Origin of the sequence: Mycobacterium sp. 852002-53434_SCH5985345 (assembly GCF_001667155.1) — a bacterium.
Taxonomy (GTDB): domain Bacteria; phylum Actinomycetota; class Actinomycetes; order Mycobacteriales; family Mycobacteriaceae; genus Mycobacterium.
Genome location: NZ_LZIE01000097.1, coordinates 1 through 198,649, shown reverse-complemented (window position 1 = coordinate 198,649; position 198,649 = coordinate 1). Strand labels below are relative to the sequence as shown.

Here is a 198,649-nt window from a genome sequence, read left to right as displayed (position 1 = left end):
GGGCACGTCGACATGTCCACGATCAACATCTCGTATACCACGCTGACGCCGAAAAGGATCGAGAAGATGAACGTGGTCGCCGTATCATTAAAAAAATCGAGCGCGGCGCGCGCGGCGCTGACGGCCGTTTCGACGTCCGCGGCTCCGGCAGCGGCCACATGGGCGATGGGGTCCTCGGTGTGTGGGGATATGACCTCGAATACCTCACCGTGCGACAGCACCGAGCGGCCCGGCGCGATCCGCAACCCAAGGTCTTGCTCCATCGAAAGACTCCCATCGGCAATATCAACTACTTGCGATTATGTCGTGGAGCATATACCGTCGGCCCTGACGAGGTCCTGCGAAATCACTGAAACCGGTGGCTGCGCGGCCATTCGGAGTGAACCGGGCGTGGGGCGGCCCGTGTGACATCGGATCGGATAGGAGCGTTCATGGCTCGATTCCCCAAGCCGCCGGAGGGCAGCTGGACGCAGCATTATCCCGAGCTGGGAACCGGACCGGTCTCGTATGACGATTCCATCAGCCCGGAAATCCACGAGTTGGAACGAGAGGCCATCTTCAAGCGCGCCTGGCTCAATGTTGGCCGCATTGAACAGCTTTCGCGTACGGGTACTTACTTCACCAAGGAGCTCAAGGCAGTCAACACCTCGATCATCCTGGTGCGCACCAGATCCGGGGAAATCAAGGCGTATCACAACGTGTGTCGGCACCGCGGGAACAAGCTGGTGTGGAACGACATGCCGCTCGAGGAGACCAGCGGTGTGTGCCGCCAATTCACCTGCAAATACCACGCCTGGCGGTACGACCTGGACGGCAACCTGACGTTCGTGCAGCAGGAGGGGGAGTTTTTCGACCTCGACAAGAGCCGCTACGGGTTGGTGCCGGTGCATTGCGAGGTCTGGGAAGGCTTCATCTTCGTCAACTTCGCCAAGCAGCCCGAACAGCCGCTGCGGGAGTTCCTCGGGCCGATGGTCACCGCGCTGGAGGGGTATCCGTTCGACCGGATGACCTCGCGCTGGCACTACCGCTCGGAGGTCAAGGCGAACTGGAAGCTCTACATGGACGCGTTCCAGGAGTTCTATCACGCCCCCGTGTTACACGCGAACCAGTCGCCAACCGCTTACTCAAAGGCGGCCGCCGAGGCCGGTTTTGAGGCCCCGCACTATCGATTGGAAGGCCCGCATCGACTGGTGAGCACGTCGGGCGTGCGGGCGTGGGAGATGGCGGCGGAGATGCGCAAGCCGATCGAGGACATCTGCCAGAGCGGCCTATTCGGTCCCTGGGACAAGCCGGATCTTCCGGAGATGCCCGACGGGCTGAACCCGGCGAAATGCGATCCGTGGGGGCTGGACTCCTTCCAGCTCTTCCCCAACTTCGTAATCCTGTTCTGGGGCCAGGGTTGGTATCTGACGTACCACTACTGGCCAACCTCCTACAACTCCCACCTCTTCGAGGGCACGCTGTATTTCCCGCAGCCGCGCACGCCGCGCGAACGCGTCGCCCAGGAACTTGCGGCTGTCTCGTTCAAGGAATACGGCCTGCAGGACGCGAACACGCTGGAGGCGACTCAAAGCATGATCGAATCCCGGGTCCTCGACCGGTTCCTGCTCTGCGATCAGGAAATCCTGATCCGGCATCTGCACAAAGAGACCGCGGCGTGGATCGATCGGTATCGTCGCACGGCTACGGCGGGGGTGTGACCGCGATGTCTCCCATGCTGCCAGGCGAATTCGCCGACCTGGAGCAATTCGCGGACTGGTGCCTGCCTTCCGAACCGGAGCGCTACGCCAAGAGACTGGCGAGCACCATGCCGGAGATGAAGGCCTTTTACGACGCGATCACGCCCCGCGCGGAAGAGGCCCTCGCGTACTGCGACAAATTCTCCCTCGACGACCTGCCCGAAGACGTGCTGAATCTCATGCGCCTGATGTATTCGATGATCATGGTGTCGTTTCCGGTGGAGTGTTGGAAGCAACCCCGGGTGCCCGACTCCGGAGCGTCCACGCTGGATTGCGTGTCCGAGCCCGTTCCATGACCACCGTCCTGCGGGCGGCGCGGTGGTGTGACGTGGTCGACGGCCAGGTCCACTCACCGGCCGTGGTGGTGGTCGAGGGTGAGCGCATCGCCGCCATCAATCCCGAAGGCGGCGTGCCGGAATGGGCCACAGTCATCGACCTGGGCGACGTGACGCTGCTGCCGGGCCTGATGGATATGGAACTCAACCTGCTGATCGGCGGTCCCGGTGGTCCAGAGGGCTTGCCGTCGCCGATGCACGGTGTCCAGGACGACCCGGCCTATCGCACCTTGCGTGGTGCCGTCAACGCGCGCACCACCCTGGATGCGGGTTTCACCACCGTGCGCAACCTGGGACTGATGGTGAAGACCGGCGGTTACCTGCTCGACGTGGCGCTGCAGCGTGCCATCGACCAGGGCTGGCACGCCGGGCCCCGCATCTATCCCGCCGGCCATGCCGTCACCCCTTACGGCGGGCACCTGGATCCGACCGTTTTCCAGCGGCTCGCGCCCGGCATCATGCCGCTGTCGGTGGCCGAGGGCATCGCCAACGGTGTCCCGGACGTGATCGCCTGTGTCCGTTACCAAATTCGCCACGGGGCGAAGCTGATCAAGGTGTCGGCCTCCGGCGGGGTGATGTCCCACAGCACGGCCCCGGGAGCCCAGCAGTACTCAGACGCCGAATTCGCCGCGATCGCCGACGAAGCCCACCGGGCGGGCGTGCGGGTGGCCGCGCACGCCGTCGGTGACAGCGCGATCCAGGCATGCATCCGGGCCGGCATCGACTGCATCGAACACGGATTCCTGGCCAGCGACGAGACCATCCAGATGATGGTCGACCACGGTACCTTCCTGGTCTCTACCACGTATCTGACCGAGGCGATGGCGGTCGACCGGATCGCACCGGAGCTGCGCAAGAAAGCCGAAGAGGTGTTCCCGCGGGCAAAAGCCATGCTGCCGAAAGCGATTGCCGCCGGAGTGCGGATCGCGTGCGGCACCGACGCACCGGCGATTCCGCACGGCCACAACGCCAAGGAGCTTGGCGCGCTCGTGAAGCGCGGTATGACGCCCATGCAGGCGATCCGGTCGGCCACGCTCGTGGCCGCAGAGCTCATCGATGCCGACGACGAGCTGGGCCGGCTGGCGCCTGGCTACCTCGCCGACATCATCGCCGTGCCCGGCGATCCCGCGCTGGACATCGACGCCACGCTCGAGGTGCCGTTTGTCATGAAGGGCGGCGAGGTTTTCAAACAGGGAGGCAACCATGGAACTCACCGATAACATCCTGTGGTTGCTCAAGCAGGCTTTCTATTACTCGCTGACCACCATCAACGACGCCATGCGAGTGCACGGTGTCAGCACCGCCCAGATCGGTGTGCTGCGCCAACTCGCCAATGAGCCCGGCCTTTCCGGCGCCGAACTGGCCCGCCGCCTGTTGATCAGCCCGCAGGGGGTTCAGCTCGCGCTGACCGCGCTGGAGCGCCGTGGCCTGGTGGAACGAAAGCGCGATCCCCAGCACGGCCGCATTCTGCAGGCCTACCTCACAGGCGAGGGGCGCGACGTCGCCGCGACGGTCGTCAACGACGCGATCGCCGCCCACGAGGAGGTGTTCGGCGTCCTCAGCAAGCAGGAGCAGCAGACTCTGCGTGAACTGCTGGGCCGCGTTGTCGAAAAGGGCACCGGCCATGAGCTTTTCAACGACCGCGTCCAGGACTGACATGAAGGTCATCGGGACATCTCTAGTACTTGATATTAATGACAAGTAGTTGATATTGTCGGGGGGATGTCAGAACCCACTGCGGCCGCCGGGGCGGGGCCGCGCAACAGCGACGGGGTCGTGACCGAGGAAGTGACCATAGTGCTGGACCGGCGCGCCACCACGGTGCCCTACAGTGCGGGCGATACCTTGTTGCAGACCGCCCGGATGGCGGGTCTGGCCGCGCCGTCCTCGTGTGAAACCGGTTCCTGCGCAACGTGTATGGCTAGGCTGACGCAGGGGAGCGCCCGGATGCTCAACAACGACGCGCTGGACGAGGACGAGGTTGACGACGGCTGGGTGCTCACCTGCCAGGCGCTGCCGACCAGCCGCACGGTGCACGTCGTCTACGAGTGAATGGACGGGAGAGCAAACCAAATGGAGCGGACGCGATGAGCCGGGTGGCCGTGGTGACGGGCGGCGCCTCGGGCATGGGCGAGGCCACCTGCCACGAACTGGGCCGGCGCGGCCACAAGATCGCGGTCCTCGACGTCAACGAGCAAGCCTCGCAACGCGTTACCGAAGACCTCCGCGCCGATGGCGTCACCGCGATCGGCGTAAGCGCCGATGTCACCGACCGGCCGGCGTTAGAGCAGGCTTTCGCCAAGGTCCGCAGCGAGCTCGGTGCGGTCACGGTGTTGGTGACCAGCGCCGGACAGTTCGATTTTTCCGCCTTCGCCGAGATCACCGCCGAATCATGGGCGCGGATCATCGACGTCAATCTGACCGGCACGTTTCATTGCTGCCAGATCGCGTTGCCCGACATGGTCGACGCCAACTGGGGCAGGATCGTGATGATTTCGTCGTCGAGCGCTCAGCGCGGCTCACCGTTCGCAGCCCACTACGCGGCTTCCAAGGGCGGGGTGATCACCTTGACCAAGTCGCTTGCGCGCGAGTACGCGTCGTACGGGATCACAATCAACAACGTCCCGCCGTCGGGCATCGAAACACCGATGCAGCATCAGGGTCAGGCCGCCGGCTATCTGCCCTCCAACGAGCAGATTGCCGCCAACATCCCGCTGGGATACCTGGGCACGGGGGCGGACGTTGCCGCGGCGGTGGGGTTCCTGTGTTCGGAGGAGGCCCGATTCATCACCGGGCAGGTGTTGGGCGTCAACGGTGGAGCGGTGATGTGACGGCGATCAGGAGGTGCAGATGACGCGATCAGGACGGCCCGCTGAGGGCTCCTGGACCGAACACTATCCCGACCTGGGTACCGGTCCGGTGTCGTTCAGCGACTCCACGTCGCCGGAGTTCTACGAACTCGAACGCGAGGCGATCTTCAAACGTGCCTGGTTGAACGTCGCGCGGGCCGAGGAGCTGCCCCGCGCGGGCAGCTACCTGACCAAAGAGCTCGAGGTAATCGGCACGTCGGTCATCGTGGTGAAGGGGCGAGACGAGCGCATCCGCGCCTTCTACAACGTCTGCCGTCACCGGGGAAACAAGCTGGTGTGGAACGACTTTCCCAATCAGGAAACGCGAGGCACCTGCCGCCAATTCACCTGCAAATACCACGGATGGCGCTACGATCTCGAGGGCGCCCTGAAATTCGTGCAGCAGGAAGGCGAATTCTTCGACCTCGACCTGTCGGAGTACGGGCTGCGGCCCGTGCCCTGTGACGTCTGGAACGGGTTCGTTTTCATCAACTTCGATCCCGAACCGCGGCAGACCCTGCGAGAATTCCTCGGGCCCATGGTCACGGGCCTCGACGGGTACCCCTTCGACAAATTGACCGAACGCTACGAGTGGGTGGCACACAACAACAGCAACTGGAAGATCTTCGCCGACGCTTTCCAGGAGTATTACCACGTACCTTCGCTGCATCCGCAACAAGTGCCCCCTGACGTGCGGGACCCCAATGCCGGGTTCACCTGTGGGCATTTCCAGCTCGACGGTCCGCACCGGTTGGTGTCGACCGCCGGGCGTCGGCGCTGGCTGCTGCCCCCGGAGTACATGTACCCGATCGAGCGGGTTACCCAGAGCGGACTGGTCGGCCCTTGGCGCACACCGGATCTCGGCCCGCTGCCCCCTGGCCTCAACCCGGGCGGCATCGAGCCCTGGGGCATCAGCAATTTCCAGATCTTCCCCAACATCGAGATCTTGATCTACGGCGGCTGGTATCTGCTGTATCGGTACTGGCCCACCTCGCACAACACGCACCGCTTCGAGGCGTATACGTACTTCCACCCCGCCAGCAGTGTGCGCGAACGCATCGAACACGAAGTGGCGTCGGTGGTGCTCAAGGAGTTCGCGCTGCAGGACGCGGGGATGCTCGGTGGCACGCAGGCCGCACTGGAATACGGAATCGTCGATGAATTTCCACTCAACGACCAAGAAATCCTGGTACGCCACCTGCACAAGGTCGTCACCGACTGGGTCGACGCGTTCCAGCGCGAATCTGCTTCGGCAGGAGTGTGAACCCATGTCAGACGCCATGCTGCCCAGCGCATTCGCCGAATTGGAAAAGTACGCCCAAAGGTGGTGTCTGGCCACCGAAACCGAACGCTGGAACGCCCGAATCTCCAGCACGATGCCCGAGATGCACGAGTTCTACGACGCGTTCTTCCCGCGGCTCGAAGATGCCATCGAATACTGCGACAAGTTCCCGCTCGACAACCTGCCGGACGACGCGCTGAACCTGCTGCACATGATCTATTCGTTGATCATGGTCGCGATGGCGGTGGAGATCATGCACCAACCCGCGCCCGTCAGTGCCGCCGACGCGGTCATGATCCGCACCGTCGAGCCGATGCCCTGAGCGGGCATCGATCAGGAAGGACAGGCCATGAGTCTGCTCACCATCAACAAACTCACCGCGTCCGTCGGCGCGGAAGTCACCGGCCTCGATCCCGGCCGCCTGGCTTCCGACGACCCGGTCGGTGAGGCAGTCCTGGATGCGTTGGAGGACAACGGAGTTCTGGTCTTCCGCGGTCTGCAGCTCGATCCAGAGGACCAGGTCAGTTTCTGCCGTCTACTGGGCGAGGTCGATCACTCCGCCGACGGCCATCACCCGGTCGCCGGCATCTATCCCATCTCACTGAACCCGGCCAAGAACTCCTCGGCGGAAATCTTGAAGGCCACGTTCGACTGGCACATCGATGGATGCACGCCGCTCGACGAGGAATGCCCGCAGAAGGCCACCGTCCTGTCGGCGATGCAGGTGGCCGAGTGGGGTGGCGAAACCGAATTCGCCAACTCCTATGCCGCCTACAACGAACTGACCGACGAAGAGAAGGATCGCCTGGGGCCGCTGCGCGTCGTGCATTCGCTGGAGGCCTCTCAGCGGCGCGCCCACCCCGACGCCTCGCCAGAACAGGTGGCCCGCTGGCGATCCCGGCGCACCCATGAACACCCGCTGGTGTGGACGCACCGCAGCGGCCGCAAATCGTTGGTGTTGGGCGCGTCGGCCGACTACGTGGTGGGCATGGATCTCGATGAGGGCCGAGCGCTGCTTGAGGAGTTGCTCGAGCGCGCCACCAGATCGGACAAGGTGTACAGCCACCACTGGTCGGTGGGGGACACCGTCATCTGGGACAACCGCGGCGTGCTGCACCGCGCGGCTCCCTACGACCCCGCCTCGCCGCGCGAGATGCTGCGCACGACCGTGCTCGGCGACGAACCCATCCAGTAGGGCAACCCCATGACCGACTCGCGCCCAGTTCGGTTGACGCCCTTGCCGGCCGAGGACTGGGATGAGCGCGCCCGCGCATCGCTGGCGTCGTTGATACCGCCGGAGCGGGCGAATCCCAGCGGGGCCGGAAACGTGTTGTCGACCCTGGTACGTCATCCCGATCTGACACGGGCTTACCTGCCGTTCAACGCCTACCTGCTGAGGGGCTCGACGTTGTCGCCCAGGGTTCGAGAGGTCGCGCTGCTGCGAGTGGTGTCGCGCGGCGAGTGCGAATACCTCTGGGATCACCACATTCCGATCGCCGAGCGAGCCGGTTTGAGTGCACAGGACATCAGCGCGATCAGATCCGGCGTGGCCACCGACGGCGTGGACCGGATGGTCGTTGGCGCCGTCGACGAGCTGATGGAGCACCACACCATCACCCAGCCCACGTGGGACGAGCTGGGCAGCGCGTTCAGCGACCAGCAACGCATGGACCTGGTGTTCACCATCGGCGGTTACCTGCTGCTGGCGTTGGCCGTCAACACCCTTGGTGTGCAGAGCGAACATTCGTGAGCGTTCAAGCTCTCGTAGACACGCATCGGAGGCGACCCATGGCATCAACCCACCCCGAGTTGGCCCGGCCGTTTGCGCCACACCGCCTGAGGATCTATGTCGTCATGCTTTCGTTCGTCGGCGCGGTGTTCGTGTTCATGACGGTTGCCGCCGGCACCGGACTGGTGGCGCCGAGCCGGACTGTTGACGTGGTCGCGAACCTGATCTTCGGCACCCCAGTCATCGTTTTGCCGTTCGTCTTGCTCTGGAAAGCGCGGGGTGAGCAACGCTCCCGGCTCGGACTGGCCGCCGAACTGGTCATGATCTACATCCCGCTGACCGCCGGCAGCCAACTCACATACGAGCTGCCGTTTCTGATCGGCCATCCGTTCAATCTCTGGGGCACGTTGTCGGATCCGGGATGGCGTTGGCTCTGGTGGCAATACGGTCTGGCCGATACCCGTTATCGCAGCGACGACAATTTCATCTTCGGCCTGGAGTTCGGAGCTGTCCTAGCCGGCATCCTGCTTTTCGTCGTATGGATGCGCATGCTGCGTCGCGACCTTCCCGACGAGTCTCGAATCCGTTGCCTATGGCTGAGCTTCTTCGGTATCGCGGTCTTGATCACCGGAACGACCGCCTACTACGTCGCTGAGATCCGGGCCGGGTTCACCGACATAGGCCAGGGCGCATTTGGGCTGTGGTTCAAGTTCATTGGGGAGAACGTTCCCTACCTGATACTTCCGTATTTCGTCCTGTATGCCATCTACTACCTCGTCGACCACCTGACCCGCCAGGCCGGTGCGACGGCGGCGCTGGTCGACCCGGCAATCGCGACACCACCTTCGGCGCACGCCGGAGTTCGGCGGCAGGCCTAGCTCGAAGACCGAATACGGCCCACGCCGCACCGCGCTATGGCAGGGTTGAAACGTGTTGAGAAAAGCGCTGACCGCCGCGGCAACCGTGCTGAGTGGCGCCGGTACCGTTCTTGCGTCGCAGGCGTTCATCCCCTTGGCCGTAGCGGATCAGGACAACTACGTGGCCTTCCTGTCGCCGTCGCGCAACATCAGCTGCGAGATCGACTACCAGCGCCGCGGCATCTCCGACGAAGCATTCTGCTTCACCCTCGCGCCGCCGGCGTCGGTCCGGATGGACACCGGCGGGACCCTTACACGCTGCGCAGGGGAGAGCTGTCTGGCCAATCCGGCGGAGGGCACGCCGGTCCTCGGTTACGGGCAGACGATGGGAGCCGGCCCCTTCACATGCCGCTCGGAGAACGGTGGGGTGACGTGCACGGTCACCTCGGGTCGTGGCTTCACCATATCGAGCTCGGGAATCACACCGGTCGGGTAAGGGTTTCGGCGTCCACCTTCAGCCGCCCCGGGCCTCGATCATCGCCGAGCGATTGACCTTGGTCGCCGCGGTGCGGGGAATCGCGTCGACGAACTCGACGGTCTTGGGGGCCTTGTAGTGGGCGAGCCGGCTCTTCGCATACTCGATCACCTGCTCCTCGGTGAGCGCCACGCCGCCGGCGAGTTGCACCACCGCGTGCACCCGGCGTCCCCATTGCGGGTCGGCAAGGCCGATGACGACGACGTCGGCGATGTCGGGATGTTCGGCCAAAGCCGACTCGACTTCCGCTGGAAAGACATTCGCGCCGCCGGTGACGATCATGTCGACTCGGCGGTCGACGATGTAGAGGTAACCATCCTCGTCCAGGTAACCGATGTCGCCGGCGGAGCGGAAGCCATCTTCGGTGGACGGTAGCGGCGCCGCGCCGCCCACATAGCGCGATCCCGCGCTCATCGGTGCGCGCAGGTAGATCTCGCCGTGTTCACCGGGGCCAAGCTGTTTCGTTCCGGCATCGAGGATCCGGATCTCGGTATCCCGGAAGCCGCGGCCGACACTGCCCGGATGAGCGAGCCACTCGTCGCCGCGTAAGGCCGTGAGCCCAAGGTTTTCGGTCATGCCGTATGCCGTCACAATCTGCTGCGGGCTCAGCAGTTCGAACCAGGTATGCATGAGCGACGGCGGCATCACGGCGGCGCCTTGCAGGATGAATACGATGCTGGACAGGTCGCGCTCCCCGACATCCGGCCGGGCCGCGATGCGCGCCAGCATGGTCGGCGTGGCGGTGAAGTTGGTGATCTTGAAGCGTTCGATCACATCCAGAACCAGTGCGGCATCGAACTTTTCCAGCACCACCAAACGGTCTCCGGCCAGCAGGAAGAAGAAGGTGGCGAAGCCGTTGGTGTGATATATCGGCGCGGGCACCATGATGGTCTGTGGCTGAGCGACCGGCGTCCAGTTCGACAGGAACGGCTCGCCGTGTTGGGGGGTCCAGAGCGACGGCGCCAGGCTGAGGATCACTTTCGGTACCCCGGTCGAACCGCTGCTGCAGATTCCGTTGACATTGGGGGAGACGGCCTCGGGCAGCGCGCTGTCGGACTCGGCCGTCGCCTGCGCGTCGAGGCGCCACCGACTCGCCTCGTCGACGACCACGGCGGGGTTGATCACCTCGCGCACTCGGTCTCGCTCCCACTCAGGCAGGTCCCAGTGCATGGGGACCGGAACGGCGCCGATCTTCCAGCAACCTAGCGTGGCGAGAATTAGGTGCACTGAGTTGGGGATGGCCAGGGCGACAAGGGAACCGGTCTCCGCGCCGTAGGCGGCCAGTGCGCGGCCCCACTGGTTGGCGCGGGCGTCGAGTTCACCGAATGTCAGTGACTGCGCGGTGCCGTCGAGGGCGACGACGGTGACGCCGATGTCGTCACGACGCTGTTCGGCGAGCTGTTGAAGCTTGGTTCCGAACGGGATTCCGTCCGCTAACGGGTTGGCCGTCGCTTCGGCCGCGGCCGATTCCGTCACGCCGATACCGGCCCGCTGAACAGTGTCTCGAAGGAGCCGTCCGGGATGCCCGGGATGAGGCGCAACGCGAGCGCCTCGGCGCTCAGCGGCAGACGGATCAGCGGCTGGGTATGCCGGTCGAGCACGCTGACATCGGACTCATCGCAGAAGCCCAGCGCGCCGAGCAGTTGGTGCGAGGTGCGTAGCACCTGTCGCGCGGTGTCGGACGCCTTGAGCCGAAGGATGAGCGCGTCGGCCGAACGAACCTCTATAGGTAGCGATTCCGGACGGCAGATGGTGAATTTCGCCAATTCGTGCAGTCCGCGCACCGCGACCGCGGCCTCCGCCACGGCGAACCGGACGGCCTGAAAGTCCGCCAGCGGCTTACCGAACTGGATGCGGGCGCGCACATGATCGGTGACGATCTGCAGCGCCTGCTGCACCGCTCCCAGAATCCGCCATGATCCCAGCACGAGATGAAGGTTAACGTCGCCGGCGGGAACAGTTCCATCGGGTTCACCGAGGGAAGCGGGCACCAGGAATGGGCCGAGCTTGGCGTTGGTCCGCGAAGCGGGCCGCGGGTGGTACCGGGTGCCGTCCAGGTCGGCGGCGACCCAGTCACCCGGCAGGTCACCATGGTCGATGCGCGGCGCGCCGGGGTCGACCAGGGCAAGGCGGGCGCCGTCGATCGCCAGCAGCTCCTCGACGAGGGGATAGGGCAACGCGGTTGCGCCGGCAGCGCGGCACAGCACGGCCGCGGCGAGCAGGTCGTCGGGCGCCGATCGAACATCGAGCTCGAACGCGCCGACCTCGCTCAGGGCGGTCCGGGCCGCGTCCCGGATGCCATCGTCGGTTTCGGCGCGCAACGCCGCCTGTGGCCCGCCCAGCCGGCCCAACCGCTTGGTCGTGACCGCAGCGAAGTCGCTGATGTCTTGTGGCAGGTCAGTTTTCACCGGTGTTCTCCCAACACGTCCCGGGCCACCAACATCTTCTGCACTTCGATGGTGCCCGATGCCACGGTGGCGGCCTGCGCGTAACGCCAATGGTCTTCGATCGCCCCGTGCAGCGCGGCGCCGGCGCCGCTGTCCAGCGCGACCGGGCCCAACACGTCGAAAAGTAGCTCGGCGACCTGCTGGTCGCACGTCGTGGTGGCGATGCGGGCCGCACTGGCCGCCGCGCCCGCCGCCGGGTCATCTTGCAGCGACACGGCTCGATAGGCCAAAAGCCGGGCCACCCGTAGATCGACGAGCGCCCGCACCCACCGCGAGCGAACCGATTCGGGAAGCGCGCCCCAATCGTCGCCGAGCTGGGTGCTCATCCGGTCGAGCAACGATTCGCAGCGCGCGTAGCGGGCGATGCCCACCCGCTCGAATGCGAGCGCCTCGCGCATGACCCGCCAGCCGTCGCCGACCTCGCCGAGAACATCACCGGGGAACGCCTGCACGTCGTCGAGGAACATCTCGTTGAGGTGATGCGGCCCCAGCATCGACCCGATAGGCCGGACCGTGAAGCCGGGCCGATCCATCGGAATCAGAAAAATCGTGAGCCGCTTGGGCTTTGGGGCCTCGGGGTCGGTGCACGCCGCCAGCACACACCAGGACGCCATCAACGCATACGACGTCCACACCTTCTGTCCGGTGATGCGCCAGCCGTCGCCGTCCGGCACGGCGCGGGTACGCAATGAGGCAAGGTCGGTACCGGCCTCCGGCTCGGAAAAACCCTGGCACCAGATAACGTCGCCGGCGGCGATAGCGGCCAGGTGCCTGGCCTTCTGTTCGGCGGTTCCGTAGCGCATCAGTGCCGGGCCCACCCAGTTGATCCCCATGTATTGGGGACCGCGGGGCTCGTGCTGGGCCCACATCTCCTCGCGCAGTACCGTCTGCTGCCACACCGAACCACCGCCGCCGCCATGCTCTTTCGGCCACGCCAGCGCCAGCAGGCCCTCGGCGGCCAGCAATTTGCAGAACGTCTCGGTGGTGGCGAGATCTTGCGGGTTCTCGGTACAGGCGCCCAGGAAGTCGGCGGGGATATGGTTGGATACCAACTCGCGCAGGTGGTTCCGCAGTTGGGCGGCGTCGTCGCCGAGGTCGTAATCCATCGTCGTCATCCCTTCGGCAGCCCGAGCAGCCGCTCGGCGATGATGTTGCGCTGGACCTCCGAGGTTCCGCCGTAGATGGTCGCGGCCAGCGCGTCCTGGCGTTCGAACAGCAGATCCCGGTCGCTGAGCGACTGCGTCCCTTGGGCAACGGCAGCAAGCTCCCAAACCCGCTGCAACGTAATCGATCCGAGCAGCTTCATGGTGTCTGCTTCGGGGCTCGGTCGGCCCGCCAGTTCGTTGCCCAGGGCGCGGTATCCGGTGGCCCGCAACGCTTCGGCGTCGGCCAGCAGGGAACCGAGCTCGGTGCAGATATCCGCGGTCGGCTGTGCCATGCGTACCGTCTCGAGTCCACGCTTGATCTCGACCCAGTTCATGATCCAGATCATCTGGCGCTCGTGGTGCAACGACGACAGCGCGACGTTCCACCCACCGTGGAGCGGACCCAGCAGGTTTTCCATCGGAACTTCTACATCGTCGAGGAAGACCTCGCAGAATGTCTCGTCGGAAATCGACGCCATCCGGATCGGCTCGATGCGCACGCCCGGCGAATGCAGATCCAGGATCAGGCAGGAAATGCCCCGGTGTTTCGGCGCCTCCGGATCGGTGCGGGCATACAGGGTGCACCACCGCGACTCGTGGGCTTGGGTGGTCCAGATCTTGTGGCCGTTGACCCGAAACACGTCTCCGTCGCGCTCGGCTCGCGTGCGCAGGCCGGCGAAATCGGATCCGGCTTCCGGTTCGGACATGCCCAGCGCCCACCACTCGTCACCGCGCAGCAGGGGAGCCAGGAGGCGGTCGATTTGGGCGGCGGTGCCGAACTGACGGATGCCGGGTGCGGCCACATTGGGGCCCGCGATGTTGGGCAGCTTGGGCGCGGACCGCAGCGCCGCCTCGAGCCGGACCTCCATCGCATCGCGCAGACCCAGCGATCGGCCGCCGTGTTCGCGCGGCCAGGTTGGCTGTATCCATCCAGCCTCGAAGGCCGCTCGCTGATAATCGCGCCGCAGCGCCAGGTCCCAGCGGTACTCGCGATAATTCTCGTAATAGTCCTTCGGCAGGAACTCGCTTAACCAGGTGCCGAATTCGTCGAGGACCGCGGTCATGCCGCACCTCCCGCGAACCGGCGGCCCACCTCGTGATAGAGCACGCGACTGTCGCCCAGCATCGCGGCGACCTGCCAGGCGTGGCGGACATAGAGGTGGGCGTCGTGCTCCCAGGTCTGCCCGAGCGCTCCGTGCACTTGGACCGCGGTTCTCGCACAATTGGCGGCCGCATCACCCGCCGCCGCCTTGGCGAGCGCCGCAGTGGTCCAGGCATCCGCGGGCGTCGTGGCCGGATCGCCGAGCCGGGCGGCTGCGGCGTAGGTGAGGCTGCGGGCGCGCTCCAGGCCGACGTAGTTGTTGGCGAGCGCGTGCTTGATCCCCTGGAACGCACCGATCGGGGTGCCGAACTGACGACGCGTCTTGGCATGCTCCACGGCGCGGTGCAGGGCTGCGCTCGCCGTGCCTACCAGGTCGGCCGCCGCGGCCACCAACGGCGCCGTCAACGCGCTTTCGATATCGACGGGCGCGATAGCCACCGGCTCGGCGTCGACCTCGACCTCTGCCAGCGGCTGCGCGGGATCCGTCGATTCGCCCGCGATCACGGTCATCCCGTCGCCGCAGCGTGCGACCGCCACCACCGTGCCATCGGGGCCGCTGTCGGCGCGCGCCAGCGTGACGAGCAGCTCGGAGCGGGTCAGGTTGGGGACCGCGACCGCGCGTCCGCGCAGGCGTCCGCCGCGCAGGGTCATCGGCACCCCGGGCAGCCGAGATCCTCTGGCGTGCACGGCCAGGGTGGCGACGGCGCCGCCGGCGATGTCATCGAGAACCGCGTCGAGACCCGTGCCCCGCAATGCACCGGCGGCCAAGCCGACACTGCTCAGCAACGGGATCGGCGCGATCGCGGCACCGCATTCCTCGAGCACTAGGGCGAGTTCGACCGGTCCGTAGTCGCCGGCCCCGGGCGCGGCCAGTTCCGTCCAACCGAGATCGACCACCGTCTTCCACAGCGTGCGCCACCGTTCCGGATCCGTCATCGCCTGGCGGGCGGCGTCGGGCGGGCACTCGGTGCGTAGGACGTCGCGCACCGTGTCGCGCAGCGACAACTGCTCCGAATTCAGTCCGACATCCATAAGACCCCTAACATAATAAAAATAGTAAACTAGCGGCCCTGTCGCAATCGCACAGGAACAAACGCATAGGTGGGCGCATGGTCGAGTGGTATCTGTTCCTGCCGCAGGTGCGGCTGTCGGCGACGGAAATCGTGGAGCGGGCCCGCCACGCCGAGGCCAGTGGCTTCGACGGCATCGCGTTCATCGATCACCTCGAGGCGCCCGGTCTGCCCGATGAAAGCATTTGGGAGGCAATGGGCATTGCGAGCTGGGTGGCGGCCAAGACGGAGCGGCTCCGCATCGGCCATCTGGTGCTCTGTGATGCCTTCCGCCATCCCGCCGTGCTGGCCAAACAAGCCGTCACCCTGTCGGACGCGTCGGAGGGCAGGTTCGACCTGGGCCTCGGTGCGGGGTCCTGGCCCGCGGAGTTCACCCGATTCGACGTCGGCCAGCAGGACGCGGTCGCCCGGGTCGAGCAGCTGGATCGGCACCTGGCGTTGCTGCGGCAGTACTGGGGTGACGATCCGGGCGCCGGCTCAGCTCCGCAAGCCCCGCCGAGGTCTCATCCGATACCGCTGGTCCTGGGCGGCACCGGGCGCCGGATGATGGAACTCGTTCGCAGATACGCGGATTGGTGGAATCTGCCGGCGAACCACCTCGACAAGCTGCCCTCGCTGGCCCCGTCGGCAGGCACGGCCCGGCTTTCCGTTCAGCAGATGGTGGGGTTCGTACGGTCGGGTACCGACCCCGACACCGTGCGTGAGGTCAGCACGCGGCGATTCGGCCACCTGGGCGCGGGGCTGGCGTGTGGCGATGCCGACGAGCTCATCGGCCACTTCAGCGGGCTGGCGTCCCAGCGCGTCGAGCGGTTCTACGTGTGGTTTGCCGATTTCGCCGTACCCGATTCCCTGCGTGAGTTCGGCGAAACGGTGATCAAGGCTTTCCCGGCGCCGTAGCCGTCAACCCCGTTGCTCGGCGCGCCGCCGCGCTTCCGTGGGAACGACCGGCGGCCGGGCGAACGGCCCGCGCTGGACCGCGCTGAGCCGGATCTCCGGCAGGTCGACCGACGGGTCGACGGTGTCCAGCCAGGCCACCGCGTCCGCCACGTCCGAGACCTGGATGGCGTACATCTCGAAGGGAACGTCGGAAAGCATCTCGGTTTCCACCGGGCCCGGGGTGACGATGTGGACGCTGATGCCGTCACGGTCGACTTCCAGCGCCAAGGCCCGCGCGAAGGCGTTCATCCCCGCTTTCGATGCCGAGTAGGCGGTTCGCGCCATCATCGGTTCGTGCGCCGCCGACGACGAGATGAACACGAACCGCGAACCCGCGCGCATCCTGGGCAGCGCGGCGGCGGTCACCACGAAGCACGAATCCAGATTGGCCGAAATGATGGTCCGCCACTGCTCGAACGTCTGCTTGCGCGCGTACGTTCCACCCAGCGTGCCGGCGGCGTGCACGACGAGGTCGATGGTCTCCAATGCGCTTGTCGCAGCGGCGAATCCGTCCGGATCCGAGGCATCGGCCACGATGTGGCGCGCGCCGATCTCCTCGGCCGCTGCGCGCAACGGGGCCTCGCGTCGCGCCACCAGCACCACGTCGTAACCCAGCTCGGCCAACTTGCGACCGCACCCTTTGCCGATCCCGCCGCTGCCGCCGGTGACCAATGCCGTTCTCACGGGCTGCCTCTCAGGTTTGACGGAAATCCCGCGTCCGCGACAATGCCTGCGGTGACAGCGCGTGAATTCGTTGATCGTGCCGACCGGAGAGTACGTAGGTCTGGGTGTCGGCGAGATGGCGGCCCGCGATGCGGCGGGCCCGGTCGACGTCGCCCTCCGCGATGGTCTCGGTCAGCTTGACGTGCGTGCTGAGCACCGCGCGGCGTTGGGCCAGCGAGGGGTAGGTGCCTCGCGCCGCGCTCTCGTCCGCCCACTGTTGTTCGTGGCTGGTCCACAGCGTCTCCAGGCTGCCGACCACCGCGATGATGGTGTGGTTTCCACAGCCACGGACCACGAGATCGTGGAATTCACGCCCGATTTCGGTGAACAGCCCGCCGTCCTCGATGTTCTCGGCCATGGAGTCGTTGACCCGGTTGAGCTCTGGGACCAAGGTGTCCGCCCGGTCCGGCCGCCGGGCGGCCAGCGCGGCGCACGCGGGCTCGAGTTCCTGCAAGGCCATGCCGAGGTCGGCGACCGCTACGGACTCGCTCTGCAGTAACAGCCCGAGCATGTACGCGGCGCTGGTCTTCGCCGGGGCGTGCACAACGGCGCCACCACGGTTGCCCCGTCGCACCGAAACCAGGCCCTCGGTCTCCAGAATCCGCAGCGCTTCGCGCAGAGAAACCAGACTCACGTTGAACTGCTCGACAAGCACCTCTTGACGCGGCAAGAGATCGCCGTCGGCGAGGTCACCGTTGATGATCTGGCGGCGCAACTCGTCGGCTACGATTTCTGCGATCCGCGGCGCCGACAATCGGCGACGGGCGTCGCTCCCAATTCCCAAGGCGGTCATCCGATCCTCGATGCATAGCAACTCGCTGGCTTAGCTATTTTAGCAGTAATGGTATAAATAGCTTCTTCGATCGCGTGTCGATCGGGAGGGCGGGTGTAAGTGAGCGAGCGGTCCGACAGCCGGCCCACACCGCTGCACGACCTGCGTGTCGTCGAGATCAGTGACCGGATCGCCGGCAGTTATTGCGGCAAGCTGCTGGTCGATGCCGGGGCGCAGGTGTGCAAACTTGAACCGCCGCAGGGGGATTGGCTCCGCCGTTATTCGGCGACCGGATCGCCCGTGCCGGACGGAAAGAGCTCGCCGTTCTTCGCCTACCTCAATGCGGGCAAGCGCAGCATGACTTACCGGCCCGACGCCGGGCGCTTGTCCGCCGAGCTGTCCGCCGCGGACGTGGTGGTGGTGACTGCCGGCCGGGAGCAGGCCGCGGCGTTGGGTGTCGACCCGCAGCGGCTGCTGGCACAGTGTCCGCGCGCAATCATCGTCACGATCTCCGACTTCGGCTGGACGGGACCGTACGCCGATCGGGCAGCCAGCGAATTCACCCTGCAGGCGTGGGCGGGCTCGCCCGGCTTCCGGGGCGATCCCGCGGGGCCGCCCATCGCGATCGGCGGCGACCTGGGGGAGTACATGGGCGGCGTCTACGCCGCGTTCGGCGTACTGGCCGTGCGCCGCCGCGTCGAGCGTGGTGGCCCCGGTGAGCACCTCGATCTCTCCATGCTCGAGGCGTTGACCGCGATGCAGAGCAGCGAATGGCTGCATTCGCAGCTGCTTCGCGTGCCCCCGATCCGCCGCACGCTCGAAGTGCCGTCGATCGAGCCCGCCAAGGACGGCTACGTCGGGATCACGATGGTCACCGGCCAGCAATGGCTCGACTTCGTTGCCATGGTCGAATGCCCGCAGCTCGAAGAGATCGAACAGCTCCGCTTCCAGATCGGCAGGTGGGCCTATCGTGACCTGATCCGCGAACAGATCGGCCCATGGCTGGCCGAACGCACGGTCGAGGAAATCGTCGAGCTCGGCCAACTGTTTCGGCTCCCGATCGCGGCGCTGGGCAACGGCTCCACGATCCGGGAGATGGAATACGTGACCGAGCGCGGGGCATTCGTCCGCAACCCCGCGGGCTTCCACCAGCCCCGGCCACCCTGGTTGATGTCAGCGTGCGCGCCCGCCCCGCCGCGGGCGACGCCGGCCCTCGGCGAGGCCAATGACGAGATCCCTTGGTCCCGAAGGGAAGCCATGGAAGCCTCCGCCGCGGTCGGGCTGCCCCTGGCCGGTGTGCGCATCGTCGACCTGACCGCGTTCTGGGCCGGTCCTGCGGCCACCCACCTACTGGCCGCGTTCGGTGCCGACGTCATCAAGGTGGAGTCGATACAGCGACCGGACGGCATTCGATACTCGGGCGGCATGCGCACCGATGTCGACGATTGGTGGGAGTACGGCTGGGTTTTCCACGCCATGAACACCAACAAGCGTTCCGTCACACTGGATTTGGGCTCCGAAGACGGGCGCCGCCTGTTCAGCGAGCTGGCCGCCGGCGCTGACGTGGTGATCGAGAACTTCTCACCGCGGGTGATGGACCAGTTCGGCCTGACGGCCGATACGCTGCTGAACGTCAACCCCAGGCTCGTCGTCGCCCGGATGCCCGCGTTCGGGCTGGACGGACCGTGGCGGGACCGTGTCGGATTCGCCCCCACCATGGAGCAGATCGCCGGCCTGGCCTGGGTGACCGGATTGCCCGAGACCCCGCCGGTCACGCCGCGCGGGGCGTGCGATCCGCTGGCGGGTGTGCACGCGGCGTTCGCGGTGCTGGCCGCGCTGAATTTCGCCGAACGCACCGGCTCGGGGCAGCAACTCGAGCTGCCGATGCTCGAAACGGTGCTGAACGCTACCGCGATCCAGGCGATCGAATCCGAGGTCTTCGGGATAACGCTGACCCGGCGGGGCAACCGCGGTCACGGCGACGCGATCCAAAACATCTACCGGTGTGTGGGCGACGACGACTGGATCGCGGTCACCGTGCGCGACGACCGGCACTGGCGTGCCCTGGTCGAGGTGATGGATCGACCGGCGTGGTGCGACGAGGAGCTGTCCACCGTCGCCGGACGGCGACAGCGGGCCGACGACGTCGATCGCCGGCTGGCGGACTGGTTCGCGCGCCAACCCCTCGACTCGACGGTGGAGCAATTGGCGGCCGCCGGCATCCCCGCCGCACCGGTGGTGTCGCCGTCGTTGGTGATCGAGAACCCCCAACTGAGTCATCGGGGATTCTTGGAGACCCTGGACCACCCCAGCACCGGCGCCGGCCGCTATCCCTGCCCGCCGTTCGCCCAGCTGGCCGGCCAGGACAGGTGGCTGCTGCGGCCACCGCCGCGGCTGGGCGAGCACAATGAAGAGATACTGCGTGAGCGGTGCGGGCTGACCGAGGAAGAGCTGACACGCCTCGCAACCAGCGGGGTGATCGGGACCCGACCCAAGGGCCTGTGAGAAGTGGAGGGCATCTGATGCGCGTGACAGTTGACGAAAACCTTTGTGAGGCCAACGGCTTCTGCGAATCGCTGGCACCGGAAGTCTTCGAGCTGGGGGACGAGGACGTGGTGCAGATCGCGGACGGGCCCGTGCCGCCGCGGCTGGAGATCGACGTGCGCGCCGCGGTGGACCAATGCCCCAAGGCCGCGCTGCGACTGATCGACTGAGGGATCAGCGCCTGACGACGGCGAGCGCCGGGACGGCGCGAATAAGAAGTCGGGCAATCCTCATCTGCGTTCGCCCAGTGAGATCGACATTTCGTCGTAGATCGACATGTTCGTGGTCAGGTTCGGATAAGCCACTTTCGCCGGGCCGAGGGCGATGTTGTCGCAACGCAGCAACAGTTCATCGAACACCGCGCGCAGTTCCGCGCGCGCCAGCATGGCGCCCAGGCAGTGGTGGGGTCCGCCGCCACCGAAGGCCACCTGGGGGTTCGGCTGACGACCGATGTCGAAGGTGAACGGAGACGCGAAGACCTCCTCGTCGCGGTTGGCCGAACGCAGCATCGACACCACCCGCTCGCCCTTGGCGATGCGCTGGCCGTCCATCTCGACGTCGACCTTCGCGGTGCGCGTCCAGTACGCGACCGGTGAGGCCCAGCGCAACACTTCCTCGATGGCGCTGGGCCGCACTGCTTCCTGCTCGCGATAGCGCTCGATCTGCTCCGGGTTCGTCACGAACGCCTGCAGCCCGATGGCCAGCGCATTCTTGGTGGTGTCGCTGCCGGCGAACGCCAACACGAAGAAGAAAAATTCGAGTTCGTGCGGTGGCAAGCTGAAGTGATCACCGTCTTCGCCGGTGATCACCGCGGTCGCCAACGTGCTCCAGATGTCGTCGGTGGGATTGCGTCGTTTCTCCGCGGTGAGGTCCATTGCGTACCCGAAGATGTTGGCGTAGAGGTCGGTTTCGTCCTGCCGGCTCAGCTGCACCTCCGGCGAGTTGGCCTTCAAGATGCGGTCCAGGCCGTCGAAGATTCGGGGCCGGTCGTCCTCCGGTATGCCGATGATGTCGCCGATGACTGTCATCGGCAGGGCGTCGGCGACGTCCTCGATCCAATCGCCGCCGCCCTCGGCGAGCAGGCGGTCGATCATGCGCGCGGCCCTCGCCCGGATGCCGTCCTCGAGCTTGGCGATCGCCCGCGGATTGAACGCGTTCGAGATCAGCTTGCGGCGCTTGTTCAGCCCGGGCGGGTCCATGTTGATGATGGTGGGGTACGACGAGAACATCCCGACCGGCTGGATGAGCGGGCCGTCGACCGCGGTGAAGGACTCGACATCGCGATGCAGCCGGATTGCGTGCCGGTGCTTGGTGGCCACCCAGAACTGGCGCTGGACCGTCTTGGCTACGCCCGGGGTCAGGTCGTGGCGGAAAAGTGGCTGGCTGTGCCGCAACTCCGTGAACAATTCGTCGGGAAACCCATTGCGCCACAGGGAGAAATCGGAAAGATCCACTGCCGCCGCCGTCATCTGATACTCCGCTCTGCCCGGGCTCGTCTGGTGCCGCGTTGACGTTCAATGCTTAAAATAGTAAAAATAGACCTTGTCGTCGAACCGCGGTGAGTGAAGGGCGGCCAAATTGCGCTCCGCTCGCCTTGGTCTGGGCGGGATATGGAGAGTTCGTGACGCACACAATTTCTGAACCGGCGTCGGATTCGGCCGGGGATGGGGATCCATCGGAACGCGAGTTCGGGCAGTCGGGCATTGCGCTGTCGACCTATCGGTTCCCGACGGGCTGGTTCATCGTCGCGTTCGGCTCCGACCTGGCCGCCGGTGAGGTCAAGCGCCTGCACTACTTCGGTGAGGAGCTGGTGCTGTTCCGCACCGCTTCCGGCAAGGTCAACGTGCTGGACGCCTACTGCCAGCACCTCGGCGCCAATATGGGCGTCGGCGGTACCGTCGAAGACGAGAACATCGTCTGCCCCTGGCACGGCTGGCGGTGGCGCGGCGACGGCTCCAACGCGCTGATCCCGTACAGCAAGATCGGCTGCAAGAACAACGTCCGCATCCGCACCTATCCGTGCATGGAGTGGTACGGCTTCATCCTGGTCTGGCACGAACGCCACGGCCGGGCGCCGTACTGGCAGCCGCCGACGCTGCCCGAGCTGGAAACGGGCGAGTACTACCCGCTGCACCCGCACAGTCGGATGCTCAACCGGGTCAAGGTGCACGCGCAGATGATCATCGAGAATGCGGCCGACCCGTATCACGTGCAGTACGTGCACAAGGCCGCCAACCCCGCCAATACCGCCTCGTTCGAAGTGGCTGGCTATCACCTGCACGCCACCGTCAACGCCCACTTCGGTGGGGGCCGAGCAAAGACGTGGTTGACCCCCAACGGGCCGGTCGACGCCAAGATCATCTACGACAACTACTCGTTGGGGCTGGGGCTGGTCCGGTTTCCGAGTGACCTGGTGGCCACCATCGAGGTCACCGGGCAGACTCCGGTCGACGAGGACTACACCGATTACTTCTACACACAGGCGTCCGTCCGCGAGCCGGGCGACACCGGTGACGCGCCGACCGGTCGCGCGGCCAAATTCCTGGCGCTGCAGCAAGAGGTGATCAAGCAGGACTTCTTCACGTGGGAGAACATGAAGTACCTGGAGAAGCCGAACCTGGCTCCCGAAGAGGCGCACGACTATGCGGCCCTTCGCCGCTGGGCCCACCGCTTCTACCCGGGCCCGCAGCCGTCCCCGTCCGACTTCGGGTACACGGCCGACGGTAAGCCCGACCCGGCGGCCGCGAAAGCCTGAGCGAAAGCCCCTGGAAGCCCCATGAGTCCCGACCGGAGCGGACATCTCGGGCCCGCCGACTTCGGCGTCGAAAGTTTCACGGTCGCGGCCGTGCTCGATCGGCGGGCCGAGCAATATCCCGACCGGGTGATGATGTCGATCGCCGGCGTTGACGTGACCTTCGAGCAGATGCGGCAGCGCTCCGGCGCCGCCGCGAACATACTCACGGAGTTGGGCGTCGGCCGCGGCGATTGCGTGGCGTTGTTCACCGGAACCTGCCCGGAATGGGTCTACTTCTGGCTGGGGGCGGCGCGTATCGGCGCGGTCAGCGCCGCCGTCAATGCCGCGAACAAAGGGGACTTCCTGCTGCACGCCCTGCGGCTGTCGCAGGCCAAGGTGATTCTGGCCGACGTTGAGCGTCGGCCCCGGGTGGACGAGGTTGCCGGGGCGTTGGAGATCGCGCCGACCATTGTGCTGCAAGGTGATTCACTTGACGCGGAGTTGAGCCGAGGCGGCGCCCGTCCGGTCGCAGGCGTCGGGGCGGCGGCGGACGACGTGGGCTGTCTCTTCTACACGTCGGGCACCACCGGGTCGTCGAAAGCGGTTGCCACGACCTGGCCTTACCTGTTCACGGTCGCCGCGACGGTCGCGTCGGCCTGGGAATTGCGCGCGGGGGAAGTGCTGTGGACGGCGATGCCGCTGTTCCACCTGAGCGCGGCACCCAGCGTGCTCGCCCCGATGCTGCTCGGCGCGACGACTGTGCTGGCGCAAGCGTTTCACCCCGCCGAGGTGTGGGACGACATACGCGCCCGCGGTGCCGTCGGCTTCGCCGGCGCCGGCGCGATGGTGTCGATGTTGCATAACCTGCCCCCGGATCCGCGTGATGCCGAGCTGCCGCTGCGGTTCATCTCGGCGGCTCCGATCGACGCCAAGGCGTATCGCGACATCGAAAAGCGTTACGGCTGCCGCATCGTCACGATGTACGGGATGACCGAGGCGTTTCCGATCGCCGTCAAGGCCCTGGCCGACGAAGGGGTACCCGGAACATCGGGCCGGCCGAATCCGAATTTCGACGTGCGCATCGTCGACGAAGGCGGCGACCCGGTGCCCGCCGGCGCGGCCGGGGAAATCGCCTGCCGGCCCCGGTGCCGGCACGTGATGAGCGAAGGCTATGTCGCGCAAGGCATGCGGGTCATTCCACACCCGGAGTGGTTTCGCACGGGCGACGTCGGACGGCTCGACACGGACGGAAACCTGACATACGTCGACCGCAGGAAGGATTCGCTTCGCCGGCGCGGCGAAAACGTTTCCTCGGTCGAGGTGGAAACCGTGGTTGCGAGCCATCCCGCCGTGGCGGAAGCCGCCGCGGTCGGGGTGCCCAGCGATCTGGGCGAAGACGACATCCTGGTGGTCGTGACGTTACGACCTGGGGCCACAGTGAATTACGCCGAGCTGCTCGATTTCTGCTCGGCCCGGATGCCGTACTTCTGCGTGCCGCGATACGTGGAGACCGTCAGCGAACTCCCGAAGACTGTCATCGGGCGGATACGTAAGGACTTGTTGCGCGAGCGGGGGGTGACTCGGGAAGCGTGGGATCGTGAAGCTCAGGGCTATATCGTTAGCCGGTAAGTTACGTTAATGTTACGTGTTAGTCGGCAAGTGACTTTACCGTTACATCCGTCCGCTCGTTGGCAGTCGTTTCCCGGGAGAGGCTGGAGACCGAAATGACCATGTCCTATCAGGAACAGCAAATGCTGCAGGCCGCCACGGGCCGCGCTGCCATCCTCAATCTGAACGCCCGGCATAACCGGGCGTACTCCGAGGGCGACCGCGAGCGCTGGATTGCCACGTTCCGCCACGCCGGCGCCACCTACCAACGTGATGGTGACACGTTCGACGATCTGCGTGCGGCGTTCGACGGCGGCGAGGGACAACGGCTGGTGACGGTCGACCACGAGATCCGGGTCGACGGGGTCAACGCCGTCCAGCGTTGCGTCGTATTGCTTTTCGCCAGCATGTACGGCGACACCACGCTGCGTGCCACGGGAATGTTCCGGGACACGCTGGTCTACGAGCGTGGTGGCTGGTACTTCACTTCCCGCGCGCTGCAATGGGATTCGGTGCCCAGTCGGCACCCGCTCGTTATGTGAGCCGCGTGGAACCGGACCTCAGTTACCAGATGGCCTTCGGCACCTATGAAGACGCGCTGCGCATGGTCGGCGCGACGAGCGAGGCGCGCACCGCGGCCACGGCGGTCAGCGGGGCGCGCATCCAGCTGTTCGCCGCGACGGTCCACGATGGCAATCGGTCCTACTGGGACGCCGAGTTCGCCCGCCGGAAATGGGGGGGTTTGCTGGCGCCCCCGGCCTTGCTGATGGGGTGGCTGATCCCTCCGCCGTGGCAGCCACACGGCAGGCCGCCGGCGGCGTCCCTGGTGCTGCGAGTGCCGCTGCCGGGCACCACGTTCATCAACGCGGCCAACGACGTCGAGTTCACGGTGCCCATCGTCGAAGGCGACATCCTTACCGTCGTCGAGGAGCTGGTGTCGGTATCACCGGAGAAGCGGACGCGGTTGGGCGTGGGTCATTTCGTCGAGACGCTGGAGACCTACCGCCGTCAGGACCAAACGGTTGTCGCCACCTGCCGAAACACCTTGTTCCGCTTCACGCCCGGAGCGTCGCCGTGACCGGCGACGGGCTGTACTTCGACGAGATCACCGTTCCCGTAGACCTGCCCGAGGTGGTCGACCACATCAGCTACCAGCGGGTGGTGGAGAACGCGGGCGCGACGTGGGACTACTTCCCGGGCCACTTCGACCCCGAATACGCGCAGCGCCAGGGCAATCCGACGATCTACGTCAACACGATGCACCTCGCCGGCTTCGCCGACCGCGTCGCGACCGACTGGGCAGGCCCGAGCAGCCGGGTGGTGCGGCGCTCCTTGCGGCTGGCGAGCCCGGCGTATGCCGGTGACACGATGATCGGCCGGGGCCGCGCGGTGGCCAAGCGGCGGGACACCTCGGTGGACCCGCCGCGCTGTCTCGTCGACATCGAGATCCAGGTGACCAACCAGCACGGCGCGCTGTGCTGCCCGGTCGAGCTCACCCTGCAGATGCCGCATGGCGCAACCGAGCGATGACGAAGTAGCCGCACTGCATCTCGCGGTGTGCCGACGGTTCGGCGAGGCCGTGTGGTCCGCCGATGGCAGATGGGATCGTCGCTCCCCGTGCGATCAATGGGATGCCCGGGCGGTGCTCGAGCACGTGATCGGTTTTCATGACGTACTCATCTTGCGCCCCTTGGGATTGAAGCCCGACCGGTCACGAGAGGACCCGCGGGCACGATGGCAAGTGACTTATGACTCGCTGACCGCGGCCTTCGAACCCGACAAGGCCACCCAACTCGATGCGTTCAAGCTGGTACCGAACCTCACGCGCGACGTTCTGGTGCACACATGGGACCTCGCCCGTGCGGTAGGGGCAGACGACCGGCTTGACGCCGCGTGGTGCCGGTTGTTTTACGACACCCTGCCCACGGACGCGCTCGCGTTGACTTCCTCGGGGATGTTCAATCCACCCGTCGCAGTACCGGACGAAAGAGATTCGCAGGGAAAGCTTCTCGCGCGGCTCGGGCGCGATCCTGCATGGCGGCCGGATATTTCATAGGGCGGTCCAGCGCCGGGTGCCGGGACGCGAGCCCGTGCCCGACCGTCCATCGGCAGAATTGCGATCCCGATATCGCCGGCGATATCCCAAATGGAAACCGGCTTATGGTCCCGCTCTCGGGACGGGCGTGGCCGATGCGATCACTTGCGGCGCCTACAGGGGCGGCAGCTGCCCTTTGCATACCAGCGTCTGCAGCTCGACGTACTCGTGGAGGCCCTCCGGGCCGAACTCGCGCCCGATGCCCGACTGCTTGAACCCACCGAACGGGGCGCCGATGTCAAGCGTGTACATGTTGATGCCGTAGGTGCCGGTGCGCACGCCCGCCGCGATTTCCAGGCCGTGTGCGATGTCGGAGGTCCACACCGAACCGGCCAGGCCGTAGTCGCTCTCGTTGGCGATTCGGATGGCGTCGTCCTCATCGCGGTAGCGCAGCACGGTCAGGACCGGACCGAAGATCTCCTCCCGGGCGATGCGCATGTCGTTGGTGGCGTCGGCGAACAGCGTTGGCTGCACATACCAGCCACGTGTTGACGGGCTGTCCTGGCCACCCAGGACGACGCGGGCGCCTTCGGCCTGGCCGGACTTGATGTAGTCCTGGACACGGCGTTGTTGTCGTTGCGCGACAAGGGGTCCGATGTCGGTGGCGTCGTCCGACGGGTCGCCGACGTTGAGGGCCGACATCATGTCGGCCAGCGCGTCGACGACCTCGTCGTGCCGCCGATCACTGACCAGGATGCGGGTCTGGGCGACGCACGCCTGGCCGTTGTTCATCAGGCCGGCTGTTTTCAATCCGGCGACGGTCTTGCCGATGTCGGCGTCGTCGAGAATGATCGCCGCGGACTTGCCGCCGAGTTCCAGGCTGACCCGCTTGAGCTGTTCACCGCACAGGGCCGCGATGCGGCGCCCGACGGCGCTGGAGCCGGTGAACGCGATCTTGTCCACCCCGGCATGGCGCACCAGCGCCTCACCGATCTCCGGTCCACCGGGCAACACCGAGACCACCCCGTCGGGCAGGTCCAGCTGCTCGATCATCTCCGCCAACCACAAAGCGTCCAAGGGGGTTTCGGGTGCGGGCTTGATGATGACCGTGCAGCCCGCGATCAGCGCGGGGATCAGCTTGGGCATGATCAGGAACTGTGGAACGTTCCACGGAACGATCGCGCCGACCACGCCGACCGGGGCCCTGCGCAGGTGCACTTCACCGAGCACGCCCTGGCGCCGCTCCTCCCAGGGAAACTCGCGCGCGGCGGCCAGCGCCAGATGGATGAGCGACGCCGCGGCAGCCGCTTGGCCCATTCGGCTGAAACTGCGCGGCGAGCCCATCTCATCGGTGATCAGGTCGGCCATCTCTTCGATGTGGCCGGCGTAGATCGCGGCGAGCTGTTCGACCTTGGCCATCCGTTCGGCATGGGTCATCCGCGGCCACGGCCCGTGGTCGAAAGCGTGTCGCGCGGCGGCGACGGCGGCGTCCACGTCCTCGGGCCCGGCCAGCTGAACATGGCCGACCGGTTCTTCGGAGTGTGGGGAGATGACGGCGAGCTGTTGGGGGTTGGCGGGCTTGCGCCACTGACCCCCGATGAAGAGTTCGTCATAAGACCGGTGGCCAGAGTTTTCTGTCATCGGGCACTTCCTCGGGGGTTGGGCGCAGGTAGCCAGTGACCGGGATTTCTCTATTGACGCTAACATAGCGAAAAAAGCAGCGAGGGCCGATATGACCAGCGATTGGCGTAGTTATCCGTTCCAGTTGGTGCCCGGCGACAGCCAACTGGATTTCCCCTCAGCCGAGGGCGAACACCCGGATCAGGAGTCGGACACCTGGTTCATCGCCGGGCAGCTCGATGCCGCCGAGACCGACCGGTCGTTTGCCTTCCTGACCATCTTCAACAAGAACCGGCCCGGCGGCACCGTGGTCGCCGATTTCTACACGATGGCGCTCTTCGATCTGGACACCGGCGATTACGGCACCTTCACGGATTACGACATGCCGCCGGCGAACATGGAACCCGGGGCGCGGCGCAAGCTGACATTGGCCCCGGGTCATCTCGACATCCACTACTCCAGCGCGGCGGGCACCGCGTCGTGGACCACCTGCCGCGACGGCGACGGAGAGCTGCTGCCCTACACGTACCGCGTCAGCCTGGTCGGCGAGGACCAGTCGGGTCGGCCCATGCGGCTGGACCTGGCCGTAACACCAACGCGCGCACCGACACCGGTGGGTGCGTCGACCTACAACGGGAAGATCTGCTGCTTCGGCCAGACCGAAACCTACTCGTATTTCCAGACCGGCATGGCGATGACGGGCACCCTGCGCTGGGGAGACCTCGTCCAGCAGGTCTCCGGCAGCAGCGGACACATCGACCGGCAGTGGTTCCCGAAATACGCCGGCGGCGGGGGGACCGGGGGGGACCCCCGGGCTAGATCCCACGAGTGGCGCACCATCAACTTCGACAACGGCGTGGACCTGAGCATCTGGCGGCAGTTCGACCGCACCAATGGCAATGCGCTGCAGCCATTTACGGGTGTGACGACGAGCCATCCGGACCCGGGCATGCCGCCGGAGTGTGCCGAAGACGTCGAGGTGACGGTCAGCAGCTACGTGCGGTGGCCGGACGCGGTGCAACCATTGGTGCGGCCGCAGGCGGCCGCCCGCTACATGCCGGACCGGCACCGGATCACCTGCCGCACCATGCAACTCGACATCGTGGGGGAGCCGCTGGTGCCCGCCCCCGCGCACGGCCTGCCCATCGAATACATGGAGGGCCCGTACCGCTACCGCGGAACCCTCTGGGGCCAGCCAGTGACCGGCTTCGCGTTCAACGAGCGCTCGCTGGCCCTCTACCGGGACTGGGAGCTGGCCGAGGTGCTGGCCACCACCGTCGGGAACATGGAACCGGCCGACCGAGACCTACAGATGGCGGCGGGACTGCTCGTGCAGCTGCTGGCCCGCGGCCGCCGACGCGAAGCGGTCGGGCTGTTGACCACGGTGCGCCCCGCGCAAACCGACCCGCTGGCAACGCTGTTGGACGACCTCGTGGCGGTGCTGTCCGCCGACGCGTCAACCGAGAGCGGCTGACTCGCCAAGCGCCCGGGCCCAGGCGCTGTGGCGATGCTGCAGGCCGGGCTCGTTGCGGCCGAACAGCAGATGGTCGCGGGCACCGGACTCGAGGTTGGTCTGCAGGCGTTCGACCAACCGGTAGTCCTCGTCGCGCACCGTGGCGTGGGCGTAGTCGAACACGGCCTGCGCGCCGGCGGCGACCGATTCGTCGGAAATGTCCAGCGGTGTCGAGTTCTGGTGCACGGTGATCGATCTCCCGGGCCGGTCGGCGGGGTAGATCCGGAACAGCTCGCCGTTGGCGATAGTCACCGACAACACGATGTTGGGGAACAGTGCGTAGATCACCACCATGTTCTGGAACGGATCCCACTGTTCCTCGGGGACGTCGTCCAGTGCCAGGATCGTGTTGAGCGGGAAGATCAACCGGTGATGCGGGCCGAACGCGTCGAACACCGTGCAGTTGCTACGGGCGATGGTGGCAAACGTCTGCTGATGCACGGTGGCGAAATGGTAGTTCTCCGAGAAGGTGTCGACCGCGAGCTTCCAATTGATCGGGCAGTCGAGCACCTTCTCACCCAACGGCGCCCACCGCCCGATGCCCCACGAATCGAGCTCGTCGGCCAGGGGGCCCAGGTGTGCGGCGACATCCAGGCTGGCTCCGGGATCCAGTGCGACCCAGAGGAATCCGGCGAATTCGGCGGCCGGAAGTTCGGTCAGGCCGTCGGCCTTGACGGTCACGCCGCTAAACCCCTCACGGCCGGGCAGGCCGACCAACCGGCCGGTGTTGTCGTAGGTCCACGCGTGATACGGGCAGGTGAACCGCTTCGCGCTGCCGCAGCCGGTTGCGACCTGCGACTGGCGATGCAGGCAGACATTGTCGAACGCCTTGACCGATCCATCGGCCGTTCGGGTCAGCAGGATTGACCGGCCCATTACCGTCTTCGTGCAGTACGTGCCGGGGGCGGGCAGCTCCGAGACGTAGCCGACCAACTGGGGGCTGGCCAGGATCATGGCCCGGTCTCGCTCGTGGCGCTCGGCCGACGTATAGGACGTCGCCTCCACGCGGTGCTCGGCGGGGGCGAGATCGGTGGTCTTGTCGCGCGCCAACTTCAAGGCGCGGCGGGTGAGGTCGATCAGCTGCTCGCGTTCCATCCGCTCAGTACAGACCTTGCGACAGTTGTAAGGTCAAGGAGTGGCTGAGCAGTTGCTGATCGGCGACGTCACGGCCCTGACAGGGATCGCTTCCGGTCGCATCCGCCATTACGAGAAAATCGGTTTGCTGCGCGCCGAACATCTGTCCAACGGCTATCGGGTCTTCGACGTGGAACAGGTGCTCGACCTGCTGCGCATCGATCTGATGAGAAGTCTCGGCGTGAGCATCAACGACATCCAGCGCCTGATCGCGGGTGGGCGCACGACGCTGGCGGGTGTTCTCGACGAGCACCGAACGTTGCTGATGCGCCAGCGGGACCGGTTGGACGAGTTGATCGCGGCCATCGACCAATCCCGCGCGGCCACCGACTGCCCCGACTCCGACGTCAGCGAGGACATCCTGCGCCGGCTGGCGACCACCCACCGCGACAGCATCGGGGTAATGGGGCGGCTCACCGCGCCGCTGGCCGCGCCCATCGCCACCATGTATGCCGACCTGTTCGACGAATGGGACTTGCCGGTACCGGTCTTGTTCGGGCAGATGGTTCTACCGCCGGCGGCCAGCACCCTGCTGGCGCAATTGGCCGAGACGCCGGGGCGTCAAGTGCTGTTCGATCGGCTGCGCAAGCTCGCCGGCGACGTGATCGGGCTGGGCGACGACCGGGCGGCCGCAACGGAACTCGCTCAGAGCTGGATCGACCGGCAGCTCGCCGACCCGTTGCCCGACGACGTGGTCAACGTGCTTCGGGGGGTGCAGCCGTCGCTGGAACGTGACCCCGTGATCGTGCAGGGATTCCGTGCTTGGGCGGGATCGATCAACACGGCGGCCGCCCACTTCCTCGACGAGATCGCCCGTCAGGCCGCTCGCCGCGGCCTGGAGGCCGTGAGCGTCATCGTGCTGCCCGCTGCGGTGCGGACCCAAACCAAAAATCCGCCACTGTGATGCAGATGTGACCTGTGTGGTCCATGTGTCTGGTGGTGTTTCTGTCGTACCCTGGCGCTTGTGTCATCGGTTTCGCGACGCGACGTACTCAAATTGGCTGCGGCGGCCCCTGCCTTAATGGGGTTGGGCGTTGCCGGTGCGTCGCTGCGTCCGGCACCGGCATCGGCGTCACTGGGCACGCTGTTGGACTACGCGGCCGGGGTCATCCCAGCCAGCCAGATCAGGGCCGCCGGCGCCGTGGGCTCGATCAGGTACGTGTCGGACCGGCGCCCCGGCGGCAATTGGATGCTGGGCAAGCCGATCCAGGTTGCCGAGGCGCGTGACCTCGACAGCAATGGACTGAAGATCGTCTCGTGCTACCAGTACGGCAAGGGCAACACCGCCGATTGGCTCGGCGGAGCCAACGCCGGTCTCCAGCACGCGCAGCGCGGAATGCAACTGCATGCCGCCGCGGGCGGCCCCGCCAGCGCGCCGATCTACGCCTCCATCGACGACGACCCGTCCTATGACCAGTACAAACAGCAGGTAGCTCCCTACCTGCGGTCCTGGGAGTCGGTGATCGGTCATCAGCGCACAGGTGTGTACGCCAACTCGAAGACCATCGACTGGGCGCTGCACGACGGTTTGGGCACTTATTTCTGGCAGCACAACTGGGGTTCACCCAAGGGACTCACCCACCCGGCCGCCCATTTGCACCAGGTCGAGATCGACAAACGCAGCGTTGGCGGGGTCGGGGTCGACATCAACGAGATCCTCAAGCCGGAATTCGGGCAGTGGGCCTAGCCTCCCCGCGCCCCCTCCGGTCACCGCACGGCCGCGACTCTTAGAGATCCCAGCAAACACTCGTTCGCTCATTCTCCGGCGCAGCGGGCGCGTGGGACACCTCGACGATGCGACGGAAGCGCGCTCGGCGCGACTCCACGGCTCGAAATTTTTACATAACGATTACATAACAAAACTGCTTTGATCAGGGCAGTTATAGCTACTCGACCGTAACCACCTGCATGCAGCAGGTTTGTTCGCGGCGCCCGCGCCGCGGATTAAACCCGGTGTTATCCGCGACACGGTTACCCATGCGTAGAACTCATCAGTAACCGATCACGACACAAAACGGGGGTCCGTCCTTATGACACTCTTAGTACAGCCGATGCAGTCCGCCGCGCCGCTCAACCCGGGGGGTCCGCCGACAACGCACCAGCCAGACAGATTTTCGGTCGCGATTCGATGCGGAATCGACGGACTCCGTGAGTTCCTGTCCCCGTCGGACCGGCTGAACGCACTGATACGTAAGACGTACATGACGCATTGAGGGAGACACAGACGTGACGATCCACGAGCATGAGCGGGTGTCCGCTGGCCGCGATGGAAAAGGCCCCCACGCGGCAGCCGGTGACACCCACGCTCTGGTCGACCGACTGACGGCCGGCGAGCCGTACGCCGTTGCGTTCGGTGGCCAGGGCAGTGCCTGGCTGGAAACGCTCGAAGAACTCGTGTCGTCCGCCGGCGTCGAATCCGACCTGGCGACGCTGGCCGGTGAGGTCGAGCTGCTGCTCGAGCCGGTCGCCAAAGAGTTGGTGGTGGTACGGCCGATCGGGTTCGAGCCGCTCGCCTGGGTGCGCGCGTTGGCGGCCGAGGATCCAGTGCCCTCGGACAAGCACCTGACGTCCGCCGCGGTGTCCATCCCCGGCGTGCTGCTCACCCAGATCGCGGCCGTGCGTGCGCTGGCCCGTCAAGGCATGGACCTCAAAGCCACCCCGCCGGTGGCCGTCGCCGGGCATTCGCAGGGCGTGCTCGCGGTCGAGGCGCTCAAGGCCGGGGGCGCCCGCGACGCAGAGCTGCTGGCAATGGCCCAGCTCATCGGCGCGGCCGGGACGCTGGTCGCCCGCAGGCGCGGCATCTCCGTGCTCGGCGACCGCCCGCCCATGGTGTCGGTGACCAACGCCGACCCCGAGCGCATCAGCCGGCTGCTCGACGAGTTCGCGCAGGACGTCCGCACCGTGCTGCCGCCGGTGCTGTCCATCCGCAACGGCCGGCGCTCGGTCGTCATCACCGGCACCCCCGAACAGCTGTCCCGGTTCGAGCTCTACTGCCAGCAGATCTCGGAGAAGGAGGAGGCCGACCGCAAGAACAAGCTCCGCGGCGGGGACGTCTTCTCGCCGGTCTTCGATCCGGTGCAGGTGGAGGTCGGCTTCCACACGCCCCGGTTGGCCGACGGCATCGACATCGTCGGCGGCTGGGCCGAGAAGGTCGGGCTCGATGTCGCGCTGGCCCGTGAGCTGACCGAAGCCATCCTGGTGCGACGTGTCGACTGGGTCGAAGAGATCAGCCGGGTGCACGAGGCCGGTGCGCGCTGGATCCTCGACCTGGGACCCGGCGACATCCTGACCCGGCTGACCGCGCCGGTTATCCGGGGCCTGGGCGTCGGCATCGTGCCCGCCGCGACCCGCGGCGGGCAGCGCAACCTCTTCACCGTCGGGGCCGTCCCCGAGGTGGCGCGGGCGTGGTCGACCTACGCCCCCACCGTCGTTCGCCTTCCCGACGGCAGGGTCAAGCTCTCGACGAAGTTCACCCGGTTGACGGGACGCTCGCCGATCCTGCTGGCGGGCATGACCCCGACCACCGTCGACGCCAAGATCGTCGCCGCCGCGGCCAACGCCGGGCACTGGGCCGAGCTGGCCGGCGGCGGGCAGGTCACCGAGGAAATCTTCGCCGGTCGCGTCCATGAGCTCGCCACGCTGCTCGAGCCCGGCCGCACGTATCAGTTCAACGCGCTGTTCCTCGACCCGTATCTGTGGAAGCTGCAGGTCGGCGGGAAGCGGTTGGTGCAGAAGGCGCGTCAGTCCGGCGCGGCGATCGACGGTCTGGTGATCAGTGCCGGCATCCCGGATCTCGAGGATGCCGTCGAGCTGATCGAGGAATTGAACGACGTCGGCATCAGTCACGTCGTGTTCAAGCCCGGCACGGTCGAACAGATTCGCTCGGTCATCCGCATCGCGACCGAGGTGCCCACCAAGCCGGTGATCATGCACATCGAGGGTGGTCGCGCCGGTGGCCACCATTCGTGGGAAGACCTCGACGATCTGCTGCTGGCAACGTATTCGGAGTTGCGGTCACGCCCCAACATCACCGTCTGCGTGGGTGGTGGCATCGGCACGCCCGAGCGAGCGGCCGAGTACTTGTCCGGGCGGTGGGCGCAGGCCTACGGCTTCCCGCTGATGCCGATCGACGGCATCCTGGTCGGCACCGCCGCGATGGCGACCAAGGAGGCCACCACGTCGCCATCGGTCAAGCGGATGCTGGTCGAGACGCAAGGCACCCAACAGTGGGTCGGCGCCGGAAAAGCCGTGGGCGGCATGGCTTCCAGCCGCAGCCAGCTGGGTGCCGACATTCACGAGATCGACAACAGCGCTTCGCGGTGCGGCCGGCTGCTCGACGAGGTCGCCGGTGACGCCGAGGCCGTCGCCGAGCGTCGCGACGAGATCATCGCGGCGATGGCCAACACCGCCAAGCCGTACTTCGGTGACGTCGCCGACATGACGTACTTGCAGTGGTTGCGGCGCTACGTCGAGCTGACCATCGGTGAGGGCAACTCCACCGCCGACACCGCCGCACCGGGCAGCCCGTGGCTGGCCGACACCTGGCGTGACCGGTTCCAGCAGATGCTGCAGCGCGCCGAAGCCCGTTTGCACGCAAACGATTCCGGCCCGATCGAGACGCTGTTCGATGACCCTGCGCTGCTGGAAAGCCCCCAGCAGGCCATCGCCACGCTGCTTGCGGAATACCCCGACGCCGAGACCGTGCAGCTACACCCGGCCGACGTCCCATTCTTCGTCACCCTGTGCAAGATGCTGGGTAAGCCGGTCAACTTCGTGCCGGTCATCGACAAGGACGTGCGGCGCTGGTGGCGCAGCGACTCGCTGTGGCAGGCGCACGATGCCCGCTACGACGCCGACCAGGTGTGCATCATCCCGGGCACCGCGGCCGTAGCCGGCATCACCCGCATGGACGAGCCCGTAGGTGAACTGCTGGACCGCTTCGAGCAGACCGCTATTGACGAGGTGCTGTCCTCCGGTGGTCAGCCGCGGGACGTCGCGTCGCGTCGGCTGGGTCGCCCGGACGTGACCGGGCCGCTCGCCGTCGTGCTCGACGCTCCCGACGTGCAGTGGGCCGGCCGCACCGCTATCAACCCGGTACACCGAATCGCCGACCCCGCCGACTGGCTCGTGCACGAAGGCTCTGAACGCCCCGAAAGCCGTCGCGCTACGCACTCGTTCACCGGGGCGCGGCTTGAGGTCGACGGCGACCGAGTGGTGCTGAGTGTCCCGGTGTCGGGCATCTGGATCGACATCCCGTTCACGTTGCCCCGCAACACGATTGACGGTGGCACCCCGGTGGTGTCCACCGAAGACGCCGCGACCGCCATGCGCGCGGTGCTGGCGATCGCCGCCGGAGTCGACGGGCCGGAATTCCTGCCGGCCGTCGTCGACGGGACCGCCACGGTCTCGGTGGACTGGGACCCCGAGCGGGTCGCCGACCACACCGGAGTCACCGCCACCTTCGGGGAGCCGTTGGCGCCCGGTCTGACCACCGTGCCCGACGCGCTCGTCGGCCTGTGCTGGCCCGCGGTTTTCGCGGCGATCGGCTCGGCGGTCACCGACGCAGGCATCCCCGTCGTGGAGGGCCTGCTGAGTCTGGTCCACCTCGACCACGCCGCTCACGTGGTCGGCGCGCTGCCCAAGGTTGCGGCCGAATTGACCGTCACCGCAACGGCTTCGCCGGCCATCGACACGGACATGGGCCGCGTCGTCCGCGTCTCGGTGACGATCGCGGACGCCAACGGCGCGACGATCGCCACACTCGATGAGCGGTTCGCGATCCTAGGCCGCACGGGTGCCGCCGAACTCACCGAGCCGGTGCGGGCCGGCGGCGCAGTGTCGGAGAACGCGACCGACACCCCGCGTCGCCGCCGCCGCGACGTTCGGTTGACCGCCCCAGTCGACATGCGGCCGTTCGCCGTGGTGTCCGGTGACCACAACCCGATCCACACCGACCGGGCCGCCGCCTTGCTCGCCGGCCTGGATTCGCCCATCGTGCACGGCATGTGGCTGTCGGCCGCCGCGCAGCACGCGGTGACCGCCACCGACGGCCAGGCGCGCCCCCCGGCCCGGCTGGTCGGCTGGACCGCGCGGTTCCTGGGCATGGTGCGCCCCGGCGATGAGGTCGACTTCCGCGTCGAGCGTGTCGGGATCGACCAGGGCGCAGAGGTTTTGGATGTCTCCGCCCGCATAGGGTCGGACCTGGTGATGTCGGCGACGGCCCGACTGGCCGCCCCGCACACGGTTTATGCCTTCCCCGGCCAGGGGATTCAGCACAAGGGCATGGGCATGGATGTGCGCGCCCGGTCCAAGGCCGCCCGCAAGGTGTGGGACAAAGCGGACAAGTTCACCCGCGACACGCTGGGCTTCTCGGTGCTGCACGTGGTGCGCGACAATCCGACCAGCATCATTGCCAGCGGCGTGCACTACAACCACCCCGAGGGGGTGCTGTACCTGACGCAGTTCACCCAGGTCGCGATGGCGACCGTTGCGGCGGCGCAGGTCGCCGAGATGCGTGAGCAGGGCGCGTTCGTCGAAGATGCCATTGCCTGCGGCCACTCCGTCGGGGAGTACACCGCGCTGGCCTGCGTCACGGGGATTTACGAGCTGGAAGCCTTGCTGGAGACGGTGTTCCACCGCGGCTCCAAGATGCACGACATCGTGCCGCGCGACGAGATGGGCCGTTCCAACTACCGGCTGGCAGCGATCCGGCCGTCGCAGATCGACCTGCCGGACGACGAGGTGCCCGCGTTCGTCGCCGAAATCGCCGACCGCACCGGGGAATTCCTGGAGATCGTGAACTTCAACCTGCGCGGTTCGCAGTATGCGATCGCCGGCACGGTCCGCGGTCTGGAGGAGCTGGAAGCCGAGGTCGAGCGCCGTCGCGAGCTCACTGGAGGCAAGCGCTCGTTCATCCTGGTGCCCGGCATCGACGTGCCGTTCCACTCGCGGGTGTTGCGCGTCGGGGTGGCCGAATTCCGCCGCTCGCTGGAACGCGTCATGCCGCGGGACAAGAATCCCGACGTCATCATCGGGCGCTACATCCCCAACCTGGTGCCGCGTCCGTTCACCCTGGACCGTGATTTCATCCAGGAGATCCGTGACCTGGTGCCCGCCGAGCCGCTCGACGAGATCCTCGCCGACTACGACACCTGGCTCGCAGAGCGCCGAAACGACATGGCGCGCATCGTCTTGATCGAGCTGCTGGCATGGCAGTTCGCGAGCCCGGTGCGCTGGATCGAGACGCAGGACCTGCTGTTCACCGAAGAGGCCGCGGGCGGCCTGGGCGTGGAGCGGTTCGTCGAGATCGGCGTGAAGTCGGCGCCGACCGTCGCCGGACTGGCCACCAACACCCTCAAGCTGCCCGAATATGCCCACAGCACAGTCGAAGTGCTCAACGCCGAGCGCGACGCCGCGGTGCTGTTCGCCACTGACACCGACCCCGAGCCGGAGGTCGACGAGGCTGCGGAGCCCGCCGCCGAGTCGGTCGAGGGAGCTGCGCCCGTGGAGGCTTCCCCTGCGGCCCCTGCCACGGCTCCGTCCGGTGCTCCGAGACCCGACGACATCGGGTTCGACGCCGCCGACGCCACCCTGGCGTTGATCGCGCTGTCGGCCAAGATGCGCATCGACCAGATCGAGGAGCTGGACTCCATCGAGTCCATCACCGACGGTGCCTCGTCTCGGCGCAACCAGCTGCTGGTGGACCTCGGTTCGGAGCTGAACCTGGGCGCCATCGACGGTGCCGCCGAGGCCGACCTGGCCGGGCTGCGGTCGCAGGTGACCAAGCTGGCGCGCACCTACAAGCCCTTCGGCCCAGTGCTTTCCGACGCGATCAACGATCAGCTGCGTACGGTGCTGGGGCCCTCGGGCAAGCGGCCCGGCGCCATCGCCGAGCGGGTCAAGAAGACGTGGGAGCTCGGCGACGGTTGGGCCAAGCACGTCACGGTCGAAGTGGCGCTGGGAACCCGCGAGGGCACCAGCGTGCGCGGCGGCGCGATGGGCCACCTGCACGAGGGTGCGCTGGCCGACGCCGCCTCGGTCGACAAGGTCATCGACGCCGCCGTCACATCTGTCGCCGCGCGCCGCGGCGTCTCGGTGGCGCTCCCGTCGTCGGGCGGCGGCGGTGGGGCGACCGTTGACGCGGCCGCGTTGAGCGAATTCACCGATCAGATCACCGGTCGCGACGGGGTGCTTGCTTCGGCGGCCCGCCTGATCCTGGGCCAGCTGGGCCACGACGACCCGGTCAGCGCGGCACCGGCGGCCACCGACGCGGAGCTCATCGACCTGGTCACCGCCGAACTCGGCGCGGACTGGCCGCGTCTGGTGGCGCCGGCCTTCGACGCCAAGAAGGCCGTCGTGTTCGACGACCGATGGGCCAGCGCCCGGGAGGATCTGGTCAAGCTCTGGCTGACCGACGAGGGTGACATCGACGCCCAGTGGAAGAGCCTTTCCGAAAGGTTCGAGGGCGCAGGCCACGTCGTCGCAACCCAGGCCACCTGGTGGCAGGGCAAATCACTGGCCGCCGGTCGCCAGATTCACGCGTCGCTATACGGCCGCATCGCGGCGGGCGCCGAAAACCCCGATCCCGGTCCGTACAGCAGCGAAGTCGCCGTCGTGACAGGCGCTTCGAAGGGCTCGATCGCCGCGTCGGTCGTGGCGCGACTGCTCGACGGCGGAGCGACCGTCATCGCCACGACGTCCAAGCTCGACGATGAGCGGCTGGCGTTCTACCGCGGGCTGTATCGCGACCACGCCCGGTACGGTGCGGCGCTGTGGGTGGTGGCCGCCAACATGGCGTCCTACTCGGACATCGACGCGCTGGTGGAGTGGATCGGCACCGAGCAGACCGAAAGCCTTGGGCCGCAATCCATTCACATCAAGGACGCGCAGACTCCCACGCTGCTGTTCCCGTTCGCGGCGCCTCGCGTCGCGGGCGACCTCTCGGAGGCCGGTTCGCGCTCCGAGATGGAGATGAAGGTTCTGCTGTGGGCGGTGCAGCGGTTGATCGGCGGGCTGTCCAAGATCGGCGCCGAGCGCGACATCGCGTCGCGGCTGCACGTGGTGTTGCCCGGCTCGCCCAACCGCGGAATGTTCGGCGGCGACGGCGCGTACGGCGAGGCCAAGTCGGCCCTGGACGCGCTGGTGAGCCGTTGGCACGCCGAGACCTCCTGGGCCGCCCGGGTCAGCCTGGCGCACGCGCTGATCGGCTGGACCCGCGGCACCGGGCTGATGGGCCACAACGACGCCATCGTCGAGGCCGTCGAGGAGGCCGGTGTCACCACCTACTCCACCGACGAGATGGCGGGCATGCTGCTGGACCTCTGCGACGTCGAGTCGAAGGTCGCCGCGGCCGGCGCGCCGATCAAAGCGGATCTGACCGGCGGCCTCGCCGAGGCCAACCTCGACATGGCCGAGCTGGCCGCCAAGGCGCGCGAGCAGGCCACGTCGGGCGAGCAGGCCACGGAAGACGTTGCGGCCGAGGGCACCATCGCCGCGCTGCCCTCGCCGCCGCGCGGCTTCAATCCCGCGCCACCCCCGGAATGGGCCGACCTGGACGTCGACCCCGCCGACCTGGTGGTGATCGTCGGTGGCGCCGAGCTCGGCCCGTACGGTTCGTCGCGCACGCGCTTCGAGATGGAGGTCGACAACGAGCTCTCGGCGGCCGGCGTTCTGGAATTGGCCTGGACCACCGGACTGATCCGCTGGGAGGATGACCCCCAACCGGGTTGGTACGACACGGAATCCGGCGATTTGGTGGACGAAGCCGAGCTGGTCGAGCGGTACCACGACACCGTGGTCGAGCGGGTGGGCATTCGCGAGTTCGTCGACGACGGCGCCATCGACCCCGACCACGCGTCGCCGTTGCTGGTGTCGGTGTTCCTGGACAAGGACTTCACCTTCGTCGTCTCGTCCGAGGCCGACGCTCGCGCGTTCGTCGAGTTCGATCCCGAGCACACGGTGGTGCGGCCGGTCCCGGATTCCAGCGACTGGCAGGTCACGCGCAAGGCGGGCACCGAGATTCGGGTGCCGCGCAAGACCAAGCTGTCGCGGGTCGTCGGCGCGCAGATCCCCAGCGGGTTCGATCCGACCGTGTACGGCATCAGCCAGGACATGGCCAGCTCCACCGACCGGGTGGCGCTGTGGAACATCGTCGCGACCGTCGACGCGTTCCTGTCCTCGGGATTCACCCCGACCGAGTTGATGCGGTGGGTGCACCCCGGCCTGGTGGCCAGCACCCAGGGCACCGGCATGGGCGGCATGACGTCGATGCAGACCATGTATCACGGCAACCTGCTCGGCCGGAACAAGCCGAACGACATCCTGCAGGAAGTGCTGCCGAATGTCGTTGCTGCGCACGTCATTCAGAGTTACGTCGGTAGCTACGGCGCGATGATCCACCCGGTCGGCGCGTGCGCGACCGCGGCGGTGTCGGTCGAGGAGGGCGTCGACAAGATCCGTCTCGGCAAGGCCGAGCTGGTGGTGGCCGGCGGATTCGACGACCTGACGCTGGAAGCGATCATCGGCTTCGGTGACATGGCGGCCACGGCCGACACTTCCATGATGCGGGGCCGGGGCATTCACGACTCGAAGTTCTCCCGGCCCAACGACCGGCGCCGGCTCGGCTTCGTCGAGGCGCAGGGCGGCGGCACCATCCTGCTCGCGCGCGGCGACCTGGCCCTGAAGATGGGTCTGCCGGTGCTGGCCGTGGTGGCCTACGCGCAGTCGTTCGCCGACGGCGTGCACACCTCGATCCCGGCACCGGGACTGGGCGCGCTGGGCGCCGGTCGCGGCGGCAGGGACTCGGCGCTGGCGCGCTCGCTGGCCAAGCTCGGCGTCGGGGCCGACGACATCGCGGTGATCTCTAAGCACGACACGTCCACGCTGGCCAACGATCCCAACGAGACCGAGCTGCACGAGCGGCTGGCGGACTCGTTGGGCCGCTCCGAGGGTGCCCCGCTGTTCGTGGTGTCGCAGAAGAGCCTCACCGGCCACGCCAAGGGCGGTGCCGCGGTGTTCCAGATGATGGGCCTGTGCCAGATGCTGCGCGACGGGGTGATCCCGCCCAACCGCAGCCTGGATTGTGTCGACGACGAACTGGCCGGGTCGGCGCACTTCGTCTGGGTGCGCGAGACGCTGCGGCTGGGCGAGAAGTTCCCGCTCAAAGCGGGGATGGTGACCAGCCTCGGGTTCGGCCACGTGTCCGGACTCGTGGCGCTGGTGCACCCGCAGGTGTTCATCGCCTCGCTGGACGCCGATCAGCGCGCCGACTACCAGCGGCGTGCCGAGGCGCGGCTGCTGGCCGGTCAGCGCCGGTTGGCCTCGGCCATCGCCGGCGGCGCGCCGATGTACGAGCGGCCGTCGGGTCGTCGCTTCGACCATGACGCGCCGGAGAAGCGCCAGGAGGCGGCGATGCTGCTGAACCCCGCGTCGCGGCTGGGTGAGGGCGAGGCCTACGAGGTCTCGGCCGGATGACGTCGTCGACCGTCCGTTAGCCTGGCGTCCCATGGGAATTGTCGGTGTGGGGATCGACGTCGTCTCCATCCCTGATTTCGCCGAGCAGGTCGACCAGCCGGGAACCGTCTTCTCCGAGACGTTCACGCCGGGTGAGCGCCGCGACGCGTCGGACAAGAGCTCTTCGGCGGCTAGGCACCTGGCGGCCCGCTGGGCGGCGAAAGAGGCGGTGATCAAGGCCTGGTCGGGATCCCGCTTCGCGCAACGGCCGGTGCTACCCGAGGACATCCACCGCGATATCGAGGTGGTCACCGACATGTGGGGGCGGCCCCGGGTGCGGCTGAGTGGTGACATCGCCAAGCATCTGGCCGACGTGACGATTCACGTGTCGCTGACGCACGAGGGGGACACCGCCGCCGCGGTGGCGATCCTGGAGACGACCTGAGCGTTGCCGAGCGTCACGCCCGCGTGACTGTCGACGTTCAGCGTCACGCCAGCGTGTCCTCCGAAAGCGGGGGTGCCTCCAGCTCGGCGCAAGCCGACTAGCCTCGAGATCATGAGTGATCTTGTTGAGCGCGTCCGCGAGGTGTTGCCGTCGGTGCGTCACGACCTCGAGGACCTGGTGCGCATCGAATCGGTGTGGGCCGACCCCGGCCGGCGCGACGAGGTGCACCGCAGCGCGCGGGCAGTGGCGGATCTGTTGTCGCAGGCTGGTTTTGGCGATGTGAAGATCGTCAGCGAGGGCGGCGCGCCGGCCGTCATCGCGCGCCATCCCGCGCCTCCGGGCGCGCCGACCGTGCTGCTCTACGCCCACCATGACGTGCAGCCCGAAGGCGATGCCGGCCAGTGGGCGTCGCCACCGTTCGAGCCCACCGAACGCGGAGGACGGCTGTACGGGCGCGGCAGTGCCGACGACAAGGCCGGCATCGCAACGCATTTGGCGGCGTTCAAGGCGCACGGCGGCCGACCGCCGGTCGGTGTGACCGTCTTCGTCGAGGGTGAGGAGGAGTCCGGCTCGCCGTCGCTGGGCCGGTTGCTGGCCGCCCACCGCGATGCGCTGGCCGCCGACGTGATCGTCATCGCCGACTCGGACAACTGGAGCACCGACGTTCCGGCGCTGACAGTTTCGCTGCGGGGCCTGGTCGACTGCGTGGTCGAGGTCGCCACGCTCGACCACGGGCTGCACTCCGGCCTCTGGGGCGGGGTGGTGCCCGACGCGTTGAGCGTGCTGGTGCGATTGCTGGCGAGCCTGCACGACGACGACGGCAACGTGGCCGTCGCCGGCCTTCACGAAAGTACTGCTGCCGCTGTGGATTACCCGCCCGAGCGGGTCCGCGCCGACTCCGGGCTGCTGGACGGTGTGTCCGAGATCGGCACGGGTTCGGCGCCGCAGCGGCTATGGGCCAAGCCCGCGATCACCGTGATCGGTATCGACACCACGCCCATCGAAAAGGCGTCGAACACGCTGATCCCGCGGGCCCGCGCCAAAATCAGCATGCGTGTGGCGCCGGGCGGTGACGCCGAAGCGCACCTGGACGCGTTGACGTCGCATCTGCACAAGCATGTTCCCTGGGGCGCTCGGGTCACCGTCACCCGCGGCGACATCGGCGAGCCCTACGCGATCGACGCCAGCGGCCCGGTGTATGACGCCGCGCGGGCGGCGTTCCGGCAGGCGTGGGGGACCGAGCCCATCGATATGGGCATGGGCGGCTCGATCCCGTTCATCGCCGAGTTCGCTGAAGCGTTCCCGCAGGCCAAAATTCTGGTCACCGGCGTGGAGGACCCCGGCACCCAGGCGCACAGCATCAACGAAAGCCTGCACCTGGGCGTGCTGGAACGCGCCGCCGTCGCCGAGGCGCTGCTACTGGCCAACCTGGGCTGACCGCAGCGGAAGTTTCACGGCCAGGGGAAGCCGGGCGCGGTGGGGGTACTTGGGCCGGATCAGCTTCTGCGAAGGGATACACCGGGCCTGACGGGCCGTTGTCAACGGTAACGGCGAACCGGTGGCACACGCTCAGTCAAATCCTGGCGGTATTGGCACCGTGTATCCCCATTTCTGGCTGGGGCAGTAATGCCAGTACGACGGGCCTGCCCCGGCGGGTGCGGACCACGTGAGATGGTTGCGTGAATCGGTCCGCCGCCCTGCACGCGAGATCAACACCTTCTTGCGCAACTCAGCTCTGTGCTATTTGAAGCTGCGCCAGGGGACACAATCAAGACGCTGACGCGTTCGGTCGCTAATTGCCGGCACGCGGCTGAGAAACTTGTTTTGAATTTGGAGCTGAGACGACTCGGCGCCATCATGGCGTAGGCAGCGAACTAGGCTTCGCTAAGCCTTGGCTGGTTTCGAGGTAGGGCACGCTCAAATCATTCACGGCGACAAAGTATTTGCTTCTCCATAGCTCGGCGTCGACAGGGTCGTCGATAAACACGGCCTGATCGCCGAACGTTTCGTGCGCCTCGAGTGCTACTGAGAGCTTTGCGAGCATGCTGGGTAGGCCTTTCGAGTACCAAAGCCTTCTCAGGGCGACTAGATCACTGAGGTTTTTGAGGTTATAAGTGAGGCTGACTACTTCATCATAGTTGTCGGCATGCTGGGCTTTGACAGCGGCGAGCGTTTGCTCTAATTGGACGAGTGACCGTTGTTGATCAAGCAACTCGCGTACGAGTGTCCAGACGACAACGGCCGGATCCATACGGAAGGGTCCTTGAGTCTCCATGTCAGGCATGCTCATCGCGTCGTTCCCCTTTTCGCGCGGTTTTCGCTTCATCGCACCACATGGCGCACGACGTCATTCGAAGGCGATGACGCCGCGGATGTTCTTGCCCGCCCGAAGGTCTTTCATGGCCTCATTGATGTCATCGAGCTTGTATTTCTGCGTGACCAGCTCGTCGAGCTTGATCAGGCCCGCCTCGTACATCGACAGTAGTTTCGGCATGGCTTCCCGCGGGTTCATCTCGCCGTAAAGCACACCCTTGAACGTCTTACATGAGCTGATCATGTCAGAAAGGACCATCGGCACCATTAGGTCGGTGATCTTCGGCATCGCGGTCAGCACGCATGTTCCGCCCTTGCGTAACAACATCATTCCCATCATCACCATGTCCGCGGGCACCACCCCCGGCGTGAGAACGACCCGGTCGGCCATCACGCCCCAGGTGATCTCTTTCACCAGTTCCAGCGCGGCGCCGGTGTCGACAGCAGTGTGGGTGGCGCCGAACGTCGGCGCAATCTCGCGTTTGAACTCGTTAGGGTCGACGGCGACGATGTGCTTAGCGCCGGCGACTTTCGCGCCTTGCACGGCGTTCATGCCGATTCCGCCGACACCCACTACGACGACCGTGTCACCCGGTTGGGTGCCCGCCGCGACTGAGCCTGACCCGAATCCGGTTGTCACACCGCAGGAGACCAGGGATGCGGCCTCGAGCGGAATCCAATCATGCACTTTCACCAGCGAGCGTTCGGATGCCACCACGTACTCCGAGAAGGTGCCGACCTGCATCATCGCCATGAGGTCCTCGCTCCCCAGATGGCGACGTCGAGTGCCATCGGTGGTCATCGCCTTGTCGTAGATATCGGCGCCCACGTCACACAGGTACGTGTAGCCGGTCGCGCACCATCGGCAGCTGCCGCAGGCGGGGAAAAACGAGATGGCCACGTGGTCACCGGGTTGCAAGGTGTTCACCCCGGGGCCGACCGCTTCCACAACACCGGAACCCTCGTGTCCGCCGAGCATGGGAAACCACTCGGGCACCGGGAGCCCCGACGCCCGCATCATCTCTTCCATCTCCTTGGTGGGCACGCTGTCGCCGGTGTAGAAGTGCTCGTCGGAGTGACAGATGCCGGCGTACGCCATCTTGACCAGGACCTCGCCGGCATGTGGCGGATCGAGTTCGACCTCGGTGACTTCCCAGTCCATACCTACACCGCGCAACACGGCCGCTTTTGATTTCATCGCGGTTCCTTCAGATGTCCCATTGTCGGAGTTCGGCCACCGCGCCGGACGGCCGAGGCGCCAAGGTTAAATAGGGGATGAAACTGCTGTTACCGCAACGGAGTACGGAATGGACGACGTCGACAAGGTGTGGGGCCTCGACAAGGCCGCCCTGCATGTAGCCATGGTCCATCCAGTAGCGGATGGCAGCCTCCAGAGCCTGGGGGTCCCAGGCCTTGTTGAACTCGGTCTGTGAGTCACCCTCACCGCCGAAGCAGTCTCCGACCGCAAGTCGGGTGAAGCCGATGTTGGGATGTTCGATGCGCCATGCCTCGACGAGCTTGTCGAGGGCGGCTTTGGACACCGCATACGCGCCAAGCAGCGGCCACGGCGCGGAATAGGAGGCGCTCAGGGACGATAGGTACACCGCGGATCCGGCCGAGGCGGCCAGGTGCGGCGCAGCGGCAGCGGTGATGAGGGACGCACCGGTCACGTTGGTAGCGAACAGCTTCCCCCACTGCTCGGCGTTGACATCGGTGAGCGGTGCGAGCACGCCGACACCCGTGGTGTACACGAGCGCGTCCAAGCCGCCGAAAGTATCGACGACTTCGGTGATCGCCCGCCCGCACGCCGCACCATCGGTGACATCGACCGCGACCGCAACCGCGCCGTTGCCCGCCTCTTTGGCAGCGTTCTCCAGGCGGTCACGACGCCGGGCGAGGAATGCGACCCGGGTGCCCTTGTCGGCCAGGCCCATACCGATGCACCGGCCCAGGCCCGCAGACGCTCCAACCACGGCAACTCGCAGCGGTGGTGTCTCAGGCATCGGCTCTCCTAGCAGAAGTCGAGAGGAACATTATCAGTTCGGTAGAGGAATCATATTCAGTTATCGAGAACAATCATTTCCGCATGTAGCGCAAGCGTTCCGCCTTCCGGGCAGAAACTATCGTCGCAGTACTTTTCGAGGCTCGAGGGCGAAGCTGAGCAGGAGCCGGTCCAGAACCTTGGCCGCCCTAACCCGGGCCTTGGCTGGGCGGTCGGCGTGCGCTAGGAGGAGGGCCGCCTCCTCGACTGCCGCTACGAGTAGATGCGTCAGCTCTCCGACCGGGTGGTCGTCGATAATGCCCTCGGCGATCGCTTCGTCCACCAACTCGTTGATCAGGGCAATGCTGTTGCTCTCCTGGATGGAGCGCAGCGTCTGCCAACCCAGCACCACCGGTCCGTCGATGAGCATGACGCGCTGCACTTCGGGTTCGAGAGCGGATTCGAGGAATCCGCGCATCCCGACGGACAACTTTTCCCATGCGTCGGCGCCTTGCGGCGGTGAGGCGAGCGATCGCAGCGTCAGGTCGCGTTCGACCTCTTCGAAGACCGCGCGAAAGAGTTCGGCCTTGTCCTTGAAGTGGTGGTAAAAGGCACCGCGAGTGCCTACACCGGACCTCGTCACCAGGTCCGAAATACTTGTCTCGAAATATCCCTTCTCGACAAACAGCGCGCGACCGGCGTCGACTAACTCGCGCCGAGTCCGATCCCCCCGCGCCCGGCGCTCCCCGTCGGCGCCACCGCGCTTGGCCATTCCAGCATCGTAGCAACATTCATCTTGTATGTTGAACCGCTCAGCGCACGATGCCGATCACCGGCATCAGCCCGAGGTCGCTGTGGGACTTGAACCCCGGCGGTGCGTCACAGATGGCGGGAATGGTGTTCACCGGCTCCATCGCCGTCCACGCGTAGCCGACGTAGCCGGGTTTGGCAGTGTCACGAGCGTTCTGGTCACCGCGCAGAACTAATTCGGTGCCCGGGTCGCCCTCGATCACGATCCTGTAGTGGTAGTAGGGCTCCCAATCGGGTTTAGGTTCGATGGCGTCGTGTTCGATGAACGAGTACAGCTCGTGCAGCGTGATGAACGGCCTGCCGTCCACCCATGCCGTCCAGAGGTGATGCTGGGCGGCGACGGTTCCTTTCTCGATCACGCCCTTTAGACCGGGCATGTCCATATCCGCGGTGCCCTCGTACGGGATGTCGCGGGTTGCGATGCCCAGCTTGACGTCCGTAGTGAACTTCTCCACCGTTTTGCCCAGTCCTTCCACCACCATGGTCAGCGACTGTGCGAACAGCGACCAGGCGTCGGCGAAGAGATTGCCCTTGGCGAACTCGTCCGGCGTCTTCCCAAATCCCATCTCGTCCAGATACTTCAAAGTGTCTTTGTTGAAGTTGACCGCCTCGTAGATGTGGATGTGATCGGTCTTGCCGACGATCCGGGCCAAGGTGAGCACGAGCAGGTCCGCGGCGTAGCCGGGATGGATTCCGCCGCCGTGGAACGACGTCGCACCCTCGGCGCATGCGGCCTCGATCTTGTCGATGTCAGCCGCGTTGGCCTCGGTTCGGTGCCACCACGCGCCACCCGAGGCGACGACGCTCTTGCCGCCGCGCAGCAGTCGGCATATCTCGTCGAGGTCTGACCACAGCGGCGCGTAGAACACGCAGTCCGCGTCTAACGCCTCGAGCGCGTCCTTGTCGGTGGTGGCCAAAACGCCGATGGCTGGAACCCCGACGAGCTCGCCGGCGTCTTTGCCCACCTTCTCCGGGCGATTGCACAGCACCCCGACAACGTCGAAGACGGGGTTGTGCGCCATGTGGCGCAGCGCGAGCGTCCCGACATTGCCCATGCCCCACTGGATGACGCGGTACTTCCTGCCGGTGGCCGGTTCGACGGACATGGCGGCGACGTTACCAATACCCGGCAATCCGTATATGCGATTTCGTAAACGCCCATTTCCGTCGGCGGCCGGACAACCTTCGTATTGTATGTTGCCCTAATGGCAGACGTAGAGGCTCGCGCGTACGGATCGGTTGCGCCGTTGAAAGTGGGGTTGCTCAACGATTATCCGACCCAAGCCAGCACGGAGAACGACACTGTCGACACACTGCGGTTGGTCTTCGACGAGGCGGTCGCCGCGGGTCTGCTCGACCGGCCCGTAGAGCTGGTGGAACGTCATGTGATCGGTCTCCCCAACGGCACGTACCACGCCGTGGAGACCGCCTACGACGAGCTGGTCGCCGAGGGGTGTCTCGCGATCTACGGTCCGTATGTCTCCGACAACGCGGTGCCATTGGCGGCGCACGCCGAACGAGTGGCCAAGGTTCCCAACATCATCTTGTCGGGCTCCGAGGGAGCGCTCGGCGAGTGGACGTTTGCGCTCAACAACGGATCGATGCCCGAAGAGCCGGTGATGCTGGCCGCCGTGATGCTCGGGGACGGGCGATCGCGGATAGCCATCGCCTACGAAGCATCCCTGATCGGCAAGGAGTACCTGGCGTTCGCCGAAAAGGCTTATTCTGCTGCCGGATTGAAGGTCGTGACCACGGTCGCGATACCGCAGGTGGAAGCCGACAAATCCAAGGTCGTCAACGAGCTGCGGGGTGCCGAGCCAGACGCCCTGGTGCATGTCGGGTTCGGCCACGGGCTGTGGGGCTTCACCGACGCGCTGCGGGCGGTGGGATGGGATCCACCGCGGTACACCACCACCGCATTCGAGATGGCTCACATCAACGCCGAGTGGATGCGGCAGCTGTCGGGCTGGGTCGGGCTGGATAGCTACGACGAGCGCAATCTCGTTGGGCAGGCATTCCTGGATCGCTTCGAGGCCCGGTTTGGCCGCAGGCCGGCACATTCGATGCCCGGCCTGACGCACGACGTGGCGACGGTGATCGCGCGTGGGCTCGCTGCCGCGCGCCCGTTGACCGGGGGCGGTGCCAAAGAGGGCATCGAGCAGGTCAAGCTCGTCCCGTCGGCCAGTGGGGCGCCGGGGACTTTTCTGCGATTCGGCCGCTGCATCCGGCAAGGCTGGATGGGCACGGACTATTTGATCGCCCGCCGGGTGCTGCCGGACGGTTCGGCGCACGTGTTCCACGCTGCGCCAAGTGACCACATCTCACGCGCGGTCGGTCTGACTCTTACTGGTCCCCGCTAGCTGGATCGCACCGAACACCGGGGCGGTTACGACGCCCGCTGGGGCAGCCAGCACGTCGGGAATCGCGCGCACCGCCCCCATCGCGATCATGAGATGCCCCGGCTCGGCGTGCGTTCCGGTGGGCGGCTCGTCGTCCCATCCGACATCCAGCTGCAACTCAAAACTTGGCTTTCCCTTGATGACGGCCCGGATCAGCGGCGCCTTTTCGCCGGGAGTGAGGGGCTTTAGGCCCCACTGCGGGAGGTCGCGGGTGAGGACCCACTCCTCGTGGATGGCGAGCAGCGGCCGGTCAGACCAGTGACCGACCCACGAGAACCTTTGTCCGACAACAGTGCCCGCTTCGATAGTGCCGGCGCGGACCTCGAGGTCGTGGGGTAGTGTCGTGGCGTCGACCGACACGTCGACATGTGACAGCGTAATCCCAAGGACGTCGGCGGTCGCGTTGAGCGCCTGGCGATAGGCCAGGTCGAGCTTTTTGATGATCGGGGAATTGACGCTTACATCTTCGGGCGGTCTGCCCATACCCATGAGATCAACGAGCATCGGTTTGCTGTCGACCGCCGATACGTCGGTGGCCTCGAAGAGATCGATCCGGTCGATGGTCTTGGACAGCGCCGTCATCGTGGCGACCAGGCGTTCGAACATGAAGCCCGGATTCTCGCCCGCCGCATGGAAGCGGGACCCGCCCGCGCGACAGGCTGCGACAAAGGCGCGCTCGGTCTCCGCCCCGTAGGTGGGCAGGTGGTTGTACGAGGTGGTCGTGATGACATTGGTTCCCGAGGCGAGCAGCCGACAGATATCTTCGGCGTTGGTTTCGACGGCATGCGCCTTGCTGGCGGCGTGGATGACCACGTCGGCGCCCAGCGCGAAGATCTCCTCCTTATCCGAGGTGGCGAGGACTCCGGTGGTGGGTGGCAGCCCACACAAGGTTCCGGCGTCCTGCCCGGCCTTGGCGGGGTCGTACACCAGCACACCGGCCAACTGGTAATCAGGATTCTCAATCAGTTCCTGCAGCGCGGCACGGCCAACCGCGCCCGTAGCCCATTGCACGACTCGAGTTGCCAATCGAACGCTCCTGGTTGCTGTTTCGGTCCGTACGGTAACTGGCCCACTCAACCTACATCATGTAGGTTTTCAACCAGCAAGGTGTATGTTGTGCGAGCCGATGCACGAGTGAGGAGTCGTCACATGGCCGAGCCGGCGACTGTCGAGGAGCTTGAACAGAGCATTCGGGACGCACAGGACAGATTCAACGAAGGCATGGGTGCCGACGGCGACGCATCGCCATACCCGATGCTCAAGAAGCTGCGTGCACAGAGCCCGGTGCACGCCGGCTGGCCGGAGATGGGGATGGTCGGCAATTCGGGTGACGGCCCGCCGACCTTCACCGCCTACACGTTCGACACCGTCAAGGCCATCTTCACCGACAACATCACCTTCAGTACGCGCTGCTACGAAGATGTCGTCCGGCCACTCCAGGGGCCGACCATCCTGGAGATGCAGGAACCCGAACACGCGGTCTACCGCAAACTGCATGAGTTCGCCTTCGCCCGCTCTTCGATGAAGCGCTGGGACGCCGAACTCGTCGGTCCCTTGGTGGAGAGAACCATCGCGAAATTCAAGGACGCCAAGCGTGCCGACCTCGTCGATGCGGTGTTCATGCCGATCCCGGTGCGGGTGATCGCAGCACTGCTGGGACTTCCGGATGCCGATGTGCTGCAGTTCCACCGACTCGCCATCGACCTGCTGGGCTTCCGCGGGGACATGGAAGCCGCTTTGCGCGCATCGGCCGAGATGAAGGAGTACTTCGTCGGGATACTTGCCGACAAGCGAAAAGCCCCGAAGGACGACATGGTTTCGATCCTGGCCGGTGCCGAAGTCAATGGCGTGAAGATGTCCGACGAACAGATCTACGGTTTCATGCGCAACCTGCTGCCGGCCGGCGCGGAGACGACCTCGCGTTCGACGGCCAGTCTGGCCCTGGCGCTATTGACGCATCCCGACCAACTCGACGCCGTCCGCGACGATCGCAGCTTGCTGCATCAGGCCATCGAGGAAGGGATCCGCTGGGAAACCCCGCTGCTCAACTTCATGCGCGAGGTCACCTGCAATACCGAGATCGGCGGAGTGCAGCTTCCCAAGGGCGCAACCATGATGCTCAGTTTGGGAAGCGCGAATCACGACGAGACACGTTGGGAAGAACCAGAAAAGTTCGACATCTTTCGGGAGCGTAAGCCGCACATCGGCTTTGCTCACGGCGCACATGTGTGCCTTGGTATGCACTTGGCCCGGCTTGAGACCACCAAGATTTTCAACGCGCTCTTCGACGAACTCCCCGACCTGCGGCTTGATCCCGACGCACCCCCGCCGTACATCACCGGCACGATGTTCCGTTCCCCGCCCCGCCTCGACGTCGTGTGGGATTGAAAGGGGTATGCGATGCCACGGGTGATCCAGTGGGCCACTGGCGTTACCGGGATGATTTCGCTTCGTCACGTCATCGAGCGAGCGGATCTGGAACTGGTCGGGGTGCGCGTCTATGACCCCGCGAAGGCGGGAGTGGACGCCGGCACGCTGTGTGGTTGCCGCGAGGTCGGACTTCACACCACCGCCGATCGCGACGAGATCATCAACACCGACGCCGACGTGGTGCTCTACATGGGCAAGGTCGAGACGGACACGCCGGGCTGTTTTGCCGACGTCTGCGAGTTGCTCGCGTCGGGCAAGAACGTCGTGGCCACCGGGAGCCGTTTCATCCATCCCCGTTCGCTGCATGCCTCGTTGGCAGATGACATCGAGAACGCCTGTCGCACTGGACAATCCTCGTTCCTTGGGGTCGGCCTATACCCGGGATTCTTCGGCGAATCACTTGCGCCCGTCCTGTCGCGACTCACCGCGCGTACCAGGCGGATCAGCGTGCGTGAAGTCCTGAATTACTCGACCTACGCCAGCCATGATCTGATTTTCAATGCCATGGGTTTCGGACATACGACCGACGATACGACGCCGCTGCTGACCAACACCGATTACGCGGCGAGCGCCTGGATCGGCAGTGCCACCGTGCTCGCACAGTCGCTGGGGCTCAAGATCAGGTCCGTGCAGGGTTTCCGCGAGGTCCAGACCACGCCGCGGGCGTTGACCGTGGCCGCCGGCGAGATCCCTGCGGGCACGGTTGCCGCCATGCGCTTCGGCGTCGAGATCGATTGCGGTGCAACCACCGTGGCTGTCGAGCACCTCACCCGGATGGCCGATGACCTCGCGCCGGACTGGCCGACGGAGATCGGATACGAGCTGAGCTTTGATGGCGAGCCGAACCTGAAGTGCCACCTCGTGATCGGCTCGCACGATCAGGATCACGCCAAACAAGGCTGCTTGGCCACCGCCATGCATGCGATCAACGCGATACCGACGGTGATGGCGGCCGATCCGGGCCTCTACGACGTTTCCACGATCACCCCATTTGTCGCGCACTGGACCAACCGCTAGAGCGCCCCCGGACTTCGATTGCCGAAACCGGTGTAGCTGCGGACCAGCGGGAGATCGGCCATCGTCGCGAACCCTGCCGGCGCGGCGCACACGGCCGGAATGGCGTTGACGACCTGCATGGCGACGGTGATCAATCCAGCCCTGACGTGCTCCTCGATCGAAGCATCGCGCGAAAAGCTGGCCAAGGGAAAGAAGTGCGTCCGCATGGACGGATCGCCCTCGATGGTCAGCGTCCACCCGTCAAGGGGTTTGGGCCACTGTTTGGGGTACTCGCCGCCGACCGTCCACAGCGTCTCGAACTCGACCAGCGTCTCCCCGTTGCGATGGCCGTCGAAGTTCCACCGCTGTCCGGCGGTAGTACCGGCTTTGACAACGTGGTCGAAGATCTGCAAGTCCTTTGTCGCGGGGACGGCTTCAAGCGTGACTGAGACATCGTCGATGTCGCCGTTCAAGACGTCCGAGATGAACCACGTCTGCTCGACGAACAGTCTCGTCAGGAAGCTTAGGTACTCGTTGGCCGTCGGCGTGACCTCCTCGATTGGCCGACCGAACCACATCCCGTCGAAGGTGATCTCGGTGCTCTCCCACAGCGTCCAGTCGGCGCGCTCCTGCAGCGTGATCCGATCGATGGTGCGGCTCATCCCGGACAGCGCGAGCGGCAGCACCCCGGACAGGTTGCCGGGGTTCAGGCCGCTGCCGTGGATGGTGCTGCCTCCCTTGTCGCACGCGGCCTGCAGGCGCGCGCGGTCGGCTTCCGGGATCCGTCGCGGGTGGAACAGGAACGCCGGCGTTGCCACGTTCTTTCCGCTCGCCAAGAGAGCGCACACGTCGTCAACATCGGTGAACGACGGCGCGTACAACACCAAGTCGGCGTCGAGCGCGAGGATCTGCGCGACGTCGGTGGTTGCGGTGACGCCGATCGGCTCTCTGCCGACCAGCGTTCCGATGTCCACGCCGTTCTTCTCGTCGGAATACACCCGCGCGCCCACCAATTGGAGGTCTGGCCGGTGATCGATGATGGCCCTGACCATCTCGCTGCCCACGGCGCCGGTGGCCCACTGGATGACTCGTAGTGGACGGGTGCTGGTGGTCAAGTATCGACTCCCTCACGTCGCATCGCGGATCTCCAATGTATCGGCAGTGCTGTGTTCTTAAGGCAAAAACTCGTTCCGGCAGCCGATAACGCCTATTCTCATCCTGTGACATACAGGGTGAAGGTTGACCCGTACTACGACCCGTTCGACTTCGAGATCGATGACGACCCGTATCCCGTGTGGAAACAGCTGCGTGACGTCGCACCGCTCTACCACAACGACAAGTACGGCTTTTACGCGTTGAGCAGACACGCAGATGTCGCGCGCGAGCTGGTGAATTGGAATGACTACCGGTCCGGTAAAGGCACGACCATCGAAATCATCCTCAGCGGGGTCGAGGTGCCACCCGGGATCATCCTGTTCGAGGACCCGCCGATTCACGATTTGCACCGGCGATTGCTGTCAGGGGTGTTCACGCCGCGGCGGATGGCGGCAATCGAACCGCTGGCCAGGGAGTTTTGCCGGCGCGCGCTGGAGCCCCTCGCGGACGCCGACACATTCGACTTCATCGCCGACCTCGGCGCCTGGATGCCGATGCGCACGATCGGATTCCTGCTGGGCATACCTGAGGACAGGCAGGTCGCGATCCGGCGGCACACCGACCGGCTCCTCGAATTGAAAGACGGCGGGCTCGCCCAGGTGGCCGATGACATGCTGACGCGTCAGGGGTCGATGCTGCAGGAGTTCATCGACTGGCGCTACGACCACCCCTCCGATGATCTGATGACCGAACTGGTCAACGCCGAGGTCGAGGAACCGGACGGTAGCCGCAGGCGGTTGACACGTGCAGAGGTGCTGACCTACACGGGCACCGTCGTGGGCGCCGGCAACGAGACCACGACGAGGTTGATCGGCTTCGCCGGGCAGCTGTTGTCAGATCACCCCGACCGGCGCCGGGAGCTCGCAGCGGATTTCAGCCTCATTGCCGGGGCGGTCGAGGAAGTGCTGCGCTACGAGGCCCCGTCACCCGTGCAGGCGCGCCATGTCGCCCGTGACGTCGAACATTATGGGCAGACGGTTCCCGAAGGGTCGGTGATGTTACTACTCAACGGATCCGCGAACCGCGATGAACGCCAGTTCGCCGACGCCGATCGATTCGACATCCACCGGCGGGCGGCACATCTGTCCTTCGGGCACGGCATCCACTTCTGCCTGGGTGCTGCGCTGGCGCGCGTTCAGGCACGCATCGCGCTTGAGGAAGTGCTCACCAGGTGGCCCGACTGGGAAGTCGACTACGACAACGCCAAGCGTGCGCACACCACCAGCGTTCGCGGCTGGGCGAACCTGCCGGTGCGGGTCTGACATGACGAACACTGTTGACAGCAGCCCCGACTCTCGCGCCACCGACGTGGCCAGGCCTCGGTTCTCGCGATGGCCGGCACGAGCTGGCTGGGGGCTGTTCATCGTCGCCTACCTGGTCTTTGCGGTCATCACCATCGCGACGATCCAAACCGGTCTGCACGGTGACCCGACCAGGACGAATCCGCATCCGGATCCTGCGCCCTATCCGCCGTTCCTCGGCTTCGACAACTGGCCACTCGCCGTGTCCATCAGCTCGATTCCGATGGCGGTCGGCTTGATCGCCACTCTGGTAGGGCTCTCCTATAGACAACGCAAGGTGCACTGGGCGGTCGTGATCGCCTTCGCCGGGTTGATCACTGGTGCGCTCGATCCGCTCGCCAACTGGGCAACCTTCGCGATCTTCGATCCGCGCATGTTGCATTTCCCGCTGACCTGGCCGTATGTCAACATTTCGCCGGATCTTGAACCGGCGTTGGCGTTCCTGGGCGGTTACGCCGCCTACTATCTGCTCACCGGACTCGCGATCTTGAAACTGCACAACCGCTTCGTCGCACCGTTGATCCCGCGCACGAGTTGGCTTGCGCACCATCGGCTTGTCGCGGTTTTCCTCGGTGCGGCCACCGTGGCAATTCCGATCAACGGCCTGGTGCAGTTCACCTGGATGAGGTGCGGCATCTTTTTCTACACGGAAGCGGTCGGCCCCGTGCTGCGCGTCGGGCATGTCCATTTCCCGCTGATCATGGCGGTGTACGACTCGTTCATCTTCGCGATGGTCGCGGTGATGTGCGTTCGCGACGAGGATGACGAACTGGTGCTGATCAGTCGCATCGCGCGATGGTTGCCGCCACGCCGAGGACGTCCGAAGCTGACGTTGACCCGACAGTTGCTGATCTCGGTGACCGCGGGTCTCGTCACTTTCGCGGTGCCGCTGGCTGTGCTCGCCGGCCTGCGGGCGGCGGGCGTGTCCGAGCCCGCCTACGACCAGAACCCTTATCCGACTGTGAAGGTCTATGACCCGTACGGCCATCTGCAGAACGCGGGCAAGCCGGGGCCGTTCTACAGGTGATTCGCGCCAGGCCCAGCGCCGAACTGAAAGGGGCAGTGAAACATTGGCAACTGATGCTAAGCGCCACTACCGCGTGGCCCACATCGGTACGGGATTGACCGGCCGCGAGGCGTTGCGGGCAATCATCGACGATCCCGTGCTGGAACTGGTCGGCGTCAAGGTGTCGACACCGGAGAAGGTCGGGGTGGATGCGGGCCAACTCTGCGGGGCGGCGGATGTCGGTGTAGCGGCAACCGGCGACACATCAAAGGTCTTGGCGCTGGCCCCGGACTGTGTCGCGTACTGCGCGACGGCGGTCCGGCGCGAACAGGAAGTCATCGCAGACATCGTCACCTACCTCGAGGCGGGCATCAACGTGGTGACCTTCTCGACCATCCCGTTGGTCTATCCGGCCGCGGCGCCCACCGAATGGCGCGAGGCTCTGGAAAGCGCGGCGCGGAAAGGGAATTCAACCTTCTACGCGACCGGCAGTGAGCCGGGTTTCATCAGCCTGAACATCCCCACCGCTCTACTCGCTGGGGCAGGTCGGGTCGACTCGTATCGGATGGACGAGTACGCGCTCGATCTGGACAAGGCGTATCCGATCTGGGACGTCCTGCACGAGTCGATGGGCTTCGGGAAGCCCGACGGTCACGTGCCGGTTCGCATCGCCTCGGGAAAAGTGAACAAGGACTGGGAAACCGTCGTGCGCTACATCGCTGACATCCTCGGATTCGCGCTCGACCGGATCGAACTGGATTGGGAGAGGCTGCTTGCGCCGACGGATCTCGACACCGCGCTGGGTGTCATTCCCGAGGGGACGATTTGTGCCCACCGCTGGCAACTGGCCGGCGTGGTCGGCACGCGACCGGTTGTCGCCGTGCAATATTTCGCGACAGTCAGCAGCACGCCGTGGCCGGATCGCTGGCCGAAGCCCGCACGTGAGGGCGAGGGCGGAATGGTCTTTCGCCTGCACGGCAGTCCGAGTATGAGCGTGGAGTTGCATTTCGAGCAGTCGGCAACCGACCGGGTGAACCCAGGCGTCGCGGTCACGGCGATGGCCGCTGTCAACGCGATTCCGGACGTCGTCGACGCCGCGCCCGGTGTGATCGCTCAACCGCTGTCGGGACCTTCGATCGTGAGCCGGCAGTCGCGCACCTAGGTTCCGGTCACGCCGACGTCGACGGGAATGGCGGCAGCCGTGACGTACCGCGATTCGTCGGATGCCAGCCATGCCACTGCGCCGGCAACGTCTTCCGGCATCGTGACCGCGTTGGGAAGTAGCTGTTTGGAAAAGCCGTTGTGCAGAGCGGGGTTCGAGCTCGCGGCGTCCGCCATCGCCTCCAGCATTCGACCCGTGCCCATCGGGGTGGCGACCGATCCCGGATGAAGACTGTTTACCCGGATATTGTGCTTACCGAGTTCGGCTGCGAACGCGCGCGCGAGTCCGACGATTGCGTGCTTGCTGGCGGTATAGGCGATCATGAATGGCTCCATCGTCAACCCCGCAGCGGAGCCGATGAGAATGATCGACCCGCCCCGGCCGCCGTTGATGATGTGCCCTGCACCCGCCATGACGGTGTTCCACGTCCCGACCAGGTTCACGTCAACGACGTCTTGGAAGTCGCGGGCCGTGACCTGATCCCATGGTGCGGGCACGCAGATGCCCGCATTGGCGACGATGACGTCGAGTCGTCCGAGCTCTGCGACAGCCTCCGTAACTGCCGTGCACATACCATCGTGGTCGCGTGTGTCAACGATTGCGGTGACGGCCCGTCGGCCGTTGGCTTTGACCAAATCCGCGGTCGCAGCCAGGTCCGCTGGCGTTGCGGAATCGTATGGGACGCACGTCGGGAGCGGGCCCGCGAGGTCGGTCAGGATCACATCGGCGCCATCGGCGCTGAGCCGCTGCGCGTGGGCACGCCCCTGGCCGCGCGCCGCGCCCGTGATGAGGGCGACCCGGTCGGTCAACTCGGCCACACGCGTACGCTACACCAGACGAGAATAAACATTAACGTTTATCGAGAATCGATGTTGCGATCAGTGGTAGCGTCCGGCCCATGGGTGTGCTCGACGGTCAGACCGCATTCATCCTCGGCGCATCGGGGGGGATAGCCCAAGCGAGTGCAAAGCTATTGGCCCTCGATGGGGCCGCGCTGTATCTGCTGGGCAGGTCCCAGTCCCGGCTCGAAGCCGTCCAAGAGGGCATTCTCGCTGTCGCGCCCAATGCTGAAATCGTGCTACAAGAAGGCGATCCGGAGGACGAGAACACTGTCAGACAGGCTGCGCAGTCGGCCTACGACGTGAAGAAGCGGCTGAACATCGTGATCGGCACCGTGGCCAGCGGGGGTACGGGCCCACTGGTCGAACAGGATCTCGCGACCTTCACCGACTTCGTTATGGGTAACCTCCGATCGAACTTCCTCGCGATGCGCTATTCGGTACCGCTGATGATGGACGGCGGCTCGATCGTGTTCATCTCGTCGACGTCGTCCAAGATCCCGATGGAGGGGCTCGGGCACTATTCGGCGGGCAAGGCCGCGCTTGAGATGCTCATCCGAGTCGCCGCATCGGAATTCGGGTCGCGCGGTATTCGCGTCAATGCGGTGCGGCCGGGGCTGACCGAAGCTGCTACCACGCAGGGCTATATCCATCTCGAGGAGCTGACGCGCAGCTTCCTCGAACGTGTCCCGTTGGGACGGCTCGGGGTTTCGGATGACATCGCCCCGGGGGTGCGCTACTTGGCCGGACCCGAATCCAGCTGGATGACCGGGCAGAGCTTCGCCATCGACGGCGGCAACGAGGTCCGCGGAGCACCGCGCGGACCCATGTTCACCGTCTAGCCGACGTCGATGGCGTTGCGCGGCGCGGTGATCGGCAGATCCAGCGAAGTCGCGATTCCCGGGGCGGCATCGACGACGTAGGGAATGGCGTTGACGACGCGCATGGCGGTCGCCTCCATTGCGTTGTCGTTGGCCGACTCCGGCGTGTCCTCGGTGCCGAGCCTTAGGTCGCACTGCATATGAGGTTGGCCGTCGATGATGAGGCGGTATGTGCCGTTGGGTGCTGTCGCCCACTCCGGCGCCAGGTCGGGAGCCATGCGGTTGATGTGTTCGATGGTTATCACCGGCCGACCGTTGACCACGCCGGTGGTTTCAGCGCGGACGGCGCCTACCGTCCCGGCGGGAATGATCCCGCACGCTACGTGGAGATCACGCGGGGTGATCACGCGTTCGTAGGACTCGGTGACCTCGTCGAGCTCGACCCCGAGCGCCTTGGCGACCAAGCCGATGGGTGGCCCCCAGGCGAACTGCTGGGCACCCTCGAGTTCAAGCAGCGGAGTGAAGTCGAGCGGCTTGCCGAATCCCATGGCGGTGACCATCAGGTCCTGATTCGGATAAGCCGAGTAGTCGAAGATCTCCTGCGCGCGAATAGACCGGATTGTGTTCGACAACGTTGTCAGTAACACCGCGAACTGGTCACCGGCGAAGCCCGGCTCGATACCCGAGGTGTAGATGGTCACCCCGCCCGATAAGGCCGCCTCGCGCACCTGGCTGGCGAGCTCGGGAATCCATCTGTCGGGAAACATCATTCCGGGCGTGTTGGTCGTGACGACGTTGAGCCCGCCGCCGAGCAGGCGCACGTAGTCGCGCACCGCGGCCGCATCCATCTCGGCGCTGGCTGCACCGTATACGACGCAATCGGGTCTTAACGCGATGATGTCGTCGAGATTGTTGGTGGTGGTAATGCCAATCTTGCCTGATGCGACGATCTCGCCGACGTCGCGACCGGTCTTTTCCGCGCTGTGCACCCACACCCCGACCAGCTCGAGGTGCCGGCGCCGCACGATAGCGCGTATCGCCAGGCTGCTGATCCAACCGGTGGAGATGACGGCAACGCGTAAAGGCTTGGTGGTCATGGCCATTGCTCCTACTCGCATTCGATCACAGATCGGGAATGGGCAGTTCCGAGTTCGGACCCTGCAGGCCCCCGTCGACGACGAACACCGAGTTGGTGGCGTAACAGTCGCGTGTCGACAGATACAGCGTCAGTCGGCCGAGGTCGGCGACATCGCCGATGCGGTGCAGGGGAGTGAGCTGCTTCAACTTCTCCTCGGACCCCGGGAGCAGGTCGAAACTCGATTGCAGCCCTGTCGTCATGAACGCACCCAGGGCGATGGCGTTAACCCGGATCTTGGGCGCGAGTTCCTGTGCCATCGCTCTGGTGAGTGCCTCGAGGCCGCCTTTGGCTACGCAGTAGGGCAATAGTCCGCGAATGCCGAACCGCCCTGCCCCCGAGGAGATGTTGACGATGGAACCCCGGCCCAGTGCAAGCATGTGCGGGACGACGAGTTGGCTCATGATGAACGCCGACGTGACGCAGTAGTCGAAGGTGTTGCGAAGGTCGTCATCGCCAAGGCTGAGGAACGGGCCGTAGGTCGCGAAGCCGACATTGTTCACCAGGATGTCGATTCGGCCGAACTCGTCGATAGCGGTTTGCACCGCGCGCTCGCTGTCCGCGCGGACCAGTGCGTCCGCCGTCACCGCGAGTCCGTTGCCGCCCGCGGCCTTGATGTCCTTGATCGTCGACTCGATTTCGGACGACGTACGTGCCGTCCCGACCACCGTCGCGCCCGCCTCGGCGAGCACTTTGGCAATCCCTTCACCGACGCCACGCCCGGCGCCGGTCACGATCGCCACCTGCCCGTCTAATTCGAACTGTTCCAGCGCCACATTGGGAACCTACCCGAGCGAGAATTATAATTCCCGAAAAATGAGAATTTGGCTTTCGAAAACGGCTTAGAGTACCGGCATGACTCAGCCAACCGCGCTGCTGCACCACGTGGTGTTTGCAATCGGGCTCGAACGTCTCGACCAGGCTACCGATTACCTGACCGCTATCGGGTTCTGCTTCCACGCGTTCGACCACGAGGAGCTGCGTCTTGCCATCAGGCTCGATTGGGATCGCGGGTTCGAACTGATATCACCCCTGGCCGACGCGCCGACCGACGCGGGTAGCGCGGCCGACTTCCTCGCCCGTAACGGTGACGGACTGTTCTCCGTGGTCGTGCGAACCGCCGACTGCGATGCGGCCGAGCACAGCGCGAGGCGGTACGGTGCCACCGCCGATTTTCGCCAGCATGTCGAGGGCGACGGCTTCGAGGTCACCGAAGTGAAATTTCAACCGCTGTTCGGAATCCCTTTGACGCTGCTGGAGACCAACCTGCCGGACGGCCCTTCGACCTGACTGCCGAGTGGCCACTTAACGCTCAACGGTCAACTGAGAAGCGCTTACCGAGAGTCAGATGAAGTCTGATCCGCCGTCGACGTTGACGGTGGCCCCCGTTACGTAGCCATTCCGCCGCGAGGCCAGATACGCAGTGACTGAAGCAACTTCTTCGGGCAAGCCAGCGCGCCCGATGTCACTTGGATGACCGTAGGTCCTTTCGACCCACGTCATGACATGCTTTGGATCTGAGGAGTCCAGACCTTCTGCGGCGAGCGCATCGCGCAGGATCTCGGTGAAACTGGCGGTCACGATAGTGCCGGGGCACACACAGTTGACCAGTATGCCCTCGGCGCCAAGGCTTTTAGATAGGTTCTTGGTGAAGCTCGACAGCGCCGATTTGGTGGCCGTGTAGGCGACCAGGCGAGCGCTCTGGCGCTGAATCGAGTGCGCCGAGAGCGTGACGATGCGGGCCCAATCGGCCGACCGCAACATCGGCAGTGCGGCCCGCACCGAGCGCACCGCGGAGAGCGTACCGAGATCGAATGCAGCGTGCCAGTCGTCGTCGTCGAGATCTTCGAACGCACCCGCATTCGGGCCGACGGTGTGCACCAACACATTCAGGCAGTCCCAGGCAAGGCTGATCGAATTGAATGCCGCTGTGATCGACTCGGCATCCGACATGTCGACGCTGATCGTCAGAACTTCGGGAGCACCGGCACGGCGAATTTTCCTTGCGGCCGAGTCCAACGCAGCCGGGCCGCGTGCCATGATCGCCACCGAAGCGCCTTCTGCCCCGAGACTCTCGGCGATCGCCAGCCCCATGCCCTTGCTGCCCCCGGTGACCACCGCCGTTGCCCCGTTGAAGCCCAGGTCCATTCGTGCTCCTTTCCATCAGCTGTCGGTCAGAGCCGGCTGGCGCTTGATGATTCGGGGGGCGAGGTGCACTATCTCGCTGATCACCGTGGGGTAGGCGCGTGAAATGGCGATGAGGGAAAGCATGGCGTTGGCCACGTCTTCGACCGTGGACATCTCGTCGGGAATCTGCCCTTCGTGCGCCCAGGCCCGGTATAAGTGGGCCAGCAGGTCGCGATCGGCTCCGCGGAGGATCTCGGTGTCACAAGTGGGGCCGACACTGACCCGGATCACGGCGACATCGGGATGCTCGGCTCGCCACGACCGCAGGATCTCGTCGAGCGCCGCCTTGCTCGCGTGGTAGGCAGCCACACCTGCGCGAGGCCGCCCGACGTCGTGGCTCGACGCGACGATGACCACGGCGTCGTCGGCCAAATGCGGAAGTACCGCGCGCAGTACGTGGGAGGCGCCGACGGCATTGACGGCGTACGCATGCAGCCAAGTCTCCACCTCAGTCTCTTCGATCAGGGCGAACGGCACCACGGCGCTGGTGAAAACGACCGCATCGAGCTTGCCGAATTTGGCCACAACGTCACCGACGACGGATTCGATGGCGCGGGGGTTGGACACGTCGAGCTCGTGCGCCGATCCGTGCAGTTGGCCGGCCAGTTCCGCGAGGCGGTCCAGCCGCCGCGCGGCGAGCGCCACGCTGGCGCCCCGGGAATGGGCGGCAACGGCCAATGCCTGTCCGATGCCCGAGGATGCCCCGATGACCAGCATCCGTGCCCCTGCAATGCTGGAGTTCCGGTCGCTCATGAATCGCTCCCTTGGTGGCCGTGGTCGAGGCAATTCTCGCATGTGAGAATGCGGATTCTCCTACAGGGGCGGTTGGAACCAATTGACGCTCAGCTGCGCACCAGTAATCCGCTGAGCTGCTGCGCCAGCTCCACCTTCTTGATCTTTCCGGTCGCGGTGAACGGAAGATTCTGCTTTGACGTAACCCAGATCAACTTCGGCACCTTGTATGCCGAGAGTCGGCCTCTCAGTTGCATCCGCAATGACTCGCCGTCTAGCGTCGAATCACCCCGCGGCACCACCGCCGCCGCGACCACGGTTCCGTCCTCGGGGCTCTCGACGCCGACCACATACGCTTCGAGCACGCCCTCGCAGTCGGCAAGTGCCAGTTCCACTTCGCTCGGTGTGACGTTGGTTCCGCCACCCGTCTTGATCAGATCGCCCAACCGGCCGGTGAATTTGATCCAGCCGTCGTCATACTCGACTCCGCAATCACCGGTCCGGTAGTACCCGTTCGCGGTGAACACGTCCTCGCGCTCACGCTTGTAGAGGCGCTGCATCAACGAGTAGCCGCGAACCCAGATCTCACCACTCGTCCCGATCGGGACCGGTACACCGGTCTCGGGATCGACGAGGATGTGGCTGAGACCCTCGATCGAGAAGCCTCCGGTCTCGGCGCGATCGGGAGGCTGCGGCGGATACGGATCGACTCCGAGGTGATTTCCGCACAGTTCGGTCATGCCAAGGGCACTCGGTCCCTTCGGTCGCCGATCCGGCGGCACCATCGCGGGCAGGCTGGTCCGCTGCACCGAACTCAGGTCGCGCCGGGCGAAATCGGGGTGCTCGGACAACGACTTGCCCTGCTGTGGCCAACCCAGCACGGTGGTCGCGCGGTACCGCTCCATCAATGCCAACGCCTCGGCTGCATCGAACGCCGGCTGAGTGACAAGCGTGGCGCCATGATGAATCACGGCCAGCAATCCGGTGATCAACCCTCCCACCCAGAAGAACGGCATCGCGGTGAACAAGACGGTGTCGGCGATGACGCCGTATTGGGCGGTCAGGTTATAACTGTGGCGAACCAACGTGCCCTGGGTGTGCACAGGGGCCTTGGGGTCACCGGTGCTGCCCGAGGTGTAAATGATCATCGCCTCGTCGGCGGGGGTTACGCAGGACTCGACATCGAGAAGGAAATCGGCATCGATGCCCGCCGGTAGTTCCTTGTCTTCGAATGCCGTCGCCCAGGACCGATCACACGGTCCCCACACCCCGATCGTGCGCAGAAAAGGTATCTTGCGCAGGAGGATGCGGCCCGGTTCACGCTGTTGCGCGAGACCCGGTAACGCCTCCTCGAGCCGCTCGACGAAATCGTGGTTGCGAAAGGCCGACCATGCCAAGACCGCTTTCAGGTCGGCGTGACGGGCCGTCCAGGCCAATTCGGACGCCTTGTAGAACGTGTTGAGTGGAACAGCGACGGCACCGATCCGGGTGGCCGCGAACCAGGCGAGCGCCCATTCCACGCTGTTGGGCATCAGAATCCCGACGTGGTCGCCCTTTCCGATGCCCTCGGCGAGCAGCGTCATCGCCAATCGCGACGATCGCATTTCGAGATCGGCGTACGTCAGCACCTGCCCGTCGGCGATGAGGAACGGCTTGTCGCCGAAACTCGCCGCGCACGATCTCACCAGTCGCGGGATCGTGGGGATGATGGTCGGGAAGGGCATGGTGGTCGGGATCCTCGTGGGATGTTCATTGGGCCTCAACAGGATAGTTCCCTTTTCGTCAAACGAGAACACCGGTTCTCGGGAATGCCATTGTCGAACTACACTGCAAACCATGGCGCCGGACCGTCTGGATCGGATCGAGTCCAGTTTGGCGATCAGTCAGCTGCCGAGCCGCTATGCCATGGCGCTGGACGCCCGCGACGTGGACGCGTTGGTGGCGCTTTTCGTCGACGATGTCGACGCGGGCACGCAGGGTCGCGGCCGGAATGCGTTGCAGCGCTGGTATGACCGGGTTCTGCGGCGGTTTTACCGCAGCATCCACCTGATCTGCGGGCACGAGTTCGACTTCATCGACGCTGATCATGCGACGGGATCGGTGTACTGTCGCGCGGAGCACGAGGACGGCGACGGGTGGTACGTGATCACGATGCGCTACGACGACGTGTACGAACGACGTGACGGTCGGTGGTACTTCGTCAAGAGGCGTGAGCATCCGTGGTACTCCGTGGACGTGACCGAACGGCCCGGGCCGGAGTTCATCCGGTGGCCGACGGACGTACCGCTTCGCGCGGCCATGCCGCAGCGGATGCCGAGTTGGCGAGCGTTCTGGGAGCACGGAGATCCCGAGCAACCCGGGCGGCTCTCGCGCCGGCCGTAGCCCGTTTACAATGCAAAGCGAAAGTGACATTCTCATTTACGTAAATGACAGTTATCTCAAGGTGGGAGGGCGTCATTTCCGACGACGACAAGGTGCTCCGCGGAGTTCGTGTGCTGGAGGTCGCCGCGTGGACGTTCGTGCCCTCGGCCGGCGCGGTACTCGCAGAATGGGGCGCAGAAGTCATAAAGGTCGAGCCGCGTGACGGCGGTGATCCGCAGCGCGGCCTGGTCACGATGGGGATCGTCGACGCGGGCGGCGGCTCGATCAACTACATGATCGAAATCCCGAACCGGGGAAAGAAATCCATCGGGGTGGATCTGAGCACGCCGGGCGGCCAGGAAGTGGTGCGCGAACTGGCCAGAACCAGCGATGTGTTCTTGACCAGTTACCTGCCGGAGCGTCGCAAGAAGCTCGGCATCGACGTCGAGGACATCAGAGCGGCCAACCCGAGCATCGTTTATGTGCGGGGATCGGGACACGGGCCGAAGGGGCCAGATGCCGACAAGCCTGGCTATGACGGTGTGTCCTACTGGGCGCGGGGGGGAATCGCCACTGTTCTCACCGAGGATGCCGATGAGTTGGTGCGCTCGCGACCTGCGTTCGGCGACCTGCTCGGAGGGATGACGATCGCGGGAGGGATCGCCGCAGCGCTCTACAAAAAGGCAACGACCGGGAAAGGCTCGGTGGTCGACGTTTCCCTTCTCGGGTTGGCCGCATGGAACCTCAGCCCCGACGTCGCGGTGAGCCAAATACATGGTGGTAGCGCCATTCCCAAATACGGGCACGCCGATTCACCCAACCCGCTGGTGGCGACCTACCGGACGAAAGACGGTCGTTACGTGCAGCTGATGATGCTGCAGCTCGACAAGTTCTACGCCGAGGCGATGCGGGTTATCGGCCTTCCCGAGTTGGTGGACGATCCGCGATTCGCCGATCCCGCATCGCGGTTCGAGAACCGAGTCAGTCTGGTCGCGCTGCTCGACGAGGCGTTTGCCAAGCGCACGCTGGCCGAATGGCGCGAGGCTCTGGCGGTGCTCTCGGGGGCCTGGGGAATCGTGCAGACGCCGGCCGAGCTTTGTCAGGATCCCGCCGTCGTCGCGAACGGCTACGTCGCACACACCCGAACAGTCAACGGCGTGCCATTCTCACTGCCCGTCAACCCCGTTCAATTCGACGAACAGGCGGTCATCCCGCCAGGCGCACCCGAGCACGGCCAGCACACCGAGGAAGTGCTGATGGATGCCGGCATCGACTGGGACATGATCACGAAGTACAAGGAATCCGGGGCGATCGTGTGAGCTCAGCGATCTCCGTCGAATTCGACCCGTTCTCAACCGAATTCTTCAACGGGGCTTATGACACCTATCGACGGCTTCGCGACGAGGCGCCCATCTACTACAGCGCGAAGTGGGATTTCTGGGCGCTCACCCGGTACGAGGATGTAGCACCCGCGACGAAAGACCACGAAACGTTTTCATCGGCCAAGGGTGCGACACTGGACATGGTCAAGGCCCATGACGACGCCATCCCGGTGCCCAAGGTGATCATCTCCATGGACCCACCCGAGCACCAGAAGATGCGCAGGCTGGTCAGCAATGTGTTCACTCCGCGGGCGATTTCCGCGTTGGAAGACATGGTGCGCGACAAGGTTTATGAGCGCATCGAGGCGTTGAATCCCGCCGCCTTCGACGTCGTCGCCGACTTCTCGGCCCTGTTCCCCAACGAGGTCATCACGGCGATGCTCGGCGTGCCGAAGCAGGACCGCGATCAGATCCGCGTCTGGCTGGATTTGCTTCTAGAGCGCCATCCCGGCGAGATCGCCACCACCAAGCGGGGATACCAGGCGTCGGTGAACACGGGCCTGTATTACTACGACCTGGTGCAGCAGCGTCGGGCCCACCCCGAAGACGATATGATCAGCCGTTTGATCGAGACGGAGATCGAACGTGACGGCGTGGTGGAGAAGCTGACCGACGTCGACATCACCGGCTTCGCAACCATGCTCGGCGGGGCGGGCGCCGAAACGGTCACCAAACTGGTAGGCAACGCGATGGTCGCTTTCGCAGACTTTCCCGACCAGTGGCGCAAGCTTCGCGACGACCGAAGCAAGATCCCCGCCGCGGTGGAGGAGCTGCTGCGCTACGAGGCTCCCTCGCAATATCAGGTTCGGACCGCCACGCGCGACGTGACGTATTACGGGACAACGATCCCGGCCGGCGGTGCGGTCATACTAGTCACGGGTTCGGCGACACGTGACGAGCGAATGTTCGATGATCCCGACCGGTTGGACATCGATCGAGAGCGCAAGATGGGCTTCAACCTCGCGTTCGGCTACGGCATACACAGTTGCCTCGGTGCGGCACTGGCCCGCATGGAGAGCCGCATCGCACTTGACGCGCTGTTGGACCTGCTTCCCGAGTACGAAGTCGACCGCGACGGGCTGCAGCGCGTGGCAATGGCGAATGTCTGTGGCTGGTCAAATGTTCCGGTGCGCAGGGTTGGCTAGGGCCAGACGTTTAGCGCCGTCGCCCGTGGCCGTCGACGAACCCATTGACGACATAGGTCCTCACGAATTCGGCGACCGCGTCGTCGTCACGCATGTCGATCGTTGGCGACGGAGTCGTGAACAGCGAGAACAGGATCCGTGCGAACCATTCGGTCGCAGTGGGGATGTCGAGATCATTTCGGACCTCGCCGGTGAGCCTGGCGGCGGATACGTAGGGCGCCAGGAATTCCGTGCATTCCTTCAGAAGCATGGCCGCGTTCTTCGTCATCATCAGGCTGACTTCCGCCTCGTCGAAGTACGCCTCCGGCTCGACGACCCTGCGTGCCTGGGTGACGAACACGGCGGCCTCCACGAGCCGACCCTCCAGGGTGCTACCGCCGCGACGGTCGATCGCCTTGGCCATGTTGCGGTAGAACCGCTGCGAAGCCGCCTCGGCGCAGGCCTCGACGATTGTCTCCTTGTCCCGGAAGTATTCGTAGAAAGTGCTGCGGGACACATCGGCGGCCCGCGCGATATCGACGATGGTCGTCTTCGCCAGGCTCTGGGTCCGAAAGCACGCGAAGGCCGCCGCGATGATGGCAGCGCGGGTGTCGGTCGCGGTTGCCTGCGTCATGGAGGCCCCTTTCTAGCTGCCTCTGAGAGTAGCGGTGCTGCGGCTCACCTGTCGGGCGCGAGGATCAGTCCGCTGGTCGGGACGCCGGTGCCCGAGGTGACCAGCACGTGTTCGACGTGATCGACCTGGTTGTGGGACGTGCCGCGTACCTGTCGCACTCCCTCCGTGATCCCGTTCATCCCGTGGATGTAGGCCTCGCCCAGCAGGCCGCCGTTGGTGTTGATCGGCATCCGCCCGCCCAGTGAAAGCTCGTCGATCGATACGAAATCTTTGGCCTCGCCCCGCCCGCAAAATCCGAGTTCCTCGAGTTGGGTGAACACAAACGGAGTGAAGTGGTCGTAGAGGAACGCCGTCGATATGTCATTCGGTTTCAGTCCGGAGTCACGCCACAGCTTGTTGCCGACCACCCCCATTTCGGGTAGCCCGGTAATCTCTTCGCGGTAGTAACTCGTCATCACCTCGCCGTCGTAGGCCGCGCCTTGGGCGGCCGCGGTGATGACGGCGGGCGGCTTGGGCAGATCCCGCGCCCGCTCGACGCTGGTCACCACCATCGCGACGCCGCCGTCACTTTCCTGGCAGCAATCCAGCAGGCGCAGCACCGGTTCGATGATCCAGCGTGACTCCTGGTGCTGCTCAAGGGATATCGGCTTGCCAAAAAACCAGGCATCCGGATTGTTGGCGGCGTGTTTGCGATCGATGACGGAGATTTTGCCGAAATCGGCGTTGGTGACCCCGTAGGTCGACATGTACCGCTGAGCGTGCAAGGCGACCCATGCGGCCGGCGTGATGAACGCGAATGGCGCGTAGGGAGCCATCCACAACGGGGTCACACCGGGTTGGCGTCCAGCGCCGCCGAACCGGAAGCCGGAGCGCTCGTTGAACGCTCGGTAGCACACCACCGCCTCGGCTGCGCCGGTCGCGACGGCCATGGCAGCTTGCATCACGGTGCCCGCCGCCGCTCCGCCGCCGTGCGGCACCCTGGTGAAGAACGTGAGGTTCTCGATGCCGACGTTGCGGGCGACTTCGATCTCCTCGTTCTCGTCGACGGTGAACGTCACCATGCCGTCGATATCGCGGGGCCGCAGGCCGGCATCGTCGATCGCCGTCTTGACTGCCTCGCAGGCGAGCTGCATTTCGGTGCGACCGGACGCCTTGGAGAACTCGGTCTGGCCGATACCGGCGAGGGCCGTTTTCCCGCCGATGCCGCCGCTCATACATCGACCCCGTCGAGCAGGCTCAGCTTCGCCGTGCCGGAGACATGGGTACCGAGGCTGTTGGTGCCCGTGAAGGTGACCTCGACCAAGCCCTCGCCGTTGGCCGGCGACTTGTCGGTGACGCTGCCTTCGAAGTGCAGCGGATCGTTCGGGTAGGCGGGCACACCGAGGCGAATGGACAGCCTTTTGACCATCGCCTCCGGTCCGGCCCAGTCGTGCAAAAACTTCACGCATAGCCCGTTGGTGGTCAGGATGTTGAGGAAGATGTCCTTGGAGCCTTGGGAATTGGCGAAGTCGCGATCATGGTGCACCGGCATGTAGTCACGCGAGGCGATGGCGCCGGCGACGATCAGCGTGGTGGTCACGGGCACGTCCATCGGTGTGACCTCGTCACCGACATTGATGGTGTTCCACGCCAGAGTCGTGGTGCGCCTGATGGTGGAGGTCATTTGCCGCTTCCTTCCGGGTATGCGTTGCCGAGCCGGGCCAGTTGCTGCGAGGCCGAGCCGAGTGCGAGTTCGTTCTGTTTGGCCCAAAGGAAATAACGGAATAACGGGTAGGTGATGTCGATTCCCATGCCGCCGTGCACCTGCTGGGCCGAGGCGGCGACCCGGGCGCCTGCCTCGGCGGCCCAGAACTTGGCGATGGCGGCCTCCCGATTGGCCGGTCGTCCTTGGGCGATCAACCATGCCGCGTGCCATGTGGTCCACCGGATGGCTTCGACGTCAATGAAAGCGTCGGCGAGGCGCTGCTGGACGGCCTGGAAGGATCCAATGGGGCGGCCGAACTGTTCACGCTCGCTGGTGTACGCGGCCGCTAGTTTCAAAGCCCTTTCCACAACGCCGATTTGGATCGCGCACAGGCCGACGAGGGCCCGGGTGTAGAGCGAGTCGACGATGTCCCCGTCGTCATGCTCGGTGAGCCGTTGGCCGGTCGCGCCGGTCAAACCGATATCGGCGTGGGGTTCACCGTTGGTGGTGGGGACCGGTGTGATTCTCACGCTATCGGTTCCGGTGTCGACGATGAATAGCCCCGGACCGTCCTCGGTCTGGGCCGACACAATTACGGCCGATGCAAGTTGCGCCGCGGGCACCAGCTCCTTCTCACCGTCGAGCCGCCACGTGTCGCCGTCGAGTCGTGCGGTGGTACGCGGTGCGGTCGGAGAGGAGTTGCCCGGCTCGACGAGCGCCGCGGTGAGGATCGTGCTGCCGTCGACCACGCCGGGTAGATACCTTTGCTGCAAAGCGGAATCACCGTGTCGCGCAATGGTGTCCGCGCCCAGAACGAGTGTGGCGTAGACAGGTACGGGCGCGACACTGAATCCGACCTCGCTGAGCAGCACGCCCAATTCCAGGAATCCGCCGCAGCTCCCGCCCGCGGATTCGGGTAGTGCGATGCCGAGTAGGTCGGCGGCCGCGAGTTCGTTCCACAGTCCCGCGTCGTAGCGCACGTCGCCGGACTCCAGTTCGGTCAGATGCTCGGGCGTGGCGCGGTGCTCGAACAGCTGACGCGCCACTTTACCGACGGTCTCTTGTTCCTCGGTGAAAGTGAAATCCATTAGTCCAACCGCCTTCGGTCAGCCGGCCGGCCGGAATTGGTGCAGCACCAACTCGTCGCCGCTCGGCAAGGCTTCGAAGGTCTCGTAAAAGACCTCGACGGGCATCCCGACCTCGATGGCGGCGGGTTCGATGCCGCAGAGGTTCGAGACGACGCGTACGCCCTCGTCGAGCTCGATGAGCGCCACAACGTACGGGTACTGCAGGAATGGCAGTGGCGGATAGTGCGGCATCACGAAGCTGTACACCGTGCCGCGACCCGACGCCACGACGTAGTTCCATTTCAGTGACTGGCACTTGCCGCACATCGGCCGTGGCGGAACACGTAACGTCTGGCAGTTTGCGCAGCGCTGGATGCGAAGTTCGTTGTCTTTCAAGCCCGACCAGAAGAATTCGGTGTCCGGGCTGATGGAAGGGGCGAGTCTGCTGGCCATCAGCTTCCCGTCTTGAATCGCAGGGTGCGGAACCACTGACGTCCGATGATGTCGCCGTCTTGATCGCGGTAGGTGGTCACCCAGGTGACGAAGAAGCCGTTGCCCATCGCGGTCTCCTTTTCGTCAGAGATCGAGTCAAAGACCGTCTCGGCGGTGATCTGGTCTCCGACCCGGGGATAGCGTTCGATCTCGAACTCGGAGTTCGTCGCGATGATGCCGGTGTAGCCGGCGTCGGACAGGAACTGCAGCGGGTTGCTCTTGATCTCGATCGGCACACCGCCGCGCTCGAGAATCCCCGCCAGTTTCGGCGGTGGCATCGTCCAGCTCTGCAGCATCACCGGCGACGAGACCAAGCCGCCGTATCGAGAGTTCTGCGCGAACTCCTCATCGAGGTACGCCGGGTTCATGTCGTCCAACGCGTGCGCCCAGTGCCGGATCATTGCGGTGTTCACCGGATCTGGCGCGTGAGCGGGTCTGCCGACCCCGTCGGTGGGTGTGCCGATCAACGCGTCGAGGTGCTGGCGCAGTTCGTCTTTGGTCAATTCGGTCATAGGTGTCGACACTCCTTTCAGGAGGCTCGCATGTCGCGGGGTGCGCGCGGCATCCCGAGGCCGGCCATGGCGATGATGTCGCGCTGCAGTTCGTTGGCGCCGCCGCCGAATGTGTTGATGACGGCGAATCGGTAGGCACTCTCCAGCTCGCCCTCGAGGGGAGCCGACGCCTCCTTGCGCAGGCCCGCCTGGCCCACAACGTCGAGCAGCTCGCGGGCCACCTGCTGGGTGAGCTCGGTACCGAAAACCTTTGCGGCCGACGCCTCGCCCATGCCGAGCGCACCGGAGCTCATGTTGGTGTTCACCTGTAAGTTGAGCAGCCGGTAGGCCGCGACCTGTGCCTCCACTCGCGCCAATGCCTGTTGCACCCACGGCTGGTCGATGACGAACCCGTCGTCGAGCTCAGTCGTCTTGGCCCACTCCAGCGTCTTGGCGAACAGTGGCTCCAGCGCACCGAGATTGCCCAGTGCCGCACGCTCGAGATTCAGCTGATTGGTGACCAGCTTCCAGCCCTGGTTCTCGCCGAGGACGATGGCGCTCTCGGGTACGCGCACATCGTCGTAGAAGGTGTAGTAGGTCGAGACGCCAGGCATAGTGCGCAGTGGTTTCCAGGAGAAGCCCGGGGAGTCGGTGGGCACGATGAATACCGTGATGCCCTTGTGCTTCTTGGCTTCTGGATCGGTGCGGGCGGCCAGCCAGATGTAGTCGGCGAACTCCGCGCCGCTGGTGAACATCTTGGAGCCGTTGATCACGAACTCGTCGCCGTCACGCACGGCGCTGGTCCGCAATGAGGCCAGATCACTACCGGCCCCCGGCTCCGAGTAGCCGATCGCGAAGTCGACGGAGCCATTGAGGATCGCGGGAAGGAACTTACGCTTCTGCTCCTCGGTTCCGTACTGGATGAGAGTAGGACCGACAGTGTTGAGGGTGACAAACGGCAGAGGTGCATGCACCCGCCGCGCCTCCTCGCCGAAGATGTACTGCTCGAGCGCAGTCAGTCCGCTGCCGCCGTACTCGACCGGCCATGCGACGCCGAGCAACCCGGCCTCGCCGAGCGCGCGGCGCGCCTCGGTGACTGCGGCGCCGCCCTCCATCTGTCCGGTGACTGCGGCGCGTCTCTCGGGCGTCATCACCTTCTCAAGGCGCTTCCGGTAGTCCTTGCGAAGCTGTTCCTGTTCGGGGGTGTAGTCGAAATCCATCAGACGCCCGCTCCCATCCGTACCGGCATGCGCTTGACGCCCGGCACCATCGTGGCGCGCAGCCGCGTCACATCGCCGGTCAGTTCGATGCTCGGATAGGCGCCCAGCAACACCTCGAACATCACCCTCGCCTCCAGCCGTGCCAGTTGCGCGCCGAGACACGCGTGTTCGCCGGCGCCGAATGCTATGTGGGGATTGGGGTTCCGGGTGATATCGAATTCCTCGCTGGTTGGGCCGAAGATCTCCTCGTCGCGGTTAGCCGCCCCGTAGAGCATGACCACCGTTTCACCCGCCTTGATCTGTTGGCCACGGATCTCGACGTCCTCGGTGGCTTCGCGTGCCATGTGGGTCACCGGGCTGGTGAACCGCAGCATCTCTTCGACTGCCAGCGGCAGAAGCTCGGGCTTCGAGCGAAGCAGCGCGAACTGATCGGGATGGTCCACCAGCGCCAGTGTGCCCAGCGCGATGAGGTTGCGTGTCGTCTCGTTGCCCGCCACCAGCAGCAGAAAGGAGAAGTTGAGTAGGTCCGCATCGGTGAGGCGCTCGCCGTCCACCTCGGCCGCTGCCAAAATGGACAGCAGGTCGTCCTGCCCGGTGACCTTGCCAGAGCGCCGCGCGTCGATCAGTTTGGTGAAGTACTCGTACAGCTCGCCGAGTGCGACCAGGTTGTCCATCTCGATATCGGGATCGGCGGTACCCACCGCCGCGTCCGACCATGTGCGGAACCGCTCCCAGTCCTCGGGCGGTGCGCCGAGCATCTCCGCAATCATCCGGGTCGGCAGCGGCGCGGCAATCTGCTCGGCGAACTCATAGTCCTGTGATGGGTCGACATCGTCGAGAATGCCCTTGACGATCTCACGCACCTTGGGTTCCAGCAAACTGACTTGCCGCCGGGTGAAACCAGAGTTGATCAGCTTGCGCAGCTGCCGGTGCCGTGGCGGATCGGTGAAGATCAGGTTCCCCTCCTGCACCGGGCTGGGCATCGCGGGATCCGGGATCGAGATGCCCTTCGTCGACGTGAAGGTCATCGGGTGGCCGGAGACGTGGCGGATGTCCTCGTACTTCGTCAGGGCCCAGAACTTGGTGACGTCGTTCCAGACCACCGGCGTGCTATTGCGCAGTTCGCGATAGCCCGGGTACGGATCGCCGGCGTAGTAGTCCGGAGAGTGCAGTGGCAACGTGGACGTCGGTCTGGAGGTGGAGTCAGTGGGCACTGCTGGCCTTCCTCGACACACGGGGGATCGGACAGTTAATTCGGATATGTCCGGTAATGCTGTGTCTACAGCACAGGTGTCGCCGATGTCAATCGCCATTCGCCCCGCTAAACGCCGAGAACATTGACGCCCGTGCATCATCAGGTGTACATAATTGAAGAATTGTCGGACACCTCGCATCGAGATCGGGGCGACACCGTACAGTTCGGCGACCAACCGGGAAGGTCCAGTGACGTGATGGCCGAATCGAGCCTGGTGGACAGGTACGGCGTCTATATCGATGGCGGTTGGGTCGAACCGGACACCGGACGATATGACGTCGTCAACCCGGCGACAGAGTTGGTGATTGCCTCGGCGCCGGATGCCGGGGTCGCGCAGGTCGAGCAGGCCATCGGTGCCGCGCGCACCGCCTTCGATTCCGGGCCGTGGGCCGTGGCGGATCCAGCCGAGCGGTCTCGCTGCCTCCAACAGCTCAGCGACGCGCTGCTCGCCCGAGGCGACGAGATCTACGCGCTGGCGCAGGCTGAGTGGGGCTGCACAGCAAACGAGCGCTTGATCCATGTGGAGGGCCCCGCGTTCATGGTCGGCCATGCCGCAGAACTCGCGCTCGAGCCGGCTGAGGCCCCGATGGACGCGTGGGGCGCGGCGGGCACCACCCTGTTGCGTTACGAGCCGCTCGGGGTGGTCGCGGCGATGACGCCGTGGAACTTCCCGCACACGCTGAACGTGATGAAGCTGGGAGCCGCGCTGGCCGCGGGCAACACGCTTGTCCTCAAGCCCTCGCCGTTGACACCGCTGGCCGGTCTCGCACTGGCGCGGCTGATCGACGAGGAGACCGACATTCCACCTGGCGTCGTCAACGTCGTCACTCCGAGCAGTGTGGAGGCCAGCAGGATCTTGACCGTCGATCCCCGCGTCGACATGGTCACCTTCACCGGAAGTTCGGCCGTCGGTCGCGACGTGATGGCCGGTGCCGCAACCTCAATGAAACGGATCCTGCTCGAGTGCGGCGGCAAGTCGGCGAGCATCCTGCTGGACGATGTCGATCTGACTGACGAATTGTTCGAGCGGCTGCTCTTCGAAGGCTGCACGATGCACGCAGGTCAGGCGTGCATCTTGAACAGTCGTCTGGTGGTCCCCGACAAGCTGCACGACGATGTCGTCGACCGGCTGGCCGAGCTGGCTCGCAACGTCACGGTGGGAGACCCGACCGACGAGGCCACCGGCATGGGTCCGCTGATCAGTCGCCAACACCTGGACAGGGTCGAGGGTTTCGTCAGGCGCGCGGAAAGCGACGGGGCCAAGATTGTCGCCGGCGGCAGGCGGCCGGCCGGACTCGACCGCGGTTTCTATTTCGAGCCCACGGTTTTGACGGATGCCACCGCGGAGTCGTTTATCGCGCAGGAGGAGGTGTTCGGGCCGGTATTGACGGTGCTGCGATACCGCGACGACGACGAAGCGGTCGGCATCGCAAACGATTCGGCCTACGGGCTCGGTGGCGCGGTCTGGGGCACCGACATCGAGCGCGCGGTCGGACTTGCGCGACGGATCAGGACCGGTCAGGTCTCGATCAACGGCACGATACCCGGCGACGCGCCCTTCGGCGGGTTCAAGCAGAGCGGAATCGGGCGCGAAGGCGGCGTCATGGGGCTGCGGGCATACATGGAACCCAAGGCGATCGGAGTGCCTGCGTGACGGGGTCCCTGTCCGGGCTGCGGGTGGTCGAGGTCGGAACCGATATTTCGGCGCCGTATTGCACGAAATTGCTCGTCGATCTGGGCGCCGACGTATACAAGGTTGAGTCGCCGACGGGGGATCCGCTGCGAAGGTGGGGGCCGTCGGGCGGATTGTTTGAGTATTTGAACGCTGGAAAGCACGGGCTGACTATCGATCTCGAGGCGCATCCCGATGCGCTCGCTGAGTTTATTGCTCACGCAGACGTGGTCGTCGAGGATCTGCCGGCCGGATCGGCCGACAGGTTCAACTGGGGACTCGACCGTGACGCTCTCCAACGCCTCAATCCGAATCTCGTGGTCGTCCGGATCTCCGACTACGGCCAGGAGGGCCCGCGCCGGAATCGCCAATCGACATCGCTGACCCTGCAGGCCGCGTCGGGCTGGGTCAACACTCGCCAACTCGGCCGGACGCCGGTACAGGCCGGCGTCCGCATCCCCGAGTACATCGCGGGCAGCTACGCCGCGCTCGCGGCGCTGACGGCCCTGCGGGTTGCCGATGCCGGTCTTGAGCGGGTGATCGAGGTCGATGTCTCGGCGTTCGAGTCGCTCTTGTCCACCTTGGCGTATCCGATGCTGATGGCCGAACGCTTGAAAAGCCTTGGTCTTCCGCCGAATTCAAAGGCGGGTCCGATGCTCGGCATAGTGCGTGGCGCCGACGGCTGGATCGGGATCAACTGCTTGACGGGACAGCACTGGCTGGACGTCTGCGCGATGGTAGGACTGCCGGAGTTCGGAGATCACCAGATAGCCATCATGTTGGGCGGTCCCGAACGCGAGGAGTTCTTCGCGAAGGCGCAGCCGTGGCTCGATTCGATGACCGTGGCCGACCTGGTCGAGTTGAGCCAGGCAATGCGAATCCCCGCCGCGCCGGTCAACGACGCAGCATCCATCCTGGACTGTCCCCAGTACCGCGAGCGCGGCTTCTTCATCGAAAGCGAATCGGAAGGCCAACGCTTCCTGCGACCGGGCGCACCGTTCCGCTTGGTCCGCACGCCGGTTGAGCCACCGAAGCCAGCCCCGCGGCTCGGAGACGTAGCTGCGGCTCCATCGCAGGACCAACGGACGGCGCCCCCCGTGTCTGAAGTTGACAATGCGACAATGCCATTCGCAGATCTCAAGGTTTTCGACCTGAGCACATTCTGGTCCGGCGCCTACCTCACCTGCTATCTGGGCGCATTCGGCGCTGATGTGGTGAAGGTCGAGTCGATCCAGCGTCCGGACGGTCACCGATATTCGGGCTCGCTGCTGCGCAGCACCGATGACTGGTACGAGATAGGGCCGATGTGGCAGGGCACCAACCTCAACAAGCGAGATATCACCTTGAATCTCAGCACCGAAGCCGGCCGCGAATTGGCCCTGAAGCTCGCCGCCGAAGCGGACGTCGTGGTGGAGAACTTCTCGCCGCGCGTGGTCGAGCAGTTCGGCCTGGATTATGCCTCGCTGGTGAAGGTGAATCCGGATGTCGTCATGGTCCGCATGCCGGGCCTCGGCCTCGAAGGCCCCTGGCGCGATTACGTCGGGTGGGCGCTGAACTTTGAGCAGATATCGGGGATGTCGGCGGCCACCGGTTACCCCGACGGCCCACCGTGCAACCTGCAGGGGCCTGCCGATCCGATCGTGGGTGTACACGCCACCGTCGCCCTGCTGGCCGCGCTCGAGCACAAACGCAGAACCGGTGAAGGCCAACTGATCGAGGTCGCGCAGATCGAGGTCGGCGCGGCGGTGACCGCCGAGCCGGTCATCGAATACTCACTGACCCACCAGTTGCGCCAACGAGAAGGGAATCGACACCGCTGCTACGCACAAGGCGTCTATCCGGCCAGTGGCGATGACGAGTGGGTCGCCGTTTCGGTGCGTGATGATGCCGACTGGGCCGCCGTCGTCGACGCCATCGGTCGTCCTGAACTGAACGAGGATCCGCGGTTCGCCTCACCGGAGGCACGGCTGCACAACCACGACGCGTTCGACGAAGTGCTCGCCCGGTGGACTGCGCGCCGAACATCAGACGAGGCCGCCGACCGTCTGCGGCGGGGCGGAGTACCCGCGGAGCGGATACTCACCGCGGACCGCATGTACGACATCGACCAGCTCCAGGTGCGCGGCTTTTACGAGGAGCTCGAGCATCCACTCTCTGGCCGACATCGGTTCCCGGGCTGGCCGTTTCGGATCACGCCGGGACCGCGGCGTCATCACCGTGCACCGTCGCCGACGCTCGGTCAGCACAACGACGAGGTGCTGGGCGCTCTCGGTCTGTCAGATGACGAGCTGACGAAACTGCGCGACGATCAGATTATCGGCGAGCGGCTGCTGAACGCGTAGGTTCAGGCATCGACCATGGCCGCGATGGTGTCGACCACACATGCCGGTCGGTCGGACCCCTCAACCTCGACGGTGACTCGCACGGTGGCCCGCCCACCCTTGTCGTTGCGTTCCACCTTGATCAGTTCGGCGCCGGCGCGGATGCGCGAGTCGACGGGCACCGGGGCGGGGAAGCGAAGCTTGTCAGAACCGTAGTTGACTTGCATCGACAGTCCCGTCACCTGGTAAATCTGTTGCACCAGAATGGGAACCAGCGACAGGGTGAGATATCCGTGCGCGATCGTCCTACCGTATGGGCCGTTGGCCGCCCGCTCCGCGTCGACATGAATCCATTGGTGGTCACCGGTCGCCTCGGCGAACAGGTCGATTTCCTTCTGGGTGACCTCGTGCCACCCGCTGTAGCCGAGGTGCTCGCCGACGTGCGATTCGAAGCCGGAGATGCCCTCGTAGACCGTGGGCATGGACTGCGTCATGCTGGGACCTTGAGTCCCAACTGCTCAATGGCGTTGCCGCCCATGATCTTCGCCTTCGCGGCATCGGAGATGCCGTCGAGCCGGTCGACAAAGCTCAACGGGTCGCCGATGCCCTCGGGGTGGGGAAAGTCGGAGCCGAACATCACGTGATCCTCACCCATGATGTCGACGATCCCCTTGACGTCGTCCTCGAGGAACGGGTGGATGTAGATGTTGCGTTTGAACACCGCGACAGGGTGCTCGTCGAACTCCTTGGGCATGATCTTGTACGCGGTGTTGAGCTGTTCGAGAAGATTGCGTACCCACCCGCTGCCGTTCTCGACGCAAAATATCTTCAAGTCGGGGAAGCGGGACAGTGCACCGTGGCAGATCATCGCGGCCAGGGTGTCCTCGATGGCGCGGTGGCCCATCACCACCTCGCGCAGTGCGCTGGGCTTGAACGAGAGGTACTCGTCGCCGCCCTCCCATTCCATCAGGTGCTTCTGGTATCCGCTATCCGACGCATGCATGGTCACCGGAATACCGGCCTTGACGACTTCTTCCCAGAACGGGTCGAACTCGGGCAGACCCATAGACCGCGAGCCGCCGAAGCGGCTGGGCACCGGAGCGGGGCGAACCAAGAACGTCTTCATGCCCCGCTCGAGGCACCAGTGCAGCTCCTTGATGGCCTCGGCGACCAGGGGCAGGCAGACGACGGGCGTCGCGAAGATGCGGTTGTGATAGTTGAACGTCCAGTGTTCGTGCATCCACTCGTTGAGGGCATGGATGATGGCGTGGGTTAGTACGACGTCGTCGGTGGTGCGCTCCTCGATGAGGCTGGCGAGGGTGGGGTACATGACGCATTGATCAATGCCGAGCTCATCCATCAGCTCCAACCTGGGAGCCGGGGACTGGTAAGCGGGGATGACATTCATTGCCTCACCGATGAACTCGCGGAAGTTGAGCCCTTCTGGATTGTTGCCCAGGAAGTAATCCTCGGCGCTGCCCGGCCTCGCCACCCGCTCGAACGTCGGGTTGGGGATCATGTGGCTGATGTGGTCCTTGACGACAAGCTTGGGCCGGCCGTTGACCTCGACGTAGCCGACCTTGCCTTTGTGTTCCTTGGGCAGGTACTTGGTGAGCGCGTCCGTCGTCTCGTACATGTGGTTGTCGATGTCGAAGACCGGATACGGCAAGGACCGGGTAGACATGTGACGGATCCCTCCAGAGCAGCGAATATGGCCGTTTACGCTTTGTGGAAACGACGTTATCACCAACGCCCCGCAACATCTATGCGGGGTCATGTCCTACAGAGATCGTTCCACGCGTTCACGACTGCTTCGGTAGTGGTCACGGTGGCCAGGAGGGCCAACGTGTTGTCGATGATCGATTCCGCGTAGTCGCGCGGGTAACCGCTCACCGCATCACGCGGAAGCACGAACTGATAGCTGCGATTGACCGCGTCCATCACGAAGTTCTGAATCGCGATGTTGACCGAAACGCCTACGCCCACGATCGTCTGGATACCGAGGTTGCGCAGCACCGAGTCGAGGTCGGTGCCGGTCATCGGTCCGACACCGTGCGTGCGGTTAAGGACCAGATCGCTTGGTTCCGGACCGAACTCAGGCAGCACCGAGGCGCCGGGGCTACCCGGGGTCAAATCGGCGGCGAATGACTTGCCCGCCATGAACAGCCTGGCGTTGGTATTGGACCCGCGATTGTCCGGGCGCTTTTGCATGACGCAGTGCACGACCGAAACGCCGGTCGCGCGTGCCGCCTTGAGGAGCGCGGCGATGTTGGGTATCGCCTCCCGTCTGGCTTCCTCCGCCAGCATCGGCAGGCCGGCCTGAGGGCCGATCACTCCGCCTTGGCATTCCTGGGTGACCAGGGCGGTCGTTGCGGGTGTCAACAGATCGAGCAGGCTGGGTTGCGGCATGAGAATAGACGTTATCGTGTGTGAGAACGTAATTTCCAGTCACGGACCGCTGGGAGGTACATGGACGCCTGGGAGCTCGATATCCGCGAGTCGGTGCGCCAGACGCTCGCCGACTACACCGCCGCCACCGACCGGTTCGATCTGCGCGGTCTCGCCGTCTGCTTCACGCCGGACGGCGTCCTCGAGTTCACCGGCGGAGCGCAACCGCTCACCGGTCCTGCGGCGATCGAGGCGGGGCTCGGTGCTGCCATGTCCAAGGATCCCGACCCGGCGAGACGGGTGCCGACTCATGTGCGCCATCATGTTTCGAGCATTCGGTTTGGTCGCGTCGCCACGGACCGTGTCGAGGTCAGTAGCTATTTCGCCGTCCACACCGACATCGGCCTCGACCATTGGGGACGCTATCGCGACGTCCTCGTCCCGCTGGACGGGCGGTGGTTGTTCGCGCATCGTCGTATCAGCGTCGACGCCTTTGCTGCCGACAGCCTCATGCGATGAACTTCTCGGCGAAAGCGTGCGCGTGGTCGATGAACTCGGCCCGGGTGGCTCCCTGGGGCGCGATGGTCAGCCAGGTCACGCCCATCGCCTCCAGCTTCGCGATCGTGGCGTGCCGTTCGTCGGTCGATATGCTGTCGTCGAGCAGGTTGCCTGCCGAGAAACAGATGTCCAGCGGCTCCGTGCGGCCGATCTCAGCCGCGTGCTTCTTGGCCCACACGATGGCCGCCGCCAGTTCCTCCAGCGTCGAGATTTCCGCGGTCCGTGACGCGGCGGCGTAGCCGAACGTGTTGAACGGCGCCCACCCCTGGGCGCGGGCAACCGCACGGCGGACGGCGGGCCTGCTGTTGCCGCCGACCCAAATCGGGGGTGGGGTCGCCGGTACTGGATAGAGTCGCACACCTCGAGCCGCGAACGAGCTGCCCTCGTACGCGACATCGTCGCCGGTGAGCACCTTGTCCAGCACGTCGAGCGCCTCGTCGAGCAAAGCCCCGCGGTTGTCGAAATCGATTCCAAGCGCCCTGAATTCGGGTTTGAGGTAACCCGCGGCGGTACCCAGTATCAGCCGACCGCCGGAGAGGACGTCCAGGCTCTGGATCGACTTCGCGCCCAGAAAGGGATTGCGGTAGGCCGCGATGTAGACGTTGGTGAGCAGCTTCACCTCCGTGGTGGCGGCCGCCGCGAACGACAGCGCGACGAACGGGTCCAGGGCGTGGTGTCCGCCGTGGTCGAGCCATTTCGCGTCGGGGGCGGGGTGATCGGTGACGTGCACGGCGGCGAAGCCGCTCGCCTCGCCGACCCGGGCGATTTCGGATATCGCGTCGGCGGTGACGAATTCAGTTACGGCGTCTACCCGCTGGGTGGGCAGTTCGAGGGAGTACGAGATGGTCACGTTCGTCCTTTCATGGTGCGGCTAAGGCTGCCAAGCGTTGGGCATGGTGGTCGGGGCTGCCGAAGATCAGCTCGGTGGCCTTGGCGCGCCGAACGTAGAGGTGTGCGTCGTGTTCCCAGGTAAACCCGATTCCGCCGTGGATTCGCATGTTGTCCAAGGCGACTTGCAGAAAGGCCTCCGAGCAGGCCATCTTCGCCACCGACGCGGCAATCGGCAGGTCGCTGCCGTCGGCGGATTCCGCAGCGTGGACGGCGGCGGAGCGAGCGCCCTCGACGAGCACCAGCATGTCCGCGCACCGGTGCTTGACGGCCTGAAAGCTGCCGATGGCGCGCCCGAACTGAACTCGCTCCTTGGCGTAGCCCACGGCCATATCGAGGCAGCGTTGGGCGCCGCCAACCTGCTCGGCGGCCAGCGCGGCGATCGCGAGGTCGCACGTGCGGGCCAGGCCCGCGGCAGCGTCCCCATCGGTTCCGATCAATCGTGCGGGGACGTCGTGGAACCGTAGGCGTGCGACCTTGCGCGTGCGGTCGAGCGTGGCGAGCGGTTCACGCGTCAGCCCGTCGGCGTCCGCCGCGACCGCGAACAGTGATGTGCCTGCGCTCGTATTCGCCGCGGCGAGAATGACATCGGCGGTATGGCCGTCGAGGACGAGATCCGCATCGCCATGAATCCGATGACCGGTGCCACCGGCGCGTGCAGTCAGTGTGACGGCTTGCGGCTCCCACGCATCGAGGCCGCCGTTGAGGATCGCCGTCGCGGTCATGGATCCGTCGACGAAACGCGGTAGGTAGTCGCCCATCGCGACGGTATCGCCGCTACAGAGGATCGCTTGCGTGGCGAGTGCGACGGTGGAGAAGAACGGCGCACACAACAGGGCGGCGCCCATCTCCTCGAACACGACCGCGAGTTCGGCCAAGGTGGCACCCGCACCGCCGAACTCCTCGGGAACGGCGATGCCGTGCAGCCCCAGTTCGCCGGCCATCTGATGCCACACCGATTCGTCATATCCCTCCGCGGTGGACATGAGGTCGCGTACCCGGCCGGACGGCGAGGCGGCCTCCAGGAACTCCCGCACCGCCTGTCGGAGTTCGTCGGCTTCGCTCATCCTGGTTCCTTCGGTGTGGGTCTGCCCGGCCCGACCCGGGATAGGCATTGCCGGGAAAGGATAGTATCTTTTCTGAAATAGGAGAATCACCATTCTCGCATGAAGGAGCCGCGCGGTGACGACGAAACTCGACTACGGGATCATCGACTGCGACACGCATTGCTACGAGACGCGTGACGCGTTTACTCGATACCTGCCCAAGGAGTTCCAGAATCGCGCGATCACCACCGTTCGGGGAGCCGACGGGGTCGAGGTAATCCTCGCCGGCCATCGTGTCGCAACCTTCAACAGCGAAGGGGGGCTGGGGCTGGACGTCGCATACCGCCCCGGATCGCTGAAAGAGATGCTCAGGCAGATGGGATCAGGCAACCCAGAGGAGTCCTACGAGCCCCAACCCATGCAGCCCGAGTACATCGAGCGGTCAGCACGGCTCGCGGTGATGGGGAAGCAGAACGTCGAGCGGATGGTCATCTACCCGAGCGGCATGGCCCTGGCTGCCGAGCACTACGTCGACGACACCGCGGCGCTATACGCAAATCTCCGGTCCTTCAATCGATGGTTCGACGAGGAATGGGGGTTCAACTACCAGGACCGCATATACGCGACCGGGCTGCTTTCACTTCGCGACCTCGACTCGGCCATCCGCGAAACCGACGCCTTGATCGCGCAGGGCGCGAAGTTTGTCATGTTGCCGACGGGACCGGCATACGGCAGATCTCCCGGCGATCCCCACTTTGATCCGATTTACGCCCGGCTTCAGGAAGCCGGCTGCGTCCTCGTGTTCCACATCATGCCCTTCTGGTACTTCGATGCGATCTCGCCTGCCTGGGGGCACTGCGCAGATCCTGCCTCGTGGCACATGTCGGCCTGGCAGTGGATGAACGTCTACGGCCAACGCCCGATCGAGGACACCCTCTCAGCGCTGATCTTCGACAACCTGTTCGGCCGCTTTCCCGGCTTGAACGTGCTTGTCGCCGAACACGGTGCAGAGTGGGTGCCCTTCTTCACCAAACACATGGACAAGAGCCGCGGCATGGGCCGAAATGGTCCATGGATCGGCGGGAAACTGACGGAAAAGCCGTCTGCCATCTTCCGCCAGCACGTCCGGGTGGTGCCGTATCCCGAGGACGATACGCCCGCGATCGTCGCCAGCTTGGGCTACGACGACTGTCTGGTGATGGGCTCCGATTACCCGCATGCGGAAGGACTGGCCGAGCCTGCTGACTTCGTCAAGTTGCTCGACCCGCTCGACGATGCCACCAAGAAACGGATAATGCGTGACAACGCTGAGCATCTCATTGGGCGGAGCTAGACGCTCTATGGCAGATGATGACATCGATCTCGATCTGCTGCGCGCAGGGGCGCGCGATTTCCTGACCGGGCGCCGCGCCCAAGACTCGGTCAAAGAACTCGCGGCCATGGACTGGACGGGGCTGCTCGTCGAGGAGAATCTCGGCGGCAGCGGTTGGCGTCCTGTGGAGACGACGGTCATCGCCGAGGAACTCGGCCGCGCGCACAACTCGTCAACCTGGTTTGGGTCCGTGCTATCTGCTGCCGCGTTGGCTTCGGCACCCGGCGAGGTGCGCGACCGATGGTTGCCCGCGATGCTCGACGGAACCGCGACGGCGGGCTGCGCGCAGTCTGCCGACACGGTTCGGGTTGCGCGCGGAGATGCGATTGACATCCTGGTCACACTGGAGCACAACGGAATCCATCTGTTCGAGTTAGCGGAAACAATCCCGCGAAGCCGTGATGACGAGCTGCTGGATCTCGACCGCGCAGCATGGCGCGTCGAGGCCGGTGGGGCGGACAGCGTGTTGATCGGCGGCCCGCAACGGGCGGCTCAGCTGCTGGCGGTGGCCAGGGTCCTGCTCGGCGCGGATTCGCTGGGAGCCTTTTCGAGCACGTTCGAGCGGTTGGTCGGCTACCTGAAGGAGCGCATCGCGTTCGGTGCGCCGATCGCGAGTTTTCAAGTGGTGCAACACCGACTGGTGGATCTGTTGGTGTTCGAGGCGAAGGCACGCGCGATCGTCATGAAGGCGTGCCGCGCCCTCGAGGCCGACGAAAACTTGGACGTCGCAATCACATTATCCGCCGCGGCGCACGCGTTCGTCGCCGCCAAGGCAACCGCTGCCGTGGACGAGTGTATGCAACTGTCGGGTGGCATCGGATTCACCTGGGAGTACCCGTTGCATCGCGAGCTGCGTCGGGTATTCACCAACGGCTATCTGCTCGGCACGGCTCGCTCCAGCCGTGCGCTTTTTGCGCAAAGGTCGGGCTGGTGAGCGTCGCACCCGCCCGTCCCAGCGAAGCGGAGCTGACCGAGTTCAGGCATCGGGTCAGGGCGCACATCGCCGAGCACGCACCTCCATTCGACGCCAGAGAGGGACGTCGGGCGCCGGAAAACGCCGAGCAGGAAGCGCAGTTGCGCAGGTGGTTCGCGACGTTGTTCGATGCGAGTTTCGTCGGGGCGGACTGGCCGGTCGAGCACGGCGGACGTGCGGATCACCACCCCCTGCACGACCGCATTCTCAGCGAAGAGCTCCTGCGTGCCCGTGCCCCGCGCCCCGTCGACCAGGTCAACCTTGCGGCCCACGTGCTCCTGCACTTCGGGTCGGACGAGCAGAAGGCCGCACTGCTGCCGCCGATCCGGCGCAGCGAGCACGTGTGGTGTCAGTTGCTCAGCGAACCCGATGCCGGCAGCGATATCGCCGCCGTCCGCAGCAGGGCTGTCGGGCAACCGGACGGAACATGGGTGCTCGACGGTCAGAAAACCTGGATCACCGACGGCCACTGGGCCGACATGGGGCTCGCGCTCATCCGCACCGACCCGGCTTCACTGCGCCACCAAGGCCTTTCGGTGTTCGCGGTGCCCATGTCGACGCCAGGCGTCGAGGTTCGTCCGATCCGGACGATCAACGAGGCGATCGAGGTGAACGAGGTTTTTCTCGATGGCGTAACGCTGCCGGCGGGAAGCCTGATCGGCGAGCCCGGCCAGGGATGGCCGATCATCATGGCGGGCTTGGACTTCGAACGGTTCGGCATCGGCGGAAACGTCATCCTGCTCGAGCTGCTGATCGACGATCTGGTGATGGTGGCGCGCAACGCCACCCTCGACGGCATCCCGGCGCTTGAACGCGATGACATCCGGCAGACAGTGGGCGAGTTGGCCGTCGAAGCCGAAGTGGCGAAGGCCTTCATCGACGATCACGTCGAACGTCTGATCATCGGCGCGGATCAACCGGGTGACGGCTCGATAGCCAAACTCAGCTTCTCCGAGACCTACCACCGGGTTTCGGCCTATGGCACCGAACTCGCCGCGATGGTATGCACCGTAGCGGCCGATCCGAGTGTCGAGCAGGCCAAACAGCGTCTCCGAGAATGCTGGCTATGGTCACGTGCCTATACGATCTCCGGCGGAAGCTCGGAGATGATGCGTAACATCCTCGCCAAACGTCGGCTGTTGTTGCCGAGCAAGTGATGTCCGAAACCTACTGGAGCCTGGTCGAAGCGGCGGCCGAGACAAATCCCGACCGCGTCGTCCTCGTCGACGACTTCGGCCGCAGTCTGACGAATTCGCAGCTGCGGGATTCGGCGGCAAGCGTCGCAGCGGCATTGGCAGAACGCGGGGTTGGTGTCGGTTCGGTAGTTTCCTGGCAGCTGCCCACCACTCTGGAGACGATGGTTGTCATGGCGGCACTGACCCGACTCGGCGCCGTGCAGAACCCGATCCTGCCCATCTGGCGCGAGAGCGAAGTCCGTTTCGTCACTGAACAACTCGCGACCGAAGTGTTCATCGTCCCGGGCCATTGGCGGGGTTTCGACCACACCGCACTTGCGTCGAAGCTGGCAAAGGAGCGGCCGATGTCGGTGGTCGTCATAGATCATGACGCGCCGATAACGGAAGGGCTTCGCCTGCCGGTCGGCGATCCGATCCGTCTCCCCGCGCCGCCGAGGTCCGGCGAAGATCCACGCTGGGTTTACTACTCCTCGGGCACCACTGCGGCGCCAAAGGGCGTGCGGCATTGCGATCGCTCGGTTATCGCCGGGTCGGCCGGAGTAGTGGGAATGTTTGGCGCGTCGAACACCGACGTCAATCCGATTACGTTTCCGGTTTCGCATATAGGCGGTGCCGCGATGTTGGCGGCGAGCCTGTTCACCGGGATGCGGCTGGTGTTGTTCGACACCTTCGATCCCGTGCTCACCCCAAAGGCGGTCGCGGCGCATCGGCCGACGATGCTCGGGTCGGCTACCCCCTTCTTCGTCGCCTACATGGCAGCACAGCGGGAGCACGGCACCGATCCGCTGTTCCCCGATCTGCGGGGCTGTGTCGGCGGTGGAGCGCCGATCACCGCCGAGCTGGGACGACAAGTGCGCGAGACGTTTTCGGTCGCCGGAGTGGCCAATGCGTGGGGGCTCACCGAGTTTCCGGTCGTGACCTCACCACCGCCGGACGGAGAGCCGGACGTGCTTGACCACACCGTGGGCCGCCCGGTGCCGGGGGTAGGCATCCGTGTCGTCGACGAGTCCGAACGGGAGGTCGGTCCTGGCGAAGTCGGCGAGCTCCGGCTCAAGGGGCCGCAGTGCTTCCTTGGCTACGTTGACGAGACGCTCAACGGCGATGCGTTCGACGCCGACGGCTGGTTTCGCAGCGGCGACCGAGGTCGTATCGATGCCGAAGGAAACGTCGTCATCACCGGACGGATCAAGGACGCGATCATCCGCAATGCGGAAACAATCTCGGCGCTGGAGATCGAGGGTGTTCTGGCCACCCACCCCGCCGTCGCCGACGTCGCGGTCATCGGCGTGCCGGATCTTCGTACGGGTGAACGTGTTTGCGCAGTCGTTGTCGCTGCACCCGGACGAGATGTCACGCTTGCCGAGCTCGCGGAACACTGCGCGACGCAAAATCTGAGCCGACACAAATCACCGGAGCGGCTCGAGGTCGTGGAGGCGCTTCCGCGAAATCTCACCGGCAAGGTGTTGAAGAATGAACTTCGCAGCCGGTTCGGCGAAACGTAGAGGGTTTGGAACTGCCGGTGGGAATGTTCACGCTTCGGTTCGATATGAGAGCACCGCAGATCGGTGCGCCCGCGAGCGAACTCTACGCAGCGGCCGCCGACATGGCCGCATGGGCCGAGTCCCGCGGATGCGTGGCCGTCGTGTTGTGCGAACACCATTGCGCCGCCGACGGTTACTTGCCGTCGCCGCTGCTGCTCGGCTCGGCGATCGCGGCGCGGACCAAGCGGCTGATGCTGAACTTGGTCGTCATTCTTCCGTTCTACGATGTGGCCCGGCTGGCCGAGGACATATCGGTGCTGGACCACATCAGCGCTGGCCGGGCCAGTTATGTGTTCGGGATTGGCTATCGCCGAGAGGAATTCGACCACTTCGGGCTCTCGTTGTCCGAGCGTGGACGACTGGCTGAGGAGAAGCTCGGCATTCTGCGCCGGTTGCTCACCGGCGAGGAGGTCGTTCATGGGGGCCGGCGGATGAAGGTGACGCCACTGCCGCACACTGCGGGTGGGCCGATGTTGATGTGGGGTGGGGCGAGCCTGGCCGCCGCGCGGCGCGCTGGCCGAAACGGCCTTGGTCTGCTGGCCAACGGCGGGGTCCCGGGCATGCGGGAGGCCTATGAACAGGCGTGTCGGCAGAATGGTCACCAACCGGGTTTCGTGCTGATTCCCGAGCGCGACGCGGCCACCAATTGCTTCGTGGCAGAGGATGTCGACGCGGCGTGGGACGAGATCGGCAAGTACCTGCTGCACGATGCGATGGCATACGGCGAGTGGAATCCCGACAACGCCGTGTCGGCCAACATCACGCACGCGAAGACCGTCGACGAGCTGCGGCGTCAGGCCACGACGCACGTGATTCTGTCGGTGGAGGAGGCGGCCGAGCGTGTCGCCAGCGGGGAAGTCATGAACCTCTCACCACTGTGCGGCGGCATGCCAACCGAGATTGCGTGGCCCTACTTGAAGCGCTTCGCCGATCTCGGACAGCTGGCAACCTAGATCCCGATGAGCTCCTTGAGATTTCCCCCCATGACGCGCGCGGTGATGTCGGCTGGAAGGTTTGCGAGTTCGCCTACGAATTTCGCCGGTTCGGCGAGCCCCTCCGGGTGCGGGTAGTCCGATCCGAACATTACGCGGTCCGTGCCGAGAATGTCGATGAGGTGCGACATGTCCTCCTCGTGAAACGGGTTGACCCACACGTGCCTGCGGAAGACATCACAAGGATGCTCGCTGAAGTCATACGGCCTCTTTCGGTAGACGCGGTCGAACACGTCCAACAGGCGGTGCGCCCACGAGCCGCCGTTCTCGACCACGCCGACGCGCACCCCGGGAAAACGTTCGAACACCCCGTGCGCGATGAAGGCTGCGAGGGTATCGAAGATGTTTCGGCTCTCCTCGTAAATGAAACCCCGCAGCTTGCTTAGCGCGAAACCGTTGAACTCGGTTGCGTCCTCCCAATCGTCGACGTAGCGCTCATATCCGGAGTCCGAATTGTGCATTTGGACCGAGATGCCCGACGACTCGACCAGCCGCCAGAACTCGTCGAATTCGGGCAGCGCTGCAGAACGGGAGGTGCCGTCCTCGCGCGGGACCGGTGCCGGCCTAATCAGCACCGTCCTGGCTCCGTTTTCCAGGCACCAGTCAAGTTCCTGGACGCCCAACGCGGGGTCGTTGAGCGAGATCGCGGGGACGGGGAAGATCCGGTTCCGATAGTTGAACGTCCAGTCTTCGAGTAGCCACCGGTTGAACGCATGCGTGACGGCGTGGGTGAGTTCGGTGTCGGATTTGGTCCGTTCCTCGAGCATGCCGGCCGTCGTCGGAAACATCACGGCGCCGTCGACGCCTTGGCGTTCCATCAATGCCAGGCGCAGGTCGGGACGCCGAAATTCGTCGGGGCACCGGATTGGCTCGGCAAGTTCGCGCAGCGTCTTGCCTTCCGGATTTACGCCCCGGAAGTAGTCGGCCCAAGCGCCCGGCGTCGGAATAACTTCATAAGTCGGGTTGGGTATGGTCTCGGTGATGACGCCGAGGATCTGCAGCTTCTTGCGCCCGTTCACGTCGACGAACTTCAGCGCCTCGGAGTATTTCTCCGGCAGGTAGCGGGTGTAGGCATCGATGGTCTCGTACATGTGGTTGTCGGCATCCCAGACCTCGAACGCTTTTCCATCAGTCACCAGCGCCTCCAACATGTGTGAGAATGTTGATTCTCAATATAGCAAACTGCAATATCCGGCCCCATCGGCCCTAGAGATTCATAAAATGACCACCGTCTACACCCAGGGTCTGCCCGGTGATGTAGCGCGCATCGGGACCGATCAGAAATGCGACGGCCGACCCGATGTCTTGCTCTGGGTCGCCGATGCGTCCCAGGGGAATCCTGCGAGCCAACCTCTCCTCCATCGCGGGTTCCGCCTCGATCGCGGCGGTCATGGCAGGCGAATACGCAAGCGGTGACACCACGTTCACCGTGATGCCGTGCGGAGCCCATTCGCGGGCCAAGCTCTTGGCGAAGCCGCGCAGCGCGCCCTTCATCGTCGCGTACAAGGGCAGTGTCGCGCTGCCCTCCATCCCAGCCGGCGACGTCATGACCACGAACGTGCCGCCGCGTTGCTTGAGCGCCCAAAACGCGGCGGCGGCACAGTGTTGGGCACCGCCGAGGGAGACGGAGAAGTGATCCTCCCAGAGCGCGCGATCCACATCCGCCAGTTGGTGCGGCTTGCTCGAGGAATTGCTCGTGGCGTTGTGCACAATGGCGTCGAGCCCGCCGGTGAGCCCGACCGCGAGGGAAACCGCGTCGGCGACCGCGGCCCGATCGGTGACGTCGCAACGGGCCCATGTCGCGCGATGCCCGCGCGAGGTGATTTCGTCGGCGACCGACTGTCCAGTGTCGGAACGGGTGGCGACGATCGTGTGCGCCCCCGCAGCGGCCAGGGCCATCGCTATGCCACGCCCGACACCGCCGCCAGACCCGGTCACCAGCACGGTGAGTCCTTCGAGCTTCACGGCAACATCACTGATCCGCCGTCGACGATGACTGTCTGCCCGGTAAGGTGGTCGATGTCATGGCGCAGAAGAAACTTAGCCGTCTCCACGACGGAGTGAATCAGCATGCCGTCATTGGACACCGCGGCAGAAGTCAGGTGAGACGCGTCGATGTCCGACCGGAAGAGGCTCACTGGCGCGGCAATGATGTTGACCGCGATACCCTCCGATCCCCATTGCCGCGCCGCCGATTTCGCCATCGACCGAATGCCCTCGATCGCGGCGGTGTAATTCACCAGCCCCGCTGCACCCGAGATTCCGATGGTCGGCAGTATCACGACGATTCGCCTGTCATCGGCCACCATGGACGTGTACGCCGCTTGGAGCGCGACAAGGGTTTGCCACATCGTCTCGTCAGCAGCCGCGTTCGCGTCGACGACAATCACGTCGCCAACCTCGTCGGCCAACGCCCTCGAGAGGGCCTCGGCGGGACCAAGGACGACCGCGGTCACGCGTCGGCCAAAGCGGCGAGGTCGCGTCTGACGACCTTGCCGACATCGTTGCGTGGCAACCGCTCGACGAACACGACACGCACGGGTACGCGGTAGGGCGTCAGGTGCTCCCGGCACCAGGCGATCAGGTCGTCTTCGGACAGATCGTGGGCGTGACAAGCGACGAACGCCCAGGGCACCTCGCCGAGGCGCTCATCGGGAATGCCCACCACGGCCGCTTCGCGTACTCCCTCGGCGGCCAGCAGCACGTCCTCCACGGTGCCGGGAAAGACCTTCAGCCCACCGCGGTTGATCATGTCCGACACCCGGCCGTCCAGCCATAGGAATCCGTCCTCGTCGAACCACCCGAGGTCGCCGGTGTGGAACCAGCCGTCGTCAGTGAGCCTGTCAAGAAACGCCGGATCGATCTTGCGAGCCGCCGTCGTCGGCGTGCGCACCATCACCTCGTCGTCGGCGATCGTGACATCAATGCCGGGCAGCGGGCGTCCGACCGAGCCGAGCTTGGTCTCGCCCCATTCCCGCGCGTCGGCGGCCGACCATCCGACGACTTCGCCGCCGAGTTCGGTTTGGCCGTAGGAGTTGAGCACGATGACGCCGAACTTGTCGCGGAACCTGCCGGCTTGCACGGGGGACAGGGGAGCGGTGATCGATCGTACGATCTTCAGCGGCGACAGGTCGGTGACCGACTCGTCGTGCAGGACCATCGTCAACGCCGCCGGGGGCAAAACCGTGGAGCGCAACCGGTGCCGCTTGACCAGTGCGGCGAACTCGGCAGGTGAGAACTTGTCCATGAGCACCACCCCCGAGCCCGCCCGAAAGGCGAACAGCACCTGGTAGATGCCGGCCCATAACGACAGCGAGAGCGGAACGAGGTTCGGCATTGGTGCCCGGTTCGCTCTGGCCGCCGCCGGTTTCGCGCCGCGGAGCTTGGCCAACAGGCGGTCGATCAGATCCAGGACGGTTGCATGACGAAGTGGCACCGGCTTCGGCGGGCCGGTGGTTCCCGACGTGAATTGCAGCAGTGCCACATCCCGGTCGTAGTGCCGCGGATCGGGCGGCCGTTCCGACGATGGCGAAAGCGACCAGGCCAAGCGCGAGGCGGCCACGACGGGCAACTTGTAATCCGAGAAGCGAAGGGCCAGCTCAGGTGTGGTGATGACGGCGACCGGCCGCAATGTTGCGAGCTGGGATGCCAACTCCTTATCGGCGGCCCGTGGGTTGAGCGGCGTGTAAACCCCACCGGCACGCCAGGTCCCGAACAACGCGGCCACCGTGCCGGCATCGTTGGGCAGCATCGCCGCGACGACTTGTCCGGACACCAAGCCGGCTTCGGTGAGTATCGCGGCCAGGCGATCTGCGCTCGCCACCATATCGTCGCGCGAGACATCGGCGGTCAACGTGTGCACGGCCGTGTCGGGCAGGTCGGCCAGCAGTTCGGCGAGACTCACGAGTCCGCTTCCAGTGGTTGCCAATCCGGTGTGCGCTTGTCTGCGAACGCCCGTGGCCCCTCGTTCTGGTCGGGATGGCCCCACATCGACGTCAAGTGCTTGGCGCCCGCTCGGCACGCATCCGTCAAGCCGTATTCGAGCGCGCCCCACAACGCGCGCTTGGTCGCCCGCATCGCGGCGGGCGAGTTCAACGCGATCTTCTCGGCGAGTTCCTGCGCGACGTCGCGGAGCTTGTCGGGAGGGTCGACGATCTGGCTGATCATGCCGAGCTGGTACGCGCGTTGGGCCGTCAGGCGTTCGTGGCTGCCGACGAGCGCCATCCTCAACACCGCCTCGGCGGGCATCTTTCGCATCAGGGCGATTGTCTCCAGCGCGCTGACCTGGCCGATGGAGACGTGCGGGTCGACGAAGGTCGCATCGGACGACGCGATGACGATGTCGGCGTCGGCGACCCAATGCAGTCCGCCACCCGCGCACACCCCGTTGACGGCCGTGATGACGGGCTTTCCCACGTTGCAATGCCAGCCCGTCAACTTCAGGTCGAGCGTGCGCATCGACTCCTGGAACTGCTGCACCGCCTCGCCGTCGAGGTCCTCGACGTCGGCGCCAACCTGAAACGCCCGGCCGTTGCCGGTGTGCACGATGACGCGGACAGCGGGATCCGCGTCCAATTCGGCCCACGCCTTGGGGAATTCCTCACGCATCGTCGCGTCGTACGCATTGAGTCGGTCGGGCCGGTTGTTGATGATCCAGCCCACCGGGCCGCGCCGCTCGACGATCAACCTTCGATAGCTCATGAAACCTCCGCGGGGTCCAGCGGCCGCCAGCGCGCGGATCGCTTGTCACGCCAGGCGCGTGCGCCCTCGGCGTGGTCGGGGTGACTGCGAAGCCGCCAAATCTCCTCGCTGGCAGCGTGTTTGGCTGCGGACAGGCCCACTTCGAGGGAATGCCACAATGCCTTCTTGGTGGCGCGCATCGCGGTGGGGGAGTTCGTTGCGACAGCGGCGGCCAGCCGGCCGGCGGTCGCCCGAAGCTGATCGGCTGGCACGACATCCGAGACGATGCCCAATTCGTATGCCCGTTGGGCCAAGATGCGCTCGCCCGTACCGCTCAACGCCATTCGGGTGATCGCCTCCATCGGCGATTTACGTAGCAGTGTGATTGCTTCGTATGCAACTGCTTGCCCGACCGAGACATGCGGGTCGACGAACGAAGCCTCCTCGGCGGCGATGACGATGTCGGCGTCGGCAACCAAGTGCAGACCCCCGCCCGCACACACCCCATTGACCGCCGCGATCACCGGCTTCCATACCCCGCAATGCCACGACGAAATCTTCAGCTCGGCGTCCCTGGTCCGGCGCGAGTGTCGCCGCATGGCCTCCTTGTCGCGAGCCACCTGCACGACGTCCATACCGGTGCAGAACGCCTTGCCGTTGGCGGCATTGACGATCACATACACGTCGCGGTCGGCATCCAACTCGGCCCACGCGGCCTCGAGTTCGTCGAGCATCAGCGCGTCGAACGCGTTGCCGGCATCCGGCCGGTTCAGGATCAGCCAGCCGACGCCGTCGGACTTCTCGACGATCAACCGCTCGTAGCCGGTCACGAGCGTGGAATTTCCTTCCAGGGCTTACCCTTCCACGGATCCGGCTCCTTGGCCAGACCGAGCACGCGCTCGCCGAGGATGTTTTTGTTGATGTCGCTCGTGCCGCCCTCGGTGGCGTTGGCCAGGCTGCGCAGCATGCCCTGCACCTCTCGGGGCAACGCGTCGGGATCGCCGGTGGCAGGCCAGGCCACCGCAGCGGTACCCAGCAAATCGGCCATCAAATTTTGGATCTGTTGGTTGAGCGTGGCCTGATGGACCTTGCCGATCGAGGACGCCGCACCGGGCGACTGGCCCGCTGAAAGCGCCTCGCGCACTCGGGCATTGGTCCAACCGCGGATCTGCTCCTGCGCCCACAGGCGCATAACCTTGTTTCGCACGACGGGGTCGGCCCAGCGCCCGGTTTCTCGGGCCAGGGAGATCAGGCGCTCAGCGCCAGAACCACCGAGGCGCCCCATACCGCCCGATCCCGATCCGGAAACCATCTGCCGTTCACTGGACAGGGTCGACGCGCTGACCCGCCAGCCGTCATTGATCTCCCCGACCCGATGCTCGTCGGGCACCCGCGCGCCATCGAGGAAGACTTCGTTGAACTCCGCTTCGCCGGTGACCTGGCGCAGCGGTCGCACGTCGACGCCCGGTTGGTGCATGTCGAGCAGGAAGTACGTGATGCCCTTGTGCTTGGGCTGGTCCGGATCGGTGCGCGCCAGTAGGATCGCGAAGTCCGCCTCGTCGGCCCACGTGGTCCACACCTTCTGTCCGGAGATCACCCATTGATCGCCGTCGCGTTCGGCTCGGGTCGCCAATGACGCGAGATCGGAGCCCGCGCCAGGTTCGCTGAAAAGCTGACACCACTTCTCTTCGTTGCGGACGATGGGCGGAAGGAAGCGCAGCCGCTGTTCCTCGGTGCCGTGACTGAACAATGCCGCCGCGGCGTTGTTGAGCCCCAACGGATTCAACCGGGTGAGTCGGAGCGGAGCCAGGACCATCTCAATCGCACGTGCAATGTCGTTGCCGACGCCCAGGCCACCGTGCTCCGGAAGCCAGGTCGGTGCGACCAGTCCCGATTCGGCGAATGTCGGATACCAATCCCGGTAGTCGGCCGCGGTGCGGACGGCCCGCAGGGCCGCGGGCCCTTCGGCGGCGGCCGAGCGCCACGCCGCGGGCACCTCCGCGGCAATCCACTGCCGCACCACCTCGACGGCGTCGATCGCGGAGGTGTCGGGGGTGATCGGCAAACGCATCATGAGCCCGTCAACGGCCTTGGAACTTCGCGTCGCGTTTGTCACGGAAGGCCGCCAGACCCTCCTTGAAATCGTCGCTGCGGCTTGATAACTCCAGCGCCATGGCCTCGTTCTGGAGATGGCGGTCCAGGTCGAGTCCGTTGCCGCTGTGCAGCAGCCACTTGGTGAGCCCTAGGGCAACCGTGGGCGCCTCACCGAGTTTGGTGACAAGTTCCTCTGCGGCAGCGTCCAATTGAAAGGGCGCGCACGTGTGGTGGATGATGCCCCAGTCGGCCGCGGTGGCGCCGGAGATCTCCTCGCCGAGCATCAGCAGCTGTCGGGTGCGCACCATCCCGATCAAGCGGGGCAGCAGCCAGGCGGCGCCACTGTCGGGTGTGAAGCCGCGGGCCATGAACGGTTCCCAGAAGCGAGCGTCATCGGCGGCCACGCAGAAGTCGCAAGCTACTGCGATGTGGAACCCCAGGCCGGCCGCCCAGCCGCGGACCACGGCGACGATCGGCACCTGGGTCTCCAGCATCAGCGGGATGAGCCGGTTGGCCTTGTTGGGGAGTCGGCGCTGCGTACTGCCCACTCGCGGTTTGCGCTCGGATTTCGTGTTGTTCGCGATGAGATCCGAGCCCGCGCAGAAGTCCGGACCATCGGCGTCGATGCGGATGACGCGCACCGCCTCATCGACGCCTGCGGCGGCGAGATGTCCGATCAGTGCGTCCAGCATGGTGTCATCGACTGCGTTGCGCCGCTCGGCGCGGTCCAGGGTGAGGCACAGAACCGGGCCTTGCCGCTCGGCCCGCAGTCCGGGAACGCTCGCATATGTCACGGCAGCTGTCATCGTCCTGCGAATTCAGCTGATACGACCGTGAGCAGATCCGCCAGGTTCGCCGCTCCGCCGGGCGGGTCGGGCAGCCGGACCGGGCCGCGGTCCCGGCTGGGTAACAGGATGGTCGCGTGTCCCGGTGCCGTGACCTCGTTGCGGTGGTTGGTCGCCGCGAGTTCGACATCGACCGCGGGGCGCTCGCCTTCGGCAAGGTACTTTCGAGTCACGGTGCCGGTGATGGTGTGCAGATCGCCCACGTAGTTGAACAACCGGAACTCACAGTCCAGCTTCCACAACCAGGCGTCGTCCCCCATCCAGTCCGTACACAGATGGATCAACCACGTCTCACGCATCCGGCCGTAATCGAAAGTGGTCGGGTTGCCGGCATTTCGGGCCGCATCCGGTTCCCAGTGCACACGCTGCTGCGCATCGGGCACGCCGTGGTCGTTCGGGGTGTAGAAGCGGGGAATGCGTTGCCGGTTGCGCCACGCCAACCGCAGGGGACGCACCCCGTACATGCCTGTGCCCATGCCGACATGCCAGCAAACCATGTCGGTGACGGTGAGCGGCCCCTTGGTCAATGTGCCGATTGCTTCGCCCTCGTTGAGGTCTTCCCACCACCGCGGTTCGGCACCACGCGGGCATTCGCGCGCGTAGCTTTCGTCGATCTCGGCGATCTCCTCGGCAGTCCAGTTCTTGAGTTCGATCGACTCGTATTTCTTGCGGCCCCGGGCCTTGCTGCGCTCGGTGCGGATCATGTTGCGGTATTGGCCGCCGAGGATGGTGCCCTCGTCGTCCCGGAAGACTTGCGCCGACCACTCGTGAATCGCCCGTCCGGCGAACTCACTGCTTTTGTCGAGCGCGGCGACCAGCGCATTGCGCCTAAACACTCGGTGGTTGGCGCGCAGCGGAGCCCACCACTCTCGTGCGGACGACGCGTAAAACGCATGCACCCCGCGCAGCGGGTCGCCCTTGGTCAGGGCCCGATCCTCCTCGGAGAGCTCGGTGACTTCGTCTTCGCCGATCAACGTGTCACCACCGACCAGTGCCGGCGGCGCGATCGACTCACCCCACACCGACTTCGCGGCGTAGTCCGGATCAGCCCACATGGGATTGGCGTCGCCGTAGGCCTCGGCGACGTGGCGGAAAGTGTCCTCGTTGGGGCGGACGTAGTGCGGTGGCTGGGTGTGCGGAACGGCGATGCCGATGGTGGCACGCAACCTGGACAGCCCCTCATCGGTGATTTGGCCCGATTGAGAGGAGCGGGTCATGGCACGCCTCCTCAGTTCTGGCGAATATCGTGGCCCGGTACGAGTATGGAAATTAAGATACCCGAAAAGCGGAAACGCCGTTAACGGCAGGGGTGAGTGAGTTGAGCGAGGAGCAGCCAGGGATCCTGGAGGCCGTTGGTGCGGACGGTGTTTGCCGCATCACCATCGATCGCCCCAATGTGGGAAATTCGTTGTCACCGTTGGCTCGTGACGCGCTGATCGACGCGTTCCAACGCGCCGGCGAAAATCCAGCGGTGCGTGCGGTGTTACTGGGCGCGACGGGGCAGCGGCACTTCTGCGCCGGGGCCGGCTTGCCTGGATCGGCACCCCGGCCACCGGCGGGCGACAAGCGGTCAGGGGACGTCGCTCGGATGCTGCAGAACGGCTGGCAGCGCTTGGTCTCATCGATCCTCGATTGCGATAAGCCCGTGGTCGCTGCGGTGAAGGGCACCGCGGCTGGCGCAGGAATCAGCCTGGTTCTCGCCTGCGATCTCGTCGTGATGTCCACGGAGGCAAAGCTTGTCGCGGCATTCGTGCACCGCGGTGTGCTTCCCGATTCCGGCGCCATTCATCTGCTGACGAGGATCGTGGGGCTGCGCAAGGCCACGGAGCTGTTGATGCTCGGCGAGCCCGTCGACGCCGCCAGCAGTGAGCGGCTGGGGCTGGTCAACCGCGTGGTCGGACCGGACGCTACCGATGAGGTCGCCGGGGAGCTGGCCGCCCGGCTTGCGGCCGGACCGACAGTGATGCTCGGGCACACCAAGCGACTGCTCTTGGTGTCCTCGGAGTCCGGCCGTGACCGAGCTTTCGAGCAGGAGGCATGGGCACAGGAGGCGGTGTCGCGCACCACCGACCTTCAGGAGGGCCTGCGGTCGTTCGCGGAGCGCCGCGAACCGCGATTCTTGGGCCGCTGATTCTCACTCCTTGACTGGCCCACCGCGGATCGTGAACGTCGCGGCGTCATCGATCTCGTCGATCGCCTCGGCCACGGATTCTGCAGTGAGCGAGGTGTTCTCGATCCCTTTGGTCACGCCGATGAAGACCCGTGAGACCTTGCCCGCCCCGACCGAATAGATGTGGGCGGTGCGGTCGCAGTCGCGGTGCGACAGGTAAACCACGACCGGAGTCACCAACTCAGGGTCCATCGCCTTACCGGCTTCGCCCATAATGGTCTCGGTCATGCGCGTCCGTGCGATGGGGGCGACAGCGTTGATCGCGATGCCGTTTCGCGCTCCCTCGATGGCGAGCACGTGCATCATGCCGACGAGCCCCATCTTGGCCGCACCGTAATTGGCCTGCCCGAAGTTTCCGAACAAGCCGGTACCCGAGGTCGTTTGGACTATTCGTCCATAGTTCTGCTCGCGCATGACCGGCCATACCGCGCGGGTGACGTGGAACGCCCCGGACAGGTGAACGGAAATGACCGCTTCCACCTGTTCGGCGGTCATGTTCTTGAATGCCGCGTCACGCAGGATTCCCGCGTTGTTGATGAGAATGTCGACCCGTCCGAATGTGTCCGTCGCCGCCGCCACGATGGCCGCGCCGCCCTCCTCGGTAGCGACCGAGTCACCGCTGGCGATCGCCGTGCCGCCCGCCGACGTGATCTCGTCAACCACTGCCTGCGCGGCCGATATCGATGCACCGGTGCCGTCCACTGCGCTGCCCAGGTCGTTGACCACCACGCGGGCCCCCCGGCGGGCGAGTTCGAGGGCGTGACAGCGGCCGAGGCCTCCGCCTGCACCGGTGACGATGGCAACCTGATTATCGAAATTCATTGACGGCATGGTGAGAGGTTACATTTACTCTCAGTGAGAACCATCGTTTGCATCGGAGGACATCCATGAGCGGCGCGCCCGCGCTGCTGCAGTGTGCGCAGCGGCGAGCCGTGGCATTGCGGGACCGATACCGCGAGGCGGGGTTCTGGTCGGACCAGCCCGCCGACGTCGTTCGTGCCGCCGCGGCACGACATCCGGAGAAGCTGGCTCTGCGCGCCCGGGGGGCGGAGCTCAGCTATGCCGAACTCGACGCGCGCATCGATGCGGCCTGTGGCGCTTTGGCGGCTTCGGGCGTCGGAGCGTCGACACCGACCGTTGTGGTCGTGGGTAACGACGTGGATTCAGTGGTTGCCGTCCATGCGACGTTGCGCCTCGACGCCGTCGTCCTGCTGGTCGCTCGTAGCGCCGGCGAGGCGCAGGTGGCCGACATCATCGCGCGCACGGGAGCGCAGTTCGGTGTCGCGCCGAATTGGCCTGCGGCCCCGCGGAAGGGGATGTCCGCGCAATTGGCCTGGATCTCTTTGGACGCCGATTGCACACCGCAGACTGCGTACGCATCCCGGCGTGCGGCCGACGAGCCCTGCCTGGTGCTCTACACGTCGGGAACCACCTCGGCGCCCAAGGGGGTCATCCACTCGCAGAGCACGCTGATGAAGGCGTCGTCAAATTACATCGCGGCGGCCGGACTCGGCCCGGCCGACCGGATCTTTCTCATCAGTCCGCTCGCGTCGGTGACCGGAGCGCTGCAGGCGTTAATCATCGCGCCGATGCTCTGCGCGCCCGTCATCCTCGAGGACAACTGGGATGCCGCCGAAACCTGCGAGCTGCTGGTCTCGTCGGGCGCGACGTGGTACGGCGGACCCGATCGCTTGCTGGACCGGCTGCTCGACGAGTCGGTGACGCGCGGGCTGGACGTGCCGCTGCAAGCGGTTTATTTGGGCGGGACAGTGCTGGATCGGCGGATCGTCACGCGCATCGAAGACGATTTCGGGATCATTGTGATGCGCGCCTACGGTTCGTCCGAAGTGCCAGTGAGCACCTCTGGTCTGCGGTCGGAGACTGCGGGCGTGCGTCACGCCGACGACGGTGTCGCGCTGCAAGACGTCGAGGTGAGGATTGGATCCCCGGGGGATCCGACCGAGTGCTGCATTCGGGGCCCGCACACGTTCCTCGGGTACACCGACGCCGACGACGACGCGCGGGCGTTCGATGGCGACTGGTTCCGTACCGGCGACGTGGCCGAAATCTCCGAAGGCCGGGTGCGCATCGTCGGGCGCCTGAAGGACATCATCATTCGCAACGGTCTGAAGATCGCGGCTGTCGAGGTGGAGGAGGCCGTCGCCCGGATCGCCGGGGTCCGCGAGTGCGCGGCATACTCGGTGGCTGACGCCACGACCGGCGAGCGACTCGCCGTCGCCATGGTGCTCGACGCCGACGTCGACATGTCGCTCGCGAAGGTCACCGACGCGCTGATCTCGGCGGGACTGCCCAAGTACAAGTTGCCCGAGGAACTGGTGTTCTGGAACGAGCCGCTGCCGGTCAATGCCAGCGGCAAGGTCCAGCGCAACACGCTCGCTGCGCGCTCGGCGGGGCGGACGCGGGTGCTTGCAGACCGCCTCGCCGAAACTGGTTGAGCGTCAGCCGTCTGATTTGCCAGTCGTGTTCATGGTCAGCTTGCTCAAGTGAGCCTGCCAGTCAGACCCCTTGCCGTGGTCGTGCTTGGACAGCGCCCGGATGGAGACGTCGTGCCCTTCGGCGGACTTCCGCAGGGCGCCCACGGTGGCCTGTTCCCTAGCGATGTGAGAGGTGAACGGATCCCAGTGATACCAGCGCATCGCGTTCTGGTAGGTCATCTTGTTGACCTCGTCGTCGGGCACGTTGTTGCGCTGCAGCACCTCGTGCAGCTGTTCGGGGGCGCCGGGCCACATGCTGTCGCTGTGCGGGTAATCGGCTTCCCAGCAGATGTTGTCGATCCCGATCTCGTTGCGCAGCGCCACTCCGGTGTGGTCGGAGATGAAACAGGTCAGGAAGTGATCGCGAAAGACCTCGGACGGCTTCTGCTTACCGAAGTCCTGACCGGTCCAGGTGGAGTGCATCTCGTAGGTGCGGTCGGCACGCTCGAGAAAGTAGGGAATCCAGCCCGTCCCGCCCTCCGACAGCGCGATCTTGAGGTCCTTGTACTTCTTGATCGGCTTGGACCACAACAGATCCGCCGCGGCCTGCACGATGTTCATCGGCTGCAACGTGATCATCACATCCATCGGCGCGTCCGGGGCGGTGATCGCCAACTTGCCGGATGACCCGATATGGACGTTCATCACGGTGTCGGTGTCGACCAATGCTTCCCACATCGGTGTCCAGTAGTCGTCGTGAAAGCTCGGATATCCCATGGCCGCCGGGTTTTCCGTGAACGTCAATGCGTGCACACCGCGTTCGGCATTGCGGCGGATCTCCCTGGCGCACAGTTCGGCATCCCAAATCACCGGCAGCGTCATCGGAATGAATCGGGCCGGGTAGGCCGCGCACCACTCCTCGACGTGCCAGTCGTTATACCCCTGGAGGAGGGCCAGGCTGAATTCAGGATCCTCGGTGACGAACAGTCGGCCGGCGAACCCGGGGAACGACGGGAAGCAGATCGAGCCGAGAATACCGCCGGCATTCATATCTTTGATGCGCTCGTCGACCTGCCAGCAGCCGGGCCGAATCTCATCGAGACCCTGCGGCTCGATCCCGTATTCCTCCTTCGGCCTGCCCGCCACCGCGTTGAGCGCCACGTTTGGGATCACCACGTCGCGGAATCGCCAGGTGTCTGAACCATCGGGGTTGTGTACCAACCGCGGCGCCTCGTCCAGGTACTTCTGGGGCAGATGGTTTTTGAACATGTCGGGCGGCTCAACGATATGGTCGTCGACACTGATCAGGATCATGTCTTCTTTGTTCATCCCTATTCCTTTCCAACACCTGCTGCGACCGGCCGGAAGACCGGGACAATGAAGCCGTCACCGTCATCGCGAAAGGCGATGGTGAGTTCCATATCGGCGCAGAGGCTTTCGGCCGGGCAGTCTTCGAGGACCGTCATCAGCCGGGGCCCCTCGGTGAGATCCACCATTGCCACCACGTACGGCGTGTGCGTATCGAAGGGTGCCGCATTCTGGTGCACCACGGTCCACGTGTAGAGCCGTGCCCGCCCGGACGCCGGTGCCAGCGCGACGTCCTCGCTCCAGCAGTGCGGGCAGAACGGACGTACGTACAACGAGTTCCGGCCACACCCCGAACAGGCGTTGATCATCAGTCGGCGATCCTGGATGGCCTGCCACCAGGGTTGGCTGTCGCAGTCGATGGTGGGCCGGTTCGCGGCCACCGGCACGTCCATCATTGCCTCCCGAGGATCATCGTGGCGCTGTGGGTGAAGAATCCGCCCATCGCATGCACGCATGCCAGACGCGCGTGGTCAACCTGTCTGGGCCCGCATTCCCCGCGAAGCTGTCGAGTCGCTTCGACCATGAGGAACATTCCCCGCATACCCGGGTGGCAGGAGGCCAGACCGCCGCCGTCGGTGTTGGTCGGTAACGCCCCACCCGGACGCAGCGCACCCGATGCGATGAACTGTCCGCCGTCGCCCTTGGCGCAGAAGCCCAAGTCCTCCACCGTGAGTAGCACGGTGGAGGTGAACGAGTCATAAAGCTGACACACGTCGATGTCGGCTGGGTCGACGCCGGCTTGCGCGAACGCACGTGGGCCAGACAACGCGGCGGCCGACGTGGTGAAGTCGGCCCACTCGCTCATGCTGACATGTGATGTCGCGTCGGCGGCTCCGAGAATCCAGACGGGCTCCTTGGCGCAATCCTTCGCCACCCGCTCGCTCGCCAGCACGACAGCGCCGCCACCGTCGGTGCGCAGACACACGTGCTTGGAGGTGAAGGGATCGGCCAGCATCGGTGCTGCGGCGACATCGTCGGCCGTTATCCGGTCGCGCTCGAAAGCATCGTCGTTCATCGCTGCCCACTCGTGGGCCGCGACCGCGACTTCGGCTAATTGTTCTGCGGTGGTGCCGTATTCGATCATGTGTCGCCTGGCGGCCATCGCGTACTTTGCGATAAGGGTGGCCCCGTACGGAGCCTCGTACTGCATGGCGCCGCCGCTGCTCATTGCCGCCGCTGATGCTCGTAGGCGACGTTTCACGTCGGAGCGCGCCGTTGATCCGTACGTCAGCAGTGCCACGTCGATCGCGCCGGTGGCAATGGCATCGGCGGCGTGCCCCGCCATTACCTCCCAGGACGATCCGCCTACGTTGGTCGCGTCGACCCAGGACGGCCGCAGGCCAAGGTACTCGCTCACCTCGACGGGCGGCAGCAAAGTCCCATGGCCGCCGAAGCCGTCGATGTCGTCTTTCGTCAAACCGGCGTCGGCGATGGCGCGGCGCGAGGATTGAGCCATCAACGCCATCGCGGTCTTGTCGGGCGCCCGTCCACAATCCGACAGGCCGGCGCCCACGATAGCGACCCGCTTTGCTGACATACGTAATGGTTACCACATTGATAATGCCATTAACGACATGATGGAATGAACGTTCTCAGTGGGCTACCGTGAGCGTGTGCGGGAACCACTGCGGGAGGCGTTACGGGGCGACGGACTGGTACTTTGCCTGGCGCTGCTGAACGCGCGAACCCCCGATGTTCCGGCGATCGCGGCAGCATGCGGATACGACGCGGTCTACGTCGACCTCGAGCACACCTCCACGTCGCTGGAGACGGCGGCGATGCTTTGCGCCAGCGCATTGGGAGCAGGCATCTCGGGGCTGGTCCGGGTGCCGTCTCACGATCCGAGTGTCATCGCTCGCGTCATCGACAATGGCGCAATCGGAATCATTGTGCCGCACGTTAATTCGAGCGATGAAGCGGCAGCCATCGTCGATGCGGCTCGGTTTCCTCCCATCGGACACCGCTCCATCTCCGGGCCGAACGCAGTCAGCGGCTACCAACCGAGGTCACCGGCCGAACTCACCGATGTACTCGAGCGTCGTACGGTGGTCGCGGTCATGATCGAGACGCCGAAAGCGGTGGACGCCGCAGACGCGATCGCCGCTGTTGAGGGTATCGACATGATACTTCTCGGTCCGAGCGATCTGACGGCTGAAATGGGCATCCATGGCGACTATGAGAATGCCCATTTCCGCCATGCAGTAGAATCGGTCGCGGCGGCTTGTCGTGCACGCGGCGTGGCGCTGGGAATAGCCGGCATCAAGTCCGTTGACCTGCTGAAACGCTTCACAGATCTTGGTCTGCGTTTCATTTCGGCCGGTACGGACATCGGGATGATGACCGACGCGGCGACGGCCCGCGCACGCGCGTTGCGAGAGCTCGACAGCCGCCCCGCAGGTAGTAACCAAGGACAACGCCGATAGCCGAAAGCCTCGCCACCACAACAGGAGGACGGATGCCCACCGCGATCTACACCGAGCAAGTTGCCGACCCGATGTCCTGGACTGGCGACGACTTCTCGAGCAAGGATGATTTCGCTTTCGACCTATCGGCCCGCAATGTCGCTGCCTTGGAATCGATCTTGGCCAAGACGTCGAAAAAGGACCGCGACGACATTACCCCCGAGGATGCCCGCCACCCCGATCTTGACGACGATTTGGCGCGGCTATACCGGGATCTGATGTTCGGTAAAGGCCTGGCGTGCGTGCGCGGATTTCCGGTCGAACAACACTCGATCGAGGACCTCGAGCGCATCTACTGGGCGTTCTGTACCCATCTCGGCTACCTGGTGTCCAACAACTCGTTTGGGCACCGAATGGTTCGGGTCCAGGAGGAGGTGCTGCCGAACGGTGTGCAGCCGGCCCGGGGCACCAAGTCACGTGCGGAGCTGGCCATGCACAACGACGCCGCCGATATCCTGTCGCTTCTGTGCGTCTACCCGGCGGCCGCGGGCGGTGAAAGCCAGTTCGCGAGCGGTCCGGCCGCGCACAACCGGATTCTCCAGGAGCGACCCGACCTGCTTCCAGTGCTCTATCAGGGGTTTCCGCACCACCGGCGCAGCGAGCAGCCCGATGACCAACCGGACGTGACACCGTACGACGTCCCGGTGTTCTCGCAGATCGACGGCAGGATCTGCATCAACTTCACCTACAGCAGCATCCTGCCGGCGATGCACGCACTCGGCCGGGAGTTCACCCCCGAACAGACCGAGGCGATCGAACTGCTGCGCAACATTCTGATCGAGCAGCAGGTCGAGTTCCGACTCGAGTCGGGCGAGGCGGCCGTCGCCAACAACTTCGCCATGTGCCATTCGCGTTCCGACTTCGTCAGCAGCAACGATCCCAAGAAGGCCCGCTGCTTCTTGCGCGCATGGATGGAGGTGCCGCGCGAAGATCGGCGACTGCCGATCGGCCGTGAGTACTTCCATATGGAGAACAAGGACCTGCGCCTGGGATATGACATAGTCCCGGGCCGGGACGGCTCGATCGCGCGCAACGATTACAAGAACGTCAACCCCGAACTCGCCGACATGTTCAAGGCGGCACAGGCGAAGCCCAAGCTCAAGCAATGAGCGAAAGACCAACTGCGAAGCTCGTCTACGAGCGATGGACCGACCCCGTCGCCGGGGACATCCTCGAGGCGGGCGACATTGACGTCATCAAACTCGACCTGACGGCCTCAACCGAAGACAATTGGGCAACAATGGAATCCGCCCAGGGATATCAGGTCGCCACGCGCACCGATGTGGCGTCCGTTCCCGAAGGTGAACAGTGGTTGGTGGGGCCTGCTCTGGTCGAACGCTGCGAGCAGCTGCTGGCCGTCTGCTCGGCGGGCGCCGGCTATGACGTGATCGACGTCGAGGCGTGCACCCGGGCCGGAATCGCGGTGTGCAACAACTCCGGGCCCGGCGCAGAGGCCGTCGCCGAGCACGCGCTCGGCTTCATGCTCGATCTTGCCAAGAAGATCACCGTCGCCGACCGTGCGCTACGCAGCGGACCGCTCGGCGACCGCCTGGCCTTGCGGGGCAGTCAGCTGCTGGGAAAGACGCTCGGGGTGGTCGGTCTGGGCGCCATCGGCGGGCGCCTGGTGGAGTTGTGCGCGCCCTTCGGGATGGAGATCCTGGTCCACGATCCCTATGTCGACGAAGCGACCGCTCAGCAGCGGGGTGTGACCCTGGTGGAGCTCGGCGAACTGGTCGAGCGCTCCGACTTCGTTCAGGTCACCTGCCCGCTCACGGCAGAGACACGCGGCTTGTTCAGATCCGAACAGTTCGCCGCGATGAAGTCCTCCGCGTTCTTCATCACCACCGCCCGCGGCGCCGTTCACGACGAAGCCGCGCTGTATGACGCCCTGGTCACCGGAGGCATTGCAGGGGCGGCCCTTGATGTCTTCCATGAAGAGCCGCCGCGCCCGGACAATCCGTTGCTAGGCCTCGACAATGTCATCGCCACACCCCACGTTGCAGGCATCACCGTGGAAGCCGCCCATGACATCGCCGTCGCCACAGCGACCCAATGGCAAGCGATCTTCGCGGGCGGGATGCCGCCCAGGCTGCTGAATCCCGATGTCTGGCCGCGCTACTGTGAGAGATTCAACGAGATATTCGGATTTCGTCCCAGCGCCGCAACGGCTTTGGAGAAAGAGAGCCACAGCAGGTGACGGATTACGACACCCTTGAATTCGAGCGGCGGGGTCACACGGCGTGCGTGACGCTTAACCGACCCGAGGTACTCAACGCCATCAACGACGAGATGATCGCGGAGCTCGCCGAGGTGTACGCCGAAATCGAACGCTCCCAGGAGATCTGGACGGTCATCATCACCGGCGCCGGCCGCGCGCTGTGCGTTGGGGCTGACGTCAACAAGGCTGCCGACCACGACATGGAGAACGCAGCGGGGATCGACAACCAGGGGGAGCCCATCCTCAGCTCGATGCGGCAGTGGGATGCGCCGCAGGAGGCGACGCCACCCTGGCTTCAGATGACCAAACCGATCATCTGTGCGGTAAACGGCATCGCCTGTGGCGCAGGGATGGACTTGGTTACCACCGCCGACATCACGATCGCGTCCGAGCGTGCGACGTTGATGGATCCTCATGTCAGCATCGGCGTGAGCTCCGGACGCGAAGGAGTCAGGCTCGCCCGGATCCTGCCGCTGCCGGTGGCGATGCGGCTGATCTTGATGGGCAAGCACGAGCAACTCGACGCGCGGCGGGCGTACGACTTGGGAGTCTTCACCGAAGTGGTGGCCCACGACAAGCTCATGGATCGGGCGTGGGAGATCGCCAACATCGTGAATTCGAATGCGCCCCTGGCGGTGCGAGGTTCGCGCATGGCCGTGCGCAAGGGGTTGACACTGCCCATCTATGAAGCCGAGCTGCTCGCCGAGAACTACCGAATGAAGGTGGCCCTGACGAAGGACGCAATCGAGGGGCCGCGTGCCTTCCTAGAGAAGCGTCAGCCGGACTGGAAGGCACTGTAGCGCAACAATTACAGAGTGCTTACACCATGCCGAAAAATGTTTTGGCGTTGGTGGAAAGCACCTTTCGCTTGGTCTCCTCGTCCAGACCCTCCGTCGCCTTATTGGCGACGTCCATGCTATGCGGCCAGTTGGTGTCGTTGTGCGGGTAGTCCGTCTCGAACATGAGCTGGTCCTCACCGACTAGGTCGAGGATGCGGAAGGCGACCGGATCGCCGAACGTGGAGAACCAGACGCGGCCGGGCACTTGAGTGCTCGGTGGTTCGGTCAGCAGGGGGTGGATCCCGCCCCACGCCCGCCGGTCCTCCCAGACCTCGTCGACGCGCTGCAGGTAGTAGGGGATCCAGCCCGCTTGCGCCTCGGCGAACGCCAGCTTGAGATTCGGGAATTGCCTGAGCTTGCCGGAGAACAGCCAGTCCACCATGGCAATGGTGCAGTTGACGGCCATCAGCGCGCTGGTGACGACGTGCGGCGAGTCGGGAGAGGACTTCGTCAGTGATGAACTTGACCCGATGTGGAGCATGATGCCCACCTGGTTTCGCTCGCACGCGGCGAAGAACGGGTCCCAGTAGCCGCTGTGAATGGACGGCAGGTCCAGACGTGCGGGCAGTTCGGAGAAGCACACTGCGTGCATGCCGCGGGCGGCCACCCTGTCCACCTCCTTCGCGGCCAGCTCGACGTCCCACAGGGGAATGATGCCAAGCGGGATCAGCCGACCGTTCGAACTGCCGCCCCACTCATCGATCTGAAAGTCGTTATAAGCCTCGACGCAGAGCTTGGCGAGCTCCTTGTCCTTGCCGTACAGGAAGCGTTGGCCGCAGAAGCGGACCAGCGTGTTGGGGAAGCATGCCGAAGCCTCGATGCCGGCGATGTCCATATCGGCGAGCCGGTCAGCCGGACGAAAGCAACCCGGTCGCATCTCGTCATAGGTGATCGGGTCGGTGGTGAGCTCGTCGAGTTCATAGCCGGCCGCCGCGCTGATGAGCGGGATCGGGATCACCGCATCCTCGTAGCGCCAGATATCCGCGTCGCGACCCTCGTCGTCCTCGACGAAAGCGACATCGGATGTGACAGTTGGATCCATCCGCCCGCGGGTACGAACGATCCGCGGTCCGATATCGCGATAGCGCTCGGGCAGCCGGCTGGTCCACAGATCGGCAGGCTCAACCAAATGGTCGTCTGGCGAGACAATTCGGATGTCTGTGCTCAACGCTGACTCCTTCGAGGGCTGGGGCCTGCACCTGCGAAACCCTGATTGCCAAAGACGAGAATCGCCGTTTCCACAGTACCGCATGGCCACACCTCCACCAGCCCGGCACCGCAACGCTCCAACGAACGGATCAACATGCCGGTGTAGGTAGATTGGGCGAATCTGGCTGGTAACGCGTATTCTCAACCCATCATGACCGCTAAGAAGCGCCCCGGACAGGGCACCGATGCCAGCCTAGAGATCGTCGACGCCCACCTCGACGAGATGCCGACGAGCTGGCAAGAGCGAACGATAGAGCGGCGTCTCTCCGCCGCCCGGGCCCGTGCGCTGGCACGAAGCTCGAGATTCCTTGCCACTGCGCTGGAGCTGGTCGAGGAGTCTGGGCGCGCCGATTTCACCATCCAGACTTTGATCGATCGCTCCAATCTGAGCCTGCGTGCGTTCTACCAACACTTCGCCGGCAAGGAAGAACTCCTGCTCGCGCTTTACGAGAACGCCACGAGTCAATTCATCGAAGCGATCCGCCATGAGGTTGACATGGCAGATGGCCCGATGGAACAACTCGAGGCGTTCTGTCGCGGATTCCTGTCCCGGGCGGAGTCGTCCGAGGCGATCGGCGGCCGGGTGATGACGATCTACAACCTTAGCCTGGAGATTGAGCGGCCTGCCGACTTCGCGAAGATCTGGGAACCGCACCAGAAGCTGCTCACGAAGATCCTCACCGCATGCTCGCGTGCCGGACTGATCCGAAAAGACTTGACACCAGCGCAGTTGACCACGCTGCTGAACTCGACGCTCATTGCACTCGCCCAAATAGGAGTGTTCCACCTGGGGGTCAAGGGCGCCGAGCTTGCCGAGGACCAGTTATGGGCCTGGTGCAAGCAAGCCCTCACACCCCCGGCAGATTCCGCCAAGCCGAAGACCGTGGCCGCTAAGACCGCGGCGAAGCGAAGCACGGCCCGCAAGCCTCGGAAGCTAACGGGGTAGGCCCAGTCCGCGCTGGGCGATGATAGAGCGCTGCACCTCGCTTGTGCCCGCATAGATTGTGGTGCCCAACGCGAACCGCATGAGGTATTCGAACCGGCCTCGCTCCGGGGCCGTCGGCTCGAAGTAGCTCCGCGCCGCGTCCGGCCCCACCAGCTCCATGATGTCCTGGCTGGCGCGCACCAGTGCTTCGGTGCTGAACACTTTGGACATCGGTCCCTCTGCTATCGGGGTCTGGTCGGTCTCGGTCATCCAGACGCACCGACGCAGGAGGAGCCGCGAAACTTCGTCTTCCATTGCCACCCTCGCGATTCGACGCCGCACATCGGTCTTGGCGAGCTGAAGCCTACCGTCGTCAGCTTCAGTGGTCGCGGCCCACTGCTCGACGTGCTGCAGCAGCCGAGAAAGATGCGGACCCCACCCGGATGCGTGCTCATCCTGCAGCGACAGCCCCATCACCTGCCAGCCGGCGTCGACATCGCCGACCCGCCACTCGTCTGAAACTCGGACGTCGCTGTAGAACGTGATGTTCGTGCGTTCGCCCGAAAGTGTCCATACTGCTTGAGCTTCGAATCCCTCGGAGTTGCGCGGGACGAGGAACATGGTGAGTCCCTTGTGCTTGGGCTTGTCGGGACTCGTGCGTGCCAGCAGGAACAGGTAGTCGGCGATGTGGCCGTTTGTGGTGAACATCTTGGAGCCGTTGATGACCCATTCGTCGCCCTCGCGCACGGCCTTTGTCGTCGCCGCCGCGACATCCGAGCCGCATTCGGGTTCGGTGAACCCAAGTGCAATCGTGATATCGCCCTTCATAGCACCGCCGAGAATGCGGTCCTTCATCTGCGGTGTACCAACTTCGCGGATGATCGACGCCACCATTCGAGTGGTCTCCGACAGGTACATGGGTGCTTCCGCTCGCATGAGTTCTTCTCGGAGGACCTGCTCGTCCCACGCATCGCGGTTCTGGCCGCCGAATTCGGTCGGCCAGCTCGGGGCGAAATAACCTTCGTCTACCAGCCCCTTGGCGAAATCGTCGTCATGTGAAACGCCGCTGCGGTAGATCCGCTCCTCTGACTCGGGTGTCATCACTTTCGCAAGGTAGCCGCGAACTCCGTCGCGGTATGCCTCGGTGTTGGTGTCGAGCTGAAAGTGCATGGATCAGAACCAATCTGTCTCACAGTGGGCAGGGGCGGCCCGCGGCGATAATGCTACTCTCATTTGTGAGAGTAACGATATCCGCACGTGACGGGACCTGAGCGTGGACTTGAGCCTTTCCGGCGAACAGCGCCAGCTCGTCGACTCGTTTGCCGCGATGTATGCGCGCGAGTCGACGTCTGAGCGCGTCCGGGCCGCGGAGCCCTTGGGTTTCGATTCCCGGTTGTGGAAAGCACTGCTAGAGACTGGTGCTGTGCAGATGGCCGTCGGCGAAGCCGCCGACGGGTGGGGTGCATCCGAACTCGAATTGGCCTTGATCGCTGAGCAGTACGGTCGGGCGGTCGCCTCCGCCCCGGTCATCGAGACCCAAGTCGCAGCCAGGCTGCTCGCCAGATCAGGTGATACCGGCGCTGATCTGCTGGCTGAAGCGATCGCGGGTGACAAGCTGGTCAGCTTTGCGCCGCGCGTCGCACGGGACCACCTACTGGGCCTCGCACCCGCCGGGGCCGTCGCGGACAGGGTGGTGGCGCTTGTGGGCGAGCGTCTGATCGCGTTGGCGCTCGGGGAGAACCGTCGACTCGTGCAGAACATCGGGTCGCTTCCCCTGGCCGATATCACGGTCGAGGACGACGTCGTCGTTCTTGCCGAGGGAGTCGCTGCACGGCGGATGTTCTCCGATGCACTTGATCTGTGGCTCGCCCTGACCGCTTCGGCGCTCGCCGGCGCGGCGAAGAAGGCCGTCGAACTGGGTGTGCAGTACGCCAAGCAACGACGCGCATTCGGGAACCCCATCGGATCCTTTCAGGCGGTGTCTCATCCGTTGGCGGACAGTGCCACTGCGGCCGATGGTGCGCTGTTGCTGGCGCGCGAGGCGGCGTGCGCGTTCACCGACGAGCCGGGGCGCGTAACCGAGCTGGCAGCTATGGCATTCGCATTCGCATACGAGACTGCCCGCGACGCGACACAGCGCAGCCTGCATATCCATGGGGGATACGGATTCAGCATGGAAGGTGACATCCAGCTGTACTACCGCCGGGTCCGGGGTTGGGCGATGGTGTACGGCGAATCGGCCGTCGCCCTCGACCGCGTCGCCAACGCCCGCTACGGAGCCGTGGTGAACTGAACCGGCTATTTCGCCTCGGCTCGGACTCGGTCTTTGACCGACAGGACAATCGGGGGAGCGGTTCGCCAATCCGGCACCCCCTGCTCCTCGCCGGCGACGGCACGCTTGTCATCCCGTACGCCGACCCAGTGCGAGTGGTTCAGCTGGTGCAGGGAGAAGCAGGACTGCAGGGCGTTGTAAAAGCCCATGTTGTCCACGGACTGATTGACCGACTCCTTGATGAGCAGAGCGGCCATCGTCGGCACCGTGGCGATGCGCCGGGCCATTTCGAGTGTGCGGTCGGATAGCTCCTCTCTTTTGAAGATCTTGCTGACCATGCCAAGTCGGTAAGCCTCCTCGATGTCGATCGCATCGCCGGTCAGCATCAGTTCCTTGGTACGGCGGGGGCCGAACTCCCAGGGGTGGCCGAAGTACTCCATGCCGCACATACCGAGCCGGGTACCGACGACATCCGCGAAGCGCACCTCTTCACTTCCCACGATCAAATCGCACGCCCAGATCAGCATCAGTCCCGCAGAGAACACGTCTCCGTGGACCTGCGCGATCGTGATCTTGCGCAGGTTTCGCCAGCGCAGGTTGTTCTGGAAGAAGTAATGCCACTCCTGCAGCATGATCTTCTCCGCGCCCTCCCGGGTCCCGCCGTTGGTAGCCGCTGTCGGGTGCTGGCCCGGTCCAGGAGTGAACTCGGCACGGGCCTGCTTGGAGCCGATGTCATGGCCAGAGGAGAACATGGGCCCCTCGCCGGCGAGGATGACGACGCGGACGTTGTCGTCAGCCTCAGCGCGCGAGAAGGCCGCGTCGAGTTCGACCAACATGCCGCGGTTTTGCGCGTTGCGCTGCTCCGGACGGTTCAACGAGATTCGGACGATCTGGCCATCGTCGAACGTCTCCCACTTCAAGAACTCGTAATCCTGCATGGTCTCCTCCATGGTTCTTGGCATGCGGCAATGGTGTTATCAATATCTGAGAAGGTATGTTCTCACAGGTTGGGCGGGGCCAACCGGGAAGGGCGCGCATGACGGACTGCCAAGCTAAGCCGCGGGTGATTCTGTGGGGTCCCGGTCAAGTGGGGATCGGCGCGTTACGCGCGGTGATCGCGCATCCGGGATTGGACCTCGTCGGCGTGGTCGTGCACGCCGAGGCCAAGGACGCCAAGGATGCGGGCGATCTGTGCGGGATGCCCGTGACGGGCGTCATCGCGACCCGCGACATCGATGCCGCACTGGCTCTTGACGCCGACGTGGTCGCCTACTTCGCGTCGGGGGACTACCGGTATCACGACGCAGCCCAGGACATCGCGCGTTGCCTGCGCGCCGGGAAGAACGTCGTATGTACCTCGCTGGTGCCGCTGTGTTATCCGCCCGCCGCTGACAAGCAGACAGTCGATCTCATTTCGGCGGCGTGCGCGGACGGCGGCACGAGTTTCTTCAACAGTGGCGTGGATCCCGGCTGGGCCAACGATGTCATGGCGTTGACCATGACGGGATTCAGCAGCCGCGTCGACACCATCACCATGCTCGAGATACTCGACTACGGCCCCATCGACCAACCAGAAATCATGTTCGACTTCATGGGATTCGGCCACCCGCCAGACCATCCGGCGCCGCTGTTCGACACCGCGCGCCTGGCCGCGTTGTGGGCGCCGATCGTACATTTAGTTGCCGATGGCGTCGGCTTGCCGCTCGATCGCGTCGACACAACCATCGAAAAGTGGTTGGCGACAGAGCGTTACGAAGTCGCATCGGGCTGGGTTGAGCCGGGGACGATGGGCGGAATGCGGTTCAAGCTCGCAGGAAAGGTCGACGGTGAGGAGCGGGTGGTGCTCGAGCACATCACCCGCATGGGCGAAGGGTCGGCTCCCGAGTGGCCGCGGCATCCGTCGCCGCACGGTGGTTACCGCGTCATCGTCGATGGTCTACCCACGTACACGGTCGACATTGAGATGCACGGACGGGGAAACAATATGCGGGGTTTGACGTATGCGACGGTGATGCGGGAACTCAATGCGATTCCGGCGGTCATCGCAGCCCCACCGGGTCTCTTGTCGACGCTGGATCTACCGGTTATTACCGGCCCGGTCCGCGGCGGGACTTGGCGAGGCGTGCTGCCCGCGGCGGCGAAGCCGTGAGCGAGCACGCGGTCCCGCGGACATCGGCGGACCTGTGGGAGGTCATGCACACCGCGTCGACCGTACGGCGCTATCGCGACGAGCCCGTCTCCGACGAGGTGATCGACACATGTCTACGCGCGGCGAGCTGGGCGCCGTCCGGAGGCAATCAGCAACCGTGGAAGTTTGTCGTGCTGCGATCGCAGAGCTTGCGTGACGTGGTCACGGCCGCGGCCCACAAGACGTGGGACGTGATGACCGAGTTTTATTCGATCTCGATTGACGATCACGACGCTGACGACCCCAAATCGCGCGTACTGCGAACAATGGCCGAACACATGAGAGTTGGTGGCGCGGCGCCCGTGCTGGTGCTGTTCTGTGTCCAGCCGCAGCGAGGAACCACCGAACTACAGCAGGGGGGCTCAATCTTTCCTGCTGTGCAGAACTTCCTCCTGGCCGCCCGCGCGCAAGGACTTGGCGCGGCGATCACACTGTGGCACGGGTCCTGCGAGGACGAGCTGCGCTCGATGGTCGGAATTCCTGACGACTGGAAGATCGCGTCACTGCTGACGGTGGGCTGGCCGCGCGGCCGACACCACACCGTGCGCCGCAAGCCGCTATCGGAGGTGGCGACGATAGATCGCTGGGACTCGTCCTGGCAGCTGGGGAGCGAATGACGTGCGCTTAAGCGACGCCCGCATAGACCTGCGCGATCACGCCGTTTCCACGAAACGCGCTGTGATACTTCACCCGTCTGGGGTGACGGTGCGGTTCGGCGAACTCGAGGTCAGCGCAAATCGGCTGGCCCATTATTTGCGCCGACAAGGTCTCGCGGCAGGGGACACGATCGCCGTCGTGATGGAGAACAACGAACACATACACGCCGTGATGTGGGCTGCGAGGAGAAGCGGTCTGTACTACACGCTGATCAATACGCAACTGCGCGCTGCCGAAATTTCCTTCGTTGTGGGCGACAGCGGCGCGAAGGCGATCATTTCGTCAGTGGCGATGCGCGCTGTGTGCCAACAGCTGTCGGAATCACTCCCGCGTGGATTGCCATCCGTGGCGCTTATCGCCGACGGTGAACTAGAAGGGTGGCGACGCTATCCGGACTGCGTGGCCGCCATGCCAGCGGCGCCCATTGGAGATGAATGCGATGGGCAGCTTCTCCAGTACTCAGCCGGAAGTACCGGACGCCCAAAGGGAATCCGGCGCCCATTGAAGCCCGCCAGCTCTGTTCGATCGAGTCTTTCGACGCCCGTCTTCGAAGCGCTCGGGGTGACAAGCGATTCCGTGTACATGAGTCCGGCACCGACGTATCACACCGCACCGGCGATGTGGACGATGGCTGCCCAGGCCGCTGGCGCAACCACGGTCATGATGGAAACGTTCGACGCCGAGGGCGCGCTGGACTGCATCGAGCGGTACGGCGTCACCCATGCGCAGTTCGTCCCGACGATGTTCGTCAGGATGCTCCGGCTCCCCAGGGCGACGCGAATGCGGTTCGACCTGTCGACCCTTCAGCGTGTGGTCCATGCCGCCGCGCCGTGTCCACCCGAGATCAAGCGGCAGATGATCGATTGGTGGGGTCCGATCGTCGATGAGTACTACGGGTCCTCAGAAGGCGCGGGAATCTCATTCATCCGCGCCGAAGACTGGCTCCGCCACCCCGGTTCGGTTGGCAAGCCAATGCTGGGAGTGCCGCACATCCTCGACGAGAACGGCAACGAGGTCGCAGAGGGGCAGGTCGGCGACATCTATTACGAAGGCGGCTATCCGTTCGAATACCTCAACGATGCAGAGAAGACCGCTGCGGCCCGCAATTCAAAGGGCTGGGTGACCGTGGGCGACGTTGGTTACCTGGACGACGACGGCTACCTGTACCTCACTGACCGTCGTCATCACATGATCATCTCGGGAGGCGTCAACATCTATCCGCAGGAAACCGAGGATGTGCTGGTGTGCCATCCGCTGGTTGTCGACGCCGCGGTGTTCGGCGTACCGGACGAGGTGATGGGGCAGTCGGTCGTGGCGGTAGTTCAACTAGTCGATCCGACGCGGGCCACACCACAGTTCGCCGACGAGTTGACCGAGTGGCTCCGAAGTCGGCTGGCTCGTTACAAGTGTCCGCGATCGCTGTACTTCGAACCACGGTTGCCGCGCAGCGACGCCGGGAAGTTGTACAAACAGGAGCTGATTAGCAAGTACTCACGGCGTTAAGCTCGGCCGGCCTGACTTCGGCGAGCGAATGAGGCGATGGCGGTTTCTAGTTGGCGATGCGCTGATCACGAATCACGCCCGAGGCAGCCGACGACCCGCGAACTGCCCGGGACGACGGTGGTGATTGGCACGGCGGATGCTGGCCCGGGCGTGGTGCGGAAGCGACCCGCCACCTGAGATACGACCGAGTGCACCCCGACACAGCCTTATCGTCGCTTCGGGGGTGTCGGCCACGGAGTCCCAATCCTCGATGAATGCCGCGTGCTCATCCCGGTGACATACCAATGACTTGGCCAGCGTCGGCGTGGGCGCTCTTGGCCGGCACTTGGGTAGTGCCACCCTCACGGGTACCCGCTGTCGCGCCTGCGGCGATGGTGGAGCTACGCGTGGCCGTCACGCCGAGCCCTTTCTCGCTGTTGAGTTCAGCAATGCGCGACGTGCGCCAACTGAGCGCATAGTTCGCGGGGTGCGTAACCGTCACGCCTGCAACGGTTCCGCCAACGCCGACGATCGCTCCCCAGCCAGGGGTGTAGAACACTAGATCGACAAGTCGCGGCGAAGCTTGGCCACATGCCCTGTGGCCTTGACGTTGTATTGGGCGACCTCGATCTTGCCCTTCTCGTCGACCACGAAGGTCGAACGGATCACGCCCTGCACGGTCTTGCCGTACATCTGTTTCTCGCCGTAGGCGCCCCAGGCCGTCAGCACCTTGCGGTCGGGATCCGACAGCAGCGGGAACGTCAGCTTTTCGGCGTCGCGGAACTTGGCGAGCTTCTCCGGCTTGTCGGGGGAGATGCCGATGACGTCGAGGCCGGCGTCGCTGAGTTCGTGCAGGTTGTCGCGGAAGTCGCAGGCCTGCTTGGTGCAGCCGGGAGTCGAGGCCGCGGGGTAGAAGTACACGATGACGCGCCGCCCCTTGTAATCGGCCAGCGACACTTGGTTGCCGTCGGCGTCGGGCAGACTGAAGGTGGGCGCTTTACCGCCCGGCGCAAGCCGCGTGCTATCGGCCAATTTCTGGGCCCCTTTCTGTTCACCGGAGCGTTGGGGTTATCACCAGCTGATCTAGGGTAGTGCCTCAGGTGCATCAGGCCGACTGGGAGGACAGACACGTGGCGGACCGGGACCCCGAGGCCATCAAGCGCGACATCGACGTCGCCCGCGACCAGCTGGCGGCCACCGTCGACTCGCTCGCTGTGCGGGCCAACCCCCGCCGCCTCGCCGACGACCTGAAGGCGAAGGCGGTCGAGTTCGTCAAGAAGCCCGCGGTGGCGGTGTCACTGGCCGGCGTCGGTGTCCTCGTCGTCGTGGTTGTGGTGCACCGGGTGCGCAACCGCTGACGCGTCACGCCATGCCGGCACCTGTGCCGCTCTGCACGTGCACCGGAATGTCGTCGGCCCAGGGCTGCGTCGTGACCATGTCCTCGACGTCGACATAGCCGCGCTCGAATTCGCCGGTCGCCGCGTCGACGAGCCGGTACTCCTGCCGCTGGATGTGGATGGGCTGCGCGTCGAGGATGACCACCCGCACGTCGCCCGGCTGGAAATTGCACCGCTGCTGTAGCGCCTCGATGAGGGATTCGTTATGCATGTGCCCGTCGCCGAAGTTCCACCCGAGCACCATCGAGCACAGCACCTCGCCCTCGCAGAGGTTGTAGTCGTCCTCGTCGTAGCCGGCCAGCGCGCGGTGCACCAGGGTGAACAGCGCGCGCCCGTGGGTGTTCATCCCGCGGAACGCCATGGCCAGGTGAAGCGGGACCAGGGTGTCCTCTTTGGAGCCGTAGAGGCGCTCGAGCTGCAGGTGTTGCATCGGCCCGAGCGCGCGCGAGCCGGTGCGGAACTTCTCGTCGACCGACGGCTTGACGCACCACACGGTGGTGTCCCAGTTGCCCGCGTAGTACCGCATGCCCGGCAGGAAGGACACCTTGCGCGGGTAGAGGTTGCCGACGACGACGATGCCGGCGATGACCACGAACAGGATCGCCACCGGCAACGGGTTGGCCAGGTCGGACAGGCCGAGGCGGGCATGCGCGACGAACAGCGACAGCACCCCGAAGATCATGAAGACGTTCCACTCCAAGGGGACACCCATCGGGAAGGCCAGCAGGATGTTCAGGTGGAAGACGATCATCACGAATGCGGCGATCGCTGTCGGCCAGCCGCCGTGGGAGAAGAGCAGGACCAGCGGCACCAGGCCTTCCACGGCGGTGGAGAAATGGGCGATGAAACCCGCCAGCGCGCTGGGCCGCAGGTCGTCCGGATAGTGCTTGAACATCGACCGTTTCAGCGGACCAGACGGGATGAATGGGTTGTTCGCGAGCATCGTCGAAATCACGAACGGGAAGTGCCGGTTGAGTTTTGAGGTGGCGGCCCCCAGCCAGATCACCATGAAGACCACCTTGGCCCCGATGATGGAGTCCGCCCCGGCGAACAGGAAGGCGAGCGCCAGCGGCGCGTAGACCTCGCCACGCGCGGCCAGGAAGATCACCTTGTCGCGCAGCCCGACGACGGCCAGGACCGCCAGGATCGCGACGGTGTGCCAGGGCGCCAGCACGCCAATCTCGGTGTGCAAGGCGGGGATTGGGCCGGTGCCGTCGGACACGAGCGCGATGGCAAGCAACACCAGCAGCGCGGCGTAGAGCACCGCGTCGATGGGGCCGCGGACGCTGCCCTTCGTCAACGGCACCCGATCGGGCCACGGCGGCAACCGGATGGTGCCGGGCCGCAGCCAGTACAGGATCGATCCCATCGGCGGGAAGTAGCGGCCGGCCAGCGGCCCGAAGCAACAACCCAGGCCGATGACTTCGAACAGCATCGTGTACAGCACGGCCTTCTCGAAGACGATCGGTTCCGACCACCAGGCTGCGACGCCGGTGAAGCTGCCGATGCCGGTCGTGCACCACCCGAACACCCAGCCGCCCAGGATGTAGAGCGCGATCTTCACGCCGTACATCACATGCATCACCAGCGGGGCGCCGAAGCCGTTCTCGGCGATGTGGCGCACCATCGGCACGATCCGCTGCGCGCGGTTCTGTTTGCTCCATTCGGCCACGTCGACGACGGGCAGATTCGGCTGGATGAACCCCATTGCGGCTCCTTCGGCGCAGCTTGACGGCGGTCCTGACCACATGGCGTGAGGAAGAAATTACAGCGAGCACTTCTGGCGAGTAGGCAAATGCGGCAAAGGCATGCCAAATTCCGCCAGCCCGCCGCCACGTTCGGGCCGTGGTCGTCAGAGGACGTGCGGCGATAGGGACTCCAGCGGGGGCGGACAGATCACGCGGGCGTGACCGCCCTGGACCAAGCCAGTGGGTTGAGTTCGCGAAACGGGTCGTGTGCGCGGACGGCCAACAGCTCGGTCAGTATCGCTTCGAGCGACTGTTGAGTGCTCCTTCTGACCGAGGCAACCCAATCCTCCGGATTCGCGCGGCTGGGCTTGGTGGTATCGATCGGTTCCCCGAAGCGCAGATACATCCGTTGCGGGCGCGGGATGAGGGTGGGGCCCAAGCCGCGCAGCAAGGGCATCGCCATATCGTCGCTACCGGACAGCCTCCTGCTGATCCTCCGGGAGAGCCGACCCAGCGTGCTGTCGCGGCTGACCAGGCTTTTGTAAACGTCGTCCCCACCCACCAGGCCGACGGGGACTATTGGATAACCGCATTCCACGGCGATGCGAGCGAACCCGGAACGGCCTAGCCAGTTGAGGGTGTATTCCTCGCCTTTGAACTTTGCGATCTCGCGGCCGCCGCCGGGGAACACCAGGATGGTCTCGTCGTGCCGCATCAGCTCTCGGGCCGTCTCAGGGGCGCCGACTATCCCTCCGTAGGCCGCCATTAGATCGCGGCCGAAACCGGGCTGCTGCCCGAACCTGCGATCGGCGAGTGGTCGGACCCGTCGGCCGAGCGCACGCCGCACGAAATGCGGAATCAGCAGCACCTCGCCTCCCACGAACTGGGTGTGATTGCCCACCAACAGGAATCGGCCGTCAGCCGGCAACGTCTCCACGCCACTCACATAAGGACGGGCGATGTCGATGAGCGGCGCGATGCCGTCCTGAATTCTGTCCAGCGCGTCGCTCAAGATCTGGACGCGGCGCGGGTGGTTCATCACCACCGGGGTGTCGGCTAACTCGCTCACGGGATCCTCTGGGTCGTAGGGCAACGGTGCTGCCATCAGGCTACCAGACGAACTAGTTCGTCTGGTTATGATATTGCTGTGCGCACCACCACCGAACTCCGCGAAACTATCCTCGATGCCGCGCGGACGGAGTTCGCCCAATATGGGCTGGCCGGCGCCCGTATCGACCGCATAGCCGGTGCCGCTCAGGCCAGCAAGGAGCGGCTTTACGCGCACTTCAAGGACAAAGAGGCATTGTTTCGAAGCGTGGTCGCCGCAGACTCGGCGGAGTTCTTCGCCGCGGTCACGCTGCGGCCGGACGCCGTGCCCGAGTTCGCCGGCGACGTCTACGACCTGGCCTGTCGAAGGCCCGAGCATCTGCGCATGATCACCTGGGCCAGCCTGGAGGGGCTCTCGCTGGACCCGCCTCCCGTGGGTGAGTGGGATTCGGTCCCGGCGCGCGACATTGCAGTGATCGAGGCCGCCCAGGCGGCCGGCTACGTCGACGAGATCTGGCATCCGATGGATCTGTTGGTGCTCTTGTTCGGCATCGGCCTGGCGTGGGCGCAGTCGCCGCATCCTGACGCCGTCGCCACCGATCCCGCCATTAGCGCTGCACGACGCGCAGCGGCCGTGGAGGCCGCGCGCCGGGTCGTGCTGCCGGCACATGAGTCAGGACGCGCCGCCGGGGTCTCGACCCCCGGGCGCGCGGCCCGTCACGTCTCTATGCCGTAGCCCCCGCGCAGGTCGGTATGGGCGGCTTTCAACAACCGGTTGCACAGCACCACTAGGGCATCGACGTCAAGGTCCGACTCATCGCCGAGTTCCTTTAGGAACGATGCTTCTTCGTCCTTCAGCGCAGTCCACTTTTGCTTCCGTTCGATCATCGCCTCATCGCTGTTATGAGGGATGTCGACCGTTGCTTGGAGCTGTTGCTTGCACTCATCCAGCTGCGTCAGCGAGTAGCCGTGCTCACGGAATTGGCGGTCCCATTCGTCGAGGATCAATTCGGTGAGGTCGCGAACCGGCTCTGCGGCGTAAATCATCAACTCGGCGACTCCGTCGTCGAGGCCCAGCCGGCCGCGGAATTCGTACAGCTCCCTGGTGGCCGCCGCGCGCCTTCGGCTGATGCTCTCTTCAGTGACTTCGGTGCCCGCGAGTGGTTCTGCGCCGCGCTTGAGATGAAGGGTCGCGGAGATGAGACGCTTCAGCACCGCCTTCTTGTCCTCGCCGGCCCGCTTCTCGTAGTCGAGCACCAGTGCGTGGTCTCGGTCTTCGCGCTTGGTTCTGGCGTCGATCCGCTTGGTCCAGATCGCCACCGTCGCGGTTGACACCACGGACGCGACCGGCACAAGGGTGGTCGTGAGCAAGGTCTCCCAACTCATAGTGTTACTGCCAGTGTTGCCGGCGCTTGTGCTGACGCGCTCTCCGAGCGTGCACGGACGTGCTCATATCCACGGGGCTCAGTCTGCCTGACTGGGCCGTGGTGCACGAGGGTTTGCCATGGTCACCGAAGTGGACGTCGCGCCGCGGACATGCGCCTAGAGTCGAACGGCCGGCCGCGTATCCACGACTGGCCCAATTTTTGCATCCCACCTGGTTTTTCGGGGTGGTGCTCTCGAGGAGCGTGGCTTATGAGTGGTTGGATCGTGAGCAATGTCCCGTCGTGGTTGCTGTTAGTCGGGCTCAACGCCCTCATCGCGGGCGCGGCAATGCTCGCCCTGGCGTATGTCCGGCATCGATTCCCCGGTCTGAGGGGGGACGAGCGCAGCGAGGTCACGCAATTCGCCTTCTTGTTGGTCGGGTTCGTGTACGCGTTTTTCACAGGTTTCATCGTTACCGCCATGTGGGGTCAGAACAATAATGCGGACGACGCGATGCGGGCCGAGGGCACCACGGGGGTACAGATGGCCAACGGCCTCACCGTGTTCGACAAGGCTGACAGCGACCGAATCCGCCAAGCGCTGCTGGACTATGAACGCGCGGCCGTAACTGAGTGGCCGATGGCCGCCAACGGCCACGCCTACCCTGCGGCCGCCCAGGCCCTGCAGCGCCTGGGCAGCGCGTATCAGGTAGTTCAGCCGCGCACCGATGCCCAAAAGGCTTCTCTCGCTACGTCTTTCGACTCCCTTGACAAGATCAGTCAGGCGCGCACAGACCGGCTAATCCGGGCTCGCACCGCAAACGGGCTGCCCTCGTCGATGTGGATAGTCTTCTTCCTGCTCAGCGGGCTGGTTCTTGGCTGCGTCATCGTCTACAGCGCCGAGAACCCCATCATTCACTACTCGTTGGTCGCGACCGTGGCCGTGCTGCTGGCCACCGATCTGTTCCTTGTCTTGGAACTCGCCCACCCGTATATCGGCGACACTGCGACGTCGCCGGAGCCGCTGAACGCGGTCGTCCAGGCCCTCTCGGCCCCACCGGCGTAGTCGCTATGGGCGGGCTGGAGTCGCACGGTGTCCGGACCAGCGCGACTGACACAGATACCGCCACGGGGTTTGCTGTGGCATGCTGCGATTTGTTAGCGCTCTGATTGGTTCACGCGCCCAAATCTCGTCCTCGGCAAGAAGCACGGCAAGCTCGCCCGTTTGGTCGGGTTCCTCTACGTCAGACAGTCGGCGCATCGACCGGATGTCGACATCGCCCACGGGAGGTATGCATGTCCATGCTGCGGTCAACCCAGCGCGCCGCGTTCGCGGTGGTTGCTCTAGCGGCGGTGGCGACCGTAGCGGGCGGCTGCCATAGCGAATCCAAAGCCAGCCCCGACCCGACCCCCACAAGCAACGCCCCGCGAAACTGCGCTGCCCTGTATAACGGGGACCCGCAAAACCCCGATTGGAGACGATGCATGGGAATGCCGTCCGACTGAGGTCGATTGGCGCTGCCCCCATCCCGCCTGCGGCGGGTACGACGGGAGAACTATCCCTGTCCTCGGGTTATGGGTGGTGCGCCGTCAGGGTTTCGAACCCCGGACCCGCTGATTAAGAGTCAGCTGCTCTACCAACTGAGCTAACGGCGCTTTCGACGGCCGAGACCGCGTACGCGACAATAACAGGCGTCCTGCCGCGGAGCGAAATTCTCAGAATCCTCTCCAGCGTAGCCACCGGGGGATGGTAGGCCCCGCCCGGACGCCGCGGTGACCTCGATCGACGAAATGGCCTGCAGTGCAGCGCACTGTGATCCAGACGGCGTTCCGGGCCTGCCCGTTGACCGCGTCGATGCCCACGCTGGAGGTGTCGCAACCGGTCGTGGGGGCGGTGCTGGGCGTGGTTGTGCTCGACGAGACGCTGGACGCGGGCCGCGCCGGGATGATCGCCTTGGCGGCGGCGGTCCTGGTGATGCCATCGTCAAGCTCGCGCGTGTCGGCGCCGCCTCGACCCGCGATCGGGTCGAGGTTGAACTCGACGACGCAACCGGCCTGAAGACCCCGCGAAATGGCCTGACGGCGCGATTCGTCACGATCGCGTGACACCGGGTCGGGACCGGCCGATGGCGGCACGCGCGCACGCAAAAACCCATTACAATTCATGCACTGTTTCTGGTCAGCGGTGACCAACTACATCGAATTCCATGGAAGGTCACTCGATGACGCCTTTGCGCAAACGACGATCGTGGCTGGCTGCCGCGATCGCTTCGGTTGCTGTGTTCGGCGTTGCCTGCGGTGGCGGCAACACCGCGGCCCCGCAGAAGGTGATCTTCGACAAGGGCACTCCGTTTGCCGATCTGCTCGTCCCGAAGCTCACCGCCTCGGTGACCGACGGCGCCGTCGGCGTCACCGTCGATTCACCGGTGACAGTGAGTGTCGCGGACGGCGTCCTTGCATCGGTCACCATGGTCAACGAGAACGGCAGGTCGATCAGCGGCCAACTCAGCCCCGACGGGCTGCGCTGGTCGACCACCGAGCAGCTCGGCTACAACCGGCGCTACACGCTGAGCGCGAAAGCGCTGGGCATGGGCGGGGCGGCGAATCGCCAGATGACCTTCCAGACCAGCTCACCCGCCCACCTGACCATGCCGTACGTCAACCCGGGCGACGGCGATGTGGTCGGCGTCGGCGAGCCCGTGGCGATCCGCTTCGACGAGAACATCGCCAACCGCGCCGCGGCGCAGAAGGCCATCACGATCACCACCAACCCACCCGTAGAGGGCGCGTTCTACTGGCTCAACAATCGTGAAGTACGTTGGCGCCCAGAGCACTTCTGGAAATCGGGAACGACCGTCGATGTGGCGGTCAACACCTACGGCGTCGACCTCGGTGACGGCATGTTCGGCGAGGACAGCGTCAAGACCCACTTCACCATTGGCGACGAGGTCATTTCGACGGCCGACGACACCACCAAGACGGTGACCGTGCGCGTCAACGGCGAAGTGGTCAAGACGATGCCGACGTCGATGGGCAAGGACAGCACGCCCACTGCCAACGGGTTCTACATCATTGGCGGGCGGTTCAAGCACATCATCATGGATTCGTCGACGTACGGCGTTCCGGTCAACTCGCCCAACGGATATCGCACCGAAGTCGACTGGGCCACCCAGATGTCCTACAGCGGCGTATTCGTGCACTCCGCGCCGTGGTCGGTCGGCGCCCAGGGACACACCAACACCAGCCACGGGTGCCTGAACGTGAGTCCCAGCAATGCGGAGTGGTTCTACGACCACAGCAAGAGCGGCGACATCGTCGAGGTCATCAACACCGTGGGGCCGACGCTGCCTGGCACCGAGGGGCTGGGTGACTGGAACGTGCCCTGGCCGCAGTGGAAAGCGGGCAACGCCAACACCTGACCCGCGTCAGCCGACCTTCTGCCAGGCCGCGCAGTTCCTGGTCATGAACGCGCGATCGGTCGGCAGAATCTGCACCGCCTGCGGACCGTCGTTGACGTTGTTGTCGATGATGTCGCCGGTGTCCAGGCTGCGCAGCCTCGCCCAATAGCATCCGTAATTTCCGGCGCTGCGGTAGGTGCCCGGCGCGATGTCGCTGCCAACGATGAACGTGCCATTGGCCTCGATGGTCGTTTTGGGGCCCGGCGGTGGTGGCGGCGCGACGGTCACGGTCACCGTCTTGGTCGCTGCGGGCATCGTCGAGGTGACGGTGGTCGCCGTGTGGCTCGACCCGCCGCAGCCGGCCAGAAGGAGGGCGCAGCCCGCGATGACTGCTCGCGGGGCAAGGGGGCGGCGTATCCGGCGACGATTCGGCGGCACGGCCCGCTGTCCCTTCCGCGTCGAGTGCGATCGCGTTGCGCTGGGACGGTAATGCTGCCCAGGCGGTCGGGAAGCGAGAACGCCTCCCAACCGATTGGGGTGAGTGACGGGACTCGAACCCGCGACATTCAGGATCACAACCTGACGCTCTACCAACTGAACTACACCCACCATGCCCGCCCGCCGGGCCGGGGCCCTACGAGCAGCGACTGTCGATATTAGCGGTTCGGTGGCTCGGTCGCCGAATCAATTGCTCCGGTTGGGCCCGGCGTGCCGTCCAGATCGGCGACCACGGCCTCGATCTCGCTGGTAGACGGCCCCGGCGGGGCGACGAACGCCGTCCGGCGGTAGAACTTCAGCTCGCGGATCGATTCGTGAATGTCGGCCAGCGCCCGGTGGGTGAGTCCCTTGACCGGCTGGCCGAAGTAGATCCGCGGATACCAGCGCCGGCAGAGCTCCTTGATCGAGCTCACGTCGATCATCCGGTAGTGCAGGAACGAGTCGAGCGCGGGCATGTCGCGGGCGATGAATGCGCGATCGGTGGCGATGGAATTGCCCGCCAGCGGCGCCGTCTTGGGTTGCTTGACGTGCTTGCCGATGTAGTCGAGCACCATGGCCTCGGCGGTCGCCAGGTCGACGGTGGACGCCCGCACCTCGTCGATCAACCCTGAACGCGAGTGCATTTCGGTGACGACCTCGATCATCGAAGACAGTGCCGCATCGTCGGCGTGGATCACCACGTCGACGCCGTCACCCAGAACGTTCAAATCGGCGTCGGTGACCAGGGCCGCGATCTCGATCAACTTGTCCGAGCCGAGGTTCAGCCCGGTCATCTCGCAGTCGATCCACACCAACTCGTCTCGCACAGCGCTCAGACTAGGCCCAACTGGCGCTCACGTTGTCCGTCGCCCCCAACTCCGCCGGAGAAGTAGTGTGAGCGTTGCCGGACCGCATGCCGAACCACTGGAGAACAGGGGGGCGCAGCACGATGAGCACCGAATCAGCGGAGACACCCGCACGCCGGATTGCCGACGGCTATGCCGTCGACGGACAGGCACTCGAACTGGGCACGGTCGTCGTTGACGGCGCAGCCGACCCGACGGCACAGATCCGCATACCGCTCTCCACAATCAATCGGCACGGCCTGGTGGCCGGCGCGACCGGAACCGGCAAAACCAAGACGCTGCAGCTGATCGCCGAACAACTCAGCGCGGCGGGCGTTGCGGTGATGATGGCCGACGTCAAGGGTGACCTTTCGGGCCTGGTTCGGCCGGGCCAGGGCAACGACAAGACCGCCGCCCGGGCCAAAGACACTGGCGACGACTGGGCGGCGACCGGATTCCCGGTCGAGTTCCTGTCGCTGGGCACCGGGGGAGTGGGCGTACCGGTACGCGCGACCGTCGCCAGCTTCGGTCCGGTTCTGCTGTCGAAAGTGTTGGGGCTCAACGCCACTCAAGAGTCGACGCTGGGACTGATCTTTCACTGGGCCAAGGAGAACAATCGTCCGCTGGTGACGCTGGACGATCTGCGCGGCGTCATCAGCCACCTGGCCAGCGACGAGGGTAAGACCGACCTGAAAGACCTCGGCGGGGTGTCGTCGACGACGGCGGGCGTCATCCTGCGGGCACTGGTGAACCTGGGCGGCGAGGGCGGGGACACGTTCTTCGGAGAGCCGAAGCTTGACCCCAACGATCTGCTGCGCGTCGACGGGCAGGGGCGCGGCATCATTTCGTTGCTGGAGTTCAGCGGTCAGTCGTTGCGCCCCGTCATCTTCTCCACCTTCCTGATGTGGCTGCTGACCGACCTGTTCGCGGTGCTGCCGGAGGTCGGTGACGTCGACAAGCCCAAGCTGGTCTTCTTCTTCGACGAGGCCCACCTGTTGTTCGCCGATGCCTCCAAGGCCTTCCTCGAACAGGTCGAACAGACAGTCAAGCTGATCCGCTCCAAGGGCGTGGGGGTGTTCTTCTGCACCCAGCTCCCCACCGACGTGCCCAACGACGTGCTCTCCCAGCTGGGCGCCCGCATCCAGCACGCGCTGCGGGCATTCACTCCGGACGACCAGAAAGCGCTCAGCAAGACCGTCCGCACCTACCCGAAAACCGATGTGTACGACCTGGAGTCGGCGTTGACGTCGCTGGGAATCGGTGAGGCCGTTGTCACCGTGCTGTCGGAGAAGGGCGCACCGACACCCGTTGCGTGGACCCGGATGCGGGTGCCTCGGTCGATGATGGCCTCGATCGGCACCGACGATATCGCGCAGGCGGCGAAAGACAGTCCGCTGCAGGCGAAGTACGGCCAGAAGGTTCAGCAGCCGGCGCGGCCGCAGCCCGGCCCGCAAGCCCAATCGGGGCCGCAGCCGCCGCAGGTCCAGTCCGGTTACCCGCCAGTGCCGGCGAACGAGCCGGTGCCGCCGATGCCGGAGCCGGCGGAGCCCAAAGGGCCCGGCTTGCTGGAAAGGCTCTGGCACGACCGGGAAGTGCAAAGTGCGGTGAACACCGGCATCCGCGAACTTATCCGCATCAAATTCGGCAACGGCCGCCGGCGGCGGAAGTAACGGCTAGCTGCCGCCCAGTTTCTTGTAGAAGCTGCCCACGATCGGCGCCACGATCGCGCGCGGCGCGTAACCGCTCGCCACCGACATCGCCTTCGACGTCAGACCGGGGACGACCCGCATCTTGTTGCGCGCCAACGCATCCAGTGACACCTGGGCGGTGTGCTCGGTGGAGATCCACAGGAATTCCGGCACCAGTCGCTCGACCAGCGACCGTTCGGCGTCGTCGGGCAGGTCGGTGCGCACCGGTCCCGGTGCGAGCAGCGTGACGTGCACACCGGAGTGGCGCAGCTCGCCACGCAGCGATTCGCTGAAGGTGTTCGCGAACGCCTTGGTGGCCGCATAGGTCGCGTTGTAGGGAATCGGCGAATTGCCCGCCGCCGAACCGGAAATGAGGATGCCGCCGGACTTGCGCTCGACCATGCCCGGCAGCACCGCCAACGTAAGGTCGTGCACGCCCAGCACATTCAGCTGCAGCTGCGCTTTCTCGGTCGCCGGGTCCAGCGTCGCCACCGGGCCGAAGGTCGCGGTGCCGGCGTTGGCGCACAGGATGGAGATGGGTCGGGCGGCCAGTTCGTCGCACAGTTTCGCCCGTTCCCCGGGATCGGCGAGGTCGGCGGGCCGCACCTCGACCGCGACGCGGTACTTGTCGCTCAGGCGGGCGGCCAGCTCGTTGAGCAGGTCTTCGCGTCGTGCGGTGACGATCAGGCTGTGTCCGCGCGCTGCCAGTTCGGTGGCCAGCGCTTCGCCGATGTTCTGCGAAGCTCCGGTCACCACGGCACGCGCGTCTGGGCTGGGCGCGGGGATCGGCATGAGCCAATCGTAGACAGGCGCCGCGGCGTGGCCGGGCGCGGCGGGTCGGCCGCGAAACACGTAAACACATAGAGTGCCGAGCATGGGCCAGCCGTCGTCGGGTTCACTCGCGCCCACGCCCTCCCGGGTGGTGGCGTGGGCGCTCTGGGACTGCGGCTCCACCGGACTGAACGCCATAGTGGCTACCTTCGTCTTCTCCGTGTATTTGACCAGCAGCGTGGGGGTGGGCATATCGGGCGGCACCTCGCCGGCGAGCTGGCTGGGGCGGGCGGCGGCCATTGCCGGGTTGACCGTCGCCCTGTTGGCGCCGGCCGTCGGAGTCTGGGTGGAGTCCCCGCATCGCAGGCGGGTGGCCCTGAGCGTGTTGACCGCTCTGGCCGTCGCGCTGACATGCGGGATGTTCTTCATCCATGACCGCCCCGGCTACCTATGGGCGGGGCTGGTGCTGATGGGAGCGACCGCGGCCTGCGGCGATCTGGCCAGCGTCCCGTATAACGCGATGCTGCGCCAACTTTCGACCCCGCTGACCGCCGGCCGGATTTCGGGGTTGGGCTGGGCGGCCGGTTATGTCGGCAGCGTCCTGCTCCTGCTCGTGGTCTACACCGGATTCATCTCCGGGAAGGGCTCCGGGCCGGATGCGACGCGCGGGCTGTTTCGGACACCTTTGCACGACGGCCTGTACGTTCGGGAGGCGATGCTGGTGGCGGCGGCATGGCTGGCCATTTTTGCGCTGCCATTGCTGTTGGTCGCGCACCGGCTCCCCGACTCGACCGAGGTGCACGAGCCGACGAGCATGCTCGGCGGCTATCGCAAGCTGTTTACGGAGGTCGTTGCCGAATGGCGGCGCGACCGCAACCTGGTCTACTTCCTGTTCGCCAGCGGGCTCTTCCGGGATGGGCTGGCGGCGATCTTCGCCTTCGGCGCCGTGCTCGGCGTCAACGTGTACGGCATCTCCCAGGGCGACGTGCTCATCTTCGGGGTGGTGGCCAGCGTGGTGGCGGCGGTGGGCGCGGTAGCGGGTGGGTTCGTCGATCACCGCATCGGGTCGAAACCCGTCATCGTCGGGTCACTGGCCGCGATCGTCGTCCTGGGAATCACTCTCATGCTGCTGTCCGGCTCGGTGGCCTTCTGGATTTGCGGGCTGCTGCTGTGCATGTTCATCGGGCCGTCGCAGTCGTCCTCACGTGCGCTGCTGCTGCAGATGGCCAAGCACGGCAGGGAAGGCGTCGCGTTCGGCCTGTACACCATGACCGGGCGGGCGGTGGCGTTCGTCGCCCCGTGGCTGTTCTCGGTGTTCGTGGACGTATTCGGCGCCGTGCGCGCCGGTCTGGGCGGCATCTCGCTGGTGCTGATCGCCGGGCTGCTCGCCATGCTGGCGGTCCGGGTGCCGGCCCGGGGCGCCCTCGCGGGCGAACCGTCGTAGAGCGCTCAGCCCCGGGCGTCGCAGATGGTCAGGCCGACGCCGACGCGCTTGCTCATCTGAGCGCCGTCGACGGTGACCGAGCAGGTGACGTTGTGACCGATGTTGACGATCGTGACGTTGGCCGGGTGTGCCGCCGACTTGGCGAGGCTGACCTCTTTGGTCCAGGGCAGCTCGACGTTGAATTCGGTTTGGATCAGGCCCCCGGTGTCGATGTACATGATGCTGATGGCGCGGCCCTCGCCGGCCACGCTGTAGACGACGTCCTGCAGGGCGGCCGGGCCGGTCGACTCGGTGGGCGTCGGCAACCCGCCGGTGGGGGGCACCGGGGCGGGGATGCGCGGCGAAGACGTGCGTGTCGACGGGCTCGGCATCGGGGGCGTCGTCTCCGGCATCGCGGGCAGCGGCGGGACGGCGGTCTGGGTCTTGATCGCGTTGTTCACCAGCACCAGAGCGATGACCAAGGCAACCACCAGCAGCACGGCCGCGCCGGCGACGATCCAGAGCCATCGCGGTGGAGGCTTCGGGCCTTCGGGCGGCGGGGGAGCCGAGCCCTGCTGCAGCTGCCCCGACGGAGGAAGCTCCTGCTGCCAGTACGCCGGCAGTTGCTTGGTCGTGTTGGTGTCGTTCATCCCGGGCGCCCACGGCGGAGCTTGCGCGCCATAGGCCGGCGCATAGGGCGCCTGATCGGCGTAAGCCGGGTCGACGGGCGGCGGGTACCAGGCGCGCTGCTGGCCCGATCCCGGCAAAGAGTCAGTGAACCGATCGGTGGGACGTGAATCGTTCATGTCCACCTCATAGCTTGCAAGAGTACCTGCGCCGGGCGCTCGGACGGCGAATCACCTCATGGGCGGCGACTCAGGGGCAATCGTTCCCCGCGGCGAGAGCCGCGACCGTCATCGCGCGCATTACCGCGCGGGACCGTGCGGCGCGCGCGTGCTTGCCGCGCGAGGCGTCGGTGGATTTCATGCTGTGGGGCGTCGAATTGAGCAAGCCGAAAACCGCGTGGGCGGTCAGCCGCGCATCGGCCTCGGCGAGGTCGGGATTGAGCTCGCGCAGCACGCCGACCCAGACCTCAACGTATTGGCGTTGCGCCTTGCGTACCTGCTTCTCAGCCGCCTCGGGCAGGTGCGCGAGGTCGCGGTCCTGGATGCGGATCAGGTCCGGTTCGCCGAGCGCGAAGTCCAGGTGAAAGTCGATCAGACCGTCGAGCGTTGCGGACGGGTCGTCGGAGTTGAGAGCCCGCACGTCGCGGGCGCCGGCAAGCAGTCGGGCGCTGATGCCCACCAGCAACTCGACGAGCAGCGACTCCTTGTTGGGAAAGTGCCGGTAGATCGCCGGGCCGCTGACGCCGGCGGCGGCGCCGATGTCTTCCAGGCGTACGGCGAGAAAGCCGCGTTCTGCGAACAGCCGCTCGGCGGCCGATAGCAGCTGTTGACGACGGTCGGATTTCAACTGGCTGCGTCGATTTGGAGCATCGGCGGGCCCGGGCTGGCCGTCGGAGGTGGACGTTGTCATGACGAACCCCCGTCCAGTTGGTTAATCGCCACTAACTTAGCACGAGTTATTCACGATTAACCTGCGGTAACGGACGGCGACCTCCGGTGTCCTCGTCCCTGGACCAGCGGGATCGACGATGGTATTGTCGCTCTGAGTTAATGAGGATTAACTCAAAACGCCCCGCCCGACGGCAAGGAGGCTGCTGCGGCGATGGACAAGGTGGTGGCGACGGCCGCTGAGGCGGTTGCCGACATAACCGACGGGTCGTCCCTGGCGGTCGGGGGCTTCGGGTTCTGTGGCATCCCCGAGGCTTTGATCGCCGCGCTGGTGGCCACCGGGGTGCGTGACTTGGAGACGGTGTCCAACAACTGCGGCGGAAACGGTGTCGGGCTGGTGCACCTGTTGGTGCACAAGCGGATTCGCCGAGCCGTCGCCTCCTACGTCGGTGACAACAAGGAATTCGCCCGCCAATTCCTCGCCGGTGAGCTCGAGGTGGAACTCACCCCGCAGGGCACGCTGGCGGAGCGACTGCGTGCCGGTGGCATGGGAATCCCGGCCTTCTATACCCCGGCGGGAGTGGGTACTCCCGTCGCCGACGGTGGGCTCCCGTGGCGCTACGACGCCTCGGGAGCGGTGGCCGTCGTGTCGCCGCCCAAGGAGACCCGCGAATTCGACGGTGTCACCTACGTTCTCGAACGGGCGATCCGCACGGACTTCGCGCTGGTGCACGCCTGGAAGGGCGACCGGCACGGCAACCTCGTCTACCACCGCGCCGCTGCCAACTTCAACCCGGACTGCGCGCAGGCCGGCAGGATCACCATCGCCGAGGTGGAACACCTCGTCGAGCCGGGAGAGATCGACCCCGCTGCGGTGCACACCCCCGGTGTCTTCGTGCAACGAGTCGTACATGCGCCCGATCCCGCCAAGCCGATCGAGAAGCTGACGGTGCGCTGATGCCATGGAGTAGAGAGGGTTTGGCCGCGCGGGTGGCCGCCGAATTGGAGGACGGTCAATACGTCAACCTCGGTATCGGGATGCCCACGCTGGTCCCCAATCACATCCCGGCCGGCATCACCGTGGTCGTGCATTCGGAGAACGGCATCCTGGGCGTGGGACCTTATCCCCGGCCCGAGGACATCGATGCGGACCTGATCAACGCGGGCAAGGAGACGGTCACCACGTTGCCCGGCGCGGCCTTCTTCGGTTCCTCGACCTCGTTCGGGATCATTCGCGGTGCGCACCTAGACGTCGCCGTGCTTGGGGCGATGCAGGTCTCGGCCACCGGTGATCTGGCCAACTGGATGATTCCCGGAAAGATGGTCAAGGGCATGGGCGGTGCGATGGACCTGGTCCACGGCGCCCGCAAGGTGATCGCGATGATGGAGCACACCGCGCGCGACGGGAGCCCGAAAATCGTTGAGCGATGCACGCTTCCGCTGACCGGCGCGGGCTGTGTCGACCGCATCATCACCGATCTGGCGGTCATCGATGTCCGTGACGACGGTTTGCACTTGGTCGAGACGGCGCCGGGCGTCTCGACCGACGAGGTGATCGACAAGACCGAACCGCCGCTTGTGCTGGCGACAACCGGGAGGCTTTCGTGAGTTCATCCGTGATGACCGCTCCATCGTTCGCCGATGAGCACCGCCGGTTGGTCGGCGAGTTGAACGCCAGGCTGGCGGCTGCGGCACTGGGGGGCAACGAACGCGCGCGGGAGCGCCACGTCAGCCGCGGCAAGCTGCTGCCGCGCGAACGGGTGGATCGACTGCTCGACCCGGGCAGCCCGTTCTTGGAGCTCGCCCCGCTGGCCGCCAACGGCATGTACGACGACGAGTCCCCGGGGGCTGGGATCATCACCGGGATCGGCCGGGTGTCGGGACGCGAGTGTGTGATCGTCGCCAACGACGCCACGGTCAAGGGCGGCACCTACTACCCGATGACGGTCAAAAAGCACCTGCGCGCACAGGAAGTCGCACTGCAGAATCGCTTGCCCTGCATCTACCTGGTGGACTCCGGCGGCGCCTTCCTGCCGCGCCAGGACGAGGTGTTTCCCGACCGCGAGCACTTCGGCCGAATCTTTTACAACCAGGCGACCATGAGCGCCAAGGAAATTCCGCAGGTGGCCGCCGTCCTCGGATCGTGCACGGCCGGCGGCGCCTATGTGCCGGCCATGAGCGATGAGGCCGTCATCGTCCGCGAACAGGGCACCATCTTTCTCGGCGGTCCGCCGCTGGTGAAGGCTGCGACCGGTGAGATCGTCTCGGCCGAAGACCTCGGCGGTGGCGACCTGCATTCGCGGGTCTCCGGGGTCACCGACCATCTTGCCGACGACGACGAGCACGCGTTGCGGATCGTCCGCGCGATCGCGGCAACCTTCGGACCGCGCGAGCCCAGCCAATGGGACGTGCTGCCTTCGGTCGAGCCCAAGCACGCGCAGAGCGAGCTCTACGATATGGTACCGCCGGATCCGCGCGTGCCCTACGACGTGCACGAGGTCATCATGCGCCTGGTCGACGGCAGCGAATTCAGCGAATTCAAGGCCAACTACGGCAAGACGCTGGTGACCGCCTTCGCGCGCATCCACGGGCATCCCGTCGGCATCATCGCCAACAACGGCGTGCTGTTCAGCGAATCCGCTTTGAAGGGCGCCCATTTCATCGAGCTGTGCGACAAGCGCAAAATTCCGCTGCTGTTTCTGCAGAACATCGCCGGGTTCATGGTCGGCCGCGACTACGAGGCCGGCGGCATCGCCAAACACGGCGCCAAGATGGTGACCGCCGTGGCCTGTGCCCGGGTACCCAAGCTGACCGTCGTGATCGGCGGATCGTATGGAGCGGGCAACTATTCGATGTGCGGACGGGCGTACTCCCCGCGCTTCCTGTGGATGTGGCCCAATGCGCGCATATCGGTCATGGGCGGCGAGCAGGCCGCCTCGGTGCTGGCCACGGTGCGCGGTGAGCAACTCGCCGCGGCCGGCAAACCGTGGCCGCCCGATGAGGAAGAGGCGTTCAAGGCGCCGATCCGCGCGCAATACGAGGACCAGGGCAACCCGTACTATTCGACCGCGCGCCTGTGGGACGACGGCATCATCGACCCGGCCGACACCAGAACGGTTGTCGGGCTGGCGCTTTCGGTATGTGCCCATGCCCCGTTGGAGCCGGTCTCCTACGGCGTCTTCCGGATGTGATGAATATGTTTGAAACCGTATTGGTAGCCAACCGCGGCGAGATCGCCGTCCGGGTAATGCGGACGCTGCGCCGGCTGGGCATCCGGTCGGTGGCGGTATACAGCGACCCCGACGCCAACGCCCGTCATGTCCTGGAGGCCGACACGGCCGTCCGCCTGGGTCCCGCCCCGGCCCGCGAGAGCTACCTCGACATCGGCAAGGTGCTGGATGCGGCGGCACGCACCGGAGCTCAGGCTATCCATCCCGGCTACGGATTTCTTTCCGAGAACGCCGAATTCGCCGCCTCCTGCGAGCGTGCCGGCGTGGTGTTCCTGGGCCCGCCGGCACGGGCAATCCAGGTGATGGGCGACAAGATCACCGCCAAGAACGCGGTCGCCGCCTTCGACGTGCCGGTGGTGCCCGGTGTGGCCAAGCCCGGACTGAGCGACGACGAGTTGGTCGCGGCGGCCGAAGAAGTCGGATATCCGGTGTTGATCAAGCCGTCGGCGGGCGGTGGTGGCAAGGGCATGCGCCTGGTCGACGATCCGAGCCGGCTGCGCGATGCCCTGCTCGGCGCCCGGCGGGAGGCCGCCTCGTCGTTCGGCGACGACACCCTGTTCCTCGAGCGATTCGTATTGCGCCCCAGGCACATCGAAGTGCAGGTTCTCGCCGATACCCACGGCAACGTGGTGCACCTCGGCGAGCGCGAGTGCAGCCTGCAACGCCGCCACCAGAAGGTGATCGAAGAGGCGCCCTCGCCGTTGCTCGACCCGCAGACCCGCGCCCGCATCGGAGCGGCTGCCTGCAACACGGCCCGCAGTGTCGATTACGTCGGCGCGGGCACGGTGGAGTTCATCGTGTCCGCCGACCGGCCGGACGAATTCTTCTTCATGGAGATGAACACCCGGCTCCAGGTGGAACATCCGGTCACCGAAGCGGTTACCGGCCTGGACCTGGTGGAGTGGCAGCTCCGGGTGGCCGCGGGCGAGAAGCTGGGGTTCGCGCAGGACGACATCGAACTGCGGGGCCACGCGGTCGAGGCCCGGGTGTACGCCGAGGATCCCGCGCGGGGGTTCCTTCCCACCGGCGGCCGGGTCCTGCACGTCGCCGAACCCTCCGGCGCCGGCGTGCGGGTCGACTCCTCACTGCTGGCGGGCACGCACGTCGGCAGCGACTACGACCCGATGCTGAGCAAGGTGATCGCCCACGGGGAGGACCGCGACGAAGCGCTGGCCAAACTCGACGGGGCGCTGGCGCGGACCGCAATCCTGGGTGTGCAGACCAACATCGAATTCCTCCGGTTCCTGCTCGCCGACGAGCGGGTGCAGGCCGGTGACCTGGACACGGCGCTGCTGGACGAACGCGTGGCGGACTTCGCGCCGATGCCGGCGCCCGACGACGTACTCGCCGCCGGCGGCCTCTACCGTCAGTGGGCGCTGGACCGTCGTGCCGCGGGCAACCCGTGGGCGGCGCCGACCGGATGGCGGGTCGGGGGCGCGCCGGCGCCCGTACGCACCGAGATGCAGACCCCGCTGCGCAGCGAGACCGTGTCAGTATGGGGACCACCTAAGGACGCCCGGGTACAGGTCGGTGTGGGTGAGATCCATTCCGCGAGCGCGCAAGTCGACGGGGCGCGGATGGACGTCACGCTGGACGGGGTGCGCCGCGAATACCGCTGGGCCGAGGCCGACCGTCACCTGTGGATCGCCGACGAGCGGGGGGCGTGGCACCTGCGCGAGGCCGAGGAGCACAAGATCCACCGCGCGGCCGGTGCGCAGCAGGCCGAGATCCTCAGCCCCATGCCCGGCAGTGTGATCGCGGTGCAGGCCGCCTCCGGCGCCGAGGTAGCCGAGGGCGACGTGGTGGTGGTCGTGGAGGCGATGAAGATGGAACACTCGCTCCCCGCGCCGGTTTCGGGACGAGTGGAGCTCTTGGTGTCTGTCGGCGATCAGGTCACGGTCGACCAGGTGCTGGCCCGGCTGGTTCCCGAAGAGCCTGAAGCAGCAGCCGATTCGAGTAAGGACGAAACATGACGACATCGATTACCGCGGGAACGCTACCCAAGGAATATCAGGATCTTCGCGACACGGTGGCCGAGTTCGCGCGCGCCGTCGTCGCCCCCGTATCGGCCAAACACGACGAAGAGCACAGCTTCCCGTACGAGGTCGTCGCCAAGATGGGCGAGATGGGGTTGTTCGGCCTGCCATTCCCCGAGGAGTACGGCGGCATGGGCGGTGACTACTTCGCGCTATCGCTGGCGCTCGAGGAACTCGGCAAGTTCGACCAGTCGGTGGCGATCACCCTCGAGGCCGGCGTCAGCCTCGGCGCGATGCCGATCTACCGCTTCGGCTCCGAGGAACAGAAAGCCAAATGGCTGCCGGACCTGACGGCCGGCCGGGCCCTGGCCGCCTTCGGGCTCACCGAGCCGGGCGCCGGTTCCGACGCGGGCGCCACCCGGACCACGGCCCGGCTCGACGGCGGCGAGTGGGTGATCAACGGCAGCAAGCAGTTCATCACCAATTCCGGTACCGACATCACGAAGCTGGTCACCGTCACCGCGGTCACCGGCACCGTTGCCGATGGCAAAAAGGAGATCTCGACGATCATCGTGCCCAACGGCACACCGGGATTCACCGTCGAGCCGGTCTACAGCAAGGTCGGCTGGAACGCCTCGGACACCCACCCGTTGAGCTTCGCCGACGCGCGCGTCCCGGAGGAGAACCTCCTGGGCCCCCGCGGCACCGGCTACGCAAACTTCCTGTCCATCCTGGACGAGGGCCGCATTGCGATCGCCGCGCTGTCGACCGGCGCCGCGCAGGGCTGCGTCGACGAGAGCGTGAACTACGCCAAGGAACGCCAGTCCTTCGGGCAGCCGATAGGCTCGTATCAGGCGATCAGCTTCAAGATCGCGCGGATGGAAGCACGCGCTCACGTCGCGCGGACGGCCTACTACGACGCGGCCGCGAAGATGTTGGCCGGCAAGCCATTCAAGAAGGAGGCGGCCATCGCGAAGATGATCGCGTCGGAAGCGGCGATGGACAATGCGCGTGACGCCACGCAAATCCACGGCGGGTACGGCTTCATGAACGAGTATCCCGTGGCGCGTCACTACCGCGACAGCAAGATCCTCGAAATCGGTGAGGGGACCACCGAGGTCCAGCTGATGCTCATCGCTCGATCGCTGGGGCTGTCATGACGGACCGCAAGTCGATCATCCAGCGGGGCCTGTGGTTCGAGGAATTCGAGATCGGCACGACGTATCTACACCGGCCCGGCCGGACCATCACCGAGGCCGACAACGTCTTGTTCACCACGCTGACCATGAACACCCAGTCGCTGCACCTGGATGCGGCGTGGGCCGCCGAGCAGCCCGGCTTTCGGGGCGAGCGGCTGGTGAACTCGATGTTCACCCTGTCCACGCTGGTCGGACTGTCGGTCTCGCAGCTGACGCTGGGCACCATCGTCGCCAACCTCGGCTTCTCCGAGGTGTCGTTCCCCAAGCCGGTCTTCCACGGCGACACTCTCTACGCGGAGACCGTGTGCACCGCCAAGCGGGAGTCGAAGAGCCGGCCCGGCGAAGGGATCGTCACCCTCGAGCACACCGGGCGCAACCAGCATGGCGACATAGTCGCGCGAGCCGCGCGCACAACTCTGGTCCAGAAACGCCCGAGCGACGAGGAGGCCGAGTGAACCTGCAAGCCGCCGGCCCGGGTTGGTTGTTCTGCCCCGCGGACCGCCCCGAGCGGTTCGCGAAGGCCGCCGCCGCGGCCGACGTGGTGATCCTCGACCTCGAGGACGGCGTGGCCCAAGCGGACAAGCCGGCCGCGCGCAAGGCGCTGCGGGAGACCCCGCTGGATCCCGAGCGCACCGTGGTGCGCGTCAACGCGGCCGGCACCCAGGAGCACGGCCGCGACCTGGATGCCCTGGCCGAGACCCCCTACACGACGGTGATGCTGTCGAAGACGGAGTCGGCCGCGCAGGTGTCGGCGCTGGCGCCGCGCGACGTCATCGCGCTGATCGAGACCCCCCGTGGGGCGGTCTTCAGCACCGAGATCGCCGCCGCCGAGGGGACCGTCGCAATGATGTGGGGCGCCGAGGATCTCGTCGCGGCCCTCGGCGGCAGCTCCAGCCGCCTGGCCGACGGCACCTACCGCGACTTCGCCCGCCACGTCCGGTCCACGGTCCTGCTGGCGGCGTCCACCTTCGGCCGGGCCGCGCTCGACGCGGTGCATCTGGACATCCGGGACGTCGACGGGTTACGCGCGGAAGCCGACGATGCCGTCGCGGTGGGCTTCCACGGGACCGTCTGCATCCACCCCACCCAAATTTCCGTCGTGCGAGACGCCTATCGCCCCAGTGAGGAGAAAGTCGACTGGGCCCGAAGGGTATTGGACGCGGCGCGGACCGAACGCGGCGTTTTCGCGTTCGAGGGACAGATGGTGGACTCGCCGGTGCTCAAGCATGCGGAAATGCTGGTGCGCCGGGCGGAGCAGTCCGCCGCGGGGTGACCGTCGAAAGCCGCCCGGCCCGCGGCGCCACTGGGCGCGACACGTGCGCGATCACCGCGGTCTCTTCACATTTGAGCGCATAATGGTGAGTACGCCAGTGTCGCGGCGAGCGGAGCCTTTCGTGTAGCTGGCGATCGACTTCGGCTCGCGGTGGGTCCCGGCTGTGGCTGTGACCCCTGCGGCACCGAGGTAGGGAGACGGTATGGCGACGGTGCCTCAACTGCCGATGACCGTCGACGTCGAGCCGGTGCAACTCGTCGCCGCGGACGGGACACCGACGCCCGAGCCCCGCTATGGCCGTGACCTTCCCGTCGAGACACTGTGCTGGCTCTACGAGATGATGGTCGTCACCCGCGAGCTGGACACCGAGTTCATCAACCTGAAGCGCCAGGGAGAGCTGGCGTTGTTCGCGTCGTGCCGCGGTCAGGAAGCCGCCCAGGTGGGCGCGGCCGCCTGTCTGCGTAAGACGGACTGGCTGTTTCCGCAATACCGTGAGCTTGGCGTCTACCTCGTGCGCGGCATCCCGCCCGGCCACGTCGGCGCGGTGTGGCGTGGAACCTGGCATGGCGGACTGGAATTCACCAAGAAGTGCTGCGCCCCGACCTCGATCCCGATCGGCACCCAGACCCTGCACGCCGTCGGGGCGGCGATGGCCGCGCAACGCCTCGGCGAGGATTCGGTCACGGTGGCCTTCCTCGGCGACGGCGCGACCAGCGTGGGCGACGTACATGAGGCGCTGAACTTCGCGGCCGTGTTCGCCACGCCGTGTGTGTTCTTCGTGCAGAACAACCAATGGGCAATCTCGGTGCCGATCCACAAACAAACCGCGGCACCATCCATCGCGCACAAGGCAATCGGCTACGGCATGCCCGGGATACGAGTGGACGGCAACGACGTGCTGGCCTGCTACGCGGTGATGGCCGAGGCCGCCGCGCGCGCCCGGGCCGGCGGTGGTCCGACCCTGATCGAGGCGGTCACCTACCGGCTCGGCCCGCACACCACCTCGGATGATCCCAGCCGCTACCGGACCCAGGAGGAGGTGGACCGCTGGTCGGCGCTCGACCCGATCCCGCGCTACCGCACTTACCTGCAAGGTCAGGGATTGTGGTCGAACCGCCTCGAGGACCGCGTCGCCGCCCGCTCGAAGCGGATGCGCACCGAACTGCGCGACGCGGTGTTCGGTGCACCCGATTTCGACATCGACGAGGTGTTCACCACGGTGTACGCCGAGATCACGCCGGGGCTGCAGGCGCAACGCCAAGCGCTGCGGGCCGAACTCGACCGAAGCGATGGGGAGGCCTGAATGACTCAGCTCGCTGATCGCCCGGCGAGCCCCGGTGACACCCTCACCGCCACAACGGAGAACGCCGGCGCGCAGTCGCTGACCATGGTGCAGGCGCTCAACCGTGCCCTGGTTGACGCGATGGCCGCCGACGACCGGGTGCTGGTGTTCGGCGAAGACGTCTCGGTCGAGGGCGGGGTGTTCCGGGTAACCGAAGGGCTGGCCCAAACGTTCGGCGAGCAGCGCTGTTTCGACACGCCGCTGGCGGAGTCCGCCATCATCGGGATCGCGGTGGGACTGGCGCTACGCGGGTTTGTGCCGGTTCCGGAAATTCAGTTCGACGGCTTTTCCTACCCGGCCTTCGATCAGGTGGTCAGCCATCTGGCGAAGTACCGCACCCGCACCCGCGGCGAGATCAACATGCCGGTGACGGTGCGGATCCCGTCGTTCGGCGGAATCGGTGCCGCTGAACATCATTCGGATTCCACCGAATCGTATTGGGCGCATACCGCGGGCCTGAAAGTTGTGGTTCCGTCCAGCCCGGCCGACGCGTACTGGCTGCTTCGCCATGCGATCTCTTGCCCGGATCCGGTGATGTATCTCGAGCCGAAGCGGCGCTATCAGGTCCGCGGCGATGTCGACACCGAGCGGCCCGAACCGCCGATCGGACGGGCGGCGGTGCGCCGGCCCGGCTCCGACGTCACCGTCGTGACCTACGGCAGCTTGGTCAGCACCGCGGTCGGCGCCGCGGAAGAGGCGCAGCGGCAACGTGGTTGGAGCCTGGAGGTCATTGACCTGCGGTCACTGGTCCCGTTGGATTTCGATACGGTGGCGGAGTCGATTCACCGGACCGGACGCTGTGTGGTGATGCACGAGGGGCCGCGCAGCCTGGGATACGGCGCCGGGTTGGCCGCCCGGATCCAAGAGGAGATGTTCTACGAACTGGAGGCGCCGGTGTTGCGCGCCTGTGGATTTGACACTCCCTACCCGCCCGCGCGACTGGAGCGATTGTGGCTACCCGGGCCCGACCGGCTGCTGGACTGCGTCGAGCGTGCGTTGGGACAGCCATGAGCGCCGACGAGCGGGTCAAGTCGTTCCGGGTTCCCGACCTCGGGGAGGGATTGCAGGAAGTGACGGTGACGCACTGGAACGTCGCCGCGGGCGACGACGTCGAGCTCAACCAGGTGCTTTGCTCCGTCGAGACCGCCAAGGCGGAGGTGGAACTGCCCAGCCCGTATGCGGGGCGCATCGTCGAAACCCACGGTGGCGAAGGCGATGTGCTCCCGGTGGGCGCGGTGCTGGTGCGCATCGACACCGCGCCGCTGAACGGCGACGTCCCCGCGGCCTCCGAGCAGCTGCCCACGTTGGTCGGCTACGGCGCCGACGCCGGCATCGACGTCAGCCGGCGGAGCGGCCGCCCGCGCGCGGCCCCGCCGACCCGCAAATTGGCCAAGGAACTGATGGTCGACCTACGCTCGCTGCAGCGCGATCCCGACGACATCATCACCCGCGCGGACGTGCTGGCGGCGGCTGACCAGAACGGGGCCGACGTTCGACCCGTCCGCGGCGTGCACGCCCGGATGGCCGACAAAATGACGGCGTCGCACCGGGAGATCCCGGCCGCCAAAGTCAGCGTCGCGGTTGACTGTACCGAGTTGTTGAGGCTGTCCGACCTGGCGTCGGCAGAGCAGCGGATCACGCCGTTCGTCCTGACAATGCGAATGCTGGTAATTGCGCTGCGCCACAACGAAATCCTCAACTCGTCGTGGGTCGACTCGCCCGAGGGTCCGCAGATTCGCATAGATCAGCGAGTGCACCTGGGATTCGGAGTGGCCACCACACGCGGGCTCCTGGTCCCCGTGATCACCGACGCGCACAACATGACCACCCGCCAATTGGCCATGCGGGCAGCCGAATTGATCACCGGCGCGCGGGAAGGCACGCTCACGCCGGGGGAGCTGCGCGGCTCCACCTTCACCGTGTCGAACTTCGGGGCCCTGGGCGCCGACGACGGCGTGCCGGTGATCAACCATCCCGAAGCGGCCATCCTGGGGATGGGGTCGATCAAGCCGCGCCCGGTGGCGATCGGGGATCAGGTCTTGGTACGCCCTACGATGACGCTGACGTGCGTGTTCGACCACCGCGTCGCCGACGGCGCGCAGGCGGCCCGGTTCGTCACCGAGCTGAGGGACTTGATCGAGTCACCAGCGACCGCGTTGATCGACCTGTAAAACCTCACGGGTGCGGCGGAACGGGGCACCAGAACAGGCCGCAGTTGAAGCTCGGCGCCCGCGAAGGCGGCGGTGGCGGATACGCGGGCGGGTTGTCGGTATCCCAGCACTGATTCCAGTACTTGTTCTCACCCCATGCCGGGTTCCACGGCTGGTTGGGGCACCAATACACCTGCGGCGCCGGGCTTGGCTGGGCGTGTGCCGTTCCGGCGACCAGCGCGAAGCCGGCCGTCGCGAGGCCGCTGGACAGAAGGACGCCGGAAACGGCGCGGGTGAGGGTACGGGTGACTTGCACGCTGCATGTCCTTTGTTCATGCGCCAGGGAGGTTGGCGTCTTCGCAGCAATCACACAATGTGTGCTCTGCTACCGATCCCAACCTGTTGACCATGATGGAACTACCGGCGTTGTGCCGCGGCCAATCGCTGAGCAAACTCCGGCGACTGGATGGAGTAGGCCTGGGGGCCGAGCTCCGTGCGCATGGCGAAGACGTGTTGCTCGTGGTCCAGCGATCCCGGGCTGACGGTGGCGCGCATGGTGGCCTTCGTCGCCAGCACCACCTCGCGCGGGGCGGCCGCGGGCCCCGCGGCGAGCTCCAGCGCTGCGGCGACCGGATCGTCGGCGACGGAAAGCGCCAGGCCGTGGCGCACGGCGGCCTCAGCGTCGAAACGCATGCCGAAGAGCAGGGCCGCGCGGGCCACCTGCGGGCCCACCGACCGCTGCAGCATCCAGGTCGCACCCCCGCCGGGATGCAGGCCGAGCTTCTGGAACCGGGCGTCGAACAGCGCCGCCGGACCGGCGATGCGCACGTCGGCCGCCAGTGCGAGATTCAGACCCGCGCCGACGGCCGCGCCGTTGACCGCGGCGATGGTGGGCAGGCGGCAGCTGCCGATGGCCATGAAGCCGTCGTAGAGCTGCTGCAGGCCCGTCTCGGCCTTGTCGCCGCCCGCGGCGCCGAGCGCGCTGAGGTCCGCGCCGGCGCAGAACGCCTTGCCGGCCCCGGTGACCACCAGGGCGTGCACGTCGGGGTCGGCCTCGGCCCGCTCCACGGCGGCGCGCAGGCGCGCGGACATCTCGGCGGTCACCGCGTTGCGCCGGTCGGGGTCGTTGACGGTGACGAGCGCGATGCGATTTTCGACGGTGAACAAGACGAGGTCGGATTGGGCCATCAGGCACCTCCGCGGCTTGGGTTTGGCGGGTCCGGGCGACGCACGATGCTGTGCCGTCGGCCGCGACTCCGGGGCAGGGTAAGGGTACTGCGCGACCTGCTCGCGGATGGCAACCGGTGTGGGCGCGGTCGCTGTGTGTTTCGCCCAATAGGCACCAGCGGCAACCGTTGCCTTCGCATTCGGGACGCGAACGCTATTGGAGGTCGACTGCGGGCATTTTCAAAGAATGGTTGTGAAAAAGCGAATGCGTTTGCCATTGGGCGCTCGAGGCGACGCTCAAAAGGGTGCCGAGCACGCCACGTCGTTTAATGACGGGGATGTGATTCAGGACCGAAAATGCGCGACCACGCTTGAACCGGCGCCCGAGAAGCGTCACGCAGTGAGCCCAAAGCCTTAACTGGTTTTGCTTACCCGCATTCGGGTCTAGCCAACTTCTTCGCCAGCTGATCGAGCGCCGCTTGGCGCCGTCTGACGGCACATGCTCGTTGATCCCGCTGCGTCCCTTGGATCACCGTGGTTGGCAACGTGTCGTAGCGGAACCTCGTGTTCGCATAGTGGATTGCCGCATCGATCATTTCGATGTAACGCTCCGCTTCGTCCACGGCGCACGTGCCCTCGATGCGCTGGACCTCATCCCAACAGGGATAGGAGGAGTACCGGGCATCGAGCCGTTGCTGCGAAACCTGGGATCCGAAGTAGCCACGCCAGTCTCGGCTTAGCCACCCCCGTGTCTTGACCTCAACTTTGATCCTGTTCCCCAGCCCGGCTACGAACTTGGGTTCTCCAACTCGCACCACCGGTTGCCAGTCGTCCGACGTCACATCGACCACCCCTCGAATAGAGACGCCCTAAGTCATAATCCCCCGGCTAGCGTCATCTGCTCGCACGACACGCCAATTGTCGTTCCCTAACCGTCAATTTGGCAAACGTTTAGCGACCGGCGGCATCGCGGCACTTGTTGGGAGCCTTTAACGCCGTCGTGTCTTGCGGCGCAGCGACGGTGCGCGAGGCCAGCAAGAAGCCTTTGAGAATCCGCAATGGCCTGCCGCTGATGTTGATGCCGGCCGCAGAGAGCGCCGGCCCAAAGGCGCCGACGGCAGGACGCTAAATGCGAATCGTGGCGGAGAACAAGACTGCGGACAAGGAAATCGGTTCCGTGCGCCTGGCGATTGGCGGTTCGCGGTTGCACGCCGACTATGAGATGGGCGACGCTTGGGCATCAATGCATTGCGGGGCTAACGAGGGGACGCGCGATGGCGAAGGTTCTGTTCGTCGTGACCGGCGCAAGTTACTGGACGCTCAAGGACGGCACGAGGCATCCGACGGGCTATTGGGCCGAGGAGTTCGCCGCCCCGTACCGCGCGCTCACCGACGCCGGTCACGAGGTCGTGGTGGCCACCCCGAAAGGTGTTGTGCCGCATGTGGATGTGATGAGCCTGCGTCCGTCGATGGCCGGCAGTGAAGAGATCGCCCGGGAGCTGGAGGAGATCCTGCGCTCCGCAGAGGAATTGCGCCGGCCGATCGAGTTGGCCGACGCCCGCCTCGAGGACTATGACGCCGTCTACTACCCGGGCGGGCACGGCCCGATGGAGGACCTGTGGCAGGACGCGGACTCAGGCCGGCTGCTGACCGCGGCACTCGCGTCCGGCAAGCCGCTGGCCATCGTCTGTCACGCTCCGGTCGCCCTCATGGCGACTCGGCGAAACGGGGCTTCACCATTCGCCGGCTACCAGGTCACGGCTTACACCAACGACGAAGAGGACGCCGTCGGCCTGCGAGAGAAGGCGCGCTGGACCGCCGAGGACGAACTGGTGAAGCTGGGCGTCGACTTCTCCCGCGGCGAGGTCTGGAAGCCCTACACGGTGAAAGACCGCAATCTCTTCACGGGTCAGAATCCGGCCTCGGCGGCCCCTTTGGCGAAAGAGTTCATGAAGGAACTCCGTTAAGGGAGTGCCGCAGGCCATGCGGGTTCACACTTGTGGAATGAACCTCTGTGATTGCACCGCCTATGCGCTGAGCGCAGCGCCCCCGCGGGTGGCCTGATCGTGCCCGCCGGTGGGCCCGAGCTGGAGCCGCGCCGCCCGTTGAAAGGCCTCTCGGACATCCGCGCGTTCTTTCACACGAACAAGGTGCCGCTGTACTTCATCTCGCCGACCCCGTTCAACCTGCTAGGCGTCGACCGCTGGATACGAAACTTCTTCTACCTGACCTACTTTGACTCTTTCGAGGGCACACACTCGCGCGTGTTCGTGCCCCGGCGACGTGACCGCCGCGATTTCGACTCGATGGACGAGGTGTGCAGCCACCTGCTGTCCGATTCCGAGACGCTCGAGTTCATCGCCGGTAAAGGTCCCGGCGGCAAGTGCTGCTTTGTGATGATGAACGAGGAAATCCAGGCCCTCGCGCGGTCCGCGGGCCTCGAGGTCATGCATCCGCCGATCGAGCTGCGTAATCGCCTGGGCTCCAAGATCGTCATGACGCACCTGGCCAGCGAGGCGGGGGTGCCGAGCGTGCCAAACACGATCGGGCGGGCCGGCTCCTACGACGAACTGCTGGCGCTCGCACAAGGCGCCGGGTTAGGGGATGACCTCGTCATCTCGATCGCGTACGGCAATGCCGGCAGCGGGACGTTCTTTGTGCACGGTCAGCGCGACTGGGACCAGCACGCCGGTAACCTGGTCGGGCAGGACCTCAAGGTCATGAAGCGCATCCGCAATGTGGAGGTGTGCCTCGAGGGTGCAGTGACCCGCCACGGCACGGTGGTCGGCCCAGCGATGACCAGTCTCGTCGGTTATTCGGAGCTGACGCCGAGCCGGGGCAGCTGGTGTGGCAATGACATCTGGCACGAGGTGCTGCCGCCCGCCCAGACGCATGCCGCGCGAGAAATGGTGACAAAGCTGGGCGACGTCATGCGCCGCGAGGGTTATCTCGGTTATTTCGAGGTGGACCTGCTGCACGACCTCGACTCCGACGAGCTCTACCTCGGCGAGGTGAATCCGCGCCTGAGCGGCGCGAGTCCGATGACGAATCTGACCACCGAGGCCTACGCCGACATGCCGCTGTTCCTCTTTCACCTGCTCGAGTACATGGACGTGGAGTACGAGCTCGACATCGATGAGATCAACTCCCGCTGGGAGCGCGGCTACGGCGAGGACGAGGTCTGGGGCCAGGTGATCCTCACCGAGACCTCGCCGGATATCGAGATCTTCACCGCGACGCCGCGCACCGGGGTATGGCGCATCGACGACGACGGTCGGGTCTCCTTTTCGCGGACCGCCAACGACTGGGCCACGCTGCTCGACGGCTCCGAGGCCTTTTACATGCGGGTCGCGGCGCCCGGCGACTTGCGTTCCGAGGGAGCCCAACTCGGCGTGCTCGTCACCCGCGCACACCTGCAGACGGACGACTATCAGCTCAGCGACCGCTGCCAGCGCTGGGTCAAGGGTATGAAGGCGAAGTTCACCTCAACGCCCCTGACGCCCGCCGCGCCGATCGTCTCGCGACTCGTCGCGCGCGCGTGAGCCGCCCGGCCGGTATCGCACTGCACAACTGGCTGTCGCCGCCGTACGCGCGGTGGTCCTTCCAGCATGTCGAAGACATGGTGCCGACCGCAGTAATCCCCAGGGGGGCCGGGCCGGTCGCGCGCCTTCCGGCCGCCCGTGCTCCCGTGGCCGAGATTTCGGTGACCAACACCAACGGGACGGCCACCACCGTCGGCGCGGTAATGGCCGCCACCGTCACCGACGGGTGGGCCGTCGCCCACCGCGGCTCGACGGTGGCCGAGGAGTACCTGGACGGCATGACGGCCACGACCCGGCACCTGCTGTTCTCGGTGAGCAAGTCGATGGTGGCGGCGGTGGCAGGCGGGTTGCACGGCTCCGGTGCGATCGATCTTGACGCGCCGGTCACGAGATACGTTCCCGCCCTGGCCAATTCCGGCTACGCCGGCGCGACGGTGCGCCACCTGCTGGACATGAGGTCGGGCATCGCCTTCTCCGAAAATTACGACGATCCGGCCGCCGAGATCCACCGTCTCGACCAGGCGATGGGGTGGGCACCCAAGAGCGGCCCGGACGTCCCTGCCACGCTGCACGACTTCCTGCCTACCCTGCGGCAGAAGTCGGCTCACGGCGGACCGTTCGAATATCGCTCGTGTGAAACGGACGTCCTCGGCTGGATCTGCGAGGTCGCTGCCGGCCAGCGGATGCCCGAATTGATGTCGGAACTGTTGTGGAGTCGGATCGGCGCCCACCGCGACGCCACCATTGCCGTCGACTCGGTCGGGACCGGGTTTTGCGACGGCGGCATCAGCGCCTGTCTCACCGACATGATCCGGTTCGGCTCGCTGTTCCTGCGCGACGGTGTCTCGCTGACCGGGGAGCAAGTGGTGCCGGCGGCGTGGATCGCCGACACCCTCGACGGCGGCGCCGACTCCCGTCAGGCATTCGCCGCCAGCCCCGATCACGACACCGATCTGTCCGGCGGGATGTACCGCAACCAGATGTGGTTCCCGTACCCGGGCAGCAACGTGGTGTTGTGCCTGGGCATGTGCGGTCAGATGGTCTACGTCAACCGCTCCGCGGAGGTCGTCGCCGCCAAGGTGTCCACCCAGCCGCACTCCCATGAGCCGCACATGTTGGACACGCTGCGTGCGTTCGACGCGGTGGCACACGAACTGGCCGGGGTCACCGGTTAGTGCCTGCCGTCGGCGTCAGGTGTGGACGATCCAGCCCGCTTCGGTGAAGGGAGCGGGTTGCGCGGGATCGTTGATCGTGATGTACAGGTCGCCTGCCGCAGGCATAGCGAAGCCCACGAAACCATGCGTGGTCTGCCCGTCCTGAAGGCCGCCCGACTGCAGCGGGGGCATCTTGTCGAGCCTCTGGTAGTCGACCGCAAGCGTTGCCGGCTGGGGCGCATTGTCGGGATGGGTCAACGGCTGACTGCCGCCGCCGTAACCCGCGAATATGTAGTTCCGGTCGAATTGGAAGAACCGGTGGGACGTCGCGGTGATGGTCAATTCCACGACGTTGCAGCCGGGGCCAGACGGATTCGCAAAATGCGAGGCGCACCCCGGCGGCAACCACGTTGCACTGTCGACAGTGATGTCTGCGGTCGCGCCGCCGGCCGACCGCACATGCACGGGCACACCCAACTGACCGATGGGAAACGGTGGATTCTCGGGCGTGGGATCAGCCGATGCGATGGGACCCGAGCATGCGGCAATGGCCACGGCAACCGCGGCTGCAGGAATCACCGATTCCGCGCGCACCCGGGGGGGTTACCCGCAGCGCTGCCGCACGCAAACCCGTCCGCATAGTTGGTCGGGAGCTAGTCACGGTTCCTCGAACGCTTATCGATCGCGGCACACGCGCTCGCGGCACAGAAACGATAAGGAACTGCTACCTGCCATCCGGCGCTTGCGCGGTATGTCGAGTGCAGGGGTCTTGGCAGGCGCAATTAACCCCGGGCAGTACTTGGTGTGCGACGCCGACGCCGCTGTGAATGGTGACGACCGCGACGATCCCGCCGCTCGCGGAAAGTGCTGCGGCAATGAGCATTGCAACTGCGAAGCCATGGCCGAGGGGTTGCCCGATGCCGGCATCGATTCCGGCCACGGTTGGCAAGGCCGCGACGGCGAGCAGTCCGGCGAGGCGCGCGACGGCGTTGTTGACGCCTGAAGCGGTTCCGGCAAGCTCCTCCGGCACGGCGGCGAGGACCGCCGCGGTGAGCGGCGCGACGGTGATCGCCAAACCGAGGCCGAAGACCGCGACTGCGGGCAGCACCGCTTCGAAGTATGACGCCCCCGGGGTGATGCGGGCCATCAACGCCAGTCCGGCTGCGGCAAACAGGGAGCCTACCGTCATGGGCAGCCGCGGACCCAGGCGCTCGGCGAAGGCACCGGCGCACGGCGAGCCGAGCAACATGATGATGGTGGTCGGCAGGGTTGCGAGGCCGGCAGCTAACGCCGAGTAGTGCAGGGTTTGCTGCAACTGTAGTGCCAGCAAAAAGAGAGCGCCCCCGAGCGCGGCATAGACGGCGAGCGTGGTGAGGTTCGCGCCGGTGAATTGGCGCAAGCGAAATAAGCGCAGGGGTAGGACCGGGGCGGCGGCACGCGTCTCGATCAACGCAAACGTCACGAGTGCCGCTACGCCAATTGTGGCGGCTGCCACGGTGATTGGCGTCCAGCCGCGAGAAGGCGCTTCGATCAGCGCGTAGATCATTCCGGCGAGGCCGACCATCACCGCGGCGGCGCCCAGGACATCCGGGCGTCCTCGCGCGGCGGTGTTGCGCGATTCGGGAACGTGACGAGCCGTAATCCACCCGGCGGCGGCCAGCGGAATGTTCAAGAAGAAGATCCACCGCCAGGACGCGGCGTCGACAAGCCAACCGCCGATCAACGGGCCGAGTGCCGTGGTTACCCCGGACATGCCTGCCCAAATCCCCACGGCACGCGCCCGGTCTTGGTCTCTGATTCCGACGTCGATCAATGCAAGGCTGCCGGGAACCAACGCTGCCGCGCCGACGCCCTGAACGATGCGTGCGCCGATCAACCAGCTCACGGTCGGCGATAGTCCGCAGGCGAGCGAGGCCGCGGTGAAAACGGCCAAGCCGCTGAGAAACACACGGCGCCGACCATAACGGTCGCCCGCCGCGCCTCCGGAGAGCAGCAACGCCGTCAGCGACAGCAGATAGCCGTCGAGTACCCACTGCTGGCCCGCCAACCCGGTACGCAGGTCCCGCCCGATAGCGGGGAGCGCGACGTTGACCACGGTGCTGTCGAGAAACGCGATGCCGGAGCCAAGGACCGCCGCTGCGACCAGCCACCGTGCAGCGGGCGACGCCAACGGCACTCGCTGCGCGGCAATGACTTTCCGTTCGGTGGTCATCCTCGTGTTCGGTAGGCGCTCCACCGATCCGGGTCGTCTTCCAACGCGGCACGGTCCCAGCCGGCATTGATGGCCGCCGCTTCATAGGTGTCTTGGAGAAAACCGAGCAGCGTCCGATCCGGATCAGCCGCCTGCCGCACAACCTCATACGGTAAGACGTACTCACCGAGCTCTTTGCGGTAGCCAGCGTTTGCGGGACCGACGGCGTGGTCACCGAACTCGTCGGGCTCCGGATAGGCGTAAGCGTAGAACGCACCCTCGTTGCCCCCGCCGGGCCAGAACCCGCAGCTGCTCAGTTCGTGTGAGTAGCCCTCGACCATGACCCAGTCTCCGCAATTCGGCGCCCCGCCGGGATGGCGGGGTGCTTTGCGGCCGGAAAACCGAGTGCACGCGAGATCCATTGCGCCCCAGAAGAAATGTACCGGGCTGACCTTGCCGATAAAGCGGGACCGGAATTGACCAAGTACCCGGTCGGCCTCCAGGAGCTGGCGCCAGAACAGGTTGGCGGCGGCAGGGTCGTACGACGCGTGCTCGCTGTCCTCGGCGAACGGCAGGGCTGGGTCGACTTCGTTAGGATGCGATTGGATGCTTGTGGTGAGTCCTAATTCATCCAGTGTCCGCATGGTCTGCGCGTAGAACTCGGCGACCGACATCGGTTCCAGCGCCACGGCACGGGTGGCTCCGGTGCTGCTCCGAATCAGCAACTGGTGATCTATGAAGTCGAATTCGATGTCGAAAACCTCGGTCCCGTACGGGATCGTCGAAGTCGTCAGCCCACGGGGAGTCACATACGAAGTGACCTGCCACCAATGGTTGACCATCGGCGAATGAGCGAGTCGGACCTTGCCGACGATCTGCATCCACATGTGCAGTGTGACCCGCGTCGGCGCCCAGTCGTCAATTCGCAGGCTCGGCCACGCATCGCTGGGTTGCGTCATTGGCTGATCACTCCTGGCTCGGTGCCGCTTCCGTGCGGCCAGGTGTTTAGTCAAGCACTTACCCGCGCTGTGGACGAGGCGTAAGGTCTTTTCACGCGCCGCGGCCTATTCGGACATAGGGGGTCCTTAAGCGCACCGCGGTCGTTAGGTGTGGAATCGATGTCCGGTATGCAATTTGGGATCTTTACGGTCGGCGACGTCACCGATGATCCGACGACGGGCTACACACCCACCGAAGCCGAGCGCATCCGTGCCACGGTGGCGATCGCGAAGAAAGCCGAAGAGGTCGGTCTTGTCTACCCCTGGTTCGGCCAGGGCGGCCGCAGCGGCAAGGAACTCCGTTGAGAGCAACGTCCGGATCACCCTTCTTGGTGTTGGGCGCCACCGGTGGGCAGGGTGGCGCGGTTGCCAACGCGTTGCTGGCCGTAGGAGCCCCGGTGCGCGCAATGGTGCGGCGTCCTGACGCGCCGTCGGTTCGTCGTCTGCATGAGCGCGGCGTCGAGATTGTCGTCGGCTCTCTCGATGACCACAATGCACTTGGAGCGGCGGTGCGCGGCGTCGCAGGAGTATTCGCGCTGACCACTCCGTTCGACGCGGGGGTCGACGCCGAGCTGGCCCAGGGTCGTGCGATCGTCAGGGCGGCCATCGACGAGCAGGTGCCACACCTGGTCTTCAGTTCAGTCGCCGGAGCGGATCAGCACACCGGTGTGCCGCATTTCGAAAGCAAAGCGATCATCGAGGCGGAGCTGACCGCGAGCGGCGTGCCGTACACCATTGCTGCCCCCACCTACTTTTTCGACAACGCCCTCGGCGGAACCGACCGCATTCATGCCGGCTTGCTCGATCTGCCGCTGCCGCCCAATCGTCCGTTGCAGCAGTTGGCCCGCCCAGACTTGGCGGCGTTTGTCGCAAAGGTGCTAGGCAATCCGGAGCCGTACCTAGGGCAGCGCATCGAGCTGGCCGGCGACGCCGCCACGCCGGCGCAGATGGCCGACGTGCTCAGCGCGGCCTTGGGGCGCAGCGTGCGACACGAACAGACCCCGCTCGACTCCATCGCCAATCCCGATATGCACGCGATGTGGCAGTTCCTCAACGCCCCGGGGTACCGCGTCGATATCGAGGCTCTGCACGCCGCGAACCCGGACATCCGGTGGCAGTCCTTCGCCGAGTGGACGCGGCACGCCTTCGGACCCCAAAGCTGATTCGGAGGCGCGGACAGGAATGAACGTTCTGGCGGGAAGGCGGGCACTGGTCACCGGTGGCTCGCGCGGGATCGGCGCGGCGATCGTTAAGCGGTTGGCCGCCGACGGCGCGATGGTGGGATTCACCTACGCAGCTTCGGCAACCGCGGCAGACACGCTGCGGGCGGAGGTGTCGGAACGGGGCGGCACGGCGGTAGCCATTCAGGCCGACAGCGCCGACGCGCAACAGGTCACCGACGCGGTCGATGCCACAGTGGCGGCCTTCGGCGGTTTGGACATCCTGGTGAACAACGCCGGGTTGAGTAAGTCCGGTGTCGCCGAATCCTTTGCGCTACAGGACTTCGATCGGATGCTGGCAGTCAATGTTCGGGGCGTATTCGTGGCCATCCAGCGGGCGATTCCCCACCTAGGTGCCGGTGGCCGCATCGTCACCACCGGCAGCATCTTCGCGGACCGCGTTCCACGTCCGGGCAGCGCCGTCTATGCCATGACCAAGGCCGCGCTCTCCGGGCTGACGCGCGGGCTGGCCCGCGAGCTGGGACCGCGCGGCATCACGGTCAATGTCATCCAGCCGGGGCCTACGGCAACCGACGCCAATCCGGATGCGGGCGAATTCGCCGATGCCATGCGGGAACTCACGGCGGTCGGTCACTACGGCCGCCCCGAGGACATCGCCAGCGCCGTGGCTTACCTGGTAAGCCCGGAGGCACGCTTCATTACCGGCATTGCCTGGAACGTCGACGGCGGTTTCACCGCCTAACCAAGACGGTCCGATGCCGCTGCTCGGTACGCTCAACTCCCTGATCAGGGAGGGTCAGCCGAACGGGTTTAAAGCATCAATCGGAACACTGTCAGGCATCACCCGGAGACCAAATGTCAACGATGAGCCGACGTCCTACCCGGGTGTGAGTCCACCCGCATGAATCGAAAGTGTGACCCAAGGATTGGCAGCGCTTTTACCTAGACGTTTTTGGGGAACGATCACTCTGACCACTGGAAAATCTTGGTCATCCGTATCCGCAGGGAAGTTAGGGGCGTTGTAGATGTCCGCTCAAGGGAACGCTGGAAGCGCGCACCTGAAACCGCCGGTCGAGAAGGTCCGGTCGCACTACGACAAGTCGAACGAGTTCTTCAAGCTCTGGCTCGACCCGTCGATGACCTACAGCTGCGCCTACTTCGACGAACATCCCGACCCGCAGAATCTGACCAAGACGCTGGAAGAGGCGCAGTACGCCAAGCGCAAGCTGGCCCTGGACAAGCTCAACCTCGAGCCCGGCATGACCCTGCTCGACATCGGCTGCGGCTGGGGTTCGACGATGCGGCACGCGGTGACCGAGTACGACGTCAACGTCATCGGCCTGACGCTCAGCGAGAACCAGTACGCACACGATGTGGAGAAGTTCAAAGAGATCGACAGTCCCCGCCGCATGGAGGTGCGGATCCAGGGCTGGGAGGAATTCCCCGACGAACCGATTGACCGGATCGTGTCGCTGGGCGCGTTCGAGCACTTCGCCGACGGAGCGGGCGACGCGGGGTACGAGCGTTACGCCGTCTTCTTCAAGAAGTTCTACGACCTGCTGCCCGACGACGGCCGGATGCTGCTGCACTCGATCGTGGTGCCCACCACCGAGGAGGTCAACGCGCTCGGCTTGAAGACGACGATGACCCTGCTGAGGTTCATCAGCTTCATCCTCAAGGAGATCTTCCCGGGCGGTAGGTTGCCCCAGGTTCACCAGATCGACCGGTATGCCACGGACGCGGGATTCAAGATCGAGCGCCATCACTTCATCGGCAAGAACTACGTTCCGACGCTGAATACCTGGGCGGACGCTCTCGAGGCACACAAAGAAGAGGCGATCGCGTTGAAGGGGCAGGAGACCTACGACATCTACATGCACTACCTGCGGGGCTGCTCGGACCTCTTTCGGGACGGTTACACCAACGTTTGTCAGTTCACGATGGTCAAGTAGTCGGCTGTTAGGGGTCACCAGGCATCACCCGAAGCCGAAACGTCAAGCATCAACTGACGTCCGACGTCAAACTTGGTGCCCCCGGCACGACTCGAACGTGCGACCTAGGGATTAGAAGGCCCTTGCTCTATCCACCTGAGCTACGGAGGCAATGTGCAGGTCAGTCTATTCCAACGGCGTGTCGCGAGACGACTCGCCGCCGCGACGCGCGCGAAAAGCGTTCCCGCGCCACGGTTATCGGTTATGGTTGGGACCCTCGACACACGTGCAACACCGGCCGGTAACCGGCCGTTTACCGCAACGAGGCGTGTGCAGATCGTCGAGGGGTGGCGTTGCTATGAGCGTGACCACGCACCTGACTTCACGGTGCTCATGGGCTGGTACCCAGGCAGGACGGCTGGCGGCCGACGCGATGGATGCTTACCGGGCCGGCACGCTGTTGCTGCGCGGCTCGCCGTTCGCGCTGGGTTGCCTCGTGGGCTGGCTTTCGACGGAGTTTCCACCGCACGTGCTGACCGGGCATGCGCTGTCGCGGGTCGCGCACCCGTCCATCGGCCGCGTCGGCACATCCTGGGCCGCGCAGCGGGCGGATAGGGCGCTGACCGCCGCGCTCGAGGAGTCGTTCGGTCCAGACTTCCGCGAGCAGGTGTGCCACCCGAGCAGCATCAAGCCGGCCTGCGCGCCGCGCAGCGGCATGTTGAACAGGCCAGGGCCGCATCGCCGGTACGCGGCGCAGACGTCAAACATCTCCTACGGTCCGGGTGGGCGCGACAACCTGCTCGACATCTGGCGCCGCCATGACCTGGCGCCGGGGCGGCGGGCGCCAGTGCTGATCCAGGTCCCCGGCGGGGCGTGGACCGTCGGCGACAAACGAGTGCAGGCCTACACGCTGATGAGCCGCATGGCCGAGCTCGGCTGGATCTGCGTCTCGATCAACTACTGCAAGAGCCCACGTTCGACGTTTCCCGCGCACCTCATCGACGTGAAGAGGGCGATCGCGTGGGTCCGCCAAAACATTGCCGACTACGGGGGCGATCCCGACTTCATTGCGATCACCGGCGGCTCGGCCGGCGGACACCTGGCATCCCTGGCCGCGCTCACCCCGAACGACCCGGCGTTCCAACCCGGATTCGAAGACGCCGACACGACGGTTCAGGCCGTCGCGCCCTATTACGGCGTGTACGACTTCACCGATTTCGAGAACATGCACGACTTGATGCTGCCGTTCCTGGAGCAGTTCGTGGTGAAGGCCCGCTACGCCGACGAGCCCGAGCGGTTCAGGGCGGCGTCACCGGTTACCTACGTGCACAGCGACGCGCCGCCTTTCTTCGTGCTGCACGGCGAGAAGGACGAGTTGGTTCCCAGTGGCCAGGCCCGGGGCTTCTGCGCGGCGTTGCGCGCGGCCGGCGCTGCCACGGTGGCCCACGCGGAGCTCACCAATGCGCACCACGCGTTCGACATCCTCTCCACGGTTCGATCGCGGCTGGCCGCCGACGCCGTCGCCGATTTCTTGGGCGTCATCTACGGGCGGCGCGTCAGCTCCCTGCTGGACTTGGACCAGCTGGCAGCCACGTCGGCCAGCTGAGCCCGGGCCCTCGGTCACCGGCGCGGCGGTCCGACCGCTCCTTTCACCAGCGCGGCAACCCGACTAGCGTTGTGTTGGCTATGGGGTTGGCGGGGCCGAGGCAGGAGGCTTGATCGACGGTGACAGGGCTGGCGCGTCGGGCGGAGGACCATGACTGAGTCCGTCGAGGTCGTGAAATTGTCCGACCAACTTGGACCGGTCGACTATCTGATGCATCGTGGTGAAGCGAATCCCCGGACTCGGTCGGGGATCATGGCGCTGGAACTTCTCGACACCACGCCGGACTGGGATAAGTTCCTGACCCGATTCGAGAACGCTTCCCGACGGGTGTTGCGGCTGCGCCAGAAGGTTGTCGTGCCGACCCTGCCGACCGCGTCGCCGCGCTGGGTGGTGGATCCCGATTTCAACCTCGAGTTCCACGTGCGCCGGATGCGGGTGGCCGAACCCGGCACACTGCGCGACGTCTTCAACCTCGCCGAGGTGATCCTGCAGTCGCCCATGGACATCTCCCGTCCGCTGTGGACGGCCACCCTGGTGGAGGGCCTGGCCGACGGCAAAGCCGCCACGCTGCTGCACGTCAGCCATGCGGTCACCGACGGCGTCGGCGGTGTGCAGATGTTCGCGGAGATCTACGACCTGGAGCGCGACCCGCCTTCCAAGCCGACGCCCCCGCTGCCCATCCCGCAGGACCTCACACCCAATGACCTGATGCGGCAAGGCATTAACCACTTGCCCACCGCCGTGGTCGGCGGTGTCGTGAGCGCGGTGTCCGGGGCGGTGTCGGCTGCCGGACGGGCCGTCCTGGAGCCGGGGTCCACCGTGTCCGGAGTCGTGAGTTACGCGCTCTCGGGCATGCGGGTGCTCAATCGGGCGGCCGAGCCGTCGCCGCTGTTGCGGCGCCGCAGCCTGGCCACCCGCACCGAAGCGATCGACATCCCGCTCTCCGACTTGCACCGGGCGGCCAAGGCCGGCGGGGGCTCGATCAACGACGCCTACCTCGCCGGCCTCTGCGGAGCCCTGCGGCGCTATCACGAGGCGCTCGGAGTGCCGATCAGCACGCTGCCGATGGCGGTACCGGTGAACCTGCGGGCCGAGGCCGACACGGCCGGCGGCAACAGGTTCACCGGGGTCAACCTGGCCGCGCCCGTGGGTACCGTCGACCCGGTCTCGCGGATGAAGAAGATCCGCGCGCAGATGACGCAGCGCCGCGACGAGCCCGCGATGAACATCATCGGTTCGGTCGCGCCACTGCTGAGCATCCTGCCTACGGCGGTGCTCGAGGGCATCACAGGCTCGGTGATCGGCTCCGACGTGCAGGCCAGCAACGTCCCGGTGTACCCGGGAGATACCTACATCGCCGGCGCGAAGGTGTTGCGGCAGTACGGGATCGGTCCATTACCGGGGGTGGCGATGATGGTGGTGCTGATCTCGCGGGGCGGGTGGTGCACCATCACCGTGCGCTACGACAGGGCATCGGTGCGCAACGAGCCACTGTTCGCTCAATGCCTGCTGGAGGGCTTCGACGAAATTCTGGCGCTGGCCGGGGAGGGGGCGCCCCACGCGGTGCCGGCCTCGTTCACCGAACCGGCGACTTCGGCACGGACGGCGTCGGGCTCATGAGCACCACGAAAGACCAGGGAAACGAGCGCGGGACACCCGGGACGGACATGCGCCTGCCGGGCTCGGTCGCCGAAATCATGGCCAGCCCACCGGGTCCGAAGATCGGGGCGTTCTTCGACCTCGACGGGACGCTGGTGGCCGGCTTCACGGCGGTGATTCTCACCCAGGAGCGGCTGCTGCGCCGTGACATGGGCGTGGGAGAGCTGCTCGGCATGGTCCAGGCCGGCCTGAGCCACACGCTCGGGCGGATCGAGTTCGAGGACCTCATCGGCAAGGCCGCCGCCGCGTTGGCCGGCCGCTTGCTGGACGACCTGGAGGAGATCGGCGAGCGGCTGTTCGTGCAGCGAATCGAGTCGCGGATCTACCCCGAGATGCGCGAGCTGGTGCGGGCGCACGTCGCTCGCGGGCACACCGTGGTGCTCAGCTCGTCGGCGCTGACCATCCAGGTCAACCCGGTGGCGCGGTTCCTCGGCATCTCGAACATGCTCACCAATAAGTTCGAGACCACGGAAGACGGGATGCTCACCGGCGGCGTGCAGAAGCCGATCTTGTGGGGGCCCGGCAAAGCCGCTGCGGTGCAACGGTTTGCGGCCGAGAACGGCATCGACCTGAAGGACAGTTACTTCTACGCCGACGGGGACGAGGACGTCGCCCTGATGTACCTGGTCGGCAACCCGCGCCCGACCAATCCCGAGGGCAAGATGGCCGCCGTGGCCAAACGCCGCGGCTGGCCGATCCTGCGTTTCAGCAGCCGCGGTCCGGTGGGCCTGCGCCGGCAGATCCGCACCCTCGCCGGCTTCGGCTCGATGTTCCCCGTCGCCGCCGGCGCCGTGGGCATCGGCGTGCTGACCCGCAACCGGCGGCGCGGGGTCAACTTCTTCACCTCGACCTTCTCCCAGCTGTCGCTGGCGATCGCCGGGGTGCAGCTCAACGTCATCGGTCAGGAGAACCTGACCGCGCAGCGACCGGCGGTGTTTATCTTCAATCACCGCAACCAAGTTGACCCGGTCATCGCCGGCGCGCTGGTGCGCGACAATTGGATCGGCGTGGGGAAGAAGGAGCTGAAGAAAGACCCGATCATGGGCACGCTCGGCAAGCTGCTCGACGGCGTCTTCATCGACCGGGACGACCCCGTCGCCGCGGTGGAGACGATGCACGAGATCGAAGACCGGGCGCGGAGGGGACTGTCGATCGTGATCGCGCCGGAAGGCACCCGCGTCGACACCACCGAAGTCGGGCCCTTCAAGAAGGGGCCGTTCCGCCTGGCCATGGCGGCCGGTATCCCGATCGTTCCGATCGTGATCCGCAACGCGGAAATCGTCGCCGCCCGCAACTCCACCGTAGTCAATCCCGGTACCGTGGATGTCGCCGTCTTTCCGCCGATCTCGGTGCAGGACTGGACCGTCGAGAACCTGCCGGAGCGCATCGCCGAGGTTCGACAGCTATATCTGGACACGCTGGCCAACTGGCCGATCGACGAGCTGCCGCAGGTCGACCTGTATGCCGAGAAGAAGGCGGCGACGAAGGCCAAGACCCCCGCGAAAAAGACTGCGGCTAAGGCGGTCTCGAAGGCACCGGCAAAGAAGGCCGCCTCCCGGAAGGCCGCCTCGAAAGCCAAGCCCGCCAAGGCGAATCCGCACGAGTCGCAGGCCGCCCTCAAAGACGGTGAGGCACACCGGCCCGCCGAGGCCACCGCCAGCACGGAGCCGCCGGAATCCGCGCCCGAAGGGCGGCCGTGACCGAAGCGGCCGCGGATACCACCGCGATCCTCACCGGCCAAGACTCGCTGGTGTTGGCGTCCATGGCCTCGCCGGTCGAGCGGGAACTGGTGACGGCCTGGATGGCTCAACAGCGCGCGGACAAGCCCGAGGCGAGATTCGACGTGCTGGAACTGCCGCCGCCCACCGCGCCCCCCGATGCGCTGACCGCGCTGATCGAGCAGCTCGAGGCCGGCGGCGGCGACGACCGTTCCATCGTCCCGGTACGGGTGTTCTGGCTGCCGCCACCGGATCGCGGCAGAGTCGCCAAGCTGGCCGGGCTGCTACCGGGGCGAGATCCCTACCACCCCAACGAACGTCAGCAACTGCAGATCATTCGCAACGCTCCCCAGCGGGCGCGGGTGGTGGCCGGCGAACCGGCGAAAGTCTCCGAACTGCGCGAGCAGTGGCGCGACACCACCGTTGGCGAGAATGAAAGCGACTTCGCCCGATTCGTCATCCGGCGCGCGCTGCTGGCGCTGGAACGCGTCGAGTATCGGATCCTGGGGCCGCAGTACAAGTCTCCGCGGCTGGTAAAGCCGGAAATCTTGGAGTCCAGCCGATTTCGTGCCGGGCTGAAGAAAATCCCCGGCGCGACCGTCGACGAAGCGGGCGAGATGCTCGACGAACTCTCCACCGGCTGGAGCCGCGTGTCCGTCGACCTCGTTTCCGTGCTCGGCAGGATGCTCAGCCGCGGATTCGATCCGGAGATTGACTACGACGGATATCAGGTCGCGGCGATGCGCGCGGCGCTGGAGGCCCACCCGGCGGTGCTGTTGTTCTCGCATCGCTCCTACATCGACGGCGCGGTGGTGCCGGTGGCAATGCAGGAAAACCGGCTGCCGCCCGTGCATGTGTTCGCCGGCATCAACCTGTCGTTCGGCGCGATGGGCCCGCTGCTGCGCCGGTCCGGCGTCATCTTCATTCGCCGCAACATCGGCGAAAACCCGCTCTACAAATACGTTCTGCGCGAATACGTCGGCTACATCGTCGAAAAGCGGTTCAACCTGAGTTGGTCCATCGAGGGCACGCGCTCGCGCACCGGCAAGATGTTGCCGCCAAAACTCGGCCTGCTGGCCTACGTCGCCGATGCCTACCTGGACGGCCGCAGCGAAGACATCCTGCTGCAGCCGGTGTCCATCAGCTTCGACCAGTTGCACGAGATCGCCGAGTACGCGGCCTACGCCCGTGGCGGGGAGAAGACGCCCGAAGGCGTTGGCTGGCTGTACAACTTCATCCGGGCGCAGGGCGAACGCAACTACGGCAAGATCTACGTCCGCTTCCCGGAAGCCGTTTCGATGCGCCAATACCTGGGCCCGGCGCACGGCACGCTGACTCACGACCAGGACGCCAAACGGCTTGCGCTGCAGAAAATGTCGTTCGAGGTCGCGTGGCGGATATTGCAGGCGACGCCGGTGACGGCGACCGGCCTGGTGTGCGCGTTGCTGCTCACCACCCGCGGCGCGGCGTTGACGGTCGATCAGCTGCACCACACCCTGCAGGACTCGCTCGACTATCTGGAACGCAAACAGAACCCGATGTCGACGAGTGCGCTGCGGCTGCGCTCGCGCGACGGCGTGCGGGCGGCGGTCGACGCGTTGTCCAACGGGCACCCGATCACCCGGGTCGACGGCGGCCGGGAACCGGTGTGGCACATCGCCCCCGACGAGCAACACGCGGCCGCGTTCTACCGCAACTCGCTGATCCATGCCTTCCTGGAGACCTCGATCGTCGAATTGGCGCTGGCGCATGCCCGGCACGCCGAGGGCGACCGGATGCGCGCCTTCTGGGACCAGGCGATGCGGCTGCGCGACTTGCTCAAGTTCGACTTCTACTTCGCGGATTCGGCGGCATTCCGGGACAACATCGCCGAAGAGATGGCCTGGCACGACGATTGGGAAGCCCATGTCAGCGCCGGGGGCGAGGAGATCGACGCGCTGCTGTTCGCCAAGCGCCCGCTGATGGCGGATGCGATGCTGCGGGTGTTCTTCGAGGCCTACGAGATCGTCGCCGACGTGTTGCGGGATGCGCCGGCCGACGTCGGCCAGAAGGACTTGACCGCCTCGGCGCTCGGCGTGGGCCGCCAATACGTGGCGCAAACCCGGGTCCGCAGCAGCGAATCGGTGTCGACGCTCTTGTTCGCCACGGCCTATCAGGTCGTCGTCGACCAGGATCTCATCGCGCCCGCGCCGGACCTCGCCGACCGTCGGGCCGCGTTTCGGGGGGAGCTGCGGGACATCCTGCGAGATTCGGATCACGTCGGGCGGATAGCGCGCGACCAGTTCGTCGCCCGCGAGGTCAAGGCGCGTCGGGAGCGCCTGGCTCGGTAGTCCCCGGTCGGGGCTCATACCCTGGGCGTATGACGGTCGATCGGTCGGTGACGCCACCCCGCGCGCGGGCGTGGCCGCTGCTGATCGGTGTCGCGCTGTTGGCGGGCTGCACGGCGGCCGGTATCGGGGCGTTGTCGCTGGCCGACGCGCTGACCGCCACGGGGTTGCCGAACCCGGGTCCGGCAACCACGCTGGGGCTACCGTTCATCCGGGCGGCGGGGGAGATCGCCGCGGTGCTGGCCGTGGGCTCGTTCCTGTTCGCGGCGTTTCTGGTGCCGCCCCAACGCAGCGGCGTCCTGGACGCCGACGGGTACCGGGCGCTTCGCCTGGGGACCGTGGCGTCGGGTGTCTGGGCGGCGTGTGCGGTGCTCCTGGTTCCGCTGACCATTTCCGACGTGTCGGGCCGCCCGCTGGTCGCGCTTTTGAACCCGGTGCGGATCTGGTCGATCGCCGGCCTGGTCACCACCGCCTCCGGGTGGCGCTGGACCGCGGCGCTGGCCGCGCTGGTGATGCTGGCCAGCCTCTCGGTGCTGCGCTGGTCGTGGACGCCGCTGCTGTTCGCCGGCTCGCTGCTGACGCTCATCCCGCTCGGGCTGACCGGCCATTCGTCGGCGGGCGGTTCGCACGACCTGGCGACCAACAGCCTGCTGATCCACCTCATGGCCGCGGGCCTGTGGGCCGGCGGCCTCTTGGCGTTGACCGCCTACGGGCTGTGCGGCGGCGGGCACGTCGCCCTGGCGGCGCGGCGGTTCTCCGCAATCGCGCTGTGGTGCTGGGTCGCGATGGCGCTCAGCGGTCTGGTGAACGCCGCGGTGCGCGTCCCGTTGGGCGACCTGGTGACCACCGATTACGGCCGATTGGTGGTGGGCAAGTTCGCCGCGTTATGCGTGCTGGGGGTGATCGGCTGGCGCCAGCGGCGCTCGTCGGTCGCCGGTTTGCAAGCGGAACCGCCTCAGCCGGAGGCGCGCCGCGCCCTGCTCCGGCTGGCGCTCGCCGAGGCCGCGGTCTTCGGCCTCACCTTCGGCATCGCCGTCGGGCTGGGCCGCACCCCGCCGCCACCGCCGCCGAGCCGGCTGCCCTCGATTCCCGAGGCCGAGATCGGCTACGACTTCAACGGCCCGCCGACCCCGGCGCGGATCCTGTTCGACTGGCGCTTCGACTTGATCTTCGGCAGCGCCGCCATCGTCTTTGCCGCCCTCTATGTGGCCGCCGTGGTCCGCCTGCGCCGCCGGGGTGACGCCTGGCCGCCGGGCCGGACCGTCGCCTGGCTGCTCGGCTGCCTCACGTTGCTGTTCGTCACGTCGTCGGGGGTCGGTCGCTACATGCCGGCGATGTTCAGCGTGCACATGGTCGCCCACATGGGCCTGTCGATGCTGGTGCCGATCCTGCTGGTGCTGGGCGCCCCGGTGAGCCTGGCCCTGCGGGCGTTGCCCGCCGCCGGCCGCGACGACCCGCCCGGTATGCGGGAATGGCTGTTGGCCGCCCTGCACAGCGGGCTGTCGCGGTTCCTCACCAACCCGGTCGTGGCCACCGTGCTCTTCGTCGCCGGCTTCTACGGGCTGTACCTGTCGAGCCTGTTCGACATCGCCGTGGGCAGTCACGCGGGGCACCTGGCGATGAACCTGCACTTCCTGCTCAGCGGGTACCTCTTCTACTGGATCGTCATCGGGGTCGACCCCACGCCGCGTCCGATTCCGCCGCTGGCCAAGGTGGGCGTGGTGTTCGCGTCGTTGCCGCTGCACGCGTTCTTCGGGGTGGTGCTGATGGGCACCCGCAGGGTGCTCGGCGCCGACTACTATCGCTCGCTCGGCTTGACCTGGCACACCGACCTGATCGGTGACCAGCGGTTGGGTGGCGGGATCGCCTGGGCGGCGGGGGAGCTGCCGCTGGTGATCGTGATGCTGGCGTTGCTGGTGCAGTGGGCGCGCAGCGACGACCGGACCGCCCGGCGGTTGGACCGCGCCGCCGACCGCGACGACGACGCCGAGCTGGTCGCCTACAACGCGATGCTGGCCGAGCTGTCGCGGCGCGACAGACCCAACCGTCCGCACCAGCCGGCGGATTGATCCACAGTCGCGATTCCTTCCACAGGGCCGATGGGGCACCGCCGGATTCCGGCCCCTTCGCCCGCCGGCCCGTCGGTGGCGCCGGGCTCAATGGCGGCCAGGACGGGCGGTGCCTCGTTCACCGCCCAACAGCAAACCGAGAAGGGATCATTCCAATGTTCGAAACCCCGCTTACCGTGGTCGGGCACATCGTCAACAACCCCGAACGCCGACAGGTCGGCACCCAGGAGGTCATCAAGTTTCGCGTCGCCAGCAACTCCCGGCGGCGCACGGCCGACGGCGGCTGGGAGCCGGGCAACTCGCTGTTCATCAACGTCAACTGCTGGGGAAAGTTGGTCACGGGCGTGGGTGCCGCGTTGGGCAAGGGCGCCCCGGTGATCGTGGTCGGTCACGTCTACACCAGCGAGTACGAAGACCGCGACGGCAACCGCCGCTCGTCACTGGAGATGCGGGCGACCTCCGTCGGGCCCGACGTATCCCGCGCGATTGTGCGGATCGAGAAGCCGGGCTACACCGGTCCCAATCCGGAGCAGGCGGCCATCAATGGAACTTCGGTGGCGGCCGCCGACGTTGGTGGTGACGAGGACCTGAAGGCCGGCGACGACCCGGCCGACTCCGGTGACGGCGCCGCTGACCGCGTCTCGCTCTCCGTGCCGGCTTGACGGTCGGCTTGGGGGCGGGCCGGCGGTTGTCGGCCGGTGCCTAGGATGGTCCGCGAGATCACTTGTAGACCAGAAAGGCACAACAGCGGCATGGCTGAGTTCATCTACACGATGAAAAAGGTCCGCAAGGCGCACGGCGACAAGGTGATCCTGGACGACGTCACGTTGAGCTTCTATCCGGGCGCCAAGATCGGTGTCGTCGGCCCCAACGGCGCCGGCAAGTCGAGCGTCTTGCGGATCATGGCTGGCCTGGACAAGGCGAACAACGGCGAGGCCTTTCTGGCCACCGGGGCCACCGTCGGCATCCTCCAGCAGGAGCCGCCGCTGAACGAAGACAAGACGGTGCGCGGCAACGTCGAAGAGGGGCTCGGCGAGATCAAGGTCAAGCTGGACCGCTTCAACGAGGTCGCCGAGTTGATGGCCACCGACTACTCCGACGAGTTGATGGAGGAAATGGGCCGGCTGCAGGAGGACCTCGACCACGCCGACGCGTGGGACCTCGACTCGCAGCTGGAGCAGGCCATGGACGCCCTGCGCTGCCCGCCGCCGGACGAGCCGGTGACGAATCTGTCCGGCGGAGAGCGGCGCCGCGTGGCGCTGTGCAAGCTGCTGTTGTCCAAGCCCGACCTGCTGCTGCTGGACGAGCCGACCAACCACCTGGACGCCGAAAGCGTGCAGTGGCTCGAACAACACCTGGCCGCCTACCCGGGCGCGGTGTTGGCTGTGACCCACGACCGGTACTTCCTGGACAACGTCGCCGAGTGGATCCTCGAGCTCGACCGCGGCCGTGCGTATCCCTACGAGGGCAACTACTCGACATATCTGGAGAAGAAGGCCGAGCGGTTGGCGGTGCAGGGCCGCAAGGACGCCAAGCTGCACAAGCGGCTCACCGAGGAGCTGGCCTGGGTGCGGCAGGGGGCGAAGGCGCGGCAAGCGAAGAGCAAGGCCCGCCTGCAGCGCTACGAAGAGATGGCCGCCGAGGCGGAGAAGACGCGCAAGCTCGACTTCGAGGAAATCCAGATCCCCGTCGGGCCCCGCCTGGGCAACGTGGTCGTCGAGGTCGACCACCTCGACAAGGGCTACGACGGGCGGACCCTGATCAAGGACCTGTCCTTCACGCTGCCCCGCAACGGCATCGTGGGCGTGATCGGGCCCAACGGGGTGGGCAAGACGACGCTGTTCAAGACCATCGTCGGGCTGGAACAGCCGGACAGCGGGACGGTCAAGGTCGGAGAGACGGTCAAGCTCAGCTACGTCGACCAGTCTCGCGCCGGCATCGATCCCAAGAAGACCGTGTGGGAAGTCGTTTCGGATGGCCTCGACTACATCGAGGTCGGCCAGAACGAGATCCCGTCGCGCGCCTATGTCTCGGCGTTCGGGTTCAAGGGTCCCGACCAGCAGAAGCCGGCCGGCGTGCTGTCCGGTGGCGAGCGAAACCGGCTGAACCTGGCGCTCACGCTCAAAGAAGGCGGCAACCTGCTTCTGCTCGATGAGCCCACCAACGACCTCGACGTCGAGACGCTGGGTTCGCTGGAAAATGCCCTGGAAAAGTTCCCGGGCTGCGCGGTGGTCATCTCGCACGATCGCTGGTTCCTGGACCGCACCTGCACGCACATCCTGGCCTGGGAGGGCGACGAGGACAACGAGGCCAGGTGGTTCTGGTTCGAGGGCAACTTCGGCGCATACGAGGAGAACAAGGTCGAACGGCTCGGTGTTGACGCGGCCCGGCCGCACAGAGTGACCCACCGGAAGCTCACGCGCGACTAGTGTCAGCTGCGCAGCACCCCGAAAATGCGGCCCAGACGAGCCGCGGCGGGTGCACCCCGCTTGCGGGGGAAGTGGGCGGTTGAGCGCAGTGGCGTTCGTCACGAGTTGGGAGCCATCGGCATGACGATTGATCCCGGAGCCAAGCAGGCGCTCAAGCCGTGGACCGCCTTCACCCGGCAGCAGGACATCCCCGACTGGATCGCGAAGGCCTATATCGAGAGCTATCGCGGCCCGCACGGCGACGAACCCGGGGCGGAATCCGGCCCAATCGACCTGACCGTCCCGACCGCGATCGTGACCCCCGCCATGCTCGGCGCGCACTATCGGCTCGGTGAGCACCGTCCCGCCGGCCAAAGCCGGGTCGCGGTCTACCCCGCGGACGACCCGGCCGGATTCGGGCCCGCGCTGCAAGTCGTCACCGACCACGGCGGCATGCTGTTGGACTCCGTCACGGTGCTGCTGCACCGCCTCGGTGTGCCCTACGCGGCCATCATGACCCCGGTGTTCGAGGTTCACCGCAACCCTGCGGGCGACCTGGTCAGCGTCGAGTCGAAACCGCCCGGTGCCCCGCAATACGTGGGCGAGGCGTGGATACACGTGCAACTGCTGCCCTCGGTCGACAGCAAGGGCCTCGCCGAGGTCGAACGGTTGTTGCCCAAGGTGCTGTCCGACGTGCAACAGGTCGCCAGCGACGCGGGCGAGTTGATCGCCACCCTGAGCGGCCTGGCCGCGGAAGTGGAAACCAACGCCCAGGGCCACTTCTCGGCCCCCGACCGCGCCGATGTCGCGGCGCTGCTGCGCTGGCTGGGTAACGGTAACTTTCTGCTGCTCGGCTACCAACGTTGCCGCGTGCACGATCGTTTCGTCTCCGGCGACGGGTCACCCGGGCTGGGCGTCCTGCGCTCCCGCACCGGTGCCCGCCCTCGGCTGACGGATGACGACAAATTGCTGGTGTTGGCGCAATCGGTCGTCGGCAGCTACCTGCGCTACGGTGCCTATCCGTACGCCGTCGCGGTTCGGGAAAATGTCGGCGGCGACGACGGCGTGGTCGAGCACCGCTTCGTCGGACTCTTCACCGTCGCCGCCATGAACGCGGACGTTCTGGAAATCCCCACGATCTCGACCCGAGTGCGCGACGCGCTCGCCCTGGCCGACAGCGACCCGATCCACCCCGGCCAGCTGCTGCTCGACGTCATTCAAACCGTCCCGCGCTCAGAGCTGTTCACGTTGAGCGCCGAACGGCTCTTGACGATGGCCAAAGCCGTGGTGGATCTGGGATCCCAACGGCGGGCGTTGTTGTTCCTGCGCGCCGATCGGCTCCAGTACTTCGTCTCGTGCCTGGTCTACCTGCCCCGCGATCGCTACACCACGCAGGTGCGGTTGCAAATCGAGGACATTCTGGTCCGCGAGTTCGGTGGCACGCGGCTCGAATTCACCGCGCGCGTTAGCGAATCGCCTTGGGCCCTCATGCATTTCATGGTGCGGTTGCCGGAAGACGCGGCGCCGGTCGACGTCTCCGAAGCCAACCGGGTCCGCATCCAGGGACTGCTGAGCGAAGCCGCGCGGACCTGGACCGACCGGTTGATCGGGGCCGCCGCGGAAGGCTCCGTCGACCAGGCCGATGCCGAGCACTACGGCACCGCTTTCTCCGAGGTCTACAAGCAAGCCGTCACCCCGGCCGATGCCATCGAGCACATCGGCATCATCGAAGGGCTGCATGATAATTCGGTCAAACTGGTGTTCTCCGAGCGAGGCGAGGATGGGGCCGCCCAGCTGACCTGGTTTCTGGGCGGGCGCACCGCCTCGCTGAGCCAGCTGCTGCCCATGTTGCAGAGCATGGGCGTGGTGGTGCTCGAGGAGCGACCGTTCACCGTCACCCGCCCGGACGGGCTGCCGGTATGGATCTATCAGTTCAAGATTTCTACGCACCCCACGATCGCGCCGGCGACGACCACGGCCGACCGCGACGCGACCGCACAGCGGTTCGCCGATGCGGTCACCGCGATCTGGCAAGGTCGCGTCGAGATCGACCGGTTCAACGAGCTGGTCATGCGCGCCCGGCTGACCTGGCAGCAGGTCGTGCTGCTGCGCGCCTATGCGAAGTACTTACGGCAGGTGGGCTTTCCGTACAGCCAGTCCTATATCGAGTCGGTGCTGAACGAGCACCCGTCCACCGCGCGATCGCTGGTCGCCCTATTCGAGGCGCTCTTCGATCCCCGGCCGTCGGGCGCGTCAGTCAACCGTGACGCACAAGCGGCGGCGGCCGCGGTAGCCGCCGACATCGACGCGCTGATGAGCCTGGACACCGACCGCATCCTGCGGGCGTTCGCATCGCTGGTTCAGGCGACGCTGCGCACCAATTACTTTGTGACGCGCGAGGGTTCGGCACGCGCCCGAAACGTGTTGGCACTCAAGCTGAATGCGCAGCTCATCGACGAATTGCCGCTGCCGCGTCCCAAGTACGAGATCTTCGTCTATTCGCCCCGCGTCGAAGGTGTGCACCTGCGGTTCGGCCCGGTGGCCCGCGGCGGGCTGCGCTGGTCGGACCGCCGCGACGATTTCCGCACCGAGATCCTCGGCCTGGTCAAGGCGCAGGCGGTGAAGAACGCCGTCATCGTGCCGGTTGGCGCCAAGGGCGGCTTCGTCGTCAAGCGGCCGCCGCTGGCGACCGGCGATCAGGCGGAGGACCGCGATGCCACCCGCGCCGAGGGCGTCGCCTGCTATCAGCTGTTCATCTCCGGCCTGCTCGATGTGACCGACAACGTCGACCACAAAACGAGAAAGGTCAGCCCGCCGCCCGAGGTGATACGGCGCGACGGTGACGACGCCTACCTGGTGGTGGCCGCCGACAAGGGCACCGCGACCTTCTCCGACATCGCCAACGACGTGGCGAAGTCCTACGGCTTCTGGCTGGGTGACGCCTTCGCGTCCGGCGGATCGGTGGGCTACGACCACAAGGCGATGGGCATCACGGCCAGGGGTGCGTGGGAGGCCGTCAAGCGACACTTCCGGGAGATGGGCGTCGACACCCAGGCCGAGGACTTCACGGTGGTGGGCATCGGCGATATGAGCGGTGACGTGTTCGGCAACGGCATGCTGCTCTCCAAGCACATCAGGTTGATCGCCGCCTTCGATCACCGGCACGTGTTCCTCGACCCCGACCCCGCCCCCGCGGCCTCGTGGGAGGAGCGCCGGCGGATGTTCGACCTGCCGCGGTCCAGCTGGGAGGACTACGACAGGTCGTTGATCAGCGAGGGCGGCGGTGTGTACAGCCGCGAGCACAAGTCCATCCCCGTCAGCCCGCAGGTGCGCGACGCGTTGGGCATCGACGCAGAGATCACCGAGATGACCCCGCCCAACCTGATCAAGGCGATCTTGCAGGCGCCGGTCGATCTGCTGTTCAACGGCGGCATCGGCACCTACATCAAGGCCGAGTCCGAGTCCGACGCCGACGTCGGCGATCGCGCCAACGATCCGGTGCGCGTCAACGCAAGTCAGGTGCGCGCCAAGGTGATCGGCGAGGGCGGGAACCTGGGGGTGACCGCCCTGGGCCGGGTCGAGTTCGATCTGTCGGGTGGGCGCATCAACACCGACGCGATGGATAACTCCGCCGGCGTGGACTGTTCGGACCACGAGGTGAACATCAAGATCCTGATCGACTCGCTGGTCACCGCCGGCAAGGTCGACCCCGACGAGCGCAAAGCGTTGCTGGAGTCGATGACCGACGAGGTCGCGCAACTGGTGCTCACCGACAACGAGGATCAGAACGACCTGATCGGCACCAGCCGCGCCAACGCGGCCAGCCTGCTGCCGGTGCACGGCAGGCAGATTCAATACCTCGTAGACGAGCGTGGGCTCAACCGCGAATTGGAAGCCCTGCCGTCGGAGAAGGAGATCGACCGGCGGTGTGAGGCCGGCATCGGCCTGACGTCGCCCGAGCTGTGCACCCTGATGGCGCACGTCAAACTCGGGCTCAAAGAGGAGATGCTGAACACCGAATTGACCGAGCAGGATGTGTTCGCATCCCGGTTGCCGCAATACTTTCCGACGCCGTTGCGGGAACGGTTCAGCGCAGGGATCCGCACCCACCAGCTGCGCCGTGAGATCGTCACCACCATGCTGATCAACGACCTGGTCGACACCGCCGGCATCAGCTACGCGTTCCGGATCACCGAGGATGTCGGGGTCGGGCCCGTCGACGCGGTGCGGACGTACGTCGCCACCGACGCCATCTTCGGCGTGGGAGAGATCTGGCGGCGGATCCGCGCGGCGAATCTGCCGGTCGCGATGTCCGATCGGCTCACGCTCGACACCCGACGGCTGATCGACCGCGCCGGCCGCTGGCTGCTCAACTACCGACCGCAACCGCTGGCCGTGGGTGCGGAGATCAACCGGTTCGCGGCGAAGGTCAAAGACCTGACCCCGCGGATGTCGGAGTGGTTGCGCGGCGACGACAAGGCGATCGTCGAGAAGGAAGCCGCCGAATTCTCTTCGCAAGGTGCACCCAACGACCTGGCGTACATGATCGCCGCTGGTCTCTACCGATTTAGTCTGCTGGACATCATCGACATCGGCGACATCAACGACATCGACGCCGCCGAGGTCGCGGACACCTATTTCGCCCTGATGGACCGGCTGGGCACCGACGGCCTGCTGACCGCGGTGTCCGAACTGCCCCGCAATGACCGCTGGCATTCCCTGGCGCGCTTGGCGATTCGCGACGACATCTACGCCTCGCTGCGATCGTTGTGCTTCGATGTGCTCGCCGTGGGCGAGCCGAACGAAAGCGGCGAGGAGAAGATCGCCGAGTGGGAACACCTATCCGCATCAAGGGTGGAGCGGGCCCGCCGAACCCTCATCGAAATTCAGGAAAGCGGGGAAAAGGATCTCGCGACGCTGTCGGTGGCCGCGCGTCAGATCCGGCGCATGACCCGCACCAGTGGAAGAGGATCATCAAGTTGAGCGTCGGCTTCGTCGCCCCCGTGCCGGTGCGTTGGTCGGACATCGACATGTATCAGCACGTCAACCACGCCACCATGGTCACGATTCTGGAGGAGGCCCGGGTCCAGTTTCTGCGCGAAGCATTCGAGGTCGATATCTTGACCATCGGGTTGCTAATCGCCGAAGTCAAGGTGACGTACAAAGGTCAACTGCGGCTGGTCGATTCGCCGCTGCAGGTGACGATGTGGACCAAGCGGCTGCGGGCGGTGGACTTTACGCTGGGCTACGAAGTGCGCTCGGTCGGCGCCGATCCCGAGTCTAAGCCCGCCGTCGTCGCCGAGTCGCAGCTGGCCGCCGTTCATATCGAGGAGGAGCGCCTGGTGCGGCTCTCCCCACATCATCGGGAGTATCTGCAACGGTGGATTCGGCAGTAGTTGACCGCGGACTCTGGTTGGGGCCAGCCGACCGGGCCGCCCAGCGCAGGGACCTGGCCGCGTTCGTCGACTACGCGCTGCGTCTCGACGACACCGCCGTCATTCGCCTCCGCACTCGATCGGCCGGTCTGCTGACGGCTTGGGTGGCAACCGGTTTCGACGTCCTGGCCAGTCGCGTGGTGAGTGGTGAAGTGCGGCCCGAGGATCTGTCGGTGGGCGCGGACGCCCTGGCGCGCGGCCTGGCCGCGATGGACGACGCGGGCTACGTCGACCCCGGCTTCGCGATGGACTCCGCGTGGCGGGGTGCGTTGCCCCCGGACGCCGGCTTCACCCACCTCGAGGACATACCCGCCCGGGTGATGCTCGACCTGGCGCAGCGCGGCGCACAACTTGCCAAGGAACACGGCAGTTCGCACGGCCCACCCGTATCGCTGCTCGACCAGGAAGTCATCCAGGTGAGCTCCTCCGATGCGAGTGTGGGGCTGCCCATGCGGTGTGTGTTCGCTTTGACCGCAATGGGTTTCCTACCGCAGTCACCAGATGCCGTCGGCGCCAACGAAATGATCAGGGTCCGGATCCTGCCGACCTGGTTGCGCATCGACGCCCGATTCGGCTCTGTGTACCGGCGCCGCGGCGACCCGGCGCTCCTGCTCCGCTGACTCGTATCACGTTCCGAATCATCTTGAGTCAAACCCCGGCATGCGGGGTGAGTCGTCACGTGCTGTAGACCATCCACAGCGGAAGAACCGAGTCCAGGTAATCCATGAACTTCTTGAGGCCCACGCGGTATTGCCCGTAGCCGTATGGATCTTCGGCGTACTCCGGAAAGGCGATGCCCAGTCCGAACAGGCCGGGGGCGATGATTCCGTTCATCCGGTTGTATTGCAGCGGGCCCCACTGGGGCGTCTCGGGCAGCTTCCGCTGCTCGAAACCAACGGTGTAGACGACGTGGTCGCACTCGGCGATCTTCTCTTCGAAGTCCGGGGCGGCAACCCAGCACCTCTCCAACCGTTCCGGATGCTCACCGTCGATGTTCTCGCGGGCCCAGACGGCGGCCCGGCCCTTGAGACCGGTATCATCGAAAAGGATCCAATCATCCAGGTAGACAGCGTATTTGAGCGGGCTACGGTAAAAATTGATCACCCGACCGACCGGAAGCCGCAGCAGGTGCGGTAACGCGATCATCGACGAGTGCGACGAGCCGAAGACGCCAACCGTCGCGCCCTCCAGCGGCACCTCGGCGAGCTTGTCGGCATCGAGGGCGACCTCGACCGGAATTTCGTCGGGGGGATAGTCGAGCCTCTTGGGGGCTGCGCCGATGGCGAGGATCACGTTGTCCGAGGCCAGTTCCGGATCCTGCGTTTCGATCCGCCACTGCCGTCGCTGCAGGGACAGGGTGGTGGCCATCGTCTCGAAGGTGTGCACCCGTTCGCGCAGTTGCGCGGTGACCCACACCAATGGGTCGGCGACCAGGGCAAGGGCGCAGGTCTCCTCCGGGTCCACTTCGGCCAGCGGCATTGGCGGGGCTTGGGAGAACCGAAAGGCCGCAGAGCCATTCAGGAAACTCATGAACGTCCCGGCAATGGTGTTGCTCGACACCGACCGCCACTTACCGCCCAGGTCTCCCGCGGCGAAGGCGGGATCGATCCAGGCGATCTTGTCCGGCGGTACGCCCCGATCGAGCAGCCTGCCGACCGCAGCAATTCCGGCGGGTCCGGCTCCGATCACTGTCCACGCGTAGGTCGCCATGTAACTAGGTATAGAGGAGCGATGAGGCACGCGCCGAGTCGTCGGGTCCGATCAAACGATGTCGGCGAACATCAGCGCCGTGCCGGCGGCGGTGACGGCTTGAGTTACGATTTGCGCGTAGGTGAGTCGAACGGTGCGCGGCATCAACCTCGTCCAGCGCTGCGCCATCCAGTGGTACGCCCAGAAAATCGCGACCGCGCCGAACCCCAGGGCCGCGGTCCAGTTGACGACGCTGACCCAGTCGGCCGCGGCGTGCGGCATGTGGTGTGCGGCGTGCTGCAAGCCCGCCGCGGCGCTGTGTGCGGGCATGCTCATCGCTTCGTCGCCCGCCTGATCCGAGTGGCCGGGCAAGCTGCCGTTCATCGCCCCGTACATCCAGGCCATCGCGACCATCATGAGGGCGTAGTAGTAGTTCGTCAGCCTGCCGTCGGCGGCCCAGGGCGCGCGGCGGCCGATGCCGACGAACCAGGCGCCCGCGAGCAGGAAGCACGTCGGTGCGACGATGGTCGGCAAGCTCATGCCAACCCCCCAGGCCATCAAGATCATCACCGCAGACATCGCCAGGTGCAGCAGCTGGCTCACGACGCCGGTCCAGCATCGGCGTTGGGCGACAAGGAAATACGCGTAGGCCGCGAAGCTGACGGCAAAGAGCGCCGTCACTAGCCATCGCAAGGTGTTATCCACCAACCCGCCTCTCGCCGGTGGGCCCACACGACGTCAGCTTGAGACCCGGAATCGGGGTTTCGATCTCGGCCATGGCACGAGAGTACCCCCAGAGGGTATCTATCCCGCGGCGCCACCCCGACGATCGCCCATGCGCAATGCGAAACCGAGTGCTCCGCCCCGGCTTTGGGGGAGGCCGGTCAGGCCAGCCACGCCGCGGCGTCCGGCGGGAGTTCGCCGTCGACCAGCGGGGCGCTGGCCATGATGAGCTGTCCCGGCGGCAGTGGGATCGGTCGCCGGCCGGCGTTCACCGCGCACACCGCTCCGCCGCCGCGGCGCCTGAAGATCAGCGCATCGCGTGGCGCGTCCAACCACTCGATTTCGTCACCGTCGAATTCGGTGCGCTCCTTGCGCACCTTGATGATGTGCTGGAAGAACGAGAAGGTCGATTCGGGGTCCGCGGCCTGCCGCTCGACAGTCAGTGCCGCCCACTCCCGCGGCATCGGTAACCAGGTGTCGGGCGACGAGGAGAACCCGAACGGGGGAGCCTCGCCCGACCACGGCATCGGAACCCGGCACTTGTCGCGGCCGCGCTCGGTGTGCCCGGAGCGTTCCCACGTCGGGTCCTGCAATACCTCGTCGGGCAGCTCGACGTCCGGCAGCCCCAGTTCCTCGCCGTTGTAGATGAACACTGCGCCCGGCAGGGCGAGCATCACCATCGCCATCGCCTTCGCCCGGCGCAGCCCGATCTCGCCGCCCCCGTACCGGGTGACCTCACGGCCCACGTCGTGGTTGGACAGCGTCCAGGTCGGGATGGCGTTTTCGATCGCGATGGCCTCCATGGAGTTCTGGATCGCGTGCTGGATCTCGCTGGCGTCGAAGTCGATCTTCGTCAGCCGGAAGTTGAAGCCGAGGTGCAGTTCGTCGGGCCGCAGGTACTCGGCCCACAGCAGATTGTCGAGCACCCACACCTCGCCGATGGTCACCGCGTCGGGATAGTCGTCGACGATCTTGCGGATCCCGCGGTGAATCTCGTGCACGCTCGGGTGGTTGAAGCGGGGGTCGTCGTCGCTGTGACTCAGCACCTTGACGTCGTCCTTCGCGTCGGGCAGGTCGGCCGGCTTGGCCATCCCGTGCGCCACGTCGATGCGGAAGCCGTCCACGCCGCGTTCCAGCCAGAAACGCAGCGTCTTCTCGAAATCGTCGAAGACGTCCGGGTGCTCCCAGTTCAGGTCCGGCTGCTCGGTGTCGAAAAGGTGCAGGTAGTACTGGCCCGGATTGCCGTCCGGCTCCACCACCCGCGTCCAGGCGGACCCCCCGAACACCGACGTCCAGTTGTTCGGCGGTAGCTCCCCGGCGGGACCCCGGCCGTCGCGGAAGTAGTAGCGGTCCCGCGCGTCGGTGCCCGGCCCTGCGGCCAGCGCGGCCTGAAACCACGGGTGCGCCGAGCTGGTGTGGTTGGGCACCACGTCCATGGTGATCTTGATGCCCCGCTCGTGCGCCGCCGGGATCAGCCGCTCAATGGCCGCCATCCCGCCGAACAGCGGGTCGATGTCGCGCGGGTCCGCGACGTCGTAGCCGTGGTCGGCCATCGGCGAGACGGTGACCGGGTTGAGCCAGATCGCGTCCACCCCGAGTCGCTCGAGGTGATCCAGGTGGGCCAGTAATCCATCGATGTCGCCCACGCCGTCGCCGTCGCTGTCGGCGAACGACCGGGGATAGACCTGATAGAAGACCGCGTTCGACCACCATGCTCCGGGGCTCATCCTGTTCCGTTCAGTTCGCTGGGCTATCAGAAGGGCGAGTTGACCAGCGAGTGGGCGGCCATCTCAAGGTAATCGAGCAACTGACGTCGGTGCTCGTCGTCGAGGGTGTCCGAATCGATCGACGCGACCGCCGTGTGCATGCAGCGCAGCCAGGCGTCGCGCTCGATGGGAGTGATCCGGAACGGGACGTGGCGCATCCGCAGCCGTGGATGCCCGCGCCGGTCGGAGTAGGTGCGGGGGCCGCCCCAATACTGCTCGAGGAACATGCGCAACCGTTCCTCGGCGCCCGCCAAATCGTCTTCGGGGTACAGCTGGCGCAGAATTTCGTCCTCGGCGACCTGGGCATAAAAGCGGGACACGATCGCATGAAAGGTTTCGGCACCGCCGACGGCGTCATAGAAGGACTGTGGCTCGGAATCCATCGCCTCCATTGTGGTCCATCGCGGCGGCTGCGGCCTGAGCCGGGCCGAGGGCACAACCGCTGTTCACCCGGACGACATGCCGTTCACCTGCAATAGGGGTGCGATTGGCGGCGAATCATGGTGGACTATCCGCGGAGGATCTATGGCGCAGGGCAAGAGACGCCGCAGCCACCGCAGTTCCGGGGCCGCGGCAGGGTTAACCGGGCCCCCGACCGCGTCATGCCTGCATAGCGTCGATACCCATCCCCCCACCCGCCAAGACAGCGCGTCCCTGTGGAGTCGTCGGCGGGTGCTGCTGCTGAATTCGACATACGAGCCACTGACCGCGCTGCCGATGCGGCGGGCCATCGTGATGGTCATTTGCGGGAAGGCCGACGTGGTCCATCACGACCCGGCCGGACCGGTGATCCATTCGGCCACCAGCTCGATCATGGTGCCCTCGGTGATCCAGCTGCGGACCTACGTCCGCGTCCCGTACCGGGCCCGCGTCCCGATGACCCGGGCAGCGCTGATGCACCGGGACCGATTCTCCTGCGCGTATTGCGGAGCGAAGGCCGACACCGTCGACCACGTGGTGCCACGCAGTCGCGGCGGCGACCACTCGTGGGAGAACTGCGTCGCGTGCTGCTCGACGTGCAATCACCGCAAGGGCGACAAACTGCTCACCGAGCTCGGCTGGGTGCTGCGCCGGACCCCGCTGCCACCGACGGGGCAGCACTGGCGACTGCTGTCGACGGTCAAGGAGCTCGACCCGGCCTGGGCGCGCTACCTCGGCGAAGGCGCGGCCTGACCAATCTCGTGTCCGGGTGTGCCACGAGAACACCCGGTGGGATACGGTTTTCGTCGTGAGCATGCTGGAGATCCACGCGTACTTCATCGGAATACCGTTGCTGCTGGTGGCCGTGCTGGCGGTGCTGATCTGGTCGCACAAGGGACCGCACCCGGCGACCTACAAGTTGGGTGAGAAGTGGACGCATCCGCCGATCCTGTGGGCGGCCACCGACGAAGACGTCGGCCACACCCACGGCGGGCACGGCGGACACGAGTTCTCAGTTGGAGGTGGCGCCAGTGGCACATGGTGATGTGGCGACGATCGAGCCCGGCGAGCTGCCCAACGGGTGGGTGATCACCACCAGCGGACGGCTTTCCGGAGTCACCGAGCCCGGCGAGCTCTCCGTTCATTTCCCGTTCCCGACCAAGGACCTCGTCGCCATCGACGACGCACTGAAGTTCGGTTCCCGGGCATCGAAGGCACGGTTCGCCATCTACCTCGGTGACCTGGGCAGCGACACCGCCGCCCGGGCTCGCGAGATCCTGGCCAAGGTGCCCACGCCCGACAATGCGGTGCTGCTGGCGGTCTCGCCCGACCAGAAGGTCATCGAAGTGGTCTACGGCTCCCAGGTCCGGGGCCGCGGCGCCGAGTCGTCCGCGCCGCTCGGCGTTGCCGCCGCATCGTCGGCGTTCGAGCGGGGCGACCTGGTGGACGGACTGGTCAGCGCGATCCGCGTCCTCAGCGCGGGCATCTCCCCGGCTTAGTGGCGATCGCGAGCGCGGCGGTGCCGGGCGCTGCGGGTCGGAGCCGTCGGTTTAGTGGCGATCGCGAGCGCGGCGGTGCCGGGCGCTGCGGGTCGCCACCGTCGGTTTAGTCGGCCGCGTCGAACCTGCGGGCCCGCAAGGACCGCTTCACCCCGGCCTGGCCCTCGAGCACCAGCCGCCGCAACGCCGGCGGCACTTCGGGGGCGGACAGGAACTTGTCGGCGGCCGCGATCCCGGCCTCACTGATGTTCCAGTGCGGGTACAGGCCGATCACCACCGTTTGCGCGACTTCGCTGGAACGCCGCGCCCACACGCCGGGTATCGCCTCGAAATAGCGGTCGGTGAACGGCGTGAGCAAGTCATGCTGTCCGGCCGGGGCGAAGCCCGCGATGATGCTGCGAGCGGTGATGTTTGCCAGGGTGTCGTCCTCGATCACCGTGGTCCAGGCGTCCTCCTTGACGCGCGGCTGCGGCCGCGCCGTCGCCGCCTGGGCGCCGTGCCGCTTGCCCGCGGCGGTCGGATCGCGCTGTACCTCCGCGTCGATGAAAGGCGTGGCGGGCCCGTCCGCGTCGATTTCGCCGGCGCTTGCGAGCGCGGTCACGATGCGCCACCGCAGGTCGGTGTCGATCTCCAGGCCGGCCAGCCCCAACTCGGCCGGGTCGTGGTCGAACAAGTCCGCCAGGACGACGACGTGCCGGGTCGACAGCACCGACGAACAAAGGGTGTTGACGAAGGCGAGCTGGTGATCGGATCCGGGGTCGGCGGCGCGCGCCAGCTCTAGCAGCCGATCGGCGAACTGCGGCCACCCATGCTCGCGCGCCCAGCCCGGCTCGGCGTAGGAGCCCAGCGCCGTCTGCGCTTGCAGCAGCAACCGCTGCGCCACCCCGACCTCGGTCTCGGCGTGCACACCGTCCGAGACCAGCGCCACGAAGTCGCGGGCGCGTAGTTCGGCCTCGCGCGTCATCTCCCACGCCGCCGACCACACCAGGGAGCGCGGGAGTGGCTCGGCGATGTCGGCGATCCGCTGCAGCGCCGTCTGCAGTGACCCGGCGTCCAGCCGCAGTGAGCAATACGTCAGATCGTCATCGTTGACGAGCACCAGCTGACCGCGCGAAACACCAATCAGGGCAGGCACTTCCGTGACAGGGCCCTCGACGTCGAGTTCTTCGCGCCGGACCCGCACCAGCTTGCCGGCGCCGTCATCGTCGTAAATCCCGATCGCCAGCCGGTGCACGCGGGTTTCACCTGCACCCGGGGCGGCCCCACTCTGTGTCACGGCGAACCGGGTGAACCGGCCGTCCGGGTCGATGTCGAAATCCGGCCGCAGCGTGTTCAAACCGGTGGTCTTCAACCACTGCTGGCCCCAGTCGGACAGGTCCCGGCCCGACGCCTTCTCCAGCGCGGCGACAAGGTCGTTGAAGGTCGCGTTGCCGAACGCGTGGTTGCGGAAGTAGTCGCGCAGCCCGGCCAGGAAGTGCTCCAGCCCGACGTAGGCGACCAGCTGCTTGAGGACGGAGGCGCCCTTGGCGTAGGTGATGCCGTCGAAGTTCACCTCGACCGCGGCCAGGTCGGGGATGTCCGCGGCGATCGGGTGCGTGGACGGCAGCTGGTCCTGACGGTACGCCCACGACTTCTCGACCGTCGCGAAAGTCGTCCAGGCCTCGGTGAATTCGGTGGCCTCCGCCTGGCACAGCACCGAGGCGAACGTCGCGAACGACTCGTTGAGCCACAGGTCGTCCCACCAGGTCATGGTGACGAGGTCGCCGAACCACATGTGCGCCATCTCGTGCAGCACGGTTTCGGCGCGCCGCTCGTAGGAGGCCCGGGTGACCTTGCTGCGAAAGACGTAGTCCTCCAGAAAGGTCACCGCGCCCGCGTTTTCCATTGCGCCGGCGTTGAATTCGGGCACAAACAGCTGGTCGTATTTTCCGAACGCGTAGGGCAGCCCAAAGTTCTTGTGGTAGAAGCCGAATCCCTGCTTGGTCTGGGTGAACAGCCGCTCGGCGTCCATGTGGCGCGCCAACGATTCCCGGCAGAAGATGCCCAGCGGGATCTCGCCGTGTTCGTCGGTGTAGCTGTCCTTCCACTCGGCGTACGGCCCGGCGATGAGGGCCACCAGATAGGTGCTCATCCGCGGGGTGGTGGCGAAGGCGTGCACGCCGTCTTCGATGGACACCGTCGCGCCGTTGGAGACCACTTTCCAGTGTTTGGGCGCCGTCACCCGCAGGTCGAACGTCGCCTTGAGGTCGGGCTGGTCGAAACAGGCGAACATGCGCTTGGCGTCGGCGGTTTCGAATTGCGAGTACAGGTACGTCTCGTTGTCGACCGGGTCGACGAAGCGGTGCAGTCCCTCGCCGGTGTTGGAGTAGCGGCAGTCCGCGTCGACCACGAGGACGTTGCGTTTCTCGAGACCGCGCAGCGCGATGCCCGTCGATTCGTCGTAAACCGACACATCCAGATCGTGGCCGTTGAGACTGGCGCCGCGCACCGTCTCGGCGGCGAGGTCGATGTACGAGTCGGCGCCGGGAAGCGCGTCGAACACCACCGTGGTGGTGGACCGGAACGTCCGCTCGCCGGGTGCGCCGGAGCCATCGGTGACATCGAGGTCGATCCGGTAGCTGTCGACGGTGATCAGGGAGGCGCGTTCGACGGCCTGGTCCCGGGTGAGATTAGGAAGGGCCACGCGTCCAACTTACGTGCCCGGCCCGCAGCTCGGTCGGTGCGGGAACAGGGGCGCGGCGCCTACGGTTGTGCTGAACGGTGTACCGACCGACGAGAGGACTGCGCTATGGCTGAGAAGGCCGCCGAGAAAGACCAAGCCGATTTCTGGTTCGACCCGCTGTGCCCGTGGTGCTGGATCACTTCGCGTTGGATCCTCGAGGTGGAGAAGGTCCGCGACATCGAGGTGCACTTTCACGTCATGAGCCTGGCGATCCTCAACGAGAACCGCGAAGGCCTGCCCGACAAATATCGCGAAATGATGAAGCACGCCTGGGGTCCGGTGCGCGTGGCGATCGCCGCCGAGCAGGCCCACGGCGAAGGCGTGCTCGACCCGCTGTACACCGCGATGGGCACCCGGATTCACAACGAGGACAACAAGGACCTCGAGGAAGTCATCAAGTTGTCACTGGCCGACGCCGGCCTGCCCGCGGAACTCGCCGAGGCCGCGCACAGCGAGGCGTACGACGACGCGCTGCGCAAGAGTCACCACGCCGGCATGGACGCCGTCGGCGACGACGTAGGCACGCCGACCATTCACGTCAACGGGGTGGCGTTCTTCGGGCCCGTGCTCTCGAAGATCCCTCGCGGCGAGGAGGCCGGCAAGCTATGGGACGCGTCGGTGACCTTCGCGTCCTACCCGCACTTCTTCGAGCTCAAGCGGACTCGCACCGAGAAGCCCGAATTCGACTGATGAGCGGCCCGTGTAAGGATTGCGGGCATGCGCGTCTACCTCGGCTCTGACCACGCCGGATTCGAGCTCAAGCAGCAGATCATCGAGCACCTCAAAGCGTCCGGACACGAGCCGATCGATTGCGGCGCCTTCACCTATGACGCCGAGGACGACTACCCGGCGTTCTGCATCGCGGCCGCGACGCGCACGGTGGCCGACCCCGGCAGCCTGGGCATCGTGCTGGGCGGTTCGGGCAACGGCGAACAGATCGCGGCCAACAAGGTGCCGGGAGCCCGTTGCGCGCTCGGGTGGAGCGTCGAGACGGCGACCCTGGCCCGCGAGCACAACAACGCCCAGTTGATCGGGATCGGCGGTCGCATGCACACCGTCCCCGAGGCGTTGGCCATCGTGGACGCCTTCCTGCGTGCGCCATGGTCCAAAGCCGAACGCCACCAACGGCGTATCGACATCCTCGCCGAGTACGAGCGCACTCACCAGGCGCCCCCGGTGCCCGGCGCGCAGGGCTGAGACGCCATGCCCGAAGGGCATACCCTGCACCGGCTGGCCCGGCTGCATCAGCGCCGCTTCGGTGGGGCGCCCGTTGCGGTGTCGAGCCCGCAGGGCCGCTTCGTCGATTCGGCCTTGGTGGACGGCCGCGTGTTGCGCCGCACCAGCGTCTGGGGCAAACACCTGTTCCACCACTACGAGCCCCTTCAAGGCGGACCGATCGTGCACGTGCACCTCGGCCTCTACGGTGCCTTCACCGAATGGCCACGCGCGGACGCGGTCCTTCCCGAACCGGTCGGGCAGGTGCGGATGCGGATGGTCGGCGCCGACTACGGCACCGACTTGCGGGGCCCCACGGTCTGCGAGGTGATCGACGAGGGCCAGGTTTCCGACGTGCTGGCCAGGCTCGGTCCCGATCCGCTGCGTAACGACGCGGATCCGTCCTGGGCTTGGAACCGAATCACAAAGTCCCGCAGACCCATTGGCGCACTACTGATGGATCAGACCATCGTCGCCGGCGTGGGCAACGTCTACCGCAACGAACTGCTCTACCGCCACCGCATCGACCCGTTCCGCGCCGGCCGGGATATCGGCGAGGCGGAGTTCGACGCGGCGTGGACCGATTTGGTGGCGCTGATGAAGGTCGGCTTGCGCCGCGGCAAAATCATCGTGGTGCGGCCCGAGCACGACCACGGAGCCCCGTCTTACCGGGCCGGGCGGCCCCGGACATACGTCTACCGGCGCGCCGGCGAGGCCTGCCGGGTCTGCGGAGATTCGATCCGCACGGCCGTGTTGGAGGGCCGAAACGTGTTCTGGTGCCCCAGCTGTCAGAAATGACAAGCCGCGTTTGCGCTGAACCTAGGTGACGCCCAGCGCGGCGTAGACCTCGTTGCTCAGGGCGAGGCTGCGCGGGTCCGCGTTGGCCTTGGTGGCGTCGAAACGGTTCATCACGTACGCGTAGCCGATCCGGTGTTCCAGATCGACGAACCCGAAGGAGCCGCCGAGGCCACCGTGGCCGAAGATCCGCGGGTTGGGCCCGTTGACGCACCGCTGGTTGAGCATGTAGCCCAAACCCCAGCCGTGATCGGCGACCCGTGGCCCGAGCACCAAGTCGGTCTCCTGGCCGCCCTGGCACTCCCGCACCAGGTCCATGTGCTCGCGGCTGAGCACCTTCTCCTGGGCGAGCGCGTTGTAGAACGTCGCCAATCCCAGGGCCGACACCTGACCGTTCGTGCCGGGGAACTCGAGTTCGCGCCACAGCTGCAGGTCGTGGGAGCCCAGCTCGTCGTCGGGGGCGAAGCCCATGGAGATTGACAGCCCCGCCTTGGGGTGCTCGGCCAGGCTGGCCGGGTAGCCGGGCGCCTGCGCGTCGGCCAGCAGGTCGCGGGCGTGTGGTTTGTTGACCCGCTCGGCGCAGCGGCGTTGTTCGGCGAGGGACAGCCCGATGTGGACGTCGGCGCCGAACGGTTCGGCGATCTCGGTGCGCAGGTACTGGCCGATCGTCCGGCCCGTGACCCGGCGGAACACCTCACCGAGGATGAAGCCGAAGGTGGTCATGTGGTAGCCCTGGGCGGTGCCCGGCGCCCAGTAAGGTTCTGCGGCGGCCAGCTGCGCGCAGACGAAATCCCAGTCGGCGACGTCTTCCCAGCGCAGCCGGGTTCGGGGGCCTATCACGCCGGACCGGTGACTCATCACCATCGCCAGCGTGATGTCTTGTTTGCCCGCCTGCGCGAACTCGGGCCAGTAATGGGCGACCGGGGCCTGCAGATCCAGCTCGCCGCGGTCGGCCAGCTGGTGGACACAGGTGGCCGACAGGCCTTTGGTGCCGGACAACACCGTGGTCAGGGTGTTCTGCTGCCAGGCCCGGGTACGGGCGGCGTCGGCATAGCCGCCCCAGAGATTGACGACGAGGGACCCGTCCACCCACGCAGCGACGGCCGCGCCAACTTCATCGCCCAGCGCGAAGTTGCGCTCGAACGCGTCGCGCACTCCGACGAAGTCCGACGCGCATGAGCCATGGATTTTGACGTCGCTCATGGCGCCTCTCTATGGAGCAGATCCTTACCCCGAGCGGGCGACGGGAATCGAACCCGCGTAGCTAGTTTGGAAGACTAGGGCTCTACCATTGAGCTACGCCCGCATGTGCTAGTCGAGCGTGACTGTAGCTGTCGACGAAGATCAAATCTAATCGACGCGGTCTTGTGATCGCTCCGTGAGGGTCCGCGAGGTCGCCGCGAAGCCCGTGGCTAACCCGGACGTGAGGGGCCTTAGGATCATCGAGGTCAGCGCGGGGTGTAGCGCAGCTTGGTAGCGCATCCGCTTTGGGAGCGGAAGGCCGCAGGTTCAAATCCTGTCACCCCGACCAGCACGACCCCGTGCCGCATGCACACGGCCCACCGAACGCCAGGAACGACCACCGAGGAGCACCCCCGTGAAGAGCACCGTCGAGCAGCTGAGCCCCACCCGGGTCCGCATCAACGTGGAGGTGCCGTTCTCCGAACTCGAGCCCGATTTCCAGCGCGCCTACCGGGAGCTGGCCAAGCAGGTGCGGCTTCCCGGCTTCCGGCCCGGCAAGGCGCCGGCGAAGTTGCTGGAGGCCCGGTTCGGCCGGGAGGCCCTCCTCGACCAGGTCGTCAACGAGGCGCTGCCCGCCCGGTACGGGCAGGCGGTCGTCGATTCGGAGGTGCAGCCCCTCGGCCAGCCCGAGATCGAGGTCACCAAGAAGGAGTACGGCGAGGAGCTGGCGTTCACCGCCGAGGTCGACGTCCGCCCCAAGATCGAGCTGCCGGACCTCGGCGCGCTGAAGATCTCGGTGGACCCGATCGACGTCAGCGACGAAGACGTCGACGCCGAATTGCAGTCACTGCGCACCCGGTTCGGCACCCTGACCGGCATCGACCGTCCGGTGGCCACCGGTGACTTCGTCTCCATCGATCTGTCCGCCACCATCAACGGCGAAGAGGTGCCGGGGGCCGCCGCGGAGGGCCTGTCCCACGAGGTCGGGTCGGGCCGGCTCATCGCCGGCCTCGACGACGCCCTGGTCGGACTGTCCGTCGATGAGTCCCGGGAGTTCACCGCCCAGCTGGCGGCCGGCGAGCACGCCGGGCAGGACGCGCAGGTGACGGTCACGGTCAAGTCGATCAAGCAACGCGAACTCCCCGAGCCCGATGACGAGTTCGCCCAACTGGCCAGCGAGTTCGACACCATCGAGGAGCTCCGGTCGAGCCTGCGCGACCAGGTTGGGCGGGTCAAGCGCGCCCAGCAGGCCGACCAGATTCGTAATGCAGCGCTGGACACGCTGCTCGAACAGGTCGATGTGCCGCTGCCGGAAGCGATCGTCAAGGCGCAGGTCGACAGCTCGCTCCACGACGCGCTACACAGCCTCGACCACGACGAAGCCAAGCTCGAAGAGGCGCTCGCCGGGCAGGGAAAGACCCGCGAAGAATTCGAGACCGAGACGCGCACCGCCGCGGAGACGGACGTCAAGAAGCAGCTGCTGCTGGATGCGCTGGCCGACGAGCTGGAGGTCCAGGTCGGCCAGGACGACTTGACCGAACGACTGGTCGCGACTTCGCGGCAATACGGCATCGAGCCGCAGCAGCTGTTGGGCTACCTGCAGGAGAACAACCAGCTGCCGGCCATGTTCGCCGACGTGCGGCGCGGGCTGACCATCGCCGAGGTGGTGCGGGCGGCGACGGTCACCGACACCGATGGCAACGCGATCGACACCAGTGAGTTCTTCGGCAAGCGTTCGGACGAGGCCGAGCTGACAAGCGAGGCCGAGGAAGCCGAAGACGCCGACGAAGCTGAGGCCCCCGGCGACGAAACGGAGTGACCGGTTTGACGCTGTGAGCGAAAGCGCCCAATTGAGGGGGAGCGTGACCGCGAAACAGTGGGCTCGGTTGGTTAGTGTCGGTGCATAGAAGAACTCGAGAAAGCAGGTAAACCAGTCGTGTCTGACATGCGTTCGCCCTCGCAAGGGCTCAACCTCACGGACTCGGTCTATGAGCGCTTGCTCTCCGAGCGCATCATCTTCCTGGGTTCGGAAGTGAACGACGAGGTCGCCAACCGGCTGTGCGCGCAGATCCTGCTGCTCGCCGCAGAGGATGCCGACAAGGACATCTCGCTGTACATCAACTCCCCGGGCGGATCGATCAGCGCCGGCATGGCCATCTACGACACCATGGTGCTGGCGCCCTGCGACATCGCCACCTACGCGATGGGCATGGCGGCCTCGATGGGCGAGTTCCTGCTCGCGGCCGGCACGAAGGGCAAGCGCTACGCGCTGCCGCACGCGCGCATCCTGATGCACCAGCCGCTCGGCGGGGTGACGGGCAGCGCGGCCGACATCGCCATCCAGGCCGAGCAGTTCCACGTCATCAAGAAGGAGATGTTCCGGCTGAACGCGGAATTCACCGGGCAGTCGATCGAACGCATCGAGGCCGATTCCGATCGTGACCGCTGGTTCACCGCCCCGGAAGCACTGGAATACGGGTTCGTCGACCACATCATCACGCGCGCCGCCCACATCACCAACGGAGAAGCCCAGTGAGTACCCATAACCCTCAGATCCAGCCGCAGGCGCGCTACATCCTGCCGTCGTTCATCGAGCACTCCAGCTTCGGCGTCAAGGAGTCGAATCCCTACAACAAGCTGTTCGAAGAGCGCATCATCTTCCTCGGCGTCCAGGTGGACGACGCTTCGGCGAACGACATCATGGCGCAGCTACTGGTGTTGGAGTCGCTGGACCCCGACCGCGACATCACCATGTATATCAACTCGCCCGGCGGCGGATTCACCTCGCTGATGGCGATTTACGACACCATGCAGTACGTGCGCGCCGACATTCAGACGGTGTGCCTGGGCCAGGCCGCCTCTGCCGCGGCGGTGTTGCTCGCCGCGGGCACTCCCGGCAAGCGGATGGCGCTGCCCAACGCGCGGGTGCTGATCCACCAGCCGTCGCTTCAGGGTGTGATCCAGGGCCAGTTCTCCGATCTAGAGATCCAGGCCGCCGAGATCGAGCGGATGCGCACGCTGATGGAGACCACGCTGGCCCGCCACACCGGCAGGGACGCCGCGACGGTCCGCAAGGACACCGACCGGGACAAGATCCTTACCGCCGAAGAGGCGAAGGACTACGGAATCATCGACACCGTCCTGGAGTACCGGAAGCTCTCCGCGCAGAACGCGTAGGTCTGTAGGTCACGCCGGGCGCAAGGCGGCCGCGACGTCGGCGATGTCCGCCGGCCCGACCCGGCAGCAGCCACCGACGAGGCGTGCCCCCGCCGCCACCCACTGCGTGGCCAGCCGCGCCGAAAATGAACGCCGCCCCGCCCAGCCCCGGCCGTCCCAACGCTCGCCGCTGTTGGGGTAGACGATCACGGGCTTGCCGGCTGCCGCGGCGATCTCGATCGCCGGCAGCACGTCCTCGGGTGCGCAGCAATTGACGCCGATCGCGACGATCTCGCGCACCCCGGCGGCGACGGCGAACGCCTCGGCCAGCGGTTGCCCGGCCCGGGTTCCGGTGCCGTCGATGGTGTAGCTGAGCCAGGCCGGCGCGCCGACCGAACCGACCAGATCGACCAGCGCCTCGGCCTCGTCGATGTCGGGCACGGTCTCGCACGCCAGCACGTCGGCGCCGGCGTCGGCCAGGATCTCCAGCCGGGGTCGGTGCCATCGCCGCAAAGCCGCGACGGACAGGCCGTAGCGTCCGCGATATTCCGATCCGTCGGCCAGTGCGGCGCCGTACGGGCCGACCGAGGCGGCGACGAGCCCGCCCGCGCCCGCGTGGTCACGCGCGGTCTTCGCAAGTTCGACGCTGCGACGTAGTAGCCCGGCGGCCTCCGCTCGGTCGATCCCGCGGGAAGCGAAGCCCTCGAACGACGCCTGGTAGCTCGCCGTCGTCGCGATCGCGGCACCGGCGCGATAAAACGCGGCGTGAACGGAGACGATTTCGTGCGGGTCGTCCGCCAGTAGCCTGGCCGACCACAACGGGTCGGAGAGGTCATGCCCGCGCGCTTCCAGCTCGGTCGCCAGGCCGCCATCGTTGATCAGGACCGACCCGCTGTTCAGAGCCAATTCCACCCGGCCACTGTAGGGTGATTTCTTGGGGATCTGCCCATGCTCTACCCGGGTCGGCATCTCCAGCGGAAGTGGAAATCGGTCGCCGCACCAGCCTCGGTTGGGTAACGACCGCGACACGCCAAAGACACGCAAAGCGCGCCTTTCGCGAGTGACGGGCGCCGTGTGGCTATATGTTTCATCCAGACGGACAGCATGAATACCACCGACGCGATTCGGCCTTAACGGTCGCGTCGGGCCCGATCTAGCGGGTAGCGTCGGGGCATACATGCGGCACAGCAAGACGAACGGCGAAAAGGAAGTAGGCACCTAAGCACCATGGCGCGCATCGGAGACGGCGGTGACCTGCTGAAGTGCTCGTTCTGCGGGAAGAGCCAGAAACAGGTCAAGAAGCTCATTGCTGGCCCCGGTGTGTACATCTGCGACGAGTGCATCGACCTCTGCAACGAGATCATCGAAGAGGAGCTGGCCGACGCCGACGACGTCAAACTTGACGAACTCCCCAAGCCGGTTGAGATCCGGGAATTCTTGGAGGGCTACGTCATCGGGCAGGACACCGCCAAGCGGACGCTGGCCGTCGCCGTCTACAACCACTACAAGCGCATCCAAGCCGGGGAGAAGGGCCGCGACTCCCGGCACGAGCCGGTTGAGCTGACCAAGTCCAACATCCTGATGCTCGGTCCCACCGGCTGCGGCAAGACCTACCTCGCCCAGACGCTCGCCAAGATGCTCAACGTCCCGTTCGCCATCGCCGACGCCACCGCGCTGACCGAAGCCGGTTACGTCGGTGAGGACGTCGAGAACATTCTGCTCAAACTCATTCAGGCCGCCGACTACGACGTCAAGCGCGCCGAGACCGGAATCATCTACATCGACGAGGTCGACAAGATCGCCCGCAAGAGCGAGAACCCGTCGATCACCCGCGACGTCTCCGGCGAGGGCGTTCAGCAGGCCCTGCTGAAGATCCTGGAGGGCACGCAGGCGTCGGTTCCCCCGCAGGGCGGCCGCAAGCACCCGCACCAAGAGTTCATCCAGATCGACACCACCAACGTGCTGTTCATCGTCGCGGGGGCGTTCGCCGGCCTGGAGAAGATCATCTACGAGCGCGTCGGCAAGCGGGGCCTGGGCTTCGGCGCCGAGGTCCGCTCGAAGGCCGAAATCGACACCACCGACCACTTCTCCGACGTCATGCCCGAGGACCTGATCAAGTTCGGCCTGATCCCCGAGTTCATCGGCCGGCTGCCGGTGGTCGCCTCGGTGACCAACCTGGACCGGGAGTCGTTGGTCAAGATCCTGTCCGAGCCGAAGAACGCTCTGGTCAAGCAATACACCCGGCTGTTCGAGATGGACGGCGTCGAGCTCGAATTCACCGATGACGCGCTGGAGGCGATCGCCGACCAGGCGATCCACCGCGGCACGGGCGCCCGCGGTCTGCGCGCCATCATGGAAGAGGTCCTGCTGCCGGTGATGTACGACATCCCGAGCCGCGACGACGTCGCCAAGGTCGTAGTGACCAAGGAGACCGTGCAGGACAACGTGCTGCCGACGATCGTGCCGCGCAAGCCGTCGCGCACCGAGCGTCGCGACAAGAGCGCCTAACACTCCCCGGCGGTCGAGCCGCCGCGCATTTGGGTACTAGATGCGCATGCCGGCCGCCGCTGCCACCGCCAGCCCCGTACCGCGCCGGCTGACGGGCGCGCTCGACCTGGTGAACTTCCTGCTGGCCGATGTGCGCGACGGGCTGGGCCCCTACCTGTCGATCTACTTGCTGCTGGCCCACCATTGGGATCAGGCGTCGATCGGGTTCGTCATGGCGGTCGGGGGGATCGGGGCGATCGTTGCGCAGGCGCCGGCCGGCGCGTTGGTGGATCGGAGCACGGCCAAACGGGCGCTGATCATCGTCGGGGCGTTGACCATCACGGTCGGTTCGTTGGCGATGCCGTTGTTTCCCGGCTTCTACTCGATCTCGGTATTGCAGGCCCTCACCGGCATCGCCGGCTCGGTCTTCGCCCCGGCGCTGGCCGCGATCACCTTGGGCGTCGTGGGTCCCCGTTACTTTTCCCGGCGGATCGGGCGCAACGAGTCGTTCAACCACGCGGGCAACGCGTCGGCCGCCGCCATTACCGGCGGGCTGGCCTACTTCTTCGGCCCGGTGGTGGTGTTCTGGGTGCTTGCCGTCATGGCGGCCGCCAGTGTGCTTGCGACGCTGCGGATTCCGGGCGATGCGATCGACCATGACGTCGCCCGGGGCATGGATCACGTGCGGGGAGGGCCGCACGAGACGCCGTCGCGGATGGCGGCGCTGCTGCACAACCGCAGGCTGATGATCTTCGCCGCGACGGTCATTGCGTTCCACTTCGCCAATGCGGCAATGCTGCCGCTGGTCGGCCAGCTGCTGGCGCTGCACAACAAGGACGTCGGGACCGCCCTGATGGCCGGTTGCATCGTCGCCGCGCAGGTGGTCATGGTGCCGGTGGCTTACTTCGCCGGAACCAAGGCCGATTCGTGGGGACGAAAGCCGATCTTCCTGGTTGGCTTCGCGGTCTTGGCCGCCCGCGGATTTCTCTACACCCTGTCCGGTAACCCGTACTGGTTGGTCGGCGTCCAGCTGCTTGACGGCATCGGGGCCGGCGTGTTCGGCGCGCTGTTTCCCCTCGTGGTCCAAGACGTGACGCACGGCACCGGCCGGTTCAATGTCAGCCTCGGCGCCGTGACGGCCGCGACGGGGATAGGCGCCTCGGTTTCCAACCTCGTTGCGGGCTGGATCGTGGTGGCCGCCGGCTACGACGCCGCCTTCGCTTCCCTGGGAGCGCTCGCGGGCGTGGGCTTCTTCCTGTACCTGATCGCGATGCCCGAAACGGCGCCCAGAGAATTGGCCGCCGTCGCGGAAGAGTGACCAATACCACACTTTTGAAGTGTCGGCGCCACCGTCCCCCGGCTGACATCGGTTTTAGGTGAAAACCGCTGCGTGTAATGGTTTAGAGACGGCCATTCTCGTCTTAGAGTCTCTTAAAGAAGTGCCATAATTGGTACCACCAGTGACACACAGCGCGAGGGCGCGGGACTCGCTTGAACAGCGCGTAACGTAAAGCTTCAGCAGCGAAGTGCCTATCCGACGAATGGAAGGCGGATACGTGGATCCGAACGGCAGCGGAGCCGGATCTGATTCTCACAACGGCTCGAACGGGTCGCCTTCCGGTGGCGGGTCCGACCGCCAGCGCCTGGAGCAAGTCGTCATTCGCTTCGCCGGGGACTCCGGCGACGGCATGCAGCTGACCGGTGACCGGTTCACCTCGGAGGCAGCGCTTTTCGGCAACGACCTGGCGACCCAGCCGAACTATCCCGCGGAGATCCGCGCCCCCGCAGGCACCCTGCCCGGGGTCTCGTCCTTTCAGATCCAAATCGCCGACTACGACATCCTGACCGCCGGTGACCGCCCAGACGTGCTCGTCGCGATGAACCCGGCGGCGCTCAAGGCCAACCTGGGCGACCTGCCGCGCGGCGGCATGGTGATCGCCAACTCCGACGAGTTCACCAAGCGCAACCTGACCAAGGTGGGCTACGTAACGAACCCCCTCGAGTCCGACGAGTTGTCCGACTACGTCGTGCATTCCGTCGCGATGACCACGCTGACGCTGGGCGCGGTTGAGGCGATCGGCGCGTCGAAGAAAGACGGCCAGCGCGCGAAGAACATGTTCGCGCTGGGTCTGCTGTCGTGGATGTACGGCCGGCCGATCGAGACCAGCGAGAAGTTCATCCGGGAGAAGTTCGCCCGCAAGCCCGACATCGCGGAGGCCAATGTCTTGGCGCTCAAGGCGGGCTGGAACTACGGCGAAACGACCGAGGCGTTCGGCACCACCTACGAGGTTTCGCGGGCGACGTTGCCCTCTGGCGAATACCGGCAGATCTCCGGCAACACCGCGATGTCCTACGGCATCGTCGCGGCGGGTCAGCTGGCCAACATTCCGGTGGTGCTCGGCAGTTATCCGATCACGCCGGCGTCGGACATCCTGCACGAGCTGTCCAAGCACAAGAACTTCAACGTCATCACCTTCCAGGCCGAGGACGAGATCGGCGGCATCTGCGCCGCAATCGGCGCCTCGTACGGCGGTGCTCTGGGCGTCACGAGCACGTCGGGCCCGGGGATCTCGCTCAAGTCGGAAGCGTTGGGTCTCGCGGTGATGACCGAATTGCCCTTGCTGGTCATCGACGTTCAGCGCGGCGGCCCCTCGACCGGCCTGCCGACCAAGACCGAGCAGGCCGACCTGCTGCAGGCGCTGTACGGCCGCAACGGGGAGTCGCCGGTTGCCGTGCTGGCGCCACGCTCGCCGTCCGACTGCTTCGAAACCGCGCTCGAGGCGGTACGCATCGCGGTCTCCTACCACACCCCGGTGATCGTGTTGTCCGACGGCGCAATCGCCAACGGCTCGGAGCCGTGGCGCATTCCGGACGTCAGCACGCTGCAGCCGATCAAGCACACGTTCGCCAAGCCGGACGAGCCGTTCCAGCCGTACAACCGCGATCCGGAGACGCTCGCGCGCCAATTCGCTGTGCCGGGCACCCCCGGCCTCGAGCATCGGATCGGTGGCCTGGAGGCGGCTAACGGCTCGGGCGCCATCTCCTACGAGCCGGTCAACCACGACCTCATGGTTCGCTTGCGCCAGGCCAAGATCGACGGCATATCGGTTCCCGACCTCGAGGTTGACGACCCGACCGGAGACGCCGAGCTGCTGCTGATCGGCTGGGGCAGCTCGTACGGCCCGATCGGTGAAGCCTGCCGGCGTGCGCGGCGCAAGGGCGTCAAGGTCGCGCACGCCCACCTGCGCTACCTGAACCCGTTCCCGGCGAACCTGGGCGATGTGTTGCGGCGTTACCCGATGGTGGTGTGCCCGGAGATGAACCTGGGCCAGCTCGCCCTGTTGCTCCGCGGCAAGTATCTGGTCGACGTGCAATCGGTTAGCAAGGTCCAGGGTGTCGCATTCCTCGCCGACGAGATCGGGCGTGTCATCCGCGCTGCGGAGGGCGGCACGCTGGCCGAAATCGAGCAAGACAAGACGATGGTCGCCAGAATGGCGGCAGCAACGGTTGGAGCGGGAGCTATCGAATGACCGACCTGGTGGGAAATCTGGCGGGCACGGACCTAGGGCTGACCCCTAGGTTGAAGAAGAACGACGGTGTGCCCACCACGGATCAGCCGCAGAAGGGCAAGGACTTCACCAGTGACCAAGAGGTCCGTTGGTGCCCCGGGTGTGGGGACTACGTCATCCTCAACACCATCCGCAACTTCCTGCCCGAGCTCGGGCTGCGTCGCGAGAACATCGTGTTCATCAGCGGCATCGGTTGCTCGAGCCGGTTCCCGTATTACTTGGAAACCTACGGATTTCACTCCATCCACGGGCGCGCGCCGGCCATCGCGACCGGTCTGGCGCTGGCCCGCGAGGACCTCTCGGTGTGGGTGGTCACCGGTGACGGCGACGCGTTGTCGATCGGCGGCAACCACCTGATCCACGCGCTGCGCCGCAACGTCAACATCACGATCTTGTTGTTCAACAACCGGATCTACGGGCTGACCAAGGGCCAGTACTCGCCGACGTCGGAGGTCGGCAAGATCACCAAGTCCACCCCGATGGGATCGCTGGACCACCCGTTCAATCCGGTGTCGTTGGCGCTGGGTGCCGAGGCGACGTTCGTCGGCCGCGCCCTCGACTCCGACCGCAACGGACTGTCCGAGGTGTTGCGCGCCGCCGCCGAGCACCGCGGCGCCGCGGTGGTCGAAATCCTGCAGGACTGCCCGATTTTCAACGACGGCTCCTTCGACGTGCTGCGCAAGGAGGGCGCCGAGGAACGGGTGATCAATATCCGCCACGGCGACCCCATCACCTTCGGCGCCGACGGCGAGTACTGCGTGGTCAAGTCCGGCTTCGGCCTCGAATTCGCCAAGACCGCCGACGTGTCCGTCGACGAGATCATGGTGCACGACGCGCACACCGACGACTCGGCCTACGCCTTCGCGCTGTCGCGGCTCTCCGATCAGAACCTCGATCACACCGTGCTCGGAATCTTCCGGGATGTCAGCCGCCCCACTTACGACGACGCGGCGCGCTCGCAGGTGCAGGCCGCCCGCGCCGCGAAGCCGTTCGACGACGCCGCCCTGCAGTCGCTGCTGCGTGGGCGCGACACCTGGACCGTCGACTGACGTGGGCGAAACGAGTTCACTCGCCGGCGTAGTGCTCGCCGGCGGCGCATCGCAACGGATGGGGCGAGACAAAGCGAGCCTGCCCGTCCCCGGGTCCGCGGGCTCCGATGCAACCACGATGGTCGAACACGTCGTCGGCATCCTCCAACAGCGTTGCGACCCAGTCCTTGTCATGGCCGCCCAAGGGCAGCCGTTGCCCGAACTGCACGCTCGGGTCATGCGCGACGAACTGCGCGGCCTGGGCCCGTTGCCGGCGACGGGGCGGGGATTGCGCGCGGCCGCCGATGCCGGCGCCCGCCTCGCCTTCGTCTGCGCCGTCGACATGCCGTTCCTGGCCGTCGAACTCATCGACGACCTCGCCCGCCGGGCGCTGGAGACGGGTGCGGAAGTGGTGCTGCCCTGGGACGGCCAGGACCACTACCTTGCCGCGGTGTACCGGACGGACCTGGCCGACCGGGTCGACGCGTTGGTGGCCGCCGGCGAGCGCAAAATGCGCGCCCTGGTGGACTCATCGGATGCCCAGCGCGTCGTGACGTCGGAATCGCGGTGGCTGACCAACGTCAACACCGACGCGGAGCTCCGCGCCCTCGCACAGCCCCGCAGCTGACGGCAATCTCGCGCCACCAGCGCGGCGAAATCGCGTCGGATGAATTCTGCGTAAATTCGGGCACTGCCCACGCCCGAGAATGCGCGAGCCTATTCGACATAAGACGAGTGCTCGTCCTCGCTTCGATATCGGGCTAAGCGACTCGCCGTCGGGGGAATAGGCAATCCGGCGGCGCACCGTGATCTGTTGGCGCACCACGAGTTTCAGGCCAATTGCCCACCGCTTTATCGAAAGACGCCGTGTCTATGCGCCCGGCGTCGACCGAAATCACAGATCTCGTGAGCAAATCGGCAAGGCCGAATCGGACGGTTTGACGGAGGCGTCCGGCGGAGCAGTCGCCCTCCGCGGCCGTGGCCTCGATCGCGGGCAGATAATTGTCGAAAAGCATTATGCAGGAACAAATTTCAGCACATTACCGCCTCCGGCGCGGGGACGGCTACGGGTGTCAACGCCCGCTATTTGAACGATGCAAGTTAGCCAGCAGCGCAACACAATTCGTTCCCGTGGTCAGGCGTGGCGCGCGACGGGGCAACGTAACTTGTTGTAGGCTGCGCCGCTTCGCGACAGCGGACCTGGGTCCGTTGGACCCGAAACGGCCCAAACGTGGTAGCGCAAATACGTGCGCCAGTTCACAAAATGGGCGTGATTCGGCTCACGATTTGAAACGCCGCGCGATTGTTGGGTACTTCTCGAAATCACGCAGCTGACCTGCCGAAATGGCGACGGTATTGCGCCGTGATCACCCCGTTACCGAAACGAGATGGCCGTCTTCCGAAGATGACGAACGCGGCTCGTTCTCGTACGGTCCCTGTTAGCCCGCAACGGGTTACGGAACAGTAACTGAAAACAGAATCACGGACCCGCGTGTGAGCGGGGCTGCGGACGGCGAAGGCCAGTCCGCGGCCGGCGGGTAGCAGTCCGCCGGGCGATTCGAGCCCACCGCTGTCGTGCCGGAACAAGCCGGCACGTTCCGAAGCAGGTTTCCGCATCAACCAGAAACCGTCAGCCCACCCCCGTGGGCTTGCTTTGGCGCGCGCGCACCGCGAAAGGAAAGATATTGAAGAACGTCCGTAAGACGCTCGTTCTTGCCGCGGTCACGGGCACCCTCGTGACCATCCCGTCGGCCACCGCGACTGCGGAGCCGATGGGTTTCGACCCCAACATGGCGCCCGCCCCGGCGCCGGACGCGCCGCCGCCCCCGGCTCCCGACGCCCCGCCGGCTCCGGACG

General features: G+C 65.8%; 177 protein-coding genes, 5 tRNA genes and 3 pseudogenes. 106 read left to right on the top strand and 79 right to left on the bottom strand.

What is annotated here, in order from left to right; translation table 11 throughout:
* On the bottom strand, positions 1–245 hold a 245-nt coding region (locus tag A5756_RS25115), incomplete at its 3' end, for an aldehyde dehydrogenase family protein (protein ID WP_304441123.1).
* A gap of 186 nt (positions 246–431) precedes the next feature.
* On the opposite strand from A5756_RS25115, the gene A5756_RS25110 reads away from it, so the two are divergent.
* The 12 genes and pseudogenes from A5756_RS25110 to A5756_RS25055 all read left to right on the top strand — a co-directional run bounded on the left by A5756_RS25110 (position 432) and on the right by A5756_RS25055 (position 9,287).
* Positions 432–1,700 (top strand): aromatic ring-hydroxylating dioxygenase subunit alpha, encoded by a 1,269-nt coding sequence (locus A5756_RS25110; protein WP_066958664.1) that lies wholly within the window; start codon positions 432–434, stop codon positions 1,698–1,700.
* Entirely contained in the window at positions 1,697–2,035 is a 339-nt protein-coding gene (locus A5756_RS25105) for a hypothetical protein (protein WP_197505329.1), read from the top strand. The genes A5756_RS25110 and A5756_RS25105 overlap by 4 nt, the downstream gene beginning before the upstream one ends.
* On the top strand, positions 2,032–3,294 hold the full coding sequence (locus A5756_RS25100) for an amidohydrolase family protein (RefSeq protein WP_066958662.1): 1,263 nt from the start codon (positions 2,032–2,034) through the stop codon (positions 3,292–3,294). Before A5756_RS25105 ends, A5756_RS25100 begins: the two co-directional genes overlap by 4 nt.
* Entirely contained in the window at positions 3,278–3,730 is a 453-nt protein-coding gene (locus A5756_RS25095) for a MarR family winged helix-turn-helix transcriptional regulator (RefSeq protein ID WP_066958660.1), read from the top strand. The genes A5756_RS25100 and A5756_RS25095 overlap by 17 nt, the downstream gene beginning before the upstream one ends.
* A 123-nt stretch (positions 3,731–3,853) precedes the next feature.
* A pseudogene (locus A5756_RS25090) lies at positions 3,854–4,126 on the top strand (2Fe-2S iron-sulfur cluster-binding protein); the annotation flags it as partial.
* Positions 4,127–4,161: 35 nt separating this feature from the next.
* Positions 4,162–4,905, top strand: coding sequence for an SDR family NAD(P)-dependent oxidoreductase (locus tag A5756_RS25085; protein ID WP_066958656.1), 744 nt, complete (start codon positions 4,162–4,164; stop codon positions 4,903–4,905).
* 19 nt (positions 4,906–4,924) lie between these two features.
* Entirely contained in the window at positions 4,925–6,187 is a 1,263-nt protein-coding gene (locus A5756_RS25080; RefSeq protein WP_066958718.1) for an aromatic ring-hydroxylating dioxygenase subunit alpha, read from the top strand.
* Between the two features lie 4 nt (positions 6,188–6,191).
* Complete coding sequence (locus A5756_RS25075; protein WP_066958654.1) at positions 6,192–6,527, top strand: hypothetical protein; 336 nt, start codon at positions 6,192–6,194, stop codon at positions 6,525–6,527.
* Between the two features lie 27 nt (positions 6,528–6,554).
* Positions 6,555–7,400, top strand: coding sequence for a TauD/TfdA family dioxygenase (locus A5756_RS25070; RefSeq protein WP_066958652.1), 846 nt, complete (start codon positions 6,555–6,557; stop codon positions 7,398–7,400).
* Positions 7,401–7,409: 9 nt separating this feature from the next.
* On the top strand, positions 7,410–7,955 hold the full coding sequence (locus tag A5756_RS25065; protein ID WP_066958650.1) for a carboxymuconolactone decarboxylase family protein: 546 nt from the start codon (positions 7,410–7,412) through the stop codon (positions 7,953–7,955).
* 38 nt (positions 7,956–7,993) lie between these two features.
* A complete protein-coding gene (locus tag A5756_RS25060; protein ID WP_082960086.1) occupies positions 7,994–8,812 on the top strand; it encodes an emopamil-binding protein in 819 nt (272 codons plus the stop codon).
* A 52-nt stretch (positions 8,813–8,864) separates the two neighbouring features.
* On the top strand, positions 8,865–9,287 hold the full coding sequence (locus tag A5756_RS25055; protein ID WP_232005409.1) for a hypothetical protein: 423 nt from the start codon (positions 8,865–8,867) through the stop codon (positions 9,285–9,287).
* 18 nt (positions 9,288–9,305) lie between these two features.
* Here the strand turns inward: A5756_RS25055 and A5756_RS25050 are convergent, their stop codons facing one another.
* From A5756_RS25050 to A5756_RS25030, 5 genes are read right to left on the bottom strand one after another with little or no spacing between them, the layout of a single operon-like run.
* Complete coding sequence (locus A5756_RS25050) at positions 9,306–10,802, bottom strand: class I adenylate-forming enzyme family protein (RefSeq protein WP_066958648.1); 1,497 nt, start codon at positions 10,800–10,802, stop codon at positions 9,306–9,308.
* Positions 10,799–11,734, bottom strand: coding sequence for an acyl-CoA dehydrogenase family protein (locus tag A5756_RS25045; RefSeq protein WP_066958646.1), 936 nt, complete (start codon positions 11,732–11,734; stop codon positions 10,799–10,801). Before A5756_RS25045 ends, A5756_RS25050 begins: the two co-directional genes overlap by 4 nt.
* Positions 11,731–12,888, bottom strand: a complete 1,158-nt coding sequence (locus A5756_RS25040) for an acyl-CoA dehydrogenase family protein (protein ID WP_197505330.1) — start codon at positions 12,886–12,888, stop codon at positions 11,731–11,733. The genes A5756_RS25045 and A5756_RS25040 overlap by 4 nt, the downstream gene beginning before the upstream one ends.
* Entirely contained in the window at positions 12,885–13,982 is a 1,098-nt protein-coding gene (locus A5756_RS25035; protein ID WP_066958644.1) for an acyl-CoA dehydrogenase family protein, read from the bottom strand. The genes A5756_RS25040 and A5756_RS25035 overlap by 4 nt, the downstream gene beginning before the upstream one ends.
* Positions 13,979–15,052, bottom strand: coding sequence for an acyl-CoA dehydrogenase family protein (locus tag A5756_RS25030; protein WP_066958641.1), 1,074 nt, complete (start codon positions 15,050–15,052; stop codon positions 13,979–13,981). The genes A5756_RS25035 and A5756_RS25030 overlap by 4 nt, the downstream gene beginning before the upstream one ends.
* A 77-nt stretch (positions 15,053–15,129) precedes the next feature.
* Between A5756_RS25030 and A5756_RS25025 the strand changes: the two genes are divergently transcribed.
* A complete protein-coding gene (locus A5756_RS25025) occupies positions 15,130–15,987 on the top strand; it encodes an LLM class flavin-dependent oxidoreductase (RefSeq protein ID WP_066958639.1) in 858 nt (285 codons plus the stop codon).
* A gap of 3 nt (positions 15,988–15,990) precedes the next feature.
* Here the strand turns inward: A5756_RS25025 and A5756_RS25020 are convergent, their stop codons facing one another.
* Both A5756_RS25020 and A5756_RS25015 read right to left on the bottom strand, forming a co-directional pair.
* The gene (locus tag A5756_RS25020) at positions 15,991–16,710 is read right to left on the bottom strand and encodes an SDR family oxidoreductase (RefSeq protein WP_066958637.1); all 720 of its coding nucleotides are present in this window, start codon (positions 16,708–16,710) and stop codon (positions 15,991–15,993) included.
* A 10-nt stretch (positions 16,711–16,720) separates the two neighbouring features.
* Positions 16,721–17,542, bottom strand: a complete 822-nt coding sequence (locus A5756_RS25015) for a FadR/GntR family transcriptional regulator (protein ID WP_066958635.1) — start codon at positions 17,540–17,542, stop codon at positions 16,721–16,723.
* Positions 17,543–17,641: 99 nt separating this feature from the next.
* On the opposite strand from A5756_RS25015, the gene A5756_RS25010 reads away from it, so the two are divergent.
* On the top strand, positions 17,642–20,026 hold the full coding sequence (locus A5756_RS25010; protein ID WP_066958633.1) for a CoA transferase: 2,385 nt from the start codon (positions 17,642–17,644) through the stop codon (positions 20,024–20,026).
* Positions 20,027–20,043: 17 nt separating this feature from the next.
* Positions 20,044–20,235: a ferredoxin gene (locus tag A5756_RS25005; protein ID WP_046185638.1), complete on the top strand. Its 192-nt coding sequence runs from the start codon at positions 20,044–20,046 to the stop codon at positions 20,233–20,235.
* Between the two features lie 60 nt (positions 20,236–20,295).
* On the opposite strand, the gene A5756_RS25000 is transcribed toward A5756_RS25005, so the two are convergent.
* On the bottom strand, positions 20,296–21,534 hold the full coding sequence (locus A5756_RS25000) for a cytochrome P450 (protein ID WP_066958631.1): 1,239 nt from the start codon (positions 21,532–21,534) through the stop codon (positions 20,296–20,298).
* Positions 21,535–21,686: 152 nt separating this feature from the next.
* Here A5756_RS25000 and A5756_RS24995 point away from each other — a divergent pair, with 152 nt between their 5' ends.
* From A5756_RS24995 to A5756_RS24970, 6 genes are all read left to right on the top strand, one after another.
* Entirely contained in the window at positions 21,687–22,820 is a 1,134-nt protein-coding gene (locus tag A5756_RS24995; protein WP_156659811.1) for an aromatic ring-hydroxylating dioxygenase subunit alpha, read from the top strand.
* A gap of 21 nt (positions 22,821–22,841) precedes the next feature.
* Positions 22,842–24,428 (top strand): AMP-binding protein, encoded by a 1,587-nt coding sequence (locus A5756_RS24990; protein ID WP_066958627.1) that lies wholly within the window; start codon positions 22,842–22,844, stop codon positions 24,426–24,428.
* A gap of 95 nt (positions 24,429–24,523) precedes the next feature.
* Positions 24,524–24,949: a nuclear transport factor 2 family protein gene (locus tag A5756_RS24985; protein WP_066958625.1), complete on the top strand. Its 426-nt coding sequence runs from the start codon at positions 24,524–24,526 to the stop codon at positions 24,947–24,949.
* A gap of 29 nt (positions 24,950–24,978) precedes the next feature.
* Positions 24,979–25,485 carry a MaoC family dehydratase N-terminal domain-containing protein gene (locus A5756_RS24980; protein ID WP_156659817.1) on the top strand — a complete coding sequence of 169 codons (507 nt, stop codon included), beginning with the start codon at positions 24,979–24,981 and terminating at the stop codon, positions 25,483–25,485.
* Entirely contained in the window at positions 25,482–25,937 is a 456-nt protein-coding gene (locus tag A5756_RS24975; protein ID WP_066958623.1) for a MaoC family dehydratase, read from the top strand. The genes A5756_RS24980 and A5756_RS24975 overlap by 4 nt, the downstream gene beginning before the upstream one ends.
* Positions 25,918–26,463: a maleylpyruvate isomerase family mycothiol-dependent enzyme gene (locus A5756_RS24970; protein WP_066958621.1), complete on the top strand. Its 546-nt coding sequence runs from the start codon at positions 25,918–25,920 to the stop codon at positions 26,461–26,463. Before A5756_RS24975 ends, A5756_RS24970 begins: the two co-directional genes overlap by 20 nt.
* A gap of 153 nt (positions 26,464–26,616) precedes the next feature.
* Here the strand turns inward: A5756_RS24970 and A5756_RS24965 are convergent, their stop codons facing one another.
* Positions 26,617–28,083 carry an aldehyde dehydrogenase gene (locus tag A5756_RS24965; protein ID WP_066958619.1) on the bottom strand — a complete coding sequence of 489 codons (1,467 nt, stop codon included), beginning with the start codon at positions 28,081–28,083 and terminating at the stop codon, positions 26,617–26,619.
* A 91-nt stretch (positions 28,084–28,174) separates the two neighbouring features.
* Here A5756_RS24965 and A5756_RS24960 point away from each other — a divergent pair, with 91 nt between their 5' ends.
* Positions 28,175–29,536: a lipocalin-like domain-containing protein gene (locus tag A5756_RS24960; RefSeq protein WP_066958617.1), complete on the top strand. Its 1,362-nt coding sequence runs from the start codon at positions 28,175–28,177 to the stop codon at positions 29,534–29,536.
* Here the strand turns inward: A5756_RS24960 and A5756_RS24955 are convergent.
* Positions 29,519–30,670, bottom strand: coding sequence for an SRPBCC family protein (locus A5756_RS24955; RefSeq protein WP_066958615.1), 1,152 nt, complete (start codon positions 30,668–30,670; stop codon positions 29,519–29,521). The two genes, A5756_RS24960 and A5756_RS24955, sit on opposite strands and share 18 nt — an antisense overlap.
* 40 nt (positions 30,671–30,710) lie before the next feature.
* Between A5756_RS24955 and A5756_RS24950 the strand changes: the two genes are divergently transcribed.
* The 5 genes from A5756_RS24950 (at position 30,711) to A5756_RS24930 (ending at position 44,042) form a co-directional block, all read left to right on the top strand.
* Entirely contained in the window at positions 30,711–31,613 is a 903-nt protein-coding gene (locus A5756_RS24950) for a MerR family transcriptional regulator (RefSeq protein ID WP_066958613.1), read from the top strand.
* Positions 31,614–31,673: 60 nt separating this feature from the next.
* On the top strand, positions 31,674–32,396 hold the full coding sequence (locus A5756_RS24945) for a DUF1906 domain-containing protein (RefSeq protein ID WP_066958611.1): 723 nt from the start codon (positions 31,674–31,676) through the stop codon (positions 32,394–32,396).
* Positions 32,397–32,935: 539 nt separating this feature from the next.
* Positions 32,936–42,181, top strand: a complete 9,246-nt coding sequence (locus A5756_RS24940) for a type I polyketide synthase (RefSeq protein WP_066958609.1) — start codon at positions 32,936–32,938, stop codon at positions 42,179–42,181.
* A gap of 31 nt (positions 42,182–42,212) precedes the next feature.
* Positions 42,213–42,605, top strand: coding sequence for a holo-ACP synthase (locus tag A5756_RS24935; protein ID WP_065444533.1), 393 nt, complete (start codon positions 42,213–42,215; stop codon positions 42,603–42,605).
* Between the two features lie 111 nt (positions 42,606–42,716).
* Positions 42,717–44,042: a dipeptidase gene (locus A5756_RS24930; protein WP_066958607.1), complete on the top strand. Its 1,326-nt coding sequence runs from the start codon at positions 42,717–42,719 to the stop codon at positions 44,040–44,042.
* A gap of 418 nt (positions 44,043–44,460) precedes the next feature.
* On the opposite strand, the gene A5756_RS24925 is transcribed toward A5756_RS24930, so the two are convergent.
* From A5756_RS24925 to A5756_RS24905, 5 genes are all read right to left on the bottom strand, one after another.
* Positions 44,461–44,931, bottom strand: coding sequence for a hypothetical protein (locus tag A5756_RS24925; RefSeq protein ID WP_066958605.1), 471 nt, complete (start codon positions 44,929–44,931; stop codon positions 44,461–44,463).
* 21 nt (positions 44,932–44,952) lie between these two features.
* Positions 44,953–46,116 carry an NDMA-dependent alcohol dehydrogenase gene (locus tag A5756_RS24920; RefSeq protein WP_066958604.1) on the bottom strand — a complete coding sequence of 388 codons (1,164 nt, stop codon included), beginning with the start codon at positions 46,114–46,116 and terminating at the stop codon, positions 44,953–44,955.
* 10 nt (positions 46,117–46,126) lie between these two features.
* Positions 46,127–46,921 (bottom strand): SDR family oxidoreductase, encoded by a 795-nt coding sequence (locus A5756_RS24915; RefSeq protein WP_066958602.1) that lies wholly within the window; start codon positions 46,919–46,921, stop codon positions 46,127–46,129.
* Positions 46,922–47,038: 117 nt separating this feature from the next.
* Positions 47,039–47,671, bottom strand: a complete 633-nt coding sequence (locus A5756_RS24910) for a TetR/AcrR family transcriptional regulator (protein WP_066958600.1) — start codon at positions 47,669–47,671, stop codon at positions 47,039–47,041.
* 40 nt (positions 47,672–47,711) lie between these two features.
* Positions 47,712–48,815 (bottom strand): dihydrodipicolinate reductase, encoded by a 1,104-nt coding sequence (locus tag A5756_RS24905; RefSeq protein ID WP_066958598.1) that lies wholly within the window; start codon positions 48,813–48,815, stop codon positions 47,712–47,714.
* Between the two features lie 99 nt (positions 48,816–48,914).
* Between A5756_RS24905 and A5756_RS24900 the strand changes: the two genes are divergently transcribed.
* Entirely contained in the window at positions 48,915–50,069 is a 1,155-nt protein-coding gene (locus A5756_RS24900; protein ID WP_066958596.1) for an ABC transporter substrate-binding protein, read from the top strand.
* On the opposite strand, the gene A5756_RS24895 is transcribed toward A5756_RS24900, so the two are convergent.
* Positions 50,031–51,119: a dihydrodipicolinate synthase gene (locus A5756_RS24895; protein WP_066958594.1), complete on the bottom strand. Its 1,089-nt coding sequence runs from the start codon at positions 51,117–51,119 to the stop codon at positions 50,031–50,033. The genes A5756_RS24900 and A5756_RS24895 overlap by 39 nt on opposite strands.
* Before the next feature lie 138 nt (positions 51,120–51,257).
* Between A5756_RS24895 and A5756_RS24890 the strand changes: the two genes are divergently transcribed.
* Together A5756_RS24890 and A5756_RS24885 are read left to right on the top strand one after the other, a co-directional pair.
* A complete protein-coding gene (locus A5756_RS24890) occupies positions 51,258–52,496 on the top strand; it encodes a cytochrome P450 (RefSeq protein ID WP_066958591.1) in 1,239 nt (412 codons plus the stop codon).
* 12 nt (positions 52,497–52,508) lie between these two features.
* Positions 52,509–53,555 (top strand): dihydrodipicolinate reductase, encoded by a 1,047-nt coding sequence (locus A5756_RS24885; RefSeq protein WP_066958589.1) that lies wholly within the window; start codon positions 52,509–52,511, stop codon positions 53,553–53,555.
* Here the strand turns inward: A5756_RS24885 and A5756_RS24880 are convergent.
* A complete protein-coding gene (locus A5756_RS24880) occupies positions 53,552–54,586 on the bottom strand; it encodes a dihydrodipicolinate reductase (protein ID WP_066958710.1) in 1,035 nt (344 codons plus the stop codon). The two genes, A5756_RS24885 and A5756_RS24880, sit on opposite strands and share 4 nt — an antisense overlap.
* Before the next feature lie 168 nt (positions 54,587–54,754).
* Between A5756_RS24880 and A5756_RS24875 the strand changes: the two genes are divergently transcribed.
* Genes A5756_RS24875 through A5756_RS24865 form a run of 3 tightly spaced genes read left to right on the top strand, consistent with a single transcriptional unit; the run spans position 54,755 to position 58,158 of the window.
* Complete coding sequence (locus tag A5756_RS24875; protein ID WP_066958587.1) at positions 54,755–55,951, top strand: cytochrome P450; 1,197 nt, start codon at positions 54,755–54,757, stop codon at positions 55,949–55,951.
* 1 nt (position 55,952) lies between these two features.
* Positions 55,953–57,017 carry a spirocyclase AveC family protein gene (locus tag A5756_RS24870; protein WP_066958585.1) on the top strand — a complete coding sequence of 355 codons (1,065 nt, stop codon included), beginning with the start codon at positions 55,953–55,955 and terminating at the stop codon, positions 57,015–57,017.
* A 43-nt stretch (positions 57,018–57,060) separates the two neighbouring features.
* Positions 57,061–58,158: a dihydrodipicolinate reductase gene (locus A5756_RS24865; protein WP_197505826.1), complete on the top strand. Its 1,098-nt coding sequence runs from the start codon at positions 57,061–57,063 to the stop codon at positions 58,156–58,158.
* Here A5756_RS24865 and A5756_RS24860 read toward each other — a convergent pair.
* On the bottom strand, positions 58,155–58,976 hold the full coding sequence (locus tag A5756_RS24860) for a mycofactocin-coupled SDR family oxidoreductase (RefSeq protein WP_066958582.1): 822 nt from the start codon (positions 58,974–58,976) through the stop codon (positions 58,155–58,157). The genes A5756_RS24865 and A5756_RS24860 overlap by 4 nt on opposite strands.
* An 80-nt stretch (positions 58,977–59,056) precedes the next feature.
* Here A5756_RS24860 and A5756_RS24855 point away from each other — a divergent pair, with 80 nt between their 5' ends.
* Positions 59,057–59,839 (top strand): SDR family NAD(P)-dependent oxidoreductase, encoded by a 783-nt coding sequence (locus tag A5756_RS24855; protein WP_066958580.1) that lies wholly within the window; start codon positions 59,057–59,059, stop codon positions 59,837–59,839.
* On the opposite strand, the gene A5756_RS24850 is transcribed toward A5756_RS24855, so the two are convergent.
* On the bottom strand, positions 59,836–60,870 hold the full coding sequence (locus A5756_RS24850; protein ID WP_082959025.1) for a dihydrodipicolinate reductase: 1,035 nt from the start codon (positions 60,868–60,870) through the stop codon (positions 59,836–59,838). The genes A5756_RS24855 and A5756_RS24850 overlap by 4 nt on opposite strands.
* A 70-nt stretch (positions 60,871–60,940) precedes the next feature.
* Positions 60,941–61,729 (bottom strand): SDR family NAD(P)-dependent oxidoreductase, encoded by a 789-nt coding sequence (locus A5756_RS24845; protein WP_066958578.1) that lies wholly within the window; start codon positions 61,727–61,729, stop codon positions 60,941–60,943.
* 79 nt (positions 61,730–61,808) lie between these two features.
* Between A5756_RS24845 and A5756_RS24840 the strand changes: the two genes are divergently transcribed.
* On the top strand, positions 61,809–62,243 hold the full coding sequence (locus tag A5756_RS24840) for a hypothetical protein (protein WP_066958575.1): 435 nt from the start codon (positions 61,809–61,811) through the stop codon (positions 62,241–62,243).
* A gap of 54 nt (positions 62,244–62,297) precedes the next feature.
* Here the strand turns inward: A5756_RS24840 and A5756_RS24835 are convergent, their stop codons facing one another.
* The 3 genes from A5756_RS24835 to A5756_RS24825 all read right to left on the bottom strand — a co-directional run bounded on the left by A5756_RS24835 (position 62,298) and on the right by A5756_RS24825 (position 65,596).
* On the bottom strand, positions 62,298–63,101 hold the full coding sequence (locus A5756_RS24835; RefSeq protein WP_066958573.1) for an SDR family NAD(P)-dependent oxidoreductase: 804 nt from the start codon (positions 63,099–63,101) through the stop codon (positions 62,298–62,300).
* 15 nt (positions 63,102–63,116) lie between these two features.
* Positions 63,117–63,893, bottom strand: coding sequence for an SDR family oxidoreductase (locus tag A5756_RS24830; RefSeq protein WP_066958571.1), 777 nt, complete (start codon positions 63,891–63,893; stop codon positions 63,117–63,119).
* A gap of 89 nt (positions 63,894–63,982) precedes the next feature.
* Positions 63,983–65,596, bottom strand: a complete 1,614-nt coding sequence (locus tag A5756_RS24825) for a class I adenylate-forming enzyme family protein (protein ID WP_066958704.1) — start codon at positions 65,594–65,596, stop codon at positions 63,983–63,985.
* Between the two features lie 127 nt (positions 65,597–65,723).
* Between A5756_RS24825 and A5756_RS24820 the strand changes: the two genes are divergently transcribed.
* From A5756_RS24820 to A5756_RS24810, 3 genes are read left to right on the top strand one after another with little or no spacing between them, the layout of a single operon-like run.
* Complete coding sequence (locus tag A5756_RS24820; protein WP_066958702.1) at positions 65,724–66,254, top strand: nuclear transport factor 2 family protein; 531 nt, start codon at positions 65,724–65,726, stop codon at positions 66,252–66,254.
* 44 nt (positions 66,255–66,298) lie between these two features.
* The gene (locus A5756_RS24815) at positions 66,299–67,552 is read left to right on the top strand and encodes a CaiB/BaiF CoA-transferase family protein (RefSeq protein ID WP_066958569.1); all 1,254 of its coding nucleotides are present in this window, start codon (positions 66,299–66,301) and stop codon (positions 67,550–67,552) included.
* A complete protein-coding gene (locus A5756_RS24810) occupies positions 67,549–68,760 on the top strand; it encodes a cytochrome P450 (RefSeq protein ID WP_232001826.1) in 1,212 nt (403 codons plus the stop codon). The genes A5756_RS24815 and A5756_RS24810 overlap by 4 nt, the downstream gene beginning before the upstream one ends.
* Positions 68,761–68,770: 10 nt before the next feature.
* On the opposite strand, the gene A5756_RS24805 is transcribed toward A5756_RS24810, so the two are convergent.
* From A5756_RS24805 to A5756_RS24770, 8 genes are read right to left on the bottom strand one after another with little or no spacing between them, the layout of a single operon-like run.
* Positions 68,771–69,373, bottom strand: a complete 603-nt coding sequence (locus A5756_RS24805) for a TetR/AcrR family transcriptional regulator (RefSeq protein WP_066958567.1) — start codon at positions 69,371–69,373, stop codon at positions 68,771–68,773.
* Positions 69,374–69,417: 44 nt separating this feature from the next.
* Complete coding sequence (locus tag A5756_RS24800) at positions 69,418–70,587, bottom strand: lipid-transfer protein (RefSeq protein ID WP_066958565.1); 1,170 nt, start codon at positions 70,585–70,587, stop codon at positions 69,418–69,420.
* Positions 70,584–71,036, bottom strand: coding sequence for a MaoC family dehydratase (locus A5756_RS24795; protein WP_066958562.1), 453 nt, complete (start codon positions 71,034–71,036; stop codon positions 70,584–70,586). Before A5756_RS24795 ends, A5756_RS24800 begins: the two co-directional genes overlap by 4 nt.
* Entirely contained in the window at positions 71,033–72,145 is a 1,113-nt protein-coding gene (locus tag A5756_RS24790) for an acyl-CoA dehydrogenase family protein (protein WP_066958559.1), read from the bottom strand. The genes A5756_RS24795 and A5756_RS24790 overlap by 4 nt, the downstream gene beginning before the upstream one ends.
* An 18-nt stretch (positions 72,146–72,163) precedes the next feature.
* The gene (locus A5756_RS24785; RefSeq protein ID WP_066958558.1) at positions 72,164–72,577 is read right to left on the bottom strand and encodes a Zn-ribbon domain-containing OB-fold protein; all 414 of its coding nucleotides are present in this window, start codon (positions 72,575–72,577) and stop codon (positions 72,164–72,166) included.
* Positions 72,577–73,128, bottom strand: coding sequence for a MaoC family dehydratase N-terminal domain-containing protein (locus tag A5756_RS24780; protein ID WP_066958556.1), 552 nt, complete (start codon positions 73,126–73,128; stop codon positions 72,577–72,579). Before A5756_RS24780 ends, A5756_RS24785 begins: the two co-directional genes overlap by 1 nt.
* Positions 73,129–73,145: 17 nt before the next feature.
* Positions 73,146–74,327: an acyl-CoA dehydrogenase family protein gene (locus A5756_RS24775; protein WP_066958554.1), complete on the bottom strand. Its 1,182-nt coding sequence runs from the start codon at positions 74,325–74,327 to the stop codon at positions 73,146–73,148.
* On the bottom strand, positions 74,327–75,499 hold the full coding sequence (locus A5756_RS24770; RefSeq protein ID WP_066958698.1) for a cytochrome P450: 1,173 nt from the start codon (positions 75,497–75,499) through the stop codon (positions 74,327–74,329). Before A5756_RS24770 ends, A5756_RS24775 begins: the two co-directional genes overlap by 1 nt.
* A 279-nt stretch (positions 75,500–75,778) precedes the next feature.
* On the opposite strand from A5756_RS24770, the gene A5756_RS24765 reads away from it, so the two are divergent.
* Together A5756_RS24765 and A5756_RS24760 are read left to right on the top strand one after the other, a co-directional pair.
* Complete coding sequence (locus A5756_RS24765; protein ID WP_066958695.1) at positions 75,779–77,236, top strand: aldehyde dehydrogenase family protein; 1,458 nt, start codon at positions 75,779–75,781, stop codon at positions 77,234–77,236.
* Positions 77,233–79,596 carry a CaiB/BaiF CoA-transferase family protein gene (locus A5756_RS24760; RefSeq protein WP_066958552.1) on the top strand — a complete coding sequence of 788 codons (2,364 nt, stop codon included), beginning with the start codon at positions 77,233–77,235 and terminating at the stop codon, positions 79,594–79,596. The genes A5756_RS24765 and A5756_RS24760 overlap by 4 nt, the downstream gene beginning before the upstream one ends.
* Before the next feature lie 2 nt (positions 79,597–79,598).
* Here the strand turns inward: A5756_RS24760 and A5756_RS24755 are convergent, their stop codons facing one another.
* The 3 genes from A5756_RS24755 to A5756_RS24745 form a co-directional block, all read right to left on the bottom strand.
* Positions 79,599–80,069: a MaoC family dehydratase gene (locus tag A5756_RS24755; RefSeq protein WP_066958550.1), complete on the bottom strand. Its 471-nt coding sequence runs from the start codon at positions 80,067–80,069 to the stop codon at positions 79,599–79,601.
* Positions 80,066–81,259: an amidohydrolase family protein gene (locus A5756_RS24750; protein ID WP_066958548.1), complete on the bottom strand. Its 1,194-nt coding sequence runs from the start codon at positions 81,257–81,259 to the stop codon at positions 80,066–80,068. The genes A5756_RS24755 and A5756_RS24750 overlap by 4 nt, the downstream gene beginning before the upstream one ends.
* An 89-nt stretch (positions 81,260–81,348) precedes the next feature.
* A complete protein-coding gene (locus tag A5756_RS24745) occupies positions 81,349–81,984 on the bottom strand; it encodes a cysteine hydrolase (RefSeq protein WP_066958546.1) in 636 nt (211 codons plus the stop codon).
* 60 nt (positions 81,985–82,044) lie between these two features.
* Between A5756_RS24745 and A5756_RS24740 the strand changes: the two genes are divergently transcribed.
* Entirely contained in the window at positions 82,045–82,482 is a 438-nt protein-coding gene (locus tag A5756_RS24740; protein WP_066958543.1) for a nuclear transport factor 2 family protein, read from the top strand.
* Here A5756_RS24740 and A5756_RS24735 read toward each other — a convergent pair.
* Positions 82,472–83,371, bottom strand: a complete 900-nt coding sequence (locus A5756_RS24735; protein ID WP_066958541.1) for a TIGR03619 family F420-dependent LLM class oxidoreductase — start codon at positions 83,369–83,371, stop codon at positions 82,472–82,474. The two genes, A5756_RS24740 and A5756_RS24735, sit on opposite strands and share 11 nt — an antisense overlap.
* 10 nt (positions 83,372–83,381) lie before the next feature.
* Complete coding sequence (locus A5756_RS24730; protein WP_066958539.1) at positions 83,382–84,476, bottom strand: acyl-CoA dehydrogenase family protein; 1,095 nt, start codon at positions 84,474–84,476, stop codon at positions 83,382–83,384.
* A 115-nt stretch (positions 84,477–84,591) separates the two neighbouring features.
* On the opposite strand from A5756_RS24730, the gene A5756_RS24725 reads away from it, so the two are divergent.
* From A5756_RS24725 to A5756_RS24705, 5 genes are read left to right on the top strand one after another with little or no spacing between them, the layout of a single operon-like run.
* Positions 84,592–85,788 carry an amidohydrolase family protein gene (locus A5756_RS24725; RefSeq protein ID WP_066958537.1) on the top strand — a complete coding sequence of 399 codons (1,197 nt, stop codon included), beginning with the start codon at positions 84,592–84,594 and terminating at the stop codon, positions 85,786–85,788.
* 7 nt (positions 85,789–85,795) lie between these two features.
* Positions 85,796–86,761, top strand: coding sequence for an acyl-CoA dehydrogenase family protein (locus tag A5756_RS24720; RefSeq protein ID WP_066958535.1), 966 nt, complete (start codon positions 85,796–85,798; stop codon positions 86,759–86,761).
* Positions 86,758–87,957 carry an acyl-CoA dehydrogenase family protein gene (locus A5756_RS24715; RefSeq protein WP_066958533.1) on the top strand — a complete coding sequence of 400 codons (1,200 nt, stop codon included), beginning with the start codon at positions 86,758–86,760 and terminating at the stop codon, positions 87,955–87,957. Before A5756_RS24720 ends, A5756_RS24715 begins: the two co-directional genes overlap by 4 nt.
* Positions 87,957–89,498, top strand: a complete 1,542-nt coding sequence (locus A5756_RS24710; RefSeq protein ID WP_066958530.1) for a class I adenylate-forming enzyme family protein — start codon at positions 87,957–87,959, stop codon at positions 89,496–89,498. The genes A5756_RS24715 and A5756_RS24710 overlap by 1 nt, the downstream gene beginning before the upstream one ends.
* 23 nt (positions 89,499–89,521) lie before the next feature.
* Entirely contained in the window at positions 89,522–90,490 is a 969-nt protein-coding gene (locus A5756_RS24705) for an LLM class flavin-dependent oxidoreductase (RefSeq protein WP_066958690.1), read from the top strand.
* Here the strand turns inward: A5756_RS24705 and A5756_RS24700 are convergent.
* From A5756_RS24700 to A5756_RS24660, 9 genes are read right to left on the bottom strand one after another with little or no spacing between them, the layout of a single operon-like run.
* On the bottom strand, positions 90,487–91,680 hold the full coding sequence (locus tag A5756_RS24700; RefSeq protein ID WP_082948168.1) for an amidohydrolase family protein: 1,194 nt from the start codon (positions 91,678–91,680) through the stop codon (positions 90,487–90,489). The genes A5756_RS24705 and A5756_RS24700 overlap by 4 nt on opposite strands.
* 55 nt (positions 91,681–91,735) lie before the next feature.
* Complete coding sequence (locus A5756_RS24695; protein WP_066958528.1) at positions 91,736–92,494, bottom strand: SDR family NAD(P)-dependent oxidoreductase; 759 nt, start codon at positions 92,492–92,494, stop codon at positions 91,736–91,738.
* Positions 92,491–92,985: an SDR family oxidoreductase gene (locus A5756_RS24690; protein WP_066958526.1), complete on the bottom strand. Its 495-nt coding sequence runs from the start codon at positions 92,983–92,985 to the stop codon at positions 92,491–92,493. The genes A5756_RS24695 and A5756_RS24690 overlap by 4 nt, the downstream gene beginning before the upstream one ends.
* Positions 92,982–94,433: a class I adenylate-forming enzyme family protein gene (locus A5756_RS24685; RefSeq protein ID WP_066958523.1), complete on the bottom strand. Its 1,452-nt coding sequence runs from the start codon at positions 94,431–94,433 to the stop codon at positions 92,982–92,984. The genes A5756_RS24690 and A5756_RS24685 overlap by 4 nt, the downstream gene beginning before the upstream one ends.
* Entirely contained in the window at positions 94,430–95,230 is an 801-nt protein-coding gene (locus tag A5756_RS24680) for an enoyl-CoA hydratase/isomerase family protein (protein WP_066958521.1), read from the bottom strand. Before A5756_RS24680 ends, A5756_RS24685 begins: the two co-directional genes overlap by 4 nt.
* The gene (locus A5756_RS24675; protein WP_066958520.1) at positions 95,227–96,039 is read right to left on the bottom strand and encodes an enoyl-CoA hydratase/isomerase family protein; all 813 of its coding nucleotides are present in this window, start codon (positions 96,037–96,039) and stop codon (positions 95,227–95,229) included. The genes A5756_RS24680 and A5756_RS24675 overlap by 4 nt, the downstream gene beginning before the upstream one ends.
* A complete protein-coding gene (locus A5756_RS24670) occupies positions 96,036–97,283 on the bottom strand; it encodes an acyl-CoA dehydrogenase family protein (RefSeq protein WP_066958518.1) in 1,248 nt (415 codons plus the stop codon). The genes A5756_RS24675 and A5756_RS24670 overlap by 4 nt, the downstream gene beginning before the upstream one ends.
* 7 nt (positions 97,284–97,290) lie before the next feature.
* Positions 97,291–98,097, bottom strand: coding sequence for an enoyl-CoA hydratase/isomerase family protein (locus tag A5756_RS24665; RefSeq protein ID WP_066958516.1), 807 nt, complete (start codon positions 98,095–98,097; stop codon positions 97,291–97,293).
* Positions 98,098–98,105: 8 nt separating this feature from the next.
* Positions 98,106–99,365 carry a hypothetical protein gene (locus A5756_RS24660; protein ID WP_066958515.1) on the bottom strand — a complete coding sequence of 420 codons (1,260 nt, stop codon included), beginning with the start codon at positions 99,363–99,365 and terminating at the stop codon, positions 98,106–98,108.
* Positions 99,366–99,457: 92 nt separating this feature from the next.
* On the opposite strand from A5756_RS24660, the gene A5756_RS24655 reads away from it, so the two are divergent.
* Entirely contained in the window at positions 99,458–100,279 is an 822-nt protein-coding gene (locus tag A5756_RS24655; RefSeq protein ID WP_066958513.1) for an enoyl-CoA hydratase/isomerase family protein, read from the top strand.
* A gap of 3 nt (positions 100,280–100,282) precedes the next feature.
* Here A5756_RS24655 and A5756_RS24650 read toward each other — a convergent pair whose 3' ends face one another.
* On the bottom strand, positions 100,283–101,149 hold the full coding sequence (locus A5756_RS24650) for an SDR family NAD(P)-dependent oxidoreductase (RefSeq protein WP_066958511.1): 867 nt from the start codon (positions 101,147–101,149) through the stop codon (positions 100,283–100,285).
* 56 nt (positions 101,150–101,205) lie between these two features.
* Between A5756_RS24650 and A5756_RS24645 the strand changes: the two genes are divergently transcribed.
* Positions 101,206–102,774: a class I adenylate-forming enzyme family protein gene (locus A5756_RS24645; RefSeq protein WP_066958509.1), complete on the top strand. Its 1,569-nt coding sequence runs from the start codon at positions 101,206–101,208 to the stop codon at positions 102,772–102,774.
* Between the two features lie 3 nt (positions 102,775–102,777).
* Here the strand turns inward: A5756_RS24645 and A5756_RS24640 are convergent, their stop codons facing one another.
* From A5756_RS24640 to A5756_RS24630, 3 genes are read right to left on the bottom strand one after another with little or no spacing between them, the layout of a single operon-like run.
* The gene (locus A5756_RS24640; RefSeq protein WP_066958507.1) at positions 102,778–104,082 is read right to left on the bottom strand and encodes an amidohydrolase family protein; all 1,305 of its coding nucleotides are present in this window, start codon (positions 104,080–104,082) and stop codon (positions 102,778–102,780) included.
* A gap of 2 nt (positions 104,083–104,084) precedes the next feature.
* Positions 104,085–104,513 carry a Zn-ribbon domain-containing OB-fold protein gene (locus A5756_RS24635; protein ID WP_066958506.1) on the bottom strand — a complete coding sequence of 143 codons (429 nt, stop codon included), beginning with the start codon at positions 104,511–104,513 and terminating at the stop codon, positions 104,085–104,087.
* Positions 104,513–105,658 carry an acetyl-CoA acetyltransferase gene (locus A5756_RS24630; protein WP_066958503.1) on the bottom strand — a complete coding sequence of 382 codons (1,146 nt, stop codon included), beginning with the start codon at positions 105,656–105,658 and terminating at the stop codon, positions 104,513–104,515. The genes A5756_RS24635 and A5756_RS24630 overlap by 1 nt, the downstream gene beginning before the upstream one ends.
* 76 nt (positions 105,659–105,734) lie before the next feature.
* Between A5756_RS24630 and A5756_RS24625 the strand changes: the two genes are divergently transcribed.
* The 4 genes from A5756_RS24625 to A5756_RS24610 are packed head-to-tail and all read left to right on the top strand — an operon-like array spanning position 105,735 to position 109,601.
* A complete protein-coding gene (locus tag A5756_RS24625; protein WP_156659809.1) occupies positions 105,735–106,544 on the top strand; it encodes an HpcH/HpaI aldolase/citrate lyase family protein in 810 nt (269 codons plus the stop codon).
* A gap of 32 nt (positions 106,545–106,576) precedes the next feature.
* Entirely contained in the window at positions 106,577–107,692 is a 1,116-nt protein-coding gene (locus A5756_RS24620; RefSeq protein WP_066958500.1) for a TauD/TfdA family dioxygenase, read from the top strand.
* Entirely contained in the window at positions 107,689–108,780 is a 1,092-nt protein-coding gene (locus tag A5756_RS24615) for a hydroxyacid dehydrogenase (RefSeq protein ID WP_066958497.1), read from the top strand. Before A5756_RS24620 ends, A5756_RS24615 begins: the two co-directional genes overlap by 4 nt.
* Positions 108,777–109,601 (top strand): enoyl-CoA hydratase/isomerase family protein, encoded by an 825-nt coding sequence (locus A5756_RS24610; RefSeq protein ID WP_066958496.1) that lies wholly within the window; start codon positions 108,777–108,779, stop codon positions 109,599–109,601. The genes A5756_RS24615 and A5756_RS24610 overlap by 4 nt, the downstream gene beginning before the upstream one ends.
* A 19-nt stretch (positions 109,602–109,620) precedes the next feature.
* Here the strand turns inward: A5756_RS24610 and A5756_RS24605 are convergent, their stop codons facing one another.
* Complete coding sequence (locus A5756_RS24605; RefSeq protein WP_066958494.1) at positions 109,621–110,808, bottom strand: amidohydrolase family protein; 1,188 nt, start codon at positions 110,806–110,808, stop codon at positions 109,621–109,623.
* A gap of 192 nt (positions 110,809–111,000) precedes the next feature.
* Here A5756_RS24605 and A5756_RS24600 point away from each other — a divergent pair, with 192 nt between their 5' ends.
* A complete protein-coding gene (locus A5756_RS24600) occupies positions 111,001–111,795 on the top strand; it encodes a TetR/AcrR family transcriptional regulator (protein WP_066958492.1) in 795 nt (264 codons plus the stop codon).
* Here A5756_RS24600 and A5756_RS24595 read toward each other — a convergent pair.
* Positions 111,784–112,944, bottom strand: coding sequence for an acyl-CoA dehydrogenase family protein (locus tag A5756_RS24595; protein ID WP_066958490.1), 1,161 nt, complete (start codon positions 112,942–112,944; stop codon positions 111,784–111,786). The genes A5756_RS24600 and A5756_RS24595 overlap by 12 nt on opposite strands.
* A 103-nt stretch (positions 112,945–113,047) precedes the next feature.
* Here A5756_RS24595 and A5756_RS24590 point away from each other — a divergent pair, with 103 nt between their 5' ends.
* Entirely contained in the window at positions 113,048–114,067 is a 1,020-nt protein-coding gene (locus tag A5756_RS24590; protein WP_066958488.1) for an acyl-CoA dehydrogenase family protein, read from the top strand.
* 5 nt (positions 114,068–114,072) lie between these two features.
* On the opposite strand, the gene A5756_RS24585 is transcribed toward A5756_RS24590, so the two are convergent.
* Positions 114,073–114,984 carry an enoyl-CoA hydratase gene (locus A5756_RS24585; protein WP_066958687.1) on the bottom strand — a complete coding sequence of 304 codons (912 nt, stop codon included), beginning with the start codon at positions 114,982–114,984 and terminating at the stop codon, positions 114,073–114,075.
* A 125-nt stretch (positions 114,985–115,109) separates the two neighbouring features.
* Between A5756_RS24585 and A5756_RS24580 the strand changes: the two genes are divergently transcribed.
* The 3 genes from A5756_RS24580 to fadD4 are packed head-to-tail and all read left to right on the top strand — an operon-like array spanning position 115,110 to position 118,394.
* Complete coding sequence (locus tag A5756_RS24580; RefSeq protein ID WP_082948169.1) at positions 115,110–116,195, top strand: dihydrodipicolinate reductase; 1,086 nt, start codon at positions 115,110–115,112, stop codon at positions 116,193–116,195.
* A gap of 44 nt (positions 116,196–116,239) precedes the next feature.
* Positions 116,240–116,851, top strand: a complete 612-nt coding sequence (locus A5756_RS24575) for a nitroreductase family protein (protein ID WP_066958685.1) — start codon at positions 116,240–116,242, stop codon at positions 116,849–116,851.
* Between the two features lie 22 nt (positions 116,852–116,873).
* Entirely contained in the window at positions 116,874–118,394 is a 1,521-nt protein-coding gene (gene fadD4 / locus A5756_RS24570; RefSeq protein ID WP_066958683.1) for a fatty-acid--CoA ligase FadD4, read from the top strand.
* 537 nt (positions 118,395–118,931) lie between these two features.
* On the opposite strand, the gene bcp is transcribed toward fadD4, so the two are convergent.
* Positions 118,932–119,405 carry a thioredoxin-dependent thiol peroxidase gene (gene bcp, locus A5756_RS24565; protein ID WP_066958484.1) on the bottom strand — a complete coding sequence of 158 codons (474 nt, stop codon included), beginning with the start codon at positions 119,403–119,405 and terminating at the stop codon, positions 118,932–118,934.
* A 98-nt stretch (positions 119,406–119,503) separates the two neighbouring features.
* Here bcp and A5756_RS24560 point away from each other — a divergent pair, with 98 nt between their 5' ends.
* Positions 119,504–119,731 (top strand): DUF3618 domain-containing protein, encoded by a 228-nt coding sequence (locus tag A5756_RS24560; RefSeq protein WP_066958681.1) that lies wholly within the window; start codon positions 119,504–119,506, stop codon positions 119,729–119,731.
* A 4-nt stretch (positions 119,732–119,735) separates the two neighbouring features.
* Here the strand turns inward: A5756_RS24560 and A5756_RS24555 are convergent, their stop codons facing one another.
* Together A5756_RS24555 and A5756_RS24550 are read right to left on the bottom strand one after the other, a co-directional pair.
* On the bottom strand, positions 119,736–121,478 hold the full coding sequence (locus A5756_RS24555; protein WP_066958482.1) for a DUF3556 domain-containing protein: 1,743 nt from the start codon (positions 121,476–121,478) through the stop codon (positions 119,736–119,738).
* Between the two features lie 188 nt (positions 121,479–121,666).
* Positions 121,667–122,563, bottom strand: a complete 897-nt coding sequence (locus A5756_RS24550; protein WP_066958480.1) for a lysophospholipid acyltransferase family protein — start codon at positions 122,561–122,563, stop codon at positions 121,667–121,669.
* Between the two features lie 42 nt (positions 122,564–122,605).
* On the opposite strand from A5756_RS24550, the gene A5756_RS24545 reads away from it, so the two are divergent.
* Positions 122,606–123,241 carry a TetR family transcriptional regulator gene (locus A5756_RS24545; protein WP_066958477.1) on the top strand — a complete coding sequence of 212 codons (636 nt, stop codon included), beginning with the start codon at positions 122,606–122,608 and terminating at the stop codon, positions 123,239–123,241.
* On the opposite strand, the gene A5756_RS24540 is transcribed toward A5756_RS24545, so the two are convergent.
* Positions 123,223–123,891 (bottom strand): hypothetical protein, encoded by a 669-nt coding sequence (locus A5756_RS24540; protein WP_066958475.1) that lies wholly within the window; start codon positions 123,889–123,891, stop codon positions 123,223–123,225. The genes A5756_RS24545 and A5756_RS24540 overlap by 19 nt on opposite strands.
* Positions 123,892–124,140: 249 nt before the next feature.
* Between A5756_RS24540 and A5756_RS24535 the strand changes: the two genes are divergently transcribed.
* The gene (locus tag A5756_RS24535) at positions 124,141–124,935 is read left to right on the top strand and encodes a DUF4239 domain-containing protein (RefSeq protein ID WP_066958473.1); all 795 of its coding nucleotides are present in this window, start codon (positions 124,141–124,143) and stop codon (positions 124,933–124,935) included.
* 514 nt (positions 124,936–125,449) lie between these two features.
* On the opposite strand, the gene A5756_RS24530 is transcribed toward A5756_RS24535, so the two are convergent.
* Positions 125,450–125,525: transfer RNA gene (locus A5756_RS24530), tRNA-Lys, on the bottom strand.
* A 163-nt stretch (positions 125,526–125,688) separates the two neighbouring features.
* Here A5756_RS24530 and A5756_RS24525 point away from each other — a divergent pair.
* Together A5756_RS24525 and A5756_RS24520 are read left to right on the top strand one after the other, a co-directional pair.
* Positions 125,689–125,975: pseudogene (locus tag A5756_RS24525) on the top strand (DMT family transporter); the annotation flags it as partial.
* A gap of 101 nt (positions 125,976–126,076) precedes the next feature.
* The gene (locus A5756_RS24520; RefSeq protein WP_066958469.1) at positions 126,077–127,288 is read left to right on the top strand and encodes an Ig-like domain-containing protein; all 1,212 of its coding nucleotides are present in this window, start codon (positions 126,077–126,079) and stop codon (positions 127,286–127,288) included.
* Positions 127,289–127,294: 6 nt separating this feature from the next.
* Here A5756_RS24520 and A5756_RS24515 read toward each other — a convergent pair whose 3' ends face one another.
* The 3 genes from A5756_RS24515 to orn all read right to left on the bottom strand — a co-directional run bounded on the left by A5756_RS24515 (position 127,295) and on the right by orn (position 128,571).
* Positions 127,295–127,633, bottom strand: a complete 339-nt coding sequence (locus A5756_RS24515) for a hypothetical protein (protein ID WP_066958679.1) — start codon at positions 127,631–127,633, stop codon at positions 127,295–127,297.
* 167 nt (positions 127,634–127,800) lie between these two features.
* Positions 127,801–127,876, bottom strand: a tRNA-His gene (locus tag A5756_RS24510).
* 47 nt (positions 127,877–127,923) lie between these two features.
* Positions 127,924–128,571, bottom strand: coding sequence for an oligoribonuclease (orn, locus tag A5756_RS24505; protein WP_066958466.1), 648 nt, complete (start codon positions 128,569–128,571; stop codon positions 127,924–127,926).
* A 122-nt stretch (positions 128,572–128,693) separates the two neighbouring features.
* On the opposite strand from orn, the gene A5756_RS24500 reads away from it, so the two are divergent.
* On the top strand, positions 128,694–130,259 hold the full coding sequence (locus A5756_RS24500; protein ID WP_066958464.1) for a helicase HerA-like domain-containing protein: 1,566 nt from the start codon (positions 128,694–128,696) through the stop codon (positions 130,257–130,259).
* 3 nt (positions 130,260–130,262) lie between these two features.
* On the opposite strand, the gene cmrA is transcribed toward A5756_RS24500, so the two are convergent.
* The gene (gene cmrA, locus A5756_RS24495) at positions 130,263–131,069 is read right to left on the bottom strand and encodes a mycolate reductase (protein WP_066958462.1); all 807 of its coding nucleotides are present in this window, start codon (positions 131,067–131,069) and stop codon (positions 130,263–130,265) included.
* 82 nt (positions 131,070–131,151) lie between these two features.
* On the opposite strand from cmrA, the gene A5756_RS24490 reads away from it, so the two are divergent.
* Entirely contained in the window at positions 131,152–132,492 is a 1,341-nt protein-coding gene (locus A5756_RS24490; protein ID WP_066958459.1) for an MFS transporter, read from the top strand.
* 5 nt (positions 132,493–132,497) lie between these two features.
* On the opposite strand, the gene A5756_RS24485 is transcribed toward A5756_RS24490, so the two are convergent.
* Together A5756_RS24485 and A5756_RS24480 are read right to left on the bottom strand one after the other, a co-directional pair.
* Positions 132,498–133,283 (bottom strand): MmpS family transport accessory protein, encoded by a 786-nt coding sequence (locus A5756_RS24485; RefSeq protein WP_197505332.1) that lies wholly within the window; start codon positions 133,281–133,283, stop codon positions 132,498–132,500.
* A gap of 64 nt (positions 133,284–133,347) precedes the next feature.
* Entirely contained in the window at positions 133,348–134,007 is a 660-nt protein-coding gene (locus A5756_RS24480) for a TetR/AcrR family transcriptional regulator (protein WP_082948171.1), read from the bottom strand.
* 192 nt (positions 134,008–134,199) lie between these two features.
* Here A5756_RS24480 and A5756_RS24475 point away from each other — a divergent pair, with 192 nt between their 5' ends.
* From A5756_RS24475 to A5756_RS24430, 10 genes are all read left to right on the top strand, one after another.
* Positions 134,200–134,943 (top strand): CoA transferase subunit A, encoded by a 744-nt coding sequence (locus tag A5756_RS24475; RefSeq protein WP_066958454.1) that lies wholly within the window; start codon positions 134,200–134,202, stop codon positions 134,941–134,943.
* A complete protein-coding gene (locus A5756_RS24470) occupies positions 134,943–135,593 on the top strand; it encodes a CoA transferase subunit B (protein ID WP_066958452.1) in 651 nt (216 codons plus the stop codon). Before A5756_RS24475 ends, A5756_RS24470 begins: the two co-directional genes overlap by 1 nt.
* Positions 135,594–135,604: 11 nt before the next feature.
* Positions 135,605–137,176, top strand: coding sequence for a carboxyl transferase domain-containing protein (locus tag A5756_RS24465; protein WP_066958449.1), 1,572 nt, complete (start codon positions 135,605–135,607; stop codon positions 137,174–137,176).
* Between the two features lie 5 nt (positions 137,177–137,181).
* A complete protein-coding gene (locus tag A5756_RS24460; protein ID WP_066958675.1) occupies positions 137,182–139,188 on the top strand; it encodes an acetyl/propionyl/methylcrotonyl-CoA carboxylase subunit alpha in 2,007 nt (668 codons plus the stop codon).
* On the top strand, positions 139,185–140,351 hold the full coding sequence (locus tag A5756_RS24455) for an acyl-CoA dehydrogenase family protein (protein ID WP_066958446.1): 1,167 nt from the start codon (positions 139,185–139,187) through the stop codon (positions 140,349–140,351). The genes A5756_RS24460 and A5756_RS24455 overlap by 4 nt, the downstream gene beginning before the upstream one ends.
* Positions 140,348–140,845, top strand: a complete 498-nt coding sequence (locus A5756_RS24450; protein WP_066958444.1) for a MaoC family dehydratase — start codon at positions 140,348–140,350, stop codon at positions 140,843–140,845. Before A5756_RS24455 ends, A5756_RS24450 begins: the two co-directional genes overlap by 4 nt.
* On the top strand, positions 140,842–141,663 hold the full coding sequence (locus A5756_RS24445) for a CoA ester lyase (RefSeq protein WP_066958441.1): 822 nt from the start codon (positions 140,842–140,844) through the stop codon (positions 141,661–141,663). The genes A5756_RS24450 and A5756_RS24445 overlap by 4 nt, the downstream gene beginning before the upstream one ends.
* A 202-nt stretch (positions 141,664–141,865) precedes the next feature.
* The gene (gene pdhA / locus A5756_RS24440; RefSeq protein WP_066958439.1) at positions 141,866–142,966 is read left to right on the top strand and encodes a pyruvate dehydrogenase (acetyl-transferring) E1 component subunit alpha; all 1,101 of its coding nucleotides are present in this window, start codon (positions 141,866–141,868) and stop codon (positions 142,964–142,966) included.
* Positions 142,967–144,016: a 3-methyl-2-oxobutanoate dehydrogenase subunit beta gene (gene bkdB, locus A5756_RS24435; protein ID WP_066958437.1), complete on the top strand. Its 1,050-nt coding sequence runs from the start codon at positions 142,967–142,969 to the stop codon at positions 144,014–144,016.
* Positions 144,013–145,176, top strand: coding sequence for a dihydrolipoamide acetyltransferase family protein (locus tag A5756_RS24430; RefSeq protein WP_066958435.1), 1,164 nt, complete (start codon positions 144,013–144,015; stop codon positions 145,174–145,176). The genes bkdB and A5756_RS24430 overlap by 4 nt, the downstream gene beginning before the upstream one ends.
* 4 nt (positions 145,177–145,180) lie before the next feature.
* Here the strand turns inward: A5756_RS24430 and A5756_RS26135 are convergent, their stop codons facing one another.
* The 3 genes from A5756_RS26135 to A5756_RS26755 form a co-directional block, all read right to left on the bottom strand.
* A complete protein-coding gene (locus tag A5756_RS26135) occupies positions 145,181–145,471 on the bottom strand; it encodes a hypothetical protein (protein ID WP_156659805.1) in 291 nt (96 codons plus the stop codon).
* 101 nt (positions 145,472–145,572) lie between these two features.
* Positions 145,573–146,343: an enoyl-CoA hydratase gene (locus tag A5756_RS24425; protein ID WP_066958433.1), complete on the bottom strand. Its 771-nt coding sequence runs from the start codon at positions 146,341–146,343 to the stop codon at positions 145,573–145,575.
* 407 nt (positions 146,344–146,750) lie between these two features.
* Positions 146,751–147,164, bottom strand: coding sequence for a hypothetical protein (locus A5756_RS26755; RefSeq protein ID WP_066958673.1), 414 nt, complete (start codon positions 147,162–147,164; stop codon positions 146,751–146,753).
* A 432-nt stretch (positions 147,165–147,596) separates the two neighbouring features.
* On the opposite strand from A5756_RS26755, the gene A5756_RS24415 reads away from it, so the two are divergent.
* From A5756_RS24415 to A5756_RS24405, 3 genes are all read left to right on the top strand, one after another.
* Positions 147,597–148,289, top strand: coding sequence for a type 1 glutamine amidotransferase domain-containing protein (locus tag A5756_RS24415; protein ID WP_066958430.1), 693 nt, complete (start codon positions 147,597–147,599; stop codon positions 148,287–148,289).
* 93 nt (positions 148,290–148,382) lie between these two features.
* A complete protein-coding gene (locus tag A5756_RS24410; protein ID WP_156659815.1) occupies positions 148,383–149,864 on the top strand; it encodes a biotin carboxylase in 1,482 nt (493 codons plus the stop codon).
* Complete coding sequence (locus A5756_RS24405) at positions 149,861–151,039, top strand: serine hydrolase domain-containing protein (protein ID WP_066958426.1); 1,179 nt, start codon at positions 149,861–149,863, stop codon at positions 151,037–151,039. Before A5756_RS24410 ends, A5756_RS24405 begins: the two co-directional genes overlap by 4 nt.
* A gap of 15 nt (positions 151,040–151,054) precedes the next feature.
* Here A5756_RS24405 and A5756_RS26320 read toward each other — a convergent pair whose 3' ends face one another.
* The 3 genes from A5756_RS26320 to A5756_RS24390 form a co-directional block, all read right to left on the bottom strand.
* On the bottom strand, positions 151,055–151,612 hold the full coding sequence (locus A5756_RS26320) for a hypothetical protein (RefSeq protein WP_066958424.1): 558 nt from the start codon (positions 151,610–151,612) through the stop codon (positions 151,055–151,057).
* Between the two features lie 130 nt (positions 151,613–151,742).
* Positions 151,743–153,230, bottom strand: a complete 1,488-nt coding sequence (locus A5756_RS24395) for a DHA2 family efflux MFS transporter permease subunit (RefSeq protein ID WP_066958422.1) — start codon at positions 153,228–153,230, stop codon at positions 151,743–151,745.
* Positions 153,227–154,168 carry a DUF5996 family protein gene (locus tag A5756_RS24390; protein ID WP_066958420.1) on the bottom strand — a complete coding sequence of 314 codons (942 nt, stop codon included), beginning with the start codon at positions 154,166–154,168 and terminating at the stop codon, positions 153,227–153,229. Before A5756_RS24390 ends, A5756_RS24395 begins: the two co-directional genes overlap by 4 nt.
* Before the next feature lie 168 nt (positions 154,169–154,336).
* Here A5756_RS24390 and A5756_RS26130 point away from each other — a divergent pair.
* The 4 genes and pseudogenes from A5756_RS26130 to A5756_RS24375 form a co-directional block, all read left to right on the top strand.
* A pseudogene (locus A5756_RS26130) lies at positions 154,337–154,462 on the top strand (5,10-methylene tetrahydromethanopterin reductase); the annotation flags it as partial.
* A gap of 47 nt (positions 154,463–154,509) precedes the next feature.
* A complete protein-coding gene (locus A5756_RS24385) occupies positions 154,510–155,370 on the top strand; it encodes an NmrA/HSCARG family protein (RefSeq protein WP_066958418.1) in 861 nt (286 codons plus the stop codon).
* 19 nt (positions 155,371–155,389) lie between these two features.
* On the top strand, positions 155,390–156,130 hold the full coding sequence (locus tag A5756_RS24380; protein ID WP_066958415.1) for a 3-oxoacyl-ACP reductase family protein: 741 nt from the start codon (positions 155,390–155,392) through the stop codon (positions 156,128–156,130).
* 283 nt (positions 156,131–156,413) lie between these two features.
* On the top strand, positions 156,414–157,340 hold the full coding sequence (locus tag A5756_RS24375) for a cyclopropane mycolic acid synthase family methyltransferase (protein WP_066958414.1): 927 nt from the start codon (positions 156,414–156,416) through the stop codon (positions 157,338–157,340).
* A gap of 73 nt (positions 157,341–157,413) precedes the next feature.
* Here the strand turns inward: A5756_RS24375 and A5756_RS24370 are convergent.
* Positions 157,414–157,490 (bottom strand) — tRNA-Arg (locus A5756_RS24370).
* Between the two features lie 187 nt (positions 157,491–157,677).
* Between A5756_RS24370 and A5756_RS24365 the strand changes: the two genes are divergently transcribed.
* The 10 genes from A5756_RS24365 (at position 157,678) to A5756_RS24320 (ending at position 175,161) form a co-directional block, all read left to right on the top strand.
* Entirely contained in the window at positions 157,678–158,925 is a 1,248-nt protein-coding gene (locus A5756_RS24365) for an alpha/beta hydrolase (RefSeq protein WP_066958412.1), read from the top strand.
* A 150-nt stretch (positions 158,926–159,075) separates the two neighbouring features.
* Complete coding sequence (locus A5756_RS24360) at positions 159,076–160,545, top strand: wax ester/triacylglycerol synthase family O-acyltransferase (protein ID WP_066958410.1); 1,470 nt, start codon at positions 159,076–159,078, stop codon at positions 160,543–160,545.
* Complete coding sequence (locus A5756_RS24355) at positions 160,542–162,284, top strand: HAD-IB family hydrolase/lysophospholipid acyltransferase family protein (RefSeq protein WP_066958409.1); 1,743 nt, start codon at positions 160,542–160,544, stop codon at positions 162,282–162,284. Before A5756_RS24360 ends, A5756_RS24355 begins: the two co-directional genes overlap by 4 nt.
* Positions 162,281–164,632, top strand: coding sequence for a glycerol-3-phosphate 1-O-acyltransferase (locus A5756_RS24350; RefSeq protein WP_066958407.1), 2,352 nt, complete (start codon positions 162,281–162,283; stop codon positions 164,630–164,632). The genes A5756_RS24355 and A5756_RS24350 overlap by 4 nt, the downstream gene beginning before the upstream one ends.
* Before the next feature lie 29 nt (positions 164,633–164,661).
* Positions 164,662–166,698 (top strand): cytochrome c oxidase assembly protein, encoded by a 2,037-nt coding sequence (locus A5756_RS24345; RefSeq protein WP_066958406.1) that lies wholly within the window; start codon positions 164,662–164,664, stop codon positions 166,696–166,698.
* A 155-nt stretch (positions 166,699–166,853) separates the two neighbouring features.
* Positions 166,854–167,360 carry a single-stranded DNA-binding protein gene (locus A5756_RS24340; protein WP_066958404.1) on the top strand — a complete coding sequence of 169 codons (507 nt, stop codon included), beginning with the start codon at positions 166,854–166,856 and terminating at the stop codon, positions 167,358–167,360.
* Between the two features lie 90 nt (positions 167,361–167,450).
* Positions 167,451–169,127 (top strand): energy-dependent translational throttle protein EttA, encoded by a 1,677-nt coding sequence (gene ettA, locus A5756_RS24335; RefSeq protein WP_066958402.1) that lies wholly within the window; start codon positions 167,451–167,453, stop codon positions 169,125–169,127.
* Between the two features lie 120 nt (positions 169,128–169,247).
* A complete protein-coding gene (locus tag A5756_RS24330) occupies positions 169,248–174,089 on the top strand; it encodes an NAD-glutamate dehydrogenase (protein ID WP_066958400.1) in 4,842 nt (1,613 codons plus the stop codon).
* The gene (locus tag A5756_RS24325; protein ID WP_066958398.1) at positions 174,086–174,502 is read left to right on the top strand and encodes a thioesterase family protein; all 417 of its coding nucleotides are present in this window, start codon (positions 174,086–174,088) and stop codon (positions 174,500–174,502) included. The genes A5756_RS24330 and A5756_RS24325 overlap by 4 nt, the downstream gene beginning before the upstream one ends.
* A complete protein-coding gene (locus A5756_RS24320) occupies positions 174,487–175,161 on the top strand; it encodes a hypothetical protein (protein ID WP_066958396.1) in 675 nt (224 codons plus the stop codon). Before A5756_RS24325 ends, A5756_RS24320 begins: the two co-directional genes overlap by 16 nt.
* Before the next feature lie 55 nt (positions 175,162–175,216).
* On the opposite strand, the gene A5756_RS24315 is transcribed toward A5756_RS24320, so the two are convergent.
* The 4 genes from A5756_RS24315 to A5756_RS24300 form a co-directional block, all read right to left on the bottom strand.
* Entirely contained in the window at positions 175,217–176,230 is a 1,014-nt protein-coding gene (locus A5756_RS24315; RefSeq protein WP_066958671.1) for an FAD/NAD(P)-binding protein, read from the bottom strand.
* Between the two features lie 72 nt (positions 176,231–176,302).
* A complete protein-coding gene (locus A5756_RS24310) occupies positions 176,303–176,911 on the bottom strand; it encodes a DUF5134 domain-containing protein (RefSeq protein ID WP_082948172.1) in 609 nt (202 codons plus the stop codon).
* Positions 176,912–177,114: 203 nt separating this feature from the next.
* Positions 177,115–178,680 (bottom strand): alpha-amylase family glycosyl hydrolase, encoded by a 1,566-nt coding sequence (locus tag A5756_RS24305; protein ID WP_066958392.1) that lies wholly within the window; start codon positions 178,678–178,680, stop codon positions 177,115–177,117.
* A gap of 26 nt (positions 178,681–178,706) precedes the next feature.
* Complete coding sequence (locus A5756_RS24300; protein WP_066958669.1) at positions 178,707–179,102, bottom strand: globin; 396 nt, start codon at positions 179,100–179,102, stop codon at positions 178,707–178,709.
* 142 nt (positions 179,103–179,244) lie between these two features.
* On the opposite strand from A5756_RS24300, the gene A5756_RS24295 reads away from it, so the two are divergent.
* The 3 genes from A5756_RS24295 to A5756_RS24285 all read left to right on the top strand — a co-directional run bounded on the left by A5756_RS24295 (position 179,245) and on the right by A5756_RS24285 (position 180,638).
* The gene (locus A5756_RS24295; protein WP_066958390.1) at positions 179,245–179,892 is read left to right on the top strand and encodes an HNH endonuclease; all 648 of its coding nucleotides are present in this window, start codon (positions 179,245–179,247) and stop codon (positions 179,890–179,892) included.
* Between the two features lie 64 nt (positions 179,893–179,956).
* On the top strand, positions 179,957–180,184 hold the full coding sequence (locus A5756_RS24290; RefSeq protein WP_066958666.1) for a hypothetical protein: 228 nt from the start codon (positions 179,957–179,959) through the stop codon (positions 180,182–180,184).
* Positions 180,171–180,638: a DUF5130 domain-containing protein gene (locus tag A5756_RS24285; RefSeq protein WP_066958388.1), complete on the top strand. Its 468-nt coding sequence runs from the start codon at positions 180,171–180,173 to the stop codon at positions 180,636–180,638. Before A5756_RS24290 ends, A5756_RS24285 begins: the two co-directional genes overlap by 14 nt.
* A 106-nt stretch (positions 180,639–180,744) precedes the next feature.
* On the opposite strand, the gene pepN is transcribed toward A5756_RS24285, so the two are convergent.
* Positions 180,745–183,321, bottom strand: coding sequence for an aminopeptidase N (gene pepN / locus A5756_RS24280; RefSeq protein WP_066958386.1), 2,577 nt, complete (start codon positions 183,319–183,321; stop codon positions 180,745–180,747).
* Between the two features lie 105 nt (positions 183,322–183,426).
* On the opposite strand from pepN, the gene A5756_RS24275 reads away from it, so the two are divergent.
* Genes A5756_RS24275 through A5756_RS24265 form a run of 3 tightly spaced genes read left to right on the top strand, consistent with a single transcriptional unit; the run spans position 183,427 to position 185,373 of the window.
* Positions 183,427–184,050 (top strand): Rv2466c family mycothiol-dependent reductase, encoded by a 624-nt coding sequence (locus A5756_RS24275; protein WP_066958384.1) that lies wholly within the window; start codon positions 183,427–183,429, stop codon positions 184,048–184,050.
* Positions 184,051–184,077: 27 nt separating this feature from the next.
* Entirely contained in the window at positions 184,078–184,557 is a 480-nt protein-coding gene (locus A5756_RS24270; protein WP_066958382.1) for a ribose-5-phosphate isomerase, read from the top strand.
* 6 nt (positions 184,558–184,563) lie between these two features.
* Positions 184,564–185,373, top strand: a complete 810-nt coding sequence (locus tag A5756_RS24265; protein ID WP_066958380.1) for an Fpg/Nei family DNA glycosylase — start codon at positions 184,564–184,566, stop codon at positions 185,371–185,373.
* Between the two features lie 21 nt (positions 185,374–185,394).
* Here A5756_RS24265 and A5756_RS24260 read toward each other — a convergent pair whose 3' ends face one another.
* Both A5756_RS24260 and A5756_RS24255 read right to left on the bottom strand, forming a co-directional pair.
* Positions 185,395–186,573 carry a serine hydrolase domain-containing protein gene (locus A5756_RS24260; protein ID WP_066958378.1) on the bottom strand — a complete coding sequence of 393 codons (1,179 nt, stop codon included), beginning with the start codon at positions 186,571–186,573 and terminating at the stop codon, positions 185,395–185,397.
* 32 nt (positions 186,574–186,605) lie between these two features.
* Positions 186,606–186,676: transfer RNA gene (locus A5756_RS24255), tRNA-Gly, on the bottom strand.
* Positions 186,677–186,824: 148 nt separating this feature from the next.
* On the opposite strand from A5756_RS24255, the gene A5756_RS24250 reads away from it, so the two are divergent.
* The 4 genes from A5756_RS24250 to clpP2 all read left to right on the top strand — a co-directional run bounded on the left by A5756_RS24250 (position 186,825) and on the right by clpP2 (position 189,729).
* Positions 186,825–186,901 (top strand) — tRNA-Pro (locus A5756_RS24250).
* 66 nt (positions 186,902–186,967) lie between these two features.
* The gene (tig, locus tag A5756_RS24245; RefSeq protein WP_066958376.1) at positions 186,968–188,371 is read left to right on the top strand and encodes a trigger factor; all 1,404 of its coding nucleotides are present in this window, start codon (positions 186,968–186,970) and stop codon (positions 188,369–188,371) included.
* A 126-nt stretch (positions 188,372–188,497) separates the two neighbouring features.
* Complete coding sequence (clpP1, locus tag A5756_RS24240) at positions 188,498–189,088, top strand: ATP-dependent CLP protease proteolytic subunit ClpP1 (RefSeq protein ID WP_066958374.1); 591 nt, start codon at positions 188,498–188,500, stop codon at positions 189,086–189,088.
* On the top strand, positions 189,085–189,729 hold the full coding sequence (gene clpP2 / locus A5756_RS24235) for an ATP-dependent CLP protease proteolytic subunit ClpP2 (RefSeq protein WP_066958371.1): 645 nt from the start codon (positions 189,085–189,087) through the stop codon (positions 189,727–189,729). Before clpP1 ends, clpP2 begins: the two co-directional genes overlap by 4 nt.
* A gap of 9 nt (positions 189,730–189,738) precedes the next feature.
* On the opposite strand, the gene mmuM is transcribed toward clpP2, so the two are convergent.
* Positions 189,739–190,614 carry a homocysteine S-methyltransferase gene (gene mmuM, locus A5756_RS24230; protein WP_369817343.1) on the bottom strand — a complete coding sequence of 292 codons (876 nt, stop codon included), beginning with the start codon at positions 190,612–190,614 and terminating at the stop codon, positions 189,739–189,741.
* A 321-nt stretch (positions 190,615–190,935) separates the two neighbouring features.
* On the opposite strand from mmuM, the gene clpX reads away from it, so the two are divergent.
* From clpX to mobA, 5 genes are all read left to right on the top strand, one after another.
* Positions 190,936–192,216, top strand: a complete 1,281-nt coding sequence (gene clpX, locus A5756_RS24225; RefSeq protein WP_066958367.1) for an ATP-dependent Clp protease ATP-binding subunit ClpX — start codon at positions 190,936–190,938, stop codon at positions 192,214–192,216.
* A gap of 46 nt (positions 192,217–192,262) precedes the next feature.
* Positions 192,263–193,513: an MFS transporter gene (locus tag A5756_RS24220; protein WP_156659801.1), complete on the top strand. Its 1,251-nt coding sequence runs from the start codon at positions 192,263–192,265 to the stop codon at positions 193,511–193,513.
* 238 nt (positions 193,514–193,751) lie between these two features.
* On the top strand, positions 193,752–195,725 hold the full coding sequence (locus tag A5756_RS24215) for a 2-oxoacid:acceptor oxidoreductase subunit alpha (RefSeq protein WP_156659799.1): 1,974 nt from the start codon (positions 193,752–193,754) through the stop codon (positions 195,723–195,725).
* Complete coding sequence (locus tag A5756_RS24210) at positions 195,722–196,813, top strand: 2-oxoacid:ferredoxin oxidoreductase subunit beta (RefSeq protein ID WP_066958361.1); 1,092 nt, start codon at positions 195,722–195,724, stop codon at positions 196,811–196,813. Before A5756_RS24215 ends, A5756_RS24210 begins: the two co-directional genes overlap by 4 nt.
* Before the next feature lies 1 nt (position 196,814).
* Entirely contained in the window at positions 196,815–197,420 is a 606-nt protein-coding gene (mobA, locus tag A5756_RS24205) for a molybdenum cofactor guanylyltransferase (protein WP_066958359.1), read from the top strand.
* Positions 197,421–198,649 lie beyond the last annotated feature (1,229 nt).

Coding starts and splice junctions, on each gene's coding strand:
- A5756_RS24380 (WP_066958415.1), top strand. CDS start 155,390: ATGAACGTTCTGGCGGGAAGGCGGGCACTGGTCACCGGTGGCTCGCGC.
- A5756_RS24620 (WP_066958500.1), top strand. CDS start 106,577: ATGCCCACCGCGATCTACACCGAGCAAGTTGCCGACCCGATGTCCTGG.
- A5756_RS24450 (WP_066958444.1), top strand. CDS start 140,348: ATGACGGACCGCAAGTCGATCATCCAGCGGGGCCTGTGGTTCGAGGAA.
- A5756_RS24905 (WP_066958598.1), bottom strand. CDS start 48,815: ATGTCCGTCGAACCGGCCACCGGCAGGAAGTACCGCGTCATCCAGTGG.
- A5756_RS24480 (WP_082948171.1), bottom strand. CDS start 134,007: ATGACAACGTCCACCTCCGACGGCCAGCCCGGGCCCGCCGATGCTCCA.
- A5756_RS24210 (WP_066958361.1), top strand. CDS start 195,722: ATGACCGACCTGGTGGGAAATCTGGCGGGCACGGACCTAGGGCTGACC.
- A5756_RS25095 (WP_066958660.1), top strand. CDS start 3,278: ATGGAACTCACCGATAACATCCTGTGGTTGCTCAAGCAGGCTTTCTAT.
- A5756_RS24295 (WP_066958390.1), top strand. CDS start 179,245: ATGGCGCAGGGCAAGAGACGCCGCAGCCACCGCAGTTCCGGGGCCGCG.
- clpX (WP_066958367.1), top strand. CDS start 190,936: ATGGCGCGCATCGGAGACGGCGGTGACCTGCTGAAGTGCTCGTTCTGC.
- A5756_RS24710 (WP_066958530.1), top strand. CDS start 87,957: ATGTCCGAAACCTACTGGAGCCTGGTCGAAGCGGCGGCCGAGACAAAT.
- A5756_RS24340 (WP_066958404.1), top strand. CDS start 166,854: ATGTTCGAAACCCCGCTTACCGTGGTCGGGCACATCGTCAACAACCCC.
- A5756_RS24260 (WP_066958378.1), bottom strand. CDS start 186,573: ATGAGCGACGTCAAAATCCATGGCTCATGCGCGTCGGACTTCGTCGGA.
- A5756_RS25100 (WP_066958662.1), top strand. CDS start 2,032: ATGACCACCGTCCTGCGGGCGGCGCGGTGGTGTGACGTGGTCGACGGC.
- A5756_RS24460 (WP_066958675.1), top strand. CDS start 137,182: ATGTTTGAAACCGTATTGGTAGCCAACCGCGGCGAGATCGCCGTCCGG.
- A5756_RS24490 (WP_066958459.1), top strand. CDS start 131,152: ATGGGCCAGCCGTCGTCGGGTTCACTCGCGCCCACGCCCTCCCGGGTG.
- A5756_RS24375 (WP_066958414.1), top strand. CDS start 156,414: ATGTCCGCTCAAGGGAACGCTGGAAGCGCGCACCTGAAACCGCCGGTC.
- A5756_RS24920 (WP_066958604.1), bottom strand. CDS start 46,116: ATGAAATCAAAAGCGGCCGTGTTGCGCGGTGTAGGTATGGACTGGGAA.
- A5756_RS24880 (WP_066958710.1), bottom strand. CDS start 54,586: ATGGTCAGGGCCATCATCGATCACCGGCCAGACCTCCAATTGGTGGGC.
- A5756_RS24615 (WP_066958497.1), top strand. CDS start 107,689: ATGAGCGAAAGACCAACTGCGAAGCTCGTCTACGAGCGATGGACCGAC.
- A5756_RS24465 (WP_066958449.1), top strand. CDS start 135,605: ATGACCGCTCCATCGTTCGCCGATGAGCACCGCCGGTTGGTCGGCGAG.
- A5756_RS24330 (WP_066958400.1), top strand. CDS start 169,248: ATGACGATTGATCCCGGAGCCAAGCAGGCGCTCAAGCCGTGGACCGCC.
- A5756_RS24960 (WP_066958617.1), top strand. CDS start 28,175: ATGACCAGCGATTGGCGTAGTTATCCGTTCCAGTTGGTGCCCGGCGAC.
- A5756_RS24840 (WP_066958575.1), top strand. CDS start 61,809: ATGACTCAGCCAACCGCGCTGCTGCACCACGTGGTGTTTGCAATCGGG.
- A5756_RS24885 (WP_066958589.1), top strand. CDS start 52,509: ATGCCACGGGTGATCCAGTGGGCCACTGGCGTTACCGGGATGATTTCG.
- A5756_RS24955 (WP_066958615.1), bottom strand. CDS start 30,670: ATGGAACGCGAGCAGCTGATCGACCTCACCCGCCGCGCCTTGAAGTTG.
- A5756_RS24790 (WP_066958559.1), bottom strand. CDS start 72,145: ATGGATTTCACTTTCACCGAGGAACAAGAGACCGTCGGTAAAGTGGCG.
- A5756_RS24780 (WP_066958556.1), bottom strand. CDS start 73,128: ATGACCGAATTGACCAAAGACGAACTGCGCCAGCACCTCGACGCGTTG.
- A5756_RS24415 (WP_066958430.1), top strand. CDS start 147,597: ATGGCGAAGGTTCTGTTCGTCGTGACCGGCGCAAGTTACTGGACGCTC.
- A5756_RS25035 (WP_066958644.1), bottom strand. CDS start 13,982: ATGACCGCGGTCCTCGACGAATTCGGCACCTGGTTAAGCGAGTTCCTG.
- A5756_RS24930 (WP_066958607.1), top strand. CDS start 42,717: ATGAGTGATCTTGTTGAGCGCGTCCGCGAGGTGTTGCCGTCGGTGCGT.
- A5756_RS24585 (WP_066958687.1), bottom strand. CDS start 114,984: ATGCAGGATTACGAGTTCTTGAAGTGGGAGACGTTCGACGATGGCCAG.
- A5756_RS24390 (WP_066958420.1), bottom strand. CDS start 154,168: ATGACGCAACCCAGCGATGCGTGGCCGAGCCTGCGAATTGACGACTGG.
- A5756_RS24785 (WP_066958558.1), bottom strand. CDS start 72,577: ATGGCCAGCAGACTCGCCCCTTCCATCAGCCCGGACACCGAATTCTTC.
- A5756_RS25025 (WP_066958639.1), top strand. CDS start 15,130: ATGGTCGAGTGGTATCTGTTCCTGCCGCAGGTGCGGCTGTCGGCGACG.
- A5756_RS24970 (WP_066958621.1), top strand. CDS start 25,918: ATGGCGCAACCGAGCGATGACGAAGTAGCCGCACTGCATCTCGCGGTG.
- A5756_RS24345 (WP_066958406.1), top strand. CDS start 164,662: ATGACGGTCGATCGGTCGGTGACGCCACCCCGCGCGCGGGCGTGGCCG.
- A5756_RS24935 (WP_065444533.1), top strand. CDS start 42,213: ATGGGAATTGTCGGTGTGGGGATCGACGTCGTCTCCATCCCTGATTTC.
- A5756_RS24825 (WP_066958704.1), bottom strand. CDS start 65,596: ATGCCCTTCCCGACCATCATCCCCACGATCCCGCGACTGGTGAGATCG.
- bkdB (WP_066958437.1), top strand. CDS start 142,967: ATGACTCAGCTCGCTGATCGCCCGGCGAGCCCCGGTGACACCCTCACC.
- A5756_RS24730 (WP_066958539.1), bottom strand. CDS start 84,476: ATGAGCGAAGCCGACGAACTCCGACAGGCGGTGCGGGAGTTCCTGGAG.
- A5756_RS24775 (WP_066958554.1), bottom strand. CDS start 74,327: ATGGATTTCGACTACACCCCCGAACAGGAACAGCTTCGCAAGGACTAC.
- A5756_RS25110 (WP_066958664.1), top strand. CDS start 432: ATGGCTCGATTCCCCAAGCCGCCGGAGGGCAGCTGGACGCAGCATTAT.
- A5756_RS25005 (WP_046185638.1), top strand. CDS start 20,044: ATGCGCGTGACAGTTGACGAAAACCTTTGTGAGGCCAACGGCTTCTGC.
- A5756_RS24535 (WP_066958473.1), top strand. CDS start 124,141: ATGAGTGGTTGGATCGTGAGCAATGTCCCGTCGTGGTTGCTGTTAGTC.
- A5756_RS24800 (WP_066958565.1), bottom strand. CDS start 70,587: ATGAGCGGCGGCATCGGCGGGAAAACGGCCCTCGCCGGTATCGGCCAG.
- A5756_RS24395 (WP_066958422.1), bottom strand. CDS start 153,230: ATGACCACCGAACGGAAAGTCATTGCCGCGCAGCGAGTGCCGTTGGCG.
- A5756_RS24805 (WP_066958567.1), bottom strand. CDS start 69,373: ATGACGCAGGCAACCGCGACCGACACCCGCGCTGCCATCATCGCGGCG.
- A5756_RS24355 (WP_066958409.1), top strand. CDS start 160,542: ATGAGCACCACGAAAGACCAGGGAAACGAGCGCGGGACACCCGGGACG.
- A5756_RS24815 (WP_066958569.1), top strand. CDS start 66,299: ATGACAGTTATCTCAAGGTGGGAGGGCGTCATTTCCGACGACGACAAG.
- A5756_RS24300 (WP_066958669.1), bottom strand. CDS start 179,102: ATGGATTCCGAGCCACAGTCCTTCTATGACGCCGTCGGCGGTGCCGAA.
- A5756_RS25085 (WP_066958656.1), top strand. CDS start 4,162: ATGAGCCGGGTGGCCGTGGTGACGGGCGGCGCCTCGGGCATGGGCGAG.
- A5756_RS24915 (WP_066958602.1), bottom strand. CDS start 46,921: ATGCCTGAGACACCACCGCTGCGAGTTGCCGTGGTTGGAGCGTCTGCG.
- ettA (WP_066958402.1), top strand. CDS start 167,451: ATGGCTGAGTTCATCTACACGATGAAAAAGGTCCGCAAGGCGCACGGC.
- A5756_RS24680 (WP_066958521.1), bottom strand. CDS start 95,230: ATGAGCTATCGAAGGTTGATCGTCGAGCGGCGCGGCCCGGTGGGCTGG.
- A5756_RS24740 (WP_066958543.1), top strand. CDS start 82,045: ATGGACGCCTGGGAGCTCGATATCCGCGAGTCGGTGCGCCAGACGCTC.
- A5756_RS25040 (WP_197505330.1), bottom strand. CDS start 12,888: ATGACGACGATGGATTACGACCTCGGCGACGACGCCGCCCAACTGCGG.
- A5756_RS25070 (WP_066958652.1), top strand. CDS start 6,555: ATGAGTCTGCTCACCATCAACAAACTCACCGCGTCCGTCGGCGCGGAA.
- A5756_RS24640 (WP_066958507.1), bottom strand. CDS start 104,082: ATGAACAAAGAAGACATGATCCTGATCAGTGTCGACGACCATATCGTT.
- A5756_RS25065 (WP_066958650.1), top strand. CDS start 7,410: ATGACCGACTCGCGCCCAGTTCGGTTGACGCCCTTGCCGGCCGAGGAC.
- A5756_RS24305 (WP_066958392.1), bottom strand. CDS start 178,680: ATGAGCCCCGGAGCATGGTGGTCGAACGCGGTCTTCTATCAGGTCTAT.
- A5756_RS24900 (WP_066958596.1), top strand. CDS start 48,915: ATGGCAGACGTAGAGGCTCGCGCGTACGGATCGGTTGCGCCGTTGAAA.
- A5756_RS24835 (WP_066958573.1), bottom strand. CDS start 63,101: ATGGACCTGGGCTTCAACGGGGCAACGGCGGTGGTCACCGGGGGCAGC.
- A5756_RS24910 (WP_066958600.1), bottom strand. CDS start 47,671: ATGGCCAAGCGCGGTGGCGCCGACGGGGAGCGCCGGGCGCGGGGGGAT.
- A5756_RS24430 (WP_066958435.1), top strand. CDS start 144,013: ATGAGCGCCGACGAGCGGGTCAAGTCGTTCCGGGTTCCCGACCTCGGG.
- A5756_RS24540 (WP_066958475.1), bottom strand. CDS start 123,891: ATGAGTTGGGAGACCTTGCTCACGACCACCCTTGTGCCGGTCGCGTCC.
- A5756_RS24720 (WP_066958535.1), top strand. CDS start 85,796: ATGGCAGATGATGACATCGATCTCGATCTGCTGCGCGCAGGGGCGCGC.
- A5756_RS24700 (WP_082948168.1), bottom strand. CDS start 91,680: ATGTTGGAGGCGCTGGTGACTGATGGAAAAGCGTTCGAGGTCTGGGAT.
- A5756_RS24925 (WP_066958605.1), bottom strand. CDS start 44,931: ATGAAGCGAAAACCGCGCGAAAAGGGGAACGACGCGATGAGCATGCCT.
- A5756_RS24220 (WP_156659801.1), top strand. CDS start 192,263: ATGCCGGCCGCCGCTGCCACCGCCAGCCCCGTACCGCGCCGGCTGACG.
- A5756_RS24980 (WP_156659817.1), top strand. CDS start 24,979: ATGGCCTTCGGCACCTATGAAGACGCGCTGCGCATGGTCGGCGCGACG.
- A5756_RS24500 (WP_066958464.1), top strand. CDS start 128,694: ATGAGCACCGAATCAGCGGAGACACCCGCACGCCGGATTGCCGACGGC.
- A5756_RS25030 (WP_066958641.1), bottom strand. CDS start 15,052: ATGGATGTCGGACTGAATTCGGAGCAGTTGTCGCTGCGCGACACGGTG.
- A5756_RS24965 (WP_066958619.1), bottom strand. CDS start 28,083: ATGACAGAAAACTCTGGCCACCGGTCTTATGACGAACTCTTCATCGGG.
- A5756_RS24630 (WP_066958503.1), bottom strand. CDS start 105,658: ATGTCAGCAAAGCGGGTCGCTATCGTGGGCGCCGGCCTGTCGGATTGT.
- A5756_RS24470 (WP_066958452.1), top strand. CDS start 134,943: ATGCCATGGAGTAGAGAGGGTTTGGCCGCGCGGGTGGCCGCCGAATTG.
- A5756_RS24645 (WP_066958509.1), top strand. CDS start 101,206: ATGAGCGGCGCGCCCGCGCTGCTGCAGTGTGCGCAGCGGCGAGCCGTG.
- A5756_RS24600 (WP_066958492.1), top strand. CDS start 111,001: ATGACCGCTAAGAAGCGCCCCGGACAGGGCACCGATGCCAGCCTAGAG.
- A5756_RS24650 (WP_066958511.1), bottom strand. CDS start 101,149: ATGCCGTCAATGAATTTCGATAATCAGGTTGCCATCGTCACCGGTGCA.
- A5756_RS24455 (WP_066958446.1), top strand. CDS start 139,185: ATGACGACATCGATTACCGCGGGAACGCTACCCAAGGAATATCAGGAT.
- A5756_RS24830 (WP_066958571.1), bottom strand. CDS start 63,893: ATGAGCGACCGGAACTCCAGCATTGCAGGGGCACGGATGCTGGTCATC.
- A5756_RS24670 (WP_066958518.1), bottom strand. CDS start 97,283: ATGATGCGTTTGCCGATCACCCCCGACACCTCCGCGATCGACGCCGTC.
- A5756_RS24795 (WP_066958562.1), bottom strand. CDS start 71,036: ATGACCTCCACCATCAGGCGCACCACGACTCTGGCGTGGAACACCATC.
- A5756_RS25080 (WP_066958718.1), top strand. CDS start 4,925: ATGACGCGATCAGGACGGCCCGCTGAGGGCTCCTGGACCGAACACTAT.
- A5756_RS24635 (WP_066958506.1), bottom strand. CDS start 104,513: ATGGACGTGCCGGTGGCCGCGAACCGGCCCACCATCGACTGCGACAGC.
- A5756_RS24990 (WP_066958627.1), top strand. CDS start 22,842: ATGAGTCCCGACCGGAGCGGACATCTCGGGCCCGCCGACTTCGGCGTC.
- A5756_RS24705 (WP_066958690.1), top strand. CDS start 89,522: ATGTTCACGCTTCGGTTCGATATGAGAGCACCGCAGATCGGTGCGCCC.
- A5756_RS24750 (WP_066958548.1), bottom strand. CDS start 81,259: ATGTCTACCCGGTCCTTGCCGTATCCGGTCTTCGACATCGACAACCAC.
- A5756_RS25075 (WP_066958654.1), top strand. CDS start 6,192: ATGTCAGACGCCATGCTGCCCAGCGCATTCGCCGAATTGGAAAAGTAC.
- A5756_RS24745 (WP_066958546.1), bottom strand. CDS start 81,984: ATGCCGCAACCCAGCCTGCTCGATCTGTTGACACCCGCAACGACCGCC.
- A5756_RS24555 (WP_066958482.1), bottom strand. CDS start 121,478: ATGGGGTTCATCCAGCCGAATCTGCCCGTCGTCGACGTGGCCGAATGG.
- A5756_RS24575 (WP_066958685.1), top strand. CDS start 116,240: ATGCACACCGCGTCGACCGTACGGCGCTATCGCGACGAGCCCGTCTCC.
- A5756_RS24595 (WP_066958490.1), bottom strand. CDS start 112,944: ATGCACTTTCAGCTCGACACCAACACCGAGGCATACCGCGACGGAGTT.
- pdhA (WP_066958439.1), top strand. CDS start 141,866: ATGGCGACGGTGCCTCAACTGCCGATGACCGTCGACGTCGAGCCGGTG.
- A5756_RS24985 (WP_066958625.1), top strand. CDS start 24,524: ATGACCATGTCCTATCAGGAACAGCAAATGCTGCAGGCCGCCACGGGC.
- A5756_RS24870 (WP_066958585.1), top strand. CDS start 55,953: ATGACGAACACTGTTGACAGCAGCCCCGACTCTCGCGCCACCGACGTG.
- A5756_RS24660 (WP_066958515.1), bottom strand. CDS start 99,365: ATGACCCGCTCCTCTCAATCGGGCCAAATCACCGATGAGGGGCTGTCC.
- A5756_RS24755 (WP_066958550.1), bottom strand. CDS start 80,069: ATGACGCAGTCCATGCCCACGGTCTACGAGGGCATCTCCGGCTTCGAA.
- A5756_RS24765 (WP_066958695.1), top strand. CDS start 75,779: ATGGCCGAATCGAGCCTGGTGGACAGGTACGGCGTCTATATCGATGGC.
- A5756_RS24270 (WP_066958382.1), top strand. CDS start 184,078: ATGCGCGTCTACCTCGGCTCTGACCACGCCGGATTCGAGCTCAAGCAG.
- A5756_RS24475 (WP_066958454.1), top strand. CDS start 134,200: ATGGACAAGGTGGTGGCGACGGCCGCTGAGGCGGTTGCCGACATAACC.
- A5756_RS24425 (WP_066958433.1), bottom strand. CDS start 146,343: ATGGCCCAATCCGACCTCGTCTTGTTCACCGTCGAAAATCGCATCGCG.
- A5756_RS24855 (WP_066958580.1), top strand. CDS start 59,057: ATGGGTGTGCTCGACGGTCAGACCGCATTCATCCTCGGCGCATCGGGG.
- A5756_RS24365 (WP_066958412.1), top strand. CDS start 157,678: ATGAGCGTGACCACGCACCTGACTTCACGGTGCTCATGGGCTGGTACC.
- A5756_RS24550 (WP_066958480.1), bottom strand. CDS start 122,563: ATGGCAGCACCGTTGCCCTACGACCCAGAGGATCCCGTGAGCGAGTTA.
- A5756_RS25015 (WP_066958635.1), bottom strand. CDS start 17,542: ATGACCGCCTTGGGAATTGGGAGCGACGCCCGTCGCCGATTGTCGGCG.
- clpP1 (WP_066958374.1), top strand. CDS start 188,498: ATGCGTTCGCCCTCGCAAGGGCTCAACCTCACGGACTCGGTCTATGAG.
- cmrA (WP_066958462.1), bottom strand. CDS start 131,069: ATGCCGATCCCCGCGCCCAGCCCAGACGCGCGTGCCGTGGTGACCGGA.
- A5756_RS24520 (WP_066958469.1), top strand. CDS start 126,077: ATGGAAGGTCACTCGATGACGCCTTTGCGCAAACGACGATCGTGGCTG.
- A5756_RS25000 (WP_066958631.1), bottom strand. CDS start 21,534: ATGACGGCGGCGGCAGTGGATCTTTCCGATTTCTCCCTGTGGCGCAAT.
- A5756_RS24265 (WP_066958380.1), top strand. CDS start 184,564: ATGCCCGAAGGGCATACCCTGCACCGGCTGGCCCGGCTGCATCAGCGC.
- A5756_RS24360 (WP_066958410.1), top strand. CDS start 159,076: ATGACTGAGTCCGTCGAGGTCGTGAAATTGTCCGACCAACTTGGACCG.
- A5756_RS24275 (WP_066958384.1), top strand. CDS start 183,427: ATGGCTGAGAAGGCCGCCGAGAAAGACCAAGCCGATTTCTGGTTCGAC.
- A5756_RS24890 (WP_066958591.1), top strand. CDS start 51,258: ATGGCCGAGCCGGCGACTGTCGAGGAGCTTGAACAGAGCATTCGGGAC.
- A5756_RS25060 (WP_082960086.1), top strand. CDS start 7,994: ATGGCATCAACCCACCCCGAGTTGGCCCGGCCGTTTGCGCCACACCGC.